The organism is Microvirga ossetica, from assembly GCF_002741015.1.
Classification (GTDB): domain Bacteria; phylum Pseudomonadota; class Alphaproteobacteria; order Rhizobiales; family Beijerinckiaceae; genus Microvirga; species Microvirga ossetica.
Genome location: NZ_CP016616.1, coordinates 1189237 through 1413413, shown reverse-complemented (window position 1 = coordinate 1413413; position 224177 = coordinate 1189237). Strand labels below are relative to the sequence as shown.

Annotated in this window: 217 protein-coding genes, 2 pseudogenes and 2 riboswitches (2 of these 221 only partly in view); of the genes and pseudogenes, 107 read left to right on the top strand and 112 right to left on the bottom strand. The window is 64.6% G+C overall.

Annotation, left to right across the window (positions count from 1 at the left end):
* Both ubiA and BB934_RS06660 read right to left on the bottom strand, forming a co-directional pair.
* Positions 1-469 carry the 5' portion of a 4-hydroxybenzoate octaprenyltransferase gene (ubiA, locus tag BB934_RS06665; protein ID WP_099508934.1) on the bottom strand. The gene continues 461 nt to the left of window position 1, outside the view, so only the first 469 of its 930 coding nucleotides appear in the window; the start codon lies at positions 467-469; the stop codon falls past the left edge of the window.
* 19 nt (positions 470-488) lie between these two features.
* Positions 489-962, bottom strand: coding sequence for a hypothetical protein (locus BB934_RS06660; protein WP_099508933.1), 474 nt, complete (start codon positions 960-962; stop codon positions 489-491).
* Positions 963-1170: 208 nt separating this feature from the next.
* On the opposite strand from BB934_RS06660, the gene BB934_RS06655 reads away from it, so the two are divergent.
* From BB934_RS06655 to BB934_RS06645, 3 genes are all read left to right on the top strand, one after another.
* The gene (locus BB934_RS06655) at positions 1171-1917 is read left to right on the top strand and encodes a 16S rRNA (uracil(1498)-N(3))-methyltransferase (protein ID WP_099508932.1); all 747 of its coding nucleotides are present in this window, start codon (positions 1171-1173) and stop codon (positions 1915-1917) included.
* Between the two features lie 170 nt (positions 1918-2087).
* Positions 2088-3227, top strand: a complete 1140-nt coding sequence (locus BB934_RS06650; RefSeq protein WP_099508931.1) for a carboxylate-amine ligase — start codon at positions 2088-2090, stop codon at positions 3225-3227.
* Positions 3228-3352: 125 nt separating this feature from the next.
* Positions 3353-4723, top strand: coding sequence for a glutamate--cysteine ligase (locus BB934_RS06645; RefSeq protein WP_099508930.1), 1371 nt, complete (start codon positions 3353-3355; stop codon positions 4721-4723).
* Between the two features lie 232 nt (positions 4724-4955).
* On the opposite strand, the gene BB934_RS06640 is transcribed toward BB934_RS06645, so the two are convergent.
* From BB934_RS06640 to ilvD, 4 genes are all read right to left on the bottom strand, one after another.
* Entirely contained in the window at positions 4956-6392 is a 1437-nt protein-coding gene (locus tag BB934_RS06640) for a sensor domain-containing diguanylate cyclase (RefSeq protein WP_162299145.1), read from the bottom strand.
* 80 nt (positions 6393-6472) lie between these two features.
* Positions 6473-6790 (bottom strand): quaternary ammonium compound efflux SMR transporter SugE, encoded by a 318-nt coding sequence (sugE, locus tag BB934_RS06635; protein WP_099508928.1) that lies wholly within the window; start codon positions 6788-6790, stop codon positions 6473-6475.
* 138 nt (positions 6791-6928) lie between these two features.
* Positions 6929-7231: a hypothetical protein gene (locus BB934_RS06630; RefSeq protein WP_099508927.1), complete on the bottom strand. Its 303-nt coding sequence runs from the start codon at positions 7229-7231 to the stop codon at positions 6929-6931.
* Between the two features lie 183 nt (positions 7232-7414).
* Positions 7415-9244: a dihydroxy-acid dehydratase gene (gene ilvD, locus BB934_RS06625; RefSeq protein WP_099508926.1), complete on the bottom strand. Its 1830-nt coding sequence runs from the start codon at positions 9242-9244 to the stop codon at positions 7415-7417.
* A gap of 167 nt (positions 9245-9411) precedes the next feature.
* Between ilvD and BB934_RS06620 the strand changes: the two genes are divergently transcribed.
* A complete protein-coding gene (locus BB934_RS06620) occupies positions 9412-9684 on the top strand; it encodes a hypothetical protein (RefSeq protein WP_157934064.1) in 273 nt (90 codons plus the stop codon).
* Here BB934_RS06620 and BB934_RS06615 read toward each other — a convergent pair.
* Together BB934_RS06615 and BB934_RS06610 are read right to left on the bottom strand one after the other, a co-directional pair.
* Entirely contained in the window at positions 9681-10118 is a 438-nt protein-coding gene (locus BB934_RS06615; protein WP_099508924.1) for a YqaA family protein, read from the bottom strand. The genes BB934_RS06620 and BB934_RS06615 overlap by 4 nt on opposite strands.
* Positions 10119-10243: 125 nt before the next feature.
* Positions 10244-10717, bottom strand: a complete 474-nt coding sequence (locus tag BB934_RS06610) for an aminoacyl-tRNA deacylase (protein WP_099508923.1) — start codon at positions 10715-10717, stop codon at positions 10244-10246.
* A gap of 220 nt (positions 10718-10937) precedes the next feature.
* Between BB934_RS06610 and BB934_RS06605 the strand changes: the two genes are divergently transcribed.
* Complete coding sequence (locus tag BB934_RS06605; protein ID WP_099508922.1) at positions 10938-12116, top strand: BaiN/RdsA family NAD(P)/FAD-dependent oxidoreductase; 1179 nt, start codon at positions 10938-10940, stop codon at positions 12114-12116.
* A gap of 206 nt (positions 12117-12322) precedes the next feature.
* On the opposite strand, the gene BB934_RS50855 is transcribed toward BB934_RS06605, so the two are convergent.
* Positions 12323-12604, bottom strand: a complete 282-nt coding sequence (locus BB934_RS50855) for a NotI family restriction endonuclease (RefSeq protein WP_418294731.1) — start codon at positions 12602-12604, stop codon at positions 12323-12325.
* A 185-nt stretch (positions 12605-12789) separates the two neighbouring features.
* On the opposite strand from BB934_RS50855, the gene BB934_RS06595 reads away from it, so the two are divergent.
* The 4 genes from BB934_RS06595 (at position 12790) to BB934_RS06580 (ending at position 15283) form a co-directional block, all read left to right on the top strand.
* Positions 12790-13056, top strand: a complete 267-nt coding sequence (locus tag BB934_RS06595; protein WP_099508920.1) for a hypothetical protein — start codon at positions 12790-12792, stop codon at positions 13054-13056.
* 51 nt (positions 13057-13107) lie between these two features.
* Positions 13108-13905, top strand: coding sequence for an ADYC domain-containing protein (locus BB934_RS06590; protein ID WP_099508919.1), 798 nt, complete (start codon positions 13108-13110; stop codon positions 13903-13905).
* 61 nt (positions 13906-13966) lie between these two features.
* Positions 13967-14203, top strand: coding sequence for a hypothetical protein (locus tag BB934_RS06585; protein WP_099508918.1), 237 nt, complete (start codon positions 13967-13969; stop codon positions 14201-14203).
* Positions 14204-14302: 99 nt separating this feature from the next.
* Positions 14303-15283: an aldo/keto reductase gene (locus BB934_RS06580; protein ID WP_099508917.1), complete on the top strand. Its 981-nt coding sequence runs from the start codon at positions 14303-14305 to the stop codon at positions 15281-15283.
* A gap of 3 nt (positions 15284-15286) precedes the next feature.
* Here the strand turns inward: BB934_RS06580 and BB934_RS06575 are convergent, their stop codons facing one another.
* Together BB934_RS06575 and kynA are read right to left on the bottom strand one after the other, a co-directional pair.
* On the bottom strand, positions 15287-16480 hold the full coding sequence (locus tag BB934_RS06575; RefSeq protein WP_099508916.1) for an aminotransferase class V-fold PLP-dependent enzyme: 1194 nt from the start codon (positions 16478-16480) through the stop codon (positions 15287-15289).
* Positions 16481-16498: 18 nt separating this feature from the next.
* Positions 16499-17278 (bottom strand): tryptophan 2,3-dioxygenase, encoded by a 780-nt coding sequence (kynA, locus tag BB934_RS06570; protein WP_099512665.1) that lies wholly within the window; start codon positions 17276-17278, stop codon positions 16499-16501.
* Between the two features lie 221 nt (positions 17279-17499).
* On the opposite strand from kynA, the gene BB934_RS06565 reads away from it, so the two are divergent.
* The 4 genes from BB934_RS06565 to BB934_RS06550 all read left to right on the top strand — a co-directional run bounded on the left by BB934_RS06565 (position 17500) and on the right by BB934_RS06550 (position 20285).
* Positions 17500-17742, top strand: coding sequence for a DUF3297 family protein (locus BB934_RS06565; protein ID WP_099508915.1), 243 nt, complete (start codon positions 17500-17502; stop codon positions 17740-17742).
* 122 nt (positions 17743-17864) lie between these two features.
* Positions 17865-18152 carry a hypothetical protein gene (locus BB934_RS06560; protein WP_099508914.1) on the top strand — a complete coding sequence of 96 codons (288 nt, stop codon included), beginning with the start codon at positions 17865-17867 and terminating at the stop codon, positions 18150-18152.
* Between the two features lie 603 nt (positions 18153-18755).
* Entirely contained in the window at positions 18756-19538 is a 783-nt protein-coding gene (locus BB934_RS06555) for a class I SAM-dependent methyltransferase (protein WP_099508913.1), read from the top strand.
* A 72-nt stretch (positions 19539-19610) separates the two neighbouring features.
* Entirely contained in the window at positions 19611-20285 is a 675-nt protein-coding gene (locus BB934_RS06550) for a hypothetical protein (RefSeq protein ID WP_175608878.1), read from the top strand.
* 172 nt (positions 20286-20457) lie between these two features.
* Here BB934_RS06550 and BB934_RS06545 read toward each other — a convergent pair whose 3' ends face one another.
* On the bottom strand, positions 20458-21447 hold the full coding sequence (locus BB934_RS06545) for a threo-3-hydroxy-L-aspartate ammonia-lyase (protein WP_099508912.1): 990 nt from the start codon (positions 21445-21447) through the stop codon (positions 20458-20460).
* A gap of 208 nt (positions 21448-21655) precedes the next feature.
* Here BB934_RS06545 and BB934_RS06540 point away from each other — a divergent pair, with 208 nt between their 5' ends.
* Positions 21656-22669: a hemerythrin domain-containing protein gene (locus tag BB934_RS06540; RefSeq protein WP_157934062.1), complete on the top strand. Its 1014-nt coding sequence runs from the start codon at positions 21656-21658 to the stop codon at positions 22667-22669.
* Between the two features lie 8 nt (positions 22670-22677).
* On the opposite strand, the gene BB934_RS06535 is transcribed toward BB934_RS06540, so the two are convergent.
* The 4 genes from BB934_RS06535 to BB934_RS06520 all read right to left on the bottom strand — a co-directional run bounded on the left by BB934_RS06535 (position 22678) and on the right by BB934_RS06520 (position 25540).
* Positions 22678-22872: a hypothetical protein gene (locus BB934_RS06535; RefSeq protein WP_099508910.1), complete on the bottom strand. Its 195-nt coding sequence runs from the start codon at positions 22870-22872 to the stop codon at positions 22678-22680.
* Between the two features lie 117 nt (positions 22873-22989).
* Positions 22990-23763: an ABC transporter permease gene (locus BB934_RS06530; protein ID WP_099508909.1), complete on the bottom strand. Its 774-nt coding sequence runs from the start codon at positions 23761-23763 to the stop codon at positions 22990-22992.
* Positions 23760-24566, bottom strand: a complete 807-nt coding sequence (locus BB934_RS06525; protein ID WP_099508908.1) for an ABC transporter ATP-binding protein — start codon at positions 24564-24566, stop codon at positions 23760-23762. The genes BB934_RS06530 and BB934_RS06525 overlap by 4 nt, the downstream gene beginning before the upstream one ends.
* Positions 24566-25540 carry an ABC transporter substrate-binding protein gene (locus BB934_RS06520; RefSeq protein WP_099508907.1) on the bottom strand — a complete coding sequence of 325 codons (975 nt, stop codon included), beginning with the start codon at positions 25538-25540 and terminating at the stop codon, positions 24566-24568. Before BB934_RS06520 ends, BB934_RS06525 begins: the two co-directional genes overlap by 1 nt.
* Positions 25541-25882: 342 nt before the next feature.
* Here BB934_RS06520 and minD point away from each other — a divergent pair, with 342 nt between their 5' ends.
* The 8 genes from minD to BB934_RS06480 all read left to right on the top strand — a co-directional run bounded on the left by minD (position 25883) and on the right by BB934_RS06480 (position 32749).
* Complete coding sequence (gene minD, locus BB934_RS06515; RefSeq protein ID WP_099508906.1) at positions 25883-26692, top strand: septum site-determining protein MinD; 810 nt, start codon at positions 25883-25885, stop codon at positions 26690-26692.
* Entirely contained in the window at positions 26689-26970 is a 282-nt protein-coding gene (gene minE, locus BB934_RS06510; protein WP_099508905.1) for a cell division topological specificity factor MinE, read from the top strand. Before minD ends, minE begins: the two co-directional genes overlap by 4 nt.
* A 146-nt stretch (positions 26971-27116) precedes the next feature.
* Complete coding sequence (locus BB934_RS06505) at positions 27117-28052, top strand: DUF5996 family protein (protein ID WP_099508904.1); 936 nt, start codon at positions 27117-27119, stop codon at positions 28050-28052.
* 180 nt (positions 28053-28232) lie between these two features.
* The gene (locus BB934_RS06500; RefSeq protein ID WP_099508903.1) at positions 28233-28967 is read left to right on the top strand and encodes a ComEA family DNA-binding protein; all 735 of its coding nucleotides are present in this window, start codon (positions 28233-28235) and stop codon (positions 28965-28967) included.
* Positions 28968-29014: 47 nt separating this feature from the next.
* Positions 29015-29126: riboswitch (TPP riboswitch) on the top strand.
* Positions 29117-29725, top strand: a complete 609-nt coding sequence (locus BB934_RS06495) for a YkoF family thiamine/hydroxymethylpyrimidine-binding protein (RefSeq protein ID WP_099512664.1) — start codon at positions 29117-29119, stop codon at positions 29723-29725. (Overlaps the previous riboswitch by 10 nt.)
* Positions 29726-29767: 42 nt before the next feature.
* Positions 29768-30352, top strand: a complete 585-nt coding sequence (locus tag BB934_RS06490; protein ID WP_099508902.1) for an ECF transporter S component — start codon at positions 29768-29770, stop codon at positions 30350-30352.
* Positions 30324-32018, top strand: a complete 1695-nt coding sequence (locus BB934_RS06485; RefSeq protein ID WP_099508901.1) for an ABC transporter ATP-binding protein — start codon at positions 30324-30326, stop codon at positions 32016-32018. The genes BB934_RS06490 and BB934_RS06485 overlap by 29 nt, the downstream gene beginning before the upstream one ends.
* Positions 32012-32749, top strand: a complete 738-nt coding sequence (locus BB934_RS06480) for an energy-coupling factor transporter transmembrane component T family protein (protein ID WP_099508900.1) — start codon at positions 32012-32014, stop codon at positions 32747-32749. The genes BB934_RS06485 and BB934_RS06480 overlap by 7 nt, the downstream gene beginning before the upstream one ends.
* On the opposite strand, the gene BB934_RS06475 is transcribed toward BB934_RS06480, so the two are convergent.
* On the bottom strand, positions 32746-33495 hold the full coding sequence (locus BB934_RS06475) for a sulfite exporter TauE/SafE family protein (protein ID WP_237050207.1): 750 nt from the start codon (positions 33493-33495) through the stop codon (positions 32746-32748). The two genes, BB934_RS06480 and BB934_RS06475, sit on opposite strands and share 4 nt — an antisense overlap.
* A 160-nt stretch (positions 33496-33655) precedes the next feature.
* Between BB934_RS06475 and BB934_RS06470 the strand changes: the two genes are divergently transcribed.
* Both BB934_RS06470 and pepT read left to right on the top strand, forming a co-directional pair.
* Positions 33656-35056 carry an adenylate/guanylate cyclase domain-containing protein gene (locus BB934_RS06470; protein WP_099508898.1) on the top strand — a complete coding sequence of 467 codons (1401 nt, stop codon included), beginning with the start codon at positions 33656-33658 and terminating at the stop codon, positions 35054-35056.
* 86 nt (positions 35057-35142) lie between these two features.
* Complete coding sequence (gene pepT / locus BB934_RS06465) at positions 35143-36378, top strand: peptidase T (protein ID WP_099508897.1); 1236 nt, start codon at positions 35143-35145, stop codon at positions 36376-36378.
* Between the two features lie 49 nt (positions 36379-36427).
* Here pepT and BB934_RS06460 read toward each other — a convergent pair whose 3' ends face one another.
* Complete coding sequence (locus tag BB934_RS06460; protein ID WP_099508896.1) at positions 36428-37315, bottom strand: CAP domain-containing protein; 888 nt, start codon at positions 37313-37315, stop codon at positions 36428-36430.
* A 343-nt stretch (positions 37316-37658) separates the two neighbouring features.
* Between BB934_RS06460 and BB934_RS06455 the strand changes: the two genes are divergently transcribed.
* A complete protein-coding gene (locus BB934_RS06455) occupies positions 37659-38201 on the top strand; it encodes a hypothetical protein (RefSeq protein ID WP_099508895.1) in 543 nt (180 codons plus the stop codon).
* A gap of 24 nt (positions 38202-38225) precedes the next feature.
* Here the strand turns inward: BB934_RS06455 and BB934_RS06450 are convergent, their stop codons facing one another.
* The 6 genes from BB934_RS06450 to corA form a co-directional block, all read right to left on the bottom strand.
* Entirely contained in the window at positions 38226-38879 is a 654-nt protein-coding gene (locus BB934_RS06450; protein WP_157934061.1) for an EthD family reductase, read from the bottom strand.
* A gap of 61 nt (positions 38880-38940) precedes the next feature.
* Entirely contained in the window at positions 38941-41232 is a 2292-nt protein-coding gene (locus BB934_RS06445; protein ID WP_099508893.1) for a putative bifunctional diguanylate cyclase/phosphodiesterase, read from the bottom strand.
* 151 nt (positions 41233-41383) lie between these two features.
* Positions 41384-43360 carry a methyl-accepting chemotaxis protein gene (locus BB934_RS06440; RefSeq protein ID WP_099508892.1) on the bottom strand — a complete coding sequence of 659 codons (1977 nt, stop codon included), beginning with the start codon at positions 43358-43360 and terminating at the stop codon, positions 41384-41386.
* A 193-nt stretch (positions 43361-43553) separates the two neighbouring features.
* On the bottom strand, positions 43554-44348 hold the full coding sequence (locus tag BB934_RS06435) for a dienelactone hydrolase family protein (RefSeq protein ID WP_237050206.1): 795 nt from the start codon (positions 44346-44348) through the stop codon (positions 43554-43556).
* 191 nt (positions 44349-44539) lie between these two features.
* On the bottom strand, positions 44540-46198 hold the full coding sequence (locus tag BB934_RS06430; RefSeq protein ID WP_099508891.1) for an arylsulfatase: 1659 nt from the start codon (positions 46196-46198) through the stop codon (positions 44540-44542).
* A 275-nt stretch (positions 46199-46473) separates the two neighbouring features.
* The gene (gene corA / locus BB934_RS06425; RefSeq protein ID WP_099508890.1) at positions 46474-47487 is read right to left on the bottom strand and encodes a magnesium/cobalt transporter CorA; all 1014 of its coding nucleotides are present in this window, start codon (positions 47485-47487) and stop codon (positions 46474-46476) included.
* Between the two features lie 300 nt (positions 47488-47787).
* On the opposite strand from corA, the gene BB934_RS06420 reads away from it, so the two are divergent.
* The 3 genes from BB934_RS06420 to BB934_RS06410 all read left to right on the top strand — a co-directional run bounded on the left by BB934_RS06420 (position 47788) and on the right by BB934_RS06410 (position 49904).
* Positions 47788-48648, top strand: coding sequence for a hypothetical protein (locus tag BB934_RS06420; RefSeq protein ID WP_099508889.1), 861 nt, complete (start codon positions 47788-47790; stop codon positions 48646-48648).
* A 20-nt stretch (positions 48649-48668) separates the two neighbouring features.
* Positions 48669-49388, top strand: coding sequence for a GDSL-type esterase/lipase family protein (locus tag BB934_RS06415; protein WP_099508888.1), 720 nt, complete (start codon positions 48669-48671; stop codon positions 49386-49388).
* A 153-nt stretch (positions 49389-49541) separates the two neighbouring features.
* Positions 49542-49904 (top strand): hypothetical protein, encoded by a 363-nt coding sequence (locus BB934_RS06410; protein ID WP_099508887.1) that lies wholly within the window; start codon positions 49542-49544, stop codon positions 49902-49904.
* A 379-nt stretch (positions 49905-50283) separates the two neighbouring features.
* Here the strand turns inward: BB934_RS06410 and BB934_RS06405 are convergent, their stop codons facing one another.
* Complete coding sequence (locus BB934_RS06405; protein WP_157934060.1) at positions 50284-50544, bottom strand: hypothetical protein; 261 nt, start codon at positions 50542-50544, stop codon at positions 50284-50286.
* 38 nt (positions 50545-50582) lie between these two features.
* Complete coding sequence (locus BB934_RS06400) at positions 50583-50930, bottom strand: hypothetical protein (RefSeq protein ID WP_157934059.1); 348 nt, start codon at positions 50928-50930, stop codon at positions 50583-50585.
* Positions 50931-51141: 211 nt separating this feature from the next.
* Here BB934_RS06400 and BB934_RS06395 point away from each other — a divergent pair, with 211 nt between their 5' ends.
* Positions 51142-52194 carry an AraC family transcriptional regulator gene (locus BB934_RS06395; RefSeq protein WP_173909428.1) on the top strand — a complete coding sequence of 351 codons (1053 nt, stop codon included), beginning with the start codon at positions 51142-51144 and terminating at the stop codon, positions 52192-52194.
* Between the two features lie 27 nt (positions 52195-52221).
* Here BB934_RS06395 and BB934_RS06390 read toward each other — a convergent pair whose 3' ends face one another.
* Entirely contained in the window at positions 52222-52548 is a 327-nt protein-coding gene (locus BB934_RS06390) for an ATPase inhibitor subunit zeta (RefSeq protein WP_099508884.1), read from the bottom strand.
* Positions 52549-52775: 227 nt separating this feature from the next.
* Between BB934_RS06390 and BB934_RS06385 the strand changes: the two genes are divergently transcribed.
* Both BB934_RS06385 and BB934_RS06380 read left to right on the top strand, forming a co-directional pair.
* A complete protein-coding gene (locus tag BB934_RS06385; protein ID WP_099508883.1) occupies positions 52776-53240 on the top strand; it encodes a DUF2231 domain-containing protein in 465 nt (154 codons plus the stop codon).
* Positions 53233-54573, top strand: a pseudogene (locus BB934_RS06380) (PQQ-dependent sugar dehydrogenase); the annotation flags it as partial. The gene BB934_RS06385 and the pseudogene BB934_RS06380, both read left to right, overlap by 8 nt.
* Positions 54574-54606: 33 nt before the next feature.
* Here the strand turns inward: BB934_RS06380 and BB934_RS06375 are convergent.
* Positions 54607-55380 carry an SDR family oxidoreductase gene (locus BB934_RS06375; RefSeq protein WP_099508881.1) on the bottom strand — a complete coding sequence of 258 codons (774 nt, stop codon included), beginning with the start codon at positions 55378-55380 and terminating at the stop codon, positions 54607-54609.
* A gap of 76 nt (positions 55381-55456) precedes the next feature.
* Here BB934_RS06375 and BB934_RS06370 point away from each other — a divergent pair, with 76 nt between their 5' ends.
* The gene (locus BB934_RS06370; RefSeq protein ID WP_099508880.1) at positions 55457-55666 is read left to right on the top strand and encodes a hypothetical protein; all 210 of its coding nucleotides are present in this window, start codon (positions 55457-55459) and stop codon (positions 55664-55666) included.
* On the opposite strand, the gene BB934_RS06365 is transcribed toward BB934_RS06370, so the two are convergent.
* A complete protein-coding gene (locus BB934_RS06365) occupies positions 55651-56310 on the bottom strand; it encodes a potassium channel family protein (RefSeq protein WP_237050205.1) in 660 nt (219 codons plus the stop codon). The genes BB934_RS06370 and BB934_RS06365 overlap by 16 nt on opposite strands.
* Before the next feature lie 286 nt (positions 56311-56596).
* On the opposite strand from BB934_RS06365, the gene BB934_RS06360 reads away from it, so the two are divergent.
* On the top strand, positions 56597-58342 hold the full coding sequence (locus tag BB934_RS06360; protein WP_099512660.1) for a cache domain-containing protein: 1746 nt from the start codon (positions 56597-56599) through the stop codon (positions 58340-58342).
* Positions 58343-58588: 246 nt separating this feature from the next.
* Positions 58589-59569, top strand: a complete 981-nt coding sequence (locus BB934_RS06355) for an ABC transporter substrate-binding protein (RefSeq protein WP_099508879.1) — start codon at positions 58589-58591, stop codon at positions 59567-59569.
* A 90-nt stretch (positions 59570-59659) separates the two neighbouring features.
* Here BB934_RS06355 and BB934_RS06350 read toward each other — a convergent pair whose 3' ends face one another.
* A complete protein-coding gene (locus BB934_RS06350) occupies positions 59660-59950 on the bottom strand; it encodes a hypothetical protein (RefSeq protein WP_099508878.1) in 291 nt (96 codons plus the stop codon).
* Positions 59951-60273: 323 nt separating this feature from the next.
* Positions 60274-60669, bottom strand: coding sequence for an Ohr family peroxiredoxin (locus BB934_RS06345; protein WP_099508877.1), 396 nt, complete (start codon positions 60667-60669; stop codon positions 60274-60276).
* 161 nt (positions 60670-60830) lie between these two features.
* Between BB934_RS06345 and BB934_RS06340 the strand changes: the two genes are divergently transcribed.
* Positions 60831-61352: a MarR family winged helix-turn-helix transcriptional regulator gene (locus BB934_RS06340; protein WP_099512659.1), complete on the top strand. Its 522-nt coding sequence runs from the start codon at positions 60831-60833 to the stop codon at positions 61350-61352.
* A gap of 320 nt (positions 61353-61672) precedes the next feature.
* Positions 61673-62947 (top strand): epoxide hydrolase family protein, encoded by a 1275-nt coding sequence (locus tag BB934_RS06335; protein WP_099508876.1) that lies wholly within the window; start codon positions 61673-61675, stop codon positions 62945-62947.
* 101 nt (positions 62948-63048) lie between these two features.
* Here the strand turns inward: BB934_RS06335 and BB934_RS06330 are convergent, their stop codons facing one another.
* The 3 genes from BB934_RS06330 to BB934_RS06320 all read right to left on the bottom strand — a co-directional run bounded on the left by BB934_RS06330 (position 63049) and on the right by BB934_RS06320 (position 65472).
* Entirely contained in the window at positions 63049-63237 is a 189-nt protein-coding gene (locus BB934_RS06330; protein WP_099508875.1) for a hypothetical protein, read from the bottom strand.
* 276 nt (positions 63238-63513) lie between these two features.
* On the bottom strand, positions 63514-63840 hold the full coding sequence (locus BB934_RS06325) for a hypothetical protein (RefSeq protein WP_099508874.1): 327 nt from the start codon (positions 63838-63840) through the stop codon (positions 63514-63516).
* Between the two features lie 210 nt (positions 63841-64050).
* A complete protein-coding gene (locus BB934_RS06320) occupies positions 64051-65472 on the bottom strand; it encodes an APC family permease (RefSeq protein WP_099508873.1) in 1422 nt (473 codons plus the stop codon).
* Positions 65473-65895: 423 nt separating this feature from the next.
* Between BB934_RS06320 and BB934_RS06315 the strand changes: the two genes are divergently transcribed.
* Positions 65896-67287 carry a DUF1254 domain-containing protein gene (locus tag BB934_RS06315; RefSeq protein ID WP_237050204.1) on the top strand — a complete coding sequence of 464 codons (1392 nt, stop codon included), beginning with the start codon at positions 65896-65898 and terminating at the stop codon, positions 67285-67287.
* Between the two features lie 353 nt (positions 67288-67640).
* On the opposite strand, the gene BB934_RS46920 is transcribed toward BB934_RS06315, so the two are convergent.
* Positions 67641-67787: a hypothetical protein gene (locus BB934_RS46920; protein WP_157934058.1), complete on the bottom strand. Its 147-nt coding sequence runs from the start codon at positions 67785-67787 to the stop codon at positions 67641-67643.
* A 558-nt stretch (positions 67788-68345) separates the two neighbouring features.
* Between BB934_RS46920 and BB934_RS06310 the strand changes: the two genes are divergently transcribed.
* From BB934_RS06310 to BB934_RS06300, 3 genes are all read left to right on the top strand, one after another.
* The gene (locus BB934_RS06310; protein WP_099508871.1) at positions 68346-68555 is read left to right on the top strand and encodes a cold-shock protein; all 210 of its coding nucleotides are present in this window, start codon (positions 68346-68348) and stop codon (positions 68553-68555) included.
* 94 nt (positions 68556-68649) lie between these two features.
* Positions 68650-68928, top strand: coding sequence for a translation initiation factor IF-1 (gene infA / locus BB934_RS06305; RefSeq protein WP_099508870.1), 279 nt, complete (start codon positions 68650-68652; stop codon positions 68926-68928).
* A gap of 31 nt (positions 68929-68959) precedes the next feature.
* A complete protein-coding gene (locus BB934_RS06300; protein WP_099508869.1) occupies positions 68960-69223 on the top strand; it encodes a hypothetical protein in 264 nt (87 codons plus the stop codon).
* Between the two features lie 248 nt (positions 69224-69471).
* On the opposite strand, the gene BB934_RS06295 is transcribed toward BB934_RS06300, so the two are convergent.
* Positions 69472-69945, bottom strand: coding sequence for a VOC family protein (locus tag BB934_RS06295; protein ID WP_099512658.1), 474 nt, complete (start codon positions 69943-69945; stop codon positions 69472-69474).
* Between the two features lie 387 nt (positions 69946-70332).
* Here BB934_RS06295 and BB934_RS06290 point away from each other — a divergent pair, with 387 nt between their 5' ends.
* Positions 70333-71871: an ATPase domain-containing protein gene (locus tag BB934_RS06290; protein ID WP_099508868.1), complete on the top strand. Its 1539-nt coding sequence runs from the start codon at positions 70333-70335 to the stop codon at positions 71869-71871.
* On the top strand, positions 71864-73531 hold the full coding sequence (locus tag BB934_RS06285; RefSeq protein WP_099508867.1) for an ATP-binding protein: 1668 nt from the start codon (positions 71864-71866) through the stop codon (positions 73529-73531). Before BB934_RS06290 ends, BB934_RS06285 begins: the two co-directional genes overlap by 8 nt.
* 523 nt (positions 73532-74054) lie before the next feature.
* Here BB934_RS06285 and BB934_RS06280 read toward each other — a convergent pair.
* Genes BB934_RS06280 through BB934_RS06265 form a run of 4 tightly spaced genes read right to left on the bottom strand, consistent with a single transcriptional unit; the run spans position 74055 to position 76686 of the window.
* A complete protein-coding gene (locus BB934_RS06280; RefSeq protein ID WP_099508866.1) occupies positions 74055-74441 on the bottom strand; it encodes a response regulator in 387 nt (128 codons plus the stop codon).
* Between the two features lie 4 nt (positions 74442-74445).
* Complete coding sequence (locus BB934_RS50150) at positions 74446-74991, bottom strand: RAD55 family ATPase (RefSeq protein WP_099508865.1); 546 nt, start codon at positions 74989-74991, stop codon at positions 74446-74448.
* Positions 74972-75964 carry an ATPase domain-containing protein gene (locus BB934_RS06270; protein WP_099508864.1) on the bottom strand — a complete coding sequence of 331 codons (993 nt, stop codon included), beginning with the start codon at positions 75962-75964 and terminating at the stop codon, positions 74972-74974. The genes BB934_RS50150 and BB934_RS06270 overlap by 20 nt, the downstream gene beginning before the upstream one ends.
* Positions 75946-76686 (bottom strand): sensor histidine kinase, encoded by a 741-nt coding sequence (locus tag BB934_RS06265; RefSeq protein WP_099508863.1) that lies wholly within the window; start codon positions 76684-76686, stop codon positions 75946-75948. The genes BB934_RS06270 and BB934_RS06265 overlap by 19 nt, the downstream gene beginning before the upstream one ends.
* 134 nt (positions 76687-76820) lie before the next feature.
* Here BB934_RS06265 and BB934_RS06260 point away from each other — a divergent pair, with 134 nt between their 5' ends.
* Positions 76821-78176, top strand: a complete 1356-nt coding sequence (locus BB934_RS06260; RefSeq protein ID WP_099507862.1) for an IS1380 family transposase — start codon at positions 76821-76823, stop codon at positions 78174-78176.
* A 646-nt stretch (positions 78177-78822) separates the two neighbouring features.
* Here BB934_RS06260 and BB934_RS06255 read toward each other — a convergent pair.
* Positions 78823-79233, bottom strand: a complete 411-nt coding sequence (locus BB934_RS06255) for a cupin domain-containing protein (RefSeq protein ID WP_099508862.1) — start codon at positions 79231-79233, stop codon at positions 78823-78825.
* Between the two features lie 228 nt (positions 79234-79461).
* On the opposite strand from BB934_RS06255, the gene BB934_RS06250 reads away from it, so the two are divergent.
* On the top strand, positions 79462-80160 hold the full coding sequence (locus BB934_RS06250; RefSeq protein WP_099508861.1) for a L,D-transpeptidase: 699 nt from the start codon (positions 79462-79464) through the stop codon (positions 80158-80160).
* A gap of 111 nt (positions 80161-80271) precedes the next feature.
* Here BB934_RS06250 and BB934_RS06245 read toward each other — a convergent pair whose 3' ends face one another.
* The 4 genes from BB934_RS06245 to BB934_RS06230 all read right to left on the bottom strand — a co-directional run bounded on the left by BB934_RS06245 (position 80272) and on the right by BB934_RS06230 (position 83821).
* Positions 80272-80793 carry a hypothetical protein gene (locus BB934_RS06245; RefSeq protein ID WP_099508860.1) on the bottom strand — a complete coding sequence of 174 codons (522 nt, stop codon included), beginning with the start codon at positions 80791-80793 and terminating at the stop codon, positions 80272-80274.
* A gap of 237 nt (positions 80794-81030) precedes the next feature.
* Complete coding sequence (locus BB934_RS06240; protein WP_099508859.1) at positions 81031-82788, bottom strand: adenylate/guanylate cyclase domain-containing protein; 1758 nt, start codon at positions 82786-82788, stop codon at positions 81031-81033.
* A gap of 258 nt (positions 82789-83046) precedes the next feature.
* Positions 83047-83286, bottom strand: a complete 240-nt coding sequence (locus BB934_RS06235; RefSeq protein WP_099508858.1) for a DUF378 domain-containing protein — start codon at positions 83284-83286, stop codon at positions 83047-83049.
* A 55-nt stretch (positions 83287-83341) separates the two neighbouring features.
* A complete protein-coding gene (locus BB934_RS06230) occupies positions 83342-83821 on the bottom strand; it encodes a fasciclin domain-containing protein (protein WP_099508857.1) in 480 nt (159 codons plus the stop codon).
* 215 nt (positions 83822-84036) lie between these two features.
* Here BB934_RS06230 and BB934_RS06225 point away from each other — a divergent pair, with 215 nt between their 5' ends.
* The 6 genes from BB934_RS06225 to BB934_RS06200 all read left to right on the top strand — a co-directional run bounded on the left by BB934_RS06225 (position 84037) and on the right by BB934_RS06200 (position 91059).
* Positions 84037-85230, top strand: a complete 1194-nt coding sequence (locus BB934_RS06225; protein ID WP_099508856.1) for a sensor histidine kinase — start codon at positions 84037-84039, stop codon at positions 85228-85230.
* Positions 85231-85280: 50 nt separating this feature from the next.
* A complete protein-coding gene (locus BB934_RS06220; protein WP_099508855.1) occupies positions 85281-85928 on the top strand; it encodes a response regulator in 648 nt (215 codons plus the stop codon).
* 29 nt (positions 85929-85957) lie between these two features.
* Positions 85958-86719, top strand: a complete 762-nt coding sequence (locus BB934_RS06215) for an SDR family oxidoreductase (RefSeq protein WP_099508854.1) — start codon at positions 85958-85960, stop codon at positions 86717-86719.
* Positions 86720-87245: 526 nt separating this feature from the next.
* Positions 87246-88940 carry a DUF1254 domain-containing protein gene (locus BB934_RS06210; protein ID WP_237050203.1) on the top strand — a complete coding sequence of 565 codons (1695 nt, stop codon included), beginning with the start codon at positions 87246-87248 and terminating at the stop codon, positions 88938-88940.
* 55 nt (positions 88941-88995) lie between these two features.
* The gene (locus tag BB934_RS06205; protein WP_099508852.1) at positions 88996-90642 is read left to right on the top strand and encodes a DUF1254 domain-containing protein; all 1647 of its coding nucleotides are present in this window, start codon (positions 88996-88998) and stop codon (positions 90640-90642) included.
* A 42-nt stretch (positions 90643-90684) separates the two neighbouring features.
* The gene (locus tag BB934_RS06200; protein WP_099508851.1) at positions 90685-91059 is read left to right on the top strand and encodes a hypothetical protein; all 375 of its coding nucleotides are present in this window, start codon (positions 90685-90687) and stop codon (positions 91057-91059) included.
* 84 nt (positions 91060-91143) lie between these two features.
* Here the strand turns inward: BB934_RS06200 and BB934_RS06195 are convergent, their stop codons facing one another.
* Entirely contained in the window at positions 91144-91764 is a 621-nt protein-coding gene (locus BB934_RS06195; protein WP_099508850.1) for a hypothetical protein, read from the bottom strand.
* A 641-nt stretch (positions 91765-92405) separates the two neighbouring features.
* Here BB934_RS06195 and BB934_RS06185 point away from each other — a divergent pair.
* Entirely contained in the window at positions 92406-93335 is a 930-nt protein-coding gene (locus BB934_RS06185; protein WP_099508848.1) for a DMT family transporter, read from the top strand.
* Between the two features lie 59 nt (positions 93336-93394).
* Here BB934_RS06185 and BB934_RS06180 read toward each other — a convergent pair whose 3' ends face one another.
* A complete protein-coding gene (locus BB934_RS06180) occupies positions 93395-94285 on the bottom strand; it encodes a LysR substrate-binding domain-containing protein (protein WP_099508847.1) in 891 nt (296 codons plus the stop codon).
* Between the two features lie 293 nt (positions 94286-94578).
* Here BB934_RS06180 and BB934_RS46915 point away from each other — a divergent pair, with 293 nt between their 5' ends.
* Entirely contained in the window at positions 94579-94905 is a 327-nt protein-coding gene (locus tag BB934_RS46915; RefSeq protein ID WP_157934057.1) for a DUF1127 domain-containing protein, read from the top strand.
* 6 nt (positions 94906-94911) lie between these two features.
* On the opposite strand, the gene BB934_RS06170 is transcribed toward BB934_RS46915, so the two are convergent.
* Genes BB934_RS06170 through BB934_RS06160 form a run of 3 tightly spaced genes read right to left on the bottom strand, consistent with a single transcriptional unit; the run spans position 94912 to position 98918 of the window.
* Positions 94912-95649 (bottom strand): DUF937 domain-containing protein, encoded by a 738-nt coding sequence (locus BB934_RS06170; protein ID WP_099508845.1) that lies wholly within the window; start codon positions 95647-95649, stop codon positions 94912-94914.
* A gap of 39 nt (positions 95650-95688) precedes the next feature.
* Positions 95689-97068 carry an MATE family efflux transporter gene (locus BB934_RS06165; RefSeq protein WP_099508844.1) on the bottom strand — a complete coding sequence of 460 codons (1380 nt, stop codon included), beginning with the start codon at positions 97066-97068 and terminating at the stop codon, positions 95689-95691.
* Positions 97068-98918, bottom strand: a complete 1851-nt coding sequence (locus tag BB934_RS06160; RefSeq protein ID WP_099508843.1) for a monovalent cation:proton antiporter-2 (CPA2) family protein — start codon at positions 98916-98918, stop codon at positions 97068-97070. The genes BB934_RS06165 and BB934_RS06160 overlap by 1 nt, the downstream gene beginning before the upstream one ends.
* A gap of 440 nt (positions 98919-99358) precedes the next feature.
* On the opposite strand from BB934_RS06160, the gene ispH reads away from it, so the two are divergent.
* Genes ispH through rnhA form a run of 3 tightly spaced genes read left to right on the top strand, consistent with a single transcriptional unit; the run spans position 99359 to position 101751 of the window.
* On the top strand, positions 99359-100318 hold the full coding sequence (gene ispH, locus BB934_RS06155) for a 4-hydroxy-3-methylbut-2-enyl diphosphate reductase (RefSeq protein ID WP_099508842.1): 960 nt from the start codon (positions 99359-99361) through the stop codon (positions 100316-100318).
* Positions 100319-100321: 3 nt separating this feature from the next.
* Positions 100322-101287 (top strand): homoserine kinase, encoded by a 966-nt coding sequence (locus BB934_RS06150; RefSeq protein WP_099508841.1) that lies wholly within the window; start codon positions 100322-100324, stop codon positions 101285-101287.
* Entirely contained in the window at positions 101284-101751 is a 468-nt protein-coding gene (gene rnhA, locus BB934_RS06145; protein WP_099508840.1) for a ribonuclease HI, read from the top strand. Before BB934_RS06150 ends, rnhA begins: the two co-directional genes overlap by 4 nt.
* A 146-nt stretch (positions 101752-101897) precedes the next feature.
* Here the strand turns inward: rnhA and BB934_RS06140 are convergent, their stop codons facing one another.
* Positions 101898-102380 carry a peroxiredoxin gene (locus tag BB934_RS06140; RefSeq protein WP_099508839.1) on the bottom strand — a complete coding sequence of 161 codons (483 nt, stop codon included), beginning with the start codon at positions 102378-102380 and terminating at the stop codon, positions 101898-101900.
* 34 nt (positions 102381-102414) lie between these two features.
* Entirely contained in the window at positions 102415-103242 is an 828-nt protein-coding gene (locus tag BB934_RS06135) for a protein-disulfide reductase DsbD domain-containing protein (RefSeq protein WP_099508838.1), read from the bottom strand.
* Positions 103243-103347: 105 nt separating this feature from the next.
* Between BB934_RS06135 and BB934_RS06130 the strand changes: the two genes are divergently transcribed.
* The gene (locus BB934_RS06130; RefSeq protein ID WP_099508837.1) at positions 103348-103959 is read left to right on the top strand and encodes a YqgE/AlgH family protein; all 612 of its coding nucleotides are present in this window, start codon (positions 103348-103350) and stop codon (positions 103957-103959) included.
* Here the strand turns inward: BB934_RS06130 and BB934_RS06125 are convergent, their stop codons facing one another.
* The 4 genes from BB934_RS06125 to BB934_RS06110 form a co-directional block, all read right to left on the bottom strand.
* Positions 103960-106839, bottom strand: a complete 2880-nt coding sequence (locus BB934_RS06125) for an EAL domain-containing protein (protein WP_099508836.1) — start codon at positions 106837-106839, stop codon at positions 103960-103962.
* 200 nt (positions 106840-107039) lie between these two features.
* Positions 107040-108323, bottom strand: coding sequence for a M16 family metallopeptidase (locus tag BB934_RS06120; RefSeq protein ID WP_099508835.1), 1284 nt, complete (start codon positions 108321-108323; stop codon positions 107040-107042).
* A complete protein-coding gene (thrC, locus tag BB934_RS06115; protein ID WP_099508834.1) occupies positions 108320-109735 on the bottom strand; it encodes a threonine synthase in 1416 nt (471 codons plus the stop codon). Before thrC ends, BB934_RS06120 begins: the two co-directional genes overlap by 4 nt.
* A gap of 177 nt (positions 109736-109912) precedes the next feature.
* Entirely contained in the window at positions 109913-110353 is a 441-nt protein-coding gene (locus tag BB934_RS06110; RefSeq protein ID WP_099508833.1) for a GNAT family N-acetyltransferase, read from the bottom strand.
* Positions 110354-110589: 236 nt separating this feature from the next.
* Here BB934_RS06110 and BB934_RS06105 point away from each other — a divergent pair, with 236 nt between their 5' ends.
* Positions 110590-110946, top strand: a complete 357-nt coding sequence (locus BB934_RS06105; RefSeq protein WP_099508832.1) for a hypothetical protein — start codon at positions 110590-110592, stop codon at positions 110944-110946.
* Here the strand turns inward: BB934_RS06105 and BB934_RS06100 are convergent.
* The 8 genes from BB934_RS06100 to coxB form a co-directional block, all read right to left on the bottom strand.
* Complete coding sequence (locus BB934_RS06100; protein ID WP_099508831.1) at positions 110934-111695, bottom strand: SURF1 family protein; 762 nt, start codon at positions 111693-111695, stop codon at positions 110934-110936. The two genes, BB934_RS06105 and BB934_RS06100, sit on opposite strands and share 13 nt — an antisense overlap.
* On the bottom strand, positions 111692-112063 hold the full coding sequence (locus tag BB934_RS06095) for a DUF983 domain-containing protein (protein ID WP_099508830.1): 372 nt from the start codon (positions 112061-112063) through the stop codon (positions 111692-111694). Before BB934_RS06095 ends, BB934_RS06100 begins: the two co-directional genes overlap by 4 nt.
* A gap of 114 nt (positions 112064-112177) precedes the next feature.
* Complete coding sequence (locus BB934_RS06090; RefSeq protein ID WP_099508829.1) at positions 112178-113041, bottom strand: cytochrome c oxidase subunit 3; 864 nt, start codon at positions 113039-113041, stop codon at positions 112178-112180.
* A gap of 68 nt (positions 113042-113109) precedes the next feature.
* Complete coding sequence (locus BB934_RS06085; RefSeq protein WP_099508828.1) at positions 113110-113700, bottom strand: cytochrome c oxidase assembly protein; 591 nt, start codon at positions 113698-113700, stop codon at positions 113110-113112.
* Between the two features lie 8 nt (positions 113701-113708).
* On the bottom strand, positions 113709-113870 hold the full coding sequence (locus BB934_RS48535) for a hypothetical protein (RefSeq protein WP_173909426.1): 162 nt from the start codon (positions 113868-113870) through the stop codon (positions 113709-113711).
* Between the two features lie 4 nt (positions 113871-113874).
* Positions 113875-114831, bottom strand: a complete 957-nt coding sequence (locus BB934_RS06080; RefSeq protein WP_099512657.1) for a heme o synthase — start codon at positions 114829-114831, stop codon at positions 113875-113877.
* A gap of 235 nt (positions 114832-115066) precedes the next feature.
* Positions 115067-116686, bottom strand: coding sequence for a cytochrome c oxidase subunit I (gene ctaD / locus BB934_RS06075; RefSeq protein WP_099508827.1), 1620 nt, complete (start codon positions 116684-116686; stop codon positions 115067-115069).
* A gap of 28 nt (positions 116687-116714) precedes the next feature.
* Positions 116715-117572 carry a cytochrome c oxidase subunit II gene (gene coxB / locus BB934_RS06070; protein ID WP_099512656.1) on the bottom strand — a complete coding sequence of 286 codons (858 nt, stop codon included), beginning with the start codon at positions 117570-117572 and terminating at the stop codon, positions 116715-116717.
* A 313-nt stretch (positions 117573-117885) separates the two neighbouring features.
* Here coxB and BB934_RS06065 point away from each other — a divergent pair, with 313 nt between their 5' ends.
* Complete coding sequence (locus BB934_RS06065) at positions 117886-118398, top strand: invasion associated locus B family protein (RefSeq protein ID WP_099508826.1); 513 nt, start codon at positions 117886-117888, stop codon at positions 118396-118398.
* A gap of 39 nt (positions 118399-118437) precedes the next feature.
* The gene (locus tag BB934_RS06060; RefSeq protein ID WP_099508825.1) at positions 118438-118992 is read left to right on the top strand and encodes a hypothetical protein; all 555 of its coding nucleotides are present in this window, start codon (positions 118438-118440) and stop codon (positions 118990-118992) included.
* 11 nt (positions 118993-119003) lie between these two features.
* Here the strand turns inward: BB934_RS06060 and BB934_RS06055 are convergent, their stop codons facing one another.
* Positions 119004-120308: a hemolysin family protein gene (locus BB934_RS06055; protein WP_099508824.1), complete on the bottom strand. Its 1305-nt coding sequence runs from the start codon at positions 120306-120308 to the stop codon at positions 119004-119006.
* 164 nt (positions 120309-120472) lie between these two features.
* Positions 120473-120564: riboswitch (glycine riboswitch) on the top strand.
* Positions 120565-120722: 158 nt separating this feature from the next.
* Here BB934_RS06055 and gcvT point away from each other — a divergent pair.
* The 5 genes from gcvT to gcvPB all read left to right on the top strand — a co-directional run bounded on the left by gcvT (position 120723) and on the right by gcvPB (position 125778).
* The gene (gene gcvT / locus BB934_RS06050; RefSeq protein ID WP_099508823.1) at positions 120723-121871 is read left to right on the top strand and encodes a glycine cleavage system aminomethyltransferase GcvT; all 1149 of its coding nucleotides are present in this window, start codon (positions 120723-120725) and stop codon (positions 121869-121871) included.
* Positions 121872-121895: 24 nt separating this feature from the next.
* Positions 121896-122270, top strand: a complete 375-nt coding sequence (gcvH, locus tag BB934_RS06045) for a glycine cleavage system protein GcvH (RefSeq protein WP_099508822.1) — start codon at positions 121896-121898, stop codon at positions 122268-122270.
* Between the two features lie 14 nt (positions 122271-122284).
* A complete protein-coding gene (locus tag BB934_RS06040; protein ID WP_099508821.1) occupies positions 122285-122761 on the top strand; it encodes an OsmC family protein in 477 nt (158 codons plus the stop codon).
* A 108-nt stretch (positions 122762-122869) separates the two neighbouring features.
* Entirely contained in the window at positions 122870-124210 is a 1341-nt protein-coding gene (gene gcvPA / locus BB934_RS06035) for an aminomethyl-transferring glycine dehydrogenase subunit GcvPA (RefSeq protein WP_099508820.1), read from the top strand.
* Complete coding sequence (gene gcvPB, locus BB934_RS06030; protein WP_099508819.1) at positions 124210-125778, top strand: aminomethyl-transferring glycine dehydrogenase subunit GcvPB; 1569 nt, start codon at positions 124210-124212, stop codon at positions 125776-125778. Before gcvPA ends, gcvPB begins: the two co-directional genes overlap by 1 nt.
* A 193-nt stretch (positions 125779-125971) precedes the next feature.
* Here the strand turns inward: gcvPB and BB934_RS06025 are convergent, their stop codons facing one another.
* From BB934_RS06025 to BB934_RS05985, 9 genes are all read right to left on the bottom strand, one after another.
* Entirely contained in the window at positions 125972-126628 is a 657-nt protein-coding gene (locus BB934_RS06025; protein WP_099508818.1) for an HAD family hydrolase, read from the bottom strand.
* Between the two features lie 68 nt (positions 126629-126696).
* Positions 126697-127182, bottom strand: a complete 486-nt coding sequence (locus BB934_RS06020) for a F0F1 ATP synthase subunit B family protein (RefSeq protein ID WP_099508817.1) — start codon at positions 127180-127182, stop codon at positions 126697-126699.
* A 13-nt stretch (positions 127183-127195) separates the two neighbouring features.
* Entirely contained in the window at positions 127196-127744 is a 549-nt protein-coding gene (locus BB934_RS06015; protein WP_099508816.1) for a F0F1 ATP synthase subunit B family protein, read from the bottom strand.
* A gap of 227 nt (positions 127745-127971) precedes the next feature.
* Positions 127972-128196, bottom strand: coding sequence for a F0F1 ATP synthase subunit C (locus BB934_RS06010; protein ID WP_099508815.1), 225 nt, complete (start codon positions 128194-128196; stop codon positions 127972-127974).
* Positions 128197-128252: 56 nt separating this feature from the next.
* Positions 128253-128981 (bottom strand): F0F1 ATP synthase subunit A, encoded by a 729-nt coding sequence (locus BB934_RS06005; protein ID WP_099508814.1) that lies wholly within the window; start codon positions 128979-128981, stop codon positions 128253-128255.
* A gap of 60 nt (positions 128982-129041) precedes the next feature.
* Complete coding sequence (locus BB934_RS06000; RefSeq protein ID WP_099508813.1) at positions 129042-129413, bottom strand: AtpZ/AtpI family protein; 372 nt, start codon at positions 129411-129413, stop codon at positions 129042-129044.
* Positions 129414-129618: 205 nt separating this feature from the next.
* A complete protein-coding gene (smc, locus tag BB934_RS05995; RefSeq protein WP_099508812.1) occupies positions 129619-133086 on the bottom strand; it encodes a chromosome segregation protein SMC in 3468 nt (1155 codons plus the stop codon).
* 180 nt (positions 133087-133266) lie between these two features.
* On the bottom strand, positions 133267-133905 hold the full coding sequence (locus tag BB934_RS05990; protein ID WP_099508811.1) for a DsbA family protein: 639 nt from the start codon (positions 133903-133905) through the stop codon (positions 133267-133269).
* 72 nt (positions 133906-133977) lie between these two features.
* Positions 133978-134487 carry a DUF721 domain-containing protein gene (locus tag BB934_RS05985; RefSeq protein WP_237050202.1) on the bottom strand — a complete coding sequence of 170 codons (510 nt, stop codon included), beginning with the start codon at positions 134485-134487 and terminating at the stop codon, positions 133978-133980.
* A 57-nt stretch (positions 134488-134544) separates the two neighbouring features.
* Here BB934_RS05985 and mutY point away from each other — a divergent pair, with 57 nt between their 5' ends.
* Complete coding sequence (gene mutY, locus BB934_RS05980) at positions 134545-135654, top strand: A/G-specific adenine glycosylase (RefSeq protein WP_099508810.1); 1110 nt, start codon at positions 134545-134547, stop codon at positions 135652-135654.
* A gap of 229 nt (positions 135655-135883) precedes the next feature.
* Here the strand turns inward: mutY and BB934_RS05975 are convergent, their stop codons facing one another.
* The 6 genes from BB934_RS05975 to BB934_RS05950 all read right to left on the bottom strand — a co-directional run bounded on the left by BB934_RS05975 (position 135884) and on the right by BB934_RS05950 (position 143355).
* Positions 135884-136780: a LysR family transcriptional regulator gene (locus BB934_RS05975; RefSeq protein WP_099508809.1), complete on the bottom strand. Its 897-nt coding sequence runs from the start codon at positions 136778-136780 to the stop codon at positions 135884-135886.
* Positions 136781-136920: 140 nt separating this feature from the next.
* Positions 136921-138732 carry an ABC transporter permease gene (locus BB934_RS05970; protein ID WP_099508808.1) on the bottom strand — a complete coding sequence of 604 codons (1812 nt, stop codon included), beginning with the start codon at positions 138730-138732 and terminating at the stop codon, positions 136921-136923.
* A complete protein-coding gene (locus tag BB934_RS05965; protein ID WP_099508807.1) occupies positions 138729-139709 on the bottom strand; it encodes an ABC transporter substrate-binding protein in 981 nt (326 codons plus the stop codon). The genes BB934_RS05970 and BB934_RS05965 overlap by 4 nt, the downstream gene beginning before the upstream one ends.
* Positions 139710-139965: 256 nt before the next feature.
* The gene (locus BB934_RS05960; protein WP_237050201.1) at positions 139966-141162 is read right to left on the bottom strand and encodes a site-specific DNA-methyltransferase; all 1197 of its coding nucleotides are present in this window, start codon (positions 141160-141162) and stop codon (positions 139966-139968) included.
* Positions 141163-141321: 159 nt separating this feature from the next.
* Positions 141322-141963 carry a ribonuclease HII gene (locus BB934_RS05955; protein ID WP_237050200.1) on the bottom strand — a complete coding sequence of 214 codons (642 nt, stop codon included), beginning with the start codon at positions 141961-141963 and terminating at the stop codon, positions 141322-141324.
* A gap of 306 nt (positions 141964-142269) precedes the next feature.
* Entirely contained in the window at positions 142270-143355 is a 1086-nt protein-coding gene (locus BB934_RS05950; RefSeq protein ID WP_237050294.1) for a PA0069 family radical SAM protein, read from the bottom strand.
* A gap of 222 nt (positions 143356-143577) precedes the next feature.
* Between BB934_RS05950 and BB934_RS05945 the strand changes: the two genes are divergently transcribed.
* Positions 143578-144069 (top strand): glycosyltransferase family 2 protein, encoded by a 492-nt coding sequence (locus tag BB934_RS05945; protein WP_099508806.1) that lies wholly within the window; start codon positions 143578-143580, stop codon positions 144067-144069.
* Positions 144070-144078: 9 nt separating this feature from the next.
* Entirely contained in the window at positions 144079-144840 is a 762-nt protein-coding gene (locus BB934_RS05940; RefSeq protein ID WP_099508805.1) for a hypothetical protein, read from the top strand.
* A gap of 1 nt (position 144841) precedes the next feature.
* Here BB934_RS05940 and moaB read toward each other — a convergent pair whose 3' ends face one another.
* The 4 genes from moaB to BB934_RS05920 form a co-directional block, all read right to left on the bottom strand.
* On the bottom strand, positions 144842-145396 hold the full coding sequence (moaB, locus tag BB934_RS05935) for a molybdenum cofactor biosynthesis protein B (protein ID WP_099508804.1): 555 nt from the start codon (positions 145394-145396) through the stop codon (positions 144842-144844).
* A 297-nt stretch (positions 145397-145693) separates the two neighbouring features.
* The gene (gene ypfJ / locus BB934_RS05930; protein WP_099508803.1) at positions 145694-146563 is read right to left on the bottom strand and encodes a KPN_02809 family neutral zinc metallopeptidase; all 870 of its coding nucleotides are present in this window, start codon (positions 146561-146563) and stop codon (positions 145694-145696) included.
* Positions 146564-146652: 89 nt separating this feature from the next.
* Positions 146653-147486, bottom strand: coding sequence for a uracil-DNA glycosylase (locus BB934_RS05925; RefSeq protein WP_099512651.1), 834 nt, complete (start codon positions 147484-147486; stop codon positions 146653-146655).
* 127 nt (positions 147487-147613) lie between these two features.
* Positions 147614-148177 (bottom strand): methylated-DNA--[protein]-cysteine S-methyltransferase, encoded by a 564-nt coding sequence (locus BB934_RS05920; protein ID WP_099508802.1) that lies wholly within the window; start codon positions 148175-148177, stop codon positions 147614-147616.
* 267 nt (positions 148178-148444) lie between these two features.
* Here BB934_RS05920 and BB934_RS05915 point away from each other — a divergent pair, with 267 nt between their 5' ends.
* The 3 genes from BB934_RS05915 (at position 148445) to BB934_RS05905 (ending at position 153418) form a co-directional block, all read left to right on the top strand.
* Complete coding sequence (locus BB934_RS05915) at positions 148445-150109, top strand: electron transfer flavoprotein-ubiquinone oxidoreductase (RefSeq protein WP_099508801.1); 1665 nt, start codon at positions 148445-148447, stop codon at positions 150107-150109.
* Between the two features lie 320 nt (positions 150110-150429).
* Positions 150430-152217, top strand: a complete 1788-nt coding sequence (locus BB934_RS05910; protein ID WP_099508800.1) for a tetratricopeptide repeat protein — start codon at positions 150430-150432, stop codon at positions 152215-152217.
* A gap of 328 nt (positions 152218-152545) precedes the next feature.
* The gene (locus tag BB934_RS05905) at positions 152546-153418 is read left to right on the top strand and encodes a 4-(cytidine 5'-diphospho)-2-C-methyl-D-erythritol kinase (protein WP_099508799.1); all 873 of its coding nucleotides are present in this window, start codon (positions 152546-152548) and stop codon (positions 153416-153418) included.
* 179 nt (positions 153419-153597) lie between these two features.
* Here BB934_RS05905 and BB934_RS05900 read toward each other — a convergent pair whose 3' ends face one another.
* Positions 153598-154398, bottom strand: a complete 801-nt coding sequence (locus tag BB934_RS05900; RefSeq protein ID WP_099508798.1) for a MetQ/NlpA family ABC transporter substrate-binding protein — start codon at positions 154396-154398, stop codon at positions 153598-153600.
* A 341-nt stretch (positions 154399-154739) separates the two neighbouring features.
* On the bottom strand, positions 154740-155759 hold the full coding sequence (locus BB934_RS05895) for a polyprenyl synthetase family protein (protein WP_099512650.1): 1020 nt from the start codon (positions 155757-155759) through the stop codon (positions 154740-154742).
* Positions 155760-155867: 108 nt separating this feature from the next.
* Between BB934_RS05895 and BB934_RS05890 the strand changes: the two genes are divergently transcribed.
* Together BB934_RS05890 and BB934_RS05885 are read left to right on the top strand one after the other, a co-directional pair.
* Positions 155868-156092 carry a putative signal transducing protein gene (locus tag BB934_RS05890; protein ID WP_099512649.1) on the top strand — a complete coding sequence of 75 codons (225 nt, stop codon included), beginning with the start codon at positions 155868-155870 and terminating at the stop codon, positions 156090-156092.
* Positions 156085-156825, top strand: coding sequence for a tRNA1(Val) (adenine(37)-N6)-methyltransferase (locus tag BB934_RS05885; RefSeq protein ID WP_099508797.1), 741 nt, complete (start codon positions 156085-156087; stop codon positions 156823-156825). Before BB934_RS05890 ends, BB934_RS05885 begins: the two co-directional genes overlap by 8 nt.
* Before the next feature lie 32 nt (positions 156826-156857).
* Here the strand turns inward: BB934_RS05885 and BB934_RS05880 are convergent, their stop codons facing one another.
* Positions 156858-157196 (bottom strand): hypothetical protein, encoded by a 339-nt coding sequence (locus BB934_RS05880; protein WP_099508796.1) that lies wholly within the window; start codon positions 157194-157196, stop codon positions 156858-156860.
* A 164-nt stretch (positions 157197-157360) separates the two neighbouring features.
* Here BB934_RS05880 and BB934_RS05875 point away from each other — a divergent pair, with 164 nt between their 5' ends.
* From BB934_RS05875 to BB934_RS05835, 9 genes are all read left to right on the top strand, one after another.
* Entirely contained in the window at positions 157361-158248 is an 888-nt protein-coding gene (locus BB934_RS05875) for a S49 family peptidase (RefSeq protein WP_237050199.1), read from the top strand.
* Between the two features lie 257 nt (positions 158249-158505).
* Positions 158506-159447 (top strand): glycine--tRNA ligase subunit alpha, encoded by a 942-nt coding sequence (locus BB934_RS05870; protein WP_099508794.1) that lies wholly within the window; start codon positions 158506-158508, stop codon positions 159445-159447.
* A 183-nt stretch (positions 159448-159630) separates the two neighbouring features.
* Complete coding sequence (locus BB934_RS05865) at positions 159631-160059, top strand: endonuclease domain-containing protein (RefSeq protein ID WP_099508793.1); 429 nt, start codon at positions 159631-159633, stop codon at positions 160057-160059.
* Complete coding sequence (glyS, locus tag BB934_RS05860; RefSeq protein ID WP_418294730.1) at positions 159977-162388, top strand: glycine--tRNA ligase subunit beta; 2412 nt, start codon at positions 159977-159979, stop codon at positions 162386-162388. The genes BB934_RS05865 and glyS overlap by 83 nt, the downstream gene beginning before the upstream one ends.
* A gap of 139 nt (positions 162389-162527) precedes the next feature.
* Positions 162528-163160, top strand: coding sequence for a L,D-transpeptidase (locus BB934_RS05855; protein WP_099508791.1), 633 nt, complete (start codon positions 162528-162530; stop codon positions 163158-163160).
* Positions 163161-163195: 35 nt separating this feature from the next.
* Positions 163196-163483: a GIY-YIG nuclease family protein gene (locus BB934_RS05850; protein WP_099508790.1), complete on the top strand. Its 288-nt coding sequence runs from the start codon at positions 163196-163198 to the stop codon at positions 163481-163483.
* A gap of 307 nt (positions 163484-163790) precedes the next feature.
* Complete coding sequence (gene ppdK, locus BB934_RS05845) at positions 163791-166469, top strand: pyruvate, phosphate dikinase (protein ID WP_099508789.1); 2679 nt, start codon at positions 163791-163793, stop codon at positions 166467-166469.
* 4 nt (positions 166470-166473) lie between these two features.
* The gene (locus BB934_RS05840) at positions 166474-166740 is read left to right on the top strand and encodes a hypothetical protein (RefSeq protein WP_099508788.1); all 267 of its coding nucleotides are present in this window, start codon (positions 166474-166476) and stop codon (positions 166738-166740) included.
* Between the two features lie 19 nt (positions 166741-166759).
* Entirely contained in the window at positions 166760-167110 is a 351-nt protein-coding gene (locus tag BB934_RS05835) for a GFA family protein (RefSeq protein ID WP_099508787.1), read from the top strand.
* Positions 167111-167319: 209 nt separating this feature from the next.
* Here BB934_RS05835 and BB934_RS05830 read toward each other — a convergent pair whose 3' ends face one another.
* Positions 167320-167721 carry a hypothetical protein gene (locus tag BB934_RS05830; protein WP_099508786.1) on the bottom strand — a complete coding sequence of 134 codons (402 nt, stop codon included), beginning with the start codon at positions 167719-167721 and terminating at the stop codon, positions 167320-167322.
* 150 nt (positions 167722-167871) lie between these two features.
* Here BB934_RS05830 and BB934_RS05825 point away from each other — a divergent pair, with 150 nt between their 5' ends.
* The 7 genes from BB934_RS05825 (at position 167872) to acuI (ending at position 176030) form a co-directional block, all read left to right on the top strand.
* Entirely contained in the window at positions 167872-168690 is an 819-nt protein-coding gene (locus tag BB934_RS05825; protein ID WP_210422154.1) for a helix-turn-helix domain-containing protein, read from the top strand.
* Positions 168691-168820: 130 nt separating this feature from the next.
* Positions 168821-170020 (top strand): cell wall hydrolase, encoded by a 1200-nt coding sequence (locus BB934_RS05820; protein WP_099508785.1) that lies wholly within the window; start codon positions 168821-168823, stop codon positions 170018-170020.
* A gap of 82 nt (positions 170021-170102) precedes the next feature.
* Complete coding sequence (locus BB934_RS05815) at positions 170103-171182, top strand: M10 family metallopeptidase C-terminal domain-containing protein (RefSeq protein ID WP_157934056.1); 1080 nt, start codon at positions 170103-170105, stop codon at positions 171180-171182.
* A complete protein-coding gene (locus tag BB934_RS05810) occupies positions 171179-171490 on the top strand; it encodes a hypothetical protein (RefSeq protein WP_099508783.1) in 312 nt (103 codons plus the stop codon). The genes BB934_RS05815 and BB934_RS05810 overlap by 4 nt, the downstream gene beginning before the upstream one ends.
* Before the next feature lie 376 nt (positions 171491-171866).
* The gene (locus tag BB934_RS05805; RefSeq protein WP_157934054.1) at positions 171867-173306 is read left to right on the top strand and encodes a M10 family metallopeptidase C-terminal domain-containing protein; all 1440 of its coding nucleotides are present in this window, start codon (positions 171867-171869) and stop codon (positions 173304-173306) included.
* A gap of 168 nt (positions 173307-173474) precedes the next feature.
* The gene (locus tag BB934_RS05800; RefSeq protein ID WP_099508781.1) at positions 173475-174716 is read left to right on the top strand and encodes an MFS transporter; all 1242 of its coding nucleotides are present in this window, start codon (positions 173475-173477) and stop codon (positions 174714-174716) included.
* A gap of 324 nt (positions 174717-175040) precedes the next feature.
* Positions 175041-176030: an acrylyl-CoA reductase (NADPH) gene (acuI, locus tag BB934_RS05795; RefSeq protein WP_099512647.1), complete on the top strand. Its 990-nt coding sequence runs from the start codon at positions 175041-175043 to the stop codon at positions 176028-176030.
* A gap of 119 nt (positions 176031-176149) precedes the next feature.
* Here the strand turns inward: acuI and BB934_RS05790 are convergent, their stop codons facing one another.
* Positions 176150-177097 (bottom strand): LysR family transcriptional regulator, encoded by a 948-nt coding sequence (locus BB934_RS05790; protein WP_099508780.1) that lies wholly within the window; start codon positions 177095-177097, stop codon positions 176150-176152.
* Between the two features lie 163 nt (positions 177098-177260).
* Here BB934_RS05790 and wrbA point away from each other — a divergent pair, with 163 nt between their 5' ends.
* Positions 177261-177863, top strand: a complete 603-nt coding sequence (gene wrbA / locus BB934_RS05785; protein WP_099512646.1) for an NAD(P)H:quinone oxidoreductase — start codon at positions 177261-177263, stop codon at positions 177861-177863.
* A gap of 217 nt (positions 177864-178080) precedes the next feature.
* Here wrbA and BB934_RS05780 read toward each other — a convergent pair whose 3' ends face one another.
* Positions 178081-179052, bottom strand: a complete 972-nt coding sequence (locus tag BB934_RS05780; protein WP_099508779.1) for an L-threonylcarbamoyladenylate synthase — start codon at positions 179050-179052, stop codon at positions 178081-178083.
* A gap of 151 nt (positions 179053-179203) precedes the next feature.
* On the opposite strand from BB934_RS05780, the gene BB934_RS05775 reads away from it, so the two are divergent.
* The 4 genes from BB934_RS05775 to BB934_RS05760 all read left to right on the top strand — a co-directional run bounded on the left by BB934_RS05775 (position 179204) and on the right by BB934_RS05760 (position 183940).
* Positions 179204-180982, top strand: a complete 1779-nt coding sequence (locus BB934_RS05775) for an acyl-CoA dehydrogenase (RefSeq protein WP_099508778.1) — start codon at positions 179204-179206, stop codon at positions 180980-180982.
* A gap of 4 nt (positions 180983-180986) precedes the next feature.
* Positions 180987-181838 (top strand): SDR family oxidoreductase, encoded by an 852-nt coding sequence (locus tag BB934_RS05770; protein ID WP_099508777.1) that lies wholly within the window; start codon positions 180987-180989, stop codon positions 181836-181838.
* A 174-nt stretch (positions 181839-182012) separates the two neighbouring features.
* Positions 182013-183008 carry a magnesium transporter CorA family protein gene (locus tag BB934_RS05765; protein WP_099508776.1) on the top strand — a complete coding sequence of 332 codons (996 nt, stop codon included), beginning with the start codon at positions 182013-182015 and terminating at the stop codon, positions 183006-183008.
* A 182-nt stretch (positions 183009-183190) separates the two neighbouring features.
* Positions 183191-183940 carry an SOS response-associated peptidase gene (locus tag BB934_RS05760; protein ID WP_099508775.1) on the top strand — a complete coding sequence of 250 codons (750 nt, stop codon included), beginning with the start codon at positions 183191-183193 and terminating at the stop codon, positions 183938-183940.
* 232 nt (positions 183941-184172) lie between these two features.
* Here the strand turns inward: BB934_RS05760 and BB934_RS05755 are convergent, their stop codons facing one another.
* Complete coding sequence (locus tag BB934_RS05755; RefSeq protein ID WP_099508774.1) at positions 184173-185423, bottom strand: class I SAM-dependent RNA methyltransferase; 1251 nt, start codon at positions 185421-185423, stop codon at positions 184173-184175.
* Positions 185416-186144 carry a TlyA family RNA methyltransferase gene (locus BB934_RS05750; RefSeq protein ID WP_099508773.1) on the bottom strand — a complete coding sequence of 243 codons (729 nt, stop codon included), beginning with the start codon at positions 186142-186144 and terminating at the stop codon, positions 185416-185418. The genes BB934_RS05755 and BB934_RS05750 overlap by 8 nt, the downstream gene beginning before the upstream one ends.
* 104 nt (positions 186145-186248) lie before the next feature.
* On the opposite strand from BB934_RS05750, the gene BB934_RS05745 reads away from it, so the two are divergent.
* A complete protein-coding gene (locus BB934_RS05745) occupies positions 186249-186962 on the top strand; it encodes a superoxide dismutase (protein ID WP_099508772.1) in 714 nt (237 codons plus the stop codon).
* A gap of 239 nt (positions 186963-187201) precedes the next feature.
* On the opposite strand, the gene dxs is transcribed toward BB934_RS05745, so the two are convergent.
* The 10 genes and pseudogenes from dxs to ygfZ form a co-directional block, all read right to left on the bottom strand.
* Complete coding sequence (dxs, locus tag BB934_RS05740) at positions 187202-189115, bottom strand: 1-deoxy-D-xylulose-5-phosphate synthase (protein WP_099508771.1); 1914 nt, start codon at positions 189113-189115, stop codon at positions 187202-187204.
* Between the two features lie 96 nt (positions 189116-189211).
* Positions 189212-189460 carry an exodeoxyribonuclease VII small subunit gene (locus BB934_RS05735; RefSeq protein ID WP_009764792.1) on the bottom strand — a complete coding sequence of 83 codons (249 nt, stop codon included), beginning with the start codon at positions 189458-189460 and terminating at the stop codon, positions 189212-189214.
* A 35-nt stretch (positions 189461-189495) separates the two neighbouring features.
* Positions 189496-192186, bottom strand: a complete 2691-nt coding sequence (locus BB934_RS05730; protein WP_099508770.1) for a DUF2339 domain-containing protein — start codon at positions 192184-192186, stop codon at positions 189496-189498.
* 55 nt (positions 192187-192241) lie between these two features.
* Entirely contained in the window at positions 192242-192760 is a 519-nt protein-coding gene (locus BB934_RS05725; protein WP_099508769.1) for a tyrosine phosphatase family protein, read from the bottom strand.
* A gap of 250 nt (positions 192761-193010) precedes the next feature.
* The gene (locus BB934_RS05720; RefSeq protein WP_099508768.1) at positions 193011-193643 is read right to left on the bottom strand and encodes a YfbR-like 5'-deoxynucleotidase; all 633 of its coding nucleotides are present in this window, start codon (positions 193641-193643) and stop codon (positions 193011-193013) included.
* Positions 193643-194251, bottom strand: a complete 609-nt coding sequence (locus BB934_RS05715; RefSeq protein ID WP_099508767.1) for a DNA-3-methyladenine glycosylase I — start codon at positions 194249-194251, stop codon at positions 193643-193645. Before BB934_RS05715 ends, BB934_RS05720 begins: the two co-directional genes overlap by 1 nt.
* Positions 194252-194495: 244 nt before the next feature.
* Positions 194496-194967, bottom strand: a pseudogene (gene aac(6'), locus BB934_RS05710) (aminoglycoside 6'-N-acetyltransferase).
* On the bottom strand, positions 194960-195607 hold the full coding sequence (locus BB934_RS05705) for an FMN-binding negative transcriptional regulator (RefSeq protein ID WP_099512645.1): 648 nt from the start codon (positions 195605-195607) through the stop codon (positions 194960-194962). The pseudogene aac(6') and the gene BB934_RS05705 overlap by 8 nt, the downstream one beginning before the upstream one ends.
* Before the next feature lie 104 nt (positions 195608-195711).
* A complete protein-coding gene (locus BB934_RS05700; RefSeq protein WP_099508766.1) occupies positions 195712-197652 on the bottom strand; it encodes a hybrid sensor histidine kinase/response regulator in 1941 nt (646 codons plus the stop codon).
* A gap of 107 nt (positions 197653-197759) precedes the next feature.
* The gene (gene ygfZ / locus BB934_RS05695) at positions 197760-198644 is read right to left on the bottom strand and encodes a CAF17-like 4Fe-4S cluster assembly/insertion protein YgfZ (RefSeq protein ID WP_099508765.1); all 885 of its coding nucleotides are present in this window, start codon (positions 198642-198644) and stop codon (positions 197760-197762) included.
* Between the two features lie 190 nt (positions 198645-198834).
* Here ygfZ and BB934_RS05690 point away from each other — a divergent pair, with 190 nt between their 5' ends.
* Positions 198835-200169, top strand: a complete 1335-nt coding sequence (locus BB934_RS05690) for a dihydroorotase (RefSeq protein WP_099508764.1) — start codon at positions 198835-198837, stop codon at positions 200167-200169.
* Here the strand turns inward: BB934_RS05690 and BB934_RS05685 are convergent.
* From BB934_RS05685 to BB934_RS05665, 5 genes are all read right to left on the bottom strand, one after another.
* Positions 200166-200825 carry a LysE family translocator gene (locus tag BB934_RS05685; protein ID WP_099508763.1) on the bottom strand — a complete coding sequence of 220 codons (660 nt, stop codon included), beginning with the start codon at positions 200823-200825 and terminating at the stop codon, positions 200166-200168. The two genes, BB934_RS05690 and BB934_RS05685, sit on opposite strands and share 4 nt — an antisense overlap.
* A gap of 276 nt (positions 200826-201101) precedes the next feature.
* Positions 201102-201365, bottom strand: coding sequence for a hypothetical protein (locus BB934_RS05680; protein WP_099508762.1), 264 nt, complete (start codon positions 201363-201365; stop codon positions 201102-201104).
* Between the two features lie 523 nt (positions 201366-201888).
* Complete coding sequence (locus tag BB934_RS05675; RefSeq protein WP_099508761.1) at positions 201889-202467, bottom strand: TIGR02301 family protein; 579 nt, start codon at positions 202465-202467, stop codon at positions 201889-201891.
* Complete coding sequence (locus BB934_RS05670) at positions 202464-202913, bottom strand: NUDIX hydrolase (RefSeq protein ID WP_099508760.1); 450 nt, start codon at positions 202911-202913, stop codon at positions 202464-202466. The genes BB934_RS05675 and BB934_RS05670 overlap by 4 nt, the downstream gene beginning before the upstream one ends.
* Positions 202910-204040: a citrate synthase family protein gene (locus BB934_RS05665; RefSeq protein ID WP_099508759.1), complete on the bottom strand. Its 1131-nt coding sequence runs from the start codon at positions 204038-204040 to the stop codon at positions 202910-202912. Before BB934_RS05665 ends, BB934_RS05670 begins: the two co-directional genes overlap by 4 nt.
* 75 nt (positions 204041-204115) lie before the next feature.
* Between BB934_RS05665 and BB934_RS05660 the strand changes: the two genes are divergently transcribed.
* The gene (locus BB934_RS05660) at positions 204116-205186 is read left to right on the top strand and encodes a citrate synthase/methylcitrate synthase (RefSeq protein ID WP_099508758.1); all 1071 of its coding nucleotides are present in this window, start codon (positions 204116-204118) and stop codon (positions 205184-205186) included.
* A gap of 1327 nt (positions 205187-206513) precedes the next feature.
* Positions 206514-206822 carry a putative quinol monooxygenase gene (locus BB934_RS05650; protein WP_099508756.1) on the top strand — a complete coding sequence of 103 codons (309 nt, stop codon included), beginning with the start codon at positions 206514-206516 and terminating at the stop codon, positions 206820-206822.
* A gap of 62 nt (positions 206823-206884) precedes the next feature.
* On the opposite strand, the gene BB934_RS05645 is transcribed toward BB934_RS05650, so the two are convergent.
* The 4 genes from BB934_RS05645 to pdxH form a co-directional block, all read right to left on the bottom strand.
* Positions 206885-207541, bottom strand: a complete 657-nt coding sequence (locus BB934_RS05645; protein WP_099508755.1) for an AbiU2 domain-containing protein — start codon at positions 207539-207541, stop codon at positions 206885-206887.
* Between the two features lie 344 nt (positions 207542-207885).
* Positions 207886-208323 (bottom strand): hypothetical protein, encoded by a 438-nt coding sequence (locus BB934_RS05640; protein ID WP_099508754.1) that lies wholly within the window; start codon positions 208321-208323, stop codon positions 207886-207888.
* Between the two features lie 23 nt (positions 208324-208346).
* A complete protein-coding gene (locus tag BB934_RS05635; RefSeq protein WP_099512644.1) occupies positions 208347-209069 on the bottom strand; it encodes an SDR family NAD(P)-dependent oxidoreductase in 723 nt (240 codons plus the stop codon).
* A 104-nt stretch (positions 209070-209173) separates the two neighbouring features.
* Complete coding sequence (gene pdxH, locus BB934_RS05630) at positions 209174-209782, bottom strand: pyridoxamine 5'-phosphate oxidase (RefSeq protein ID WP_099508753.1); 609 nt, start codon at positions 209780-209782, stop codon at positions 209174-209176.
* Positions 209783-209879: 97 nt separating this feature from the next.
* Here pdxH and BB934_RS05625 point away from each other — a divergent pair, with 97 nt between their 5' ends.
* The 8 genes from BB934_RS05625 to ribB all read left to right on the top strand — a co-directional run bounded on the left by BB934_RS05625 (position 209880) and on the right by ribB (position 219117).
* The gene (locus tag BB934_RS05625) at positions 209880-210305 is read left to right on the top strand and encodes an RT0821/Lpp0805 family surface protein (protein WP_099508752.1); all 426 of its coding nucleotides are present in this window, start codon (positions 209880-209882) and stop codon (positions 210303-210305) included.
* Positions 210306-210520: 215 nt separating this feature from the next.
* Positions 210521-211477, top strand: coding sequence for a DnaJ C-terminal domain-containing protein (locus tag BB934_RS05620; RefSeq protein WP_099508751.1), 957 nt, complete (start codon positions 210521-210523; stop codon positions 211475-211477).
* Positions 211478-211765: 288 nt separating this feature from the next.
* A complete protein-coding gene (fabI, locus tag BB934_RS05615; protein ID WP_099508750.1) occupies positions 211766-212590 on the top strand; it encodes an enoyl-ACP reductase FabI in 825 nt (274 codons plus the stop codon).
* A gap of 23 nt (positions 212591-212613) precedes the next feature.
* Positions 212614-213207 carry a histidine phosphatase family protein gene (locus BB934_RS05610; RefSeq protein ID WP_099508749.1) on the top strand — a complete coding sequence of 198 codons (594 nt, stop codon included), beginning with the start codon at positions 212614-212616 and terminating at the stop codon, positions 213205-213207.
* A gap of 45 nt (positions 213208-213252) precedes the next feature.
* Complete coding sequence (locus BB934_RS05605) at positions 213253-213672, top strand: hypothetical protein (RefSeq protein ID WP_099508748.1); 420 nt, start codon at positions 213253-213255, stop codon at positions 213670-213672.
* A gap of 121 nt (positions 213673-213793) precedes the next feature.
* Positions 213794-215704 (top strand): potassium transporter Kup, encoded by a 1911-nt coding sequence (locus BB934_RS05600; protein WP_099508747.1) that lies wholly within the window; start codon positions 213794-213796, stop codon positions 215702-215704.
* A gap of 918 nt (positions 215705-216622) precedes the next feature.
* Positions 216623-217738 (top strand): chorismate synthase, encoded by a 1116-nt coding sequence (gene aroC / locus BB934_RS05595; RefSeq protein WP_099508746.1) that lies wholly within the window; start codon positions 216623-216625, stop codon positions 217736-217738.
* A gap of 89 nt (positions 217739-217827) precedes the next feature.
* The gene (ribB, locus tag BB934_RS05590; RefSeq protein ID WP_099508745.1) at positions 217828-219117 is read left to right on the top strand and encodes a 3,4-dihydroxy-2-butanone-4-phosphate synthase; all 1290 of its coding nucleotides are present in this window, start codon (positions 217828-217830) and stop codon (positions 219115-219117) included.
* Positions 219118-219291: 174 nt separating this feature from the next.
* Here ribB and BB934_RS05585 read toward each other — a convergent pair whose 3' ends face one another.
* Positions 219292-220233 carry a histone deacetylase family protein gene (locus BB934_RS05585; protein WP_099508744.1) on the bottom strand — a complete coding sequence of 314 codons (942 nt, stop codon included), beginning with the start codon at positions 220231-220233 and terminating at the stop codon, positions 219292-219294.
* A 188-nt stretch (positions 220234-220421) separates the two neighbouring features.
* On the opposite strand from BB934_RS05585, the gene BB934_RS05580 reads away from it, so the two are divergent.
* Positions 220422-221009, top strand: a complete 588-nt coding sequence (locus BB934_RS05580) for a L,D-transpeptidase (protein WP_099508743.1) — start codon at positions 220422-220424, stop codon at positions 221007-221009.
* Positions 221010-221713: 704 nt separating this feature from the next.
* A protein-coding gene (locus BB934_RS05575) for a peroxidase family protein (protein WP_162299144.1) crosses the window boundary here: on the top strand, positions 221714-224177 show its 5' portion. It continues 797 nt past the right edge of the window; only the first 2464 of its 3261 coding nucleotides appear in the window; the start codon lies at positions 221714-221716; its stop codon lies beyond the right edge, outside the window.

Sequence of the window (224177 nt, the reverse complement as noted above, 5' to 3'; positions counted from 1 at the left end):
GCTTCATGAAGGGATAGAGCGCGACCACGCCGAGCGAGGCGAAGCCCGTGGCGATGGCGAAGGCGTTGAACTGCAAGAGGACCAGGAGGCCGACGAGGCCCTGAAGCGCGAGGAAGGCGAGGGCGCCTTTGAGCGTGACCTGTCCCGAGGGGAGCGGGCGCTGGCGGGTGCGTTCGACCTTGGTGTCGAGATCCCGGTCGACGATGTCGTTATAGGTGCATCCGGCCCCGCGCATGGCGACGGCGCCGATCAGGAAGAGAAGGCAGTGGAGCGGATCGGGCCAGGGCTGCCCCGCCGCGACGGCCGCGAGCGCCGCCGACCACCAGCAAGGCAGGAGGAGCAGCCACCAGCCGATGGGCCGCTCGATGCGGGCGAGGCGCAGATAGGGCTTAAGGCCCGCGGGCGCCCATCGTTCGGCCCAATGGCCCTTGACGGAATCGGGCAGGGAAGGCGCGTTGGGGCGCTCCATGGTTGATTAATGATCCGGCTTAGAGAGCGCCCTTCGGAACGCTCAGGGTCCCGGTCAGCCCGCCGCCCATCTTGCTGGCCGGGCCGCCTTGCTGCTGCTGGCCCTGCTTGGCCCGCTTCTCCATCTCGGCCATCTTCGCGGCGGCGCCGCAGGCCTGGCCCTTGAATTGCTGGGAGCGCTTGTGATCTTCGGCAAAGCTCTGGATGAGCTGATCGGGAACCTGGCACCAGTCCTTGTTGGCGGTCATCCACTTTTCGCCGGTCGTGCCGTTGGACACGAGCTTGGTGAAGATGGTGCAGGCCGCGCGCGGATCGATCTGCTTGTTCTTGCCGCCATTGGTAAGCTTGTTGACCTGCTGGATCAGGCCCTGCCGCTCCTGCAGGATCTTCTGCCCTTCCTGGCAGCCGCTCGCCTGCGCGAAGGCCGGGGCGGTCGCAAACAAAAAGCCGGTCGCGGCCAATGCAGCCAGAAGATGCGAACGGGTATGCATCATTGCGAAAATTCCCTCGAAAAAGCTCGTGACGTCTCGCGCGCCTGCGTTCTGTTAACAGGTGAGGGCCATCGAGGCCAAGAGGCGAATGGTCGCCTTAGCCTCAAACGGTGCCATTTGGCACCTGAATTTCACGTTACCAAGCCGACATTCCCCACTCCCTTGGCGGTTGAGAACTTGTTAAGGCTGGAGCCGTTCAGCGCAGGTTGCCATGGCCGAATACGATTTCAATGCCCCCCGCCTCTTCATCGATGCGCCCCTCAAGGAGGGGGAGAAGGTCGCCCTCGACCGGGGGCAGGCCAATTACCTCCTGAACGTCCTGCGCCTGAAGGCCGGCGAGACGGTCCTGGTGTTCAACGGCCGGGACGGCGAGTGGCGCGCGGAGGTGTCGGTGGAGGGCCGTAAGGCCGCCGATCTCCTCTGCCGCGAGCGGATCCGTGAGCAGGACCGGGCACCCGACATCGTCTATGCCTTCGCCCCGCTCAAGCATGCCCGCCTCGACTACATGGTCCAGAAGGCGGTGGAGATGGGAGCGGGCGTTCTCCAACCCGTCCTGACCCGCCGGACCCAGGCCACCCGGGTCAACCTCGAGCGCATGCGCAGCAACGCTGTCGAGGCCGCCGAGCAATGCGGGATCCTGTCCATCCCGGAGGTGCGCGAAGAGAAGAATTTGGAACGTTTTCTCAAGGACTTGGAGCCCGAGCGCCTGGTCGTGTTCTGCGATGAGGATGCGCCCGTTTCCAATCCTGTGGAGGCTCTTGCCAAGCTTGGGAACAAAGGATCCAGGCTTGTCGTTATCGTGGGACCCGAAGGAGGGTTCACCGATCAGGAGAGAGTGCTTGTCGCCGCCCGCGAAAGATGTGTTTGCGTGTCGCTGGGTCCACGAATCCTGCGAGCTGACACAGCCGCTGTGGCCGCACTGGCCGTCGTTCAGTCCGTGCTCGGCGATTGGAACTGACCTCACCGCTCGACAACGACTTAAGCCTATCTGCCTGTAGCTTCAAAAGCTTAGCAATTTCGCGCCGATTCGCCCCATTCTGGCCCCATTGAGCCGGAGTTTGGACGCCTCGCCGCAGGCCGATCCGCATGTGCGAAGGTCATTTCTAAAATAAGAACAGAGGACGTGAAATGAGCTGGGACTTCAAGTTCGGCATCGAGGAAGAGTACTTCGTTAACGATGCGCCGAAACGGGATATCGCCAAGGGAAAGATCAGGGAGTTCTTCACCTCCTGCCGGGAGAACATCTCCGGCGATATCCAGCCCGAGATGCTCGAGCCGCAGATCGAGATCGCGACCACGCCTTCCTTGGAATTCTCAGAGGCCCGCACGCAGCTTTCCACCCTGCGCTCGTCCGTCGGAGCCGTGGCGCGCGATTTCAACCTTTCCATCATGGCCTCAGGCACCCACCCTCTGGCCGTCTGGTCGCGGGTGCGCCCCACCGCTCAGCCGCGCTACGGCAAGGTCATGCATGACCTGCAGATGCTCGGTAGCCGTAATGTGCTTTGCGGCATGCATGTCCATGTGGAGGTGCCGGATCTCGGCATGCGCGTCGACATCATGAACCGCATCCAGCCCTATCTGCCGCTGCTTCTGGCGCTCTCCACCTCCTCGCCCTTCTGGCAGGCGCAGCGCACGGGCCTTCTCGGCTATCGGCTTGCCGCCTACCGCGAGCTGCCGCGCACCGGGTTCCCGGACCTGTTCGAGAACGAGCAGGATTACCAGCGCTATATCGATACCCTCGTGGTTGCCCGCGCCATCGAGAATTCCAGCTACGTCTGGTGGGTGATCCGGCCGTCCCTGAAGCATCCGACCCTTGAGCTTCGCGTTGCCGACAGCTGCACCAGGCTCGACGATACCATCGCCATCGCCGCGCTCTATCGCTGCCTCGTGCGGCGCCTGAGCCTGAACACCTCGCTCAATGCCGGACAGACCGGCGCCTCGCGCGCCATCAACGACGAGAACGGCTGGCGGGCGCAGCGCTACGGCATCCATGGCAGCTTCGTCGACGAGAAGACACGCACCGCCAAGCCCGTGCGGGAGCTTCTCGAGGAAACCCTGGATCTCGTGGCCGAGGACGCAAAGGTACTCGGCTGCCAGCGCGAGCTCGATCTCGCCCGCTGGATCGTTGCGCGCGGCACCAGTGCCGACCAGCAGCTGACGCTCTATACTGAGGCGGTCGGCCGCGGACTGTCGAACCGGGATGCGCTGGCCGGCGTCGTCGACTGGCTGAGCGCCGAGACGGTGGGAGAAACGGCGATCCGGCATTGACGAGGGCTGCAAGCCTCCGTCGTTTTATGCCGTCATCCCGCATTGCAGCTTGGCGCTAAGCCCCTTATTGAGTCCCGATCCTTAAGTCGGCGCGCCTTGAACGCGCTTTTTTGATGAGGTGAGGCATGGCGCGGGACGTATCCGATACGACCCCCCTCGGTGCACGGTCGGAACTCGTGGAATGGATCGCCTCCGGCGAGAAGCCACGCGAGACATGGCGGCTCGGCACCGAGCACGAGAAGATTCCATTCCACAGGGCGGATTCCTCCCCCGTTCCCTATGAAGGCGGCCGGGGAATCCGCGCCCTGCTGGAGGGCATGCAGGAGCGGACCGGCTGGGAGCCGATCATCGAGGGCGACCACCCCATCGGTCTCGCCGATGAGGCCGGCGGCGGAGCGATTTCGCTCGAGCCGGGCGGGCAGTTCGAGCTGTCGGGTGCGCCGCTGCGGACCTTGCACGAGACCGCCCGCGAAACGGCGCAGCATCTGGCCGACGCGAAGGCGGTCGGCGAGAGCCTCGGCATCGGCTTTCTCACTCTCGGCATGAGCCCTCTCTGGTCGCGGGCCGAGACGCCGGTGATGCCGAAAGCCCGCTACCGCATCATGACCGACTACATGCCGAAAGTCGGCTCGCTCGGCCTCGACATGATGTACCGCACGTCGACCGTGCAGGTGAACATGGACTACGCGTCGGAAGCCGACATGGTGAAGAAACTGCGCGTGTCCTTGGCGCTGCAGCCCGTTGCCACCGCGATCTTCGCCAATTCGCCCTTCACCGAAGGCAAGCCGAACGGCTACCTGTCCATGCGGTCGAACATCTGGCTCGACACGGACAAGGACCGCACGGGCATGATGGCCTTCGCTTTCGAGGACGGCTTCGGCTACGAGCGTTACGTCGACTGGGCGCTCGACGTGCCGATGTATTTCGTCAAGCGCGATGCGACCTATCACGATGTCGCTGGCGCGTCGTTCCGCGATCTCTTCGCGGGCAGGCTCGCGCAATTGCCGGGCGAGCGCGCGACGCGCTCCGACTGGGCGAATCACGTCTCGACCCTTTTTCCGGAAGTGCGCCTCAAGCGCTATCTCGAGATGCGCGGCGCGGACGTGGGCAATGCCGAACATATCGTGGCTCTCTCCGCCTTCTGGACCGGACTTCTCTATGACGAGACGTCTCTCGACGGTGCCTGGGAACTGGTGAAATCCTGGAGCGCCGAGGATCGCGAGCAGCTGCGTGCCGACGTGCCGAAGCAGGCGCTGAAGGCGCGCATCGCCGGACGCTCCGTGCAGGATGTGGCGCGGGATGCGCTGGCGCTCTCTCGCGCCGGCCTGCAGCGCCGGGGCTACCGCGACGATTCAGGTCGCGACGAGACGCGGCATCTCACCTATGCGGAGGAGATCGTCACGTCCGGCCGCACGCAGGCGGAGCGTCTGCTGGAGCTTTATCACGGTCGGTGGAATGGCTCGGTCATACCGGCCTTCAAGGAATGCGTGTTCTGATCCAAGCCGCTCTTTCCCTCTCCTTCGCGGGGAAGGTTAGGAGTAGTGCGACTGGGTGAGCCACCTTCCACATGTCATGGCCGGCCTTGTGCCGGCCATCTCGATTAAGAGAAGCGCGGTACTTCACACAATCGGGATCACCGGCACGAGGCCGGTGATGACGTGATAGGACGAAGGTCGACGATCCTATCGAGCGCACAGCGTTCCGACTTTGCCATCCCAAAAGTCCCGCTCAGGCGGCCTGGGCCGTCGAGACGCGGTTGCGTCCGTCCTGCTTCGCCCGGTAGAGGGCCTCATCAGCCAGCGTGATCAGGTTCTCCGGGCCCATGCGGGAGCGGTCGAGGCTCGGGATGCGGGTGGCGCTGCCGATGCTGACCGTCAGGATCCGCGAAGAAATGCTGGCCTCGTGCCGCACCCGGAGCGCCTCGACCTGCGCGCGGATCTTTTCGGCCACCTCGGCAGCGCCCGCGTCGTCAGTGTCCGGCAGAAGAACCGCAATTTCTTCGCCGCCATAACGGGCCACCAGGTCCCGCGGCCTGCAGGCCACCCCGGACAGTGCCTTTGCGATTATGCGCAGGCATTCGTCGCCGGCCTGGTGACCGTAGATGTCGTTATAGGCCTTGAACTGGTCCACATCGACCAACAGAAGCGAGACGGGCGATTTCTCGCGTGCTGCCCGGAGCCATTCGATCTCGAGCTGCCGGTCGAACATCCGGCGATTGGCGAGGCCGGTCAGGCCGTCGGTCGTCGCAAGAACGGCAAGCTCGACCTCCGCTTCCTCCCGGCGTTGAAGGGCGCCAGCAAGGCTCCAGCCCAGCGACCCGATGATCATGACGAGAAGGGCGATGCTGACGACGCGGAACATGAAATCCTCGTTCCAGCTCGCCAGCGCTTCGTCCCGCCCGACCGAGGACAGGACGCCGATGGGAAAGACGTGGTTGCGCTGATGGCCGCCCACGCGGGTAATCCCGTCGATGGGAGACACATACTCGTAAGGCCCCGGGCCTCTTCTCTCCTTGAACTGTGGGTGGTCGGAGATGTCCGCCCCGATCGAGCGTTCGATATAGGGATAGCGCGCCAGGATCGTGCCGTTCTTGTGAATGAGCGTGATCGAGCCCTGGGACCCGACATCGAACCGCCCGAAGAAGTTCGCGAAATAGCGCGGCGGAACGCTCGCCTGAACGACTCCGTCGAAGCTGCCATCCGGCTTGTTGATGCGCCGGGAGAGGGTGAGGACCCAGTCTCCTCCGAGCGGATCGCGGTTCAGCGGTCCGAAAAACCAGCCGCTGCTCGAAGACGACAGATGGTGCTGGAAGAAGGCCAAGTCCTTTCCGTTCACCCGGCCGCGATGGCCGGGGAGGGAACTGCTCAGCAGCGTCCCGTCCTCGCCATAAACCGTTAGGGACTTGATGCGCTGCAGGGATTGGACGCGCTCCACGAGAAACGTATCCAGCCGCTGGAGGGCGTTTTGCCCGATACCGCCTGTCTCGACCCGGTCCACCACATCGACCAGAAGGGAATCGGCGAGTTCGAAGGTGTCCTGCGCGTGCTGGGTCAGGGATTTTGCGAGGTTTAACGCCTCGGCGCTGATCCGAGCGATCTCCTGTTCCCGCTCGCCCCAGTCGCGCCATCCCTCCAGGCCGAGGATGATGAGGCAGACCACGATCACGAAAGCTTTCAGTCCCCTTGCGGAGGATCTGGGCCTTATGTGTGAAAGCGTGGTCATCGGCCCTACCATATCTGCCGAAGCTAGCTCGAAGCTAACTTGAGGCCGAGGATCCCGGACACGATCAACCCGATGCAGACAAGGCGCATCGCCGTCGCCGGCTCGCTGAAAAGGTAGATCCCCAGCAAGGCGGTGCCGACGGTGCCGATCCCCGTCCAGACGGCGTAGCCCGTGCCGACCGGCAGGGTCTTCAGCGCCAAGCCGAGCAGCACCACGCTGATCACCATGCTGAGGGCGGTCAGAGCGGAAGGAACGAGGCGGGTGAAGCCGTCGGTGTATTTCAGGCCTATGGCCCAACCGATTTCGAACAGGCCGGCGAGGCCAAGCAAAGTCCATGCCATGACAGGACCTCCGTCATTGGCAGGGCCGTCCCTACCGGATTTAGGAAGGTGCGAGGTCGTCCTCACCTCTCCAAATATAGAGGGACCGGAATACCTTCTCAATAGAAACAAGCGCGGCTAAAGGTCTGCCGGCAAAGCTTAGTTACCGATTTCCTCCGTCTGCGGCTCGGGTGACCGGCCGAGCGAGGCGAGCGGGTTGAAGGGGGCGTAGATCTGATGCTTCCAGCTATCGCCGCAATTGATGCAGATCGATCGCATCATGTGATTGCTCTGCTCCAAGCGCTTGAGCAACTTCTCCTGGCGGGCCTGCGCCTCGTTGGCCACGGCATCGTATCCCGACGGGCGGACCTTCAGCTGGAGGGCTTTGCCCTCCGGTTCGCTCTGGGCAAGGACCGGCCCGGCGAGAAAGAGGGCGCCGAGGGTCAAGACGAGGCGGGTCATTCGGGATCCGGCAGCTGATTTGCGCATCTCCCGACTGGACCGCAGGAGACAGTGTTTCGTCAAGGCTCGATCGCCCGGCTGAGACCTTTGGCAGCGGCCGCCATCCGTCCGATTCGGGATGCGCAAAAAATCCCCCTGAAGGCGGGCTTCAGGGGATCGAGGGATTAAAGAAGCCCTATCCGGTCAGATCTGGCGAACGGCGCCCTTGGCGGCGCTGGTGGCCAGCATAGCATAGGCTTTCAATGCTGCGGAGACCTTGCGCTTGCGGGGTGCGGCCGGCTGCCAGCCCTTGGCCTGCTGCTCGGTGCGGCGGCGCTCGAGTTCGGCATCGGCTACCGCGAGGTGAATGCTGCGGTTCGGAATGTCGATCTCGATCCGGTCGCCGTCCTGCACGAGGCCGATGGTGCCGCCCTCGGCCGCTTCCGGCGAGGCGTGGCCGATGGAGAGGCCCGAGGTGCCTCCCGAAAAGCGCCCGTCGGTGATGAGGGCGCAGGCCTTGCCGAGGCCCTTCGACTTCAGGTAGCTCGTCGGATAGAGCATCTCCTGCATGCCGGGGCCGCCGCGCGGGCCCTCGTAGCGGATGACGACCACATCACCCGCCTTGACCTTGCCGTTGAGGATGCCGCTGACGGCGTCGTCCTGGCTCTCGAAGACGACGGCCGGGCCGGAGAACACCAGGATGCTCTCGTCGACGCCGGCCGTCTTCACGATGCAGCCGTCGAGCGCGAGGTTGCCGGACAGCACGGCGAGGCCGCCATCCTTCGAGAAGGCATGCTCCGCATCGCGGATGGTGCCCGCGGCGCGGTCGGTGTCGACGCTGTCGTAGCGGCTCGCCTGGCTGAAGGCGACTTGCGTCGGCACACCCCCGGGAGCGGCGCGGAAGAAATCGTGCACCGCGTGGGAGTTGGTCCGCCGCACGTCCCAGCGGTCGAGCGCCGTCTTCATGGTCTCGGCATGGACGGTCGGCACCGAGGTGTCGAGAAGGCCAGCGCGGTCGAGCTCGCCCAGGATGCCCATGATGCCGCCGGCGCGGTGCACGTCTTCCATGTGCACGTTGGCAACGGCGGGCGCGACCTTGCAGAGCACCGGCACGCGGCGCGACAGGCGGTCGATGTCCTCCATGGTGAAGGGCACCTCCGCCTCATGGGCGGCGGCGAGCAGGTGCAGCACCGTATTGCTCGAACCGCCCATGGCGATGTCGAGGGTCATGGCGTTCTCGAAGGCCGCGAAGGAGGCGATGGAGCGCGGCAACGCGTTCGCATCGTCCTGCTCGTAATAGCGGCGGGCGAGATCGACGATCAGGTGGCCGGCTTCCACGAAGAGGCGGCGGCGGTCGGCATGGGTGGCGAGCGTCGAGCCGTTGCCGGGGAGCGACAGGCCGAGCGCCTCGGTGAGGCAGTTCATGGAATTAGCGGTGAACATGCCGGAGCACGAGCCGCAGGTGGGGCAGGCGGAGCGCTCGATGACCTTGATGTCCTCGTCCGCGATCTTGTCGTCGGCGGCGGCGACCATGGCGTCCACCAGGTCGAGCTTCTTGGTCACGCCGTTGAGCACGACCTTGCCCGCTTCCATCGGACCACCGGACACGAAGACGACAGGGATGTTGAGGCGCATCGCCGCCATCAGCATGCCGGGCGTGATCTTATCGCAATTGGAGATGCAGACCATGGCGTCGGCGCAATGGGCATTGACCATGTACTCGACCGAGTCCGCGATCAGCTCCCGCGAGGGCAGGGAATAGAGCATGCCGTCGTGGCCCATGGCGATGCCGTCGTCGACCGCGATGGTGTTGAATTCCTTGGCGACGCCGCCGGCCTTCTCGATCTCCCGCGCCACCAGCTGGCCCAGATCCTTGAGGTGGACATGGCCCGGCACGAACTGGGTGAAGGAGTTCACCACCGCGATGATCGGCTTGCCGAAATCGGAATCCTTCATGCCCGTGGCCCGCCAGAGGCCGCGGGCCCCGGCCATGTTGCGGCCATGGGTGGTGGTGCGAGAACGGTAGGCTGGCATGGTTTCCCCTTAAGTTTGGGGCCTTGTTCAACTGAAATTGCGCGAGTTGCAAGAAAAAATGCCATTCCTTGTGGTCGCGCCTGCATTGCCGCAATGGAATTGCTGAGGGCTGGAGGCCCAACCCGGAAACACCAGACTGAAACGCCTTGAGCCTGAAGAACGTTGTCTTGCTCAAGCAACCCGAAAGAAGGCAGGACCGCGACATGCTGACGAAGGACGAACTGGATGCCCCGGCCCATCTGCAATACGAGCCCATCGGCACGGCCGGCCAGGGCCACCCGAGCGATGTGAGGGAATTCGCCACCCTCCGCGAGGCCGTCCACTGGGCCATGAACAACGAGCCGCCGGCGGGCATGGAAGCCGTCATCCGGGCCGCCTCCGGCGCGGTGCTCGGGCCGCGGCATCTGGAGGAGATCTGGTCGAGCGTGCAGGGGCCCTAAATCCACCCTAGGCTCAGGGCCCCGACCGCGAGATAGCGCCCGGTCTTGGCGAGCGCGACCAGCGGAACGAACACCCGCAGGGGCTCCCGCAGCACGCCTGCGACGATGGTCAGCGGATCGCCGATGACCGGCAACCAGCTCAACAGCAGGGTCCAGCGCCCGTAGCGATGATACCAGGCCTCGGCCCGCGCCATCTGCTCCCGCTTGACCGGGAACCAGCGGCGGCCCTCGAAATGGGCGAAGAAGCGGCCGAGGAACCAGTTGACGATCGAGCCGAGGATATTGCCGCCGCTCGCCACCAGAATGAGCAGCCACCAGGGATAATGCTCCGCCACCAGCATGGCGAAGAGCACGGCTTCCGACTGGAAGGGAAAGATCGTGGCCGAGAGGAAGGCTGCGGCGAAGAGGCCGGCATATTCGGCAAGATGCGGCATGAGGCGGGGCGATCACACGAAACGGGAAAGGCCGGGGAGGGGCTTACGGCCTGCGCAACCCCTACCACGGTTCCATGCATCTGCCGAGCCGGCCGCCAGGGAGGCCGGCGCGCCTCAGGCAAGTTTCACGTCATGCGTTCGCTGAACGAGCCGTGCTGCGCCTTGGGATTGAGCCGCGCGAAGTCGTCTCCCCTGATGTGGACCAGCGTGGCATGGTCCCCGCCTTCGAAATAGACGTCCTGCTGCCCGTCCATGCTGTTCTCGATGATGACTTCGAGGCCGTAGCAGGAGCCAATGGGCGGAATGGCGCCGCGATCGCAATCGCGGAACACGCCCACGATCTCGTCCTCCGAGGCGAGACGCAGCTCCTGGCCCAGCTCCGTCTTGAGATCGGACAGGCGCAGGTGATGCGAGGCCGGCATTACGGCGAGCATGTAATGCTGGCCGTCGCTGAGCATGACGCCCTTCGCCAGGCGGTCACGCGGAATGTGCCCGGCCTGGGCATTGCCGAGCGACGTCATCGCGCGCTCGTGCGGGATCAGATCGTAGGGAATGCCTTTGTCGGCCATGTAGCGTTGCAGGGTCGGCGCAATGGTCATGACGGCCTCCTGTCGGACGAATGGTCCGCGTATCGGGAGGGCGGCTGACTGACAAAACCGTCGCTTCGGGATGCGCGGCTGTGAAGAATGACGAATGGTACACCCCGGATGGTTTGGCTTCAATCGACGGAAGCCTTCCAGGGCTCGAATACTTGCACAGTTGGGCGAGGGTCATTACGAACGCTCGGCCAGCTTTCCTTAGGCCGCAGGAAGACCTTCCTTGGACCAATTCGACGTTGTGGTGATCGGCGCCGGGGGCGCCGGGATGATGTGTGCGGCGGAGGCCGGGCGGCGCGGGCGGTCCGTGCTGATCGTCGACCATGCGGCCAAGCCGGGCGAGAAGATCCGCATCTCCGGCGGCGGGCGCTGCAACTTCACCAACCTCAACGCATCGCCGGCGAACTACATCTCGCAGAATCCCGGTTTCGCCATCTCGGCCCTGCGCCGCTACACGCAAGCCGACTTCGTCGCGCTCGTGGAGCGCTATGGCATCGCCTATCATGAGAAGACTCTGGGTCAGCTCTTCTGCGATGGCTCGTCACGCCAGATCGTCGATCTGCTGCTCAGCGAGATGCGGCAGGCGAATGTGGAGCTTCGCCTCGCCACTTCCGTTCTCTCCGTGGAGAAAGTTTCTGACGGCTTCGCGCTGACGCTGTCCCAGGGTGCGGTGCGCTGCCGCTCGCTCGTCGTGGCATCGGGCGGCAAGTCGATCCCGAAGATGGGCGCCACCGGCTTCGGCTACGATCTCGCGCAGCAATTCGGGTTGAAGATCGTCGAGACGCGGCCTGCTCTCGTGCCGCTGACGCTCGAGCCGAGCATGCTGGAGCGACTGTCGCCGCTCGCCGGCGTGTCCGTCGATGCGGTGGCGTCGTGCGGCAAGACCCGGTTCGCGGAAGCGCTGCTCTTCACCCATCGTGGATTGAGCGGTCCGTCGATCCTGCAGATCTCGTCCTATTGGCGCGAGGGCGACGAGATCCTGCTGTCTCTATTGCCGGGCGTGGACCTGTTCGAGGGATTGCGGAAGGCCCGGGCCGAGAATGGGCGTCAGGCGCTGCAGACGGCCCTCTCCGCTTTCCTCCCCAAGCGGCTGGCGCAGCTGATCGCCGAGACGGAGAAGGGGCCCGCCAATCTCGCGGATTATTCCGACAAGCGCCTTCGCGCCATCGAGGAGGCGGTGAACCGCTGGCGCTTCAAACCGGCCGGATCGGAAGGCTATAGGACGGCCGAGGTGACGCTCGGCGGCGTCGATACCAGCGAGCTCGATTCCCGCACCATGGAAGCGAAAGCCGTGCCTGGCCTCTACTTCATCGGTGAGGTCGTGGACGTGACCGGCTGGCTCGGGGGCTACAATTTTCAGTGGGCGTGGTCGTCCGGCTGGTGCGCCGGACAGGTGGTGTGATGGACGCGCAGGCGGTTCTTTGCAGTCTATTCCTAAGAGCCCATGTGCGCGAAGTCACTTTGCTCTCCCGATAGGAAGGTTTTCAACTATCGGTTCCTTGAGATGTCGCCCTCGTTGATCGATATGAAGTTTCAAACGAGACCTGCAACGGTCCACTCAGTCAGTGGGGCATAGTGGAATATCTCATGACGAAAACGATCTACCTTCTACCCGTGACGCTTGCGCTTGGACTCTCCATGACCCCGGCAGCCGACGCCTTGCCGCTGGACAACGGCCTGTCTTTCAACGGCCGTAACGTGAACGGTCGCAATATAAACGGTCTGTCCTTCAATGGCGGAAACATGAATGGGCTTTCCTTCAACGGCACCGAGCTTGACGGCGATGTATCCGAGACGGCCGGCTTGGCGATGACCATCATCCTGAAGGATGGCGAGGAGGTCACTCTTCGCTGAGCTGGGGGACTCCTGCCGCCCATGGCGGGAGTTCATCAATGTTTGGCAATGCTCCTCGCCAGGCTTTCGGTGCATGTGCGAAAAGTCACATCGCATTGCCTTCGGGAAGCTTTTCGACTTCAGAGTTATTGAGCTTCCTCAGGCCGCTGCTGATATAATATTTTATAACAAGATCCGATAAGAGACATTTCCATCAGCCGGGGCAGAGAGGAGTATCCAAGATGAAGATTCTCTACGTCCTGCCTCTTCTCGCGGTATCGGCACTTCATGTCGTTCCGCAGGCCAATGCCGCGACCTTGGACAACGGCCGCAACATCAACGGCGTTGACCTCAACGGCCGGAATATCAATGGCCGCAATGTCAACGGTCTCGCTACGAATGGCCTTTCGACGAACGGTCTCTCGACGAACGGCGTCGACAGGGAAGAGGCCATCGGCCATGCCACGTCCGTCATCCTGAAGGGTGGCGAGCGCGTCAGCCGGCAATAACAGGAAGGGAGGACCTTCGCCCTTGAAGGGCGAAGGTCTGCCGCCATCGCCATGCTTTTTCATCACCTAATCATTGCACTCGCCGCGGCGTCGAGCCTTCTGACGACCGATGCGGCGCAGGCGGCGAAGGGTCGCCTCGATGTCGATGGAGGCGAGTTTCGCCTCCATCTCGACGACGGCCGCGTGCTTCAGCGCGAAGCCCTGGTCGGAGCGCGCGTGGTCATTCACAATGGCGCCGAGACGATCCGGCTTCTGATCGATGCGGTCGTGGAGGACAAGACGTCCTCGGGCAAGACGTCCTCGGGCAAGCCGCTCGTGCTTTATCGGCTCCTGGTCGAAGACGCGTCGGGGCGGGTGCAGGAAGCATGCCAGCCCGATGCGCGCGGGCGCCGGCTGGGAATGCCGCTTCTCAAGGAGACCGGCATCACCGTCACCTGTACCAGCGGAGCGGAAGGCAAGTGCATTCTGATGGGCTACAAGCCCTGGGAAGAGAGCGCGGACGTGCCGATGCGCGATCTTCATGCCGCCTGCATCCATATGGTGCGGGCCGATTATGGCGGTGACGATCGCGCCACCACCCGCGACGGCACGATCATCGACGTCTATGACCGCTTCGGCATCCAGCAGCCCGACGCCGTCGACCCGATGCCCTTCGAGGCGGCCTGGGGAAAGGACGGCGCCATCTGCATCGCGCATCCGCGCATCGCACAGAACGTGACGCTCGCCGAACTGGAAAGCCGCCATCGGCGACTCCGCAACCATCTGGGGCCGGAAGCCTGCACGGAGGAGGCGATGCGCAATCATCCGGAGGCCCTTCTCTTCAACCGTTCGGCTGTGACTGCGCCCTGATGGGCCTTGCGCGGCGGGCGTGCTATGCTCCCGCGTCGGGTCTCATCATCGGGAGGGTCTCATGCAGTCGGGCATGCTCCTCATCTGGATCGGAGCGCTGCTCATCATCGGCGGGATCGTGCTCGCGGCAGGCAAGGTTCTCTGGAAGGGGCGTCTCAGCGACCCGCACCGGGTCGGCTCCGGCGTGACGCTCGAGCCGCAGGGGAGGGCACAGGCCCTCCACCCGAAGCACCATTGGCCCAGCATCGCGCTTGTGGCTTTGGGTCTCATCCTTCTGCTGGCGGAAACCGCCGTCTGAGGCGCTGCGAGGCTTGAAACCGGATGCGACGGGGCCAGTTCATGGCTCATGCGCCGCCTGAGCCTGTGGCCATGCTCACCCTCAACTTGGAGATCTCCCATGCAGCAGCGTCAGCTCGGTCCGTTGCAAGTGTCCGCCATCGGCCTCGGCTGCATGGGCATGTCGGAGTTCTACGGCAGCGGCGACGAAGTGGAATCCATCGCCACGATCCATCGCGCGATCGAGCTCGGCGTGACCCTTCTCGACACGGCCGACATGTACGGCGTCGGCCGCAACGAGGAACTCGTCGGCCGTGCCATTGCGGATCGGCGCGACAAGGTCGTGCTCGCCACGAAATTCGGCAATGTGCGCGGGCCGAATGGCGAGCGCCTCGGTATCAGCGGCAAGCCGGATTACGTGCGCCAGGCCTGCGAAGCGAGCCTGAAGCGGCTCAAGGTCGACGCGATCGATCTCTACTACCAGCACCGGGTCGATCCGGAGACGCCGATCGAGGATACGGTCGGCGCCATGGCTGACCTCGTGCGCCAGGGCAAGGTGCGCCATCTCGGTCTCTCCGAGGCGGGACCGCAGACCATCCGCCGTGCGCACACGGTTCATCCCATCGCCGCGCTCCAGACCGAGTACTCGCTCTGGAGCCGCGACCCGGAGGACGAGATCCTTGCCACCGTGCGCGAACTCGGCATCGGCTTCGTGCCTTATTCACCGTTGGGGCGCGGCTTTCTCACGGGGCAGATCAAGAGCATCGACGACCTCGCAGACGACGATTTCCGCCGCATGTCGCCACGCTTTCAAGGAGAAAACTTCCAGAGGAATCTCGATCTCGTGCGCGAGATCGAGACGATGGCGCGCGAGAAGGGCTGCTCGACATCGCAGCTCGCGCTCGCCTGGGTGCTGGCGCAGGGCAACGACATCGTGCCGATCCCCGGCACCAAGCGCCGGCGTTACCTCGAGGAGAACGCGCGCGCGCTCGACGTGGCGCTGACGAAGGACGATCTCGCGCGGATCGACGGCATCATTCCACCGGGCTCCGCCGCCGGAACGCGCTATCACGAAGCGGGGATGAAGATGCTCGGGCTTTGAATCTCACGCCGCCGAGGACGTATTGAACGGGAGAGATTCGAGCGCTCCCGCCTCGTCGATACGACGAATCAAGTCGTCCACTTCCTCTTCCGTCTGGTAGATGCCGAAGCCGAGGCGCAGGCGTTGGCCGCGCACATCGGTGACCACGCGCAGTTCCTTCAGATCGTTGTGGATCGCCTGCGCCTGCGGCGTCTCGAAGGTGAGGAAGTTGCCGCGCCGCATCTCCTCCGCCGGCACTACCAGGGAAGTGTGCTCGAACAGGGCGGAGCTGGCGATGCGGTGCAGGAAATGCTGCTGCAAGGCCCTGGCATGGGCATGAATGATGCCGGGTGTAATGCCCTCATCCGCCAGCCAGCGCATGACGGCGTTGAAGCGGTAGAGACCGGACGGATCGAAGGTCGCGCCCATGAAGCGCCAGCCGTCGTCGCTGTAGCCGACCTGGCCGTCCTGCGCGCCGGCGAGGTGGCCGAAGGCCGCGTACCAGCCGGTGTCGCGCGGGCGCAGGCCCCATCCGGGCGGGCAGTGCATGAAGCACGCGCCTTCGCCTGCCATGGCATATTTGTAGCCGCCGGCGATGTAGAACACGCGGTCGGCAACGCTTCCCAGATCGGTCGGCCGCGCCATGAAGCCGTGATAGCCGTCGATCACGATCATCGCACCGTCGCGGTTGCATTCCGCGAGATAGCGCCCGTCCAGTGCGAAGCCCGAATTGAAGAAGACCTGACTCACGAAGACGAGGTCGAAACCCTCCTGCGCGGCAGAGTAGAAGCGGTCCTCGAAGGTCACGAAGGGCGCGGCGGGCACGCGGGTGACCTCGACGAGCCGTTCCTCCTCCAGGCGCGCGATCTGGCGGGTGAAGGAATGGAACTCGCCGTCGGAGGTCAGGATGCGGATCGGGCGATCCGCCGGGAAGCATGAAAGAAGGCGCTTCAGGAATTCGTGTGTGTTCGGTGCGACCGCGATGGTCGACGGGTCCGACAGGTTGAGATGTTCCGCCACATGCCCGCGGAACTCGTCGAGCACCGGTCCCAGCACGTGCTCCCATTTGTCGTCCATGAGCCGGGCGGCATCGTCCCACGCCTGTGCTTGAGCCTCGCGCGTCACGTCGGGCCAGGGATGGTGGCTGTGGGCGGCGAAATGCAGGCGGTCCGGTTCGGTGTTGAGGAAGCGGGAGAACTGAGAACGAAGATCAAGCATACTGCATCTCCCGCACGATCAAAGCTTGCCGCGTACGGACCAGAGTTCCGGGAAGAAGTATTTTTCAAGCGCCTTGCGCAGGTAGCTGACGCCGCTGCTGCCGCCGGTGCCGCTGCGCATGCCGATGATGCGCTCCACCGTCTTCATGTGCCGGAAGCGCCATTGCTGGAAGGCGTCCTCCAGATCGACCAGTTCCTCGGCGAGTTCGTAGAGCTCGAAATGCTCGCCCGAATGACGGTAGATCTCCTCCCACACCGCCTCGACGCCGGGATGCGCCGTGTAGGGCTGTGTCACGTCGCGCTCGAGCACCTCCTTCGGGACCCCATAGCCGCGCCGGGCTAGCAGGCGTAAGGATTCGTCGTAGAGGCTCGGCGCGCGATAGGCCGCCTCCATCTGCTCCGCGAGGTCGCTGCGGTGCCGGTGCGGCGCCATTTTGACGGCATCCTTCGCCCCGAGCTTGAACTCCACGAGGCGGTATTGCCAGGACTGGAAGCCGGAGGACTTGCCGAGCGCCGGCCGGAAGCTCAGGTAGTCGGACGGGGTCATGGTGGAGAGCACGGTCCAGGCCTGGATCAGCTGCTCCTGGATCCGGTTGATCCGGGCGGTGCACTTGAAGGCGGGCTGGAGCTCGTCGGCCCGGATATGGACGAGCGCCGTGTCGAGCTCCCGGTTCAAGAGCTTCAGCCAGAGCTCCATCACCTGGTGGATGGTGATGAAGAGAAGCTCGTCGTGCTCGGTCGTGAGAGGCGACTGGGCGGAGAGGAGGGTATCGAGCCGGAGATAGTCGCCGTAGCTCATGCCCTCGGAGAAATCCGTATGAATACCATCCGTCGCAGCCGACAAGTCTCTCTCCCTGATCTCGTCTCCGCTTCAAGCGGATTGTCGTCTTGCCCCTGGGGCGTTCGACGAAAGTAGGACATTGCGCCGAGCTTGTCACGCCGCATAGCCGGAATTGGCTTTCGGTTTCCAAAGAGCTAGTTTCCGCCCCACATCGAACCGAGATCTGGAGAGACCTTCGCATGACCGACACGCTTCCCGACCGCCTGTCCTCGAACCCGAACAGCCCCTATTACAACGAGGAGTTGCTCGCGAAGGGGATCGGCATCCGCTTCAACGGGGCCGAGAAGACCAATGTGGACGAGTATTGCGTCAGCGAGGGCTGGGTCCGCGTGACGGCGGGCAGTGCAAAGGACCGCTTCGGCAATCCCATGACCATCAAGCTCAAGGGCAAGGTCGAGCCCTATCTTCAGACAGGGGAATAAGTCTGTCGATAGACGCCGCTCTTGCCGTTGAGGCAGGGGTGGACGCCCTCTGCTCTGCGCCCCAAGATCAGGATGGAGCTTGTCAAGCGAGGCCCGAGGTCCTCGGGAAAGGCTTGTCCTGAATGATTTTCAAGCGCTGGACGATATTCGCGGCGGCATGCCTGCTTGCTGGGCCTGCTCTTGCCCATGGTTGGTATCCGTTCTGGTGCTGTGACGATCATGACTGCCGCGAACTCGTCGAAGGCCGCGGCGAGACTGTGACCGAGACTGCCGAGGGCTGGCGGCTCTGGGACGGGCGCCTGATCGAGCGGGAATTCGCCAAGATGTCGCCGGATGCGAGGTTCCACATTTGCGAAGAGCCGACGACGCGCGCCATCATCTGCTTCTTCGCTCCGCAGGGATCGTCCTGAACGGCAATGCTGCTGCCCCAAAAAGAAAGCGCCCGCTTTTCAGGGGGCGCTTTAAGGGTCCGACCCGTAGGGGCAAATAATGGGTCGGTGGCCCTATCTATTTGTGTAGTAATATGTCTTAAATGTGGCGTTTGGTGACATATCTGAGGCGTGTCAATATGGAATATGCGATACTCTGACGCCGCAGACGGTTCATTTAAGAACTATTTGGCCTTGCGATACGGTAAAATATGATTTATGCCGAATTAACCGTAGGGGCAAATACGGTCCAAAGGGTCGCGAACACAGTCGAATAAGGACTGGGCGCGACCCTTTTTCTATTTATTGCTATGGCTTCTCTTTATTGCTATGGCTTCTCTTTATTGCTAAGGGATGGCCGCCCGTGGGAATTCAATCCATCGCTGCCGTGACCTCCTTCACCGCCTCCCACGGAGCCGACGGCCGACACCGGTCGCGTGATCGGAGACAAGGCAGGGATCCGGTCACCTGCAGCACCGGCCGGACGGATTAAATCACCGCCGTCTCCGCGGGGGACGGCGAAATTGACGCATCGGGCGATTGTACCTACAGGATAGCCCGAAACGTCCTTCCTCCGAGCCTCTCATGACTGCTAACTTCACGCTCCGCGACGAAATCCGCGATTACTGGTCCGCGCGTGCCGCAACCTTCGACGAGCAGGTCGGGCACGAGATCTTCTCGGAGGAGGAGCGCGAGGCCTGGCGGGATCTTTTCCGGCGCCATCTCGGCCCCGGCAAGGGCCGCAGGGCGCTCGATCTCGCCAGCGGCACGGGCGTGATCTCGCATCTGCTGCACGGCCTCGGTTTCGACGTCACCGGTCTCGACTGGTCGGAGCCGATGCTGCGCCAGGCGCGGGCGAAGGCCGCGCGGCGCGGCGCGGATATCCGCTTCGTCATGGGCGATGCCGAGCGCACGCTGGAACAGCCCGAAAGCTACGACGTCCTCGTCACGCGCCATCTGGTCTGGACGCTGGTCGATCCGAAAACTGCGTTCCGGGAATGGCATTCCCTGCTCAAGCCGGGCGGGCGCCTGCTCGTCGTCGATGGCGATTTCGTGTCGGACACGCTCGTCAAACGCGTGATCCGTGTCATTGAGAAACTGGTGCCGGGATTGTCCGGAGCGCCACATGCTCCCAACGCCATGCGCGAGACCCATGAACGCATTCTCGAGCGCGTCTATTTCTCCAAGGGCGCGCGGGCCGAGGCCGTGACGGCCCTGCTGCGCGAGGCGGGCTTCGCCGAGGTCGCGATCGACCGCGACCTCAAGGCGATCCATCGCCAGCAGGCCAGGAACCTGCCGCTGCTCAAGGGGCTCGAGCGCGCGACACAACATCGTTACGCCGTCGTCGCCGTCAAGGCATCCGCCTGAAAAGCCATGGCCTGATGCGCGCGATCGTGTTCTCCTGATCGGCATGAGGATCAGCCGCATCGGAGAAGGCAGATGGAACGGGGCCGCTTCCGTACACTCGTCCTTGGTATCCTGCTGATGGCGACGATGCCTGCAGCGACGGCCGAGGAGAACTTCGCCATCGCGACGCCGGAGGGCCTGCCGCCCATCGGCAAATGGATGCTGACGGCGCAGAGCGTGCCGTCGGACTGGCTCGGCGAGATCTATCACGGCAAGAACCTGCGCGAGCCCATCAACGTCATCATTGTCGACGAGGGCGCGACGAGTCCCGACGAGGCGAAGACGAGGCTCATCGCCGCCGCCACGCACGCGGGCTACCCGATCCGCTTCGGTCACTCGGCGGGCTATCAGGGCTTCATTGGCGACAAGCCCCATCCGCAGCTCCCGCAGGGGCGGGACGATGCCTTCTCCAACGACATCTTCGAGCTCAGCAACAATCACGGCCGCATCTTCGGGCCATTTCAGCTCGCGAAGGGTTATCTCTTCACCGCCGCCTTCAGCCGCGAGGAGGTCGACCCCATCCGCGATCCTCCGCATCAGTATGGCTCGTTCAACCGCGCCCGGGACGACTTCACGCAGAGGCTCGATCTGCACACCGATTTCAAGGTGGGCGCCTTCGTCAATCTCGGCAACGCGCTGATCGGCGACCCGAAGCTGACGACCGGCGACCACGACGGAATCGCCGTCGTCGTGCGGGCGGGCCCGTGAAACGAAGCGTTTCTCCCTCTCCCATTTGGGAGAAGGTCGGGGTGAGGGAAGGCCAGTGCCGGATGATGTGCTGAGCGAATGTGTTGCAGCGGTAACGACAGCGCTGGGCTGGTCGAATGCCCCGCCCTCTCCCACCCGGGAGAGGGGAAATGTGGAGCACTTTCTAGGAGGACTACCCTGCCAAAAATCCCGCCAGCGCTCGCGGGTCCACGTTGCCGCCGCTGAGGATGATGCCGACGCGCTTGTCCTTGCAGGGAACGATGCCGTGGAGGGCCGCCGCCGCCGCGAGGCAGCCGGTGGGCTCCACCACGATCTTCATGCGCTCGACGAAGAAGCGCATGCTGTCCACGAGCTGCGCATCCGAGACGGTGAGGATGTCGTCGACGAGCGCGCGCATGATGGGAAAGGTCTTGGCTCCGACATAGGTCGTCTGCGCCCCGTCCGCGATGGTGGCGGGAACGGGGATCCGCACGATGGACCCGGTGCGGAATGATTGCTGCGCATCGTTGCCCGCTTCCGGCTCCACGCCGTAGATGCGGCAATCGGGCGAGAGCGCTTTGGAAGCAAGCGCCGAGCCCGCGAGCAGCCCGCCGCCGCCGACGCAGACGAGCAGCATGTCGAGGGGGCCGACCTCCTCGATCAGCTCCTTGGCGGCGGTGCCCTGTCCGGCGATGATGTCCGCGTGGTCGTAGGGCGGGATGAGGGTGAGCCCGCGCTCCTGGGACAGCTTGAGCCCGATGGCCTCGCGGTCCTCCTTGTAGCGGTCGTAGAGAACGACCTCGCCGCCATAGCCCTTGGTTCCCGCGACCTTCATCGCGGGGGCGTCCTGCGGCATGATGATGACGGTCGGGACCTGCTGCAGCTGCCCGGCATAGGCGATGGCCTGGGCGTGATTGCCGGAGGAAAACGCCACGACGCCGAGCCGCTTCGCCTCGGGGGAGAGCCGGGCGATGGCGTTGTAGGCACCGCGGAATTTGAAGGCGCCGCCGCGCTGAAGGTTCTCGGCCTTGAAGAACAGGGTGCCGCCCGTGCGCGCGTCGGCGGTGCGGGAGGTGAGCACCGGCGTGCGATGGGCGATGCCGTCGATGCGCTCGGCCGCCGCAGCGACATCCTCGTAGGTCGGCAGCTGCGATGCGGCCTCGGGTGGGGTCTGCAGGGTCATCGGTCACTCGCGCCGTTCGAGCCTCGGGAGACCCGCGCGCTTTTTTAAGCGCAGGGTCGAGCGTCAGGCCTGTCCATAGCAATACGAGGCATTCCTTGTCACATCCTTTCGACGACGATCGCCGCGTGACATGGCGAGAAGCACACCTGCGGAACAGCGGTCCATCCCAGCCGTTCATGCTTATCGGCTCTGCATGAGGAGGACTCCCATGGAATTGTGGCAGATGGTGGTGGCGGACCACGGGAATATCGAGGAGCTCTGCCGCGAGGTGCTGCGCGCCACGGGCACCGGCCCCAACAGCCGCGCCGAGCTTTTTGCCGACCTGCAGGACGAGCTGGAACGGCACATCGCCGCGCAGCAGAGCGTGATCTATCCTGCCCTGTCCGGGCATGAGCGGATGGCCTCCTATGTTGCCGATCTCGAGCGCAAGCAGGATGAGATCCTGCGCGAGCTCGACAGGCTCGCCGCTCGCCCCGACAAGGACAGCCACGATTGGGCGGCGGACTTCAAGGACCTGACCGGCTCCATCCGGCATGCGTTCACGCTCGAGGAAAACGGCGTGATGATCGTCGCCCGCAGCGCCTTCTCGCCGGCCGAGCTCAAGCATCTGTGGCGACGCTACGAGCGCGAGCGGATCGCATCCTACGAAGCGGATCGCTGGCACCTGCCTCAATCCGCGATGCCGAGCCGCTACGGCCTTCCGACGGGAACCGTGTTCGGGGCTCTCGCAGGTCTTGCCGCCATCGGCGCCGGCGCGCTCCTGTGGAATGCGACCCGGTCGCGCCGTCCCGGCCCGCGCCATCGGCGGCCTCCGCCGCCATCGTCCTGGCACCCCGAGTCGCGCTTTCCGCTCTATGGCGAGCCGGATGACGATTTCGAGCGCCGTGCTTCCTCTCACGCGCGAACCTATCGGACGACCGGAAAGGGCGAGGCGAGGCCCCGGCCGGCCCCTGGGCCAGCCGGCCCGCCGCACGAGCAGAGACCTGAACCGGGCGACGATGCGCTGCTCCATGGTGCCGGTGCGTCCACGCCGGCGGCCGGCGGCAGCCCTTCGGACGACAACTGGTTCTCCTCGGCCAATCCGCCGCGCGCGCCATCGGGCGTTTCGACGCCATTGCAGCCCGGCGGAACGCTGCCATCTGGCAGCCCTGCCGCGTCCCCCGTCGGCGGCGCTCAAACGGCCGGCACAGGTTCCGGCCAGACGAAGCAGGACGGTCAGTAGGCCTTCCCCTACGGACGATTCCTGCTTTTGGCGACGTACCAGAAGGCGACGACCGCCAGGATCGCCAGGATGGCGATCCACCAGAGCACCCCGCTGTCAGTCGTGCCAGCAGCCGGCGCGCCCTCGGCGGGTGGACCGGCCTGAGCCAGCGCTGTCGATACGGAAAAAACCAGCGGAGCAAGACGGGCGACAATGTTGCGCATCTCAACCTCCTTCACATGCGAGGTAGGGTGCAGGCTATCACGGAAACGCATGCTTTGGTGGCCGGCTGAGAGGAAATGTTCCAGACCTCAGACACGCTGGGGGAGGTCGCAAGCTCGTCATGTCTCCTTCACGTTCGTTCCCCAGCGCCTGTGCAGGACGCGCTCCCAGGGCGAGAACAGCAGGCGGTCGACGAGAAGCCCGATCACGACGATGACGATCATGATGCCGATGACCTGGTCCATGGCATTCAGCTCGCGCCCGTAATGCAGCAGGTGGCCGAGGCCGAAGCCGGTGAGGATCGTGACGTAGATCTCCGCCGCCATGAGCGAGCGCCAGGCGAAGGCCCAGCCCTGCTTCATGCCGCTGACCAGGAAGGGCAGCGAGGCCGGCAGGATCACGCGCGTCCATTTGTGGAAGCCTTCCGAACCCATGGTCCGCGCCGCGCGGGCATAGATCGGCGGAATGTTGCGTGCGCCATGGTCGGTGGCGATGATCACGGACCACACGGTACCCATGATGACGACGAACAGCATCGCGCCCTCGGTCTGGCCGAACCAGATCAGCGCCAGCGGTACCCAGCACACGCTCGGCAGGGTCTGGAAGCCGAGCGCGAGCGCGCCGATCGTATCCTCGAAGACCTGTGACGTGCTGGTCAAAAGGCCGAGCGGCAGGCCGATGATCACGCCGGCGGCGTAGCCGAGCAGGAGGCGTTTGAGCGTGACCCAGGTGGATTCTAGCAATGTGCCATCGAGCAATGCGGCCCAGATGTATTCCGCGACGAAGATCGGCGAGGGCAGCAGCACCGGGGACCAGCGGCCGCTGCGCACGGCAAGCTCCCACAGGCCGATCAGCACCGCGAAGAAGAAGAGGGCGACGGCCATGCGCTTCATTCGGAGGCCGCCTTCTTCATATTGCCCTTGAGCGCCGCGGCAATCTGCGATGCATAGCCGGCAAGCTCGGCGCTGTTGATGTCGCGCGGTCGCGCCAAGGGAATGTCGAAGATCTGCGCGATGCGTCCCGGAGACGGCGACATGAGCACCACGCGATCGCCGAGACACACCGCCTCGCGCACGTTATGCGTGACGAAGACGATGGTCTTGCGGCTTTCCATCCAGATCTGCTGGATGTCGTCGTAGAGCTGATCGCGGGTGAGCGCATCGAGCGCAGCGAAGGGCTCGTCCATCAGCAGCACCTGCGGATCGGGGGCGAGCGCGCGCGCCAGCGCGACACGCTGCTTCATGCCACCCGAGAGCTCATGCACATAAGCATGCTTGAACTTCTCGAGCCCCACGAGCTTGAGGAAATGGTTGGCGATGTCCTTGCGCTCGGCATTCCTCAGATCCGGCCGCAATCTGAGCCCGAACATCACGTTGCCGAAGGCGTCGAGCCACGGAAACAGCGCCGATTCCTGGAACATGACGAGCCGCTGCCGCCCGGGCCCTTCCACGAGCTTGCCGTCGGCGAGCACGCGGCCGGAATCCGGCATGGTCAGACCTGCCATGATGTCGAGCAGGGTGGACTTCCCGCATCCGCTCGGCCCGAGCAGACAGACGAATTCACCCTCGTCGATGGCAAGGAAGACATTGTCGAGGGCGTGGACGTGCGTCCGCGACGGGGTGAACCACTTGGACACCCCGTCGACGAGGAGCTTGGCGGAGACATCGGCGACGAAATCGGAACGCGCCGCCTCCATCAAGGCGCCTCGATCAGGCGGGACAGATCGGGCGTATCGCGCAAAAAGCCGACCTGCTGCGCGCTGGTCACGAAGGATTGAAAGGCCTCCCGCGTCGTATCCGACGTGATGACCATGCGGCTCCAGGCCCGCGCCACCAGCTCCGGCGACATGTCGAGACGGAAAGAGGCCTGCAGCTCGTCGCGAGCAAGCCGTTGCGCTTCTTCCGGGTTCTTCCGGATCCACTCGGTCAGCTCGCGATGGGCCGCCACGAAACGCTTGGCGAGATCGCGGTTCTTGGCCAGGAAGCCGGCGCTCGACACCAGAATGGTCGTGATGGCTTCCTTCTCCTCCACCAGGATCTTGCCGCCGGATTCCGATTCCAGCCGCGAGACCCAGGGCTCCACAGTCCAGACCGCGTCGAGCTGCTTGCTCTGGAACAGGGAGAGCTGATCGGGATTGCTGGTCGGTACCACCTGCGCATCGCCGCCCGTCTGCGTGATGCGCAACCCGCCTGCCACCAGCCAGGCCCGAGCGGCCACATCCTGCGTGTTGCCGAATTGCGGCGTGGCGATCCGCTTGCCCCTGAAATCGGCCGGCTTCGACAGGGTGGAATCGCCCTGGACGACCAGCGCGGAGCCACCGTTCACCGCACCGGCCACCACGCGCACCTCCGCGCCACGCGAGCGCGCATAGGCGTTGAGCGCGGGATTGGGACCGACATAGGTCAGGTCGAGCGAATTGGCGAAGATCGCCTCCATCGCGCTCGGACCGGCATTGTAGGCATACCATTCGATCTTCACGCCCGGTCCTAGCCGCTCCCCGAACCAGCTGCGCCCCTGCCGCTCGAAGCCGCGCGCGACGAGGGCCTGCACATGGGTGATGTTGGGAAAATGCCCGACCCGAACGGTCGTGCTTTGCTGGGCGAAAGCCGGAGCATGAGCGCCGACGAGCGACAATGTCGCCAGGATAAGAAGTCGCCATCCGTGCCGCATAGGAGGACCTCCATGACCTGAATCAAGGCTAGAGGGACCTTCCGGAAGGTCAATGAGGGACAATGCGCCGAGGGCGAAGCTTTACGTCCTGTTCGAGGAAAAGGTTCCTCAAAGGCGTTCGCCTTTGCGAAAAACCTTTGTTTTCCGCCGAAAAATCGATCCCGAGCCGCATTTCTTAACCCGCCGGTAACCATGTTGGGCGCCGAATGAGATTTATTCCGTAGCGTAGCAAACCGCGACTGCCTCCGCGGCCCCCGCATTCCAGCCAGGATTGCGGCCCCTTAGGCCATCTGCCGGCGATGCCGTCGCAACGATAGATTTGAAGGGTGAGGAGAACCGGGAATGGCGAAAGTTCTTGTCGTGACGTCGGGCAAAGGGGGCGTCGGAAAGACGACTTCGACAGCGGCCCTGGGCGCGGCGCTCGCGCAGACGGGCAAAAAAGTGGCTGTGGTCGATTTCGATGTCGGTCTGCGCAATCTCGATCTGATCATGGGCGCGGAGCGCCGCGTGGTGTTCGACCTGATTAACGTGGTCAAGGGCGATGCGAAGCTCGAGCAGGCTCTGATCCGCGACAAGCGCCTCGAGTCCCTGTACCTGCTGCCGGCCTCGCAGACCCGGGACAAGGACAACCTCACGGAAGAGGGCGTCGAGCGCGTCATCAATGGCTTGCGCGAAAAGTTCGACTGGGTCATCTGCGACAGCCCGGCCGGCATCGAGCGCGGCGCCACGCTCGCCATGCGCCACGCGGATGTCGCCGTCGTCGTCACGAACCCGGAAGTCTCCTCGATCCGCGATTCCGACCGCATCATCGGCCTGCTCGATTCCAAGACCGAGAAGGCGGAGAAGGGCGAGCAGGTGGAAAAGCATCTCCTGCTCACGCGCTACGACACGGCGCGCGCGCAGCGCGGGGAAATCCTGAAAGTGGAGGACGTGCTCGATATCCTCTCCATCCCGCTTCTCGCCATCATTCCGGAGAGCACCGAGGTGCTGCGCTCCTCCAATCTCGGCGCACCGGTGACGCTCGGCAGCCCGAACTCCGCGCCAGCCCGCGCTTATCTCGACGCAGTGCGCAAGCTGACGGGCGAGACCGTGGTCGAGGTGCAGAAGCAGCGCGGTCTGTTCAGCAAACTTTTCGCACGGAGGGCCGCATGAGCCTTTTCAACTTCTTCAAACGCAACACATCCGCGCCGGTCGCCCGCGAGCGGCTTCAGGTCCTGCTCGCCCACGAGCGCACCATCGTCGGCGGCGGCGGCGAATCCGATCTTGTCGCGATCCTGCGCGAGGAGATCATGGCGGTCATCGCCAAGCATATGTCGGTGCCGCAGGACAACGTGCAGATCAAGATGGATCGCGGCGCCTCCGTCTCGACGCTGGAGGTCGACATCGAGATCCCGACCCCCATCGCAGCCGGCATGCGCCCGGCCGCGTGATGCTCAAGGAATGTCGAGGCGGCCCGCTGTCCCACCGATGGCGGGCCGCCTCGCGTTTGTCAGGCGAGAGGCGGCACGGTTTCCCGCGCGCGAAGACGCTCTAGTTTAACCGGGCGATCCTGATCCCGCATGCAGGGAGACGCCCCATGAACGACGCAGCCTGGCCCGAACTATCCTATCCCGAATGGCGTGACACCGCCGCGACCCTGCAGCTCTGGACGCAGATCGTCGGCAAGGTCAGGCTCGCGCTTTCGCCCTGGCTCAATCACGGCTGGCAGGTGCCGCTCTATGTCACCGCACGCGGCCTCGGCACATCGCCGATCCCGGTCGGGAACGAGATCCTGGAGATCGAGTTCGACTTCATCGCGCATCGTCTGCACATGCGCACCAGCCGCGGGGACGAGCGGGATCTCGAGCTGCAGCCGCAGAGCGTCGCGGATTTCTATGCCCGCGTCATCGGCCTTCTGAACGATCTTCGCATCCCGGTCTCGATCAACACGATGCCGAACGAGGTGCCCGATCCGATACCCTTCTCGGAGGACCGCGTGCATGCCTCCTACGACGCCGACGCTGCACATCGCTTCTGGCGCGCGCTCGTGCAGGCGGATCGGGTGTTCAAGCTGTTTCGCAGCGGCTTTTTGGGCAAGTCGTCGCCGGTGCATTTCTTCTGGGGCAGTTTCGATCTCGCGGTCACGCGTTTTTCCGGACGGCCCGCGCCGCTGCATCCCGGCGGCGTGCCGGGCCTGCCGGACGACGTGACCCGCGAGGCCTATTCGCACGAGGTGTCGAGCGCGGGCTTCTGGCCCGGCAGCGAAGCGTTTCCGCGAGCCGCCTTCTATTCATATGCCTATCCCGAGCCGCCGGGCTTTCGCGAGGCCTCCGTGACGCAGGGTGCGACTTTCGACGCGACCTTAGGTGAGTTCATCTTGCCCTACGAGACCGTGCGTCTCGCGGCGGATCCCGACGCGCTGCTGCTCGATTTTCTCGTCACCACCTACGCGGCCGCAGCCGATGCGGGCGACTGGGACCGTGCGGCGCTCGAATGCGAGATCGGTGCGCCGGCGCAGGTGCGGAGTCTCTGAATTGATACTTCCGTAAGGTGATGATATTGCGCAGGCCGTTGCGCCCGCTATAACAGGCCATCGTCAGAATCTTCGCCGATGCACAGACAACGACAAACTTTGCCACGTCTGCGCCACATCCACAGTCTAGCCCTATGCAGACGTTCCGCGTTCAACGTTAGAACAACGTGAGAGGGGCCCATGCAGGTTGGCGATCTTTCCCGCACCCACGTGCCTTGCGAAAGGCGCGATAATCCCGCTCTCCAGACAATGCGCCTCCTCCTGGTCGGAGGCCTCATCGCCGGCGGATCGCTGGCCCTGGGGCTGACCGGAGGCGCAGGCTCCCCAACGGAAGGGTTGGTCGCCATAGCTCCGCCGACCCCGGCGCCCGTCGAGATCCGAAACCCTGCGGCGCCGGTTCAAACCGCTCCCATCCGGGTAGCCGATACGCGTCCGTCGGTACCCGTCGCCGTCTCGATGGTTCAGCCGGATACCGCGCCGCGACCCGTGGCGGAGCCGAAGGACACGGCCCGCGCGCCGGCCGAACCTCCGAGCATTCCAGCTCTCGTTTTGCCCGCGGCTCCTCAACCCCTCGCCACTCTGAAGCCGGTTGAGGCAGCGGTCGCCAAGGTTTCCGCGCCGGTTCCGGCCCGCGGCAACGACATGAACCTGACGGGCGCGGTGGCCCCGCCCGCGAAAGCCGCCCAACCCGTGAAGGTCGCATCGGCGGTGGCTTCCTCCGGAGCTTCCGATGCCAGCCTTGTGGATCTCAACAAGGGCTCCCTCGAAGACCTGAACACGCTGGACGGGGCCGGATCGCTCGGCAAGGCCATCATCCGGGGCCGTCCCTATGCCTCCGTGGACGATCTGGTGAAGAAACGCGTGCTGCGCCGCCCGGCTTTCGAGAAGATCAAGGATCAGGTCACGGTGCAGTAAGGACTCCCGTCGCTTGCCAGGCTGCGGCGAAGGGTGCTAAGCAAAGCGTATTCCAACAGGGGTGCTCCGTATTGCCGGGGCTGAGATGACGGCGCGAAGCCGTCGGACCCTCAAGCTGATCTGGGTAATGCCAGCGGAGCGAGGCGACGATGTTTTCCGGCGCACAAGTGTCTCTCTATCCGATGACCGACGATTTCGTCGACGTCATCCTCGGCGCCATCGGCGCGCTCGACCCCTACCGTCCGAACTTCCGGATCGAGACCGACGACATCTCGACCTTGCTGGTCGGTCCGCCCGATCAGCTCTTTCCGGCCATGCGCGATCTCTTTCTCGCCGCCTCGAAGCGCGGCGTGCATTGCGTGCTGGCGGCAACCGTCTCGCGCGGATGCCTGGGCGAGCCCGACGATCCGATCTGCACGCCGATTGCCGGCTCGAACCATGATCGCTCGCTCGATGAGCGCATCGCAGCCGCCTTGCAGCATGTGGAAGTCGCCGCAAAGACGGGGCAGGTCGTCGCCGCGCAGTTCTCGCTCTATCCGCTCGGCAGCGGTCACCACATGGACGAGATCTACGGCTGCATCGATTTTCTGAAAAAGTCCGGCGTCTTCGACCGCTCCAAAAACTTCTGCACGAAGCTGCGCGGCGATGCGGGTCCGGTCTTCGCGACCTTGAGCGAAGCCTTCCTGCGCTTCGGTGCACCGCAGGGCCATGTGGCGCTCGATCTCAAGGTCTCGGCGAACAGCCCGAGCGCGGTTTAATTTCTTCCCAAAAATTCTCATCCCCCACTCAAGGAGGTTGCCATGCCCGTGACACGAGGCTGGACGTTGAGGGAGATCCTGATCGTCACCGTGATCGGCGCGGTTTTTGCCGTGCTCTATCTCGGCTGGGTGCAGGTCTGGCTGATCGCGCAGGCGATGTTCGGCTCCGTGACGATGGATGTGGTGATGGGCTTCTGGTTCGTCGCCTCCATCGTCGCTGCCGCCATCATCCGCAAGCCCGGTGCGGCCTTCGCGGCCGAAGTGCTCGCTGCCGCCGTGCAGGTGCTGCTGGGAAGCCCCGCCGGGTTGCTGCTGATCGTCACCGGCATCGTCCAGGGCGCCGGTGCGGAGGCGGTCTTCGCGGCAACGCGCTGGCGCAACTATTCGCTGCCGGTGCTGATGGCGGCAGGCTTGGGAGCCGCGATCTTCTCGTTCGCCTATACCTGGATCCGCTTCGATTACGGTGCGCTGCAGCCGACGGTGCTGATCGCCATGTTCGTGCTGCGAGCTTTCAGCGGCGCGCTGCTCGGCGGCTGGCTCGGCCACGTCATCGTGCAGGCGCTCTACAGAACCGGTGCGCTCGCCGGTCTTGCGATCGATGTCGAGAAGCGCTCTGCTGCAGCCTGACCCGGCTCCGGCCGCGGCGGAGTGGAACGCGGTCGAGATCCGCTATCCCTTCGCGAAACGGGCGGCCGTCGGACCCGTCGATCTGACGATCCGCTCCGGCGAGCGCGTGCTGCTGCTCGGCCCATCGGGCTCGGGAAAGTCCACGCTGCTGCTCACGCTGACGGGCCTCATCCCCGACAGCATTCCGGCTGAGGTGGCGGGGCGCGTCAGCCTGTTCGGCGACGATGTCGGCACGCGAAAGCCCTGGGGCTGGGCGCCCCTCGTGGCGCAGTATTTCCAGGACGCGGATCAGACGCTCTGCGGCATGCGCGTCGAGGACGAACTCGCCTTCGCGCTCGAGAACCGCGCCTGGCCGCCGGAGCGCATCCTTGAAGCGGTCTCAGATGTCATGCGGCGTGTCGGCATTCCCGATGCGTGGCGCCGGCGCCGCTCGGCGCAGCTCTCGGGCGGCGAAAGGCAGCTTGTTGCGTTGGCGGCAACGCTGATCCAGGATACACCGCTCTTCGTCGCCGACGAGCCCACGGCACATCTCGCGCCCGAAGCGGCGCGACGTCTGCACGCGCTGCTCACGATACGCGACCGAGACCGCAGCGTTCTTATCGTCGATCACCGTCTCGATGGGCTGATCGAGTCCATCGACCGCATGATCGTGCTCGGCCGCGAGGGCACGATCGTTGCCGAGGGCGAGCCGCGCAAGATTTTTCGCGACAGCCGTGCGCTTCTCGAAGCGCACGGCATCTGGCGTCCGGCGGCGTGCGCGCTCGACGCGGCCTTGGCCGAAGCCGACCTTGCATCCCCCGCTGCGCCGCTTTCCGTCGCCGAGGCGCTGGCCCATCTCGATCCCGCGACGGCACCGCGACTATCGATCGACGCAGCCCGACCCGTCGTCGACTCCTACATTGCGTCCCGCCGTTCGCAGGACGATGCAGTCGCGATCCGCAACGCACCCGTTCTCGTGCGGCTGGAGCATGTCGACTGCGCGCCCTTCCTCGGGCCGACGGTTCTGCACGGCATCGATCTTTCCATCCACGAGGGCGAGATTCTCGGCGTGCTCGGCCGGAACGGCGCCGGCAAGTCGACACTCGGATTGTGCCTCGCCGGCCTCCTGCCGCCGAAGGCGGGACGACGGCACGGGCCGGCGGGCGGCTATGCCTTCCAGCGGCCGGAGAACCAGCTCGTCGCCGGCACCGTGCGCGAGGAGCTGGCGATGGCTCTGCCAGATCGCCTAAGCGCAGACGAGAAAGCCGCGCGCGTTGCGGCAGCGCTCGATTCCTGGGGCCTCGCGGCGCTTGCGGACAATCATCCGTTCGAGCTCTCGCAGGGCCAGAAGCGCAGGCTCGCGCTGGCCTCGCTCACCATCGCCGATCGCTGGCCGCTCCTCGTGCTCGACGAGCCGATGGCGGGTCTCGATGCGCATGGCGCCAAGCATCTGGCGGGGGAAATCCTCACGCTGCGCGACAAGTGCCGCACCGTCGCACTGATCACCCACGACATGGATCTCGCGCTCAGGCTCTGCGCCCGTTCCATCGTGGTGGGGGAGGGCGGCATTCTGGCGGAGGGACCGACCGCAGCTTTGATGAACGACCAGGCGCTTCTCGCCCGCGCCGGGTTGGCGGAGCCGTCCTGCGCCGACGCCATGCGATGGCTGGAGGCCACCGCATGCTGAAGGCGCTCAACCCTCTCAGCAAGCTTTTCGTCTGTTGCATCTGGCTTGTCGCCGCCGTGCTGATCTTCGATGCGCGCTTCCAGCTCGCCGCGATCCTCGTGCCGGCTCTTGCGCTTGTTGCGTTAAACCGCACATCGCCGTTCGTGCTGCTTGCGCTGACGGTGCCCTTCGCGCTCTTCGGCTTCGGCTTTCTCACCACGAGCCTGCTGTTTCGCCAGGAGAGCGATTTCGCCCTGCGCATGGCTGGCGAATCCCTTCTCGCATCGCCCGCCTTTTCCGCCGGCCTCACCCTGTTCCTGCGTGCGCTCGCCTGCGGCATGATCTCGCTGTTTTTCGCGCTCACCACCGATCCCGGCCTGTTCGTGCGCGCTCTGATGCAGCACGCAAAACTTCCGCCGCGCATCGGCTATTCGCTCTTCGCAGGCATGCAGCTCGTGCCCGATCTCGCAGGGGAGGCGCAGCAGATGCGCCTCGCCCGCGCCATGAAATCGGGGCGCCGCATCAGGCGCATTCCCGGTCCGGTCGAAGTAGCAGGCCTCGTGATCCCGCTTCTCGCCTACGCCATCCGCCGCGCCAGCCGCACGGCGATTGCGATGGAGGCGCGAGGCCTCGGACCGGACAATCCGCGCACGATCCTGAACGCGCCCGGCTTTCACAGGCGCGACGGCATCTTCGTGCTCGCGGCGCTGGCGATGCTGGGACTGTGCTGCCTTGTGGCGAGGCCCGTTTAGAGCAGAGGCCTCAGTGCGAGCTCCGTCCCGAGCAGCAGCAGGCACACCAGGAACCAGCGCCGGAAGGTGACCGGGCTCACCCGCTGGCGGATGGCCTGGCCGAGCCACATGCCGAGGAGGGCAGGGGCGATGGCAAGCGACGACAGGGCGAGCCCGTCGAGCTGGAATGCGCCGCGCCATGCGAGTCCTATTGCGAGTGCTACCGTCGAGACCGTGAACGACAGACCCAGGGCCTGGATCAGGTCGTCCTTGCGCAATCCGAGCGCCTGAAGATAGGGCACGGCGGGGATGACGAACACACCCGTGCCGCCGGTGACGAGGCCCGTCGTCAGGCCGATGGCGGGCGAGAGCCATGGCTCCAGCCGGGCCGGCACCGAGAGCTGCCGGGCGAGAAGGGTAAAGCCGGCATAGAGGAGCAGGGCGGCTCCGAGGGCGGCCGTGGTCCATCGGGTCTGTCCGTGCGCCAGAATGGACGAGCCTGCCACCGTGCCGAGGACGATGCCGGCCATCATTGGCCAGAGCCGGCGGATCAGCGCAGAAAAGCTCGGGCCGGAGAACAGCTGCCAGACATTGGTCACGAAGGACGGCACGATCAGCAGCGCCGCCGCCGCGACGGGCGACATGATCGCTCCCAGAAGGCCCATCGCCACCGTCGGCAGGCCCATGCCGGTCACGCCCTTCACGAGGCCGGCCAGGAGAAACGTTGCGGCGATAGGGAGAAGGTGCCACCAGGAGAGATCGGACATGCCGCATTTGTCCATGGGCAGGCGAGGGGCACAATGCGGATGTTCGAGAGGGAGCCTTCGGTTCAGCCGAAGGCTCGGGAGCAGGCTTGAAGCCCTGGACGGGGCCATGCTCTAATCCGCCGGCGGCCCGCCCTGACGAACCGGGGGCCAGGAGACCATCATGCGGCCAAGGCGGGGAACGGATGATGCAACCCACGAAGCGGAGTCGTTCATCGGCATTCCCAACCGGCCCCTGGAAGGTGACCTGATCGCCTCGCTGATGCGCCGTCACGAGGTGGCGGCGGAGCGGCTGATCGGGTGGCTGCGGGTGGCGATCGGCATCTGCGTCATCCTCACGGTTCTCGTCGCCGACAGGCTTCTCCTCCAATGGACGGGCGTGACCCTCGACCTGTTCCAGCACAACGCCTGGCTCGCCTCCCTCGGCTTTCTCGCAACCGGCGCAGCCAGCATCGCGCTCGCCGTTCCGCAGCGCTGGCGTCACGGCTTCTCCTATCTGTTCATGGTGCTGGATGTCGGGCTCGTCCTCGTCATCGCATATCTCGCCGTCCACGATCGCGGATTGCCCGGCAATGCCCTGCCGTCGGCCCCCATCGTCTGGGCGGCGCCGCTGATCCTCGCGGTCGGCGCCCTGCGCTACGACGTCAAGGTCCAGCTCTGCGCCATCGCCCTGCTGGCGCTCGGGCTCGTCGGGATCGCGGTTGCCCTCGACCATCGCCTCGTCCTCGAGCCCGGCACCGAAGAGGTGCCGTGGTACCGGCTGTTTTCGATGCCGGTCAACGTGATGCGTTTTTCGCTGATCCTTCTCGCCGGCGCGGCGACCGCCTTCGGCATCGTCCGCTCCCGGCGGCTGCTCACCTCCGCCGTCAAGGACGCGGTCGGCCGGGCCAGCCTCTCGCGCTTCCTGCCGGCGGAGATCGCGCCCCGGGTGGCGGCGGGCGACGCCGCCCTGCGCCGTGGACGCCGTCAGCGGGCTGTCATCGTCTTCGTCGACATCCGCGACTCCACCGGCATGGCCGAGGGCATGGATCCGGAGCGCCTGTCCCTGTTCTTCACGGCCTTCCGGACACGGATCCTCACCTGCGTGCGCCGGCATCACGGCTTCGTCGACAAGTTCATCGGCGACGGCGCGCTGATCCTGTTCGGGGTGCCGGACGAGGGCGGCGACGACGCCGTCCGCGCGCTCGCCTTCGCGCATGACCTCGCCCGCATCGTCGAGGACTGGAACGCGACGCGCGAACTGCCGCATACGGTGCGGATCGGGATCGGGATCCATGTCGGCGAGGTGTTCTGCGGCATCGTCGGCGACGACGAGCGGATGGAGTTCACGGTGCTCGGAGACGCCGTCAACGTCGCCTCGCGCCTGGAGCAGGCGACGAAGCGCTACGGCGAGATGATCCTGGCCTCCGGCGCGGCCGTGGAAGGCTCGTCAGATCGGAGCGCGTGGCGGGAGGTCGGGCGCGAGCCTTTGGCCGGGCGCAAGGAGTCGATCTCGATCTTCGCCCCGGTGCGGCTGCCACAGCCGGCGGCCGGTGACGCGGCAGCCCCTCCCGGCCATTTCTGACCGTCGCGCGACCGGAGGCAGATACCCCATTCACGGGACGGCCTTGCCCCGCTACAAAAGGGTCCCTTCGCAGTTTGGATCCTCCCATGGCCGTCAGCGTTACCGACCGTTTCCTCCGCTACGTCGTCATCGACACCCAGTCCGACGCCAAGTCCCCGACCCAGCCCTCGACCGAGAAGCAAAAAAATCTCGGCCGCCTGCTGGTCGAGGAATTGCTCGAGATCGGCGTCTCCGACGCGCATCTCGACGAGCATGGCTATGTCTATGCGACTATCCCGTCGAACAGCCACAAGAACAATGTGCCCGTCATCTGCATCTGCGCCCATATGGATACGGCGCCGGACTTTTCCGGCACGGGCGTCAAGCCGCAGGTCGTCCGCAACTACCGGGGCGACGACATCGTGCTGCCGGGTGACAGGAGCCAGGTCATCCGGGTCGCCGATCACCCCGTGCTGAAGGACCTCGTCGGCCACGACATCGTCACCTCGGACGGCACCACGCTGCTCGGCGCCGACGACAAGGCGGGCATCGCCGAGATCATGGCGGCGGCCGAGTTCCTGATCAACAACCCGGACGTCAGGCACGGCACGATCCGCATCCTCTTCACCACCGACGAGGAGATCGGCCGCGGGGTCGACAAGGTCGATTTCCAGAAGCTCGGCGCCGATTTCGGCTACACGATGGACGGCGAGACCGCCGGCACGATCGAGGACGAGAGCTTCTCCGCCGATGCGGTCGAGATCGCGATCAAAGGCGTGGCGATCCATCCGGGCTTCGCCTACGGCAAGATGGAGAACGCCATCAGGATCGCCGGCGACATCGTTGCGAAGCTGCCGAAGGACATGGCGCCCGAAACGACGAAGGGCCGCGACGGCTTCATCCATCCGACCGGCATTTCCGGCGTGATGGAGAAGGCAAACTTGAGCTTCATCATCCGCGACTTCACGGAGGAGGGCCTCAAGACCAAGGAGGCGCTGCTGGAGACGATCACGAAAGAGGTGCTGGAGGCCTATCCGGGCTCGAGCTACACCTTCACGGTCAAGGAGCAGTACCGCAACATGAAGGTGGTGCTGGACCAGCATCCGCAGATCGTCGAGAACGCGGTCGAAGCGATCCGCAGGGCCGGCATGACGCCCGTGCGCGGCAGCATCCGCGGCGGCACGGACGGCTCGCGCCTCTCCTTCATGGGGCTGCCCTGCGCCAACATCTTCGCCGGCGGCCATGCCTTCCATTCCCCGCTCGAATTCGTCAGCAGCCAGGACATGGAAAAGGCAGTGACCACCATCGTCGAGCTCGCCAAGCTCTGGGAAGAGCGCGCTTAAAACAGCGCGTTTTGGTGCGAGGCCCCCGGACCAACCGGGGGCCTTTTTGTCAGAGCACGAAGTCGGCGCTTGCGAAAGTGTGGTTGCCCAACATCTTGATGGCGAAGTCGGCAGCTCCGTCCCCGTTCGTGTCGCCGGAGACATAGGTGTTTCCATCCGCGAGACGATAGGTGTGCAATTCGCCCGCCACCTTGTGGAAGCGATCCGAGCCGATGAAGGAGAAGGCCTGGTTCCCGGATGTGCGCGTGTTCGCGTCGATGCCCGACAGATTGATCGTGTCGGTGCCGTGGACGAAGTCGCCGATCGTATCGCCGTTGGCTTCCGATGCCGTATCGAACAGGAAGGTGTCGGCGCCGGATCCGCCCCAGAGGGCGTCACGACCGCCATTGCCGTTGATGGTGTCGCTGCCGGCCGTGCCGTACAGCGTGTCGTTCGAGTTGCTGCCGACGATGGACTGCCCTGCGGGCGCGGTCGGCGTCGTGGCGCCGACGTCGTTCGGCTCGGCTCGCTCCGCCGCATTCGGCGTGCCGAAATTCTGCGTCACGAACACGACCTTGTAGCCGTTGATCGTGCCTTCCTTGAGCCCGATCCCGATCTCTTCGTACGAGCCGTTGACGATGTTCGCATAATGGCCCGGCGAGTTCATCAGGTTGGTGTGCAGCTGGCGCACGGTCGCTTCCGTCATGCCGCCGCTCACATAGGCGATGTTCTCGCCCCAGCCCTGCCATCCATAACCGGCCGACGTCATGCGGGCGCCGGCGCTGGAGCCGTTCACGCCGGTATGCGAGAACGTGTCGGTCTGATCCATCCACGCGCTGTGCGCATCGGAGGAATCCAGGAGCTCGCCATCGAAAGCGAGCGCCTTGACCCCGGCATTGGCGCGCGCTTCGTTGATGAGCTGCAGAAAGAGCGTCTCTAAATTGGTTGGTGTCGTCATTCTTGAAAAATGCCCCTTGATAATCGTCTTAGGCTTACATTCCGAAACGATGAAACAATCGCGTCGGCCTTCGGAACGCACGACCCGCGCATGACCCGCTAATGTGTTGACAATGTGATTGTCGATGCAGCCGAAGCGATCGGGCGAGGCATCGGGAAGGGTGTGCTCGCATGAGCATGGAATCGCAGCGCAGACCACATCTTCGTCGGCGTTTTAAGAGATGGTTAACCGTAAAAGCGTGAAGTGGGACTTGACGCATGCGGGGACGCGGATCCTGCGCTAAGTCGAAGACGTTCTCAGGACAAGCCGTTCATTTTCGCACGATATCGCGCGGGCAAAATCCATGATGCTTCGTATTCTCATATTCCTCGCCGTGATTGCCATCTTCGTCCATTTGTACGGACCGGTGCTCTTCAGCCGGACGCCGCTGCTGAGCAAGCTGAAACGCATCCCGGTCCAGACGGCGGTCTTTGCGGTTCTGGCGTTCGCGACGGTCAACGGATTTCGTGGCGATCCGGAAGTGTCCGAACCGTCGTCGACGGAAGTGAATCAGACCGCCGACGTCGAGACGACGGCGGCCATCGCGCCGCCCGTCGCGCCCGAGCCTCTGCTCCCGAAAGAGGCCGCGGCGGTCTGTCTCGAGCAGGCCCTGAATGAAGCGCGCGCGACGGAGGACGTCGTCGCGCAGACCTGGCTGTCGTCCGTCGAGGGCTTTCTCGAGACGGCGCCCGGCGAAGTGACCGTTCAGTTCGCCGTCGGCCCGAGAGCCGGGCCGCCGAAGGGACCGCTATGCCGGTCGGAAGCGCGCCTGACATGTTCCGTCGCCGGCCGCGACGTCAGGCCCGTCACCCCCGTGCACATGACCGGCGCGCAGATCGCCTGCTGAGCGGCAAGATCGCGCTCTTGCGGCTCAAGTGCTTTTCAGGATCGCTTCGTCGACCCGGAAGGCGCCGACGATTCCGATCTGCGGACTTTCGGTCAGGACACGCTGCGCGATCGCATCGTCGATTCCCTCCGGCAACCAGACCTCGAGCACGGTGTCGATGACCTGGCCGCCGGCCGAGACCGTCGGATCCACGGAAAAATTCCGATCGATGACCGGGTTCACGCGGATTGCAGCATCGTCCGAGCCTGCGGCAAGATCGGCAAAGAGTGTCTCCGCCACAGCCCGTATGGCAGTTTCCGAACCTTCCAAGAGGTAGATGAACTTCACCGGGAGCCGGTCGGCTTCGCCATGCCGCCGCAACGCTCCTTCCTGCTGGATCAGGATCGTCACATCGCTGAGAAACCCGCGGATGTCCTCGATGCAGGCCTGCTGTTCAGGCGAGGCCATGGCGACACGAATGGACTCGACATCGTCGAACCAGAGCTGCGAGATGCCGTCGACGCGATGCAGCCTGTCGCCTCGCGGAGCCGGCAGCCGCGCGACGATGTGGTTCTGCCGGTAGGCCCGCATGGCCTCGACGCGCAAAGCCAGAGGACCATGCACCTGACGCCAGTGCCGAGAGAAGGCAGCGAAATCGATGCCGTCGCGATTGCGGATGAGGCCGCTGCGAATGATCATTGGTCTTGTTCCTCGGAAATCTGCGAGAGGCCGATGTGACGAAGATAGGTCGCGCGCAGGCTCAGGCGACGGCGCGCTCCGGAACGGGCTCGTCGCGGCCGGCCTCATGAGCGGGTTGCGTCTGCTCGATGAAGGCTGAGATCGCTTCGCGCGGCATCGGCTTGGCGATCAGGTAGCCCTGGGCCTGAGAGGCGCCGGCCATGCGCAGGGCGTTGAGCTGCTCTTCGGTTTCGACGCCTTCGGCCGTCGTGCTCATCTTCAGATCGTTCGCAAGTCCGATCGTCGCCTTGATGATCGCGCGGCTGTCGGGCGAATCCATTCCACGCACGAACGACTGGTCGATCTTGATCTTGTCGAAGGGAAAGCTTCTCAGATAGCTCATCGAGGCATAGCCGGTGCCGAAATCGTCGAGCGAGATCGAGACGCCGAGCCCCTTGAGCCGCTTGAGCGTCGAGGTCGCCTCCTCGGTGAGCTTGACGGATTCCGTGATCTCCAGGACCAGGCGATGGGCCGGCAGGCCGGAGACGCTCAAGGCCTTCTTGACGCTGGCGAAGACGTCCCGGCACTTGAACTGCACGGGCGACAGATTGATCGCGACCTTCAGCGGATGGACCCAGGTCATGGCCGTCGAGCACGCATCCTGCAGGATCCAGTCGCCCATCGGGCCGATGAGACCCGACTCCTCGGCGGTCGGAATGAACTGCAGCGGCGAGATCATCCCTTTCGCCGGGTGTTTCCACCGCACCAGTGCCTCGCAGCCCCACATCCGATTGGTGGCAAGGTCGAGGATCGGCTGGTAGAACAGCTCGAACTCCCTGTTGTCGAGACCCGTCTTCAGGGCTCCTTCGAGCGCGCGGCGTTCCGCGCGCGAATCCTTGATGTCCGCGTCATAGAGCCGATAGCTGCTGTCGGGATCGGATTTCGCCGCGTAGAGGGCGATGTCGGCCGATTTCATGAGCTCGGTCGAGGTCTTGCCGTCGGTGGAGGCAACCGCGACGCCCGTGGCGAGGCCGACATCGAACTCCGTGTTGCCGGCGGTGACGGGAACCTTCATGGCGGCCTGAACCGCGGCGATGAGATCCAGGACCTGCGGCCGTCCCCTGATCGGCCGTTGAATGATCGCGAACTCGTCGCCGCCGATGCGGGCGATGAAATCGCTCTTTCTGATGCGGTCGCGCAGGCGCCGCGCGACGGATTGGACGATCTGGTCTCCGACCCCATGCCCGTGATTGTCGTTGATGTCCTTGAACCGGTCGATGTCGATCAGGTGCAGCGCGAAGTCCTTGCCGACCCGTTGAGAGACGAGGAACGTGCGCGCGAGTTCCTCGAGAAAGAGCTGCCGGTTCGGGAGCCTGGTCAGCATGTCGTGACGCGACAGGTAGCTCTCGCTGGCGGCTCTGAGAATACCGGTTCGGACATGCCTCAGGCCGAGCAGGCTGGCGGCTTCGACGGCGATGTCCATGAGATAGGCGAAGAACCGGACCAGGCGGGCTTCGAAGCGCTGTCCGGCCATGAGTTCGGCGACGGGCCGGCTGACCGCGATGCCGCCGGGATAGTTGGCGAGGGGATGAAGAGCGACGAGCCGCTCCTTCAAGTCGATCCAGCTGACGTCGCGAATGAGCGTCGCGCTGTTCTTCGCGATCATCCGCTGCAGCGGCGTGTTGGGCCGCCAGATTCGGCGCCCGAGCGCTCTCTCCGATTTCGGGCGGTGGGCGAGAATGGTGCCGTCGCGCCGATAGAGGGTGATCGCCAGCAGGCGCGTCTTGAGATGCTCGTCGAAGATCTTCTCGAAATAAGCGAGATCGACGGTGCAAACGATGATGCCGATGAAGTTTCCATCGGTGTCGGTGATCTTCCGGGCGAGGGAGAGAACCTTCTTGCCGGTCGCCGGGATCCGTCTCGGCTCGCTGAGATAGAGCAGCAGCGATGCATCGATCGAAAGCGCCCGGTAGTAGGATGTGTCGGTCAGGTAGATCGCATCGGCCATCGGGTGGGGATTCGACGTGCCGACGATCCTCCCGCGGGCGTTGACGAGATCGATGCGGACGATCTGCGAAAGGCAGTGGGTTGCCCCGACCAGGATCGCCTTCGTCGCCTGCGAGGCGGCAAATCCGTCGAACTCGTGCGGCTGCAGGCAGTTTTGCGGAATGCGGCCGACCACGTCGCGCAGAACGTTCTCGATGGACTGGAAGACCCCGTCCACGCGCTCCTGAAGGGACAGGGCGAGATTGGCAAGCTCCCCCTCCGCCTTCGCGAAGTCGTCGTTGGTCCCGCGCACGAGCAGCAGGGCCGCGCCGATGATCCCGGCGGCCGCGATGGAAATGCTGAGAGCGATGATCAGATATGCAGGCACAACGAATCCCGATTCGGCGTCTTCACGACGATCTCCGCCAGAATTCGCCAGCAGTTGTCGTTATTTGGTTAAGCCCGGCCGGAAAAAAGTCTCCGCCGGTGAATCGGTTCGAGCCAGGTCGAGCCCAAGCCCGATGCCGCCGGCCTCCGGATCAGACGTACCTGACGCCGAGCTCCCCTTCGCTCCGCCGCACGACCTGACAGGTCTGCGCGGTGCCTTCACCGTCGATCCTGAGCACGAAGCGATCCGGAACATCGGCCGCCGCGACGGCGATCTTGGCGCCGCTTTCGGACATGTTCAGCACCATGCATGCGATGTCCCGGGCGTTCCGACCGTCGATGGCGCTCCTTGACGCGGTCCCGATCTGGATGACCGCCGGGCGGCTGACCCTGGTTCTTTCGTTCGAGCGCCGCTCCTCGACTCCGACGACCCACTCGTCCAGGCTGCGGGCGATCCCCGCGACGCCGTGCGCCGCGACCTTGATGTTTCTCGAGACGTCGGTCGTCACGAGGGTTTGCTGATGCATGGTCTCGGCGGTCTCGACGATGAACCTCCTCACATCCGTCACGGCCGCGCTGATCGAGGCGAGCGCCTGTTCGACATCGCCGGAGACGGCCTGCATGGACAGGATCTCGCCGGAGATGCGCGCGGTGGCCTGAGCGGCCTGGTTGGCAAGGTTCTTCACCTCGCTCGCCACCACCGCGAAGCCTCGCCCGGCCTCACCGGCTCGCGCCGCCTCGATCGTGGCGTTCAACGCCAGGAGGTTGATCTTCTCGGCGATGACGGTGATCGCCTGTACGACGCTGTCCATGGCCAAGGCCGCATCGCGGAGTTTTGCCGTCGATGCGTCGGCGCCCTGAGTTCGCGTGTGGATTTCGTCCACGGCGCTTCGCGATTCCTGCATCCTATCCGAGATCGCACCTGCCGTGACGTTCATGTCGTCGGCCGCCGTCGCGACGGCGCGAACGTTGCCCAAGGTCTGCTCGGCAGCCTGGATCGCTTCGCCGCGGACGCTCATGCTCCTGGTGATGTCGGTGGCGAACTTGACCACCTTGAAGGGCCGTCCGTCCGTATCGAGCACGGGGTTGTAATTCCCCTGGATCCAGACCTCGCGCCCGCCATTCGCGACCCACTGATAGACCGCGGCGGAATACCGGCCGGTGCGCAGGCTGTCCCAGAAGCTGGCGTACTCGGCGCTTGCCGCATAGGCGCGTGAGACGAACATCCGGTGGTGCTGCCCGCGGATCTGCTCCAGGCTGTATCCCATCGTCTCGAGGAAGTTCTGGTTCGCGTCCAGGATCGTCCCGTCCATGTCGAAATGAATGACCGCCTGGGACCGGCCGATGGCGGCGATCTGGGCGGCGGCCTCGGCGGCTTTCAGCTTCGCGGCGGTAATGTCGGAGGCATATTTGACGACCTTGAAGACCCGCCCGTAATCGTCGAAAATCGGATTGTAGCTGGCCTGCAGCCAGACTTCCCGGCCGTCCTTGGCGACCCGCTTGAACTCGCCGGAGAGATACTCGCCGCGATTCAGCTTCTGCCAGAAATCCTCATAATCCGCGCTGCGGCCGTAATCCTCGAGCACGAACATGCGGTGGTGCTTACCCTTCACCGCATCGATCTCATAGCCCATCGTCCGCAGGAAAAGGTCGTTCGCGTCGACGATCGTTCCGTCGAGGGCGAAATGGATGACGGCCTGCGACCGATTGATCGCGGCGATCTGGCCGGCGAAATCCGCCTGCCGAAGTTTCTCGGCCGTGATGTCGGTGGCAAACTTGACGATCCGGGTCACGTCTCCGCTGCGATTGAGGATCGGGACGTAGCTCGCCTTGAGCCAGATTTCGCTCTTGTTCTTGCCGAGGCGGCGGAATTCGGCGGATTGGCCGATCCCCCGGCGCAGATCCTGCCAGAACTTGCGATAGAGCGGCGCCTCGGCCTCAGACGGATCGACGAAGAGGCTGTGATGGCGCCCGCGGATCTCGCCGAGGCTGTAGCCGACCAGGGACAGGAAAGTGCCGTTGGCCTCGACGATGTTGCCGTCGATGTCGAAGGCGATTGTCGCGAAGGTGGCGTCAAGCGCCTGGATCTTGGCGCTGGCCGAGTTGAATGAACGCAATCCGAGAAGCATCGAAGTCCCCTGAGGCAGGACTTTCTCGATTGTCACGGTCAGGATAAAAACCGGTTAAAATGCCTCCGATCCCGGCAAACATTCCTTGCCGATCGCCTCGCCGCAGATGAGGAGATCGCCTGCGACGAGACCGATGGATCTGCTTTCACGAATTATAACGAAGTAACGTTCGTCATATCCTGTCGATGCGGGATCATTTTTTCAGGTTGGCATCGAAGAATTTCGATGCCTCCGCTTTCGCCTCGCGATCGACCTGCGCGTCGTAGCGCAGCGGCAGGTTGAACTTCTGTCCAAGTGCGGTGGCCTCCGGGTTGGTGAAGGCGTGCGTCGCGCCCGGATACTCGATCACTTTGTACTCCGCCTTGGCCGCATCGAGATCCTTCTTGAGCGCCTCGTATTCCTCCCGCTTCACGAAGGGATCGTCCGCTCCGTTCAGGACAAGGATCTTCGCCTTCACGGTGCCCGGCGCCGGGGCGGGCGTGTTGAGCCCGAGCGAAGCGTGGAAGCCTGCAACGGCGTCAAGGTCGGCGCCGGTTCGGGCCATGTTCAGGACGACGGCGCCACCGAAGCAATAGCCGACGGCGCCGATGCGATCCGGGTCGACAGAGGCATGCCCGGCGAGCTGGGTCCGCGCGGCGTTGAAGCGCGCTTCCATCACCTTCGGATCTTTCATCACCGAGGTCGCAAGCGCGCCGGCATCCTTCGGATTGTCGGCCATCCTGGCATCGCCGTACATGTCGGCAACGAAGGCGGTATAGCCCTGCTGCGCGAATTTCTGCGCCTCGCTGCGGATGTGGCCCGTGATCCCCCACCATTCGGGAACCATGACGATGCCCGGGCGCTTGCCCGCGATCGCGTCGTCATAGACGACGAACCCCTTCATCGTGGTCCTGCCGTCCTGATAGGTCACAGGCTCTTCCCGGATCGCTGCATGGGCGCTCGCGGCCATCGTCACGGTGCAGAACAGCGCCGCCATCATCGTTCGCATGAGGGTCTCCTTGGGTGTTCATCAGAGGACGACAGCCTGACAATCTCCCTGAGGCACGGGCTCAAGCCTCCCTCCTGCAGGGATTGTGCCCCTTTCGAAAGCGCGTGGCTATCCTCTTGTCGCGGCTGCCGGGCGGGCAGGACAGCCCGCCCGGTCTATGCGTCGTTCCCGATGGATAGGGCGAAGGTTTCCTATCGCGAGGGAGTCAGCCGTTCGATCTCGTTGAGGCGTTTCAGGGCCGCCTGCTGGCGCAACAATCCGTAATTGATACCGCTCGCATTCAGCGAGCTGCCCTCTTGATAGGGGAACTGGTCGAAATCCGAGAAGAATTCCTTGATCTTTCCCTGGATCGGAACCAGCAGCCACATATTCTGCGCAAGGAATTCCAAAGCGCCACCGCCTTCCTTCATGCCGCGCTCGTAAGGATCCATACGCAGATTCGTGATCAAGGCCCATGACGGGATTTCACGCGTCGCAGTCGCGATGTTGCCCTCGCTGGCGACGGCAAAGCTCAGCTTCCAGTCGTTCCACCTGATCGCATTGAGATTGCCGCCCTGGTCGAAGTAATACATGGCCTCGCGCGGCGGGTTCCTCGCTTCTCCTTTCAGCAAGGCGGTCAGATCGTATCCGTCGAGGTGGACCTTGAACGTCTTCGTGCCGGCGGCGAAGCCGGATCTCATGGATTCCTTCAGGTTGGGAATACCCGCGGCCGCGGCGAAGGTCGGCATCCAGTCCATGAGCGTGACGATCTCGTTGATCTGCGTGCCCGGCTTCACCACGCCAGGCCAGCGCACCATCATCGGGATGCGCAGGCCGCCTTCCCAGGTGGTGCCTTTCTCGCCGTGGAACGGAGTCATGGCGCCGTCGGGCCACAAGGCCAGCTCGGCGCCATTGTCGGTCGTGTACAGCACGATGGTGTCGTCGGCGATGCCGAGATCGTCGAGCTGCTTCAGAAGCTGTCCGACATGCCCGTCATGTTCGCTCATGCCGTCGGCATGAAGGCCCTTTCCGGTCTTGCCGACGCTCTCGGGCTTGAGATGCGTGAAGACGTGCATGCGGGTCGCGTTGAACCAGACGAAGAAGGGCTTCTCCGCCCTGTGCTGGCGGTCGATGAAGTCCTTTGCCGCCGCGAGGAACTCCTCGTCGACGGTTTCCATCCGCTTCTTCGTGAGCGGCCCGGTGTCCTCGATGCGTCCGTCGACATTGGAGCGGATGACGCCGCGAGGCCCGTATTGTCGCCTGAAGCCCGAATCCTTCGGGTAGAAATAGCCTTCTGGCTCCTCCTCGGCATTGAGATGGTACAGGTTGCCGAAGAACTCGTCGAAGCCGTGCTTGGTCGGAAGGTGCTGATCCTGATCGCCCAGATGGTTCTTGCCGAACTGGCCGGTCGCATAGCCTCTGGTCTTCATGACATCGGCGATCGTGGGCATCCAGTCGGCGATGCCGTGCGGATCGCCCGGCATGCCGATGGTCAAAAGCCCCGTGCGGAACGGCTCCTGCCCCAGGATGAAGGAGGCGCGGCCGGCCGTGCAGCTCTGCTGGCCGTAGGAATCGGTGAAGATCGCCCCTTCCGCCGCGATGCGGTCGATGTTCGGCGTGCGGTAGCCCATCAGGCCCATCGTGTAGGCGCTGATCTGCGGGATGCCGATATCGTCGCCGAAGATGACGAGGATGTTGGGAGGCTTGCGCGGGGAGGCGGCGGGAGCCTGCGCCGGCGCCTGTGCCTGCGCGACCGCCTGCGACTGCGCTCCGATCGCCGCAGCGGCGGCGACGAGCGCAGTCGATCCGGTGAGAAGCGAGCGGCGGCTCAAGCCGCCATCCGAATGGGTGTTCGCCGTATCCTCAGACATGCAAGGTTCCTTCCAATCATGGCCACCGTCGCGATGGCGCGAGCGTCGTCGGGATAGATGTCGTCGTCAGCGCGCCCTCAGCCGTCGTCCCGGCGCTCATTGCGGCGGGACGCTCGGAGGCACTCATCCGTAGTTTTATGAAGCCGGTCGGCACTGACCATCGGGTGAAACCCCGAAATGAGGGTTCGGCGAACCCTGATGCTTCGTGGGGGCACACCAGGCGGCATCGCGGCTCGGATATGGGATCTACACGAGAACCCGCGATGATCCGCCCTTCAGAGCCAGCCGTTCCTGCGGAAGCGCCAGTACAACCACCCGCACACGGTGAGGATCACGACGAGAACGACGGCGTAGCCGTATTTCCAATGGAGCTCGGGCATCACGTCGAAATTCATGCCGTAGAGTCCGGCGACGGCCGTCGGCACGGCCAGGATGGCGGCCCAGGATGCGAGCTTGCGCGTGATTTCGGTCTGCTGCGCCTGTCCGGTCATCAGGCTCGTCTCGAAGGCGAAGGCAAGCACCTCGCGCAGGGACTCGATCTCCTCCTGCACCCGGCGGATATGGTCGGAGACGTCGCGGAAGAGGGGAGACATGACAGGATCGATGCCAGGCAGTCCCGGCTGCTCAAGGCGGCGGCAGACCTCGACTAACGGGACGGCGGCATTGCGCAGGCGCAGGAGATCGCGCCGAAGCTGATACAGGCGCGTCACGTGAATCTGGGTTGCGGTCTCGCCCAGGATGCTGTCCTCGATTTCCTCCACCTCGTCCTGGATCGTCTGGATCACCGGAATGTAGTTGTCGACGATGAAGTCGAGAATCGCATAGAGGATGAAATCCTCCCCCTCCGAGAACGCCTTCTGGGCCGCCTCGCAGCGCTCGCGCACCGGCTTGTAGGAGGTCGAAGCGCCGTGGCGGACGGAGACCACATAGCCCTTGCCAACGAACAGGTGCGTCTCGCCGAAGGCGATGCGCCCGTCGAACATTTGGGCCGTCCGTGCGACGACGAACAGGGCGTCGCCATATTGCTCCAGCTTGGGCCGCTGGTGTGCTTTAAGCGCATCCTCGATGGCCAGTTCGTGCAGGTTGAACTCCCTCTGGAGCTGACGCAGGAGCTCCAGGTCGGGCTCGTGCAGGCCGATCCAGACCACGTGCCCCGGCTTGCGCGACCACTCTCCCGCCTCCTCGATCGGGATTTCCGCCACACGCCTGCCCGCGGCATAGGCGGCGCAGGCGACCACTCCGGGGCGCCCGTGGGAGGAGGCTGTCGCGAGCTTGAGAGGATTCGTCATGACCAATCAACGCAGAGCGGGGCCGCAGGTGCCGTGCCGCGACGAGCGATCGAGAAAAGCGGGAGATGTCTTGTGCGGACTAAGTCCCGTGTCGAGATAATCAATAGTATTTGAATTTATAAGAATATTAATTCGAAATTAGATGTATTTATTTGCTTGAGAAAAGACTTTCTCGGTGTTGTGTATTCGATGAAATTTATTCAATACTATTGTTCTTAAGATTTCGATGTGATCGACGCCGCAAGCGGCATGATCTGTGTCGGGCGGTTCGAGACAATGGATTGAGCGAGGGTGAGCGGAATGAAGCGCCGCATTTTCGATAACGGCATGACGACGATTTCCTATTGCCCGGCGGGCGCCTCCGCGAGCGAGACGGTGATCGTCACCTTCGCCGAGATGGGGCCGATCGATGTGGAGCGCCCCGGCTTCGGCGAACTCTTTTTGAATAAGCGCGGATACGACGTCATTTCCGTTCAGAAGCGCAAGGAGAACTGGTACCAGGATTTGTCGATCGAGGACCTCAAGCAGGCTGTCTCGGAGATCATCGGTCGATACAAGACCGTCTTCACCTATGGATCGAGCATGGGCGGATATGCTGCCCTGTATTTCGCATCGGCCGTGGGAGGGCGGGCGCTGTCGTTCTCGCCCCGTCATCACAGCTATTATGCGTTGGTCGGAATGCACGCTTACGCCAACCAGTTCGAGCCCAACCACCTGCCATTGCAGGACGTCGCCGACCCGAGCCAAGAACACCTGATCCTCGTCGACCCTCTCCAGCCCATCGACGGACCCTACGTCCTGCGCGAGGTCGTGCCATCCTTTCCGAAATCGACAATCCTGAACCTCAGGTACACTGATCACCCGTCCAAGTTCGTTCTCGCGCATGGCGGCGTTCTGCAGAATTTCGTCGTGGACTTCATCGAGGGACGTCCCATTAACGAAAGGCTGCTGCGGAGCAGTCGCGGGAAATCGCCGCAATACCTGCACATGCTCGCAAAGGCCTGCTTCAAGAAGGGACGCACGGCCACAGCCATGGCTTTGTGCCAACGGGCCTTGTCGATCAGGGCGGATCACAAGGATAGTCTTGTCCTCATGGAGAGGATGACGCCCAAGGGCACGCTGCAAAAGCGGTCTTCCGCCGATGCCTTGGCGCTCGCTTGAGATTTCGGCGAGACGATAGGATGCGCTCGTCCTCATCCTTGCGGTCGCTCTGCATCGCTGCGGCGCTGATCGTCGCGAGCACCATGTCCTCACGGGCCGAGAACGGTGGCGAAGGGCAGGGCTGTCCGCGAGCCGATCTGATCGTCACGACGACGCCCGCTCCGGCGCAGGCGGCGGCGCGCGTGCAGGATCATCTCGCTCTTAAGGCCGCTCTGCCGCCGGCGGCGGATGTCGTCATGATCGGCGACAGTCTCGTCCGAGGCTGGGAGCTGCAATGGGCGGGGGCGGCGTTTGCCGAAGCGCGCATCTCGAATCTCGGCATCGGCGGAGACAAAGTGCAGAACGTGCTCTGGCGATTGAGGGACCTGCCGCTGTCGTCTCTCCGCCCGAGACGGGTCGTGCTCCTGGCAGGAACGAACAACCTCCCGAGCGACAATCAGGCCTGCGCCATTGCCGCAGGCATCGCCGAAATCGTCCGGACGATCGCAACGGCCTGGCCCGATGCCCGGCTCGACGTGATCGGCATTCCGCCGAGGGGCGATGCCTTCTCCTCCCGGAACACCACACGGCTCGAAGTCAACCGGCTCATCCGGGACGTCGCCCAGCGTGCCGGAGCCCGCTACGTAGATGCCGACGCAGCTCTTATCAAAGCGGGTCCTCCGGCCTACCGGCAGGACAAGCTGCATTTTACCGAACTGGCCTACCGGATCTTCGGCGATCTCCTGAACGATCCGCACTGATTGCTGAAAGACGGCTTTCGCGCTCCCTCGCGTGGGAAGAGGATCTGCCGGGATTGACAGGGAGACGGTCCGTCGGGGTATCGGTGATCGCAGCGGCCTGTCGGTTCACGCTCTTGCGAGGCGAACTGATCCGCGCATCGGGAGGAACGGGTATTGGTCAAGCGGATTGGTTCAAAGGCCTGGCGGGTTCAGGTCTCGGACGACGGCACGATCGTCGCCCTCGGCATTCGCGCCGATATGGGCAAGGAATATGAGGTGCTTCTCAGCGCGGTGGATTCCACGCCTCTCGTGACGGACCTGCTCAGCGAAATGGTGCGAACCCATCGGGACAAGCCGCCCAGGACCTTTGCCGCGGATGCCGGACCGAACCATGCCAAGAGCGTGCCGGTGCAGCCCTTGAGCACGAAAATCGACCGGAGCGGCGAAAGGCCTGTCCTGATCCTTGATTTCGGCGGCACGGTGCTGAAGGTGGCAATCGACCCGGATCAGCTTCGGCGGGACTTGTCCGCGCCATAGAGAATTTTCGCCGGCGCGGATCGGGTTGCTCAAGTGAACAGGCGTACGATCCGCCGCGGCAGATCGTGCAGGGCACAAACAAGAGCCAATACAATTTATACGGGTCTTATTCGGAGGCCGCACCCTGGTCTGTCGCGCGGGTGATCGCTCGGAAAAGCTCCCGCCCGTCCGATTTATGGCGCTCTTGAAGGCTGCCTTTCGAACGGGCGGGGTTCCCGGCGCTGGTACGCAACTTGCCCCTACGCGCCGGAAAATCGTCTGTGACGGGAGGACGGCCTGAGGCCTGTCTCCCATGGGCTCCTGGCCTGTTCGGCCGAGCACGATGCGCCACGGGATCGCGCAGGTGGAAACATTTACGTTATTGAAATATCCCGTGATTTTATTCCGATTCCTCCCGGCCTTTGCCGCGAGCGCCATTCGAAACGCGCCGGTTCCAAAGCCAGGTTACGACCAGAGACAGCACGATCCCGCCGAGAATCGACATTGCGACTCCGGTGAGGAAATACGTGACGGGATCGACATCCAAGGTCAGGTCCGATGCGACCATGCAGATGTCGAAGACGACGAACAGAAGCAGTCCCGCCAGGCCGCCGCTGAAGGCGCTTTCTATGAGGTCGATACGCCGCGGGGCGGGTTCCATGATATCGCTCCGGGCGACGAGAGGCAGCCGTGCCGCCGTCAATGTAGGATCGGCAACCGGTGCGTCGCGTCCTGGACGAACATGACCGCGGCCGACAATTCGTCCTCGTCGAACTCGTAGCAGCCGAGACTGTCGATGGTCGCCCCTGTCATTTGCGAGCGGAGTTCGAGCCACAGCGTCGGCATTCCGGCCATTCCCTCGCTCGGCACTTCCATCAGACGCACCTCGAGGCTGCTATGCCGGACAAGCGTGACAACGCGGCATCCGTCCATGTCGTGCGGCTCCATGGCGAGCCGCACATAGGCGCGAATGATCTTTTGCTCGATCCAATCGGCGTCCAGCGCCGGACAGGGGGCGCTGGCGGCCATCGCTTGAGGCTGAGGCATTCGATCTCCATCGGTTGCACGATCCCGGGCCGCATGGGCAGCCGAGTGCATCGGGGTTGGGAGGACCAGCAGCCCCTGCGCGTAATCACCATCGATGCCAGGTTCATACACGCGACACGGGTCCCCGGTCTTGCTATCCTTGGCCATTGATTTGTCTGTACGAGCCATCGGGACGGCAAAAGAGAGCACCGCATCGGGAGGGGTGGAGGCAATGCATCATGCGTCCAAGGCACCCGGGACCATGCCGCCGACCGCTAGCGGGGGAATTGCCCGCCTTGCGGTGGCTCGCGCCATCGCGGCGGGCATCGACCCCGAACCCCTCGTGCAAAAGGCAGGCCTCACGCTCGCTCTCCTGGAGGATCGCGACGCCCGCATCGGTGCCCGGAACCAGATTACCCTGTTGAATCTCGTGGCAAGCGCCGTCGGCGACGAGTTGCTCGGCTTCCATCTCGCCGAGGGCTTCGATCTCAGGGAAATCGGCCTGTTCTACTACGTCCTCGCCTCCTCCGCGACGCTTGGGCAAGCCCTCACCCGGACCGTACGCTACAGCGGGGTGACCAACGAGGGCATCAAGGTTCAGTGCCGGAAGGCGAGCGATCTGTGTGTCCACGTGAGCTATGTCGGCGTGCCGCGGCATTCCGATCGCCATCAGATGGAGTTCTGGGCGACGGCCCTGGTGAGGGTATGCAGGCACCTGACGGGCACGCATCTCAGGCCGACCCGTGTCAAGTTCTTCCATCCGCGCTGCGGATCGTCCGACGAGCAGGATGCGTTCTTCGGCTGCAAAGTCGCGTTCGGCGCCGAGCGCGACGAGATTACGTTCGTACGGGATGCCTCTGCGCTGCCGTTCGTCAGCGCAGATCACTATCTGAACGAACTTCTGATCAGGTATTGCGAAGAGATCCTGGCGCGCCGACCCGCACGGGCTACGCCGATGCGGGCTCTTGTGGAGAACGCCATCGCACCGGTCCTGCCGCACGGGCGGGCGCAAATGAGCAACATCGCCGAAACGTTCGGCATGAGCCGCCGGACGCTCGCGCGCCGGCTTGCCGAGGAGGGCGTGTCCTTTACCGAAATCCTGGAAGACATGCGAAGGGATCTCGCATTGCGCTATCTGGAGGATCCGACTCTCTCGATCTCGCAAATCGCCTGGCTGCTCGGCTTTCAGGAGATCAGTGCCTTCACGAGCGCTTTCAAGCGGTGGACGGGGGTGACGCCGACGCAGAAGCGCACGCGGTCGAGCGCTATGGCTGGCGCGGCCTGAGCCGGCCGCTCGGCTCGGCTTGTGGCCTCATCGCGACATCAGATTGCGCGCGATCATCACCGTTGCGGCATCGGAGGACTCTCCCCGCGTTCCCGGCATCAGGTTTCCGGCCTTGAGCATGAGTTCGGTCATGACGCCGAGGATCCGCTCATCCGACTCGACCACGCCGGCGGCGTCGAAATCCTTGCGGATTTTGCTGAAGACGTCACAGAGTTTCGGATCGACCGTGGCTCGGGCGAGGGCATCCGAGTAGGCATCGGCCTCCTGGCCTGTGATTCCCAATCTCTCGGCGGCCCATCTGCCGAGGAGCTTGTTGCGAAGGATCGTCTTTCCCACATCGTCGACGCTGGTCATTCCAAAATCTCCGATTGTCCGCCGTGAAATGCCCCTCAGCGAATTCCATGGCACGCGCGATTATATCCCGTCGCAATGGATCTAGGTCACGATATGGCAGATCAATCGTCGCAGCGACTGCGGGAAGGTTCATCCTGGGCATATGGAACGATGTCGTGAAGCGTAGCCGAGGAACTTAAGCGGGCATCGGCCGTAGACATAGAGTCTCATCGACGAAGAGAGCTCCAATGCCGCCGCAATATATCAGGTCTCGGCAATCGACCGCCGCAATCGCCGGGCATCCGATCCACGCGATGCTGGTGCCGTTTCCCATCGTCTGCTTCACGCTCGCTCTCATTGCCGACATCGCTTACTGGCGAACATCGAATCTGATGTGGCTGGAATTCTCCGCCTGGCTGCTGCTGGCGGGCATCGTTTTCGGCGTCCTTGCAGCTGTGTTCGGGGCGATCGATTTCTTCGCCCGTCCGGAAATCCGCAGTTTGAAGCCTGCCTGGCCGCACGCCATCGGCAACCTCATCGCGCTGATCCTGGCCTTCTTCAACAATCTCGTTCATACGGCCGACGGCTGGACTGCGGTCGTGCCCTGGGGGCTGACTCTCTCGGCGCTGACGGTGCTGGTCATGCTCGTCACCGGCTGGCTTGGCGCGGCGCTCGTTCATATCCACGGCGTGGGAGTGCGCTACTATGACTGAACGCTTCCACCGGAATCGCGCCTCCGCTCTTCTTGCAACTGGCCTCCTTGCGCTCGCCCTCATCGGCTGCAGCGACAGCGGCTCGGGCTTCGATGTCTCCACCCAGATCGGCCCCGATCCGGTTCTTCCCGAGCCCAGCACGGAAATCCTGCCCGACCTGAAGGTGGCCGAAGTGGTCGGCTGGAAGGACGGCCAGACCCCGACGGTCCCGCAGGGGCTCGCGGTGACCGTCTACGCCAAGGATCTCGTCAACCCGCGCACGGTGCGCACCTTGCCGAACGGCGACGTCCTCGTCGTGCAGTCGCGCGCACCGGAAGGCAAGCCGTTGCCGCGGCCCAAGGACGTGATCCGCGAATGGATCATGGCGATGGCCAAGGGTGGCGGCGGCGGACCGCCGAAGGAAAGCAACCTGATCACGCTCCTGCGGGACACGAACCGCGACGGCAAGGTCGATGAGCGCCACGATCTGCTCAAAGGGCTGAACTCGCCCTTCGGCGTCCTCTGGCACGAGGGCACGCTCTACGTCGCTGCGGCCGATGCGATCCTGGCCTATCCCTATCAGCTCGGACAGACACAGATCACCGCGGCGCCGAAGGAGCTGGCGCCGCTTCCCGGCGGGCCGATCAACCATCACTGGACCAAGGATTTGGCGATCAGTCCGGACGGGCGCTTTCTCTATGCCTCGGTCGGCTCCAACTCGAACGCCGCGGAACGCGGAATCGAGGCCGAGAAGGGCCGCGCCGCGATCTGGCAGATCGACCGCGGGACGGGCGCCGCCCGCCTTTACGCGTCCGGCCTGCGCAACCCCAACGGCCTGACGTTCCATCCCGAAACCGGTGTCCTGTGGACGGTCGTCAACGAAAGGGACGAGCTCGGGCCCAACCTCGTGCCGGATTACCTGACCTCCGTGCAGGAGGGCGCCTTCTACGGCTGGCCATGGAGCTATTTCGGCAATCATGTGGACGAGCGCGTGCATCCGCCGCGACCGGACATGGTGCAGAAGGCCATCATGCCTGATTACGCGCTGTCGAGCCATGTGGCAGCGCTCGGCCTGACCTTCTCGATGAACTCGACCTTGCCTGAGCCTTACAGGAACGGCGCGTTTATTGGCGAGCACGGCAGCTGGAACCGCAACGCCTTTAACGGTTACAAGGTCGTCTACGTCCCCTTCGCGAACGGCAAGCCGGCCGGCAAGGCGCAGGACGTGGTCACCGGGTTCCTGGACGGCGATCAGGCCCGCGGCCGTCCGGTCGGCGTCGCCATCGACGGCACCGGGGCGCTCCTCATCGCCGACGATGCCGGCAATGCCGTGTGGCGGGTGGCGGCGACGAACGCTGCCGCTCCGCAGAGCCAATGAGCGCTGCTTTCACAGCACCGCGAGCAGCCCGCCGTCGACGTAGATGATCTGGCCATTGACATAGGCCGATGCGGCAGAGGCCAGGAATACGGCAACGCCGATCAGGTCATCCGGCACGCCCCAGCGCCCGGAGGGAGTCCGGCCTCGCACCCAGGCATCGAACTTGGCGTCCTCCGCAAGGGCCCTGTTCATGTCGGTGACGATGTAGCCAGGGCCGATGGCATTGGCTTGAATGCCGTGCGCCGCCCATTCGGCCGCCATGGAGCGCGTCAGCATCTTGATGCCGCCCTTCGCGGCCGTGTAGGGCGCGATGGTTGCGCGAGCGACCTCGCTCGCCAGCGAACCGATATTGATGACCTTTCCGCCATTGCCCCGTGCGATCATGCGTCTTGCAGCCTCGCGACCGACCAGGAAGGCGCTGGTGAGGTTGGTTTCCAGCACCATCCGCCACTCGTCGGCCGCCAGATCCACCATCGGCTTGCGCAGTTGAATGCCGGCATTGTTGACGAGAATGTCGATGGCGATGCCCGAGCGGTCGAAGCCATCGAAGGCAGCCTCGATCGCGCTCTCGTCGGAGACATCGAAAGCGCTCGTGGTGACCCGATGCCCGGCACTGCTCAGCGTGTGCGCGGCAGCGGTGAGCTTTGCCTCATCGCGACCATTGAGAATGACCGCCGCGCCGGCCTCCGCAAGCCCGCGGGCAATGGCCAGCCCCAAGCCCCCCGATGAGCCGGTGATCAACGCCGTTTGGCCGGAAAGATCGAATAAGTCCCGCACGTTCATGCTTCACTCTGCCTGACAACAAAGCCAGCAGCTCAGCGCCGCGACCTGTGTCCCGGCGCGCAGACTAACCGGTCTGATGGGTGAAGAACAGGTCCGCTTCCTCGCCCATCTCACCCGGTTCTACTGCGACCAGCCTGCAATCCTGCAGCCCGCTCGCGGAGGGCTCGCTCCCTGGCAGGTGCGTCGGACGAAAGGCCTCCTGTTGTCCCGCATGGACGGAAAAGTCGGTCTCGCCGAACTCGCGGGCGCCATCCCACGAGCGGTGCGTTCTCAGTCGCTGCTGTGACGCATTTCGAGGGTCACGATCCTCGCCAGCAAAGTCGCCGGATACAATTGGCCGATCACGCTTTCGAGGATGCACAGCGTGCGTGCGATCGGATGCACCGGAACGATGTCGCCGTATCCCGTCGAGGTCAGGGTCACGAAGCTCAGATAGAAGACCGAGTTGGCAAGGGCCGCGTTGTCTTCGAATGTTATTCCCTTGATGGCATCCGGGGTCGACAGCCCGACAAAGATGAACAGGGTCCCGAAAAAGACGGCGATGAGCAGGTACAGCAGGATGGCGCCCACGATGCGGTGATAGGTGATGCGGCCGCGCCTGAAGACGGCTTGGGCGACGACCGCTCCAAGAGTGACCGAGATGGCGAGCCAGGCAGACGCCAATACATAAAGGTTGTATGGCCATGGCGGATAATAGAGCCGCAGCACGAAGACGACGATATTGGCCGTGAGGCAGATAAACATCACGGCTAAAGCCGCGGGGTGGTCGGAGATGACGAACATGCTGCCGATGATCGCCAACAGGGCCGCGATCGCGAAGCCCTGAAACACGAAAATTCCGACGGCCTGAAGCGGTGCAAAGACAAACATCGCAAGCATCAGCACTACGGTCAGCAGCGTGAGCAGCCGGTCCGTATACACGCGCCGCATCCGGCGAATTTCCTTTATGCGACCCACGATCCTGTGCATGTCGATCGCATGGTAACGCTTCTCGCCCCTCAAAGCATGGGCGCAAAAGTGGAGTGGCCGCCACGAACGGCGGCTGCGGGCGACGGCGGCAGCCGGAGACAAACCACTGGCAGGGTGCCGCGACTGGCCTCATAATCGACGGAAATGCGATGGCTGCCGGTCGAGGCCTCTCAATGATCGCTTTGCCTTCCGTGTCGATGATCCGTGCGATCCCGGCTCCTTGCCGTCGCGATCGGCCAAAGCGCTCATGAGCAAGCAGCGTCTCCGGCTCCGCGGCCTGTTCCAGAAATATTTCCTCGTGCTGTTTCTGGCCGTGGTCATTCCTCTGGCGACCAATGGCGTCAGCGAGGCCTGGTTCGGCTATCGCGACCAGCGGGCGACGCTCGATCAGCTTTTGGGGGTCGAGGCGCGGTCGGCGGGCGCCAAGATCCAGGGCTTTCTCGACGGCATCGCCAATCAGCTCGGCTGGCTGGTCCAGCTCCCCTGGACCGACGAACCGGACGAGCGGCGGCGGATCGATGCCCTGCGCCTGCTGCGGCAGGTGCCGGCCATCGTCAGCCTCACGCTTCTCGACGGCAACGGACGCGAGCGTCTCTATGTCTCGCGCATCGGCCTGAACCGAACCGAGACCCGAACCGACCGCTCGGCCGACGAGGCCGTGGCGGGAGCCCGCTCGAACCGGCTCTGGTACGGCGAAGTCAGCTATTATCGCGACTCCGAGCCCTACATGACGGTTGCGATATCCGGCAATCGTCCCTCGGTCGGCGTGGTTGTCGCCGAGGTGAACCTGAAACTGATCTGGGACGTGATCTCGGCCATCAAGATCGGCGCGACGGGCGACGCCTTCGTGCTGGACGGGCCGGGCCGGCTCGTGGCCCATCCGGACATCAGCCTCGTGCTGCGGGGCGCGGACGAGGCGACGCTCGCTCCCTTCCGGGAGATCCGGGAGGTGATCCAACGCGCCGGTGCGGATGTCGCGACGGGCTGGGACGCCGAGGGCATCGCCGTCGCAGCAGCCGCCGCGCCGGTTGCCGGCCCTGACTGGACGGTCGTGGTCGAGCAGCCCCTGTCCGAGGCCTTCGGGCCGATCTATGCGGCCTTGTGGCGGACCGTCGGCCTTCTTCTCGCCGGCGCCGCCTTCTCGGGTTTGCTGGCCTATGTCCTCGCCAGCCGGATGACCAAGCCGATCCACATGCTCGAGGATGGCACCGAGCGCATCGGTGCCGGGCAGTTCGACCATCGCATCCATATCGCAACGGGGGACGAACTTCAGCGGCTCGCCGAGAGCTTCAACGCCATGGCCGCTGAGCTCGCCGTGTCGCAGGAACGCCAGGAGCGGATCGCGAAACTCAAGCGGTTCCTCGCGCCGCAGGTGGCGGAGCTGGTCGACCGCAAGGGTGACGACGATGTGCTCGAGGGCCGCCGCACCGAAGTCGTGACCGTGTTCGGCGACCTGCGCGGCTTCACCGCCTTTTCGGCAAGGACGGCTCCCGAGGAGGTGATGAGCGTCCTGTCGGAATATTACGATGCGCTCGGCCAGATCATCACCAAGTATGGGGCGACGCTCACGAGCTTTTCGGGCGACGGGCTGATGCTCCTCGTCAACGCGCCCGTCCCGGTCGCGGAGCCGGCGCTGCAGGCCGTCGATCTTGCGGTGGAGATGCAGCTTTGCGTGCAGAAGCTCATCGTCGGCTGGCACCAGCGGGGATACCGGATCGGGTTCGGGATGGGGCTTGCCATGGGCCAGGCCACGGTCGGGCGGATCGGCTACGAGAGCCGGTTCGACTACACCGCCATCGGCAGCGTCGTGAACCTCGCCGCGCGCCTGTGCGCGTCGGCCGCCGACCGGGAGATCCTCGCGGACGCGACGGTTGCGGAGGCGGTCAAGGATCAGCGGATTCTGAACCCGACGGGGATGCGCCGGATCAAGGGGTATGACGAAGAGTTCCTCGTATACCGCGTCGCTTACGCCGAGCGGCCCGACGCGGTTTAAGCGAAGCGCTCGATGAGCGATCTGCCGGATCGTTCAAAGCGGTTTCGTGATACAGGCATTGCAGTTAGAGCATCGGACCCGAAGGGCCACGCCAATGAAAACCGGGTCCACTTTTCCTCATAATGCGCTATGATCCCGGCAAGTCGTCGGCTGCCGATGAAACCGTCGAGGTGAACGGATGATGGCTTTTGGAATAATGTTCCATTCTGCGTCTTCAGCCCTCCATCAACATAGGATGCTGAACAGATGAGGCGGCGGGATGTCCTCACCTGGCTCGGCGGTGCTGCGGCATGGACCCTTCCTGCGCGCGCGCAATCGCCGGCCATGCCCGTCATCGGATATCTCGCGCCTGAATCGCCCGCATTGTTCGACAGCCGCCTCAAGGCCTTCCGGGAGGGCCTTGCCGACGTCGGCTATGTCGAGGGCCGCAACGTGGCGATCGAATACCGGTGGGCGGAAGGCCGGTATGATCGGTTGCCCGCACTTGCAGCCGATCTCGCCAGCCGGAACGTCGCCGTCCTTGCCGCGCCCGGCGGCGCGCCTGCCGCGGTCGCTGCAAAAGCGGCGACGAAGACGATCACGATCGTCTTCGAGATGGGAGGCGATCCCGTCGCGCTCGGCGTGGTCGACAGCCTGTCGCGGCCGGGAGGCAATATCACGGGCGTGTCGAGTCTGAGCGTGGAAGTCTCGCGCAAGCGGCTGGAATTCATGCACGAGCTGCGTCCGACCGCGTCGTCCTTCGCCGTTGCCGTCAACCCGACCAGCCCGACCTCGGGCTCACAGGTGAAGAACCTCCAGCTGGCGGCCGAGGCCCTCGGGGTGCGGCTGCATGTTCTGAACGCCAGCACGGAGGGTGAGTTCGAAGCGATGTTCCTGTCCGCCACCCAGGCACAGGCGGGCGGACTCGTCTTCACCTCGGATCCTTACTTCGCCTTCCGCTCTCCACAGCTTGCCTCTTTGTCCTTTCGCTATTCCATGCCGGCGATCACGCAGTCCCGCGACTTTCCCCTGGCAGGCGGCCTGATGAGCTATGGAGGCGATTTCACACAGTCGCATCGCCGCGCCGGCAGCTATGCCGGGAGGGTTCTGAACGGCGAAAAACCTTCCAATCTGCCGGTGCAGCTCGTCACGAAGGTCGAGCTGTTCATCAATCTGAAAGCGGCGGAGGCCTTTGGCATCACGGTCCCGCCATCCCTGATCAGCAGTGCCGACACGGTCATCGAATGAGATCGAAACGGTTGCCTTGTTCGCGCAGGCCTTCAAGGCTTGCGTGACAATATCTGCTGCCGGGTCACAGAGGTGATCGCAAGACGATCGTCAGTCCAGCCAATCGCGGGGGCCTTGTTTGCAGCGATAACCGACGAAGCAAACCGGTGTTTCGAGACTCGGCACATAGGCCGTCTGCGCATATTCGGTCATCTGGCAGAATGTGCGATCGCGAACGAACCGGTCATAGGTGCTGCCGCCGGTGCCAAGGACAATGGCGCCGCTGGCAAACACCAATTGGCGGTTTGCGCTGCACGACATGTCCACCGTCGACGGGCGTGCTTGCGCCTGTGCACCGGTCACCACCATGAAAAGGGATAGCACTATCGTGCTCTTCCACATCGCTGCCTCCAGGCATCTTTCGTTTCCAGCGCAGGTCACCCTGAATTCATACTCCTTCCGCCCTGTCTCTGGAACGTCATTCCGCTATCACATCTGCTTGACTTCCAAATGGCGGAGTTTTCACAGCGTCGGCGCCGGATCCCGTTCGAGACCCGTTCACTGATGCGGCAAGCTTGGCATTGATCGACGCGGCATCGGGATTTCGCGGGTGCGCTTCTGCGAAACTCGCGCTTTAAGCACGTTGCGTAGCCGGATTGAACGCTCGTTGCGTCGCCTCCCAAGGGAACCGGGCCCGCCGTGGAGGCAGGCCCGGCCGATCCGGTTCAGAGCAGGTTGGTCTCGACGGCGATGTTGCCGTGCGTCGCCTTGGAATAGGGGCAGATCGTGTGTGCCGCGTCGACCAAGGTCTGCGCGACCTCGCGGTCGAGACCCGGCAGGCTGACATTGAGGCGGGACTGCAGGACATAGGCGCCGTTGTCGAGAACCAGATCGATCTCGGCATCGACCGTCGGCTGGGCCGGAAGGGCGATCTTCTTCTGGGCGGCGGCGAGCTCGAGCGCGCCGATGTAGCAGGCCGACCAGGCTGCGCCGAACAGGTTCTCGGCCGCAGGATGCGGCTGCGCCAGCTTGAGGTCTAGGAAGCCGTCGCTGCTGCGGGTGCCGCCGTCACGGCCGCCCGTGTTGTGGGTCTTTCCGGTAAAGATAACCTTGGCAGTCATGGCGAAATCCTTACGATGCAATTTAAATCGTATCCGATTAATTCGGATACGATGCAAATAGAGAAAGCAAGGGGTTATGTCAAGCACTTCCGATTTAATCGTGTGCGATTTATATTGCGGTCGAGCGGAAGATCGCGGATAGACCCATGCCCAAGGTAGCCATGCCCAAGATAGCGACCAAGACATCGGAATCGGAGAACCCGGCTACGCACCTGCCGGATTCCCCACAGAAAGGCGGGGAGGGGAGGAAGCTCGCGAACTTTCTCTGCTTCTCCATCTACTCGGCGAACCTGGCCTTCGGCCGGGCCTACAAGCCGATCCTGGACAAGCTTGGCCTGACCTACACCCAGTATATCGCCCTGGTGGCGCTCTCCGAGGAGGGCGACCAGACCGTCGGCGCGCTCGGCGAGAAGCTGTTTCTGGAATCCAACACGCTGACGCCGCTCCTCAAGAAGCTCGAGGCGATGGGCTATATCCGGCGTCACCGCGACTCCGCCGATGAGCGGCAGGTGCGGGTCAGCCTGACGCCGGCCGGTCGCGAGCTGATCGACGCGGACCCGACCGCGTCGCTGGTCGAAGCCACCGGGCTCGGAGAAGATTTTTCCGCCGTGCAGAAGTCCGTCGCCGGGATTCGCGACAACCTCCTGCGCGCCATGCGGGCGAAACCCGATGCAGCGGAGTGAACGCCCTCCTGCTTCTGCAACCGCTTCGCTTGCCGGCTCGGCGAGCGAGGCGTATCCTCCGCGCCCAATCAACGTTCTGCGTTGAACCTCGGCTCCGACGGGCCGCTTTTAATCGACAGCTTTGCCGACGTCGCTCCTCAAACCGAGTGGTTGTGTAACCCGCGGAAGGAGGGCCTGTTCGCAGGCGCCTCAGCCTCCATCGAATGAGAGGGTCCCAAGCGACCGCTCCGCGGTGACGTGTGCACAAGGCCAGAAGTCTCGTGATCGTCCGAGTCTTGCCTCTCGCCACCTGTGGCGACCGGAACGCATGGAGAATTTTTATGCCGAATCCGTCACTTCCGAATCAACCTTCCCCCGCGACGGCCTCTGCGGGCGCAATTGCGGCCAACGTTCTCCGCAAAGGCAAACCTAAAGCAACTGAAGGCGACGCGATCCGTCCCTTCCGCGTCGACATTCCGGAAGCGGATCTCGTCGAGCTGCGCCGACGCGTCGAGGCGGCGCGATGGCCCGACCGGGAGACGGTGAGGGATTCGTCGCAAGGCGTGCAGCTCGCGACGATCCAGAAACTCGCGCAGCATTGGAAGACGAAATACGACTGGCGAAAGATCGAGGCGAAGCTCAACGCCCTGCCGAACTTCATCACCACTATCGACGGGCTGGACATCCATTTCGTTCATGTGCGCTCGAAGCATGAGAACGCGATGCCGCTCCTCGTGGCGCATGGATGGCCCGGATCGGTCATCGAACAGCTGAAGATCGTCGGGCCTCTGACCGATCCCACGGCGCATGGCGGCAGCGCGTCGGACGCGTTTCACCTCGTGATTCCGTCGATGCCAGGCTACGGCTTCTCGGGCAAGCCGACGACGACGAGCTGGGATCCCGTCCGCATCGCCAATGCGTATATCGAGCTGATGAAGCGCCTCGGATACACGCGCTATGGCGCGCAGGGCGGCGATTGGGGGGCGATCGTCGTCGACATGATGGCGCTAAAGGCCCCTTCGGGTCTGGTCGGCATTCATACGAACATGGCCGGCGTGGTTCCGCCCGAGATCGACAAGGCGCTTTTGCGCGGCGACCCGCCGCCCACAGGTCTGAGCGAGGAAGAACAGCGCGCATGCGAGCAGATTTCCTCCTTCTACAAGCATATCGGCTACGCGATCCTGATGGGCGACCGGCCGCAGACGCTGACGGGCTTTGCGGATTCGCCCGTCGGTCTGGCTGCCTTCATGATCGACCACGATCCCGCAAGCTACGAGATGATCGCGCGCTCCGTCGACGGACAGCCGGAAGGGCTGACGCCGGACGACGTCCTCGACAACATCACCCTGTTCTGGCTGACCAACACGGCCATTTCCGCGGCCCGTCTCTATTGGGAAAACAAGGGGCCGTTCTTCAGCGTCAAGGGCGTCACCATCCCCGTTGCCGTCAGCGTCTTTCCCGACGAGCTTTACCAGGCGCCGAAGAGCTGGTCAGAGCGGGCTTATCCCAAGCTCGTGCATTACAACCGGCTCCCCAAAGGCGGGCATTTCGCGGCCTGGGAGCAGCCGGAGTTCCTGTCGCAGGAGGTTCGCGCGGGGTTCAGGACGCTCCGTTGATTTCAGTGAAAAGCGCGGCGCGCACGATGTGCGCGCCGTATCCGCTTGCAACCTCCATCGCCTCGATCGACCTCCAGCCAAGCTCGGGTCCGGAACGTCTATCACCCCTTCACGATTTTGATGTCCGACTCGGCGACAACACAGGTGATCCCGCTCTCCACCTGCTGAATGCGGTATTGCGGCTCGTAGGAGGTCTCGGGGAGCAGCTGAACAATATAATACATATGATGGCGGTCGTTGCGAGGATGTGCCGGCACGACAGCTTGTCCGGTCTCGAATTTATGGCGCATGGGGCACCTATCTGGCTTGCACTTCTAGCTCATGCAGCCCCCGAGCAAGGCTCCGATTAACCGATGAAAGCGCGTGTGCCGGCGGTAAGTTCCACGACCCGACGAAAGAACGATGAATCGACGCTCTCAAGTTTCACCTAGGCTAGAAGCATCATCACATAACAGTTTTTGCAACAGGTCCTGAATTACCCTGCCGGATTGGGATGGGACGCCGCGATGCCAAATAAAAAGAGCGCCATCGGCTGTGAGCCGATGGCGCTCGTGGGAAGGTGTGTCTTAGCCCTGGACGTTGAAGATGTCGGCGTCCTGGTTGGTGAAGGCAAGGGCGTCGCCGCCTTCGCCGAGGAAGCCGGGGCCGCCGAGCGCCGTGGTCGTCGCCACCTGCGTGATCGGGCTGGCATTCACGTTGAGGTCGGGGCCGAAGTCATAAGCCGGGCCGCCCCACGGGAAGTAGTCGTGGTCGCTCATCTGGATGTTCGTGCTGTCAGCATCCTGGTTCGTCACGGCGATGGCGTCGCCGCCGCTGCCGAGAACGCCGGGGCCGCCGACGGCGGTGGTGGTTGCAACCTGGGTGATCGGGCTGGCATTCACGTTGAGGTCCATGAGCTATCCTATCTCTATCAAGTGTTGCGCTTCGTACCGCCTGAGATACGTTCTCCGTTGGCGATGAATGGACTTTGCACCACTTCCCAAACGGACACTGTGAACTGCTTCACACCGCTGAAATTCTTTTATTTTTTTGTGAAGCCGCGCATGAGAAGGCGGCCGGTGCCGCGCAGACTCCATGCCGTCGAGAAGGCTGCGTGAGCAGGTTCAGTTCACGGGTCCGGAGTGGCCGATGGGAGGAAGGTCGGTCCCGGACGGATTCAGCCCCTGCGAGCGCATCACCATCACGGTCACGAACCAGAGCACGGCGCCGATGGCGAGCAGGACGCCGGCAATCACATACTGGATCGAGGGTCGACCGGTCCAGGGCCCGACGAGGAAAGCGCAGGAGAGCGCGCCGAGAACCGGCAGGATCGTCGGGGTTCTGAAATGCTTGTGGTCGACCGTGTCCTTCCGGAGCACGAGAACCGCAACGTTGACGACGGTGAAGACTCCGAGAAGCAGCAGCGCAGTCGTGCCGCCGAGCGCCGGCACCGCGCCGACGAAGGTGATCAGCCCGAAGGCCAGGAGCGAGGTGAAGGCGATCGCGATGTAGGGCGTGCGCCGGCTCCGATGCACCCGACCGAGGATCGGCGGGAGCACGCCCTCGCGGCTCATGCCGTAGACAAGGCGGCTCGCCATCAGCATGTTGATCAGCGCGGAATTGGCGACGGCGAACATCGTGATGAGGCCGAAAACGCCGAGCGGAAAGCCCGGTGCCCCGGCCGAGACGACCTTGAGAAGGGGCGTCTCTCCCTCTCCGAGCTCGGCCGCCGGCACGAGCGTGATGGCCGAGATCGACACAAAAATATAGATGAGGCCGGTGAGGATGAGGCCGGTGAGGAGCACCTTCGGGAAGATGTGCGAGGGGTCCTTGCACTCCTCCGCCATGTTCACCGAATCCTCGAAGCCGACCATCGCGAAGAAGGCCAGCGTCGTCGCGGCGATGACGGACCAGAACAGGCCGCTCTCCCCCGGCTGTTCGAAGGTGAAGGCACGGGATACGTCGCCCTGGCCCGATCCGATCGCCCACATGCCGATGACGATGATGATCAGGAGGCCCGTGAGCTCGACGCAGGTGAGCACCACGTTGGCTTTCACGCTCTCGCCGACGCCGCGGAAATTGACGATGGCGACGACCGCCATGAAGAGGAGCCCGGTGAGGGTGATGCCGAGGCTTCCCAGGCCAAGGCCGAAGCCGGACGAGAAGTTGGCGGCGAAGGCTCGCGACGCCGTGGAGGCGGAGGTGATTCCCGAACACATCACCGCAAAGGCCACGATGAAGGTGACGAAATGGATCCCGAAGGCCTTGTGGGTATACAGGGCGGCGCCTGCGGCCTTGGGATACTTGGTGACGAGTTCGAGATAGCTGAACGCCGTGATCATCGCGATCACGAAGGCGACCAGGAAGGGCAGCCAGACTACGCCCCCGACCTGCTTTGCCACCTGGCCGGTCAGCGCATAGATGCCGGTGCCCAGAATGTCGCCGACGATGAAGAGAAGCAGCAGCCGCGGTCCCATCACACGGTGAAGTTCGGGTTCCAGCTCCGCCTTGGTGGATGCGCCACTGCCCGTCGCCAGATCGCTCATGGGAACAATCCTCCCTGCGACGGATCAATGGCTCAGGTTGTAAAACAGTTCCAGCAAGGCTGACGCGGACGCGATCGGTACGGCCGAACATCGACCGATGCGGACCGCGCTGCAGGAATCATGCGGCATGGCCTCAGGGTTTTCCCAATGTGAGTTTCAGGGAAGCCCCCGATCTACGCGAAAAGTGAAGCATGCTAAGCTGCGGCCGCGATGAGTGTATGGCCAAAAGCCGGTGCGCCCCCAGCAGTAACGTCGCAGCGCGCCACCTCAGCCGCTCGCCACCTCGGCAAGCCACATCGGCTTCGATTCCGGATGCACGGGCGTCTTTCAGGGAGCGATCACCTTATGTCACGACTTCTCAATCACACCACAAGGTTGTTCGGCACCGCGGTCCTGGCAAGTTGCCTCGGCCTCGGAGGCACGATGACGAACGCCTACGCGATCACCGAGCAGGAAGCCCAGGATATCGCCATCGATGCCTACGTGTATTTTTATCCGATCATCAGCTTGGATGTGACGCGCAAGCAGTTCACCAACCTCGAACCCGGCAAGGTTCCCGGCCGGGGGCCGATGAACATGTTCAATAACGTGCCCACCTATCCTCCCGGCGACGACAAGGGTGTGGTCCGCTACAATTTCGACACGCTCTATTCGTCGGCCTTCCTCGACCTCTCCAAGGAACCGATGGTGGTCTCGGTGCCGGATACCGGCGGGCGCTATTACCTCCTGCCGATGCTCGACATGTGGACCGATGTGTTCGCGTCGCCGGGCTGGCGCACGACGGGAACACAGGCTGGTGAGTATCTGATCGCGCCCGCCACGTGGCGACCCGATCTGCGCGAGCGGTTCGACGAGTTCCGGCTGCCTGCCGGCACCCAGCGCATCGATGCACCGACGCCGATCGTGTGGATCATCGGCCGAACCAAGACGGACGGCCCGGCCGATTACGACGCGGTTCACAAGATCCAGGCCGGGTACAAGGTCACGCCCCTGTCCGAATGGGGGAAAACCCCGCGAGCGCCCGAGGTGAAGATCGACCCGAGCATCGACATGAGGACGCCACCCAAGGTGCAGGTCGATACCATGCCGCCCCTGAAATACTTCGCCTATGCGGCGGACCTCCTGAAGCTCGCCGGACCTCATCTCACCGACGAGCCGATCCTCGCCCGCATGAAGCGGATCGGCATCGAGGCGGGCAAGAGCTTCGACGTCGATAAGATCGATCCGGTCGTCAGGAAGGCGCTCGAAGCAGCGCCGGAGAGCGCGCGGAATCTCATGGAGTGGAAGGTCAGGACGCTTGCCCGCGTCGCGAACGGCTGGTCGATGAACACCGACACGATGGGCGTCTACGGCAATTACTACCTCAAGCGGGCCATCGTTTCGCAGCTCGGGCTCGGAGCCAATCTGCCGGAGGATGCGATCTATCCCATGAATCTCGCCGATGAGACAGGCCGGCCGCTCGACGGCGCGAGCAAGTACACGATCCACTTCGAGAAGGGCCAGATTCCGCCGGCTGCGGCCTTCTGGTCACTGACGCTCTACGATTCTGACGGCTTCCAGGTTCCGAACAGCCTCAACCGCTTCGCTCTGAGCAGTTGGATGCCGCTCAAGCATAACGGGGATGGCTCCCTGGACCTGTACTTGCAGAACGAGAGCCCCGGACAAAACAAGGAAGCCAACTGGCTTCCCGCGCCGAAGGGGCCGTTCAATGTGATGCTGCGGCTCTACGCGCCGCGGTCGGACGCCCTGACCGGCAAGTGGAACCCGCCGCCCGTGACGAAGCTCGAAACCACCTCGAGCATCACCGCCCAGTAGACTGCCCTTTAGCGCATCGTGCGGAAAAGTGGATCCGGTTTTCGCTTGCGCGGCCCGCTGGGTCCGCGTTCAACGATGCGCCAGCCAAGGGAAGGAGCATCGTGCAGAAAAGTGAACCCGGTTTCCACTGGCGTGGCCCTGCGGGTCAGCGCTCAACGATGCGCCAGCCAACAGGAGAGGAGCATCGGAGCTTCTGCTCCGGTGCTCTGGAAATGTCTCGATAGGTCAAAGGCGGAAGGACGCTGAAATGCTGCAAAGGTCCGACGATGGTCTTTGCTCGGATCTTGAAGCCCGCTTGCCGCCCGCCAGCTGACCGATGCCATTTCAGGTCCTTGCGACTTGGCAAAAAGCGATCAGCCAATCATCTCGAGGACGATTTGGCGGATTTCCTCGCGGGACATGCCGACAGGTTGCCGCTTCGGCTCATCCTTGATCTGCGGAACGGCCTTCGCAGGCTGGGATTTCTTCTTATGATCCTGAGTGTGGAGAATGGTCGACATAATGAAACCTCGGCTCGATCGGCACGGCCGACGAGCATTGCTATGAGTGAAACCGTCGGCGCCAAGACGAGCAAGGGCTCAGCCTCGGCGGACCGACGCATGTAACAAGCGATGGGAACGGAAAGCGGGCTCGGCGCTCGATCATGAGCTAAAGAGAGCAGGCCGAACATCTCGGTTGGAGAACTCCAATATGGACTACATGTTAGCTCATTGCAAGATAAAACTTTGCAGATCTGGATAAATCGATGCGACGAAGGAAAGTTAAACGATCGCCAAGTCGAGATTGTCGCAGAACTATCCAGAAAATCTCAAACGTCGTCGAAGATCAGCGCCGGTCCGGATGACGAATTTTTCTTAACATACCCGCCTTGTATTCGCCGCAAGGCGGCCCTAGATAGGGGTCATCGACATTTGGCCGGACAATCGGGCCGTTTCGCCTTGGCTTTCCAGGCGCACGTTCAGACACCCTTTCCCAAACATCGACGAACCGGGTAAGGTCGTGCGGCAGCACGTCCTTCGCCCACGTGCACTTGCATCCGAAAAACCAAGGATATTCCCATGAACACAGGCACCGTTAAGTTCTACAACGATCAAAAGGGCTTCGGCTTCATCCAGCCCGACAACGGCGACAAGGACGTGTTCGTCCACGCCACGGCGCTCGAGCGTGCCGGCATCAGCGGCCTGCGCGAAGGCCAGAAGGTGTCCTTCGATACGGCCGAAGATCGCCGCAGCGGCAAGGTCGCCGTCAACAACATCCAGATGGCGTAACTTCCGTTGGTAACGGGCGGCGTGGTGCGCCACGCCGCTTGTCGAAGCCGCCCCTCGGGAGCGGCTTTTTTGTTTTCAGCAAAAGGATTTTGGAATGGCTAAAGAGGAACTGATCACCTTCGAAGGCGAAGTCATGGAGATTCTGCCGGACGCGCGCTATCGGGTGAAGCTTGAGAGCGGGCACGAGATCGTCGCCTACACCGCCGGCAAGATGAAGAAGAACCGCATCAAGACCCTCGCCGGCGACCGCGTGACCGTCGAGATGTCGCCCTACGATCTCGACAAAGGCCGGCTGATCTTCCGTCACAAGGACAGCGGTTCGGGCGCGCCCCGTCCGGGTGCTCCGCGCCGTCCGCAGTTCCGTCGCCGGTAAGGCGCCGCAGACCGTCGAGGAGCACTTTACGATGCCTGACAAGACTTGGACGTTCGAGGCCGGCGATCGTGTGCCGGAATGGCTCATGCGTCAGACCAACTGCGTGTTGCGCTTCGACCGCGATGCCGTCGTCGTCGAGAGCTGCAGCGAGTTCCTGATCTATCCGACCAGCACCATGGCGGCCGACGACACGATGGTGCTGGCCGAAATCATCGACCAGACGATCGATGCCGAGGTTGAGCAGGTTCTGCCCATCACCGCCCATACGGCCCCTCGGTCGGTGTTTCTCAATTGATGGGCGGATGAGGCTTGCACGAGCCACAGATATTCCGTGGGCCAGCTGGTCCACTCCGCTGCTAGCGCATCGTGCGAACCCAGGGGGCCGCGCTCAACGATGCGCCAGCCAAGAGAAGGAGCATCGGATTGGATCCCAAAAGTGGGGTCCATTTTTGGGTCCGATGCTAGAGACGCTTCCACGTCGGTGGAACCATCTCTCTTCTTCGGCCTGCCGCCCCCGACCGGCGCGTCATGCGCGGGAGAGCATCACCCGCGCCGCGCCGCCTCGATCGCGGCGACGTCGATCTTCTTCATGGTCATCATCGCATCGAACGCGCGCTTGGCCTCATCGCCGCCGGCCGCCATCGCCTCCGTTAGCACGCGCGGCGTGATCTGCCAGGACAGGCCCCACTTGTCCTTGCACCAGCCGCAGGCGCTCTCCTGGCCGCCGTTGCCGACGATGGCATTCCAGTAGCGGTCGGTCTCGGCCTGATCGTCGGTGGCGATCTGGAACGAGAAGGCCTCGCTATGCTTGAACGCGGAACCTCCGTTGAGGCCGATGCAGGCAACGCCCGCAACCGTGAACTCGACCGTCAGCACGTCGCCCTCCTTGCCGGACGGGTAGTCGCCGGGGGCGCGGTGCACGGCACCCACCGCGCTGTCGGGAAAGGTCTCGGCATAGAAGCGGGCGGCCGCCTCGGCGTCCTTGTCGTACCAGAGACAGATCGTGTTCTTCGCCATTGTCTTGGCCATTGCGTGTTCCCTTAGCTTTAAGCCGATGCTCGGCCTTTTTTCCCCACCGCTCTTCCGAAATAGGCAGCAAACCGCGTTTCTCCACCCCGGATGAGCCTGCCCCGTCCCGGTGATCGCCATCGGTAGTCAGCTTAAAGCGTCGCTGCCCGCTCTGGGTCAGGCTCTGAAGGTCCTCTGCCCTTCGCCAGCATCCGGTATTCGCACCTGAGCCGGTATAGACACTCCGCTTCATTGGGCAGGAACCTCAAGCTAGGCTTGAGCGTTATTTGGCGGTTCTCCTGAGTGGGAGATTGATGATCTTTCTCTGATCCAGCGTGAGGTTCCATCTTCTGCGACCCACTGGCATAGGTGCAAGGCCGTGCTGAAGGTTACCTGATGAATAGTCATGTCTCTACGGAAGCCTCACGAATTCCAACCGGAATCGAAGGGCTCGACGACATCCTCGGTGGTGGCGTCACGGCCAATCGGCTCTATCTGGTCGAGGGCCCGCCCGGCACCGGTAAAACCACTTTCTCGCTTCAGTTCCTGCTTCAAGGCGCCCGGCGCGGTGAGCCGGGGCTCTATGTCACCTTATCCGAAACGGAAAGCGAATTGCGGGCGGTCGCCCAGACCCATGGTTGGTCGCTCGATGGGCTTGAGTTGTTTGAACTCGTGCCCGAGGCCGGTCTCGATCCCGAGCTTGAGCAAACGCTTTTGCATCCCTCGGAGGTAGAGCTCGGCGAAACGGTGCGCGGGGTCATGGAACGGGTCGACGCTCTCAAACCGAAGCGGGTTGTGCTCGACAGCTTGTCCGAGCTGCGCTTGCTGGCGCAGAACCCGTTGCGCTACCGGCGGCAGATTCTGGCTCTCAAACACTTCTTCTCGAGTCGGGACTGCACGGTGCTCGTCCTGGACGACCGCACCGGGGAGCCCGGCGACCTTCAGCTGCACAGCATTGCCCACGGCGTCATCTCGCTCGATCAGACGCCGACAGGCTTTGGCGCAGAGCGCCGGCGCCTCCGGGTCATCAAGATGCGGGGCATCAAGTACAGCGGCGGCTATCATGACATGTCCATCCTGACAGGTGGCGTCTGCGTCTACCCGCGCCTGATTGCGGCCGAACATCCCGGCGCGACACCTGCCGAGATCCTCGAAACCGGAATCGACGGTCTCGATGCCCTGCTGGGAGGCGGGCTCGTTCCGGGAACGACCACCCTCCTGAACGGTCCCGCAGGCGTGGGTAAGACGACGGCCGCTGTGCGCTGCATGGTGTCGGCTCTTGAGCAGGGCGAGAGAGCCGCCTTCTTCCTATTCGACGAGCGCCTTCCCACTCTGATGCTGCGCTCGGCTGCGCTCAACATGGACCTGCAGCCTTATATCGAGTCCGGCCACCTCAAGATCCGTCAGATCGATCCGGCGGAACTCTCGCCCGGCGAATTTGCAATCGCGGTTCGCAATGCTGTCGAACGGGATGGTGCGAAGGTCGTCGTGGTCGATAGCCTCAACGCCTATTTGCAGGCGATGCCTGAAGACCGGCATCTCACGCTGCAGATGCACGAGCTTCTGTCCTACCTTGGTCAGCAGGGCGTTTTGACCCTGATGATTCTCGGCCAGCATGGCCTCGTCGGCGACATCCGCTCCGATGTCGATCTGAGCTATCTTGCCGACACGGTGCTGCTCCTGCGCTTCTTCGAGTCCGATGGCGAAGTCCGAAAGGCAATCTCGGTCGTCAAGACACGCACCACCGATCACGAACGCACCATTCGCGAGTTCCGGGTGGATACCAATGGTCTGAGCATCGGCACTCCCTTGCGAGGTTTCCAGGGCATCTTGTCCGGAGCGCCCACCTACAGGGGCGACACCGCTCCTCTGATGCACCCGGAGGCGTCGGCACACGCGCTGGGCGAAGGCAGCGACGGCATCGGCAATGGATGAAACGGTTCTCATCCTCACGCCCCATGGGCGGGACGCTTCGGTCGCTGTGGATCTGCTGAAGCGTCATGGAATTCCGGCTTTCATCTGCGAGCATCTGAAAGCTCTTTCCAGCGCCATCGAACGGGGCGCAGGCGCCGCGCTGGTTGCGGAAGAGGCTCTTGCGGGCGCTGACCTCCATGTTTTGGCAGCGCGTCTCGAACAACAGCCACCCTGGTCGGACTTTCCATTCGTGGTTCTCGCCAACGGACACAAGGGCGTGCGCTCCACGCGGGCGTTCGAAACTCTCGACCGCCTGCGGAACGTCGTGCTGCTGGAGCGACCTCTGCACGCGGAGAGCATGGTCCGGGCGGTGCGCTCGGCCCTGAATGCGCGGCGCCGCCAGTATGAGGCGCGCGATGTTCTCGCCCGATCGCGGGAAGAGCTCGAACGCCTTGTCCTCGAGCGAACCCGTGAGCGTGAGGAAGCACTGGCCCAGCTCCACGAAGCTCAGAAGCTGGAAACCATCGGGCAGCTGACCGGTGGCGTCGCTCACGACTTCAACAATCTGCTCACCCCGGTGATGGGTAACCTCGATCTGTTGCGCCGGCGCATCCCGGCCGACGACGCACGGTCGCAAAGGCTCGTCGAGAATGCGCTGCAGGCAACGAGCCGGGCTGCCACACTGGTGCAGCGGCTGCTGGCCTTCGCCCGTCGGCAGGACCTGCAGCCCAAAGCCGTGGACGTGTCGGAACTTCTGGCGGGCATCGAGGATCTCGTGACGCGCTCAATCGGGCCGACGATCGCGGTGAACCTCAAATCCCCGCCGGATCTGCCTGCGGCACGGGTGGACCCGAGCCAGCTCGAGCTTGCCGTGCTTAATCTCGCCATCAACGCGCGAGACGCGATGCCTCGGGGCGGTGTCCTGACCATCGAGGTCAAGCACGAGGCGGTCCGGCCAAGGCCCTGGGAAACGTTGAAAGCCGGCAACTACATTTGCGTCTCCGTTGTCGACAGCGGCGTGGGCATGGATGCGGCAACCCTGAAGCGCGCCGTCGAGCCCTTCTTCTCGACCAAAGGTGTGGGCAAGGGGACTGGCCTTGGCCTGTCGATGGTGCACGGGCTGGCCGCGCAATCGGGCGGTGCGCTTCTGCTGTCGAGCAAGCCGGGATCCGGGACCCGGGCGGAGCTTTGGCTTCCCGTGGCCGAAGAGAAGGCCGCGGCGAGCGAGCAGACGCAGGCTGAGGCAATTCCGGCCGCATATCCATCGACCGTGCTGCTCGTCGATGACGAGGAGCTCGTGCGGATCGGGACGGCGGAAATCCTGATGGATCTCGGCTACACGGTTGTCCAGGCCAGCTCGGGCGCAGAGGCGCTCGGGCTTCTGCGTCGGGACGAGTTCGAGATCGATCTGCTCGTGAGCGACTATCTGATGCCCGGGATAGACGGGGCGAGTTTCGTGCGCGAGGCCCGCAAGCTCCGACCCGGTCTTCCGGCCCTTCTCATCACAGGCTACACCAATCTCGTCCAGGGACCCGGATCCGAACTGCCGCGGCTGGCAAAGCCGTTCCGGCAGGCCGAACTCGCTTCCCGCATCGCAGAGCTCGTTGAGGCCGCACGATCGCGCGACAACGTGATACGACTGCAGGGTGCGGGGCGCCCTCGTCAGAACTCGGGCGAATAGCAAGCTTCCGACATTCCGAATACAAAGAAAAAGCGCCTGTCCGAAGACGGCGCTTTGAGTTTACGGATCCGTAGGGGCAAATAAAACAAATCCGATGAGGGCCACCTGCTCACATAAAACTTGCCATGTCTTTGTTATTAGACCTTTGCAGAGTGCGGCATTTTGGCAATGACGGCCGAAGGTAGAGGTTTGTACCTATTGTATAACTCGCCCGAGGTAGATATGCAGGCGTCACCGTAGGGGCAAATACGGGTTCAAGGGTCGCGAACATGGTCATAAGATCGGGCGCGGCCCTTTTTTTAAGAGCTTTGGCGCCGTCACAGGCACGCGCGAAAGCCAGCGCCGCAATTTCGCATCACACCGGTAGGGAATTCGAAACCGGCCTCCGGCCACGGTTTCCTTGTGAGCGTGGCGTAATAGGCGGATTCTCAAGACTGCAGTTGACCTCGCCTCTCGCATTGCCTTGAGGCTCAAAGCTCTAACGCAACACCAGTCGAAGGGTTAGCGACCCTTCAGCTCCGGGTCATTGTTCCGGGTCCGCCGGACCACCGGCATCGGGTATCAGCTTTGCGACCGTCTCGACCACATCGAAGATATTGAACGGCTTGCGCAGAAAGGCAGCATGCCCGTTGCAGCGCTCGGCAATAGCCGCTTCAGGCAAAGAGCTCATCAGTATGACCGGGATGTCGGTCAGATCCGGACTTGCCGAAAGGGCGGATACCAGCGCGGCGCCATCCATGACCGGCATCATGAAATCGGAAAGGATCAGGTCGGGCCTTTCGGTCGCGATCCGGTCCAGCGCCTGGCGCCCGTTCGAGGCCGTCAGCACGCGATGGCCCTCATCCTGGAGCACATCCTCCAGCAGGGTCGCAATCCCGACTTCGTCATCGACTACGAGGACGACGGCCACGATCCTAGCTCCTGCGCCCCTTCGGGGCCCTTGGCGTCGATGACGCAGCTGTTTCCGGGGGCGGCGCAAAGTCTGACATGATCGCTTCCGCGCTCTGCTCCGTGGCGTGCACGACAATCCCGTCCGGACCGATGGTGAACTCATGGAGGGAGGGATCGAAGCCACTGTCACGGACCTTCAGGATCGACACCAGGCGATAGAGCTTCGCCCGCAATTCGATGAACCGGAACAGGATCAGGTTTTCGGCCAGGCTGGAAATGTCATTGATCGGAATGCGGATCGCAGGACCCAGAATGTCGGGCACTTCGAGCGTGTACAGTGTCGTGACACCCAGCACCCGCAATTCGTTGGCCAGCGCGGTGAAGAAGTGGTCCAGGCGCGAGGGCTCGACGGCGGCCTTGTGGAAGCTGGTCAACCCGTCAATGACAAGACGTTTGACCTTGCGCCGATGAATCGCCTCGAGGAGGCGTTCGCCATAGGCATCTAGCATATCGTCGGTCGGGGGCTGCCACAGCACCTCCACGGTGCCGTTATCGACGAGTGCCCGCAAGGGGCTTGCAGATGTCGTCGACCTTGGCCATCAGGCGCGTCGGCGTCTCGTAGAAGCCGAACATCAGGCCTGGCTCAGCCTCGGTGGACCGCGCCAGAAAATGAAGACTCACAGTGGTCTTGCCCGCCCCGGAGGGGCCCATGATCATGGTGGTCGAGGCGCCGGGCAGTCCCCCGTTCAGCATCCGATCGAGCCCGGTCACACCGCTTGACGTTCGCGCGACGCTGCCCTGATCCTCCTGCGAGGGATGCGCCAGAAGCGCCTCGATCCGGGGATGGGCGACGAAGCCCTCGTCGGTGATCTTGTAGGCGTGGCGGCCGCGCAGGAAGCCGCTGCCGCGGAACTTCCGGATCTGGAGGTCGCTCTCGGCGCGCCAGCCGTAGGTGCGGTCATTGAGTTCGATCAGTCCGTCCACCATGGTGTGTTCGGGAGAGGCGTCGTCAGCCTGCTGCGGCAGGTTCGTCGTCAGGAACGTCGTGCAGTCGGTGGCGAGCGCAATCTCCTGCAAGTCATGAATGAACTCCTTGAAGGCCAGGTCGGTTTCCGCCGTGGCCCGCGCCGAAACGAGGCCATCGATCACCAGCATCGAACAGTGCCGCCTCTGGACTTCCCGGCGGATGAGGTTCGTCAGCGCTTTCAGCCCGTCGTCCCGCATCTCGCGGAAGGCACTGAGATACGTCACCTTATCTGCGACCAGATCCTGATCGAAGAACGACAGGCCCCGCAGATGCTGGATCATGCGGGCGTGGTTCTCGGCCAGGAGCGTCACGAACAAGGCACATCCGCCATCGTCGCGGACATGATGAAAGCAGATCTGGTTGCTGAGGATGGTCTTCCCCGCGCCTGGCGCACCCTGGAAGATGTAGATTCCGCCGCGCATGAACCCGCCGCGCAAGATCGTATCGAGGCCAGGCACGCCACTCGTCACCCGCTCCAGGGGTGCAGGGATGGTCTCTAAGGGTGACGGCACCATGATTCCTGTACAGTTTGGTCGTGCCGGGGCAAGCACACGGTGAAGGTGGAGCCTTGGCCGGGGATGCTGGCCACATCGATGGTCCCGTTCATGGCCTGCACCAGTTGACTGACGACCCACAAGCCGACTCCAAAGCCGCCGTGGTGCTCTCCCGGGCGAACGGCCCGCTCGAAACGTGCAAAAATCCTGGCCTGATCCTCAGCCGAGATCCCGACCCCATGATCCTTGATTTGAATGAGGCTGGCATTGGGCAGGTCAGGGGCCTCAGCCACGCTCACCACGATTGGCTGGCCAGCACCGTACTTGATGGCATTCGAGAGCAGGTTATCGACCACCTGCTCGACCGCGAGGCGATCTCCGTGGCATGTGACGGCACCGGAAGGGACACGGACCTCAAGGATGGATCCGGCATGATCGGCAATCGGCGCCAGGCCTTGCGCGACCTCCTGGACGAGAGCGCACAGGTCGACGGCAACGAGATCCAGATGAAGCTGCCCCTTCGTGGCGCGGGAGACTTCCAGCAGGGTCGTCGCGCGCTTGATGTATTGCTCGATCAGCCCCTCGACCCGCTGCAAGCCTTTGTCCATCTTGACGACGAGCGCATCCTTGTCGTCGCCGCTCCGCTGCAGCATGCGCCGCAGAAGTTGAACGCGGCCGCGGATCGGGGTCATCGGATTGCGTAACTCGTGAGCCGCAACGGCCAGGAACGCATCGCGGGCCATGATCGCCTCGCTAACCGTTCTTATGCATCGGAAGAGTGATGAGGGCTGGCGGATGTAGCTTAAGCACTTGAAGCAGCGTAGGATTTGGTTGCTGAAGCCGATCCTGCTCTCCGTTCGAGGCTGCCACACCCGCCATGCCGGACGATACAACCGCAACGTTCCCGTTTCCAGCCGTGGGCCGCAAGAAGATCACCGCCGCTTTCGATGGCGGGCGCTTGTCGTCCGACGGCGGTGTCATGCTCCTGGCCCAAGCCGAGCGCCGGCTGGGGATTGCCGCGCGGCTGGCGCGCATCATCCCGGATCGGCGCGACCCGACCCGCGTGACGCACGCGATCACAGATATGATCCGCGCCCGCATCTTCGCCATCGCGTGCGGCTATGAGGATTGCAACGACTTCGGCCCGCTGCGCGCTGATCCGGCGTTCAAGCTCGCCTGCGGGCACTTGCCGGAAACCGGGGCTGACCTCGCCTCGCAGCCGACCCTCTCGCGTCTGGAGAATGCGCCTACGATCCGCGATGCGATCCGGTTGACCTATGCCCTGATCGAGCAGTGGATGGACAGCTATGCCACTCCGCCCGACGGCGTGGTGCTGGACATCGACGACACCTGCGATGTGGTGCATGGGCACCAGCAACTGTCCTTGTTCAACGCCCATTATGACGAACGCTGCTTTCTGCCGATCCATGTCTACGACAGCGCCACCGGCCGACCGGTTGCCGTCGTGCTGCGGCCGGGCAAGACGCCCTCGGGTGTTGAAGTGCGGGCGCATCTGCGACGCCTCGTGCGCCGCATCCGCACGCGTTGGCCTCTCACGCGCATCACGATCCGGGGTGACAGCCACTATGCCCGTCCCGAAGCCATGGACTTCTGCGAGCAGCACGGCCTCAGCTATCTGTTCGGACTGGCCGGTAGCCGGCCGCTCACAAGCAAGGTGCAGGGCACCGCTGATGCGGTGCGCACTCAACGGGCGATCGAGGATCGCGAGGTGGTGCGCGGCTTTGCCGAGACGACGCACCGGGCCAGGAGTTGGTCGTGCGAGCGCAGGGTGGTCGCCCGCATCGAGGCGACCCGCCTCGGGCTCGACATCCGCTTTGTGGTCACCAACCTGAGCGGGACCAGCCCACGCGTCGTCTACGAGAGCCTGTACTGCGCCCGCGGCCAGGCGGAGAATTGGATCAAGTTCCACAAGGCGCAACTTGCCTCTGACCGGACCTCATGCCGGCGCGCCGTGGCCAATCAGGTTCGTCTCGTGCTGCACACGGCCGCCTACTGGCTGATGCTGTCCGTGCGGGAGGCGATCCCGGCTGTCTGCGATCTCGCCCGGGCCGAGTTCGCGACGCTGCGCCTTCGCCTGCTCAAGATCGCCGTGCGGGTGCAGGAAACGGCGAGCCGCATCCGCTTGGCCTACGCGTCCTGCTGTCCCGAAGCCGACCTCTTCCGCGCCATAGCGGCGACTCTCCTGCCCAGCCCGAGAGCAGCCTCGCCCTGAGAGACGGGGCCGCCATCGCCCCGATCATCCCACCCGATCCTGCAAACGCGTTCCCAACGTTCCAGACCTCGCCGCGGTGGAAGAAACGCAGCGGATCCGCACGCCGGGGCTGCAGATCACGTCATCCCGACAAACTCTGGTGAATACGATGGGCTAAGGCTCGTGTTCTCGTGCGAAAGCTTGGCGTTTGTCGTGGCCAGTTCCAAAAGCTGGCGGCGCAGGGAGCGAACCTCGGGTGGGTCTTCTGACAGAGACCCCTTTCCGTCAGGAAGCGCTGCCTGTCCCGGCTGATCCTCCGCAGACGTCCATGCGGCGTCAGGCGTCCTGCCGTTCTGGTTTGACACTCATGAGAGCCTTTATTCAGCCTCGCCAACGTGACAGACCGAGGTGATCGAGGCAACTGCAATGGCCAAGCCATCCTCGGCGGTCGCGAATGGAGGTCTGCGAAGGTCCGATGATGGTCTATCCTCGGAACCTGGGACTCGCCTCCAGCGGGCAAGGTGATGCCCACGGTTGGCTGAGCACCGCACGTTGAAAACGCGCTCGGGCGATTTCGCGTTCAGGAACGGCTACCCGGTCCGTGACACCGCCGAGCGCTTGTGAACGCGACCGACAAACGGGAGCGCGCGCCGACAACAGCTTGCTCTCAGGCTGTGCCGGCCCTCAGCTCATTCCAAGGCGCCTCGCCGGACATATCGACCTGCTCCACTCCCACGTCGCCGACACAGGGTCCGAGAATGGCAACGACCTTGGCGTCCTCGGCTCCAACATTGAAGGTCGCATGCACGATTCCAGGAGGCATGAAGACGCTGTCGCCCGGGCCGAGAATGCGCTTTTCCCGCTCGATCCAGTGCTCGACGGTGCCGGAGACCACGTAGATGAGTTCTTCCTGATCGGCATGATAGTGGAAGCCGTGTCCCTTGCCGGGGAAGAAGGTGCCTTCGAGCACGGTGAACCTGCCGGCGCCGGTCGAGGCTGGATGGCTCAGCCAGCCGAGCCGCATGATGCCCAGCTCCTCCCGCCTGACGTCATCCTTGAGTATGAACTTGCCGGGCATCGGTCATCTCCCTCGAACCCCACCCCCAGTCAGGATGCGCCCAAGGCGGCAGGAGAGGAAGACGGAAATCCGGTCCGCGCGTATACGAGGCGCATGGCGAGCCCTGCCGAGCGAAGGCCCGGGCTTGCCAATCGAGCCGTGTGACGGCAATCTTGAGCTCAACAAGACGTTTAAGTGGGTGGTTGCCGGAGCATTGTCTCGTCGGGCAGCAGGACAAGGGAAACTGCCATGATCATGGACCGTGGGAATGCCGATGCCGGCGAGATGGACGAGGCAGCTTTGCTTAGGGGTCGGGCGGGGCTTCTCAGCCGCCGGTCGTTTCTGGTCGGTGCCGGCGCGCTCGGGCTGGCCGGCTGCGCGACATCCGACGGCATGAGCCTCGCCGAGGCGGCGAAGGTCTACGGGCCGGTACCCGAGGAGAAATTCCCGATCCCGGCGGTCGATGTCAGCAAGGTCGATCCGAAATATTATCGCCGGACCGTTCGCTACGACACCAAAGAGGCGCCAGGCACGATTATCGTCGACCCCGGCAATTACTACGTCTACCGCGTCGAGGACGACGGAAACGCCACCCGCTACGGTGCCAATGTCGGCCGCGACGGGTTCCGGTGGAGCGGTGACGCTTATGTCGGGCGCAAGAGCGAATGGGCGACCTGGACCCCGCCCAGGGAGATGATCAAGCGCCAGCCCGAGGCGGCCAAATGGGCCCGCGGCATGCCGGGCGGCCTCGACAATCCGCTCGGGGCGCGCACGCTTCATCTCTATCAGAACGGCGCCTACACGCTCTACACGATCTACGCCAGCCTCGACCCCGATTCGATCGGCAACGGCATCACGAGCGGCTGCGTCGGCCTGCTCACGCAGGACATGATGCACCTGTACTCACGGACGCCGGTCAAGACGAAGGTGGTCGTCCTGCCGGCATAGCAGCGGCGTTAGCCAGGTCGTTTGCGCTGCCGGTGCGGGCAGCGCAAACGACAGGTCAGGTCACGTCCTCCGGCCGACCGGTGGCGCGCATCTCATCGTGATGATCGATCGTCAGGCTCGGTCGGCCTGGGCGGCTTTCTTTCGCTCGGCGTGGTGGGTGTCGAGTGTTCCGAACTGAGTCATGATGTAGACGAGCACGCTCGACGTCCAACCGAAGGTGAAGAGCCCCGAGACGGCGATGATGGGCCCCAATTGCCGCCAGCTCAGGGGCAGCCGGACGGTACCCTCACCAAGAGTCGTATAGGTCTCGGCCGCAAAAAAGGCTGCGGCTGAGATCCCCGGAATGAGATTGAGCCAGTAAATCGGCAACGCCCAGACCATCACCTCGATCAGGTGAACGATGACGAGTTGAGCGATCACGCTGCCGAACAGGAAGTTGACACGCCAATGGGGCGTCTCCGTCGTCACATGCACCCATCGTTCGGAGAAGTAGCGTGAAATCCGCCGAATGCCGGCACCGTGGATGAAGACCACGACGATAAGGATCGCGATGCCAAGCGCGATCTGCAAGAGGTCGAAGGACGTGGAAACCACTTCGACGGGCAATTGGGCCAACTGGTCTTGCGGGATCATGCCGTCCTGGTCTCGAATCGAGCGCCGGTCGAGTGATGCGTGGTCTGGCGAGTGTGGGGCTTTTTCATGAAGTTTTCGTTGATGGGCGGCGCCATTTCAGGACGTCCCGACCCTGGCCTTCCTCGCGGCGGATGCGAGATGGGCTCCCACGCAGCACAATTCCGAAAGTCGTCGCGACCGGCTGCCAGGAACGCTCCTCACCGGTAAGCGATCGGTTCTCGAGGTCGATCCAACCCGTCAATTCAGGCCGGCACGGGCAAGTCCCTCGATCAGGCGCGCCCGATCCTCGGCGCGGACGAAAGAAGATGTTGCTCCGACCGCGTCCCGTGAGATGTCAGGGACTAGCGACTTGAGCCGTCCGAGCAAGTCCGTGGCAGCCCTCTGGTTGTCCAGAAGTCCGGCACAGGCCGTGCCGATGACCAGCGGAACCGCGTGGCCGGACCGCAAGCGATGCGCCTCCCGTGCATAACTCAATCCAAGCTCGTAATTCGCGCCCTGGAAGTAAGCCATGGCGTAGTAGAACTGAAAGTCGCCGAGAAAAGCCTCGCGCGGGCTCAGTCTGAGGGCGTAGTCGATGCAAGGAATGGCGTCCGCCGCGCGTCCCCCGTTGGCATGCGCAAGTCCCAACTGGCCGTGTGCAAATGCGGAGTTGGGGTTGATCGCGACAGCCTGGCTGACCGCGGCCATCGCCAGGACATTGTCACGCCTCGCAAAGGCTATCATCGCCTGCGCAAGGTAAGCCCACGGTTCCTTATCGTCCGCGGCAATCGCTTGTTGGACGATATCCCTGGCAAGGGCCAGGGCGTATCCCATGTCCTCCCACCCCTGGAACGCGCGCCACATCGTAATCCAACCTTTCATGGCGAGCGCCTGGGCATAATCGGGAGCCAGTCCGATTGCCCGATCGAGCAGGGGGAGCATCTTCCGGCTGCTCTCCTCAGACAACTGGGAACACAGGAACACCGCCCGCACGACACATTCCCAGGCATCGAGGCCATGATGCGGCTTGCGGCTTTCGCGGGCATGCTCTGCCGCGAGGAGTTCCGGCCCGATGCGGCCGACGACGCTTGCGGTGATTTCGTCCTGAATGACGAAGATGTCGCCGAGGTCGCCGTCGTACCTCTCGGCCCAGAGATGGGCTTCGGAGGCCGTATCGATGAGCTGCGCGGTCACCCTCACGCGGTTGCCGGACTTGCGGACACTCCCCTCGAGGACATAGCGGATCCCGAGTTCGCGCCCGATGGCGCGCACATCCACGGGCTTTCCCTTGTAGGTGAACATCGTGTTGCGGGCGATCACGAAGAAGCCCTTGAGCTTGGATAGCGCGGTGGTGATGTCCTCGGTGAGCCCATCGCTGAAGAAGTCCTGCTCCGGGTCGGCGCTCATGGCGTTGAACGGCAGCACGGCAATGGATGGTCGGTCCGGAAGTGCGGGCCTGGGCGATGCCGTTCGTGCGGTCGTCCCTTCCAGAAGGGCGCGGTACAGTCGCACCGGCCGCGCCATGTTCTTGAGCGCGCGTTCGCCGAGGTACTCGTAGTCGCAGTCGAGCTTGCCCTGGAGGTGATCGTACGCCGTGCCGGAAATGCAAATGCCGCCTGGATCCGCCAGGGTCTGGAGGCGGGCCGCGATGTTGACGCCATCGCCGTAGAGATCCCCATCGACCTCGTGGATCACATCACCGAGATTGACGCCGATTCGGAAGATGATGCGTCGCTCCGCTGGGATATCGGCTTGGTTCTCGGCAACGCCCTTCTGGATGGCGACCGCGCACGCGACGGCATCGACGACCGAGCCGAACTCCACGAGCGCACCGTCGCCCATCAGCTTGACAATACGGCCCTGATGCTCGGCCAGCAGCGGATCGATTACCTCCCGGCGCAGACCCTTCAGGGCCGACAACGTCCCAGCCTCGTCATGTTCGACGAGGCGGGAATAGCCGACGACGTCAGCGGCCAGGATCGCGGCCAGCCGCCGCTCCGCTCTTGCAGTTGCCATGGCTGTCTCTCCCTCAGGAGATCCGCCGGATGAAGCCCAGGCGATTGACGCGACATGCACCATCCGGCTGCCCGACACCGCGACCGTGCCGGTTCATGATACCACTGAGACGGTCATGTGGCGACGCGTCACGAGAGTGCCGCCTTCAAGCAGCAGCCTGTCCCACCTTCTCATTTTCAGGGCAGACAGGAGGTTGGTATGCGGGCGAGCTTTGCCAACCTCTGGATTCTGAGCTGCGGTCAGCGGGAGCGGTTTCGCCTAGCCATGGATGTTGGCCGTGCGTTGAGAGTCACCGGTTCCGCCAGACAACGCACGCATGAGCATACCGATCTGGAACACCCCCGCCACACCCACGAGCGCATAGACCACCCGCGCGAGGGCAGCCTGCTGCCCCCCGAAAAGAGCCGCCACGAGATCAAATTGGAAGAGGCCGACGAGCCCCCAATTCACGGCGCCGACGATGACGAGAACAAGCGTAACGATATTGAGAGCTTTCATTGGTTCCTCCTAGCTACGGACGGCATTGCGCCGACACCCTCACGAAGCGAAGACACTACGATTTCGGCATGATCACGCGGTCGATCACGTGGATGACGCCGTTCGACGCGCTGACGTCAGCCTGTGTGACAACCGCGTCGTCGACTTTGACGGCATTGCCGCTGGCGTCGATCCGCACGGCGCTGCCCTCGACGGTCTTGGCGTTCGTCGTCTTGCCCTTGAGGTCGCCGGACATGACGTTCCCCGACACGACGTGATAGGTCAGCACCTTCTGGAGCTGGGCCTTGTTCTCAGGCTTCAGGAGGGTCTCGACCGTTCCGGCTGGGAGCTTCTTGAACGCCTCGTCGGTGGGCGCGAAGACCGTGTAGGGACCCTTGCCTTTGAGGGTTTCGACAAGTCCGGCGGCCTGAAGGGCGGCCGTCAGCGTCTTGAAGCTGCCGTTGCTGACAGCGGTTTCAACGATGTCCGCCGCTGCGGCCGGACTTGCCGCGACGAGCATGGCAGCTACGGCGTAAGCACTATACTTCGCGTTCATTGTTCTATCCTCTGATCGCTGCGCCCTGTCGGTTCACCGGCGCCAGCTTCGATGGATATGTCCGGAGCCCGGCCCGTCTTGCATCGGGAGTTTCCTGAGTAGGGCGGGAAAATCACTGTAGAGGCGCGCTTTCACTCCCGTTGCCATGGGAAGACCACGCGCATCCGCCCTATGTCCTCAAGCGACAGTGGCGCGCAGCCGAGTTTGAGGCCAGAATGGACCATCTCACCCCCAACGATGCCTCATCCGTCGAGCAGCCAGGATCCCGAAAGCGGCGTCGCGCGGCCACAAAGGCGCCGCAGGCCCACAGCCTGCCGACCCTGATCGCACCCGACGTGGAGGCGGAGACCTTGCTGCGTTCCACCCTGGATGCCCTGTCGGCCCATATCGCGGTGCTTGACGAAGCCGGAACGATCATCGCGGTCAACCAGGCCTGGCGCGCCTTCGCCCACGCCTCCGGCTATGCCGACGCGAACCACGGTGTCGGGATGAATTATTTGGCCGTCTGCGAAGCGGCCGCCGCTGTGTCGAAGGATGCTTCGCGAACCGCAGGGGCATTGCGGGACATCATGGCCGGCGACCGCTCCGAGTTCCGGATGGAGTATCCCTGCCGCAGCCCGCAGGGGCCACGCTGGTTCCAGCTTCGGGTAACCCGGCCGGACCAGGCGCAGACACGCCGGATCGTCATCGCGCATGAAGACATTACCGAGGTGAAACGGACGCAGGAGGAATTGACCCGGCTGAGCGGGCGCCTCATGCATCTGCAAGACGAGGAGCGGCGCGCCATTGCACGAGAGCTCCATGACACCACGGCTCAAAACCTCCTGGCCATCACGTTGAACGCGACGCGTCTGCACGAGGGGCTGCGCGATGCGGGGGAACCCGCCCGCCGCGTCCTCGTGGAGACCCTCGAACTGGCGGAGCAGAGCCTTCAAGAAGTCCGCACGCTGTCCTATCTGCTCCACCCGCCGCTCCTCGATGATGTCGGACTCACGGCCGCTTTGAGCTGGCTCGCCAGAGGATTTTCAGAGCGTAGCGGCATTCAGGTCGCCATCAGCATCGAGAACAGCGGTGAGCCATTGCCCCGGCCCACTGCAACCGCCCTCTACCGGGTCGCCCAGGAGGCGCTGTCGAACGTCCACCGCCACTCGGGCAGCAAGCGGGCACGGCTTGCTCTGTACCGAACCAAGGATATGGTTCAGCTCGACGTCGTGGATGGTGGCACAGGGCTCGGGAGCCTCGTGGAAGCCGGCCGCGAGGAAGCCCGACAGATCGGTGTCGGTATCTCAGGCATGAGGCTGCGCCTCGAGCAACTCGGCGGCCGGCTCGATATCCGCTCGAGCCCTTCGGGTACCCACGTGAGCGCCAAGGTGCCGATCACGCTCGCGGATTCAGATCAACCGCTTTGAGCAGCCCCGATGTCCCAAGATGCAGACCCACCGGCCGGTTAGGATCCATCATGCTTCGCATACTTCTCGCCGATGATCACGATATCGTCCGGCGTGGCCTCAAGGATCTCCTGGAGCAACATGTAGGCTGGCAGGTTTGTGCGGAAGCCTCGAATGGCAGGGAAGCCGTGGAACTCGCCCTCCAGCATCGGCCCCAGGTGGCGGTCATCGATCTGTCCATGCCCGAGCTCAACGGCCTCGAAGCGACGCGCCGGATCCGGCAGGCCCTGCCGGACACCGAAGTCCTGATCTTCACGATGCACGAGAGCGAGGAGCTGATCAGGGAGGTGCTGGGTGCTGGCGCCCGGGGCTACCTGCTCAAGTCCGATGCGGTGCGTCAGCTCATCCCCGCGGTCGAAAGCCTATCGCAGAAAAACCCCTACTTCGCCGGGCGTGTGTCGGCAGTTGTCCTGGACGGCTTTCTCAAAGGGGGACAGGTCACGCTCGAGGGTCCGACGGCTGAGCGATTGACGTCACGCGAACGCGAGGTCGTGCAACTCCTCGCCGAGGGCAAGAGCAACAAGCAGATCGCGCGCCTCTTGGACCTCAGCGTCAAGACGGTGGAGACGCATCGCACTGCCGCGATGCGGAAGCTGGAGCTCAACTCCCTGCCCGACCTGGTTCGCTACGCCGTCAGAATGCAGATCATCCAAGCCTGAACTCATGCCGCAAGGGACGGGTGATTGCGATGCCTCCATCCTCCTCAACCTCATTCCTCTTGATCAGTCTCGAACGCCCGGCCCGGGCCCTTGTCATCGGCGCATCCGGCGGCATCGGTTCCGCCGTCACAGCCCTTCTTGCGTCCGAGGGGTTTGAAACCGTTCATGCGCTTTCGCGCTCGGGAGCCGGCCGGCGCTCGGCTGGCGTGCGGGTGGGACGGATCGACCTTGAGAATGAAGCGAGCATTGCCGCCGCAGCGGCGCAGCTTGTTGACGGCACTCCTCTGCGCTTCATCCTGGTGTCCACAGGACTGCTCCACGATCCTGCCCTCCAGCCCGAGAAGACCTATCGCAGCCTTGATCCGGAGCATCTCGCCCGGAGCTTCCGCATTAATGCGATTGGTCCGGCCCTCGTGGCCAAGCATGTGCTTCCGCTTGTGCCGAAAGCGGGCAAAAGCGTCTTTGCTATTCTCTCCGCGCGAGTCGGCAGCATCGAGGACAACCGCCTCGGGGGCTGGTACGGCTACCGGGCGTCGAAGGCAGCCCTGAACCAGTTTGTACGAACCATTGCGATCGAGCTCGGTCGCCAAAAGCCGGAAGCCGTGTGTGTCGCCCTTCACCCTGGAACGGTCGATACGGCTCTGAGCCAGCCCTTTCAGAGTGGCAGCAAGATCCAGAAGGCGTTCTCACCGGCCTATTCTGCCGAGCGGCTGCTGGCTGTTACGAACGCCCTGACGGCGGCGCACACTGGTCAATTCTTTGCCTGGGACGGGCAACCAATACCCTTTTGAGCGGTAACCTGAGACCCTTCTTGCACAACTTGCAAGGTCGCCTCAGGGTCAACCTAAGCCCTCAAGCGAGGTCACATGAAGGTCGCCTCGCAGCCCAATTGCGGAATTAACTCTAAGGTCGGCCCCGTGTCATTAGCAGCCCCCTCCGCTCCAAAGCCGTGAATGACGGCATCCTCCGGCCGCAAGGGCAACGCAACAGGACTGGGTCATGACGGGATCTCAGTCCGGTGGCGCACCTCTACCCGGAGCCGATTTGGCGACGACCGGGATCGTCATGGCCACGCGCATTGGTCAACTGGACCAGACCCCACCGTCCCAGGGTCAAGGCAAACAGATGAGACAAACCAGGGTTTGCCCGGAACGATTTCAGGAATTGTCCCAATAGACCGTCGGCCGGGAACGGGATGACACTGCCAGACTGCCAGACTGCCAGACTGCCAGGACGGGACCAACGCCCATTTCGGATGTCCCCATCGGTCAAATGGATGTCCCATTCGGTCAAGCAAGTTCCAGTCCCTGGTCTACGATGCTTGACGGCAGGAAGTGCCTGCCCGCCGGCAGTGTCACGCTGGCGATGTGCACCCTTTCGCGGATGGAAGCCAGACGGCGAACAGCCCACCCGCCTCATCGCTGGCACACCCGGTCAAACACCCTTCAACGAAACACGCCCGCTGCGCTCAATCAAGGGACCCGACTGATGAAGCAAAACGGACTTCTCGCCGCAACCGCGGTCTGCGCCGCACTGGTGCTTCCCGGTTTGGGCGCGGCCCAGACGGCCCCTGCAACCCCGCCGTCGCTCACCGCTCCCGCGACCGGACCCGTGCAGGTGCCGATCCCGAAGACGGCAGCCGAGGTTCCCGGCCCTGTTCCCGGCAACACGATGACCGACGCGTATGTCCGGTTCGTCGGCCGCATGGCCTACCTGTGGGGCTATCCGATGGTGAACGCGCACAACCGCCGTGCGGCGTTTGCCGAAGCACCCGCGCCCGGACTGCTGGGCGGTGTCGTGCCGGTCGCGCCCGTCGGCTACAACCAGATGCTGACCGATTACCTCAAGCCGGACCAGACCTTCATCGTCTGTCCGAACCAGGACGTCGCCTACGGGGCAGGGTTCACCGCGCTCGACAGGGAGCCGACGGTGATCCAGGTGCCGGACTTCGGCGAGCGCTTCTACGTCTACGCCATGTATGACCAGCGCACCGACGAGATCGGCCGCATCGGCCAGCAGTACGGCACCAAGCCCGGCTTCTACATGATCGTGGGGCCGAGCTGGTCCGGCGAACTGCCCAAGGGCATTACCGCGGCAATCCGTTCGTCCACGAATCTCGTCTTCGTCGTCCCGCGAATCTTCAAGGATTCGACACCAGAGGATACCGCGGCCGTCCAGCCGGTCATCGATCGGATCGTGATGTATCCGCTGAGCCAGTTCGACGGCACGATGAAGGTGAAGGACTACGGCAAGTCGCCGCATTTTCCGGTCCCGGCGTCGTCTCCCCAGGCCCCGAAGGGCGAAAGCAAGTGGGTGAATCCCGAAACCTACTACGACGAACTGCGCGTGGTCATGAAGGAAGTGCCGCCGCTGCCGGGCGAGGAGGCGCTCTATGGCTGGATCGCGTCCGTGTTGGACGCCGCCGCCCACAATCCGGACACCAGGAAGGCGCTGGTGGAATCCTTCGTTGCCGCCGAGAAGGAACTCGTGGAGCCGCTGTTCCAGTTTCAATACAACGGCCGCGCGATCGGCAATGGCTGGACCGTGCCGGCGAATGCCGCTGCGTGGGGGACCGACTACCTCAACCGCACCGCCATCAGCAAATCGAGCATGTACCAGAACACGTCGGCGGAAACGCAATACAATCTGCGCGAGTTCGATAGCGAGGGAAAACCGCTCGACGGCAACCATCAATACACCGTCACCTTCGCCAAAGGGCAAGTGCCCCCCGTAAAGGGGTTCTGGTCGTTGACCCTGTACAACGAGGAGAAATTCTTCTTTGCGAATGCGCTGAACCGCTTCTCGCTCGGCACCAAGAACAAGTCGCTGAAATACGCTGCGGACGGCTCGCTGACCCTCTACCTGGGCGCGAAGTCGCCGGGCCAGGAGAACGAGCCGAACTGGATCCCGGCCCCCGACGGCCACTTCTCGCTGATCCTGCGGCTCTATTGGCCCGAGGCATCCGTCCTCAGCGGCACATGGCTGCCACCAAACATCAAGAGGGTGAACTGAATCGTTCGCCTGCGATCCTTGTCGGCACCATCAATCAACCTTCGGAAGAGCAGCCATGAGACCGATCCTCATCACCACCGCGGTCTGCGCCGCACTGATCCTGCCCCGCCTGGCCGTCGCCCAGACGGCGCCTGCAATCCCGCCGTCGATCACCACGCCCGACAGGGTCGAGTCGAGCATCGGCCCGCTGGACTACAAGGACGGCGCACCGAGCAAGGAGACCGCGGCCAAGGTCTACGACTACCTCGACCTGATGCATGGCGTCGAGGCGTTCGTGAACGCCTACCAGGGCGCCTCGGTGGCGGCCATCTTCAAGGGCATGGAGGACGCCGGCGTTCCGAACAACACGGCCCTGATCTTCTCCGAGCTGATGGATGCCAAGTCCCTGTTCCTGACCGCCAATGCCGACACGGTTTACTTCTGGGTCAATCTGGACGTGACCCAGGGACCGATCGTCGTCGAGACACCGCCGTTGTCGCTCGGCGTGATCGACGACATGTGGTTCCAGTGGGTCACCGATTTCGGCCTGCCCGGTCCCGACCGCGGCGAAGGGGGCCGGTACCTGTTCCTGCCGCCCGACTACAAGGGCGAGGTGCCGGACAGCGGCTATTTTGTCCAGAAGATGCGCACCACCCGCGCCACCATGCTCGGGCGGTCCTTCCTCGAGGACAACGACCCCAAGCCGGTGGTCGCCCAGATCAAGAAGACGCTCAAGGTCTATCCCTACCTGCCCGGTGGCTACGGCACGAGCATCGGCGCTGCGTTGCAGGGCCAGGCCACCTTGGCGCGCACGCCCGACCATAAACTGGACTGGGCCTTCCTGCGGCCTCAGGAGCCGGTGAGGTTCACCGAAGGCAGCGGCAAGGTCATGAACACGGTGCCGCCCAACGACTTCAGCTACTTCGAGATGCTCAACGACGTGGTGCAGAAGGAGCCCGTGGGCGCGCTCGACCCGGAGATCATGGGCTCGCTGGCCGCCGTCGGCATCGTGAAGGGCAAGCCCTTCAATCCGGATGAGCGGATGAAGCGGATCCTGACCGACGCGGCGGCCATCGGAACCGCCGCGGCCCGGACCCTGAACTGGAGCTCGCGCCCGTCCGAGGGCGGCTACTACTACTCCAACTCGGCCTGGTTCAACCCGCTCTTCGTCTCCGGCTACAACTTCGAGACGCCGCCGCCGCAGGTCAGCGCGGACGGAACGATCACCCCCTATCCGCCCACGGGGGCGCGCACGCTGAACGTGCGGACGACCATGTTCTTCGCCTATACCTTCATCACGCCGGCGATGATCATGCGCCTGACGGATATCGGTTCGCAGTATCTCGTCAGCTTCGTCGATTCCAGGGGCGGGTATTTCGACGGCGGCAAGACCTACAAGGTCACCCTGCCGCCCAACGTCCCGGCGGGGAAATTCTGGTCCTTCACCGTCTACGACAACCAGACGCGCTCGATGCTCGACACGCCGCAGCGTTACCCGCGCGCCGGCAGCCAGAGCTACCCAACGCCTGCCGCGGAACCCAACGCCGACGGCTCCACGACCGTGTATTTCGGTCCCAGGCAGCCTGAGGGAGTCGCACGCGGCAACTGGATCCAGACCATGCCCGGCAAGGGCTGGAACACGATCCTGCGTCTCTACAGCCCGCTCGAACCGTTCTTCACGAAGCAGTGGCGGCCGAGCGAGATCGAATTGGTCGCCGGATAGTCCCGATCCGGTCCGGACGCGCGTCCATCCAGGGAGGCATCGATGACACGCGACACGCATGCAGGCCTGACCGACGCGGCGGCAACGCCGGTGGAGGTCGGCGCGACATACATCCGATGGGGCCTGGGACTGTTCGTCTTCGGTCTCGTGAGCGGTTTCATCCCGTTGGCGCATTACATGCACGGCTCGTTCGAGGAGGTGCACGAGGCGTTCCTCAAGAACGTCACGCTGTGGTGGGGATGTGCGTTCACGCTGGCGGTCTATGTCGCGCAGGTCGGCAGCCTCGGCATGATCGCCCTCGGTCTCTGCTATGTCGTCCTGGCGCGGGATGGAGCCTTGACGTCGCTCACGAGCGCCGAACGCATGGCGCCCGCACCCAACTCTGTAGTTGAGTATGAATTCAAAATATCCCGGTGAATCTTCGCGTCACCGACGTGTCGGTTCAATTATCAAGGGTCGTTTCCTTGAAATGATTGAATACCAAGGGGCTTCACTCATATTTCAAATCCCCCCGCCATTCTCGAATGTCCGTCCCCACCGCTCCTCAAAATCCCATTCCTCGCGCTCGATGCGCTCCAGATGCGCTGCGAGTTCGTCGCGCAGTTCGTGGATATTGCGGCCCTTGGGTTTCTTGAGGTCGGGGTAATCGTCGTCGGGCGGGCAGGGCGGGGACAGGTGCTTGTCGATCTCGCCGAGCGTCCGGGTGAGGCGGGCCAGCGGCTGGAGGGAGCGGCCGGCGCGGGCGATGGGCTGGTCCTCGAGCTCCTCCGCGTGGCGCTCGGCGAGGCGCCAGAGTTTTTCGGTGATCCGCTCGCGCCGGTCGCTCGGGTCGTCCGTCTCCGGCGGGGGTGCGGGTTCGCGCCGGCGCCTGGGTTCCGGGTTGGGCAGGGCGATGCGGGACGGCGGGACCGCGCCGTCCGGGCGCTTCCAATCGCCGTCCTTGGCATAGCGCGAGACCGTGGAGGCGGAGATTCCGAGCTTTTGGCCGATGTGCTTGAACGGGCGGGTGGTGTCTTCGACCCAGTCGCGCAGCTGGGCAATCTGCTCGGGCGAAAGCTTTTCGCGGATCGGAGAGCCCGGACTTCCGGAACCGGGCGGGCGATGGGAGGAGGGCGAGGTCATGGCAATAAGGTCTTCATCAAATAAGAACAAAACATGAACAATATAGCGGTGCGCGGGCCGTGGTCAAGGCTGGGGAGGGAGCTGCCAGGGTCATCCCGGACGCCGCAGGCGATCCGGGATCGCTACTGCATCGGACCCAGAAGTGGATTCCACTTTTGGGATCAATCCGAGGCTCCACTCCTTAAAGAGCGCATCGTTCGGGGCGGAAAACCGGGTCCACTTTTCGCTGACGCGGCCCTCTGGGTCCGCACGATGCGCTAGACGAGTGTGGCGCGGATATCCCTCCCTCCTGAGGGGGGAAGGCTAGGGAGAGGCGCGCTCTTCTGAGAGCGATCCCGGATCGCCGCTGCGCGTCGTCCGGGATGACGGTGTTTGCTCGAACGAGCGACTCGCTCCCTGGAACGTCCTGCAACGCCCGTTCCAGGGCGTTCCAGGGAGTCCGACTCCCGTTCCAGGGGGCGTTCCAGGGGCGTTCCAGAGGGCGTTCCAGGGGGCGCTCCAGGGGGCGTTCCAGGGGGCACTCCAGGGGGAGGGGCTCCTGGAACGTTTCATCAGCGTTCCAGAGAGGATCGATCAGATATCATCATTTGTGCTGATGGCTGGCCGGGCGTATCCAGATTGTCTTAAGGGGAACGAACGCCATGAGCCACGCCAGCGCCGCCATGCCATCGCAGAGCCTGAAGGGCATCGACGGGACGACGCTGGGGCTCTACGCCGCCACCGTCTTCCTGTGGGGCGTGAGCTGGATCGGGATCCGGGCGCAGCTCGGGGTGGTGGCGCCGGAAATGTCGGTGCTGTGGCGCTTCCTTCTCGCGGCCGCGCTCATGTGGGTCTGGGTGCTCGCCACCGGCCACCGGGTGCGCTTTCCGCTCGCCGATCACCTGCGCTTCATGGCGGTGGGCTGCTGCCTGTTCTCGTTCAACTTCATCTCGTTCTATTACGGCGGATTGAGCGTGCCGTCCGGGCTGCTCTCGGTGGTGTTCTCGCTCGCCTCGGTGTTCAACCTCGCGCTCGGTTTCCTGGTCTTCCGCCAGAAGGTCGAGCCGCGGGTGGCGCTCGGCGGGGTGATCGGGGTTGCCGGAATCGTGTTTCTGTTCTGGCCCGAGATCACCGGCGCGGGCTTCAACGCGGCGGCGCTGAAAGGGTTGGGGCTTTGCGTGATGGGCACCCTGTTCTTCTGCTCCGGCAACATGATCTCGACGGTGGTGCAGCGCCGGGGCGCGCCGCTGCTCTCGGCGACCGCCTGGGGCATGACCTATGGCTGCATCGTGCTGCTGGCGCTCAACCTCTTGCGCGGCAACGCATTCATCATCGAGCCGACGCTGAAGTACATCGGCTCGCTCATCTTTCTCGCCGTCGGGGCGTCGGTGCTGGCCTTCATGGCCTATCTCACCCTGCTGCGGCGTCTGGGGGCCGCGCGGGCGGGCTATGCGACCGTGCTGTTTCCCATCGTGGCGCTCACCGTCTCGACCCTGATCGAGGGCTATGTGTGGGCGCCGCTCGCCGGCATCGGCGTCGTGCTGGCGCTCGTCGGCAACGTGCTCGTGCTGCGCAGGCCGGCGGCGAAATAGGATTCTTGCTGACGCGTTGTCTTATCGGCGAACCGGTACCCCCTTCGCCGGACAACGCGTTATTCGGCCGCCATCGGCTGCATCGTGCGGGTCGAGCCGAGATTGTCGAGCGACTGCTTGATGTGGAAGCCCAGCGCATCGGCGAGCGGGTTCTCCTCGCCCCGCGCGCGGATCAGGCCGATCTTGCACGAGGGCAGGGCGGGGAAGCCGTCGGAGGGGCCTAAGATGCGCATGCCTGGGCGCACGGCGCTTTCCGGCAGCACCGAGACCGCAAGGCCCGCCATCACCGCCGCGCCCACCGCGGTCGAATGCCAGCTCACGTAAGCCACGCGGAACGGCCGGTCGGCGCTCTCCAGCGCCTCCGTCGCGGAATGGCGCCAGTCGCAGCTCGGGCGGCCGAGCGCCAGCGGAATCGGCGTCTCCTCGTGCACCCCGTGGCGGGCGGAGGTGACCCAGAGCAGCTGCTCGATGCGCACGATCTCGGACGGGCCGCGCCGGTCCACATGGGTGATGATCGCGAGATCGAGGTCGCCGTGCTGCACGCGCTCGATCAGGTTCGGCGTCGGCTCGCACATCACCGTCACCTCGGCCTTCGGGTTGGAGCGCGAGAAACGGGCCAGAATCTCAGGAAGATAGCGGTCGGCGTAATCGTCGGGGAGCCCGAGCCGCACGCGGCCGGTGAGCTCGTGCTCGTTGAAGGAGGCCATGCATTCGGCGTTCAGCCGCACGATCCGGCGGGCATAATCGAGCAGGCGCTCGCCCTCGTCGGTGAGCTTCGACAGGCGCCCGTCGCGCTCGAAGATCGCCTTGCCGACCCGGTCCTCGAGCCGCTTCATCTGCATCGACACCGCGCTCTGCGTCTTGTGCACGATCTCCGCCGCGCGGGTGAAGGAGCCGGTATCGGCAATGGCCACGAAAGTCCGGAGCTGGTCGATGTCAAGCAGGTGCATGGCTCTCACGCCTCATCATCAATAATCATGATGATACATATCTCAAACAATCGTTTCAAGTGATGAAATAAGCTGTGGTATAAGATTCCACTTGAGTAGAAATGTTGAGTAAAATCAATGGGTTAAATGGAGGTCTCCTGACAGGAGTTTCCATTCCCTGCCCTGGAACGCACACGCCAACTTCCTGGAACGCCCTGCAACGCCTCCTGGAACGGGGCTGCGACACCCCTGGAACGGCCTCCTGGAACGTTCCAGGCCGATGGATCGAGAGAGCGAGAGCAAGGAGACTACCGATGAACCGGTTCGCATTGACCACCATGACCCTCCCGGGAATGGCCGCGCTGGGTCAGTTCGCCCGTTCGCTCGTCTATCTCTCGAAAGCCCTGCGGCACCGCCGTGAGATCAAGCATCTCGCCGAGTTCGACGAGCGGATGCTCGCGGATATCGGGCTGACGCGCAGCGATGTGACGAGCGCGCTCGATGAGCCGCTCACGCGCAATCCGTCATGGGTGTTGGTTCGAAGTGCAGAGCGGCATTCTCGTTCCGAGCGGCCTGACCTCCCAGCGCGACCGGTCCGACCGGTCGTGCCCATGGTGAGGCCGCTCAAGCGCTGCGCTTAGCTGCGCTCAAGACTTTGTGCCGTTCGCCTTCCAGGCCTCGGTGAAGATCGACTGAAGGGACGCGAGATACTGCATCTGCATCTCGCGTCCCTGTTCGAGCATCAGGTCCAAGGACGGTGAGGGCGGCGCTTCCTTCTGCTGCGGCTTTGGCGGAGCCATCACCTCGAGCGCGCTCGCCATCATGTCCTCGAACGGGTTGGCGTGCATCTTATCCGGCGCGGATGCGGACATCCAGCCTGCCCACAACTCCGCCCAGGGATTGATGCCGTCCGTTTTGTCCTTCGCGCCTTCCTCGGAGGATCCGAAGGATTGCAGGGCGTGCGCTTGCGCCGTCATCCAATGCGACATGCCGCCCGCGAGGATGCCGGCGAGGACCGGCAGCAATTGCTGCATGGTCTCTGTGCTGATGCCGGCATAATCGGCGGCCTGGTGCGCCACGCGGCGGCTGACCTCGTCGGAGCCGAAGAGCTGGTCGAGCAGCCGTCGTCCCTCCTGCTGCGCCTGTGACGAAAAGGAGTGGCCGGCGGCCTGCCAGAAATTCTGATAAGCGCCGCTCATCATGGTTTGAAACAGACGGGCGGGATCGTTGGAGACCGTGGCCTGCTGGAGCCCCATGGCGAAGGCCGGCATGAAGGCGGCCATGGTTCTCTGCGTCTGATCGCCGGAAAGGTTGAATTGCTGCGCGAGGGAGGCCAGGGCGGCGCTGGTCTGAGCTTGGCGCATCAGATCGAACCAGTTGAACATGGCATCCTCCTCAACAGTGAAATGCCTGCGCTCGGACTGTCACACGGCTGGGACAGCTTGCCTCTCAATGCGCCGGATTGTCCAGAACGCCGTGATCACGGCTGCGATGCCGAACACCACGGATCCGGCCCCAATCCCAAGCAGGGCTCCCTTGGGCCCGCCGATCTGCGCGCCGAAATAGGCGAAGGGAATCATGCCCAGCGTCGCGCGGCCCCAGTTGAAGAAGGTCGAGAGTAGGGGATAGCCAAGGTTGTTGAACGAGGCATTCGCCACGAAGACGAGGCTGATGAAGAACCAGATGAAGCCGCTAAGCTGGCAGAAAAACTGCACGATCTCGGCCGTGGCCGGCGGCGCGTTGAATGCAGTCGTCAGCGGGACCTGCACGAGGAAGAGCGCCAGCCACACGCCGCCGACATAGAAGATCGTGAAGACGAGAGCGTCCTTGAGGGTCTGCTTCATGCGGTCGTAGCGCTGCGCACCCCAGTTCTGCCCGAGCACGGGGCCGATGGCGCCGGCCAGAGCGAACACGCCGGCAAAGGCGACAGGGGTTACCCGGTCGATGATGGCGGAGGCCGCGATCGCCTGATCGCCGAACTGCGCCATCACGCCAGTGAAGAAGGCATTCGCCACGGGCGCTGCGATATTGGTCAGGATCGCCGGAACAGCAATCGCGAAGAAGGGGCGCGCATCCTTCAAAATGGACGGCAAGTTCGGTTTGACCAGAAGGTCGTGGGCGCGCGTGAGATAGCGATAGCCCACATAGAGATAGGCCACGCGCGCGATATTGATCGTCACCGCCGCACCGTTGGCCTTGAGGCCGATGCCGAAGATCAGGATCGGATCGAGAACTACCGTGACGGCCGCGACGGACATGGTGGCATACATGCTGCGCTTGGCGTCTCCCGCGGCGCGCAGCACGGTCGAGAATGCCATGCCGAAGGCCATGATCACGTTCGTCGGCAGCGTGATCCAGAGAAAGCTCTGTGCGACCCGGTAGGTGTCGTCATGCGCGCCGATAGTGGTCAGGATCAGCGGCAGCAGGGGCAGAAGGATGACGCTGACGAGGGCCGCGACCGCGGCCATGAGGATGCTGCACGAGGTGGCGAGGCGGCGTGCATTGTCGGGCCGGCGCGCCCCGAGCGCGCGCGAGACCAGCGCGCCGATCGGGATCATCAGGCCGACATTGATCGAGATCGTGAAGAACATCACTACCGTGGCGAGACCGACCCCGGCCGTGAGGCTCGGATCGTTCAGCCAGGAAATGTAGAGAAGCGACACGAGATCGACGATGAAGATCGCGACGAGGCCCGCCGCACCCGTCCCGGTCATGACCAGGACATGGCGCATGGTGGAGCCGACCACGAAGCGCGGCGGCGCGGTCGCGTCCGCGGCTTCCTTCGCCGAGGGGCTGGCATCCATCACGAAACGCCTTCGCCGAGGATGTCGCGCGTCTCGGGCGAGAGCGCTCTTGCGCGCCCCGTTGGAACGGTGAGCGGCTCGGGCGTGATCTTGGCGCCCACCACGAGCTCGGCACCGCCCATGGTTCCGACTTCCTTCTGCAGAACGAGACGCGCGATATCGCGCTTGCGCACGTCGTTGGCCGCAGCTGCAGCGGCTTCGGGGTCGGTTCCGAGCTCCTCGAGGGCCGCTCGTCCGAAGACGATGGCGGATTCGAACACTTCGCGGATCTGATAATCCACGTCGAGATTCATCAGCTCGATGGCGTGGATGCGGTCGAAGGCACGCGCGAAGCTGCGGGCGTTCTGGAAGTTCTCGTGGATGATCTCGATGATCTTGGTCATCGATTCCTGTTCGTCGATGCAGATGCAGATCATCTCGGCCTTCTCGGCGCCTGCCGCCCGCAGCACGTCGAGGCGCGTGCCGTCGCCGTAATAGACCTGAAGGCCGAAGCGTCCCGCGTCGCGGATGCGCTCCACATCCTTGTCAATCACCGTCGCCTGGATGCCCTGCGCCAGCAGGACCTGGTTGACGATCTGCCCGAAGCGGCCGAAGCCGATCACGAGGACGCGGCTTTCCAACTCACCGTCATGGCCCGGCAACTCATTCTGCTCCGGCTGCACCTCGCCCTCGCGGCGATTGCTCAAAAACTTCTCGACAACCGTCGAGAGAATCGGCCCCAGGAGCATGGTGATGGCGGCGAGCGCGGTGACAGGCTGCGCTTCGGCGGGAGACATGAGGCCGAGCGCCATCGCGACGGGAAGAAGAACGAAGGCGAACTCGCCGGCGGTGCACAGAAGCGTTCCCGAGCGCAGGCCATCGCGCCAGCTTGCGCCGAACAGCTTCGACAGGACGGCGATGAGCATGGTCTTGCCGAGAACGACGGCGGGCGCCGCAACGGCCAGGAGCAACCATTGCTCGCGCACCAGGGCAAGATCGATCGACATGCCTACGCTCATGAAGAACAGGCCGAGCAGCATGCCGCGGAAGGGCTCGATATCGGCCTCCAGCTGGTGGCGGAAATTCGACTCGGCGAGCAGGAGCCCTGCGAGGAAGGCGCCCATGGCCATGGAGAGGCCGACCTCCTGCATGAGCAGGGCCGCGCCGAGAACTACAAGCAGGGCGGAGGCCGTCATCACCTCGCGCGCGCCGCTGCGGGCGAGGATCCGGAAGAACGGGTTGAGGCCGTAGCGGCCGATCAGCACGACTGCGGCGATGCCCAGCATTGCCTCGCCGACCGCAAGCAGACGGTCCAGGAAGGAGCCGTGCTCGGCGGCCGCGCGGGAGGCCAGAAGCGGCAGGATCGCCAGGAGGGGAACCACAGACAGGTCCTGGAACAGGAGGATCGCGAAGGAGCGCTGGCCGTAGGGTGTCTGCAGGTCGTTGCGCTCGCCCAGCATCTGCAGGGCGATGGCGGTGGCCGAAAGCGCAACGGCGGCGCCGGTGACGAAAGAGGCCTGGGGTGAGAACCCGATGGCGTAGGCGGCTCCGCCAAGGCAGAGGGTCGTCACCGTCAGCTGCGCGAAGCCGAGCCCGAAAATGTCCCGCTTCATCTCCCAGAGATGGGACAGCTTGAGCTCGAGCCCGATGATGAACAAGAGGAGCACCACTCCCAACTCGGCCACGGTCGCAATGGTCTGCGGATCCTCCACCAGGCTGAGGCCCGACGGTCCGATGGCGACGCCTGCAGCAAGGTAGCCCAGTACGGCACTCAGGCCGAGAAGCCGGAACACGGGCACCGCCACGACCGCCGCTGCGCAGAAGGTCAGGATGGGTGGGAGGAAACTGACGTGGGAAGCCGTGGATGCCATGAGATCGGGGGTAATGGGATCGGGGTGATGATGGGCTGTTGCACCTTTCTAGGGATTCTTAAGGGCGAGGGCGAGCGTTTCTTGAGGAGGATGATCCTGTCCCGTGCATCATCACACGCGTTTGGGAATGATCCTCGACGTCATCACCTGCCTCGTGCCGGTGATCCCGATGGGTGATGCGCGCTTTTCGGATCGGGATGGCAGGGATGATCCCCGGATCAAGTCCGGGGACGGCCATGACGTCGCGGTGTCATCCCCGGCGGCCGCAGGTCGGGAAGGGGATCCACCCACACGCTGAGCGCTATGGATTCCCTTCCCCTCCGCTGCGCTCCGGCCGGGAATGACACCCGTTCCCTGATTGAAACCGGGATCGTCCCCGCCGCGAAACTGCGTCGCTCCCGCTTGACAGGAGGGGCCCTGTCTCGCCACATCGCCTGATCATGACGAAGCCTTCTCTCGACATCCTGCTCTGTGCCCCGCGCGGCTTCTGTGCCGGGGTCGTCCGTGCCATCGATGCGGTCGAGAAGGCGCTCGCAATTCATGGCGCGCCGGTCTATGTGCGCCACGAGATCGTGCACAACAAATATGTCGTGGAAAACCTGAAGCGGAAGGGCGCAATCTTCGTCCGCGAGCTCGATGAGGTGCCCGAAACCGACGCTCCGGTGATCTTCTCGGCCCACGGGGTCCCCAAATCGGTGCCGGCGGCGGCCGACGCCCGCAACCTCTTCGCCATCGACGCCACCTGCCCGCTGGTGACCAAGGTGCACCGCGAGGCGCAGATCCACCACAAGCGCGGCCGCCACATCATCCTCATCGGCCATACCGGCCATCCCGAGGTCATCGGCACCATGGGCCAGCTGCCCGAGGGCGCGGCGACCCTGGTCGAGACCGTGGACGATATCGCAAGGCTTCAGCCGGCCGATCCCGATAACCTGGCCTTCGTCACCCAGACGACGCTCTCCGTCGACGACACCCAGGACATGGTGGAGGCGCTGAAGGTCCGCTTTCCCTCCATCGTCGGCCCGCACAAGGAAGACATCTGCTACGCCACCACCAACCGCCAGGGCGCGGTGAAGCGCGTGGCGCCGCAGGTCGATGCCATGATCGTGGTGGGCTCGCCCAATTCCTCCAATTCGCAGCGCCTGCGCGAGGTCGCCGAGCGGGAGGGCTGCCCGCTGGTGCGGCTGATCCTGCGCGCCGAGGACATCGACTGGAGCCTGTTCGGCTCGATCCGCAGCCTCGGCATCACCGCCGGCGCCTCCGCGCCCGAGGTCCTCGTCGAGGAGATCATCGATGCCTTCGCCGAGCGCTACGAGGTCTCGGTCGAGAGCGTGTCGACGGCGGATGAGAGCGTGTTCTTTCCTTTGCCGCGCGAGTTGCGTGAGCAGGCGGCGGAGTAAGCGGTGGCGGTCTATACGGAAGTCAGCGACGAGGAGCTCTCGGCCTTCCTCGATACCTACGACATCGGCACGGTGCTGTCCTACAAGGGCATCGCCGAAGGCGTGGAGAACACCAACTACTTTCTCCACACCACGAAGGGCTCCTACATACTCACCCTCTACGAGAAGCGGGTTCGGGAGGACGATCTGCCCTTCTTCCTCGGCCTCATGCAGCATCTGGCGCTGAAAGGCCTGAACTGCCCGCTGCCGGTCGACAATCGTCGGGGCGAAGCCTTGGGAAGGGTCTCGGGGCGTCCCGCCGTCATCATCACGTTCCTCGAAGGCATCGCGGTCCGCCGCCCCACGGCGCAGCATTGCGCGGCGCTCGGCGGGGCGCTCGCGAAGCTGCATCTGGCCGGCCGGGATTTTGCCATGCAGCGGCCCAACGCGCTTTCGCTCGAGGCCTGGGCGCCGCTCTTCGCGCAGGCCGAGGCGCAGGCCGACACAGTCCTGCCCGGCCTCGCAGAGCGCACGCGGCGTGAGCTCGCGAGTCTTCAAGACGCGTGGCCCCGCGGCCTGCCGTCCGGCATCATCCACGCCGACCTTTTCACCGACAACGTGTTCTTCATCGGCGCCGAGGTTTCGGGGCTGATCGACTTTTACTTCGCCTGCACGGATTCCTTCGCCTACGACGTCGCGATCTGCCTCAATGCCTGGTGCTTCGAGATCGACGCGTCGTTCAACCTCACCAAGGGGCGGGCGATGCTGGCGGGCTATCAATCCGTTCGCCGGCTCAATGCCGAGGAGGTCGAGGCGCTTCCGATTCTCTGCCGCGGCTCGGCGATGCGCTTCATGCTGACCCGGCTCGTCGACTGGCTCAACGTGCCGCCAGGCGCGCTGGTCAAGCCCAAGGATCCGCTCGAATACGACCGCAAGCTCAACTTCCACCGCCATGTGAAGCACGCGCGCGAATACGGACTCGAGGCATGAGCGGTTCGGAGCGCGTGATGATCTACACGGACGGCGCCTGCTCGGGAAATCCAGGGCCGGGCGGCTGGGGCGCGATCCTGTTCTTCAAGGGCAAGGAAAAAGAGGTCTCGGGCGGGGAGGCTCACACCACCAACAACCGCATGGAGATCCGCGCCGCCATCGAGGGCCTCAACGCGCTCAAGCGCTCCTGCGCCGTCGATCTGTTCACGGATTCGCAATATGTGCGCCAGGGCATCACGCAATGGATGCACAACTGGAAGCGGCGCGGCTGGCGCACCGCCGACAACAAGCCGGTGAAGAACGAGGATCTCTGGCGGGAACTCGACGAGGCCGCGTCCCGCCACGACGTCGCCTGGCACTGGGTCAAGGGCCATGCGGACGATCCCACCAACATCCGCGTCGATGAACTCGCCGTCGCGGCGATGCGGCCGTTCAAGAAGCAAGGGCGGAGAGCCAGCGTCTGACCATCTGGCGCAAACATAGGATGTCATGGCCGGGCCTGTCCCGGCCATCCCGATGCTGTGGAGCGTCGTGCGCTTCTTAATCGAGATCACCGGCACAAGGCCGGTGATGACGAAGCAGGTGAATTTCCGGCTAGTTTCGTAGCGGGTCAGAGATCCTTCAGGATGTTGTCGGCGCCGGAATGCTGCGCCTTAGAGGGAGCGTCCTCCACATTGACCGCCTTCACCACGCCGTCGTCGACGACCATGGAATAGCGCTGCGAGCGCGTGCCGAGGCCGAAGCCCGAGCCGTCCATGGACAGGCCGATCGCCTTGGCGAAATCGGCATTGCCATCGGACAGGAATTCGATGCCCTCGGCGTCAGAGGCCTTGCCCCAGGCTTCGAGCACGAACACGTCGTTGACCGAGGTGACCAGGATGGAATCGACCCCCTTGGCCTTGATCTCGTCCTTCTTCTGCACGTAGCCGGGCAGGTGGTTGCGGTGGCAGGTGGGGGTGAAGGCGCCGGGGACGGCGACGAGAACCACCTTGCGGCCCTTGAAGAGATCGTCCGTGGTCTTGGCCACGGGCCCGTCCGGCGTCATGACGCGGAAGGTGACCTGGGGAAGGCGTTCTCCAACCTGAATTGGCATCGATCGTTCTCCGAAAGGGAAAGGTGTCTTCTCCCTAGCGCGCCGGCCCGCTGGCGTCGAGGCTCACTTCGGTCTCGACGGACTTTCCCCCTGCAACCAGCGTGAGGCGCAGGGGAACGGGTCCCGATGCATCCTTGGGCTTCTCCTCCACGGTGACGGTGAAGCGGTTCGCATCGTCCGGGAGCGAGGTCGAGAGATACCAGTTCTCCGGCCCTTCGGCGAAAAGCGCAGGCTTCGCGCCCGAAGGCGCGCGGATCGTGACGGTATAGGCCGGCTTGTCCTGCTTCACGGGCTCGACCGCGAGGACCGACAGGTCGCCCTGGGCGCCGAGCGCCTGCGCGACGGGCACCTTCGCCAGCGCCGCCTCGATCGTGCTGCGGCCCGGGCCGTCATCGGTCAGTCCGAGACTCAGGTCGGCGCGGGCCGGGATGCAGATGTCCTTGCAGACGCCGTATTCGACGGAAAGGACCAGCTTGACCGGCTTCCCCGGATCCTTGGCCTTGACCAGGACCGGAAGCAGCACCTTCTTCCCGTAAACGTAGGCGACCCCAGCGGCATCCTCGTGCCGGTAAGGAGCGGGAAAGCGAACTTCGGCGCCGGCCACATTCTCGGAACCGGACCAGTCGAACCGGGGCGGCAGCCCGGAATCGCCCGGATTGCGCCAATAGGTCTTGAAACCCGGATCGAGGGTGATCTCGATGCCGGCGAGCCAATGGTTCCCCTGCGTCCCGCCGGAGATCAGGCGGGCGCGGGAATGAAAGCCTTGGATCGAGGCAGACGGCTGGAGAGATTGCGCGGCAATGGGAGCAAGGGACAAAATCAAAAAAAACGCAGCCGAAGCGGCGCGGAACATGAATGCCATGGAACTGACGCCTCCCTGAGGCGCTTCCCTTATGCGTTTCTCTTCGGGTCTGCCATCCACGATCCTGTGATCGGCTGGCCGGCCCAGCAAGGCAGATTTTAGGATATGGGCTCTCAACTTCCTCCTTACGGCATCGAAACCTCGTATCTCGACGGGCAGGTCCTCGTCGCCATGCCGGGAATGATGGACGAGCGCTTCGCGCGCTCCGTCATCTACATCTGCGCCCATTCTGCGGAAGGAGCGATGGGGATCATCCTCAACCGGCCCGCCGCGAACGTAAACATGCCCGACCTGCTGGTGCAGCTCGAGATCGTTCCGGAGATCGAGCGGATCCGGCTGCCGCAGAAGGTCGGCGCCATGCAGGTGCTGATGGGTGGGCCCGTGGAGACGAGCCGGGGCTTCGTTCTGCATTCGCCGGATTTCCATATCGAGCAATCGACCCTGCCCATCGATGACAGCGTCTGCCTGACCGCAACCATCGATATCCTGCGCGCCATCGCCGCCGGCCGCGGACCTGAGAATGCGGTGCTGGCGCTGGGCTATGCCGGCTGGGGTGCGGGCCAGCTGGAGATGGAACTCCAGGCCAATGGCTGGCTCAACTGCCCGGCCGATGCGGGGCTGATCTTCAACACCTCCGCCGATCTGCGCTACGAGATGGCCCTGCGCGGCATCGGCATCGAGCCGGCGATGCTGTCCATGGACGCCGGCCACGCCTGATCAGGCGGCAGCGGGCGCTGCCCCGACAAGCTGGCGGGCCTGCAGCGTCGACATCGGTTCGCCGAAGACCGGCCCCTGCGCATATTCGCAGCCGAGCTGGTAAAGCTCGATGGCCTCCGACTCGCTCTCCGCGCCTTCCGCAACGATCTCCAGCCCGAGTTCGTGCGCCATCTTGACGATGGAGCGCAGGATGACCGGCTTGCCCGAGCCCATCAGGCGCACGAAGGACTCGTCCACCTTGATCGTGTCGAACGGGAATCGCTGCAGATAGGAGAGGGCGGAATAGCCCGTGCCGAAATCGTCGAGCGACAGACCGGCGCCGAGATCGCGCAGGCGCGTGAGCATCTGAGCCGAGTATTCCGGATTCTCCATCACCAGGCTCTCGGTCATCTCGATCTTGAGGGTGCCGGGCAGGACGCCGGTGCGGGCGATGACCGTCTTCACGTCCTGCAGCAGATCGTGGCGCAGAAGGTGATGGCTCGACATGTTGACGCTGGCGAAGATCGGCGGCTCGACCTCGAGCGCGTTCTGCCACGCAGCAAGCTCCCGGCCGGTCTGCTCCAGCAGGAACACGCTCAGCTTGATGATGAGGCCGGTTTCCTCTGCAATCGACATGAAGTCCTCGGGGCCGATCCGGCCGAGCCGGGGATGATCCCAGCGCAGCATCGACTCGAAGCCGGCGATGGTCCGGTCCTCCAGGCGCACGATCGGCTTGAACAGCACCTTCATCTCGTTGCGGTCGACCGCATGGCGAAGGTCGGTTTCCATCGTGAAATGGTCGCTGCGGTCGGATCGCATGGTCGGGCGGAAGACCTCGATCCGGTCGCCGCCGTGGCGGCGCGCATGGGCCATGGCGATCTCGGCATTGCGCAGAACCTCCTCGCGCCGCGCGGCGATCTGCGGATCGTAGAGGACGATGCCGATGGAGGCGGTGAGGAAGATCTCGCGCTCCGCATAGGTGAACGGGGTCGTCACCACGCGGCGGACCATGTCGGCGAAGGAGATGATCCGGTCGGGCTCGCGCTCGGACAGTAGGATGATGGCGAATTCGTCGCCCGAGATGCGCGCCAGGGTATCCTGCGGCTTGAGCAGGCGGCTCAGGCGACGGGACAGGGTGAGGAGAACCGAATCGCCCGCAGCGTAGCCAGCCAGGGAATTGGTCTCCTTAAGCTTGTCGAGATCGACGACGAGCACGGTGGGGCGCAGGGCATCGTCCTGGCCGGCGAAGGTGAGGGCGGCCTCCAGCCGGTCGTAGAATAGTTGTCGGTTCGGCAGGCTCGTCAGGTTGTCGTGCACGGCGTCGTGCAGCAGGCGTTCCTCGGCGGTCTTGCTGTCCATGACGTCGGCGAGCGTGCCGACGATCCGCAGCACCTCGCCGTCGGAGCCGATCACCGGACGCGCCTTGAGACGGAACCAATTATGCGCGCCCGAGGCGGAACGCAGGCGGAAATCCTGGGTCAGGCGGCCGCGGCGCTGCTCGATCACCGCATCGAGGGCGAGCCGGTAGCGGTCCTTGTCGAAGGGGTGGATCAGGTTGAGCCAGGCGGAGGCCGGGCCTTCGAGGGAGCCGCGCTTGAGCCCGAGCTGGTGCTCGACCTCGGGGCTGACGAAGATGTTGTCGGAGACCACGTCCCAGTCGAACACGATGTCGCCGGCACCGGTCAGGGCGAGCGCCCGGCGCTCCGTGTCGTTCACGAAGCCGCGCGTGAAGGCGCCGCCCGCGAAGGCATGCTGCATCACTGTGAAGCCGATGAGCATGACCACGAGCACGAGGCCGCCGACGAGGGCCGGAGGCACGAGATCGGAGGTCAGCTGGCCTACGACGGTGAAGCTTGCCGCCGTGACCCAGGCCACCAGGAGGAGCCAGGTGGGAACGAGCATCACGGCGCGGTCGTAGCCGTGCGTCGCCAGATGGATCACGAGGACGAAGCCGATGCCGGCGACCGCTGCGATCGACATGCGCGCCACGCCCGAGGCCACCGGCGGATCGACGATGGCGAGCGCCACGAGGCCGCCGAGGAAGAGAAGCCAGAAGGCCGTCACGTGGCTGTAGCGCACGTGCCAGCGGTTGAGGTTGAGATAGGCGAAGAGGAAGACGAGAAGGGTCGCTGCTAGCACCGCCTCCGCGCCGGCCCGGTAGACCTGCTCGGTCGCCTCGGTGATCGGGAAGATGCGCTGGAAGAAGCCGAAATCGATGCAGGCGTAGGCGAGTACCGCCCAGGCGAGGGCCGCGGCCGCGGGGAAAATCAGGGCGCCCTTCACCACGAAGACGATGGTGAGGAACAGCGCCAGGAGGCCGGCGATGCCGATGATGATGCCCTTGTAGAGGGTCAGGCCGTTGACGCGATCCTTGTAGGCATCCGCATCCCAGAGATGGAGCTGGGGCAGGTTGTCGGAGCGCAGCTCCGCCACGAAGGTGACCGTGGTGCCGGGATCGAGGGTGATGAGGAAGATATCCGCGTCCGCGCTGTCGTCCCGTTCGGGCCGGATGCCCTGGCTCGCGGTGATCGCCGCGATGCGGGTCGCCCCGAGATCCGGCCAGAGCACGCCGGAGCCGGTGAGACGGAAATGCGGCGCGACCAGAAGCCGGTCGACCTGCTCATCCGTGTCGTTGGTGAGCGCGAAGACGATCCAATCTGGCCGCGTACCCGCCTCGCGGGCCTTCACGGCAATGCGGCGGACGATGCCGTCGCGTCCCGGGGCCGTGGAAATCCTGATCTCGTCCCCGTCCGAGCTGTAGCGCTCGATGGCCGGAGTGAGGTCGATGGCCTTCATCTTGGGGTCGACGCGCACCGATTCGACGGCCCAGCCGGTCGACGGCAGAGCCAGCCCCAGGAATGTCGCCAAAAGAAGGGTTATGGCGAAAGATACGATCCGCAATGCTTCGGTCTTTCGTCCGGTACTAGACGGTGGAACAGAATTGGTACCGGTCAGGAGGCTTGAGGGCAAGGTGGAGCATCGGTTGGCTCCTACTTGTCCGCAGGACTCGGTTGTTATTGTTGCCAGCGGGGAATGGGGCCCGTTTGCGGCGGGATTGAGGAGGATCGACCGTGACCTTGGGAGAGGTGCGGCGCAAAACCTCAGCCGCGCAGAGCCGAGGCTATTCCGTCGAGGGATGGAAGGTCCTTGATCGGGCCGATGGCCGCCAGGGTCGGGACGCCCTTCAGCAGGCGGCGCCCCGCCTCGCGGACATGCTCCACCTCGAGGGCATCGACCTTCTTCTTGATCTCCTCGCTGGAGATCAGGCGCCCCCAGGACAGGCTCTGGCGCGCGACCCGCTCGATGCGGCCGCCGGGCGCCTCCAGGGCGGTGAGAAGGGCCACCTTCATCTGCGCCTTGGCGCGGATCAGCTCGATCTCGCTGATGTCCTGCGTCGCCTGGACCATGCAATCGAGCGTCACGTCCATCAACTCGCGCACGTCCGCTCCCGCCGTTCCGGCGCCGATGCCGAAGAGGCCGCAATCGGAGAAGGGCCAGTGGAACGAGTCGATGGAATAGGCGAGGCCGCGGGTCTCGCGCACCTCGTGCCAGAGGCGCGAGGTCAGCCCGCCGCCGAGAATATGCGCGAAGAGATGGGTCGCGAAGTAATCGGGATCCTTGAAGGACAGGCCCGGCAGACCGAGCACCAGACTGGCTTGTTCGAGCTTGCGGGAGATGCGCCTCTCGCCGCCGGTGTAGCGTCCAGGCTCCGGCTGCTGCGAGGCGACGGAAGGCATGGCGCCGAACAGGCGATCGGCCGTGTCGACGATCCGGGCATGATCCACGTCGCCGGCGGCGGCAAGCACCATCTTGCCAGGGGTGTATTCGCGCGCCAGGAAGGCGCGGATCGTCGCCTCGTCGAAGCTCTTGACGGTGTCAGGCGTGCCGAGGATCGGGCGGCCGACCGCCTGTCCGGCGAAGGCCGTTTCCATGAAGGCATCGTAGATCAGGTCGTCGGGGGTGTCCTCGACGGCGGCGTACTCCTGCAGGATCACGCCCTTCTCGCGGGCGAGCTCGCCGGGATTGAAGGCCGAGTTGATGAGGATGTCGCCGAGCACGTCGAGGGCGACGTCCACGTCCTCGCCGAGAACGCGTGCCGTGTAGCTCGTGTATTCGACGCTCGTCGCGGCGTTGATGTCGCCGCCCACATTCTCGATGTCCTCGGCGATCTGCCGGGCCGAGCGCCGCGCGGTGCCCTTGAAGGCCATGTGCTCGATCAGGTGCGACAGGCCGTGCTCGTGCGGCTGCTCGTGCCGCGAGCCGGTGCCGACCCAAACGCCGAGGGTCGCGGTGGCGATCTCCGGCATGCGTTCGGTGGCGACCATCAGGCCATTGGTCAGGGTGGTGATGTCGATCCGCTTCTCGCGGACGAAATGCTGGTTCATGCGGCAGCGCCTCTGACCGCCCGTGCGCGCTCGCGGATGAAGCGCTCGACCGCAGCCTGATCGTTCGGAAGGATCGTGAAGCTCTCCTTGCGCTCCATCAGATCCGCCATGTGCGGCGGAAGTGCGGGGCGGATGCCTGTCGCGCGCTCGACCGCATCCGGGAATTTCGCCGGATGGGCGGTGGAGAGGGCGACGACGGGCGTATGCGGATCGTCCTTCAACAGCGCGCGGCCGGCGCGGACGCCGACGGCGCTGTGCGGATCGAGCACATAGCCGGTGCTGCGGTAGGTCTCGGCCATCTCCGCGACGACATTGTCTTCGTTCACGGCCGTCGCCGTGAAGTCCTCGCGGATGCGCGCGAGCGGCTCCGCATCGATGGCGAAGGCGCGCGACTGGTTGAGGCTTGCCATGAGCCGGCGGATCGCCTCACCGTCACGGCCATAAGCCTCGAACAGCAGGCGCTCGAAATTGGACGAGATCTGGATGTCCATCGAGGGCGAGGTGGTGGGCTCGACGCCCTTCATCTCGTAGGTGCCCGAGGCGAGGGTGCGGGCCAGAATGTCGTTGGCGTTGGTGCCGATCATCAGCCGCTCGATCGGCAGTCCCATGCGCTTGGCGACGTAAGCAGCGAGGATGTCGCCGAAATTGCCGGTGGGCACCGAGAAGGAGACGGGACGGTAGGGGGAGCCCAGGGCGACGGCGGCGGTGAAGTAGTAGACGGCTTGAGCCGCCACGCGAGCCCAGTTGATGGAATTCACGCCGGAGAGCTGCAGCCCGTCGCGGAAGCGGGCATGGTTGAACATGCCCTTCACCATGGTCTGGCAATCGTCGAAGGTGCCCTCGACCGCCAGCGCATGGACGTTCGGCGAGGCGATCGTCGTCATCTGCCGCCGCTGCACGTCCGAGACGCGGCCGTGCGGGTAGAGGATGAAGATGTCGACCTGATCGAGGCCCTTGAACGCCTCGACCGCAGCGCTGCCGGTGTCGCCCGAGGTTGCGCCGACGATGGTGGCGCGCGCGCCGCGGGCCTTCAGCACGTGGTCCATGAGCCGGCCCAGGAGCTGCATCGCCACGTCCTTGAAGGCGAGGGTGGGGCCGTGGAAGAGTTCGAGCACGAACAGGTTGTCGCCGATCTGCGTCAGCGGGCAGACGGCCGCGTGCCGGAACGAGGCGTAGGATTCGTCGATCATGCGCCCGAGCGCGGCCCCAGGAATGTCGCCGTCGACCAGCGGCCCGAGCACCGCCTTCGCGACCTGCGCATAGGGCTGCCCGGCAAAGCCGCGGATCGTGTCGGCGGTCAGCACCGGCCAAGCTTCCGGCAGGTAGAGGCCGCCGTCGCGGGCAAGCCCGGTCAGCAGGGCATCGGCGAAACCGAGCGCCGGGGCTTCCCCCCGGGTCGAGACATGGAGCACGGTCGATCTCCTGGAAATTCGGGCGGACAATAGAGCGGTTTGCAATCCTTTTGAAATCGCAAACCGCGCTGTTGAGTCATTCGTCGCATCTTCTTATCGGCGAACCGGCATCCCCTTCGCCGGAAGATGCTTTAGGTGCCGCGACCGGTCACGGCAAGCCGCATCCGGTCGCAGATTTCAAGCTTTGACCCGCGCCATGGCATAGGCATCGACGAAGGCGCCGCCCCGGAAGGCATAGTCCCGGTGGGTGCCCTCGATCTCGAACCCGTGCCGCTCATAGAGCGCGATGGCCCGCGCATTGTCCACATAGACCGTGAGCTCGATCCGGCGCAGGTTCAGCCAGTCGTCGGCGATTTCGATCAGCTCGCGCAGCAGCCGGGTGCCGATGCCCCGGCCGTCTTTCTCCACCACGAGGCTGATGTTGCCCGGAGCCATGGTCTCGAGCCATTTCCGGGCTGCTTCGGGCGTCTGGTAGGGCACTCTCAAGGTACCCCAGCGATATCCGGGCATGTTTCCCAGTGCCGCGATTCCCTCGCAATCGATGGGACGTGCAGCGCGAATGACGATGTCGCCGCTATCCGCGGCATCAGGGGGATGAAGGGCTTGCTGGGCGTTCATGTCGCTCTCCTCTGGATGAGGCGGAGGCGAACCGAACCTTTGGGAAGCCCTGCTCGTCTCCGCAGGGCTTTCCGGAAAATGCTCGACGCTTGTCTAGACGCGCAAAGCCTCTCCCGTACGCCCTGCAAGGCGCATCGTGAGTCGGGTTACGGTCACGAGAAGCGTGAACATGAGGTTCATGGTACAATATCGCGGCTCACAAGCCAAGCTCGCCCCCTTTGGAGAGGGTTCAGCTCATGCGCATGACCCGGATCGACTGGATCCTGCTTCCCATTCTGGTCGGCGTGCTGGCTGGCGTCGTCGTGGGCGCGTTCCTGCTCGCGGGCTTCCTGGGCTTGGGCATCCTCGGTCTCATCGTCGGATTCATGGCCCAGCGCATCGAACTGGAGAAGGATGGCGCGGTCAGCAACGTCATGACGACCTCGCTCTATGCCCAGCAGATCAAGGCGCAGGAAACCATGACCCGTGCCGAGAGGGCGGAACGCCGGGCGGAGAACGAGACGCTTCTGAAGTGGCTGTTCATCCCCAAGGTCGTCAGTGCCGGGCTGATCATCCTCGGCTTCGGCCTCTTCTTTCTATTTCAGCTCGACTGACTCGGCTCTTGCAGGCGCCGCCAGACAAACGCTGCGAAGACTCCGATGAGGGTAAGCGCGATGCCGAACCAGGTGACCGCGTATTGCAGGTGGTTGTTCGGCAGGGTGAGCGGGGTCTGTCCGCCGCGCGGCCAACCGCCAGGATTGGGGCTCGCATCCGCGTCGATCAGGAACGGCGCGACGCGATCAAGATGGTGGGCCGCGGCGATGGCCTGCGGATCGCGGGCGAACCATTGGTTGCGGGCGGGTTCGTCGCTCGGCGTGAACGTGTTGCGTGCTTCCGGGGCCCGCACGAGGCCGGTGATCGTCACCTCCCCATGAGGCAGGCTCTCGGGGCGGCGGGCCGGATCGCGCAGGTCGGTCGGCACGAAGCCGCGGTTGACCATCACGACGGCGCCGCTCGCGAGCTTCAAGGGTGTGAGCAGGTAATAACCCTGGATCGGCGCGCCCTGACGCTCGCCGGGAGCAAGGCCGTAGACGGGGGCCTCGAACTCGTGAAGGAAGGTGCCGGTCACCCGCACCTTGCGGAACTCGTCCCGGTCCGCCCGCCAGGAGGCCCAGTCCGATTCCGGCACGACGGCGCCCGGCTCGCCATAGGCGCGGGCCTGGATCTGCGCGATCAGGTCTTCCTTCCAGGCCATGCGCTGGAGCTGCCAGGTGCCGAGGCCGATCAGGATGGCGAGGGCGACGAGCGCCGCGAGACCCGGAATAACGAGCGAGCGCCCCTTGTGCAGGCGGGAGGCGGTCACTTCTGGAAGCGTCCTTCCTCGGCCTTGTGATGGTACTGCAGATTGACCAGCACGCCCTTGAGCGGCCGCACGAGGATGAGACTGAGAGCGATGCTCAAGGCCGTCCACATGACGAGGTGGAGCCAGATCGGCGGTTCGTAGGTGAACTCGGCCCAGAGGGCGAGGGCCACCACCACGATGCCGACGAAGGACATCACGAAGAAGGCGGGGCCGTCGCCCGTATCGGCAAAGGCGAGATCGAGGCCGCAGACCTCGCATTTCGGCTGCACCTTCAGGAAGCCTTGGAACAGATGCCCCTTGCCGCAGCGGGGGCATAGCCCCTTCAGTCCGGTGGTGATGGGCGAGGGCGTGGAAGGATCGTGAGCCACGGCTTTTCTCCAAACGGTTGCCGGTCGGCGAACTCCCTCGCAGATGGCGACGAGGAGCCCAAAAGCGAAGGGCGGCCTGACGCCGCCCCTGCTGGTTCTTGTTGCGGTAGGGGGTCAGTGACCGCCGCCGGCCACCGGGCCGCCGTAGCCCCATACGTAAATGGCGGCGAAGAGGAACAGCCACACCACGTCGACGAAGTGCCAGTACCAGGCGGCGAACTCGAAGCCGAGGTGCTGCTTGGGGGTGAAGTCGCCGCGATAGGCGCGCAGCAGGCAGACGGCGAGGAAGATCGTGCCGATGATCACGTGGGCGCCGTGGAAGCCCGTCGCCATGAAGAAGGTGGCGCCGTAGATGTTGCCTTTGAAGCCGAAGGCCGCGTGGCTGTACTCGTAGGCCTGGACGAAGCTGAACAGGATGCCGAGGATCACCGTGAGCCACAAGCCCGCTTTGAGGCCCTGGCGGTCGTTCTCGAGGAGCGCATGGTGCGCCCAGGTGACCGTGGTGCCCGAGGTGAGCAGGATCAGCGTATTGAGGAGCGGCAGGTGCCAGGGATCGAAGGTCTCGATGCCCTTCGGGGGCCACACGCCGCCGAGCACCTCGATGCGCGAGTAGAGCTGCGGGTCGCCGGCATAGAGCGCCGCATCGAAATAGGCCCAGAACCAGGCGGCGAAGAACATCACCTCGGAGGCGATGAACATGATCATGCCGTAGCGGTGGTGAAGCTGGACCACGCGGGTGTGCGAGCCGGTATTGGCCTCGCGCACCACGTCGGTCCACCAGCTGAGCATGGTGTAGAGAACGCCGATGATGCCTGCGCCGAAGATGAAGGGGCCGAGATGCATCCCGGCGATGGTGAGGTCCTTCCACCAGGTCACGAACCCGGAAGCCATCAGGAAGGCGCTGACCGCGCCGATGAGCGGCCACGGGCTCGGTTCAAGGATGTGGTAGTCGTGGTTCTTGGCGTGGGCCTCGGCCATTTCGTGTCGTCTCCGTGCCTCGAAGGTGATCTCGCTTTAGGACGTTTCCGCCCAGCTTGTCACGTCTCTTATTGCGCGATGGGTTTGGTGGATGATGTCGCCTCCGCCACCGGCTTGCCCCCCTTCGAGGGGAAGTAGGTGTAGGAGAGGGTGATGGAGGTCAGATCCTTCACGTCGGAATCCTGCACGAGGCGGGGATCGACGTAGAACACGACCGCAGATTCCAGCGTTTCGCCCGGCTGCAGGGTCTGCTCGGTGAAGCAGAAGCATTCGAGCTTCGAGAAATAAGTGCCGGCGAGGTCCGGCTGCACGTTGTAGGTCGCGATCCCCGTGCTCGGCCTGTCGCCCGTGTTGGTGACCTTGTAATAGACCGTCGTGGTCTCGCCGAGCTTGACCTTGACCTCGGGCTTTTCCGGTGAGAAGCGCCAGCTCAGGCCCGGCGCGACATTGGAGTCGAAGCGGACGGCGATCGTCCGGTCCATGATGGCCGAGCCGTTCTCGTCCCGGACGATCGGGGTGCCGCCGAAGCCGGTCACCTTGCAGAACAGGTCGTAGAGCGGGACGGAGGCGTAAGCGAGACCGACCATCCCCACGACGATGCCCACGCAGGCGAAGGCCGTGCGCTGCATCTTGCGGTCAAGATTGGAAGACTCAGCCATGTCAAACCTCACAGGGGACGCTGCATGACGCCTGGGCCAAGCTTCGCGATCGTGATCACGTAGAAGATCAGCACGAGGCCGCCGAGGGTCAGGGCCAGCGCCAGCGAACGCTTGCGCCGCCGCTTCTGTTCCTCGGGCGTCAGGCTGCGGGGAGCTTTGGGGTCAGCCATCCGATCACCCGAAGACCGGCCGGAAGAAGCCGAAGCCATGCTCCGCGAGCAGGGTCGCGAAGAGCAGGAAGAGGTACAGGATGGAGAAGCCGAAAAGCTGCTGGGCCACGCGCATGGCCTGCTCGCCCTGGCGCACGCGATAGACCTGGACCGCCAGCGCCAGCATGCCGAGGCCGCCGACGAGCGAGACGATGGCATAGGCGAGGCCGCCGAAGCCGAGAGCGACCGGGGCCATGCCCAGCGGAACCAGGAGAACGGTATAGGCGAGGATCTGGAAGCGGGTGGAATCGGGGCCTGCCACGTTCGGCATCATGGGAATGCCGGCGCGCTCGTAATCGCCCGACTTCACCAGGGCGAGCGCCCAGAAGTGCGGCGGCGTCCACATGAAGATGATGGCGAACAGCACGATGCTGTCCAAGGCGACATGACCGGTCACCGCGGCCTGCGCCACGATCGGGGGGAGGGCGCCTGCCGCTCCGCCGATGACGATGTTCTGCGGCGTCCAGCGCTTCAGCAACATGGAGTAGATCACCACGTAGAAGAAGATCGTGAAGGCGAGCAGCCCCGCGGCGAGCCAGTTGCTGGCAAGGCCCAGGATGATGACCGATCCGAAGGACAGGGTCATGCCGAAGGCGAGCGCCTCGCCGGGCTGGATCTTGCCGGCCGGGATCGGACGCTTGCGCGTACGGGTCATGATCGCGTCGATATCCGCGTCCCACCACATGTTCAGACAGCCGGAGGCACCGCCGCCGACGGCGATCATCAGAAGTGAGACGAAGGCGACGACGGGATGAACGTCCGGATGGCTCACCACCATGCCGACGAGCGCCGTGAAGACGACGAGAAACATCACGCGCGGCTTCAGGAGAGCGAAGAAGTCGGACACGTCACCTTGCGAGAGTCCTGCCGTGGCAAGGCTTTCGGCTTTGGGTTCGGCCAGGCTGTTCGACATGGTGCTCATAACTGAAATCTTCCGAAATGCCGTGACGAGGCCGAAAAGGCCTCCGATATTCGGCTCCTCGCCGGAGGGCTTGAACAAGAAGCCCTCGGGGGAGGAGCGGGCGGCGCGTGCCGCCCACTCAAGTCTGTTAGCGCATCGTGCGGAAAAGTGGACCCGGTTTTCCGCTCCGAACGATGCGCTCTTCAATAAGTGGAGCATCGGACCCAAAAGTGGGTCCACTTTTGGGTCCGATGCTCTAGTGATCCGTGTCGACGACGCGGGGCAGCGTCTCGAACTGGTGGTACGGAGGCGGAGAGGACAGGGTCCATTCCAGCGTCGTTGCACCCTCGCCCCACGGATTGTCGGCAGCCTTCTCCTTGCGGATGAAGGAATAGACTACGCCGAACATGAAGATGAAGAGGCCGGCGAAGAAGATGTAGGCGCCGATCGAGGACACGAGGTTCCAGCCTGCGAAGGCATCCGGATAATCCGCATAGCGGCGCGGCATGCCGGAGAGGCCGAGGAAGTGCATCGGGAAGAACAGCACGTTGGCGCCGATGAACGCGACCCAGAAGTGCAGCTTTCCGATCCAGTCGGGCATGATGTAGCCGGTGATCTTCGGGAACCAGTAGTAGATGCCGGCGAAGATCACGAAGACCGCGCCGAGCGACAGCACGTAGTGGAAGTGGGCCACCACGTAATAGGTGTCGTGCATGTAGCGGTCGATGGGAGCGTTCGCGAGCACGACGCCGGTAACGCCGCCGACCGTGAACAGGAACACGAAGCCGACAGCCCACTGCATCGCAGCCGTGAAGCGGATGGAGCCGCCCCACATGGTGGCGATCCACGAGAAGATCTTCACGCCGGTGGGAACCGCGATCACCATCGTGGCGAACACGAAGTAGGCCTGCGTCTGCAGCGAGAGGCCGACGGTGTACATGTGGTGCGCCCACACGACGAAGCCGACCACGCCGATCGCCACCATGGCATAGGCCATGCCGAGATAGCCGAAGATCGGCTTCTTGGAGAAGGTGGAGATGATGTGGGACACGATGCCGAAGGCCGGCAGGATCATGATGTACACTTCGGGGTGACCGAAGAACCAGAACAGGTGCTGGTAGAGCACCGGATCGCCGCCGCCCGACGGCTCGAAGAACGTCGTGCCGAAGTTGCGGTCGGTGAGCAGCATCGTGATCGCGCCCGCGAGAACCGGCAGCGACAGGAGCAGCAGGAACGCGGTCACCAGCATGGACCAGGCGAAGAGCGGCATCTTGTGCAGCGTCATGCCCGGAGCGCGCATGTTGAGGATCGTGGTGATGAAGTTGATCGCGCCGAGGATCGAGGCCGCACCGGCGAGGTGCAGAGCCAGGATGCCGAAGTCGAGCGCGGGGCCGGGATGGCCGGTCACCGAGAGCGGCGGGTAAACCGTCCAGCCGCCGCCGAAGCCGAGCGAGCCCGGAGCGCCTTCGACGAAGAGCGAGCAGAGCATCAGGCAGAAGGCGGAAACGGTGAGCCAGTACGAGATGTTGTTCATCCGCGGGAAGGCCATGTCCGGCGCGCCGATCATGAGCGGGATGAACCAGTTGCCGAAGCCGCCGATCAGCGTGGGCATCACCATGAAGAACACCATGATGAGGCCGTGGCCGGTCACGAAGACGTTGAAGGCCTGCGGATTCGAGAAGTACTGAAGGCCGGGCTCCTGCAGCTCGAGGCGCATGGCGACGGAGAGAAGGCCGCCGACGATACCGGCCGTGAAGCCGAAGATGAGGTAGAGCGTGCCGATATCCTTGTGGTTCGTGGAATAGAACCAGCGGCGCCAGAAGGTCGGAAGGTGATCGTGGTGATCCGCGTGAGCGGCATCAGCTGCATGTGCCATGATGAGACCTCTGTGGTCCTTCTTACAATTACTGAGCGGTGGCGAACTTGAGCGGAGCAGGGCTTTCGGTCGAAGCATACTTCTGCTTCGCCTCGGTCAGCCATGCGGCATAATCCTGCTCGCTCACGACACGGATTTCGATCGGCATGTAGGGATGGCCGTTGCCGCAGAGCTCGGAGCGCTGGCCGTAATAGACGCCGACCTTGTCGGCCTTGAACCAGGTCTCGTTCAGACGGCCGGGAACCGCGTCTATCTTGATGTAGAAGGACGGCATTGCGAAGGCGTGGATCACGTCGGCGGAGGTCACCTGGACGCGCACGACCTTGCCGACCGGCACGACCATGGCATTGTCGGCGCCGAGCAGACGCGGCTGGTCGGGCTTCAGATCCTTGGCTTCGGCGATCATGTTCGAATCGAACTTGAAGCCGCCGCCCTGGTCGGCGGGATACTCGTAGCCCCAGTACCAGGAAAAGCCTGTCGCCTTGACCACGATATCGGCCTGCGGCGGCACCAGCTGCTGGCGCAGGAGGCGGAAGGAAGGGATGGCGATGGCCACGAGGATCAGCACCGGAACGATGGTCCAGGCAACCTCGAGAAGAGTGTTGTGGGTGGTCTTGGAGGGAACCGGATTCTTGTTCTCGTTGAAGCGGGCAACGATCACGAGGAGCAGGGCCAGCACGAACAGGCAGATCACGACGACCAGCCAGACCAGGTAGGTGTGGAAGTTGGACACGCTCTGTCCCAACTCGGTCACCATATCCTGCATGCCCATTTCCCAGGGCGAGGGCCGGCCGGCCGCAGCCCATGCCTCACTTATGCCCAACACAAGTGCGACCGCTGCCGTGGAGAGGGCGGTCACCGATCGACGTGCATTCTCGATCTGCATCGGCGTTCCAAAGCTCCTAAAGATGTGATGGCGCAAGGCCATGAAAGCATCGGGGAAGGCGCGGGCATGCAGAAATCGGCGCCCGGCTTGCGCCATCACCTTTGATCAGCGTCAAAGACCACAGGACGCGCTCAAGCGCAACGGTAGAAGCGTTCCAAACTGTGCGTCATAACCGCCAAAAAGCATTTCATCCCCTCAAACCGTCCCTCTCGCTTGACATCGCGGCCCCTGCCATGGTCCCAACGGGCCAAAGATGAACCGAAGCGGCGGCGGCCGCTGCCCTCGCCAGAGGGATTCGAGGATGGAGAAACCGATGGGCGCAACGCGGTGGGTTCGGTCCGGTGCAGCGGCATTGCTGGGGCTTACGGCCCTGTTCGGAGCCGCCGGAGCCGGCGCTCAGGGCATGGTCAAGAACACCTACGGCGAGTGGCAGATGCGCTGTGAGACTCCGGCGGGGGCCACGACCGAGCAATGCGCTCTCGTGCAGAACGTCGTGGCCGAGGACCGCCCCAACGTCACCCTCGTCATTATTGTGTTGAAAACCGCCGACGGCAAAAGCCGCCTCCTGCGCGTCGTCGCACCTCTTGGTATTCTGTTGCCCTCGGGCCTGGGTCTCAAGATCGACCAGACGGATATCGGCCGGGCCGGCTTCGTGCGCTGCCTGGCGACCGGCTGCGTCGCCGAGGTCGTGATGGAGGACAGTCTGATCAGCCAGATGAAGACCGGCCAGTCGGCCACCTTCATCGTGTTCCAGACGCCGGAGGAGGGGATCGGGATTCCCGTGTCCCTGAATGGATTTGCGGCCGGGTTCGACGCCCTTCCGTAAGAGATGAAGAAAAGACTGGGGGCAATCATGAGAGATGGAGTGAGCCGGAAGGCCGGATGGACGCTCGCCGTGCTCGGCCTGTCCGCCCTGACGGGTTGCAATTCGGCGGGTGGGGGCGGCTTCGGGGTCGGCAACATGCTGCTCACTGCGGGGACGACCCAGGCGCCGGCCCAGGCGGCTGAGACCAGCGACGTCTATTGCCCGACGGTCGACGTCTTCGACGGCGGCTCGGTGCTTCAAGTCCGCGGCGGCGGCGATGCCGGTTCGGTGCGCAGCCAGCTTACCCTGGGCGAGATCGCCCGCGAATGCGTCGGCCGGCCGGACGGAACGACCGTGGTGCGGGTCGGCGTCGAGGCGAGGGCGCTTCTGGGCGCCGGCGGATCCGCGGGCCGCTACGACATCCCGGTCCACATCGTCGTGAAGGACGGCTCGACTGTCTTCGCCAACCGCACTCGCCGCGTGGCGGCGGCGATCCCGGCGGGCCAGACCCAGACGACCGTCTCCGTGATCGAGGAGGGCATCGTGATTCCCGCGGCCAATGCCAACAGCTTCGAGATCGAGGTCGGCCTCGGCACCGGCGGCCGTCGCGGTTAATACGGCGCCGGCTAATATAGCGCGGCCGCGCCCGCCCGCTGGTTGAGGGGCGCGGCGAGGACCTTGTCGATCCGGCGCTCGTCCAGGTCGATGACCTCGAAGCGCCAGCCCATGGTCTCCACATGCTCGCCCGTGGTCGGCAGGTGCTGCAACTCGCTGATCACCAGCCCGCCGACCGTGTGGTAGCTGCGGCTCTCCGGCAAGGTGACGCCGAGGATCTCGGCCATTTCATCGACGGGCATTGAACCCGCGAGCAGCCATGAACCGTCCTCGCGCCTGACCGCATCGGGCTCCGGCGCCTCGCCGTCGGACCGGAAGGCGCCGACGATGGCCTCCAGGGCATCGGCCGGGGTCACGACCCCCTCGAAATGCCCATATTCGTCATGAACCAGCGCCATCGGAACCTCCGCGTCGCGCAGGATCGCCAGCGCATCCAGGGCATAGAGCGTATCCGGGATGACCGGTGACGGCTGGACATGCTTGCGGATGTCGAGCGGCTGGCCGGACAGCATGGCCGCGAGAAGCTCACGCGACTGCACGACGCCGATCACGTTGTCGGGCGTGCCCTCGCTGACCGGCAGGCGCGAATGCGGGGTGCCGATCAGCAATTCGCGGATCGCCTCCTCGCCATCGTCGAGATCGATCCAGTCGACATCGGTGCGGGGCGTCATGAGCCCACGCACCGTCCGGTCGCCGAGGCGGAGCACGCCCGAGATCATGCGGCGCTCCTCCTCCTCGATCACGCCGGCGCTCTCGGCCTCGCCCACCAGCAGCTTGATCTCCTCTTCGGTCACGGTCGACGAATCGTCGGATTTGGACCAGAGCAGGCTGAAGATCAGGCTGGTTGACGCGTTGAGCAGCCAGACCGCCGGGGCGGCGACCTTCGAGAGCACCAGCATCAGGGGCGCCATGGTGCAGGCGATGGTCTCCGGGTTGCGGAGCGCGAGCTGCTTGGGAACCAGCTCGCCGATGACGATGGAGAGATAGGTGATCGCGCCGATCACGAGGCCGTAGCCCAAGGGCTCGGCGGCGCCCTCGGGCATGCCCTGGGCCAGGAAGATGTCGGTCAGCCTTCCACCCAGCGCGGCGCCCGAGAAGGCGCCGGCCAGGATGCCGACGAGGGTGATGCCGATCTGGACCGTGGACAGGAACCGGCCCGAATCCTCCATGAGAATCAGGGCCGTGCCGGCGCCGGAGCGGCCCTGCTCGGCCATGGCCTTGAGGCGGGGGCGGCGGGCGGAGACGATGGCGAGTTCGGAAAGAGCGAAGACGCCGTTGAGGGCGACGAGAGCGAGAGCGATGATCAGTTCGAGCAACGATGCTTGGAGCTGCTGACCGGATCAGGCCGCGCTTCTCCCCTTCTGTGAAAAGATGGCTTCTAAAATGGAGCGTTGGGAGGCCGCCGTCAATTAAAGGGTGAGGAGGAGTGCCCTGCTTTGTTGACAGGCGTGCAAATCCTCTTCAGAGCTTAACCCAGCCGATGATCCCCGCGGAAGAGACCGGACCTTTGCGTCCGGCGCCGAAGGCGCAACCGCCCCGGAAACGCTCAGGCCAAAGGACCGCGCGGGAGCTGGCACTCTGGAAAGCGGCGACGTTTCAATAGGCGTCGCCCACCGACGGGCGTAACCTGCCGCAAAAGCGCCAGGGAAATCTCTCAGGTCTCGGGACAGAGGGGGCGCAGAGCAGCGGGCCGCGAGGCTCGATGGAACGCGCACCTTTGAGGAAACCCGATGGCCGAGCCAGCGCATAGCGACGAGCCTCTCCTGAAAACCCCGCTCCATGCCGAGCATGTGGCCCTCGGCGCCCGCATGGTGCCCTTCGCCGGCTACGACATGCCGGTGCAGTATCCCGCGGGCATCCTCACCGAGCACAACTGGACCCGCGAGCATGCGGGGCTGTTCGACGTCTCGCATATGGGCCAGGCCTTCCTCGTCGCCGAGGACAAGAGCCACGAAACCGTGGCCAAGGCGCTCGAGGCGCTGATTCCCGCCGACGTGCTGAACCTCAAGCCCAACCAGCAGCGCTATTCGCAGTTGCTTAGCCAGGATGGCGGCATCCTCGACGATCTCATGGTCACTCGCGTCGGGGCTCCCGGCCACGAGGGCTGGCTCTACCTCGTGGTGAACGCTTCCATGAAGGACGCCGACTACGCCCATATCCAGGCTCGACTGCCGAAGGGCGTTTCCCTGAATCCAAAGGACGGACTGGCGCTGATGGCGTTGCAGGGACCGTCCGCCGCCGCCGTGCTCGCAAAGCTTGCACCCGAGACTGCCGATGTGCCGTTCATGATGTCCGCCGATGTGCAGATCGACGGCATCTGGTGCCACGTCTCCCGTTCCGGCTATACGGGCGAGGACGGTTTCGAGATCTCCTGCCACGCGGCGGATGCGGCCAAGCTCTGGAACACCCTGCTCGCCGATCCGGAGGTGAAGGCCATCGGTCTCGGCGCGCGCGATTCGCTGCGGCTCGAGGCGGGCCTGTGCCTCTACGGCCATGACATCGACACCACGACCTCGCCCATCGAGGCCGGCCTGATCTGGTCGATCCAGAAGCGCCGCCGCGAGGAGGGGGGCTTCCCGGGTGCCGAGCGCGTTCAGCGCGAGATCAGGGACGGTGCCTCCCGCGTCCGCGTCGGCATCAAGCCGGAAGGCCGTGCGCCGGCGCGAGAGGGCACCGTCATCACCACGCCCGACGGGCGCGAGGTCGGCATCGTGACCTCCGGCGGCTTCGGCCCCACGGTCAACGGCCCGGTCGCCATGGGCTATGTGGCGAAGGACGTGTCCGCCATCGGCACCGACCTTCATCTCATCGTTCGCGGCAAGCCGCTGCCGGCCAAGGTCGCAGCCATGCCGTTCGCTCCGCATCGCTACAAGCGCTGACATTTCAAGAAGAGGGAATTCATCATGACCACGCGCTACACCAAGGATCACGAATACATCCGCGTCGAGGGCGATGCCGGCATCGTCGGCATCTCCGACTATGCCCAGAGCCAGCTCGGCGACGTCGTGTTCGTGGAGCTGCCGAGCGTCGGCAAGACCCTGTCGAAGGGTGACGAGGCGGCGGTCGTCGAGAGCGTGAAGGCGGCAAGCGAAGTCTATGCGCCGGTCTCCGGCGAGGTGGTCGATGTCAACCGCGATCTCGAAGCCGCTCCCGGCACGGTCAACGAGGATCCGGCCGGCCGCGGCTGGTTCATGAAGATCCGTCTCATGGATCCGAACGAGCTCGACGGCCTCCTGACCGAAGAGCAGTACCAGGAATTCGTGAAGTCGATTTCCTGAGCGGGCAGTCGGCCATGGCGCACGAATACAGGGCGACGATTCGCTGGACGCGCGGAGCGGAGGAGATCTTCTCCGACAACCGCTACAGCCGCGGCCATCGCTGGAGCTTCGATGGCGGCATCGAAGTGGCCGGCTCCGCGTCGCCCTCCGTCGTGCCGTTGCCGCTCTCGCGGGAGGATGCAGTCGATCCGGAAGAGGCTTTCGTGGCGTCGATCTCCAGCTGCCACATGCTCACCTTCCTCTCGATTGCCGCCAAGAAGCGCTTCGTCGTCGATGCTTATGTGGACGAGGCGCTCGGCATCATGACCAAGAACGAGAACGGCAAGCTCTTCGTCTCCAAGGTCACCCTCGACCCGAAAATCGCATTCTCGGGCGACAAGGTTCCGACGCCGGAGCAGATCGCCGACATGCATCACCTCGCCCACAAGGAATGCTTCATCGCCAATTCCGTCCTCACGGAGATTGTCGTGGCCGGCATTCCCTCGCCGTAGTGCGTCTGCATGCAGACGCACTACGTTTCTAGAAAGCCGCATTTTCTGACGCAAAACCGGTGTCCACTTTTGCGGAAAATGCTCTAACTCATCCAAGGTTTTTCGCCGATGCGCTATTTGCCTTTGTCCGACACCGACCGCGGCGAGATGCTCGCGCGGACCGGTGTCAATCACGTCGATGAATTGTTCGCCGACGTGCCGAAGAGCCTGCTTCTGAAGAAGCCGGTGGATCTGCCGCGCCGCAAGGGCGAGCTGGAGGTGGAGCGCATCCTCTCCCGCATGTCAGCGAAGAATATTGCCGCCTCGAGCGTGCCGTTCTTCGTCGGCGCCGGCGCCTACAAGCACCATGTGCCTGCGACCGTCGATCACCTGATCCAGCGTTCCGAGTTCCTGACGAGCTACACACCGTATCAGCCGGAGATCGCTCAAGGCACGCTGCAATATCTCTTCGAGTTCCAGACTCAAGTGGCTGCGCTCACCGGCATGGAAGTGGCCAACGCCTCCATGTATGACGGCTCCACCGGGACGGGCGAGGCGGTGCTCATGGCGCACCGCGTCACCAGGCGCCGCAAGGCGGTGCTCTCGGGTGGTCTGCATCCGCATTATGCCGATGTGGTGAGGACGCTCTCCGACATGGCGAGCGATGAAGTCGTCACCCTGGCGCCGGATGTTGGCGGCTCCGAGGACATCCTTTCGCAGATCGACGACGCCACATCCTGCGTCGTCGTGCAGACGCCGGACGTGTTCGGCAATGTGCGCGACCTGAAGCCCATCGCCGACAAGGCGCACCAGCATGGCGCGCTGCTGATCGCCGTGTTCACGGAGGTGGTGTCGCTCGGCCTCCTCAAATCGCCCGGCAGCATGGGCGCCGACATCGTGGTGGGCGAGGGGCAGTCGATCGGCAACGCGCTGAATTTCGGCGGTCCTTACGTGGGCCTTTTCGCCACGCAGTCGAAATATATCCGCCAGATGCCGGGCCGCCTCTGCGGCGAGACGGTGGATGCGGACGGCAACCGCGGCTTCGTGCTCACGCTTTCGACCCGAGAGCAGCATATCCGCCGCGACAAGGCGACGTCGAACATCTGCACCAATTCGGGGCTCTGCTCGCTCGCCTTCACGATCCACATGACGCTGCTCGGCGAAGCCGGTCTCTCGCGCCTTGCCCGCATCAATCATGCCAATGCGGTGAAGCTGGCGGACAAGCTTGCCGCCGTAAAAGGCGTCGAGGTGCTCAACAGGGCGTTCTTCAACGAGTTCACCGTGAAGCTCGCAAAGCCTGCGGCCGAAGTGGTCGAGCGTCTCGCCGAGAGGGGCGTGCTTGCGGGCGTGCCCGTGTCGCGCCTCCTGCCCGGCGCCGGCCTCGACAATCTGCTGCTCGTCGCTTCCACCGAAGTCAACACCGATGATGACCGCGCGGCCTTTGTTGCCGCCTTGAAGGAGGTTCTGTGATGTTGAACCGCCAGGGACGTCCCTCTTCCGCCGGCGAGGCCGGCACGACTGCGCATCCGACCTTCACCGGCAACAAGGCGCTGGCGCAGGTCGAGCCGCTGCTGTTCGAGATCGGCCGCTATGACACGACCGGCGTCGATCTCGACGAGCCGGAGGATTTCCAGCCGCGCCTCGGCGGGCTGGAGCGCAAGGAGGCCATCGGCCTGCCGGGTCTCTCCGAGCCCGAGACCATGCGCCATTACGTGCGCCTCAGCCAACAGAACTACGGCATCGATACGGGCCTCTTCCCGCTCGGCTCCTGCACCATGAAGCACAATGCGCGCCTCAACGAGCGCGTGGCGCGCCTGCCGGGCTTCGCCGATGCACATCCGCTGCAGCCGGTCTCGACCGTGCAGGGTGCTCTGGAGCTCATGAACGAGCTCGGGCGCTATCTGATCACGCTCACCAACATGACGGCCGTGGCGCTCTCGCCGAAGGCCGGCGCCCATGGCGAGCTCTGCGGCATGATGGCGATCAAGGCCGCCATCGAGGCGAAGGGCGAAGGCGCGACGCGCAACGTGGTGCTGGTGCCCGATTCGGCGCATGGCACGAACCCGGCGACCGCCGCGCTCATCGGCTTCAAGGTGAAGCCCGTGCCGGCGCGCGAGGACGGCTGGGTGCATGTGGAGGACGTGAAGGAGCGTCTCGGCCCCGACGTGGCGGCGATCATGCTCACCAACCCCAACACCTGCGGCCTCTTCGAGCCCCAGGTAGCGGAGATCGCGAAGGCGATCCACGACGCGGGCGCTTACTTTTACTGCGACGGCGCCAACTTCAACGCCATCGTCGGTAAAGCGCGTCCCGGCGATCTCGGCGTCGATGCGATGCACATCAACCTGCACAAGACCTTCTCGACGCCGCATGGCGGCGGCGGGCCGGGCTCCGGTCCGGTGGTGCTCTCCGCGCGCCTCGCGCCCTTCGCGCCGGTGCCGTTCGTGCGCGCCGGCAAGGATGGCTTCGAGCTGGTGGAGCAGGAATCTGACGCCGCCGAGAAGCCCTTCGGCCGCATGACCGCCTTCCACGGCCAGATGGGCATGTATGTGCGCGCGCTGTCCTACATGCTCTCGCATGGTTCGGACGGCATGAAGCAGGCCTCCGAGGACGCCGTGCTCAACGCCAACTACATCCGCGCCGGTCTCGCCGATCTCCTGTCGCTGCCCTTCGGCAACAAGCCCTGCATGCACGAGGTTCTGTTCGACGATGCGTGGCTCAAGGATACGGGCGTGACCACCCTCGACGTAGCCAAGGCCATGATCGACGAGGGCTATCACCCGATGACCATGTACTTCCCGCTGGTGGTGCATGGCGCCATGCTGATCGAGCCGACGGAATCCGAATCGAAGGCATCGCTCGACCTCTTCATCGCGACCCTGCGAGACCTCGCCATGGCCGCGAAGAACGGCGAGACCGAGCGCTTCACCGGCGCGCCGTACCATGCCCCACGCCGCCGCCTCGACGAGACCCGCGCGGCGAGGAACCCGGTTCTGAAATGGACGCCGCCCGCGCCGGTGGCGGAAGCGGCGGAGTAAGCGAACAACCCTCTCCCCTCTGCGGGAGAGGGTAACCTGCGAAGCAGGTCGGGAGAGGGGCAGTGCGAGCCAAGCCCGCAGTACCCAATCATCCTTCGACTTTCAGAAAGATCTTTGGGTCCTCAGAGGAGAACGGCCCTCTCCCGACCCTCGCTGACGCGAGGGCCACCCTCTCCCGCGGAGGGGAGAGGGTTTAAGCGCGGATCATATCCTGCACCGTGCTCTTCAAGTCCGCCATTCTCTCAATGACAACTGGCGCCCCGGCCTGCCGCAGCTTCTCCGTGTGATCCGGCCCGCAATGCCCGCCGCCGGTAAAGCCGATGACGCGCATGCCGGCAGCAAGAGCCGCCTGAACGCCTGCAACGGAATCCTCGATCACCACGCAATCCTCGGGACGGGCCTTCATGCTGCTCGCCGCATGAAGGAACAGGTCCGGGGCCGGCTTGCCGCGCGGAACTTGAGTCGAGCTGAAGATATCGTCGAACAGGTCCGACAGCCCGGTGATGCGCAAGGATAAAGCGATCCGCTCCGGCACGGAGGAGGAGGCGACGCAGCGCGGGTAGGGGAGGGAGAGAATGGCCTCGCGCACACCCTCGATCGGCTTCAGGTCGGTCTCGAAACGCGCGAACAGAATGCTGTTGAGTCTTTCGCTGAAATCGTCGGGAAGCTTGCAGTTCCGCTCGGCCTCGATGCGCGCGATCATCGTTTTCAGGCTGACGCCAAGGAATTGCTGTGCGATCTCATCAGTGGTGTAGGGAATGCCAATCTCAGTCAGAAACTCCGCGTCGATCCGGCAGCTCAACACCTCAGAATCGACCAGGACGCCGTCGCAATCGAAGATCAGCAGCATCGCATTCTCCAAACAGAAAGGCCGCCTCGAGGGGCGGCCTTCGAAATCTTTCGTCCGATACGAAGCCTCTACTGCAGCTTCGTGCGTACGTCGTTGAGGCTCGACGTCAGGAGCGAGGCGGCCTTGGCGCCGATGATCTCGTCGCGCAGGACGCGCTCGGAGGCCTTGATGGCGGCGTCCACGGCGGCGGCGCGCACTTCGGCGGAGGCCTGGGCCTCGGCCTGGGCGATCTTCGCCTCGGCGGTGGCCGTGCGGCGCTTCACGAAGTCGGCCATCTTCTCCTGCGCCTCGCGGGCCAGGCGCTCGGCCTCGTCGCGAGCGCTGGAGACGATGTCGGCAGCCTCGCGCTCGGCGGCGGCGCGCTTCAACTCGTATTCCTTGAGGAGCCGCTCGGCGTCCTGGCGCAGGCGCTTGGCCTCGGCCAGTTCACCGGCAATGCGCTTGCCGCGGGTATCGAGCTGGCCCAGCACCTTCCCGGGAACGCCGTAATAGAACAGGATGCCCCAGAAGATGACGAAGGCGACCGCAACCCAGAATTCAGCGCTTTGAAACATGCGGACCTCCCGATCAGGCCTTGATCTTGTTGAGAGCGGCCTCGACCGTCGTCGGAGCCGGAGCCTTGCCGGTCAGGCGCTCGATGATGGCGGAAGCGGCGTCGCGAGCGATGGCGTCCACGTGGCTCATGGCCTCGGTCTTCTTGGCCGTGATCGTGGTCTCCGCCTCGGCGAGACGCTGGTTGAGGTCGGCCTCGAGCGCCTTGCGCTTGGCGTCGCTCTCGGCGGACAGCTTGGCGCGGGTCTCCTGAGCCAGGGACTGGGCGCGGCCCTTGGCCTCGGCGAGCGCCCGCTCGTAGGCGGTGCCGGCGTCTTCCGCGCGGGATTTCATGGCAGCCGCGTCGTTGAGATCGCTGGCGATCGTCGCGCGGCGGTTTTCGATGATTCCGCCCAGGCGCGGGAGGACCAGCCGTGAGAGCAGAGTGTAGAGCGCCACGAAGGTGATCGCCAGCCAGAGGAGCTGACCGGCATAGGTTTCCGTCTCGAAGGGCGGAAAGCCGATATCCTCGTGAGCGCCGCCGGGGGCCTCTGTTGTGGCATGGGTCGTCTGAGCCTGAGCCATGGAGCAGATCCTAAAGGATGAACAATCCTAGCATCGGACCCAAAAGTGGCCTCCACCTTCGGGATCAATCCGATGCTCAGTCCTTTAACCGGCGCATCGTTCGACGCGAACCGGAGGTCCGCGTCGAACGATGCGCCGGAAACATGAATGACGGCGGTTCAAGCCGCCGTCACTCCTGTCGAGGCGAAGCGCCTGCGCGCCTCGACCCCCCGATCACCGTCTTGAGATTAGGTGAACAGCAGAACGAGAGCGACGACGAGGCAGAAGATGCCGAGACCTTCTGCGAGCGCCGCGCCGATGAAGGCGCGGGCGAACTGGCCGTCGGCGGCCGACGGGTTGCGCAGGGCGCCGGACAGGAAGTTACCGAAGATGTTGCCGACGCCCATGGCGGCGAGGCCCATGCCGATGCAGGCGAGGCCCGCGCCGAGGTACTTGAAAGCGATCGGATCCATTGTGATCTCCTTGGGAATACTGTGATCGGGAGGGAGGGGAGTAACTCAGCGCAGACCTAGTGGCCCGGGTGCAGCGCGTCGTTGAGGTAGATGCAGGTCAACACCGTGAAGACGTAGGCCTGCAGAGCGGCGACGAGGAACTCGAGCGCCATGAGAGCAACCGCCATGAGGAGCGGCAGCGGAGCGAGGATCGTCAGGGCACCGCCGGCGCCGAGCAGCGTCACGACGAAGCCTGCGAAAACCTTCAGCGCGATGTGTCCCGCGAGCATGTTCGCGAAGAGACGCAGGCTGAGCGAAATCGGGCGGGAGAGGAACGAGATGAGCTCGATCACCACGATGAAGGGCAGGAGCCACGCCGGAACGCCCGACGGCACGAAGAGGCCGAGGAAGTGGGTGCCGTGCTTCATGAAGCCGTAGACGACAACCGTGCCGATCACGAGCAGGGCGAGGGCGAAGGTGACGATGATGTGGCTGGTAACCGTGAAGAAGCCCGGGATCATGCCGAGCAGGTTTGCCGTCAGCACGAACATGAAGAGCGAGAAGACGAGGGGGAAGAACTTCATCCCCTCCTTGCCCGTGGCATCGACCAGCGTGTTGGCGACGAAGTCGTGCAGCACCTCGGCCACCGACTGGGCGCGGCCCGGAACGACGGCGCGCTTACGCGTGGCGTAGAGAAGGCCGCCCACGATCACGGCGGCAGCGCCGATCATGAACAGGGACGAGTTGGTGAAGCTGATGACCGGAATGATGGGCTTGATCTGGAATTGTTCGATCGGGCTCGCCATGATCCGCTCTCAAAGTTCGCTGTTGTCCAATGCCGTTCGGCGTTCGAAAGCCTAAGTCCGTCACCGCTTGTCGTCATACCGGGCGGATTTGACCATCCCGGCTGCTCGCATCAGGTTGAGCATCCCGGCACAGAAGCCGAGTATCAGACAAACGATCAGACCCCAAGGGGATGTCCCGAACAGACGATCGACAAGCCAACCCAAAATCCCGCCGGCGGCAACTCCTGCAACGAATTCGGCCGATAGCCTGAAGGCTTGGCCGAGGGCGCTGGAATCTGACGTCGGACGGGCGCGAGGTTCAGACTCGGCTCGATGCGCGGATGCTTGAGAGATCCGCGCGTCGAGCGACTTCAGCCTCGCTGACAGATCGGCATCGTCGGCGCTGCCCGGTTTCCGCTCATTTTCACCGTTCCGCTCGTGAGGGTCCGCCATTGCGATCTCCTTTCAAGCGATGCGGGAAAATGCTTGGAAGCCAGCCCCGAAAGCCGGGCGCACCATATGAGCGGGGGTCCCCCCTGTCAAGGACCGACTGAAAAGTGATAAGTCTTTGATAATGCTGCCATAAGGTGGTTTTTGGGCTGCCGGGAGGGCAAAGCCCACACGTTTTTGCGGCTGAAGCAAGGCGAGGCTGAAAGCCTTAGGCTACCTCAAGAATGCGCTCTGCGCTCTGCAGATCGACGGAGACCAGCTGCGAGACGCCCCGCTCGGCCATGGTGACGCCGAAGAGGCGGTCCATCCGCGCCATGGTGATCGGGTTGTGAGTGATGACCACGAACCGGGTCTCGGTCTGGCGCGCCATGTCGTCCAGAAGGGCGCAGTAGCGCTCGACGTTGGCATCGTCGAGCGGCGCGTCCACCTCGTCGAGCACGCAGATCGGCGAGGGATTCGTGAGGAACACGGCGAAGATCAGGGCGGTGGCCGTCAGGGCCTGCTCGCCGCCCGAGAGCAGGGTCATGCTCTGGGGCTTCTTGCCGGGGGGGCGGGCGAGGATTTCGAGGCCCGCTTCCAGGGGGTCGTCCGAATCGACCAGGGTCAGCTCCGCCGTGCCGCCGCCGAAGAGGGTGGTGAAGAGGCGCTGGAAATGGTTGTTCACCACGTCGAAGGCGGCAAGCAGGCGCTCGCGGCCTTCGCGGTTGAGGCTTCCGATGGCCTGGCGCAGGCGCTTGATGGCCTCGACGAGGTCGTCCCGCTCGCCGGCGATGCCGTTGTGCTTGGTCTCGAGCTCGCTCAGCTCCTCGTCGGCGCGCAGGTTGACGGCGCCGAGGCGCTCCCGGTCGTTCTTGAGGGAGTGAAGCTTCGATTCGATCTCTCCATGGGGCGGAAGCTCGGTCGCCTCCTTCAGGCCGGCTAGCTCGATGAGGCCGGCCGGGGATGTCTCCAGGTTCTCCGCGATGGTGCGGGTGATCTCGGCGAGGCGCGCCACGGCAGCCTCGTGGCGGGCCTGCGACCCGGCGCGGGCCTCGCGGGCGGCGGAGAGCGCCTCCAGGGCAGCGCGGGCGGTGCGATCGCTCTCCGAGAGGTGCGTCTCGGCGTCGGCGAGGCGGTCGGCGGCTTCCTTGCGCTTCGCCTCGGCCTGCTCGACTTCGGCCATGAGGGCGCGGCGGCGCTGAAGATAGGTGTCGGGGGCCTCCAGCAGGCGCTGGTGCTCATCCTGGGCCCGCTCGAGGCGCTCGCCCAGATCCTCGAAGGCCCTGGCGGCGCGGCTGGCGCGCTCGGTCCAGAGGCGGATATCGGAGGCAAGGGCATCCTGCCGGCGGCGGCGCAGCTCGGCCTCGTGCATGAGCGATTGCAGGGCGGCGCGTGCCTCGGAGGCGGCGGCCCGGCGCTCCGCCACGCGGGTGCGCTCTTCGAGCAGACGGCTTTCGAGATCCGGTGCTGGGGCGAGGTCCTGCAGGGCTTCCTGCGCATCCTGCACGCGCTCCAGCGCCTCCCCCTCGCTTTCCGAGAGACGAGTCAGGCCTTCCTGAAGGGCCGAGCGGCGCTGGCCGAGCTCGGCTTCCTTGCGTTCGGCAACCACTAGCCGGGTCCGGGCGGCATCGAGCGCCTGCCGGGTCTGGCGGGCGGCCTCGATCGCCTGCATCTCGTGCGCGGCCGCCTTGCGGACGGATTCGAGCGCGGCCTCCGCCTCGTGGCGCAGGTGCTCCGCCTGCTCGCGGGCTTCCGCCGCCTCACGCTCCAGGTCGCCGAGGCGATTCTTTTCGACGAGGCGACGGGCAGCGGGCGAGGGCGCTTCGGCGGCGGCGGTGAAGCCGTCCCAGCGCCACAGGTCGCCTTCCGTGGAAACCAGCCGCTGGCCGGGCTTCAGCACGCCGCGCAGGCGCAGGCCGTCGGTCTTGCTCACCACGCCGATCTGGCGCAGGCGGCGCTGGAGCGCGGCGGGCGCCTGGGCGAGGTCAGCGAGAGAACGGACGCCGTCCGGCAGGGCCGGATCGCCTTCGCCGGACGTGGTTTCCGCCCAATGGTGCGGAGCCGAAGGGTTGATCGAGGCTTCGAGATCGTCGCCCAAAGCCGCGCCGAGCGCGGTCTCGTAGCCCTTCTGGACCGTGATCTGGTCGACGGCCGGGGGCCAGAGGTCGCCGGTGGCGGAGGTGACGAGCTTGGCGAGGGTGCGCGCCTCGGTTTCGAGCCGCTGCGCCTTGCGCTCGGCCTCGTTGAGTGGCGGACGCAGGCGATTTTCCGCCTCGCGGGCGGCTGCGAGGGTCTCGCGCGCCTCGATCACCGATTCTTCGGCTTCCTGAGCGGTTTCCTCGGCGATCGCCGCTTCCTCGCGCAGGTCGTCGAGGGACGGTCCGTCCTCGGGCGAGGCGGAGAGCGCCGCGATCTCGCGCTCGAGGCGCTCCTTCTCGGATCGGAAACGGGAGGCGCGCTCCATCTCCTCGCGCACGGCGCGCTCCAGGGCGGCGCGGCGGGCGTTGAGATCGGAGGTCTGGGCCTGGAGGGCGCTTAAGGCCGCTTCGGCCTCGGCCAGCTCGGCCTCGGCGGAACGGAGGCGCTCCTCGGCCTCGGCGCGAACATCGTCCGCCTCGTCGGTGGTGAGCGCGATCTCGGCGGCCTCCGACTGAAGGCGCTCGATAGTGGCCTCGGCATCCGTGCGCTGGGCCGCCTCGCGGGCGATGTCGCGGTTCAGATCGCCGATATGGCGCTCCAGTTCCGTTACGCGATCCTTGGAGCGGCGCTCCTCCGATTCGAGCTCGTTGCGGGCGTGGGTCAGCCGCTGCAGGGCTGCGGCGGCGGCAGCCTCCTCCTGGCGCAGCGCGGGAAGCGCGTGGGCGGCGACGGCCTGGCCGGTGGCGGCCCGGGTCTGCTCCTCGGTGGCGTCGGCGACGGCCTTGAGATCTTCGGCGACCTGGCGCTCTGCGGTGGCGGCCTGCTCCCGCGCCTCCGAGAAGCTGATGGCATACATCAGGGCTTCGAGACGGCGGATTTCGGCGGACAGGTTCTTGTAGCGCGAGGCCTGGCGGCCCTGGCGCTTCAGGCTCTCGATCTGGCTCTCCAGCTCCCGGATCACGTCCTCGACGCGAACCAGGTTGTCCTCGGCGGCCTTGAGACGCAGCTCCGCCTCGTGGCGGCGGGCATGGAGGCCCGCGATGCCGGCAGCATCCTCCAGGATGCGGCGGCGGGCCTGGGGCTTGGCGGAGATAATCTCGCTGATCTGGCCCTGGCGGACGAGGGCCGGGGAGCGCGCGCCGGTGGCGGCATCCGCGAACAGGATCTGCACGTCGCGGGCGCGCACTTCCTTGCCGTTGACCCGGTAGGTCGAGCCTTCCTCACGCTCGATCTTGCGCGAAATTTCCAGGAGATCCGTATCATTGAAGGCGGCAGGCGCCGTGCGCTCGGCGTTGTCGATGGTGAGCATCACCTCGGCCCAGTTGCGGGCCGGACGACCCCCTGAGCCGGAGGAGCCGGAGAAGATGACGTCGTCCATCCCCGTGGCGCGCATGTTCTTGTGGGAGTTCTCTCCCATGACCCAGCGCAGGGCCTCGACGAGGTTGGATTTGCCGCAGCCGTTCGGGCCGACGACGCCGGTCAGCCCCGGCTCGATCAGGAAGTCGGTGGGCTCGACGAAGGTCTTGAAGCCGGCGATGCGAAGGCGCGTCAGCTTCATGGACGCGCCTTCCCGTCCCGCCCGCTAGCGCATCGTGCGGACCCAGAGGGCCGCGTCAGCGAAAAGTGGATCCGGTTTTCCGCCTCGAACGATGCGCGCATTAAGCGAGAGGGCATCGGATTGATCCCAAAAGTGGGCACCACTTTTGGGCCCGATGCCCGAAGGGCAGGGTGAGGGAGGTTACTCTCCCAGCAGAGGCTTGATGACCTTTTCAATCTCATCGATCGACAGGCTTCCAGGATGACGCTGACCATTGATGAAGAAAGTCGGCGTGGAGTCCACACGGAACTGCTCAATACCCCGGTTCTTCACCGCGTTGACTGCGTCATATAGTTTCTGGTCCTTGAGGCAAGCTTCAAATTTTTCCTGTGAAAAACCCGCTTGGCGCATGAGGCCGCGCAGGGCGTCCAGAGGCTTGTCGGTAAAGGCCCAGTTCCGCTGCTGCTCGAACAGCAGGTCCGTGATCGGGTAATATTTGTCGTTGCCGTCGCAGCGGGCGAGCATGAAGCCGGCCGTGGCGAGCGGATCGAGCGGGAATTCGCGCAGGACGAAACGCACCTTGCCGGTGTCGATGTAGCGCTTCTTCAGCTCCGGCCATGTCGTCGTGTGGAAATTGGCGCAGTGGGAGCAGGTCAGCGAGGCATACTCGACGATCGTCACCTTGGCGTTTTCCGGGCCCAGAGCCGCATCGCCGAGGGGTCCGGGGACCGCGAGGTCCTGAACGGACACGTTCTGGGCGAAGGCCGGCAGGCTCGTGGCGAGATAGGCGGTCGCGGCTGCGGTCCCGAGAAGCTGAAGCGTCTGACGCCGGGTGATCATCGTGGGAGGGCTCCTGAAGAGATTTCGTCCTGCGGTAGAATGCCTTGCCATTCCTGGCAAGCGCCAGCCATGTCACGCTTTCGTGCGTGAACCGGAGCTGACGATGGCCTGGCCGAGCCGGTCGAGAGCCGCCCGCAAGGGCTCCTCCTCGATGGGCTCGACGGCCCTGCCGACCTTATCCCGATCCGCTTGGCTGAGGACGGGCGGGGCCGGGCGCTTCTTCTCGACACGCCGCACGGGTCCTTGTTTCAGCACCAGCTTCCCGATGCAGCGCCAGCCGTAATAGGTGTTCACCCGGTCGATGATCGTGGGCGCAAGGTGCTGCAGCTCGAGGGCGAAGGCGCTCTCCACCCTGATCACCAGGGTTGCCGGGTCCGGCCGCGCCTCCGGGTCGGCATGCGGGGCCTTGCGCTTCCACTCGATCTTGAGCGGCTGGGTGAAGGCGGCAAGCCGCTCGCCGACGATTTCGGCCCAGGCCATGATGATGTCGGACGTGGCAAAGCCCTGCGCCGCCAGGCTGGGAGACAGGCAAACGTCGAGAAACTCGGCGAGGGGGCGGGCCAGAGGCCTCGGTCGTCTCATGTTGAATGTCCAAAAGCCGCGTTGGAATATGCGGTGAGGATGGTTATTCCACGTCACATGTTAACGCCCGCTTCGAGCGCGACCAAGCCCGACCCGCAGGATCTTCTCGTCTGGTACGACCGTCACCGGCGCGACCTGCCGTGGCGCGCCAGGCCGGGTGAGACCGCTGATCCTTACCGCGTCTGGCTGTCCGAGATCATGCTCCAGCAGACGACGGTCGCGGCGGTCAGGTCTTATTACCTCAACTTCCTGGAACGCTTCCCGACCATCCAGGCCCTCGCCGAGGCGCCGAGCGAGGCGGTCATGCATGCCTGGGCCGGTCTCGGCTATTATTCCCGCGCCCGCAATCTCCATGCCTGCGCCAAGGCGGTTGTGGACAAGCATGACGGGCGCTTCCCCTCCACGGACGCCGAGCTCCTGAAGCTTCCCGGCATCGGCGCCTATACGGCGGCGGCGGTCGCGGCCATCGCCTTCGACGAGAGGGCTGCGGCGGTGGACGGCAATGTGGAGCGGGTGATGTCCCGCATCTTCATGGTCGAGGAACCGCTGCCGAAGGCCAAGCCCCTGATCCGTGCCCTGACGGAAGCGCTGGTGCCCGAGGACCGGCCCGGCGACTTCGCGCAAGCGGTGATGGACCTCGGCGCGACCATCTGCACGCCCAAGCGCCCGGCCTGCGCGCTCTGCCCCTGGATGGTGCCCTGCCGTGCCCGGGCCGAAGGTCTGCAGGAGACCTTTCCGCGCAAGCAGAAGAAGGAAAGCGGGCAGCTGCGCAAGGGCGCGGCCTTCGTGGTTCTGCGCGCCGACGACAGGATCCTGCTCCGCACCCGCCCGCCGCAGGGCCTGCTCGGCGGCATGGCGGAGCCGCCGACCAGCACCTGGGAGCCGGATTACGAGCCCTCCCGCGCCGTGCTCGACGCCCCCATCGACGCGCGCTGGCAGCGGCTTCCCGGCACGGTCCGCCACGTCTTCACCCATTTTCCGCTCGAACTCACGGTGCTCTTCGCCAAGGTCGCGAAAGGCACGCCCGCGCCGCAGGACATGCGCTGGACCCCCCGGCTCCAGCTCCACGAGGAGGCGCTGCCCGGCGCCATGAAGAAGGTGCTGGTGCATGCGCTGGGGGAGATCCCGGGGCCGAAGGCCTCCGCTAAACAGGCGAAGAACGCCTGACCTTGCTTTCAGGATAACGCGCGTTTTCCCTCCCCCTTGCGGGGAGGGGCAGGGGTGGGGGTGGTGCGACTGGGTGAGCAGTTGCAGAGATGCGCGATCCTCCCTCTCCCGGCTGTGAGTGGGGATGCACGGTATTCGCCTCGCGGGCTTTCAATGAAGCGTTGAGCTCAGACTTTACGACCCCCACCCTCGATCCCTCCCCGCAAGGGGGAGGGAAGAAATAACCGTCTCAACCGCCCACCAGCGCCTTCTGGTTCTGCTTGAACAGAGCCGCCAGCGCGTTGGCCACCCGCGTCACGTTCGGGCGGTTGCGGCTGCGGCGGTGCATGACGAGGAAGACGTCCTCGATCAGGTCGCCCTCGGGCTTCACCACCTGGATGAGATCCGGGTCCGAATCGCCGAGCCAGCAGGGGAGGAAGGCGGCGCCCAGGCCTGCCTTCGCCGCCTGGTAGCGGATCGGCATGTCGCCGATGCGGGCGGCGATGGTGCGGCCTTGCGCGAACTCGGCCACATAGGCCGCCTGGCGCGAGAGGGTCGGGTCCTCCGGCGGCGCGATGACGGCTTTGGGGTTTTCCGTGCGGGCATACATGGCGAAGGCGATCTGGCCGATCTTGCGCGCCACGAGATCGTCCGTGCCCTCCGGCAGGGACCGCATCCTGAGGCCGATATCGGCCTCGCCCGAGGCGAGATCGAGCCGCTGCCTCGTCGGGATATAGGCGATTTCCACCGGGGAGGCGGCCTCGTGCAGGGCCGCGGAGTGCAGCGACAGAAAAAGCGTCACCGAGGCGGTCGCCGTGATCCGCACGGGCGCGTCGGGATCGGGGCGGTAGGCGGCGGCTGTGCGCGAGACGATGGCGGCCGCATCGCCCATGGGAGCGGTGGCTTCGTACACGGCCTGCCCGACCTCCGTCAGGTCGAGATTGTTGGGACCGCGCTGGAACAGCGAGATTCCTAAGGTTTCCTCCAGCACCTTGATGCGCCGCGCGACGGTCGGCTGGCTCTGGCCGAGCGCCTTCGCGGCGCTGTTCATCGATCCATGAGCCACCACAGCGAGGAAGATCCGCAGATCGTCCCAGGACGGTTCGGTGAAGGCGAGGCGGAAGGGATCGAGAGACGAAGAAGCCATGAGAGGATGCTAAAGCGCTGAACCGGGTTCGGCATAGGGGGAATGTTCCAGGGCATGGTGCACCATCGCGCAAAGCCTTGAAGCCTGCAGCCCGCCAGGAGCGTGGGAGAGCTCTTCAGTTTTGGTGAGAGCGCGGTCTGTCAGGTCCCGAGTGCCGGCCTCGGCTTCATCCCTCCGATCGGTATGGCGCCGTTGGATGACTGAGCTGGCCTTGCACGTGTCTGCATTCCGCTCTCCACATCGCAATGCCAGGGCAGGGTGCCAGCCGGCAGATAGCGACCCAGGGCATCGAGGGCGAGCATCGCCACCGTGACGACCGCGACGATCACGACCGCGACGGCGGAAGCCTGGCTCGCCAGGCCCGCCTCTTCGAGGTTGTAGAGCACAACGCCGATGGTTTCCGTTCCCGCCGACCAGAGCAGGGCAGAGACCGTCAATTCGCTGAAGGCGAGCAGGAAGGCCATGAGCCCGCCTGCGACGGCCGCGGGAAGCAGCGAGGGCAGGACGATGTCGACGAGCCTTTGCGCGAGACTGGCGCCGTCGATGGCGGCCGCTTCCTCCTGCGCCATGTCGATCTGCTCCATTCCCGCAAGCACGGGCTTGAGCGTCACGGACAGGAAGCGCGCGAGATAGGCGAAGACGATGACCCACGGCGTGGCGTACAGCGAAACGCCGACGAGCGGCAGCGGCTTCAGGAACAGCAGAATGCAGGCGATGGCGAGCACGATGCCCGGCAGCACGTAGGCGATTTCGAGCAGCGCGATTGCGGCCGTTCTTCCGTATGCCATCAGGCGCACGAGGCCGTAGGCAAGCAGTACGGACAGAACGGCCAGCAGGCATGCGGCGCCGCCCGCATAGAGCAGCGAGTTGGTGAAGGCGCGGATCGTCACGTCCTGGCGCGCCAGCACTTCGGTGAAGTTGTCGAGGGTGATCGTCGCGAGATTGAGCTTCATACCGTAGGACGGCACGAGCGCCGTTGTCAGCAGCGAGAGCATCGGCAGGATGAGGGTCACGCCGATGACGAGAGCGACGACGATCTCGGTCGGCGCGCGCAGGCGGCCGAGAGGCCAGAACGGCTGCAGCGGCGCGTCCTCCTCGAGATGAACGCTGCTCCTGCGCATCAGGAACTGGCTCGCCGCGACGCAGACGATGGCGATGGCGGCGACGAGAAGGCCGAGCGCCGCCACATCGCCGAGGATGCTCGTGCCGAAACTCGACAGGCGGCGATAGATGAGAACGGGCAGGGTGAGATAATTCACCGGTGCGCCGAGAAGAGCCGGAATGCCGAAATTGCCGATGCCGGCGACGAAGGCGAGCAGCGCCGCGCTGACGAGATGCGGGCGCAGCAGCGGCAGAAGATGATCGGTGACGATCCGCATCGGATGCGCGCCGTCGATGCGGGCCGCTTCCACGACGGCGGAGGGAATGCGCTTCAAGCCGGCACTCATCACCACATAGACGAGCGGCGCGTGATGCAGCCCCATCACCAGCACGATCCCGCCGCGTCCGAGCATCGGATTGGCGCTACCGGCTTCCGGCGCGAGGCCCAGCGTGTTGAGGATCGGCGAGGCGGGACCGGCGAGATGCAGAAAGGCCAGCGCCATCACCTGCGGCGAGATCATCACCGACAGAACGAAGAGGAACGAGACGAGACGCCGCCCGCGCATGTCGGTAACACCGAGCGCGAAGGCCATGGCGACGCCGAGAGGCAGCGCGAGAAGGCTCGACAGGAAAGCGGTTTCGAGCGTCGCACGAGCTGCATTCAGCGCCGAGCGGCTCGACAATGCAGCGAGCGCCGCGTCGGGATTGAAGACGCCACCTGGAGCAAGCGCCGTCAGCAGCAGGCGTGCCGCTGGCAGGACATCGAAGGCGAAGACGATCAGAACGACGAGAGCGAGAAGGCCGAAACCTCCCCGCTCCAGGAACGACCTGCTCGGTGTGGAATGTCTCACTGTCCGAAGATGTCGGCGAAGGCCGCCTTGTTCTTGGTCTCGTCCGAAAGCGCTTTTGCCGCGTCGAAGCCCATGACCTTGATCTGCTCGCGCGCGGGATAGCCGGCGGGCAGCGCGACGGCCGGGTGCGCGGCGATGTAGCCCTGCTTCAGCGCCAAGTCCTGTCCCTCCTTCGAGAGCACGAAATCGACGAAGGCGCGCGCGGCGTCGGCGTTCTTCGTGCTCTTGAGGATCGCGACGGGTTCGGACACCGCCGACACGCCTTCCTTCGGGAATACGAACTCGATGGGCGCGCCCTTGGCTTTCTCACGGATCGGCATGTAATCGACGATGACGCCATAGAGCTTTTGGCCGCCGGCCACCTGCTTGAGCACGTCGCCGTTGCCGCCGCCGGCCACCGCGTCGTTGCCCTTCAGCGCCTCGTAATATTTCCAGCCGCCTTCGATGCTGCCGGTGAGCGTCGCGGCATGGATGAGCGCCGCGCCCGAGGTGAGCGGGCTCGGCATGACGAGCTGGCCCTTGACCTCCGGCTTCGTGAGATCGAGCCAGGACGTGGGCTTGAAGGAGGCCTTGGTGTTGTAGGCGATGCCGGTGGTGATCAGCTTGGTGGCGAACCAGAATTTCTGAGGGTCATGGATGCCCGCGGGATAGGCGGAGACGTCCGCCTTCTCGTGCGCCAGCAGCCGGTCCTCCTTCTTGAGGCCTTCCATGGTGACGCTGTCGGCGATCAGCAGCACGTCGGCCTGAGGCTGTCCGGCTTCGAACTCGGCGCTCAGCTTGGCCAGGATCTTCGGCGTGCCGTCGCGGACGAAGGTCACGTTGACGCCCGGGTTCTTCGCCTTGAAGGCGTCGATCGTCTGCTGGGCGTCGGTGTTGGGCTGGCTCGTATAGAGAACGAGATTGCCGGAGAGCCCTTGAGCCTGGGCGAAGGCAGGCACGAGAACGGCGAGCAGGGGCAGAAGGCGCTTGAAGGACACGGGACAGTTCCTCTCTTTCGGTACGGCTTTTCCCGCGCTAGCGGTGTTGGATGACGCCTCTGTGACGAAAAGCTAGCGCATCGTGCGGAAAAGTGGACCCGGTTTTCCGCTCCGAACGATGCGCCAGTTAAGCTGAGCATCGGGATCGATCCCAAAAGTGGTTTCCACTTTTGGGCCCGATGCTTTGGTGCGCAAAGCAAAAAGGGCCAGCGCACGGCCAGCCCTTTAACAGATTTGAGATGTCGCAGGAAACCCTTTAGGCCGCCAGCTCCGCCCGCACCTTGGCGCGGAACTCGTCGATGGAGACGAGCTTCCCGCCACGCTCCACATTCCAGAAGGTCCAGCCGTTGCAGGAAGGGAATCCTTGCGTCAGCGCGCCGATCTTGTGGATCGAGCCGACGATGGCGCCGAGTGCGAGCGTTCCGTCGGCGCGCACCACGGCCTTGTGACGGCGGCGTTCGTCCACCAGCGTCTCGCCCGCCTTCACGTGTCCGGCCTCGATGAGGGAGAGGAACGGCACGCGCACTTCCGTGCGCTTTTCCGGCGCTGCGGCAATCGACACATCGGAGAGCGGCTCGACCGCGTCGATGCGCTTGCGCGCCGCCTTGGCATAGGTGGGGTCGCGCTCGAGGCCGATGAAGTTGCGCCCGAGCATCTTGGCGACGGCGCCGGTCGTGCCGGAGCCGAAGAAGGGATCGAGCACCACGTCGCCGGGATTGGACGAGGACAGCAGCACGCGGGCGAGCAGCGCTCCCGGCTTCTGCGTCGGGTGAACTTTCCGCCCCTGCGCATCCTTCAGGCGTTCGTCGCCGGTGCAGATGGGGATGAACCAGTCCGAGCGCATCTGCACGTCTTCATTGCCGGCTTTGAGCGCATCGTAATGGAAGGTGTAGCCCTTCGATTCGGCGCTCTTCGAGGCCCAGATCATGGTCTCGTGCGCATTGGTGAAGCGGCGGCCCTTGAAGTTCGGCATCGGATTGGCCTTGCGCCACACGATGTCGTTCAGGATCCAGAAGTCGAGATCCTGCAGGGCTGCGCCGACGCGGAAGATGTTGTGATAGGAGCCGATCACCCAGAGCGTCGCGTTCTTCTTCATCACGCGGCGCACGGCGACAAGCCAGGCGCGGGTGAACGCGTCGTAGTCGGCAAAGCTCGCGAACTTGTCCCAGTCGTCGTCGACCGCGTCGACGAGGCTCTGGTCCGGACGTGTGAGCGCCTGTTCGAGCTGGAGATTGTAGGGCGGATCCGCGAAGACCACGTCCACGCTCTCGGGAGGAAGCTTCTCCAGATTGGCGATGCAGTCGCCGAGAAGAATCTCATTGAGAGGAAGAGAATACGGCAGAACGGAGAGGGGCGGTTTACGCCCCGTCCGAGGAGCCGGCGCAGCCCGCCCGGTACGCGAGACATGGATCCGGGAGGCGGCGCCGGCAGCCCCGGTACGCAAGGTACCCATGGGTGATCACCGGTTACGCAACTGACACTCAGGATCATGGTCCGTTAGGGTAAAGATGAAGTTTCCAAGCGGAAAAAATGACGTGCTATTTTGGGTCGGCAAATCTTGCCGACTTATTGAAAAGATTGATCTTTTCGGGTTAACCGCCGTTAAGCTCGGTTACAGGTCCAGTAACCCTTGGCGCAGGGGTGAAAAACTTAGGCGATGGAACGGGCAGGGACCCTCGCTCGCGATCACCGTGAGATGCGCCTTCGTCGAGTAGCCCGCATTGCTGGCAAAACCATAGGCGGGATAAGCTTGTCCGAGCCTCGCCATCATGCGGTCGCGGACCACTTTTGCGACGATCGAGGCCGCCGCGATGGAGGCGATGCTCGAATCACCCATGATGACCGCTTCCGTCGCGCAGGGAAGGCGCGGCGGGTCGTTGCCGTCGACGAAGGCGAGATCCGGCGTGCAGGGCAAAGCCGCGAGCGCCCGGCACATGGCGAGCAGCGAGGCCTGCCGGATGTTGATGGTGTCGATCTCCTGATGCGACACCGAGGCGATGCCCACATGGGACGTCGCCACGATCTCGGCGAACAGAACCTCGCGCCGCGCCGCCGTGAGCGCCTTCGAATCGGCCAGCCCCTGCGGCACACGCTCCAGATCGAGCACCACCGCCGCCGACACCACTGGCCCCGCCAGCGGCCCGCGCCCGACCTCGTCGAGCCCGGCGATGCAGGTATAGCCGCCGGCGCGGGCGGAAAGCTCGCGGTCGAGGCCGAGGTCCGGGAGGCGGGGAGCGCGAATCGGTGCGGTCATGGGAGGATGAAAGCGGGAAGGGGGCTGCTTTGTCATCCCCGACGAGCGGTCACGAGAGTCGCAGCCGTCCATAATCCCGGACGGCGGAGCCGATCCGGGATCGGGTGCAGGATGTGGCATTGGAGACTCGACACTGTCATTCCCGCGTAGGCGGGAATCCATATCCGCCGGCAATGCTAAGTCAGAGCACCGTCGTGGTTATGGATCCCGGGCTCCGCTGCGCGGCCCCGGGATGACAGCGCTTTACTGGCCAACCGATCCCGGATCTTCGCTTCGCGGCGTCCAGGATGACACCTGCCGAGTGTCTCAAAACAAGCTCAGCTGCCCTGTCTCCTTCGGCGGCACCTTGAACAGGTCTTGGCGCAGGCGCAGGTTGCGCTTGTTCAGTCCGAGGCGCTCGGCGGCGGTCTCGAATCGGCGGCCGAGCATCCAGGCATAGGGTCCGACCCCGGATTGGCGGGTGCTCCACTCGGCGTCGTAATCCTTGCCGCCGCGCGCCTCCTGCAGCAGCGTGAACACGTGCTTGAGCTTGTCCGGATAATGCTCGGCGAGCCAGTCGCGCATCAGGTCCTTGAGATCGTGGGGCAGGCGCAGGAGCACGTAGCCCGCCTCCTGCGCGCCGGCCGCGGCGGAGGCCTTCAGGATGGCTTCGATCTCGTGATCGTTGATCGCCGGGATGATGGGGGCAACCAGCACCGACACCGGAATGCCGGCCTCCGTGAGCTTGCGGATTGTCTCGAGGCGCTTTGCCGGGCTGGCGGCGCGGGGCTCCATCCGGCGGGCGAGCTTCGGGTCGAGGGTGGTGATCGAGATCGCGACCTTGGCGAGTTGCCGGTCGGCCATCTGGCTTAAAATATCGATGTCGCGGGTGACGAGGGCCGATTTCGTCACGATGCCGACGGGATGGTTCATCCGGCTCAACACCTCCAGGATCGAGCGCGTGATGCGAAACCGCCGCTCCACCGGCTGGTACGGGTCGGTGTTCGAGCCGAGTGCGATGGTGGTCGGCTGGTAGCTCGGCGCGCGCAGCTCCTTTTCCAGAAGCTCCGCCGCATTGGGCTTGGCGAAAATCTTGGTCTCGAAGTCGAGGCCCGAGGACAGCCCCTGGAAGGCATGGGTCGGCCTTGCGAAGCAATAGGAGCAGCCATGCTCGCAGCCGCGATAGGGATTGATCGACTTCTCGAACAGGATGTCGGGCGAATCGTTCTTGGCGATGATCGTGCGCGGCTTCTCGACAATCACCTCGGTCGGCAGGGAGGGCAGTTCCTCCTCGATCTCCCAGCCGTCGTCGAAGCCTTCGCGCTGCGCCGGCTCGTAGCGGCCTGAAGGGTTCGCGGAGGCGCCCCGGCCCCGGCGGCGATCCACCTCGACGCGGTAGGACGGATCGTCCATGCGCCGGCGCGCGGCCTCGGCCGCCTCCAGCGGCGTGCGCTTTACGGGCCGCAAGTGGAAGGGGTCGCGGGGGGAATCTTTGGCGCGGGCGGACATGGCGGCCTCGAACGAATCCGGCATCGGGAACTTTCGAATTCTAAGAACAAATCAGGAACAAAATCAAGATGCGGGAGGCAAGAATGTCCTAGCGACGAAGGCATTCGGAGGAGCTATAGTGTTCACATGATTACCGTTCTCGTTCGCGTCACGCATGGACCCGAGGCCCTGGCTGCCACCTTGAGCGCCCTCGTTCCGGCCGTCGCCGCCGGGCTGATCGGCGACGCCGTCATCCTGGCGGACAAGCCGGATGACATCCTGGAGCAGGTGGCGGATGCCGCCGGCGCGACCCTCGTCGTGGCGCCGGGCGCATCCTGGACGGAAGGCGCGAAGGACGCGCGGCGCGACTGGCTGTTGTGCCTCGATGACGGCGATATCCCGCAGGAGGGCTGGATCCGCGTGCTCGACCGGTTCGTCGCCCTCTCCCAGCCCGAGCGCGGGCTGGCGCGGATGCGGCGGCCGCGCGGCGGCGCGATCGGAACGCTCCTGAACCTGTTCGGATCCTCATCCGTCCGCGGCGGAGACCTCGTCCATCGCCGCGTCCTCATGAACGAGACGAAGCCGCGCACGCCGGTACGCCTTGCCGCGACCGTCGAGCGCGATCCGGTTTTCCGTTAAGAACCAGCAATGCCTCCCTCATCTCCGACAATCGTCTTCTGTCCGGACGCGGAGCTCGGCTACGAGCGCAGCCGGACCCGTTTCGGGACCGGGGAGGGGCTCGCCCTCGACGAGACCTATCGGCTCGCGCACCTGCCCCTGGTGGCGCCGGGCCACCCGAGCGTAATCGAGAGTCGCGAGGGCACATCGTATGTCATGGGCCGGCACGAGCGGGTGTTCTCGCTCGTGCTGCCAGTTTTCAGCGATCTTTTGCAGCAATCGCCAGCCTACCGCGATCTGGACGCGGCGATGCGAGCATCGCCTTTTGCCGGCAAGATCGCCTGGGACCTGCTGGACAGGCGCAGGGACAAGCTGCATGCGACGATCTGCGGTTCGCTCTCGACGGGCACGCCGCCGGTGCTCGATGAGGACAAGCGGCGTGCCTTGACCGAGCTCGGACCGATCACTGTCGAGCTGCGCGGGCTGTTTTCCGGAAACGTGAATCGCGGCCGTCTGTATCTTCGAGCCTATCCGGAATGCCGGAACGGCGAGAACGTCTTCCGGCGGATCCAGCGCAGCCTGGGCTGCCGCGAGACCGATCTTTATGTGGTCGGCCTCTACAACATGACGGACGATCTCGATGCGGCCGAGACGGCAGCGCTGGCCGCGCTGATCGACAAGTGGTGGGACCGGACGATCCTGCGGTTCGAGATCGATCGCCTCTGGCTCCTGGGCGCCAGCGACGACCTGGTTCTGGATTCCGCGATTGAGGAGAGCGTTTCGCTCGTGTAAGTCAGGCCTTCAGCTTGCCCCGCTTCAGGTGCTCGTCGAGGCGCGGCATGATCTCGACGAAATTGCACGGCCGGTGCCGGTAATCGAGCTGGTTCGCCAGAATGCCGTCCCAGGCATCCTTGCAGGCGCCGGGGGAGCCCGGCAGCACGAAGACGAAGGTCGTGCCGGCGACGCCGGCGGTCGCCCGCGACTGGATCGTCGAGGTGCCGATCTTGTCGTAGGAAATGCGGTGGAAGATGGCGGAAAAGCCCTCCATCCGCTTGTCGAACAGGGGCTCGATGGCCTCGGGCGTCACGTCGCGGCCGGTAAAGCCCGTGCCGCCGGTGGTGATGACCACATCGACCTCGGGGTCTGCGATCCAGCCCTGCACCCTGCCGCGGATCGCGTCGATGTCGTCCGGCACGATGGCGCGGTCGGCAAGCTTATGCCCCGCCTTCGTCAGCCGCTCGGCCAGCGTGGCGCCCGATTTGTCCTCCTCCAGCAAGCGCGTATCGGAGATCGTCAGCACGGCGATGCTGAGCGGGATGAACGGGAGGATATCGTCGATGCCGGGCATGGGGAGGCTCTGGAATACGCGACATTCATTTAGCGCAGGAAGAGGGGTGGTTCCACATGTGTCATCTTGGACGGCGCGTAAGCAGAGATCCGGGATGGTGTGACGAGTGTGGCGCTATTCCCCTCCCTCCTTGTGGGGGAGGGCCAGGGAGGGGGTGTGAGCACCAACCTCTCAGAACGAAACGCCCGCACCCCCCTCTCCAGCTCTCCCCCACAAGGGGGAGAGGGCTTGTGCGTTTCGCTTGTTAAACGATCCCGGATCGGCTTCGCCGTCCGGGATGACGCTCGTCCCTTACCGTTAAAGCCGGCTTGCCCGGAACGTGTCGCAGGCTTGGATCTGGCCGGTCTTCAGCCCGGTGGTGAGCCAGCGCGTGCGCTGCTCCGAAGAACCATGGGTGAAGCTGTCGGGCATCACCCGCCCCTGGCTCTGCTTCTGCAGTCGGTCGTCGCCGATGGCCGACGCAGCCTGGATCGCTTCCTCGATGTCGCCTGGCTCGAGCGACTTCCAGCGCTGATCGGAATGGTGCGCCCAGACGCCCGCGAGGCAATCCGCCATCAGCTCGACGCGGACGGAGAGCTGATTGGCCTCCGCCTGTCCGACCTGACGCTGGCGCTCCTGGACGCGGGGCAGGATGCCGAGCTGGTTCTCCACATGGTGTCCGACCTCGTGGGCGAGCACATAGGCATAGGCGAAGTCGCCGCCGGCGCGGAACCGGCGCTGCATCTCCTGGAAGAAGGAGAGGTCGATATAGACCGTCTGGTCGAGCGGGCAGTAGAACGGCCCCATGGCCGATTGCGCGCCGCCGCAGCCGGAGCGGGTGGCGTCCGAGAACAGCACGAGCTTCGGCGGATTGTACTGGATGTTGACCTGCTTCGGCAGAACATCCTTCCACACGTCTTCCGTATTGCCGAGAATTGCGGAAGCAAAGCGCCCCATCTCGTCCTGAGGCGCACCTTGGCGGCCCTGCTGCTGCTGCTGCTCGTACCCCGAGCCGCCGCTCATCATCTCGGCGCCGCCGATCAGGATGCGGGGATCGATGCCGAGGGCCCAGCCGATGAGGCCGAGAATGACGATGGTGCCGATCCCGAGCCCGCCCGCGCCTCCGGGCAAACCCATGCCACGACGGTCTTCCACGTTCGACGAGGTTCGAAAGTCTTCCCAGCGCATGTTCCACCTTCCGGCAGCGGCATCCGTCACCGCAGATGCTTAAGGCTTAAGCATATGAACCGGTTCCGGAACGGCTCCGGAAGAGCGCCTCATTCCCTGCCGTCGAGAGCCCGCCGCAGCGCCTGGAAATCCCGCCAGCCGAGCCGCTTCTGCAGGGGCTGTCGCAAGAGATAGGCGGGATGCAGGGTCGGCAGCGCGCGGATCTCGCGTCCGTCCTCGGTCTTGTAATGATACCAGCGTCCACGGGACCGGAGAATGCCGTCCTTGATGCCCAAGAGGTTCTGGGCGGCTGGACCGCCGAGGCAGAGGACGAATTCCGGGCTCGCCAGCTCGATCTGCCGCGCGATGAACGGCTTGCAGATCGCCACCTCCTGCGGCGTCGGCGTGCGGTTGCCCGGCGGGCGCCAAGGCACGATGTTGGCGACGTAGACGTCCGAACGGTCGAGCCCGATGGTGGCGAGCATCCGGTCGAGCAGCTGGCCGGAGCGGCCCATGAAGGGCTTGCCGATCCGGTCCTCGTCGGCGCCGGGCGCTTCGCCCACCAGCATCACGCGGCCCTCCGGATTGCCGTCCGCGAAGGCCAGATTCTTGGCCGAGAATTTCAGGGTGCAGCCGTCGAAGCCGGCCAGGATCGCCTCGAGCTCCGCCAGGGACCCAGCATGGCGCGCCTGCTCGCGGGCCATGTTCGCCACCTCTTCCGGCGCGCCCGCGGCCGCCTTGGGCAGGGCGCGGGGAGAGGGAGCGGAGGCGGGGGAGGCTTTGGACGCGGAAGCCTGAGCCGGAGCCTTGGCCGGCGCGCGCTCGGCCTTGGGTTCGGCGAAGCGGTTGTGCGGGGTCTCATCGAGCGCGAGATCCACGCCCGCCTCGACATGGAAGTCAAGCAGCGCCTGGAGAGCATCGCGGTCGGAAGGGAGATCCTGCATGGAGTCTATGTAAGCATCCGGATGGATGTGGACAACTGAAGCCTGCAGGAGAACCGACGGATCTGCTCTCGGAATTTGGCTCATTCTCCCTCCCCACAAGGGGAGGAGGGCTTCGGGGAGCCTGACCTCACGAAATCAAATCGAAAAGGGTCGGGCTTTCGTCGCGCCTTGCGTCTTCGATGGCAAGCAGCCGGCGCTTGGTCGTGGTGCCGCCATGGGCCGAGAAGCCTCCAAGCTTGCCGCCCGCCGCCACGACCCGGTGGCATGGGACGATGATGGCGAATGGGTTGCGCCCGAGAGCCTGGCCGATCGCCCGGGCATTGTCGGTCCCGAGCCGGGATGCGATCTCGCCGTAGGTCAGCACGCGGCCCGGCGGAATGCCGCGGGCAATCTCGTAGACGCGGCGGTCGAAGTCCGGCACGCCCTCCATGTCCAGGGACACTGCGGACAGATCGCGCGCTTCGCCCTGCAGCAGAGCCGTCACGTCGGCGACGACGCCCTGGATGTCCGGCGGGGGAGTGGCTTCGACGATGCCGGGAAAGCGTCTGGCGATGCGGCCGTGCATCCTGGATAGATCGTCCTCGGGAAGCTGAAATCCGATGATTCCGCGCTCGTTCCAAGCCAGCCCGCAGAGGCCGATGGATGTCTCGAAAAGCGTGTAGGACGCGGCGTGATTGGGATGCTGCGGCATGCTTCTTTTTAGACCTCTCGGACCTGCAGAACAACTTGGGATGGTGTTATCCATCGGCTGATCGCCTTATGCGACCCGATCCCTGCTTCGCGACCTGACTGCGATAATTGAGTTTCCGTATGACCTTATGCGGAAACGGAACTTTCGGCTCCGCCGTAATGCGGCTAGGAGAGGTGCTTGGTTAGAACGACTTGAGAAATCGGACAGATGGTTCATATGTAAACTATCTGTCATTTATGGCGTTGAACTGCGTACCAGGAGGAAGCCATGTCCGATCTGCCCGCTCGTGAATCGATGGAGTTCGACGTCGTCGTCGTGGGCGCGGGTCCCGCAGGCCTGGCCACCGCAATCCGCCTCAAGCAGAAGGCGGCCGAGGCGGGAACGGAGATCTCCGTGGTCGTGGTCGAGAAAGGCTCGGAGGTCGGCGCCCACATCCTCTCCGGCGCGGTGATCGACCCGATCGGCCTCGACGGCCTGCTGCCGGAATGGCGCTCCGATCCCGACCGGCCGCTCAAGACGGAAGTCACGGCCGACGAGTTCATGTATCTGGGACACGCCGGCGGCGTGAAGATGCCCAACCTGTTCATGCCCAAGCTCATGAACAACCACGGCAATTTCGTCGGCTCGCTCGGCAACGTCGCCCGCTATCTCGGCCGCAAGGCGGAAGAGCTCGGCGTCGAGATCTATCCCGGCTTCCCGGCGTCAGAGGTGCTGGTCGAGGACGGCAAGGTGGTCGGCGTCGCCACCGGCGATATGGGCATCAGCCGCGACGGCGAGCCCAACGCCAACTTCACCCGCGGCATGGAGCTGCGCGCCAAGTATACGATCTTCGGCGAAGGAGCGCGCGGCTCGCTCACCAAGCAGATGGTCGAGCGTTTCGGCCTGAACCAGGGCCGCGACCACCAGAAATACGGCATCGGCATCAAGGAGCTGTGGCAGGTCAAGCCGGAGCACTTCCGGCCCGGCCTCGTGCGCCATTCCATGGGCTGGCCGCTGCCCAACAATGCCGGCGGCGGCTCCTGGCTCTACCATTTCGAAGACAATCTGGTCTCGGTCGGCTTCGTGGTTCATCTCAACTACAAGAACCCGACCTTGTCGCCCTTCGACGAGTTCCAGCGCTTCAAGACGCATCCGATGGTGCGCGACGTGTTCGAGGGCGGAAAGCGCATCGGCTACGGCGCGCGGGCGATCATGGAGGGCGGCTGGCAATCGGTGCCGCGCCTGTCGTTCCCCGGCGGCTGCCTTGTGGGCGACTCGGCCGGCTTCGTGAACGTGCCGCGCATCAAGGGCAGCCACAACGCCATCCTGTCGGGCATGCTGTGCGCCGATTACGTCTTCGCCGCCCTGCAGGCGGGGCGGGCCAACGACGAGGTCTCGGCCTACGAGGAATCCTGGCGTGCCTCGCCCATCGGCTACGATCTGAAGCGGGTGCGCAACGTGAAGCCGCTCTGGTCGCGCTACGGCACGGCGGCGGGCGTGGCGCTCGGGGGCCTCGACATGTGGCTGACCGAGATCTTCAACTGGTCGCCCTTCGGCACCATGAAGCACGGCAAGCCGGACTATGCCTGCACGCTGCCGCTCGATCAGGTGACCCCGATCAAGTACGACCGGCCCGACGGCGTGCTCACCTTCGACAAGCTGTCCTCGGTGTTCCTGTCGAACACCAACCACGAGGAGGACCAGCCGGTCCATCTCAAGGTGAAGGACATGGGCCTGCAGAAGGCGTCCGAGCACGATGTCTATGGCGGCCCCTCGCAGCGCTACTGCCCAGCCGGCGTCTATGAATGGGTCGAGGGCGAGGGGGGTGTTCGCTACCAAATCAACGCCCAGAACTGCGTCCACTGCAAGACCTGCGACATCAAGGACCCGAACCAGAACATCAACTGGGTCACGCCGGAAGGCGGCGGCGGACCGAATTATGTGAATATGTGAGGCTATTATCCCTCCCCCTTGCGGGGAGGGGTAGGGGTAGGGGTAGGGGTAGGGGTAGGGGTGGAACGACCGGGTGAGTCCGCCAGCCGGGACGCGTTGTAGAGGTGTTCGGGCAGTCCGAATATCACGCTGGGCTCCGACTTTGCGACCCCCACCCTCGATCCCTCCCCGCAAGGGGGAGGGAAGAAGCGTCCCTCACGCGCCTTTTACACCCCAGCGGCAATTGTCCCCTTGCGGCTGCCGGAGGGAGACGCCATTCTCCGGCCTGATTTGACGCACATCTCCAACCTTAAGATGTTGCGATACTGGAGCCGCGCTTCGTGCCCATTTTGAAACTGCCTTCGGCCCGCAAGGGCCTGCCTGCACTGCTGCTCATGACCGCCAGCCTCCTGGCGGTCCCGGCAGTCGCCAACACGGCCGAGGACGAGATGCTGAGGCCCGCCCAGAGCCTCGAAGGCAATTTCCTGTCGGCCTATGTGGCGGGCTCCGCGCGGGACACAGAGGCTGCGACGATCTTCTTCCGCGAGGCGATCCAGGAGGATCCCCGCAATCAGGAGCTTCTGGAGCGCGCCTTCGTCGCCTTCCTCGCCAACGGCTCCATGACCGAGGCCATCCGTGCGGCCGAGCGCCTTTCGGTGCAGGATCCGTCGAACAACCTGGCGCAGTTCGCCCTCGCGGTCCGCTCCCTGAAGGGGCAGAAATACGCCGATGCCCGCACCCGCCTCTCGAAAGGCATGCGCGGCCGCCAGGCGGACCTCACGGCCACGCTTCTGACCGCCTGGACCTATGCCGGCTCCAAGGACGGCAAGCAGGCGCTCGCCACCGTCGACAAGCTCAAGAACGAGCGCGCCTTCGACCAATTCCGCGAATACCACGCCGCCCTCATCGCCGATGTGGTGGGCAACTCCACTGAAGCCGAGAAGCGCTTCAAGGCCGCTTATGAGGGCGAGCGCAACACGCTCCAGGTGGTCGATGCCTATGGCCGCTTCCTGGCCAAGCGCGGCCGCAAGGACGAGGCCCTGAAGATCTACAAGGCTTTCGACGACGTCGCCCCGCGCCATCCCGTCGTTCGCTCCGCCATGAAGGCGCTGGAGGAGGACAAGCCGCTCCCGCCGCTCGTCACCAATGCGCAGGACGGAGCGGCCGAGCTGCTCTACGGCCTCGGCGTCGTCGGCAACACCCAAGGGGACGAGCTGACGGCGATCATCTACCTGCGCCTCGGCCTCGACCTGAAGGGCGATCATCCGCTCGCCCTCGTCACCCTCGGCGACGTCTACGAGCGCCTGAAGCAATACGACAAGGCCAACGCGATCTTCGAGCGCATCCCCAAGGATTCGCCCGTGCGGCCGAGCGCCGATATCTCCATCGGCCATAATTTCGAGCTGATGGGGCGCGGCGACGACGCCATCGCCCATCTCGAGACGCTCATGAAGCAGCGCCCGGACGATGTCGAGGTCGTCATGGCGCTCGGTAACGTGCAGCGCTCGCGCAAGAAGTTCGCCGAGGCCGCCGAGACCTACGACAAGGCCATCAAACTGATCGGCCAGCCCGAGCGCGGCCATTGGATCCTCTATTTCTACCGCGGCACGTCCTATGAGCGCGCCAAGCAGTGGGACAAGGCGGAGGCCGATCTGAAGAAGGCCCTCGAACTCGTCCCAGAGGGACTGCCGGCCGGCCGGGCGCAGGTGATGAACTACCTCGCCTATTCCTGGGTCGACCAGAACATGAACATCGACGAGGCCTTCAAGATGCTCACGAAGGCCGTGGAGCTCGCGCCCCGCGACGGCATGATCATCGACTCGCTCGGCTGGGCCTATTTCCGCATGGGCCGCTACGACGACGCCGCGCGCGAACTGGAAAAGGCCGTCGAGCTGAAGCCGGGCGATCCGACCATCAACGATCACCTGGGCGATGCCTATTGGAAGGTCGGCCGCAAGGTCGAGGCGAAGTTCCAATGGGACCACGCCAAGACCTCGGATCCGGAGCACGAAGAGCTGGTGAAGATCCTCAAGAAGATCGACAACGGCCTGGAAGAGGATCCGAAGCCGGCCGCCGCCGAGAACGCGCCCGCTCCCCCGCCGGAGGCGCCGAAGCACAACGGCGGGTAGGACACGCTGCTCTCAGCATAATGGCCGGGCTCGTCCCGGCCATTTTCGTTGTCGGGACCAGTTTCAAAAACCTGAGCCCTCTTCCTGAGTTTGGCTCGAAAGGGTTTCTGACCCTCAAGCCCTCATCCTGAGGGGATTGCGCCAGCAATCTGTCTCGAAGGACGAGGGCGTCTCCAGTGTGCTCTGGAGGCTCCTTCGAGACGCCACTTCGTGGCTCCTCAGGATGAGGCGAGAGTTTTACGAGTCAGCTTCTCAGGACGAGGTTCGAGTAGGGGAGCTTGATACGGCAGCTCTTCCCATCCGCCCCGCGCTCGGGCATGGAAGCGCCATGCCGCAGCCGCTTGCCACCCGGGCTCCCGCCAAGATCAACCTGACGCTCCATGTGCTCGGGCGGCGGGCGGACGGCTATCACGAGCTGGAAAGCCTCGTCGCCTTCGCCGGCACGGGGGACGACCTGCGGCTCGAGCCCGGCTCGGATCTGGCTCTGACCATCGAAGGGCCGACGGCGCCTTTGGCCGGAAGCGACGCCGACAACCTCGTCCTGAAAGCCGCCCGTCTTCTGATGGAGCGCGTGGAGGGGTTGAAGGTCGGCACCTTCCATCTGACCAAGCGCCTGCCCGTTGCAGCCGGGATCGGCGGCGGGTCCTCGGATGCCGCCGCGGCTCTGCGCCTGCTCGCCCGCCTCAACGGGTTGCCGCTGTCTCATGCCGGCATGCGTGAAGCAGCGCGCCTGACCGGCGCCGATGTGCCCGTCTGCCTGGAGCCGACAGCCCGGATGATGCGCGGCGTGGGGGAGGCGGTGGGACCTGCGCTCGACCTGCCGCGCCTGTTCGCGGTGCTGGTCAATCCGCACGTTCCGGTCGAGACGCCCGCCGTGTTCAGGACGCTGAATCTGCAGCCGGGGCAGGAGCTGTTTGACGTCGCTCATCCGGTGCTTGAGACACCGTCCGCGCAACAGCTACTCGCGGCGCTGAAGGCTGCCCGCAACGATCTCGAACCGCCCGCTCTCACATTGCTGCCGCAGATCGGCGACGCGCTCGCTCTGCTACGGGCGACATCCGGCTGCCGCCTGGCGCGCATGTCAGGCTCGGGCGCCACGGTGTTCGGGCTCTACGACGATTGCACGGTGGCCGCCGAGGCCGGAAAGCAGGTCCGGCGCGAGCGGCCGGATTGGTGGGTGAAGGCGACAAGCCTTCGGTAGGGCCGGCGCGTTTCCCTCCCCCTTACGGGGAGGGATGAAGGGTGGGGGTCGCGAAGTCGGAGCACTGCGCTTCATCGACGAAACGCCAAAGTGATTACAGCATCACATGGCAAGCGATCACCCAGTCGCCGCACCCCACCCCTGCCCCTCCCCGCAAGGGGGAGGGGAGAAGAGGCCATTTACCACGCCGGGATGATCGCGCCCTTGAAGCGCTCTTCCAGGAATTTCGCGACGTCCGGAGACTGATAGGATTCCACGAAGATCTTGATCTCGGGACGGTCGTCGCCCTGACGGGCGGCGACGAAGTTGGCGTAAGGATTGCCCTCGCGCTTTTCGATTGCGATCGTGTCCTTGCGGATGTCGAGGCCGGCATTGAGGGCGTGGTCGGTGTTGATCACGGCGGCATCGAGATCGGGCAGGGCGCGGGGTAGCTGCGCCGCATCGAGTTCCGAGAACTTCAAGCCCTTCGGATTCTCGGCGATGTCGAGCAGGCTCGGCGACAATCCCTGGCCGTCCTTGATCTTGATCAAGCCTTGAGCGGCAAGCAGGTTGAGCGCGCGGCCGCCGTTGCTCGGATCGTTCGGGATGCCGATCTTCGCATTCTTCGGCAGGTCGGCGACGGATTTCACCTTGCTCGAATAGAGGCCGATGGGCTGCACGAAAGTGAAGCCGACTGGCACGATCCTGTAGCCGCGGGCCGCGATCTGCGCGTCGAGATAGGGCTTGTGCTGGAAGGCGTTGACGTCGAGGTCCTTGCGCTCCAGCGCCTCGTTGACGAGGGCGTAGTCGGAGAAGGGCACGAGCTCGACGTTCAGGCCCTTGCTGGCCGCGACCTTCTTCACGACCTGCGCCACCTCTTCCTCGGCGCCGGCCATGACGCCGACCTTGATGCTCTTCTGCTGAGCAAAAACCGGCAGTGCAGCGACGGCGCCGAGTGCGACGGTGGCGGACAACAGGGTACGGCGGGTGAAAACGGACATGGGAGGTCTCTTTCAGACAAAGTTCGCCGCGGCTTCAATTCGAAGCCGGACAGGTTGTTCGAGCGGTTTGGGAGATTTCAGGCCGCGATGCGACGACAGCGCTCAGCCGGGAAGTGCTGATGGGAAGGCATGAAAAGGCGCGTCATAGCCATCGATCCTCGTGAACCACGAGGCAAGATTCGCCCGCGGCGCTTTAGCTTTTGATCACGCGGGGCAAGCTGCTCGTCTCAAATCACCGCGGCCATGAGGTGGTGAATGCCGCCTCACGACAACATTGGTTTTACCGCGGCAGGATTTTCTGTCAACCGTTTCGTTCTGTAAAAAGAACAGGCCTGCTATGCTCAATGCGCCCGGGCGATGCAGAACTCGACCGCATCGAGAAGCGCTTGCTTCATCGGGCTCGACGGGAACAGGGCGAGCGCGTCGCGAGCCATGGCGCCGTAATGGCGGGCGCGCTCGACGGTGTCTTCGAGCGCCCGGTGGCGGCGCATGATGGCGATAGCCTGTTCGAGATCCGCATCCTCGATGTCGCCCTGTTCGAGCACCCGCTTCCAGAAGGCGCGTTCCTGGTCCGAGCCGCGCCGGAACGACAGGACGACGGGAAGGGTGATCTTCCCCTCGCGGAAATCGTCGCCGACGTTCTTGCCGAGCGTCGCAGCCTTGCCGCCGTAGTCGAGGGCGTCGTCGACGAGCTGGAAGGCGATGCCGAGATTCATGCCGTAGGAACGGCAGGCGGCCTGCTCGGCCTTGGGACGACCGGCGATCACGGGCCCGACCTCGCAGGCGGCGGCGAAGAGTTCCGCCGTCTTGCCGCGGATCACGGCGAGGTATTCGTCCTCGGTGGTTTCGGTGTTCTTGGCGGCGGCGAGCTGCATCACTTCGCCCTCGGCGATCACGGTCGCAGCGGCGGAAAGGATGTCCAGCGCCCGCAGCGAGCCCACCTCCACCATCATGCGGAAGGCCTGGCCGAGGAGGAAGTCGCCGACGAGCACGCTCGCCTCGTTGCCCCACTTGATTCGCGCGGCGATCTTGCCCCGGCGCATGTCGCTCTCGTCCACCACGTCGTCGTGGAGGAGGGTGGCGGTGTGCATGAACTCGACGGAGGCCGCGAGCCTCACATGCCCGTCGCCCTCGTAGCCGGAGAGACCGGCGGTGGCGAGCGTCAGCATGGGGCGCAAGCGTTTGCCGCCGGAAGAGATGAGGTGGTTCGCCACCTCGGGGATCATCGTGACATCCGAGCCCGTGCGCGACAGGATCATCGCATTGACCCGTTCCATATCGGAGGCCACAAGGGAGACGAGCTTCTCGATGCTCGCATTCTTCTCGGGATGCTTGTCTTCGAACGGAACGACGACGCCCACTGTCACTGCCCGGGTTGCCGGCCGGGATGGCCGGTAGGAATATGAACTGGCATGGCACTTTCCATGCTGCAAGGCAAACGCTTACCGCAAGGGAAGGATCTCAAGCCGATGGTCGAAATCGTCCGAACCAACGATCTCGTTCTGGTCGGCTTCCTACAATCCCTCCTGGAAAACGCCAATATCCCCGTTCTCGTCGCGGATGCGCATATGAACGCCCTCGAGGGCATGATCGGCGTCTTTCCGCGCCGGATCCTGGTGCCCGACGATCATCTGGCGCAGGCCCGTCGCCTGATCGCCGATGCAGGGCTCGAAGGCGAATTGCGTCATGCCTGAGGTCACCGAGGATCTGCTGCTCGGCGGGCGCGTTCGCCTGCACCAGCCTGCCAAGGGTCACCGCGCCGGCACCGATGCGGTGCTGCTGGCCGCCTCGGCTCCGGTAAGGCCCGGCGACGTGGTGATGGATGTGGGCGCGGCGACCGGGGCCGTCGGGCTGATGGTTGCGGAAAGGCAGCAGGACGCCCGCTTCGTGTTTGTGGAGCGCGACCCCGCGCTCGCCGAACTCTGCCGCCGAAACTGCCGGGACAACGATGTGACGGGAGAAGTCGCCGTTGCCGACGTGCTCGACAAAGCTTCGCGCCTTGCGGCAGGGCTGCAGCCCGAGAGCGCCGATCTCGTCCTCACCAACCCGCCCTTCCTGGAAGAGGGGCAGGCGCGAATCTCGCCGGACAAGGGCCGGGCGGCGGCCCATGCCCTGCCGGCCGGCGGCCTCGAATCGTGGTTGAAGGCCTGTGCGGGACTTCTCAAGCCGAAGGGGCGGCTGGTCCTGATCCATCGTGCGGACCGGGTCTCCGAATGCCTTAAAATCCTGGAGACATGGTTAGGAAGCCTCGAGATTCGCGTCGTGCATCCGGACGCCGACAGGCCGGCGATCCGCGTTCTGCTCTCCGGCGTCAAAGGCAGCCGGGCTCCGCTGGCCATCCTGCCGCCGCTGATCCTGAACGGGCCCGATGGGCGTTTCACGCCTCAGGCCGAGGCGCTGCACCAGGGCGAGGCAACCCTCATATGAAAGAGGGCGCCACGAGGCGCCCTCTCTTCAACTCAATAGCGGTAGCCGGGTCTGCCGCCCGTGCGGCAGACCTCGATCGGACGGCGCACCCAGCGATAGCCGTTCCAGGCCCGCCGGGACTCGACCCAGCAGCGGCGCACGGGGCGGACGGGGCGATAACCCCCATAGGGACGTCCGTAATAGGGGCGTCCGTAATAGGGGCGCCCGTACTGGACACGCACCGCCGGTGCCGGGCGGCCATAGCGATATTCGACCGCCGGGCCGCGATAGCCATAGCCGGGATAATAGGGCTGGGCAGCGGCCGGCTGCACCGAGAGGGCGCCGACGCCAAGGGCCGCAAAACCAAGAAGACCGAAGACGAGCTTACGCATTCTTTCTCTCCTCACCTCCGCCGATGGGCCGGAACGATCCGGCGTCATGACGGGGCTTTTCTCCATGGTGAGGGTTTAAATCATCCTAACTGAACGAAGCCCGACAATTTCCCTAACGATACGTTCATCTTGGGAAGCCGGGCCATACACCCTACATATCGATCATGGCTTCAACATCCGTTTCCTCCATGCTCCCCGCACGCCTGCAATTCCTCCTTCCAGGCAAGTTCCGCACCCACCATCCGTACCCGATCGTGCCGGTGGTGCGCCTGTCCGGCGCCATCGGCGCCGTGATGCCTTTCCGTCAGGGGCTCGCCATGGCGAACGTGGCGCCCCTGCTCGAGCGGGCCTTCTCGGTGCCCGGTGCGAAGGCGGTGGCGCTCGTCATCAACTCGCCGGGGGGATCTGCGGCGCAGTCGCATCTGATCTTCAAGCGCATCCGCGCCTTCGCGGAGGAGAAGAAGCTTCCCGTCATCGCCTTCGTGGAGGATGCGGCGGCCTCCGGCGGCTACATGATCGCCTGCGCGGCCGACGAGATCTATGCCGATCCCGCCTCCATCGTCGGCTCCATCGGCGTCGTCTCGGCGAGCTTCGGGTTCCATGAGCTGATCGAGCGCATCGGCGTCGAGCGCCGGGTGCATACGGCCGGCAAGAGCAAGGCGATGCTCGACCCGTTCCGGCCCGAGAACCCGGACGACGTGGTGCGCTTGAAGGGCCTCCAGCGCCGGATCCACGACGTCTTCGCCGAACTCGTCCGCGAGCGCCGGGGCGAGAAGCTCAACGATTCCTACGACGACCTCTTCTCGGGCGCCTTCTGGGTCGGGGCGGAAGCCCTCGATCTCGGCCTCATCGACGGCCTTGGCGACATCCGCACTATCCTGCGCCAGCGCTTCGGCGACAAGGTGCAGTTCCGCATGATCGAGCCGGCCCGCCCGCCGCTGCTCGGCCGCCTCCTCGGCAGACGGTCCCTCGGCCAGAGCAGCCTGATCGATCCCCACGAGATCGTCGGCGCCCTCGAGGAACGGGCCGCCTGGGCGCGGCTGGGGCTTTAGACGCTCTGTGGCTCTGGAAGTCCCCCGCTGTCATTCCGGGGCCGCGCAGCGGAGCCCGGAATCCATAGCCGCTGATATCCCAGGAAGAGGCACGACGCTGGTCGCCCTTTCCTAAGTGCGTTGTGTTTATGGATTCCGGGCTCCCCTTCGGCGCCCCGGAATGACAGCGCGGAGGTTGGGATTACCCAACGCTTGACTTGGGCCGCCCGTCATCCCAAGGGTTCGCCTGCCATTTTCGAGACGAACCGGACGCCGATATGACGAGCGAACCCGCGCATATGAACCCTGCGCGCTCTTTCCAGGGCCTGATCCTCACGCTCCAGCGCTACTGGGCCGAACAGGGCTGCGTCATCCTCCAGCCCTACGACATGGAAATGGGCGCGGGCACCTTCCACCCGGCCACCACGCTTCGGGCGCTCGGGCCGAGGCCCTGGCGCGCGGCCTATGTGCAGCCCTCCCGCCGCCCGAAGGACGGGCGCTACGGCGAGAACCCGAACCGGCTCCAGCATTATTACCAGTTCCAGGTCATCCTGAAGCCGAGCCCGCCGAACCTGCAGGATCTCTATCTCGGTTCGCTCAAGGCCATCGGCATCGACACCTCGCTCCACGACATCCGCTTCGTCGAGGATGACTGGGAGAGCCCGACGCTCGGCGCCTGGGGCCTCGGCTGGGAATGCTGGTGCGACGGCATGGAAGTGTCGCAGTTCACCTACTTCCAGCAGGTCGCCGGCTTCGAGTGCTCGCCTGTCGCCGGCGAGCTGACCTATGGTCTCGAGCGCCTCGCCATGTATCTGCAGGGCGTCGAGTCGATCTACGACCTCAACTTCAACGGCCTCGACGGCGAGAAGAAGGTCACCTACGCCGACGTCTTCCTGCAGGCCGAGCAGGAATTCTCCCGCCACAACTTCGAATATGCCGACACTGAGATGCTGTTCCGGCACTTCCGCGATGCGGAGGCCGCCTGCCGCAAATATTTGGCGGACGGCGAGCCTAGCCCAAGCTCCAACGACAACCGCCATCTCCTGGCGCTGCCGGCCTACGACCAGTGCATCAAGGCGAGCCACATGTTCAACCTGCTCGATGCCCGCGGCGTGATCTCCGTCACCGAGCGCCAGAGCTACATCCTGCGCGTCCGCGAACTGGCGAAAGCCTGCGGCGCGGCATGGCTGAAGACCGAGGGCGGAGGCGTGGCGGCGTGATGGAATAACGGCCCCTTGCGCCTATCCCCCTCCCCCTTGTGGGGAGGGGCTAGGGGTGGGGGTGCCAACGATGAACTGGATTGGCATGGCGCCGACACCCCCACCTCCAACTCCTCCCCACAAGGGGGAGGAGGGTTTTGGTGGCGGCTCCCGCGAATGAATGGAAATCGAAGCGAACTCTAGATGCCTTCAACCCGCAAAATCGGCACATCCCGATCTCGCGCGCTGCGCCGGAACACGACCGACGCAGAGAAGGCTCTCTGGCGTGCGCTGAAGCAAATCCCCGTCTATGGAACCCATTTCCGCCGCCAAGTCCCCATCGGCCCCTATGTCGCCGATTTCGCCTGCCTGAGGGCCCGCCTTCTCATCGAACTCGACGGCGGTCACCATTCGCAGGACGATGTTGCCAGCAAGGATGAAGCCCGGACCCGCTGGCTCGAGAGCGAAGGCTATCGGGTGGTCCGGTTCTGGAACGCCGAACTGACCGCGAACATGAGCGGCGTTCTCGACACTATTTACGCGGCCTTGTATGGCTCGCCGCAATCGGAAGCGCTTGCGCTTCCCACCCCACCCCGGCCTGACGGCCGACCCTCCCCCTCGAGGGGAGGGTAGAGAGCGCACGATGCCCGATCTTCTCCTCGAACTCTTTTCCGAAGAAATTCCCGCCCGCATGCAGCGCCGTGCGGCGGAGGATCTGAAGAAGCTCGTCACCGACGCGCTGGTCGAGCGCGGCTTCCTCTACGAGGGCGCCAAGGCCTTCGCCACGCCGCGGCGGCTCGCTCTGCATATCGCGGGCCTTCCCGTGAAGGGGAAGGACGTGCGGGAAGAACGCAAAGGTCCGCGCGTCGGCTCGCCGGAGGGCGCGATCCAGGGCTTTTTGAAGGGGGCGGGGCTCGCTTCGATCGATCAGGCGAAGATCGAGAGCGATCCGAAGAAGGGCGAGTTCTACGTCGCGGTGATCGAGAAGCCCGGCCGGTCGACGCCGGACGTGCTGGCGGAGATTCTGCCGGCCATCGTCAAGGCCTTCCCGTGGCCGAAATCCATGCGCTGGGGCGCGGCCTCCGCCGAGCCCGGAAGCTTGCGCTGGGTGCGTCCGCTCCATTCCATCGTCTGCACCTTCGGGCCCGAGACCGAGGATCCGGAAATCGTGCGCTTCGAGGTCGACGGCACCGCGACGGGCGATGTCACGCAAGGCCACCGCTTCCTCGCGCCCGGCGAGATCCGCGTGAAGCGCTTCGACGATTACGCGCCGGCGCTGGAGCGCGCCAAGGTCGTGATCGACACCGACCGCCGCAAGGACATGATCCTGCACGACGCGAAGGATCTCGCCTTCGCGCAGGGCCTCGAACTCATCGAGGACGAAGGCCTGTTAGAGGAGGTCGCCGGTCTCGTGGAATGGCCCGTGGTGCTCATGGGCTCCTTCGACGAAGCCTTTCTCGACATCCCGCCGGAGGTGATCCGCACCACGATCCGCGCGAACCAGAAATGCTTCGTGCTGCGCCAGCCGTCCCCCTCCCCCTTGAGGGGAGGGGCCAGGGGTGGGGATGCCGGCGCCGAACTGGACCAGCGTATCGCTCACACCCCCACCTCCAACTCCTCCCCACAAGGGGGAGGAGGGCAGGGCGCGCTTGCGAACAAGTTCATCCTCGTTTCCAACCTCATCGCGTCCGACGGCGGCAAGACCATCATCGGCGGCAACGAGCGCGTGGTGCGCGCGCGTCTCTCCGATGCAAAGTTCTTCTGGGAGACGGACCGGAAGGTGAAGCTGGAAGACCGTCTGGAAAAGCTGAAGAGCATCGTCTTCCACGAGAAGCTCGGCACGCAATACGAGCGCGTGGAGCGCATCGCGGCGCTCGCCAAGGAACTCGCTCCGATTGTCGGCGCCGATCCTGAACTGGCGGAACGCGCCGCGCGTCTCGCCAAGGCCGATCTCGTCACCGAGATGGTGGGCGAATTCCCCGAGCTGCAGGGCCTGATGGGCCGCTATTATGCGAGCCTGCAGGGCGAGCACGCATCCGTCGCTGCTGCCATCGAAGAACACTACAAGCCGCTCGGCCCGTCCGACCGCGTGCCGACCGATCCGGTTGCGGTAGCCGTCGCACTCGCCGACAAGATCGACACGCTCGTGGGCTTCTGGGCCATTGACGAGAAACCGACGGGATCGAAGGATCCTTACGCGCTGCGCCGTGCGGCGTTGGGTGTGATTAGGCTGATCCTACAGAATGAAATCAGGCTACCTGTCTCTGACGTTTATGATTTAGCCGTTGCTCGTTTCCCAGATGCGGTTTTTGAGCATAGTTTAGACGCTGCTCCTGCAAACAACCCAACAGAACGTTTCCTCCTGATTGGGGCAATGGAGGCGAATTTTATTCGCTTCATCGCAGATCGTCTTAAGCAGTCTCTTCGCGATCAGGGGGCGCGCCATGACCTCATCGATGCAGTGTTCGATTTTGATGGAGCAGATGTCGGCTCTGAGAAAATAAGTTTCTCAACCCCTGCTGAAGGCCAGAACGACCTGCTCATGATCGTCCGTCGCGTCGAGGCGCTCGGCCGCTTCCTCGATACGGAGGACGGCAGGAACCTGCTCGCCGGCTATCGCCGCGCGGCCAACATCCTGCGCATCGAGGAGAAGAAGGACGGACGCGCCTACAACGAGGCGCCCGATCTGCAGATCGTGAACGCCCAGGGCCAGATCGAGGAGAAGGCGCTCGCCGTGGTTCTCGCCAAGGCCAAGGAAGAGGCGAGGATCGCGGTCGAATCGGAGGATTTCGAGGGTGCGATGCGCGCCCTGTCGCGCCTGCGCCAGCCTGTCGACGCCTTCTTCGACAAGGTGACCGTGAATGCGGAGGATCCGGAGCTTCGGGCCAACCGCCTGCGGCTCCTCAACGACCTCCGCGAGGCGACGCGCACGGTGGCGGATTTCTCCCGCATCGAGGGGTGATTGCGAGGGGAGGGTTGCGCCACGCGCATGGGGCAGCCCTCGAGGGTTAATTCATGTTAAGGTGTGGCTTGAGGGGCACAGCCAACCGACTCACCAAGCTCTAGGTAGGCGGTAACTGACTAACTTCAGAAGACCGACCATGATTCGACGCTTGCTGATTGCCGCTCTCCTGAGCGCCCCCCTCGCTGCCTGCCAGACCGCCCAGCAACAGCCGGCGGCGGGCGATTCCGCATGGTATATCGGAGCCATCCCGGACAAGCCGCACAACATCCCGCTGGTGGACCGCCGCAAGATGGAGGCCAAGTACGCCCGCCAGACGGTGGAGTACAAAGGCCCCGAGAAGGCAGGCTCGATCGTGGTCGATATCGACGAGCGCATGCTCTACCTCGTCCAGCCCGAGGGCCGGGCGATCCGCTACGGCGTCGGCGTCGGCCGGCAGGGCTTCTCCTGGAAGGGCATTGCGTCGGTTGGTCGCAAGGGCGTGTGGCCGAACTGGTCGCCCACCAAGACCATGGTCGGCATCAAGCCGGAACTGCCGCGCTACGTCGAGGCCGGCCTCGAAAACCCGCTCGGCGCCCGCGCCCTCTACCTGCACCAGAACGGCGCCGACACGCTCTTCCGCATCCACGGCACCAACGAGCCCTGGTCCATCGGGGAGCAGGTCTCCTCCGGCTGCGTACGCATGCTGAACGAGGATGTGGCCGACCTCTACGAGCGCGTCCCCGTCGGCACGACGGTCTATGTCAGGCGCAACGGGCGCTACCGGGTTTGAAGCAAGGCGGCCTTCGGGCCGCCTTTTTCTTTGCTATGGCCTATCACGTCTACATGCTCGCCAGCGGTCGGCATGGCACCCTCTATGTGGGTGTCACGAACGACCTCGCGCGCCGGATCCATGAGCACAAAGAAAAGCTTATAAAGGGTTTTACGTCGCAATACGGTGTGACCCGGCTCGTCTGGTACGAGACTTATGAGAGGATCGACGAGGCGATCGCCCGCGAGAAAGCTCTCAAGAAATGGCACCGTAACTGGAAGATCCGCCTGATCGAAGAGATGAATCCCGAATGGGAGGATCTCTATCTCACCTTGAACCAGTAAAACACTGTCATTCCGGGGCGCCGCAGGCGAGCCCGGAATCCATAAACACGATGTGCACCGAAAAGGGCGCCTCGGGGGCCGGTTTATCCTATTCTGTACCGTTAGCGGTTATGGATTCCGGGCTCGCACCGAAGGTGCGCCCCGGAATGACAGTGATAAGTTGGTTGGGGGATTTCTCTCAAATCCTCGGAATACGCCTCCCGAAATTTCCCGGAACCGTGGCTGTTCAGCTTGCGTTTGGGCTCCACATGTTTCAAGCCAAAACCTGCGCTGCAGCAGGGCGTATTCAGAGCCAAGGGATCGAGCGATGACGCAGTGGGTCTATACCTTCGGGGACGGTAAGGCCGAGGGCCAGGCGGGGATGAAGAACCTGCTCGGCGGCAAGGGGGCGAATCTGGCCGAGATGTCCAATCTGGGCCTGCCGGTGCCTCCGGGCTTCACCATCACCACGGAAGTCTGCACCTATTACTACGACCATGGCCGCGCCTATCCGCAGGAGCTGAAAGCCCAAGTCGAGCAGGCGCTCGCCTACGTCGGCAAGCTCACCGGCCGCACCTTCGGCGATGCCGCCAATCCGCTGCTGGTTTCCGTCCGCTCCGGCGCCCGCGCCTCCATGCCCGGCATGATGGACACGGTGCTCAATCTCGGCCTCAACGACGTCACCGTCGAGGCGCTCGCCAAGGGCGCGGGCGACGAGCGCTTCGCCTACGATTCCTACCGCCGCTTCATCACCATGTATTCCAACGTGGTGCTCGACATCGAGCACCACCATTTCGAGGAGATCCTCGACGAGTACAAGGACCGCAAGGGCTATACCCTCGACACCGACATGACGGCCGCGGACTGGAAGGTGATCCTTCCGCGCTACAAGGCGCTGGTCGATAAGGAGCTCGGCAAGCCCTTCCCGCAGGAGCCGCAGGAGCAGCTCTGGGGCGCCATCGGCGCCGTGTTCGGCTCCTGGATGAACAACCGCGCCATCAAGTACCGCGAGCTGCACGCCATTCCGGCGAGCTGGGGCACGGCGGTGAACGTGCAGGCCATGGTCTTCGGCAATATGGGCGAGACCTCCGCCACCGGCGTGGCGTTCACCCGCAATCCCTCCACCGGCGAGAGCGTGCTCTACGGCGAGTTTCTCATCAACGCGCAGGGCGAGGATGTGGTGGCGGGCATCCGCACCCCGCAGGACATCACGGAAGCCGCGCGCATCGCGTCGGGCTCCGTCAAGCCCTCGATGGAAGGCGCCATGCCCGAGGCCTATGGCGAGCTCGTGCGCATCTACGGCATTCTCGAGAAGCATTACCGTGACATGCAGGACATGGAATTCACGGTCGAGACCGGCAAGCTCTGGATGCTCCAGACGCGCAACGGCAAGCGCACGGCGAAGGCGGCGCTGCGCATCGCGGTGGAGCTCGCCAGCGAAGGCCTGATCACGCAGGAAGAGGCCATCACCCGCGTCGAGCCGGCGGCCCTCGACCAGCTGCTCCATCCCACCATCGACCCCAAGGCCGAGCGCAAGATTTTGGCGAGCGGCCTGCCGGCCTCGCCGGGCGCGGCCTCGGGTGCGATCGTGTTCAATTCCGACGATGCGGAAGCGGCCAAGAAGGCGGGCCACAAGGTCATCCTCGTGCGCGTCGAGACCTCGCCGGAGGACATCCACGGCATGCATGCGGCGGAGGGAATTCTGACCACCCGCGGCGGCATGACCTCGCATGCGGCGGTGGTCGCGCGCGGCATGGGCAAGCCCTGCGTCTCCGGCGCGGGCTCGATTCGCGTCGACTACGCCACGCAGACGCTCACCGTCGCCGGGCAGACGCTGAAGAAGGGCGACATCCTCACCATCGACGGCTCCAACGGCCAGGTGCTGCTGGGCGAGGTGGAGATGCTGCAGCCGGAACTGTCCGGCGAGTTCGCCACGCTCATGGGCTGGGCCGACAAGGTGCGCCGCATGAAGGTGCGCGCCAATGCGGAGACGCCGCTCGACGCCAAGACCGCGCGCAATTTCGGCGCGGAAGGCATCGGCCTGTGCCGCACGGAGCACATGTTCTTCGAGGGCGACCGCATCGTCGCGGTGCGTGAGATGATCCTCTCCGACGACGAGGCTGGCCGCAGAGCCGCGTTGTCCAAGCTGCTGCCGATGCAGCGCAAGGACTTCGTCGAGTTGTTCACGATCATGAGCGGCCTGCCGGTCACGATCCGCCTGCTCGATCCGCCGCTGCACGAATTCCTGCCGCATTCGGAGGAGGAGATGCAGGAAGTCGCAAAAGCGATGAACACCTCCGTCGACAAACTCAGGCACCGCGCCCGCGAGCTGCACGAGTTCAACCCGATGCTCGGCTTCCGCGGCTGTCGCCTCGCGGTCGCTTACCCCGAGATCGCCGAGATGCAGGCGCGCGCCATCTTCGAGGCGGCGGTGGAGGCCGGCAAGCAGACGGGCCAGCCGGTGGTGCCGGAAGTCATGGTGCCGCTCGTGATGACGAAGCCGGAGCTCGACCTCGTGAAGGCGCGCATCGTCGCCATGGCGGAAGCTGTCCGTAAGGAAAGCGGCGTCGCGGTCGAGTATCAGGTCGGCACGATGATCGAGCTGCCGCGCGCGGCGTTGCGCGCCGGCGAGATCGCGGAAGCGGCGGAGTTCTTCTCGTTCGGCACCAACGACCTGACGCAGACGGCGCTCGGCATCTCGCGTGACGACGCGGCCTCGTTCCTCGGCTCCTATACGAGCAAGGGTATCCTGCCGGCAGATCCCTTCGTGACCATCGATCAGGAAGGCGTGGGCGAGCTGATCAGGATTGCGGTCGAGCGCGGCAGGAAGACCCGTGGCGACATCAAGCTCGGGATCTGCGGCGAGCACGGCGGCGATCCGGCTTCGATCCACTTCTGCGAGGAGACGGGCCTCGATTACGTGTCCTGCTCTCCCTATCGCGTGCCGATCGCGCGTCTTGCGGCGGCGCAGGCCGCGCTCGGCGGCAAGGCTGCGAGCCAGGCCTGACACCATGGCACTGACGCGCACCCGTCTCATCTACATCGCGGCGGTGCTGATCTCCGGCATCGTCATCGGGCTCTTCCTGCTGCAGCGGCCCGAATGGCAGCAGTCCGCGGTGCCGCCGGCAGCCTGGCCCTTCGCCGTGTCGCTGCCGCTCGATCTCGCGATCGGGCAGCTCGCGGCGCAGGGCAGGACGGAGCCTCTGACGATGGGCGACCGCTTCGTGGCGGTGATCGGCGCGGGCCTGATCGTCACATTGATGGTGGCGCTGGGATAACGACAGAAGAGGGGGACGAATGGCGCTTCACAAGGGTTCATGCCATTGCGGCGAGGTGGCCTACGAGGTCGAGACGGATCTCGCTCAGGTGATCGAATGCAACTGCTCGATCTGCCGGCGCAAAGGCTACCTCCTGACCTTCGTGCCGCGCGGAGCGCTGAACGTGCTGCGCGGCGAGGACAATCTCTCCACCTACACCTTCAACACGCACACCATCCACCATCGCTTCTGCTCGACCTGCGGTGCCGCCACTTTCGGTGAAGGCACGATGCCGACCGGCGAGGCGATGGCGGCGATCAACGTGCGCTGTCTCGAGACGGCGGAACTGGCGGACATCAAGCCGGTGCCGTTCAACGGGCGGGATCGTTAGGGATCGCGAGACAAGTTTGGCGCTGGTCCGACCTCTCCCAGAGGGAGAGGTCGGACCTTTAGGTCCGGGTGAGGGGTTACGCGCTTTCCGGATAGACCTGTAAACCCTCACCCCAACCCTCTCCCTCAGGGAGAGGGAGTACGTGCCACATCCTGCACGCGATCCCGGATCGCCTGCGGCGTCCGGGATGACGATCGATACGTCGGCAATCACGCAACCGCTTCCCGCGACCGCCGCAAGCCCACAACCTGAAACTCCGCATACATCAGCACCACGAGTCCTTGAGCGATCACGAACGCATATCCTGCGCTTGTCGGCGACACCCAGCCGCTCGCGAGAAGCAGGATGCTGTCGAGAACCCAGAGCCCGTTGCCGAGCACCACGGCCCAGGCGACGGGCTTGCCGATCGTCTCGCGCAGCCCGAGCCAGCCGATGAAGGCGGCGTAGGGCAGGAGGACGAGGCCTGCGATCCGCAGCAGCGTCTCCGGCAGGCCGAAGACGCCGCTCAAGGGCCCGGCGCCGATCAGCATCATGAGGCCGAAGGCGGCGCTGGTGGTGGCGTCGGCCACGAGAGCCTGACGCAGAAGCGGGGAGGAGTGGATATTCATCATAGCTGTCTCCTTGCGATGGGCCGGTTGAGGACTTCAACCTTGCCCCAAAGATTTCGTAAGGAGTGATCACAGTCGATTACCTCCGAGGTCATGGAAGATGAATGCGTCACGAGCTATGGTCCGTTCATGACAGCAGCGAGCACCCGACCCGTGACCCCCGACCGACATGTGGGCGATTTCTTGCGCGAATGGCGCCAGCGCCGCCGCCTGAGCCAGATGGATCTCGCTCTCGAGGCCGAGATCTCCACGCGCCATCTGAGCTTTCTCGAGACCGGGCGCTCGCAGCCGAGCCGCGAGATGGTGCTGCTCCTGTCGGAGAAGCTCGACATGCCCCTTCGCGAACGCAACATCATGCTTGTGTCGGCGGGCTTCGCGCCGATCTATTCGGAACGCTCCCTCGACGATCCGGCGCTCGCGGGCATGCGCCAGGCGGTGGAACTCGTTTTGCGCGGCCACGATCCCTATCCTGCGCTCGCCGTCGACCGGCACTGGTCGCTGATCTCCGCGAACGATGCGCTCGTATCGCTGATCGGCGAGGTGGATCCGGCCCTCATGAAGCCGCCGGTCAACGTGCTGCGCCTGAGCATCCATCCGGCGGGGCTTGCGCGGCGCATCGTGAATTTCACCGAATGGCGCAACCATCTCGTGGCCCGCCTGCACAAGCAGGTGGACACCACGGGCGATGCAAGGCTCGCCGCGCTGATCGAGGAACTGCGTGCCTATCCGACGCCCGATGCTGCCGCGCGCGGTCCCAAGTCGAGCCACGATTACGCGGGCATCGTCGTGCCGCTCCAGCTCATGACGGGGGAGGGCGTACTGACCCTTTTCAGCACCACCACGATCTTCGGCACGCCCGTCGACGTGACGCTGTCGGAACTCGCCATCGAGGCGTTCTTCCCGGCCGATCCGGAGACCGGCCTTGCCTTGCGGCGTCTCGCCGAAAAGCGGCCGGCTGCCGCAGCCGGCTAGGGCCTTAACCACCCATCAACCTTAACCCGCGATAACTTTAAGCCATCGGAGCCCTCCTGCTGGATGCTCCGGATGTTCACGAGTTTTTTGCAGGGTGTGGCGCGTGCGACTTCCATATCGTCGATCTCGGGTGAAATGGATCTGCGCCACCGCGGCGCCCTGGGCGCTGGCGACCGGATTGCTGATCTCGTTCACCGCCTCGGCGAGCAACGACCTGCATTCCGGCGTGAGCTTCTCCCCGCGCAGCGCGACCGCCCGCCTGATCGATACGGCGCTCGTGCCCCCGACCGGAGCCTCCATCGCGGACGGACGGCTCGGGATCGAGCGCGACGTCCTCCGCTCCCTGCCGCGCTACGACCTGCCCGATGAAACGGCCGATTCCGCGCCGCTCAAGGCCGATCGGAAGGCCGATGCGGGCCCGGAGGCGATCGTCGACCGCTCGGCCAAGGGAAATCCCGTCGTCGCGCCGCAGGCCACCCTGTCCCGCCGCGCGAAGCAGCTGCGCCCGGTTCTCAACCAGATCGGGAGCGCACGGCTGCTCTACAGCCGCGACGAACGGCTCCTGCCTCCGACCGTCCTCATGGAGGGGCAGCTCGAGGCGACCGAGTCGGAGCAGGTTTTCGAGCCCTGGCAGGCGCCCGAATACAGCACGACCCAGCAAGCCACCTCGGTCCAGTCGCCGGCGGCCGCCGCCGCCGGTTCGACCGGAGCGGCTGCGAGCCCGACGACCCCCATGGTCAAGCGCGCGATTGCCCTGTCCTCCACGACGCCGGCGCCCATGGACGCCACGCCCATGGAGATCGCGGCGGCCCCCGTCTCCCTGCAATCGCCGCGCCTCGACCGCCCCGGCGATATGACGATCGTCCCTAAGTCCGACGACGAGGACCGTCCGCGCTATGCCGACCTGATCGATCCCGACAACCTGAACAAGGAGCAGCGCTGCCTCGCCGAGGCGGTCTATTTCGAGGCCCGCAGCGAGTCGGTAGAGGGGCAGGCGGCCGTCGCCCAGGTGGTGCTGAACCGGGTGAAGAGCGGCCTTTATCCCTCGAACATCTGCGGCGTGGTCTACCAGAACCGCCACCGCCATCTCGCCTGCCAGTTCACCTTCGCCTGCGAAGGCAAGGCCCTGCGCATCCGCGACACCGAATCCTGGGAGCGGGCGAAGCAGGTGGCGAGCGCCGTTCTCGAGGGCAAGACCTATCTTGCCGATGTGGGCGGGGCGACCCATTACCATGCCGATTATGTGCGCCCCTACTGGGCTCGCCGTCTGAAGAAAATGGATGTGATCGGCCGGCACATCTTCTACAAGCTCAAGCCCGGGCAGACCTGAAAGAATTCCTTCCTGTGCATTTTGGCACTTTTTGGAACGTAATATAGTACTAAAAAGCTACGTGTTCGGGTTGGAGGACATCGTGGCGAGCATTCGAAATTTGGTGCCGGGCTCCGGCTATGGGAACGCGTTTATCGACTCCCTCATCTGGGGCGGAACGGCCTGGGACTTGGGCAGCGGACCGGTCAGGGTCTGGCTCGGCGAAAGCGTCGACTTCGATCAGGCGGTCGGCGTTCACGGCTCGAGCGACCACCTGCGGAGCGCCGGCGCGGCTTTCGCCTGGACTCAAGAAGAGGCGGACACTCTCTCTTACGCTTTCGGGCTCTATGAAGCGGTCTGCGGACTCACCTTCACCGTGGCGGATTCCGTCGAGGACGCCAACATGGTCCTCTGGAAGACCGAGCTCGACGAAGCGGTCGGCCGTCATGAGATCCCGTCTCAGAACCAGAACTGGGGCTATTTCGATCCGACCGCGGAATCCTGGCAATACCGCTATCTCGGCGGCGACGGCCTGCACACGATCATCCATGAGCTCGGGCACGGCCTGGGTCTCGCTCATCCCCACGACGGGGGAGCGGAGGATGACAGAACGATGTTCCCCGGCGTCGCCGACCCTTATTCCACAGGCACCTACGGTTTGAACCAGGGCGTCTGGACGGTCATGTCGTACAATACCGGATGGGATGAGGCCGGCAGCAATCTGGCCTATGGCAATCAAGGTGGACTTGGGGCCTTCGATATCGCGGCGTTGCAGGCTCTCTATGGAGCGAACCATGCGACCGGCGCAGGCGACAACACCTATGATTTGCCCACCGGCACGACGGGATGGTCCTGCCTCTGGGATGCCGGTGGGACCGATACCATCGCCGCCGCGCCGGGCTCTGCCGGTTCGACCATCGATCTTCGTGCGGCCACCCTGCGGGAAGGCGACCCGAATGCGGGTGGCTTCGTCTCTTCCGAGGATTACGTCGCCGGCGGCTTCACGATCGCAAACGGGGTGACCATCGAAAACGCGACCGGGGCGGGCGGTCCCGACGATCTGAGCGGCAACGCAGTCGCCAATACGCTTCTGGGCGGCGGCGGCAGGGACACCCTGTGGGCGACGGCGGCAACGATGTGCTCCGATGCGGCTCGGGTCAGGACATTTTCGTGTTCGATATGAGGCCGAACAAGCTCACGAACAAAGATTGGATCGCCGATTACAACGTGGCCGCCGACACGATCTGGCTCGACAACGCAGCCTTCGCGAAGCTCGGAAAGGGCAGCTACAGCAAGCCGGTGAAGCTCAAAGCCGACATGTTCGTGAAGGCCTCCAGGGCGCAGGACCGGGAAGACCGGATCATCTACGACAGCAAGAAGGGCGTGCTCCTCTACGACGCGGATGGCACCCGTTCGACCCACAAGCCGGTGGAGATCGCGACACTGAAGAAGGGTCTCAAGATGACCTACGAGGACTTCTTCGTGGTCTAGGAGCCTCAGTGGGACGCCCGTCCTGCCCATGGGTGCGACCCGATGTGCGTCGACGCACATCTTGAACGTAACGTAATTTCATATATTAGCGTAGGTAAGAATCCGGAGAGATCCAATGGCAGGCTTTCGCTCAATTCCAGGCTCAGGTTACGGCAGCGCTTATATCGATGGGCTCATCGCGGGCGGCGCGGTTTGGGACATGAGCACGGGACCATTGTCCGTCTTCTTTGGTCATCGATTCAATCGAAGCCAGTGGGATGACTTGCATGGCCCCTCCAAGAGAGATCCTTACTATAATCTTCCCTATGTCACGGGGGAGGATGGCTCCAATCAACTCCTTGCATTCAGCTGGGATACGCGTCCTGCCGCACCTGTCATGAACGCATTGGAGCACGCGTCCCAGATTGCGAATATCAACCTTTCGGGCGACTCTCGGTTCTATGTCGAGGACGTTCCAAACGCGAATCTCGTCGTCTGGTCGCTCGACATGCCGAACTGGACCGGTGGTGCGATCTGGGCAAGCGCGGATTCTCCTCAAGAAAGTTTCGCCGCAGGGCGAGACCAGTCGTGGCTTTATCTGAACACCTTCGACTACGGGGCTTGGGAGGTTCCGCATAAAGGCGGCATGGGCTACACGATGATGCTGAACCTGCTTGGCTCGGCACTCGGCCTGGAGCAGGCTCATAATGCGTTTCCTGGCGTAACGAGTGCTGCCGATCCTGGCCCGCTTGGCTTGAACCAGGTTCCTTTCACTGTCATGACGGCCAATTGGCGTCATGACGGCTTCGGGCACCCAGAAGGCGATTGGGGGTCCATGAAGAGCTTTGGAGCCTTCGACATTGCCGCTCTCCAGAAGATCTACGGCGCCAACATGGCGACGGCGACCGGCAACAACGTTTATACCCTGCCGACCTGGAATTTCTGGAACGGCGTCTGGGGTACCGGCGATGGCACCGGCTGGACCTGCATCTGGGATGCGGGCGGCGTGGACACGATCAGCGGGCAGGGCTCGACCAAGAGCGTGACCATCGATCTGCGTGCGGCCACCCTGGCGACCGGCGATCCGAATGCCGGAGGTTACCTGTCGCGGCAAACCGATGTCGCCGGCGGCTTCACGATTGCCAATGGCGTCGTCATTGAGAACGCGATCGGCGGCAACGGCAACGACACGCTGATCGGTAACAGTGCGGCTAACCGGCTCGAAGGTGGCGCGGGCGACGACATCTACCATATCGACAGCCCGAACGACGTGGTCGTGGATACGAGCGGCAACGATACGGTTTATTCGACCTTCAACTTTTCCGCTCCCGGGATCGAGAACGTCTTCGTCAACGGTGTGAAGGTGGTTTCCGGGGGTGTTGTTACGGGCAATGGTTTCAACCCGATCAAAGGAACCGCCGGCAAGAACACGCTTGTCGGCAAGGACACGAACGACAAGCTCTATGGCGGCCTCGGCAATGATACGCTCACCGGCAAGGGCGGCATCGACATCTTCGTCTTCGACACCAAGCCGAACAAGAGCACGAACCGGGACAAGATCACCGACTTCTCCGTACGCGACGATACGATCTGGCTGGACAACAAGATCTTCAAGAAGCTCGGGAGCAAGGGGTCGGAGTCAAACCCCGCCACGCTCAAGGCTTCCTTCTTCAAGATCAGCGACAAGGCCAAGGACCGGGACGACTACCTGATCTACAACAAGAAGACGGGGGTGCTGTCCTACGATGCGGATGGCTCGGGCAAGGGTCAGGCGGTCGAGTTTGCCGTGCTGAAGAAGAACCTCTTGCTCAAATACGACGACTTTGCCGTCATCTGAGCGAACGGACTGACCGAATCGTAACCGAAGGGCGGCACCGGGATGCCGCCCTTTTCTCTCGGCGACCCATAACAAAACCTCATACCAAAGGCGACAAACTTTCAATTCTGCTGATGGGCGACCTGGGTTAGTCTGCGCGCCCCTGCCTGTCCTTGAAGGGCCGAGAGCATGTCAGCATCCCCCGTTCGTACCCGCGTCTCGCCGGAAATCATCGTCCTCGCGGGCTGTCTGATCGCCCTCATCACTTTCGGCCCTCGCGCCTCGTCGGGCCTGTTCCAGCTTCCGATGATCACGGAATATGGCTGGGGCCGCGACACCTTCGGCTTCGCCATCGCGATCCAGAACCTGCTCTGGGGCGTCGGCCAGCCCTTCGCCGGCGCGATCGCCGACCGGTTCGGCGCCTTCCGCGTGCTCTGCACGGGCGCGCTGCTCTATGCGCTTGGCCTCGTCGTCATGGCCTATGCCACCACGCCCGGGGTGCTGCATATCGGCGCCGGCGTGCTGATCGGCTTCGGTCTGTCCGGCTGCTCGTTCAACCTGGTGCTCGGCGCCTTCGGCAAGCTCCTGCCGGCGAAATGGCGCCCCATGGCCTTCGGCGCCGGCACGGCGGCGGGCTCTTTCGGTCAGTTCCTGTTCCCGCCCATCGGCAACGTGCTGATCGATGCGTTCGGCTGGCATCAGGCGCTACTCGTCTTCGCCGCGAGCGTGCTGCTCGTCATGCCGCTCGCTCTCGCCCTCGCGACGCGACCGACCGGGGATGACGCTCAGGGGAGCACCGCGTCCGTTCCGAACCAGTCGATCCGCCAGGCCCTGACCGAGGCGTTCCAGCACCGCTCCTATGTGCTGCTCGTGCTCGGCTTCTTCACCTGCGGCTTCCAGCTCGCCTTCATCACCGTGCACCTGCCGGCCTATCTCAAGGATGCGGGCCTCTCGGCGGCCATCGGCGGCTGGACTCTTGCGGTGATCGGGCTTGCCAATGCGGTCGGTTCGCTGGGCTCGGGCTGGCTCTCCACCCGCATGTCGAAGCGCTGGCTGCTCGCCTGGATCTATCTCGGCCGCTCGGTGGCGATCGCCGCCTTCATCATGGTCCCGGCTTCGCCCGTGACCTCGATCTTGTTCGGCATCTCCATCGGCCTGCTCTGGCTCTCCACCGTGCCGCCCACATCCTCCCTCGTGATGCTGATGTTCGGCACCCGCTACATGGCGATGCTCTACGGCTTCGCCTTCTTCTCGCACCAGGTCGGCGGCTTCCTCGGCGTCTGGCTCGGCGGGCTGCTCTACGAGATGAACGGCAACTACAACATGGTCTGGTGGCTCTCGGTTCTGCTGGGCCTCGCCTCGGCCTTGATCAACCTGCCGATCAAGGAGCAGCCGGTGCAGCGCGAACCGGTCCTGCAGCCGGCGGAGTAAGAGCATCTAACAAAACACCCCCATCCCGAGAGGCTGTCTCGTAAAGGGTTTCCGCCCTCATAGCCCTCATCCTGAGGAGCGAAGCGTCTCGAAGGACGAGGGCGTCTCCAGTGGGCTCTGGAACCTCCTTCGAGACGCCACTGCGTCGCTCCTCAGGATGAGGATGGAGATTGATGAGCTAGCCTCTCAGGATGAGCCTCAGGCTAGCTTTGTTAGGCATTCTAAGTCCTGCACTGCTGTGAAGGATTAAGCGTTTGATCCTTGCCACGATCCTCCGCCGCGCCACAAATGGGTGCGGGCAAAGGAATGTGGGAAGGAATCGGCATGGGCACGTTCAAGGCCGTCGTCATCGACAAGAACGAAGCAGGTCAGAGCGTCGAGATCCGCGCGTTCGACGAGGCGGATCTCATGGACGGCGACGTGACCGTGCGCGTGTCGCATTCGACGCTGAACTACAAGGACGGCCTTGCCGTCACCGGCAAGGCGCCGGTGGTGCGCCGCTTTCCGATGATCCCCGGCGTCGATCTCGCAGGCATCGTCGAGGCGTCCTCGAACCCGGATTTCAAACCCGGCGACGCCGTCGTCCTCAATGGCTGGGGCTTGGGAGAAACTCATCTCGGCGCCTATGCGGAGAAGGTGCGGGTGAAAGGCGATTGGCTGATCCCGCTGCCGCAGGGCCTTTCCGCTCAACAGGCCATGGCCATCGGCACTGCGGGCTACACGGCGATGCTGTGCCTGATGGCTTTGGAGCGGCATGGGCTTCGTCCGGATCGCGGTCCCGCCATCGTGACCGGGGCCGTCGGCGGCGTCGGCTCCGTGGCCGTGGCGCTGCTCGCCAAGGCCGGCTGGCATGTGATCGCCTCGACCGGGCGGCGGGAGGAGGCGGATTATCTGAAAGGTCTCGGCGCCGCCGAGATCCTCGACCGCAGCGAGCTCTCGGGCCCGTCGCGGCCGCTCGCCAAGGAGCGCTGGGCGGCCGGTATCGACACCGTCGGCTCGACCACGCTCGCCAATGTTCTGTCGATGACGAAGTATAGCGGCGCCATCGCCGCCTGCGGCCTTGCGGGCGGGATGGATCTGCCCACCACCGTCGCGCCCTTCATCCTGCGCAACGTCGCCCTGCTGGGCGTCGATTCGGTGATGGCCCCAAAAGCCTTGCGGATCGAAGCCTGGAACCGGATCGCCCATGAACTCGACCACGACACGCTCGCGGCCATGACCTCGACGATCCCGCTCGACGGGGTGCTGGAGGCCGGCAAGACGATCGTCGAGGGCAAGATTAAGGGGCGCGTGGTGGTGGAGATCGCGCGCTGAGAACCCTCCCACGTCATGGCCGGGCTCGTCCCGGCCATCCCGGTCCGAAGAGCGCGGCGCCTCAGACATCGAGATCACCGGCACGAGGCCGGTGATGACGTGGAGGGCTGAAGCAACGGCTAGATCGCCGGAACCGACGCCGGAAGCTTCTTCCCCGCTCCCTCGATCTGCTTCTTCTGCTTGGCGATCTCGGTGGCCATGAAATCCATGAAGGCGCGCACGCGGGCCGATTGGCGCAGGTCTGGATGGGTCAGGAGCCACAGGCCGGCCGAGAAATCGGGGTTGCTGTCCGAGAGCCGCACGAGGTTCGGGCTCGCATCGGCGATGAAGCAGGGCACGGGGCCGATCCCGGTTCCCGCCTCCACGGCCTCGGCGAGGCCGAGCACCGTGTTGACCTTGTAGACGATGTTCTCCGGTGCCACGTGCTCGCGCACGAAGCGGGCGACCTTCATGGCCGCCAGATTGTCGCCGAGCGCAAGCCAGTGCCGGTCGAAGAGATCGGCGATGTTCACGTCCTCGGGGCTTTGCACGTCGGGAAAATCCTCCACCCGGCCATAGATCGCCCAGGCGATGGTCGCCACCCGGCGGCCGACCAGCGTTTCGGGCGGATCGTCGGTGGCGCGGATCGCCACGTCCGCATCGCGCTTCGACAGGTTGAGGGCCTGGTTGGCGAGAACCACGTCGAGCCGCATCTCTGGGCAGGCTTTGATGAAGCGGGCGAAGATCGGCGTCAGGAGATGGACGAGGAGGGTGTCGTTGGTTGTCACCCGCAATTCGCCCGCGGGAGCCACGGCCTGGCCCGCGAGCTTGCGGGTGAAGGTGGTGACATTCTCGTCCATCTGCTCGGCGAGAGCCGACATCTCCTCCCCGGCCGGGGTGAGGACATAGCCGGTCCGGTGCCGCTCGAAGAGCTTGATCCCGAGATTGTCCTCCATCTGACCGAGTCTGCGGAAGACGGTCGAGTGGTTGACCCCGAGCCGTTCCGCGGCGCCTGCGAGGCCGTTGGCCTCAGCGATGATCTTCACCAGTCGGAAATCGTCCCAGTCGAGATGCTGCTGCTTCGCCATCTTTATGCATTCACGCAAGAGGAACCCTGCATATCTACCACTGGTTTTGCAGCAGGGAAAGCTTATCCTCCTGAATGTCCAACAACGGCAGGCGATGGTCCTCCGGCTCAAGGCAACCGAGGCCGGACCGGATCGTTCTGCATCCAACCATATCGGAGTTCACATGGCCAAGGTTCTGGTTCTGTATTATTCGTCCTGGGGGCACATCGAGCAGATGGCCTACGCCGCCGCCGAAGGTGCCCGCGAGGCCGGGGCCGAGGTCGTGGTCAAGCGCGTGCCCGAGCTCGTGCCGACCGAGATCGCCCAGGCAGCCCATTACAAGACCGATCAGAAGGCGCCCATCGCCACGGTCGAGGAGCTGCCCGAGTACGATGCCATCATCATCGGCACGCCGACCCGCTACGGCACCATGACGGCGCAGATGAAGAACTTCCTCGACCAGACCGGCGGTCTTTGGGCGCAGGGCAAGCTGATCGGCAAGGTCGGCTCGGTCTTCACCTCCACGGCCACCCAGCACGGCGGCCAGGAAGCCACGATCCTCACCACGCTGCCGGTGCTGCTGCACCACGGCATGGTGGTGGTTGGCCTGCCGTACTCGTTCCAGGGCCAGATGGGCGTCGACCAGATCCGCGGCGGCTCGCCCTACGGCGCCTCCACGGTTGCCGGCGGCGACGGCTCGCGCCAGCCGAGCGAGATCGACCTCGACGGCGCCCGCTTCCAGGGCAAGCATGTGGCCCAGATCGCAGCCAAGCTCACTGCGAAGTAAGTCATCGGAGAGGTTGGCTCTGAGTTCATTGCAGAGCGTAGCGCGTCCCCCTCCCCCTTGTGGGGAGGGGCTAGGGGCGGGGGTGTCGGCGCCAGACCTTCATAGGCTATCGCTTACACCCCCACCTCCAACTCCTCCCCACAAGGGGGAGGAGGGTTGCCCGCTCTCTATGAGCCGATCTCGCAGGATGAGGTTGGTGTTGTTCTATGCCGGATGTCTAACGCTCCGCGGCGGCGCGCTTCAGGCGGTCGTTGATGGCCTCGCCGAGACCCGATTCCGGAATCGGGCTCACCGCGATGGTCGGAGCGCCCGAGGCGTCGAGGCGTCTGAGATAGGAGAACAGATGAGCGGCGGCCTCGACGAGGTCGCCGTTTTTGCTGAGATTCAGGGCGGCGTGGGCTGCCTCTGCGCCCTCGGGGGTCTCCGCGCCGAACAGCAAGGCAGCCTCGCCGGGCCGAATGCTCGTCGCGTGCAGGCGAACCTGCGCCCGCGGCGCGTAATGGGACGCCAGCATGCCCGGCGCGAGCGGCTTGGCGCCGGCCTCCGGGCCGCCCTCCAGTTTCATGCCGATCAGCGCTTCGATGGCCTCCCGCGGCACGCCGCCGGGGCGGAGCAGGCGAGGGGTGCCGCCGAGGCACGAGACGATGGTCGATTCGACGCCGACCGGGGAGGCTCCGCCGTCGAGCACCGCCTCGATGCGCCCGTCGAGATCGCCAAGCACGTGGTCCGCATCGGTCGGGCTCACGCGGCCGGAGCGGTTGGCGGAGGGTGCTGCGACCGGACGCCCGGCTTGCTGCAGGAGCGCATGGGCGAGGGAATGGGCCGGCACGCGCAGGCCCACGCTGTCGAGACCGGCGCGGGCGAGATCGGAGATCGTGCAGGTCGGCGCCACCGGCACCACGAGGGTGAGCGGGCCGGGCCAGAACGCTTCCGCCAGCTTCCTTGCCGTGTCGTCGAACAGGCCCTGGATGCGAGCGGATTCGAAACTGTCGAGATGGGCGATCAGGGGGTTGAAGCTTGGGCGCTCCTTGGCGGCATAGATCCGGGCGACCGCTTCCGCATCGGTCGCGTCGGCGCCCAGCCCGTAGACCGTCTCTGTCGGGAACGCCACAAGACCGCCGCCCCGCAGGATGGCGGCCGCCCGGGCAACTCCCGCCTCATCGGCCGGCAGACGCTGCGTTTGGCGCATTGACCCGTGATCGTTCACGTCTAAACTATTCCTTGCCCCGGGGGATTCCCTTGCGAGATCTGCTCTTCCGGGATTTGCCCTTGCCGGGCGGGTTTAACGGCGCGAGAACACGCGTCAACATGAAAAGCCTCATGTTCGAGAGGAAACGTCGATGACCTACCGCGCGCCTGTCCAGGATATCGTCTTCACCATGCGGCATGTGGCGGGCCTCGACCGGGCTGCGGCGGATGGGATCTATGGCGACCTCTCGGTCGATCTGGCGCAGACGATCCTCGAGGAGGCGGGCCGCTTCGCCAACGACGTGATCGCTCCGCTCAACGCCGAGGGCGATCGGCATGGCGCGACCCTGAAGGACGGCGCCGTGACCACCGCGCCGGGCTGGAAGGACGCTTACCGTGCCTGGACGGAAGCCGGATGGAACGCGCTCCCAGGTCCGGTTGACTACGGCGGGCAGGGCCTGCCGACGCTGCTCAACTCGGCCTGCGTCGAGATGTGGAACTCCGCCTCCATGGCCTTCGGCATCGGCCCCGTCCTGACCATGGGCGCCATCGAGGCGATGATCCGGCATGCCTCCGACGAACTGAGGAGCCGCTATCTCGACAAGCTCGTCTCCGGCGAATGGACGGCGACCATGAACCTCACCGAGCCGCAGGCGGGCTCGGATCTCGCCGCGATCCGCTCCCGCGCCGAGCGCGCAGGCGACGGCACCTACCGCATCACCGGCCAGAAAATCTTCATCACCTACGGCGAGCACGATCTCACCGACAACATCGTGCATCTCGTGCTGGCGCGCTTGCCCGATGCGCCCGCCGGCACGCGCGGCATCTCGCTCTTCCTCGTGCCGAAGTTCCTTCCCGACGGCACGCGCAACGACGTGCGCTGCCATTCCATCGAGCATAAGCTCGGCATCCATGCCTCGCCCACCTGCACCATGATCTTCGGCGACGATGGCGGCGCCGTCGGCTGGCTGATCGGCGAGGAGAATCGCGGGCTTGCGTGCATGTTCACGATGATGAACAACGCCCGCCTCGCAGTCGGCCTGCAGGGCGTGGCGATCGCCGAGCGCGCCTATCAGCAGGCGCTCGGCTATGCCAACGAGCGCCGGCAGGGACGCGCCATCGGCGCTGCGGACGGCATGAGCCCCATCGTCGCGCACCCGGACGTGCAGCGGAACCTGCTCACCATGAAGGCGCTCACCGCCGCGGCGCGCGCGATCTGCTACATGACGGCGGAGGCCATCGACCGCGCCCATCTCGAAGCGGATCCCGCGCGCAGGAAAAAAGCCAACGAGCGCGCCTCGCTGCTCACTCCGGTGGCGAAAGCCTTCTCGACCGATATCGGCGTCGAGGTCGCGTCCCTCGGCGTGCAGGTCCATGGCGGCATGGGCTATGTCGAGGAGACCGGCGCGGCGCAGCATCTGCGCGACGCGCGCATCGCGCCGATCTACGAGGGCACCAACGGCATCCAGGCCATCGATCTCGTCACCCGCAAGCTGCCGCTCGCAGGCGGCGAGACGGTGCGGGCGCAGATCGCCTCCATGAGGGCGATCGTGACGCGTCTTCTCAAGGAAAACACGCCGGCCTTCGGCGCCACCGCGCCGCGCCTGCGCGATGCCATCGAGAGCCTCGACCGGGCGACGAGCCATCTGCTGCAGGCGGTTTCTTCTAATGCGCAGGGCGAGGCGCTCGCGGGCGCGACGCCATATTTACGCCTCTTCGCCCTGGCGCAGGGCGGCGCGGCGCTCGCTGAGATGGCGCTCGCCGCCAACGCGCAGGCGGTTGCCGGCGACGGCGATCCCGCCCATGCCGGCCGCATCGCCCTGTGCCGCTTCTTCGCCGAGAACATCGCAATCGGCGCGAAGGGCCTCGAGGACACGGTGCTCGGCGGCGCCGGCTTCCTGCAGGACGCAAATCTGGCACTGGCGAGCTGATATCATGAGCCTCAACGGAAAAACCCTCTTCATCACCGGCGCCTCGCGCGGCATCGGCCTTGCCATCGGCCTGCGCGCGGCAAAGGACGGCGCCAACGTGGTCATCGCCGCCAAGACCGCCGAGCCGCACCCGAAGCTTCCGGGCACCATCTACACGGCGGCCGAGGAAATCGAGGCCGCGGGCGGCAGGGCGTTGCCGCTCATGGTCGACGTGCGCGACGAGGAGGCGGTGAAGGGCGCCATCGACAGGACGGTCGAGACCTTCGGCGGCCTCGACATCGTGGTCAACAATGCGAGCGCCATCAGCCTCACGCCGACGCCGCAGACCGACATGAAGCGCTTCGACCTGATGCACCAGATCAACACGCGCGGCACCTACATGGTCTCGAAGTATGCGATCCCGCATCTGGAGAAGGCGGAGAATCCGCACATCCTCATGCTCTCGCCGCCCCTCGACATGAGCGAGAAATGGTTCGCGCCGCATCTGGCCTATTCACTGGCGAAATACGGCATCAGCCTGTGCGTGCTCGGGCTCGCCGGCGAGCTGCGGGCCAAGGGCATTGCCGTCAACGCGCTGTGGCCGCGCACGACCATTGCCACGAGCGCGATCAGGAACCTGCTCGGCGGCGATGCGCTCGTGCAGGCGAGCCGCACGCCCGAAATCCTGGCCGATGCGGCCTATGCGATTTTCGGCAAGCCCTCGAAAAGCTTCTCGGGCCATTTCCTCATCGACGACGTGTTTCTGTCAGGCGAGGGCGTCTCCGATTTCGAGAAGTACCGGGTCGACCCGTCAAAACCCCTGGCGCCCGATTTCTTCGTGCCGGACGATACGCCGCCCCTGTCATCTTTGCGTTAATTTGACTATCCATTGCTACTTGAGCGCCACCAGACTCTCCTCCCCCTTGTGGGGAGGAGTTGGAGGTGGGGGTGTTGGCGATAACCGATCCACGTGTGGCGGAAACACCCCCACCCTAGCCCTCCCCACAAGGGAGAGGGGAAAAGGAGCGATCGTGAAGGGGCAAGAACGCGTATGATTCTGATCCACAAGCCGGCAGAGGTCGTCGGACCGCAGGGCGAGTCCCTCGATCGCACCGTTCTTCCGCCGGGTGAGCCGATCCCGCCCGACGCCATGTGGATCGATCTGATCGAGCCGACCCGCGAGGAAGACCGGCTCGTCGAGAGCCATCTCAACATCGAGATCCCGACCAAGGAGGAGATGGCGGATATCGAGCCGTCCGAGATCCTCTATCACGAGAACAACGCGCGCTACATGACGGCACGCGTCCTGTGCAGCTCCGATACGGAAAGCCCGAAGCTCATCGACGTCTCGTTCATCCTGACCGAACGGGTCCTCGTCACCGTGCGCTACGGCGAGCCGCGCTCGTTCAACATGTTCATGGCCAGGGCCGTGAAGCCCGGCGGCTGCCGCCACCAGCCGGAGGCCGTGCTCGACGGATTGCTTGAGACGATCATCGACCGCGCCGCGGAAATCCTGGGCACGGTGGGAACGCGCATCGACCGCCTGTCGCAGGCGATCTTCGACAACGAGAAGCGCGGAACACGCCGCGCCGCCTCCTATCGCGTGGCCCTGCGCTCCATCGGCCGCAAGGGCGACATCATCTCCAACGTGCGCGAGAGCATGGTGTCGGTGGAGCGCATGCTGCTCTTCCTCTCCACCAGCATGCCGCGGCCGCAGAAGACGGCCGGCTACCAGTCGGAATGGCGCACGGCGCTTCGCGACGTGCAGTCCATCGAGGAGCACGCGACCTTTCTGTCGAGCAAGGTCCAGTTCCTGCTCGATGCGACGCTCGGCTTCGTCACCATGGAGCAGAACGACATCATCAAGATCTTCTCGGTCATGTCGGTGATCTTCCTGCCGCCGACGCTGGTGTCGTCCCTCTACGGCATGAACTTCAAGCTCATGCCCGAGCTCGAATGGGAGTTCGGCTATCCCTGGGCCATCGCACTGATGATCCTCGCCGCCGTGCTGCCCTATCTCTTCTTCCGCTGGAAGAGGTGGCTGTGATGTATGGCACTGTCATTCCGGGGCGGCTCGCAAGAGCCGAGCCCGGAATCCATATCCGCTAACGTTGCAGAATGAGGCAGTGAGCGCGTTCTTCAGCTGAAACGTCGTGGTTATGGATTCCGGGCTCCGCTGCGCGGCCCCGGAATGACAGTGGTGGATAGGAAAAGCGGGAGGACAATATCATGTGCGGGCGCTACACCCTCAGCGTCGACCCCGGGATCTATGGGGAGTTCTACGACTATGTCGAGCAGCCGAACTTTCCCCCGCGCTACAACGTGGCTCCGACGCAGCCCGTGCCGATCGTGCTCGAGGATCGCGGCGTGCGGCACTTCATGCTGGTGCGCTGGGGCTTCCTGCCATCCTGGGTGAAGGACCCGAAGGATTTCCCGCTCGTCATCAACGCCCGCGGCGAGACCTTGCAGACGAAGCCGACCTTCAAGGCGGCGCTGAAGCGCCGCCGTTGCATCTTCCTCGCCGACGGCTTCTATGAATGGCAGCGGCATGGGCGCGAAAAGATCCCCTTCCTGATCCGTCCGCGCAACCGTGGGCCGATGCCGCTGGCCGGCCTGTGGGAGACCTACAGCAGCCCGGACGGCGGCGAGATCGACACCGCCGCCATCGTCACCACGGATGCCAACGGCACCCTCTCAGCCGTGCACGACCGCATGCCGGTGATCCTCTCGAGAGACGATATCGCGGCCTGGCTCGACGTGCGCGACGAGCGCGCCGACGTGATGCCTCTCGTTCGCCCCTGTCCCGACGACTGGCTCGACATGGTCCCGGTCTCGAGCCGGGTGAACAAGGTCGAGAACGACGATGCGGGGTTGCTGGAGCCATTGAGCGAGCCTGAAGCCGCGCCGGTGAGGGAGAGCAAGCCCAAGGCGAAGAAGCCGCTCTCCAGCGACGAGGACGAGCAGGGGAGCTTGTTTTAGGTTTTTTCAGAGCGTCATCCCGGACCGCGAAGCCGATCCGGGATCGTTTGAACGGTCAAGCACTGTCATCCCGGCGAAGGCCGGGATCCATAACCACGACCTACGACCAGTTTGGGACCGTCAGCGTTTATGGATTCCCGCCTGCGCGGGAATGACAGCGGAGGTTCAGGCGCCTCGTTCTGAAAGCGATCCCGGATCTCCGCTGACGCTCCGTCCGTGACGACGGTCTGGATTACCGCCGTTTCTTCGCCACGTCCCGCCGCAAGATCCCGACCACCTCCAGATGCGGGGAGTGCTTGAACTGGTCGACCGGGATCACGCGCTCCAGGCGGTAGCCGCCGCTCATCAAAATCGCAGCGTCGCGGGCGAAGGTGGCGGCATCGCAGGAGACGCTGACCACGAGCGGCACCTTCGAGACGACGAGCTGCTTCACCTGCGCCTCGGCGCCGGCGCGCGGCGGATCGAGCACGACCGCGTCGAACGCGTTGAGCTCCGGCGTGAGGAGAGGGCGGCGGAAGAGGTCGCGCGCCTCCGTCGACACGCGGCGAAGGCCGGGCGTCGCCCGCACCGCCTTGTCGAGCGCCGTCATCGAGTCCTTGTCGAACTCGACCGCGTGGACCTCCGATTTTTCCGCAAGCCTCAAGGAGAAGGGACCTGCGCCGGCGAAGAGATCGGCGACGCGCTTGGCTTTCGCGCAGGCCTCCGTGACGAGGCCGGCAAGCACGTCTTCGCCGAGCTTCGTCGCCTGCAGGAACGATCCGGGAGGCGGCACAACCGACGTGCGCCCCATGAGAATGGCGGGCGGCCGGCGCTCCACGATCACGTCGCCATGGATCGACAGACGCGAGAGATCGAGCCTGTCTGCGAGATCGATCAGTCTCAGGCGATCCGCATCCTTCATGGGGCCATGCCCGCGCACATCCACGTCGAAGCCGGTCTGCGTCGTCGTGATCTGGACGTCGAGCGGCTTGCGCGGTCCTTTCAGATGCTCGCCGATCACGCGCGCGATCGCGGGCGCCCGGTCCTTCAAGGCGGGTTCCGTGATGGGGCAGAAGGCGATCTCGACGATCCGGTGGCTGCGCGGGGCCATGAAGCCCACATGCATGGCGCGGTCGGGAAAGCGCACATGCAAGGTGACACGCCGCCGCCCGACGCCATGGGCATCGACGAGAGCCTCGACCGGCGCCTCGATCCGCGCCTGCTTCAGGGTATGAACGAGCGTGCCGTGCTTCCAGGCCTGATAGAAGCCGTGCTGCATGTGCTGCGTCGCGCAGCCGCCGCAATCGTCGAAATAGGGGCAGAAGGGCGTCTCGCGCTCGGGCGACGGGATATCGACGCTGACGAGATGCGCATGCGATCCGTCGCGCTCGATGGTGACCGTTTCTCCCGGCAGCACTTTCGGCACGAAGACGGGGCCGGACGATGTCTCCGCGATGCCGTCGGCTTTCGCGCCGAGGCGCTTGATGATGACCTGTTCAGCCACGGCGGGCTCCCAATAAGAATTCGCGGTTGCCGTCCCCGCCCTCGATGGGCGAGGGGACGAGCCCGATGACGGTGAAGCCGAGCGAGGCGACGAACGCCGTCATGTCCTCGCACACGGCGCGATGCACAGCCTCGTCGCGCACGATGCCCTTCTTCACGTGGTCGCGCCCGGCTTCGAATTGCGGCTTCACCAGAACGGCGAGGTCCGCGCGCGGCTTCAGCAAGGCGACGACGGCAGGCAGGACGAGCTTGAGCGAGATGAAGCTCACGTCCGACACGAGAAGATCCGGCGTTCGGGGAATGTGCGTGGTGTTCAGGGCACGGGCGTCGGTGCCTTCGAGATTCGTCACGCGTGCATTGCCGACGATGGTGGGGTGGAGCTGGCTGTGCCCCACATCCACCGCATAGACATGGGCAGCGCCGCGCGTGAGCAGGACCTCGGTGAAGCCGCCCGTGGAGGCCCCGATGTCGAGGCAGATCCGGTCCTTCGGGTCGATCTGGAAGGCATCGAGGGCGGCTGCGAGCTTGAGGCCGCCGCGGGACACGTAAGGGTGCGGCTGCTCGGCGGTGATGACGGCCTCCTCCGGCACCGCATCGGACGCCTTGCGGACCACAGTCCCGTTCACGGTGACGAGGCCGGCCGCGATCGCCTCCTGCGCCCGGGCGCGGCTGGCGAAGAAGCCGCGCTCGACGAGAACCACATCGGCACGCTTGCGGGTCATCGAAGCCTCGAATCCATCCGGTTCACGATCTCTCCATGGGCTGGAACCAGGGCCTGCCCTAGAACATCTGTAGTTCACAATTCCTAATGGCCAACGGAGGTCCCATGCTCAGCCGCCGACATCTTCTGACAGGTGCAACCCTGCTGGCCGCCAGCGCTGCCATCCCCCGCGCCTGGGCGCAAGCCCCAACGGGGCCGTTCAAGCTCGACCCCTTGCCCTATGCGCCGTCCAAGAACGAGCCGCATATCGATGCCCAGACCATGGAGATCCACCATGGCAAGCATCACGCGGCCTATGTCAACAATCTCAACGCAGCGCTCGCCCAGAATGCCGAGGCGGCCAAGATGCCGCTCCAGGAGATGCTGGCGAACCTGAGCAAGGTCCCCGAGTCGATCCGCACGGCGGTGCGCAACAACGGCGGCGGGCATGCCAACCACACCATGTTCTGGCAGATCATGGGTGGCTCGGGCGGCGAGCCCTCGGGCGAGGTGAAGGCCGCCATCGACCGGGATCTCGGCGGCTTCCAAAAGTTCCAGACCGATTTCAACACCGCCGGCGAAAGACAGTTCGGCTCCGGCTGGGTCTTCGTCACGGTCGCCCGCGACGGCAAGCTCACCCTGGTGGCGAAGCCCAACCAGGACACGCCCCTGATGGAAGGGCAGCGGGTCCTGATGGGCAACGACGTGTGGGAGCACGCCTATTACCTGAAATACCAGAACCGCCGGCCGGACTACCTGAAGGCGTGGTGGAACGTGCTCGACTGGAACAAGATCGGCCAGCGCTATGCCGCGGCGAAAGCGGGGACGTTGACGGTTTAGGCTCCACGTCATCGCCGGCCTTGTGCCGGTGATTTCGGTCTTGCTCCTCCTCCACCCTCATCCTGAGGAGGTCGCGCAGCGACCGTCTCGAAGAAGCTTCCAGTGCTCTCTGAAAGCTCCTTCGAGACGCAGCCTAACGGCTGCTCCTCAGGATGAGGGGTGAGTTTCTTGAATTATGGGTGGCCGGGACTGGTCCCCGGATCAAGTCCGGGGACGGCCATGACGGTCGAGGGGATCTATTAAGCCCTGACCTTCCGGGTCTCTTCCTGCCCCAGCGCCTCGAACACCTTGGTCACGATGCCGGCGGCATCGAGGCCGGCGCTGGCATACATGCGCTCGGGCTTGTCCTGATCCTGGTAGATGTCGGGCAGGACCATGGAGCGGATTTTCAAGGTGCCGCGGTCGAGTGCGCCCTTGTCGGAGAGAAGCTGCAGCACATGGGAGCCGAAGCCGCCGACGGAGCCTTCCTCGACGGTGATCAGCACCTCGTGATCGCGGGCGAGCCGCAGGATCAGCTCCTCGTCGAGGGGCTTGGCGAAGCGGGCATCGGCGACGGTGGTCGAGAGGCCGCGCGCCTCCAACTCCTCGGCCGCTTTCAGGGCCTCCGCAAGGCGCGTGCCGAGCGACAAGATCGCGATGCGGCTTCCTTCCTTGACGATCCGGCCCTTGCCGATGGCAAGCGGCACGCCCTCTTCGGGCATGTCCACGCCCACCCCTTCGCCGCGCGGATAGCGGAAGGCGATGGGGCCGGAATCGTAGGCGGCTGCGGTCGCCACCATATGGACGAGCTCCGCCTCGTCGCTTGCTGCCATGACCACCATGTTCGGCAGGCAGGCCAGATAGGCGACGTCGAAGGAGCCGGCATGGGTCGCTCCATCCGCGCCCACGAGGCCGGCGCGGTCGAGGGCGAAGCGCACGGGCAGGTTCTGGATCGCCACGTCGTGCACGACCTGGTCGTAGGCGCGCTGCAGGAAGGTGGAATAGATCGCGCAGAACGGCTTGTAGCCTTCCGTCGCCATGCCGGCGGCAAAGGTCACCGCGTGCTGCTCGGCGATGCCCACATCGAAGGTGCGGGCGGGGAATTCCTTGCCGAAGACGTCGATGCCCGTGCCGGACGGCATGGCGGCCGTGACGGCGACGATCTTGTCGTCCTTCTCCGCTTCCCTGATCAGGCTCTCGCCGAAGACCTTGGTATAGGAGGGGGCGTTGGCCTTGGCCTTGGTCTGCGCGCCCGTCACCACGTCGAAGGTGACGACGCCGTGATATTTGTCGGCGGCGGCTTCCGCCGGCGCGTAGCCCTTGCCCTTCTTGGTGACCACGTGGACGAGGACCGGCCCGGTCTCGGTGTCGCGCACGTTCTTCAGGATCGGCAGCAAATGGTCGAGGTTGTGGCCGTCGATGGGGCCGACATAGTAGAAGCCGAGCTCCTCGAACATGGTGCCGCCGGTCCAGAAGCCGCGGGCGAATTCCTCGGCCTTGGCGGCCTTGTCGTAGAAGAATTTCGGCAGCTTCTTCGCCAGTTGCTTGGCGGTTTCGCGGATGCCGCGATAGGTGCCGCCGGAGACGAGACGGGCGAGATAAGACGACATGGCGCCGGTGGGCGGGGCGATCGACATGTCGTTGTCGTTGAGGATGACGATGAGGCGCGAATGCATGGCGCCCGCATTGTTCATGGCCTCATAGGCCATGCCGGCCGACATGGCGCCGTCGCCGATCACGGCGATCACATTGTTCTTCCGGCCCTCCAGGTCCCGCGCCACGGCCATGCCGAGGCCGGCCGAGATCGAGGTCGAGGAATGCGCCGCGCCGAAGGGGTCGTATTCGCTCTCCGCGCGCTTGGTGAAGCCCGAGAGGCCGTCCGCCTGGCGCAAGGTGCGGATCCGGTCGCGCCGGCCGGTGAGGATCTTATGGGGGTAGGCCTGGTGGCCCACGTCCCAGATCAGCCGGTCGCGCGGCGTGTCGAACACGTAATGCAGCGCCACCGTCAGCTCGACGACCCCTAAGCCCGCGCCGAGATGCCCGCCGGTGACGGACACCGCGCCGATGGTCTCGGTCCGCAGCTCGTCCGCCACCTGCCTGAGCTGGTTTTCAGGCAGTTGCCGCAGATCGTCGGGGGTCTTGATGGTGTCGAGGAGGGGTGTGGACAACGTCATACTCGCCAAGCTTCAGGCCGGAGGCCGTCCCAAGGAGATAAGGTCGGGGAGGGCCCCGGTCAAACGCGACACGAACGTCGTCCCTGCCAAGTCGGGTTATTCCGCAACGTCAAGCGGAGCCGTGCCGGAGGCTGCGCCGTCGGGGCCGATGGTGATCTTCTCGATGCGGGCCTCGGCCTTCTTGAGCAGCTGCTCGCAATGCTTTTTTAAAGCTTCGCCGCGCTCGTAGATCGCGATCGAATCCTCCAGGGGCACATCGCCGCGCTCGAGGCGGCGGACGATGTCCTCGAGCTCGGCCAGGGCCTTCTCGAAGGGGAGGGTCTTGATAGAGGCGGTGTCGGTCATGCGGATGTCCGTCAAATGTCTGTCCTCGGGCGATATCACGATGGGAATGCGGCATCGCTGGGTCGGCGTGCGAGAAGTCTCTGATAGACGAGACCGATGCCGATGAGAACAAGGCCGAGGCCGATAAATGACAGGGCGCGCATCACGCCCTCCAGATTGGCGAGGTCGACGATGAACACCTTCAGCACGGCGAGAACCAGATAGACCGCCGAAGACAGGCGGGCGAAGCGGTTGTTGAAGACGATCCCCAGGCCGAGGAGGACAATGCCGATGGCGAGCAGGGCCACCGAATAGCTCCATTGCTCGCCCTGCGTGAATCCGACCCAGGAGGCGAGCTGCCGCCCGGCGAAGATCCGCCGGATCGCCAGCCCGAGATAGGCCGAGAGCAGGAGAAGGCTCAAGATGGCCGAGGACAGGCTGTACCAGCGCGGCCGGCTGCGGCGCTCGAGGAGGGCCAATCCGGCCGCCAGGAGGGCCGGCAGGAGATAGGCCGGGATGAGGGCATTGAAGACAGGCTCGCCGAGGATCTCCTCATCCGACAGCAGCGGGTTGGCGAGGAGCAGGAGACCGCCCGCGCAGAGCGCGAGCGACAGGATCTTGAAGATCAGCGAGCCCCAGCGATAGACCGGGTCGGTCCGGCGGAGGTCCAGGCGGGTCAGGACGATTGCGAAAACGAGGCTTTCCGTCGCAACGAGCCCGATTTCCAGGAGATCGGTGGTTGCAGCCAGCGGATCGCCCGCCCGCAGGGCATGGCGGATCTCGAAGAAGACCAGGAAGGCGGCAAAGACGATGCCGAGGCTCTCCGTCAGCCGGACGACCCAGTCGCGGCCGGTCCGCTCCAGCAGGCGGCTGGCGGCGAGGAAGGCCAGGGCCGGAATGCCGTAGCCGAAGAGAAGCCAGTTGAACAGGATCGGGCCGGGATCGCCGCCGACGATGGTCGGGTCCCAAATCAGCCTCCCTAGGATGAGCAGGCCGATGGCGCCCACGGCGTAGCGCAGGGCGGGGATGGCGACCCTTTCCGCGACCCAGGCCGTGCCGAGCGCAGTGAGGGCGAAGGCGACCGTGAGCATGCCCTTGTCGAGGGCGAAGGTCAGGCCGAGGGCGAGAGCCGCCAAGGCCGCCGAGGCCGTCGCGCCGAGCGCAAGCCGCAGGGCGCCCGCCTCCTCGAACACCCGGCGGTCGAGCCAGCGGGATGCCGCCGTGAAGGCGAGGGCGAGGATGCCGGCGACCAGGGCGAAGGACAGGCTGCGCTCCAGCTCCGCCACCCGCCAATAGGCGGCGATGAGGGCCAGCAGCGGCCCAACGGTCGCGGCGCCCGCATACCAGGCGGCGGTCGGCAGGCGCAGATGAGGCCTGCTCACGAGGCGAAGCAGCGACGAGCCGGCGATGGCGGCGGGTGCCAGCACCGCGAGGGCGAGATAGGCCGAGAGCGCATGGGGCCGGACTGCGAAGGCATCGCCGCTCTGGTAGAAAAGATGTTCGGGCGCTCCGCCGATCTCGCCTCGGATCGGCCAGACGAGAAGGGCTCCGGCGACCGTCAGTGCCGCCGAGGCTGCCGCCGGCGCCGCCGACGCGAAGCGCAGGCCTGTCGTCAGGAGGATCAGGGCCAAAGCGGCGATGAAGACCGGGCGGCCGTCGCCGGCGATCACGGAGCCGGAGATCGCGATGCCGGCGAGGGCGAAGGCGAACAGAACGCCGCTGGCCGCCCATTCGGTTTCCGCATCGTTGTCTGCGGCGTCCCGGTAGGGGGCGGCGACCAGGAAGAAGGCGGCAAGCCCGGCCTGGACGACGAGATGCACCATCGCCGGCAGGGCGTCGGTTCCGTCGAGGATGAAGAGGAGGAAGGTCCAGGCCAGGACGCCGGTCGCGGCCGCAAGGGCGAGCCAGCGCCACAGGCGCAAACGTGCGACGCCATAGGCGGGCAGGACCACGAAGACGAGATAGATCACCAGCGCCCAGGGCTGCGGCTTGTCGGAGGAGACGAGGAGCGGGCTTCCCATGGCGCCGAGCAGGCCGATCGCGGCGAGGATCGGGCCATGCAGCGTCGACGCGACCATGGTGAGGATCGCGATGAGCCCGAGCAGGACGAAGGTCGTCGCCGGGCCGATCAGGTCGTAGAGCGCGTAAGATGCATAGGCCGAGGCGAAGGCGCTGCAGGTTCCGGCCGCGGTGAGGATCGCGGGCACGTTCGCCTGGGGAAGCCTCGGCAGGACGACATCCCGCTCGCGCCGGCGCAGCCATTCGCCGGCGCCGATCAGGGCGAGGGCGAAGAGGCCCCCAAGCGCGACGCGGGTCGCGGGGCTGAGCAGGTTCTGCTCGATGGAATAGCGCACGAGGAAGATCCCGCCGAGCGCCAGCGCCACGCCGCCGATCCAGACGGCCCAGCGGGCCCCGAGCTTCTCCTCGAAATCCTGGCGTGCTGCTGTCGGCTGCGGGGTTGTGCCCTGGACGGTCGGAACGGAGACGGCCGGCCGGGGCGCTTCGACCGGCCATTCGGGCTGTGCAGCCGGCTCCTCGATGGGCGCTTCCGGTGCGGTATCCTGGGGAGCCCGATCCGCCGAAGGAGCGGCCTCGTGGCCTTGAGTCCTGGCGAGCCGCAATTCGCTTTCGAGCGCAGCAACGCGCTGCTGGAGAATCTCGAGCTTGGTGCGTGCGGAGAGGCCGAGGACCAGCCCCGCGATGGCGCAGACCGGAATGCTGAGCACCAGCAGGGCGAGGAAGATCATTTCCAAGAGACGGCCTCGGACTTTTCGAGCGCGCGGCCGTTCCGGACGGAATCGGCTAGCTGCGGCTAAGCTGTAACATGAAGGGCGTGCCCTCCATAGCCTCGGCGCCCCGGCCGATGGCGCGGATCGCATCCACCATCCGGCCCTGCCGACCCAGGATGTCGTCGGCAAGCGCGATGAGGCGGGCATTCGGGGTCGCGCTGGGAGAGGCCTCGCGCAGGACCTTCGCAAGGGCCGCTTCGTCCCGGTCCGGTGCCAGCGCGCAGGCTGCGATATAGGCGGCGGCGGTCGAGCGGCTGATCCCGGCCCAGCAATGCAGGACGAGCGGGCTCTCGCGCTCCCAGGCGCGCACGAAGGCGAGGAGCGTCTCGATATGCCCTGCCACCGGCAGCACATAGCCTTCCCTCGGCTCCACGATGTCGCTGACGCCGATGAAGAGATGCCGCTCCGCCGCGATCGCCGCCGGCCGCTCGACCTCGGCGCCGAGCCCCATGAGGCTCACCACATGGCTCGCGCGGGTCGCGGTCACCGTGTCGTGCAGGCGCGAGAGGGGGCAGACGTGCAGGGTCGGCATGGGTTCGGACTCAGGGCTGGCGGGCAGGCTTACACGATTCGGGGTGCCGTTGCGGTTTGAGCAAACTCCAACCTCACCTTGATAGGCTGGTTCATGAAAGAGAAACGAGCACCCTCGATGCCCTCCCCCTTGCGGGGAGGGGTAGGGGTGGGGGTGGTATGACCGGGTGAGCGAATGAACCAGAATGTGACGTAGCCATTTTTCTGCTCTCTGAAGGAAGCGCGCCGCTTTGACTTTGCGACCCCCACCCTCAATCCCTCCCCGCAAGGGGGAGGGAAGAGGCCAAGGCTTCACCCCCCAAAGCCGCCGTGACCTTCCGGTGATAGCGCTCCTCCGCCTCGGCCACCGGCCAGGGCTCGAGGAGCGTCAGCACCGTTTGGGGCAGGGGATCCGGCCGGCCGAAGATCTTGATCGCCTCCTCGCGGGAAAAGCCTGCGAGATGCGTCGCCTCAAGAAAGGCCGCCTGCCGGTCGGCCTGCTTGATGAAGCGCTTGAGCGCGGCGGAGGGTTGGGCCGGCAGGCCGAAATGGAGATGGATGGCCGCGAGCAGGCCGGCTTCGATGGCCTTGTAGGCATCGCCGATCACCGCCTTGAACGGCGAGATGATGTCGCCGATCACGTATTCCGGCGCATCGTGCAGCAGCACCGCGAGACGCCGCTCGCGCGACATCTCCGGATCGATGTGGTTGGCGATCGCATCCACCAGCAGGGAGTGCTGCGCGACGGAGAAGATGTGCCCGCCCACCGTCTGTCCGTTCCACCGCGCGACGCGGGCGAGGCCGTGGGCGATGTCGTCGAGTTCGACATCGAGCGGCGACGGGTCGAGCAGGTTGAGGCGGCGGCCGGAAAGCATCCGCTGCCAGACGCGCGGTTCCTTCGCCATCACGGTTTTCCGGCGAGCGTCGCGCATTCCGCGTGGCGGAAGCAGCCGGTCAGATGATCGTTCGTCATGCCGACCGCCTGCATGAACGCATAGACGATGGTGGGGCCGACGAAGTTGAAGCCTTCAGCCTTGAGTGCTTTCGAGATCTTGCGCGAGACCTCGTTTTCCGTCGGCACGTCCTTGCGGGATTTCGCGTTGGTCTGGATCGGGCGTCCGTCGATGAAATCCCACAGGAAGCGCGAGAAGCCGCCGCGTTCCTGGATGACAAGCCAGGCGCGCGCGCCGGCAATGGTCGCTTCGATCTTGGCGCGGTTGCGCACGATGCCGGTGTCGAGCATCAGCGCCTCGACCTGCGCCTGGTCGAAGCGGGCGATCACCGCCGGATCGAAGCCTGCGAAGGCCTGACGGAAGTTCTCGCGCTTGCGCAGGATGGTGATCCAGGACAGCCCCGCCTGGAAGCCGTCGAGAATGAGTTTTTCGAAGAGCGCCCGGTCGTCGAATTCCGGCACGCCCCATTCCGTGTCGTGGTACGCGACATAGAAGGGGTCGGTGCCGGGCCACCAGCAGCGGGTCTTATGGTCGGGATGGAGGATCAGTCCGTCGGTCATGGCACTGTGTAGCGGGAGAGTAGGGAAACGGGAAGATGTGCGCCGTTTTTCCCTCCCCCTTGGGGGGAGAGGTAGGGGTGGGGGTGGTGCGACTGGGTGAACGAGTAAACCGGCCAAGCACATCTACCTCTCCCATGCGGTAGGGGGCTGCCGTAGAAGCCTTCATGCTCGCTGAATGACGCGCTGCGCTCTGACTTTGCGACCCCCACCCTTCATCCCTCCCCGCAAGGGGGAGGGAAATGGCTCAGCCAGACGCCAGCGGCTTGCGGTAATACACCACCCGGTCCGTCTCCTCGAAACCGAGGGCCCGGTGCATGTTCTGCGAACCTGTGTTGTCGACGAGGACGTCGGAGGCGAATTCCCGGCAGCCGAGGTTTCTCGCCCAATCCTCGACCGCCCGGCAACAGCAACCGGGCAAGGCCGCGATGGCGGTATTCCGGCTTCACGTAGATCCCTTCGAGAAAGCCGACGGGTGAGGTCGAGCAGCCGTTCACGTAGTCGTGGCGCAGGGCCGCTTCCGCAAAGCCGGCCGCCGTGCCGTTGCCCAGGCGCACGAGCAGGGCGCTGGCCTCCTTCTGCTCCCAGAGCAGGGCCTGCGCATCGGCGCGATGATCCTGCTCGGAGCCATCCGGCCAGAGGGCGTGCCGCAGGGCGACCCATTCGTCGAGCGTCTGGAGCGTGCAGGGCTCGACTCGCGGCGCGAGTCCGTCAGCCATCGGGCAGGGCTCCCCGCGCATCGACCATGTCGGCCATCCGCTGCGAAGCATCGTCCTCGGCGAGCCTCAGTCCTGCCGAAACGCCGAGCCTGTCGGCCTCGGAACGGTTCTGGCTCACCTTCCACTTGCCCTCGATCCGCGCGATCTCGATCTCGATGCCGACGATGCCCTTGAGCTGGGCCGCGACGAAAGGCGCGGGCGCATCGCCGACGGACCACGGCTCCGGGCGCAAGTTCTCCTGGGTCTCCGTCATGGCGGCGATCTGCTGCCGCAGCCAGTCCGGATCGTCCTTGATCCGGATGCGGCCGTGGGCCTGCACGATGGCGTAGTTCCAGGTCGGCACCACCTTGCCGTGCTCGCGCTTGGCCGCGTACCAGGACGGGGTGATGTAGGTCTCGGGACCCTGGAAGACGATGAGCGCTTCCTGCGCGGGGTCGAAATCCTGCCACTGGGTGTTGGCACGGGACAGATGGGTCTTGAGCGTCCCCATGGGGGAGGCGGCGGCATCCAGCACGAAGGGGAGGGGGTTGGCCAAGAGCCCCGTGCTGCCGAGCGTGACCAGCAGCCCAAGCGGGTGGGCCTTGATGAGGGCGTGCTGGACCGCGAGGCTATCCTCGCGGAAATGCGGCGGCTGATACATGGCGATTCCGGTGCGATTGCGCCGGCATGCTAACGGCATGCCCCGGTCCGGACCAATCAAAAATCCCGATGCGCTCCATCACGGGGCGCGATGATCCGTCAGGTTCAATTGCGCAGCACGCGCAGCTTCTCGGCCAGCTCCGTCCAGCGATAGGGCTTGCTGATGAAGGAGACGCCCGCGCCCAGGCCCTCTGAGGGCAGGGCCGACATGGGATAGCCGGAGGCGAGGAGGATCTTCAGGCTTGGCCGCATCTCGCGGGCTTTTCGCGAAAGCTCGACCCCGTTCATCCCGTTGGGCATGATCACGTCGCTGAACAGCACGTCGATGGCTGCGGGGCCTTCCAGCACGGCGATGGCCTCATGGGCGTCCGTGGCAGTGACGACGTCGTAGCCCAGGCTGTCAAAGATGTCGCTGGCGACCTCGCGCACGGCTGGATCGTCCTCGACGATCAGCACGGTTCCGGCGCTGTCCCGGGCCGGGCGCGCCGTCTCGTCCCCGCTCTCGACCGCGTCTTCCCCGTGCTCCTGTGCCGGCAGCAGCATGATGACTCTCGTGCCCTTGCTGGGAGTGCTCTCGATGTCGATGTGGCCGCCCGACTGGGTCACGAAGCCGTAGACCTGGCTCAAGCCCAGGCCGGTGCCCTTGCCGATCTCTTTCGTGGTGAAGAAGGGCTCGAAAACGCGTTCCACGATATCCGGCGTCATGCCGGTCCCGGAGTCTTCGACGGCGATCGAGACATACGGGCCCGGCTGCAGGGTGGGTGAGGCGTGATCCGTCTCGGGCAATGTGACGTCGCGGGTGACGATCGTCAGCGAGCCGCCCGTCGGCATGGCGTCGCGGGCGTTCACCACGAGGTTGAGGAGAGCCGATTCGAATTGCGGCCCGTCGACGGAGATCCACTTCACCCGCGGAGCGAGCGAAAGCCGCAGCGCGATCAGTTCGCCGCAGGCCCGGCGAAGAACCGTCTCGAAGCCTTCGATCAGGGTATTCGGGTTGTGCGCCTCCGGCTGCAGAGGCTGGCGGCGGGAGAAGGCGAGGAGCTGCTGGGTCAGCTTCGATCCGCGCTCCGCCGCGCGCTGCGCGCTCTCGATCAGCTTGACGTCGCGGGGATCGCGCGCGTTGCGGGTCAGCAGATCAAGATTGTTGACGATGATCGTCAGGAGGTTGTTGAAGTCGTGGGCGACGCCTCCCGTGAGCTGCCCGACCGCCTCCATCTTCTGAGCCTGGAAAAGCGCGGCCTGCGCCTGTTCGAGGGCCTCCTGCGTCTTCCGGCGCTCGGTGATGTCCCGGGTGATCTTGGCAAAGCCGATCAGGGTGCCGTTGTCGTTGTAGATCGGATCGATGACGACGCTCGCCCAGAAGCGCGTGCCGTCCTTGCGCAGGCGCCAGCCCTCGGCCTCGAACTTGCCCTCGCGCGCTGCCGTCTCGAGCGCACGCCGCGGCAGGCCGCTGGCGCGATCCTGATCGGTATAGAATTGCGAGAAATGCCGGCCGACGATCTCGTCGACAGCGTAGCCCTTGATCCGTTGCGCTCCGGCATTCCAGTTCGTCACATGGCCCTGAGGGTCGAGCATATAGATCGCATAATCGGTCACGCCCTGGACCAGCAGGCGGAACCGCTCCTCGCTTTCCCTCAAGGCCTCCTGCGTCTTCCGGCGCTCGGTGAGGTCGCGGGTGATCTTGGCGAAGCCGATCAGATTGCCGTGGGGATCGCGGATCGGGTCTATGACCACGTGAGCCCAGAAATGCGTGCCATCCTTGCGCACGCGCCAGCCCTCGGCCTCGAACTTGCCCTCGCGGGCGGCCGTCTCGAGGGCACGCTGGGGGAGCCCGCTGGCGCGATCCTCTTCCCTATAGAACCGCGAAAAATTCTCTCCGAGGATTTCGCTTTCCACATAGCCCTTGAAGCGCTGGGCGCCCGGATTCCAACTGGAGACGATCCCCGTCGGATCGAGCATGTAGATGGCATAGTCGGTGACCGCATCGACGAGGAGCTGGAAGCGTCCTTCCTGCGTCGTTGATCTATACCCAGGCACCGCATTCATCGAGAGTTCCCCAGCAGGACCGTCCGCGCATTGCTTCGGCGCATGGCCCGGCCCAGTAGCGTATAACGCGTTCGAAGCGACTTTGTTGCCGTAAGCTTGGCAAAAATTCATGGCGACGGCGGAGGCACCTCGTCTCCGGGGACGGCAAACCCGATCCAAGACGGCTTGAGCAGGCGGACCGGGATGCCGCCCGCCCGGATGGTTTCGCCTGCCTTGAGGGCATCCTCCGCCCGGTCGAGACGGATCATCAGCAGGCCCTTTCCTTCCGCGCCGGTTCCGGTCTTGCCGAGCGCCTTCCCGCCGGCCGTGACCTCGACCCCGACATCGGCCGCAAACCCGCCTTCATAGACAGCCGGCACGATCCGGGTGCGGGCGGTGCCCCGGTGCTGCATGCGCGAGACGACCTCCTGGCCGACATAGCAGCCCTTGTCGAAGTCGACCCCCTGGAGCTGGTCCATCAGGGCCTCGTGCGGGAAGGCGTCCCCGAACAGGAAATCACGTCCGCCCTCCGGCACGCCGAGCGCGATGCGGTGGGCGTGGTAGGTGTCCGCAGGGTCCTTCGCGAACTCCGCCGCATCCTGCGCCGCCACGATGGCGCGCCAGCCGAGCGCCGGCAGGCGAGGGTCCTCGGCGACGAAACCGACGTCCTCGTCCGGCCGCGGGGCATCCCAGCCGGCGACCACGGCAAGGCTGTCGGACAGGTCCTCGACCGTCACCTTGGCCCGCAGCTTGTAGAAGCCGAGGCGCTTGGCGAGGTCCGGTGCGAAAACCCTGAGGACGTCGAGATAATAGCCTCCGCCGATCTCAGGCGGCGCCTGGAAGACGAGGAAATCGAACAGGATCTTGCCCTGTGGCGTCAGCAGGGCGCCAAGGCGCGCGATGTGCGCGGACACACGGTCCAGATCGCAAGTGACGAGGTTGTCGAGAAAAGTCTTGGCGTCGTCGCCTGAAACCCTTACCACGCCCCGGTCGGCCAGATGGACTGACGGCATATGCCCCGCTCCCATTGCTCTTGCTGAGCATCGGACCCAAAAGTGGATCTGCACTTTTGGGACCCATCCGATGCTCAACCTCTAAGACGGCGCATCGCTCGAAGCGGAAAACCGTGTCCACTTTTCCGCACGATGCGCTAGAAGCGTCACATATGCCCGTTCCGCAGCGGCCTCAAGGGATGAGATTGCCATGCCCCAAACCTTCGACCTGATCCTCAAAGGCGGCATCGTCGTGAATCACGACGGACGCGTGGAGCGCGACATCGGCGTGTGCGCCGGCCGGATCGCCGCCATCGGCGATTTGTCCCAGGCTTCCGCCGAACGGGAGATCGAGTGCCGGGGCCTGCATATCCTGCCGGGCGTGATCGACAGCCAGGTGCATTTCCGCGAGCCCGGCCTCGACCACAAGGAGGATCTCGAATCGGGGTCCCGCGCCGCCGTCATGGGCGGCGTGACCACCGTGTTCGAGATGCCCAACACCGATCCGCAGACCACGACGCCCGAGGCGCTCGCCGACAAGGTGCGGCGCGGCCATCACCGCATGCATTGCGACTTCGCCTTCTGGGTCGGCGGCACGCATGAGAATGCCAAGGACGTGCCGGAGCTGGAGCGCCTAGCCGGCGCCGTCGGCATCAAGGTGTTCATGGGCTCGTCCACCGGCTCGCTCCTCATCGAGGACGACGAAGGCATCGCCAATATCCTGAGCCGCACGCGCCGCCGCGCCGCGTTCCATTCCGAAGACGAGGCGATGCTGCGCGAGAGGAAGGGTTTGCGCGTCGAAGGCGATCCGCGCTCGCACCCGGTCTGGCGCTCCGCCGAAGTGGCCCTCGCCTGCACGCAGCGCCTCGTGCGCATCGCTCAGCGGACGGGTGCACGCATTCACGTGCTGCACATCACCACCGCCGAAGAGATGGCGCTTTTGAAGGATCACAAGGATCTCGTGTCAGTCGAAGTCACGCCGCATCACCTGACCCTCGCAGGGCCGGAGGATTACGAGCGCCTCGGCACCTACATCCAAATGAACCCGCCGGTGCGCGACGAGCTGCATCGCGCAGCGCTCTGGCAGGGGCTCGACGAGGGCATCGCCGACATCCTCGGCTCCGACCACGCGCCGCATACGCGCGAGGAGAAGGACAAGACCTATCCCAACACGCCCTCGGGCATGACCGGCGTGCAGACTCTCGTGCCGATCATGCTCGACCATGTGAACGCGAGCAGGCTCACGCTCGAGCGCTTCGTCGACATGACGAGCGCCGGACCCAAGCGCCTCTTCGGCATCGCCGACAAGGGCCGCATCGCCGTGGGCTACGACGCGGATTTCACCGTGGTCGATCTCAAGCGCGTCGAGACGATCCGCAACGACTGGATCGCGTCGAAATGCGGCTGGACGCCCTATGACGGCAAGAAGGTGACCGGCTGGCCCATCGGCACGATCGTGCGCGGCAACGTGGTGATGTGGGACGGCGCACTCGAGACGCCGTCTCAAGGAGAGGTGGCGCGGTTCGAGGAGACGCTTGCGCGTTAGCGGCGCATCGCCGATGCGTCGCCGCCGAGCGCGAGGCGCAGGCCGAGACCGACCATGACGATGCCGGCGAAGCGCTCCTGCCAGGCGATGAGGCCCGGCCGGCGCGAAAGCCAGTCGCCGATCGTTCCCGTGCCGAGCGCGACGCCGCCGAGCACGACGAAGCCGGAAAGCTTCTGGACGGCTCCGAGAAACAGCAATTGCGCCGTCACCGACCAGCCGCTCGCCGGATCGACGAATTGCGGCAGGAAGGCCAGCATGAACACCATCGCCTTCGGGTTGGTCAGGTTGTTGATCATGCCCTGACGCAGGGCGGCGATGTCCGAGATTGGCTTGGATGCTTTCCGCACGAGAGCGTGAGAGCCGCGAAAGGACCCGATGAGGAGCTTGGCTCCGAGCCAGACGAGATAGGCCGCACCCGACCAGCGCAGAAGATCGAAGGCCAGGGGCGAGGCCTGGAGGAGCGAGGTGACGCCGAGAGCCAGAAGCGGCAGCTGGACGAGGGCCGCCAGCAGCGTCATGCCGATCGCGGTGAGGACCGCCGTGCGGCGTCCCTGTCCCACGCCGCGGCTCAGCAGAAGAACCATGTCGGGTCCGGGAGCGAGCTGAAGCGCGAGCACAGCCGTATAGAAGGTCAGAAAGGTCGGCAGATCCAGCATCACGGAGCCTCTCGCGCGATGATCACGTCACGCGACAACCGCTACTTCACCCAGGCCATGTTCTGCAAGACGACACGATAGCCGTCTCAAAGGGAGCAGCCCGCACCACCACAGCCTCATCCTGAAGAGATGATTCAGCACCGTCTCGAAGGAGGATCTAGTGGTCTCTGGAGGCGCCCTCGTCCTTCGAGACGCTGCGCTCCTCAGGATGAGGGCTCAGGATCCAGGATGACTTATGAGTTGGCCTCAGGATGGGCCCGTCTTTTGCGAGACGTTTCAATGCTTCAGCGACATCGCCATCGAGAAGGCCCCCGTGCGGATCTTGTCCGGCAGGGTTGCGGCATATTCCGCAACGGCATCTTCGCCATAGGTGGCGACGAGTTCCGTAAAGGCGGCGAAGAGGGCGGCCTGTGCCATGCAGTCGCCGTCGAGCCCGTCGAGCTCGGCCTCGGCGAAGGCATCCGTCACATAGCTCAGGGCCGCCTGCTTGAGGGCGCTGAGTTCGGGCAGCTCGTCGAGAGGGACGTCGTTTTCGTTCATGATCCATGCCCCTTTGAAGGGGCGGCGCGCGAGTTCGGTTGAATCATTTGTAGACGTCGCGCCGACCCGCCGCCAGCATCACCTTGCAAGGAGGTTAACGCGAGAGGGGCTGTCCCGAAAAATGTGGATAAGAGGCGTCGGTGCAACACCTGTTTCCCTCCCCCTTGCGGGTAGGGGTGGTCCGACTGGATGAGCGATTGCGGAAGTGGTGCGGTCTCCCTCTCCCGGTTGGGAGAGGGTCGGGGTGAGGGAAGGCCGATGCCGGATGAAATGCAGCGGGTGACATGCTGCAGCGGAAGCGACGTTACCGAGCTGGTCGAGCGCCCCGCCCTCACCCCTGCCCCTCTCCCGCTCGGGAGAGGGGGCGCCGTAGCGATCATGATGCCTTCTAAAGAAAGCACTTTGCTCTGACTTTTCGACCCCCAGCCTTAATCCCTCCCCGCAAGGGGGAGGGAAGTTCGCGACACTCGTCGAGGGACGGATTCTCACAAGGCGCTGTGTATACACGTATTGTTCGGTAGCATCACCCGCCGTAGCGCCCGGTGATGCTGCGCGCGAGCTGCTCGCCTTCCCCTAAGAACCTGACGGACGCCTCCTGCGCGGACGGCGTGCAGACCCGATAGGTGAGGGCATAGGCCCGATAACCTTTGTTGTAGGCGCCGGCGAGCCGCTCGCGCCGGCCGGGCGTCGTTCCCTCGGCTTCGAGCAGGATCTGCATGCGCCGGCCCCATTCGGGCGCGTCGGGGGCGCTGCAGAGCGGGCGCAGCATGGCGAGCGACCCCATGATTTCGGCAAGCCGCAACAGCTCCTTCTCATAGGGAGCGGGAGGCGGTTCGACCACGGGCGCCGGTTCGGCCTGCTGTTGCGGCGGTTGCTGGGGGCGCTGGGATTGCGGCTGTTGGGGCCGTCGCTGCTGCTGCGGCGGCGGACGAAACTGAGGCTGGGTGCGGAATTGCTGCTGCGGGATCGGCTGACCCGGCTGACCTGGCTGCGGCTGCGGCCGGACGCCGAAGAGCCGCTCGAAGAAGCCTTGGGCCGTTGCGGGCGCGGGCGCGGCCAGCAGCAGGGCGGGGACGGCAAGAAGCAAGGCTCCACGCTTCATGCGTGTGAATCCGCCCGCGCGAGCCTGAAGACCTGCTTCAGAATTTCGGCCAGCCCTGCCGTCATCGGCAGATCGGCGATATCCCGTTCCGTGACCCAACGGATTTCCTTTGCTTCCGGACCTGTCTGGGGTTCGCCGGAGACCCAGCGGGCGGCATGGGCGGCGATGACGACATGATGCTTTATATGACCTTTGCCGTCCCTTTCAATGAATTCGACAGGCGCGATCAGGCCGATCATCGTGGCCTGGACCCCGACCTCCTCGCGCAGCTCGCGAAGGGCCGCCTCCGCCAACGTCTCGCCCACTTCCACCATGCCGCCCGGCAGGGAGAACAGCCCCTCGCTCGGCGGCTTGCCGCGCGCCGCGAGCAGGATCCGCCCGTCCCGGATCACGGCGACGGAGGCGGCGAGGATCGGACGGGCCGGGTAGAAGCGGTCGTTCGTCACGAGGATGTCCGTGCGGAAGTTTCGTCGGCCGCGATATAGCGAGCCCGCGGCCGGATGAGTGTCGCCTGGCTGCGCTGCTCGATGGCATGGGCGATCCACCCCGCTGTCCGCCCGACCGCGAAGAGGTTAAAGGCAGCGCCGACCGGCAGTCCATAGGCCCGCTCCATCATCACGAGGGCCACATCGATGCTGGGCCCGGCATTGGGGGCGACGGACATCGCCCGCAGGGTCGTGGCGTCGGAGGCAAGCAGGGGAACACGCTCCAGAACGGCCCCGGCCCGAGGGTCGCCTTCCGGGTAGAGGCGATGGCGGAGGCTGGGATGGGGCGATGTTCCAGGTGCATCGAGAAAGGTCCTGGCCCTCTCCGTCATGCCTCCGTGATAGGGACCGCTCAGGGCCGCGAGGCCGGCGATGACCGCATTGCGCAGGGACGCGCCGGTCGAGGCCGTGACCCGCACCGCGAAAGCCGAGGAGCTGAGCTCGTGGTCGGCGCACAGCACCAGCGTTCGCCGGATCGCCTCGGCGGCACGTGGTGGGGCCTTCCAGGCCGAGGCCAAATGGCGGTGGATCGGCTCGGTGACGGGATCGGCGCCGCTGGCCGCGGCAGCGACGAGGCGCAGGATCGCGGCCACCTCCGCCGCCCGGGTTTCCTTAGGGGCGGGCTCGGAGAGAAGGCGGATCGCCTGCGCGACGAAGTCATGAGGCCCGAAAGCGGGACCGGGCAGCGGGACCGGCAGTCGTGAGGACCGGCGGAAAGCCTCCTCGTCCAGGGCGCCGGTCAGGAGTTGCGCCACGTCCTCGAGCGTGGCGGTCCGGGCCAGGGCGATGGCGTCCTGCCCGCGATAGAAGAGCCGCCCGTCCCTGATCTGGGTGATGCTCGTCTCCAGCACCGGCAGGCCCCAGTCGAGAGCGGTCGCGGCCGCGACGGCCGGGCGGCGGAACCGCGCCTTTCGCTCCGCCAGCGTCTCCACATCCTCGAGAGCGTAGAGACGCTGGCGCGGGTCATGCGGCGAGGAGAAGGAGCGGATAAGCCCGCGACTCACATAGGCATAGAGGCTCGCCCGGCTGATGCCGAGGCGGGACGAGGCCTCTTCGGCCGTTGCGAGGTCGAGGGATGCAGCGTCCATATGTTGATATGTTGATTCAAGATTGACCGCGCGGCAAGTCCGGCGTGAAGCTCTCCCACAGCAAGGAGAAAACTCATGACAATCGGACTCGACGACGTGGTGGCGGCTGAGACGTCTCTCAGCCATGTGGATGGCGAGGCGGGCCGTCTGATCATAGCCGGGCACGACCTCGAAGAACTCGCCGGTCATGTGGATTTCGAGGACGTAACGGCGATGCTCTGGGACGGTCTCGTTGCGAACGCCGCAACCGGCCCGCAAGCGCTTCTGGGCGAGGCCCGGCAGAGGGCCTACGCCCGTCTCGCGCCGCTTGCTCCGCAACTCGCCGGTCTCACGCCGGTGGAAGGCATGCGGCTGCTGTTGGCGAGCCTGCCCGATGCGGAGGAGGACCATGCCGCCCTGGCCGTCGGCGCAGCGGGCGTCGCGGCTGCCATGGCGGTGCGGGGCGCTAAGGGCCTTGCGCCGGTTGCGCCCGATCCATCGGCAGGTCATGCCGCCGACATCCTGCGCATGATGCGCGACGCGCCGGTCTCAGAAGGCGAGGCAAAGGCCCTCGACACCTATCTCGTGACGGTCATCGACCACGGGCTCAACGCTTCTACCTTCACGGCGCGGGTGGTGGCCTCGACCCAGGCCGGTCTCCTCTCCGCCGTGGTGGCGGGGCTCTGTGCGCTGAAAGGGCCGCTCCATGGCGGGGCGCCCGGCCCGGTGCTCGACATGCTCGACGCGATCGGCTCGATCGGGAACGCGGAGGCCTGGCTCGACGACGCCATGGCCCGGGGCGAGCGCCTCATGGGCTTCGGCCATCGCATCTACCGGGTGCGCGATCCGCGCGCGGATGTGCTGAAAACGGCGGTCGGAAAGCTGAAGGGACAAGACAACCGCATCGCCTTTGCCGAGGCTGTTGAGGCCACAGCCCTCACGGTGCTGGAGCGCCGCAAGCCCGGACGCCGGCTCGATATCAACGTGGAATTCTATACGGCCATCCTGCTCGATGCCCTCGGCGTCCCGCGCGAGGGCTTCACGCCGCTCTTCGCCGCCGGCCGCACGGCAGGCTGGGCGGCCCATGCGATCGAGCAGGCCGGGACCAGCCGGATCATCCGCCCGCAGTCGCGCTATGTCGGGGCGTGGCCGGCGCAGGCGGCGTAATGCCTGGTCCTCCGGTCGCTGAAGAAGGCATCCCGCGGCTCGTTTGACATCTTGAGGAGGACACAAGCTTCCGTCTCAATCCACCATTCCTTAGACCATGTGCTTCTGGTCGGTGAACTCGGAGATGGCAGTGGTGTCGCGGGAGTAAGTCATATCGCCGTTTTGCGCTCAGGACGTAATTTTTCCGCTTATCCAGGGCGTGTCGACCGCCTGTGGCGCATCTCACAGATCAGTCTTTGCGGAGTGGGCCAAAGTGACCGTTCGCCGTCGGAGCACATCCTCGGCGGAACCGCGCAGCCTTACTGGAAAGGACGTCTCATGAACGGCTACAACATCCCTTACGACTCGAGCGGCAACGAACCGCCTGGAATTGCTGTGGGAGAACCCAATCCGGGAGAACCCATACCGGTGGAACCGAACGGCGGTCCTGGCGGCGACGTGGGTCCGCTATACGGCGGACCGTTGTCACACCTGTTAGAGGATCTGTCGTCCTGGTTCCCGAGCGATGACGGTCATGGCGGCGGCGAACCTCCGTTTTGTGGAACGCCCCCTGGTTCGGGTGGTGGACCCGTCATCATGCCCGCTTACGGCGAAGCCCCCCTTGGTCCCATCGAACCCCTGGAAAGCTGGTAACCCAGCTCGGAGCGTCGCAGGTCAAAAACCTGCGACGCTCTTTCGTCAGGCTTTCATTTAGGCCAGATGGTCCATGGGCTGCGGGCGTCTTCCAGCTTCTGCATGGTCTCGCCGACGCTTGAACCAACTTTCCCCTGAAGCGGTTCTTTCTCGACGAGGAGAACACGCACTATGAAGGCGCTTTGTACACTGGCAGCTTTGGGGCTCACCCTTATCGCCTCAACGGCCCCAACATCAGCTCAACCTTACGGTCGCCCAGGTTACGGCTACGAGAACCCCGACTACGATTATAGGGAGCCCGGCCCCAGATACAGAGAGCGCGACTATAGGTACGAGGAGAGAGGTCCCAGATACAGACAGCGGGATTATGGCTACGAAGAGCGCGGTCCCAGGTCCCGAGATGGTAGGTATGCGTTCAATGAACGCGAGTATTTGCGTTGCAATCCGGACGTCCTCCGAGCTGTCAGGCGCGGCGAAATCGCCTCCGGCGTCCAGCATTATCTGACATTTGGCATCAATGAGGGTAGGGCGCTCAGCTGTCGGTAATTCCCTCGGGAACTGCCGACTGCGAAAGAAAAACACCTGGGAAGCGTCGGGTGTTGCGGCGGCAGAGGCTTGGTCAGTCTAGGTATCGCTGGTGATTGCTCCATATCCAGTCCAGCGGTTCCTACCTTGCAACGAAAGTGATCCCGGCATGACCAAGCTCGCTTTGTATGTGCCCTTAGAAGCCCAATCAGGAAAAGAGGAAGAAGCTGCGGAGTTTCTCCGTTCGGCCTTGCCGCTCGTTGAGGAGGAGCCAGGCACGACAACTTGGTATGCTGTGCGGTTTGATCACAACACTTTTGCGATTTTTGACGCGTTCCCGGATGAAGAAGCTCGGAATGCTCATCTTGCCGGCAAGGTCGCTGTGGCTTTGAGCCAGCGAGCGCCTGACCTCTTCGTTGATCCATTTGAGATCAAACGCTTGGAGATCTTAGCATGCAAGCCGCATCAACCCCGGTGAGCTCGGAGGTGGCGGCGGTGTCGCGGGAGTAGGTCATAGGGTAAGGATAGCTCTGAAAGTTATCAATGATCAGGCTTGGGCCAAACAACTTTACCGAAGAAGTCATTTGCTTCGGCCCGAGCTTGATGCTGAACAAGAGAATAATCAAGTTCCTCACCCGACTCAGCCCAAGCTAAAGTTGAAGCGGCGCGGATGGCCGTGTTGATCAGAAATTCCGTATCGTCAGTACGAGCAATTTCATATGATCTCCTGCGCTCTTCGCGCGTTTTAACTACAGGGTGGGCAATGAATTTATTTCGGTGGTTCCGAACACGCTGTATCTCCTCTGAATTTTCTGCTTCATTTATGGCTTCAATGGCAGTTCGAAGCCGTTCGATCTTCGCTGGATTCTCAGGAGACTCGGGCGTCTTGCCCTCCGCGATTTTAGCGATTACTTCGAAAACCTCAGGGCTTTCAAGAAGTGCCGCAATGGACGGCAACCCAAAGCCCGATAATTCGGGTTTATCCCAGAGACGGCAAACGTGGGAAATTTCGAACTGTGTTATGGTCATCATGAAAGTAAAGATTGGAGCCGAAGGGGGAGCCTCAAAATATTGGTCAAACGACGGAAGAAGAGCGAGTCTCTGGGCGTGGAGATTGATGACTTCCGTGATCAGTTCCTTTGTTCGCTCAAGCCGCAAGCGCACTATCGAAAGTCTTTCGTTCGGGGCGAGGTCCAAGAACGGATTCTCTCACTGCTTCACCGACGCATTTCTCTTCGCGTGATCTTTCTCGCCCACTCTATCGCCCCACAATGAAGCTCTACCATAGCGGCTTGCTGAGCCCGAAAACAGTCTTTCCCGATGAAGCCCGAAAGGGCTGAAGGAGGGCACAAAAGCCCGATTTCCTTTAGACGATTCACTACGTTCAAATCATTACGTGGTAAGGCTTTGAGGTTGATTTCCTCTCTCGAACGTGCCGGACGATTCACTTATCCCCCTCCCTGTCTGGGAGAGCGGAGAGAGGCGCAACCTGCCGTCGTAATGCGGTAATGGCTCGGCCCGCGCAGGCGGCGTGAGGCTTCCTATTGCGCCGGCTCGTCCGGCCGCTGCGCCAGACACGGATCGAGGACGATGAAGTCGGGGTTCGGGCGGCTGTAGCCGCCGGTGACCGTCACCACGTCGCCCACCTTCAGGTCGTTGGTCTGGTAGGTGACGCAGAGCACCTTCGGGTCGGGCGGCGTGCCGCACAGGCCGAGATAGGCGAGGGTGCCGTCGAAATGGACGAGGGCGAGGGGTCCGGTGACGCTGAAGTCGATGCGGGTCGCGCCCGTCTCCCGGTCCTGGGTCAACGCGCGAACCTCATGGCATTGCGGCGTGTAGGTCGGCTTCATGTCCGGATCGGCGAAGGGGTTCTTCTCTGGTTCCTCCTGACCGAGAGCCGATGCGGCGCAGAGGATCAGCGCCGCCGCGAGGAGAGGCGGAAAGCATCGTGCCCGGCTCGGGGCAAGGCGCGGGAGCATGGGTCACCTTTGCGCAGGATGTGTCAGACGTGCTGGCCGCCATTAATGTGGAGTTCCGCGCCGGTGACGTAGGAACTCGCGTCGGTGCAGAGGAAATAGATCGCCTTGGCGACCTCGTCGGGCGTGCCGAGCCGCCGCAGCGGCAGCTGCTCGACGATCTTCTCGGTTCCCGGCGACAGGATCGCGGTGTCGATCTCGCCGGGGGAGATGGCATTCACGCGCACCCCGAGCGGCCCGAAATCGGCAGCCATCTCGCGGGTCAGCGCGGCGAGCGCCGCCTTCGAGGTGGCATAGGCCGCGCCTGCGAAGGGGTGGACGCGGGAGCCCGCGATGGAGGTCACGTTGACCACCGAGCCCTTGGCCTTCGTCAACTCGTCCTGGAGGCCGCGGGCCAGCATGATCGAGGCGAAGAAATTGACCTGGAAGACCTGCAGCCAATCCTCGTAGCGGGTGTCGACCGCCCCGAGCCGCGAGCCCCCCGGACCCTTCGGCGAGATGCCCGCATTGTTGACGAGCGCATGCAGGCAGCCGCCCTCGACGGCGAGCCGCTCCTTCACCTCGGCGATGGCGCGCAGGGTGTCCTCGGCATTCGAGAGGTCGACCTGGAGATGGTCCTCCGGCCCCATCTCCCACGGGCAGTTCTCCGGAAAACCGTGACGGGAGCAGGTGATGACCCGCCACCCGGCCGCGGAGAAGCGTTTGACCGTGGCATGCCCGATCCCCCGGCTGGCGCCGGTGAGCAGCATGATGCGGCGGGAATTGCTGGGGGAGGAGGACATCGGGTTTCTCGTGTGAGGGGCCAGACCCTTAGACCGGTTGCGTCGCAGGGTCTATGGCGTAACGCTGCATCTCAGGGATAAAGCCGCACCTTGCGCCAGCCCTCGCCCTCGCGGCTGAAGACCGCGCGATCGTGGAGGCGGAACGGCTTGTCCTGCCAGAACTCGATGGAGACCGGCGCGATGCGGAAGCCCGTCCAGTAGGGTGGGCGCGGCACCTCGCCGATGGCGTATTTCGCCGTGTTGAGCGCTACCGCCTTCTCCAGGGCGAAGCGGCTCTCGAGCGGGCGCGATTGCTGGCTCGCCCAGGCGCCGATGCGGCTGTCGCGGGGGCGGCTCTGGAAATAGGCGTCGGCCTCGGCCTCGCTCACCAGGGTGATCGGCCCGCGGGCGCGCACCTGGCGGCGCAGGCTCTTCCAATGGAGCACGATCGCGGCCTTCCTCTGCCCCAGCAATTCCCGGCCCTTGTTGGATTCCGTGTTGGTGTAGAACACGAAGCCGTTCTCGTCCGCGCCCTTCAGCAGCACCATGCGCACGTTCGGCAGCCCGGTCTCGTCCACGGTGGCGAGCGCCATGGCGTTGGGGTCGTTGGGCTCTGAGGCCTCGGCCTCGGCCATCCAGGCCTTGAACAGGGTGAAGGGCTCTTCCGACTCGGTAAAGTCACCGGTTGTTAACGGGTTCACTGCTTATCTCGTCCTGTGACATTAGGTTTTGGGGACCCGACGCGTGACGTGGATCAATGCGCGCCGTTATAGATCAGATGCCGTCCTGAGCGAAGCCATGAAGCTGGTGGCGGTCGGCTTGATTGCGTTGTCTGCGAGCGCATGCAGCTATTCCTTCGGCCTCTCGGGCCTCGACGAGGACGAGCCGAAGTCGACCGGCGCCATCGCCACCAGGGCCGTCACCCACCTTTCCGCAGACCTCGACGAAGAGGATTGGAGGAGGGCCAAGGCTGCCCTCGCGGTGGCTCTCGATCCCCAGGGACCCGGCACCCAGGTGTCGTGGGACAACCCCGCCAGCACCCGGAAGGGCACTTTTACGCCGACCGGCGCGCCCTTCGTCAAGGACGACGAGATCTGCCGGGACTTCTCCGCCCATCTCAGCAGTCCCTCCGCATCCGCCCTGCGGGGCATGGCCTGCCGCCCCTCCGGAGGCGAGTGGGCGATCAAGGAGATCAAGCCGACGAAGGGCGCTGCCAAAGCCTAGGTCTCGCGAAAAGGGCGTTGCAAACGGGCAACACTTTGCCCATATGACCGTCAAACCCGTTGAGCTTCAGCGCATCGTGCGGAAAAGTGGATCCGGTTTTCCGATCCGAACGATGCGCCAGCTCAGAAGATGAGCATCGGAAGGATCCCAAAAGTGCAAATCCACTTTTGGGTCCGATGCTAAAGCTCCCAATCTGACGGCTCCAGGATTCCACAATGCGCAACCCCTACGACGTTCTAGGCGTATCCCGCTCCGCGAGCGAAGCGGAGATCAAGAAGGCGTTCCGCAAGCTTGCCAAGACCTATCATCCGGACAGCAACACGAACGACCCCAAGGCCAAGGACAAGTTCGCGGAGGCGAACTCGGCCTACGAGATTCTCGGCGACGCAACCAAGCGCGCGCAGTTCGACCGCGGCGAGATCGATGCCGAGGGCAAGCCGCGCTTCCAGGGCTTCGAGGGCTTCGGCGGCGGACGCGGCGGCGCCCGGTCCGAGGACTATTCCGGGTTCAGCGGCTTTTCCGGCTTCGGCGGGGGCTCCCGGCGGGCGAAGAGCGGCGGCTTCGGCGCCGATCTCGGCGACGACGTGTTCTCCCAGCTCTTCGGCGAGGCCTTCCGCTCGGCCGGCGGCGAGGGCACGCGCCAGAGCCGCAGTCGCGGCCAGAAGATGAAGGGCGAAGACGTCGCCGCCACCCTGACCGTGACCCTGGAGGACGTGGCGCAGGAGGCCAAGAAGCGCCTGCGGCTCTCGACCGGCCGCGACGTGGACGTGGTCATTCCCAAGGGCGTGAGCGACGGCCAGGTGATCCGCCTGCGCGGCTTAGGCCAGGGCGCCCCCGGCATCGATCCCGGCGATGCGCTCCTGACCATCGCGTTTGCGCCCCATGAGCGCTTCACCACCGAGGGCTCGGACCTGCGTCTGCGGCTGCCCGTCGAGATCGAGGAGGCCGTCCTCGGCGGCTCCGTGCGCGTGCCGACCCTGACGGGCTCGGTCGAGATGAAGATCCCGCCGCTGACCAATTCCGGCCGCACCTTCCGCCTGCGCGGCAAGGGCCTGCCCACCAAGACCGGCCATGGCGACCTCCTGGTCACCACCGAGATCAGGCTGCCGGAGGTCATCGACGAGGACCTGATGGACTACGCCCGCAGGCGCACTTCCGCGAAAGCGAAGTAGGGTGCGGGCTTTGGAAAGTTCGCGCTTGGATGCTGGCCCGGGAAAGCCCTCCTCCCCCTTGTGGGGAGGAGTTGGAGGTGGGGGTGTCGGCGCCGGACCTTGATAGGCTATCGCTCACACCCCCACCCTGACCCTCCCCACAAGGGGGAGGGGAAAGGCGCTTTGCTCGGTGGAGGCGTCGCCGAAGACATTGTGAACCAGCCTTCCGAACAGGGCTTCCCCGTGGTCGCCGGGTCGGTTAAAGAGGCCGTTCCTTATTGACCTGTCCAGCGACGATCTAGGTGAACCATGGCGGAGACAAAGGCCCCCGGCATTCTGGCCGGCAAGCGCGGCTTGATCATGGGCGTGGCGAATAATCGTTCCATTGCCTGGGGCATCGCCCAAGCGGCGCGCCAGCACGGGGCGGAACTCGCCTTCACCTATCAGGGCGATGCGCTTAAAAAACGCGTGGAGCCCCTGGCGAAGGAGCTCGACGCTGCGGTCGTCGGCCATTGCGACGTGACGGACGGCGCCACCATCGATGCCGTTTTCGAGGAGGTGCGCCGCCTCTGGGGCTCCATCGACTTCGTGGTCCATTGCATCGCCTTCTCGGACAAGGACGAGCTCACCGGCCGCTATGTGGAGACATCCGAGGGCAACTTCACCAAGTCTCTGCTGATCTCGTGCTATTCCTTCACGGCGATCGCCCAGCGCGCCGAGAAGCTGATGAACGCCGGCGGCTCGCTGCTCACGCTCACCTATTACGGCGCCGAGAAATGGATGCCGCACTACAACGTCATGGGCGTCGCCAAGGCCGCGCTCGAGGCCTCGGTGCGCTATCTCGCCGCCGACCTGGGCCCCAAGAACATCCGCGTCAACGCGATCTCGGCAGGTCCCATCAAGACGCTCGCCGCCTCCGGCATCGGCGATTTCCGCTACATTCTGAAGTGGAACGAGTACAACTCGCCCCTGCGGCGCACGGTCACCATCGAGGAGGTCGGAGAGACGGCGGCCTACCTCGTCTCCGACATGTCGCGCGGCATGACCGGCGAGATCCTGCATGTGGATGCGGGCTACCACGTGGTCGGCATGAAGAACCCGGAAGCGCCGGATCTGTCGCTCGACAAAGACTGAACTCGACAACCGGACTTGAAGCTGTGACCGCGTCTCGACCGACGATCTACTTCATTCGCCACGGCGAGACGGACTGGAACCTCGAAGGCAGGCTCCAGGGGCAGAAGGACATTCCGCTCAACGATGTCGGCCGCGTCCAGGCCGAGGAGGCGGGGCGCCGCCTCCAGGCGCTCGCCCCCCACGTGGAGGATCTCGCCTATATCGCGAGCCCCATGACCCGCACCCGCGAGACCATGGAGATCCTGCGCGAGACCCTCGGCCTTCACCCGGAATCCTACAAGCTCGACGAGCGCCTGGTCGAGCTGACCTTCGGCGTCTGGGAGGGCATGACCTGGAAGGAAGTGCGCAAGGCGGAGCCGCAGCTCGCAGCGCTTCGCGAGCAGGACAAGTGGCACTACGCCCCGCCCGGCGGCGGCGAAAGCTATGCCATGCTGGTCGAACGCACCCGCCCGTTCCTCGACGACCTCACCCGCGACACGGTGGTGGTGGCCCATGGCGGCGTCGCCCGCGCGTTCCTCTCCATCGCCTGCGGCGTTTCCTCAAGACAGGCGGCGAGCCTGGATATCTGGCAGGGCCGAGTGCTCGTGATCGAGGGGCGCAGTCACCGCTGGGTGTAATCGTATCGTTGCGATAACCTTCGCCGCACTTGCGCGTTGATAGACATGCAATACATCTGCGACGCACCCGGAGGGAAGAGCTGGTTCCGGATCGAGACCGAAGGCGAGGCCGCTTTCGAATCCGATTCCATGAGCCACGCCGTCGAGAAGCATTTCCGGCATGCCTGGGAAGCCGCGACGGACAGCTACCAATCGGCCGGGCGCTCCTTCGTCGAACAGAACATCGGCCTGAAGGACCACGTGCGGCGCGTCATGCCCCTGTTCATGACCCTGCGCGACGTGGAGGGAAATACGCTCGCCACCGCGATGCTGCCGCCGGGCGGGCAATACGATCCCGGCTTCAGGATCATCATCGTCGGGTCCTCGAACCGCGATCCCTATCCGGAGCACGAGGGAGCCATCGCCAGGCTGGGCCAGCATTTCGGCCTCAATCTCGACCGCAGCCACTGCTTTCCCTACGGCTGACCTGCGCGGCGGGAAAATAAGCTCGCCGCAGGAAGCTCCTGCCCCTTGTCGCGTAACTCGGCAGTATCATCTCACACGATACCCGAGCGCATGAGAATGCGCGCCGAGCATTTGGACCGTCATGGCCACAGTCGCTGACGCCCATGCCGACGACAGCAGAGCCGGAATCGCCTCGCGGGCGGTCGTCCTCGGCGCCCTGGGAGTCGTGTTCGGCGATATCGGCACCAGCCCGCTCTACGCGCTGAGGGAGGCGGCCATGGCCGCAGGCCACGGCGTCCTGTCGCGAGAGACTGTGATGGGGGTTCTGTCCCTCATCCTGTGGGCACTCTTCATCGTCATTTCGGTCAAGTACTGCCTGTTCATCCTCCGCGCCGACAATCGCGGCGAGGGCGGCATCATCGCGCTGCTCGCCCTTCTGGGCGTACGGCGCATTCAGCCCGGTTCCTGGCGCGTCTACCTGGCGGTGTTCGGCCTTGTGGGCACTGCCTTGCTCTACGCGGACGGCGCGATCACGCCCGCCATTTCCGTCCTGAGCGCCGTCGAAGGCCTCGCCGTCGGTTCCGAGCAGTTCGAGCCTTACGTGCTGCCGATCACCATCGCCATTCTGGTGGCGCTGTTTTCCGTGCAGCGCATGGGCACTGGCCGGATCGGCCGGATCTTCGGACCGTTCATGCTGATCTGGTTCTCGGTTCTCGGCCTGCTCGGGCTCGGCAGCATCGTCGCCGCGCCCGGAGTGGTGGCCGCGATCAACCCGGTTTATGCGCTCTCCTTCATGATCCATACGGATGTGGCGGTGACGCTTGCCGTCCTCGCGGCCGTGTTTCTCACCGTGACGGGCGGCGAGGCCCTCTACGCGGATCTCGGCCATTTCGGTCCCGTCCCGATCCGGATGGCCTGGTTCTTCGTCGTTCTGCCTGCCCTGATGCTGAATTATTTCGGCCAGGGAGCCCTGCTCCTGACCCATCCCGAATCCCTGGAGAGCCCGTTCTACCACCTGGCGCCGGACTGGGCGCATTATCCGCTGGTCGTCCTGGCGACGCTCGCCACCGTCATCGCCTCTCAGGCGGTGATCACCGGGGCCTTCTCCCTGACGCAGCAGGCGATCCAGCTCGGCTTCCTGCCCCGGATGCGGGTCATCCACACGTCGACCCACGAGCGTGGGCATGTCTATGTGCCGTTCGTGAACTGGGCCCTCGCCCTGCTGACCTTCGCGGCCGTCCTCGGCTTCGGATCGTCGAGCAACCTTGCCGGCGCCTATGGCCTTGCGGTCTCGCTCGACATGGTGATCACCACGATCCTGGCGACCTTCGTCGCCCTGCACTGGGGCCACCGGCCCGTGCTGGTCTATCTGCTGAACGGTTTCCTGCTGCTGGTCGATCTCGTCTTCTTCGCCGCGAACACGACCAAGCTGCTCGACGGCGGCTGGTTCCCGCTTCTCATCGCATCGACCGTGGCCTTCATGATGCTGACCTGGCGCAAGGGACAGCAGCTCGTCCAGCGCGCACGCACGCACTTACGCATGTCGACGCGGGAGTTCCTCCATCTGCTCGAGGAGAAGCCGCCGATCCGGATTCCGGGAACGGCGGTGGTCATGTCCGCATCGCCCAACGGGATTCCCGGCACCCTCCTGCATCACCTGAAGCACAACCGGGTGCTGCACGAGAGCGTGTTCCTCGTCTCCGTGGTGGTTACCGACGAGCCTACTGTCGCGGACGAGGCCCGCCTTCACCTGATCCCGATCGGGGAGGGCGTCCAGCGCCTCGTCCTGCGTCTGGGCTTTACCGAAAAGCCCAATGTGCCGGCGACGTTGCGCTTTGCGGCCGCCCGCCTCGACCTGCCCGATCTCGACCCGGACACCATCACCTATTACGTCGGCCGCCAGACGGTCGTCGCGACGCGCACGCTTGCCGGCATGGCTTTCTGGCGCGAGGTGATCTTCGCCATGCTCAACCGGAACGCCGAGCTGACGGCGGATTATTTCTGCATCCCGGCCTCGCAGGTGGTTGAGATCGGAAGCTCGATCGAGATTTGACAAGATGTGGGTGTCATTCACCGCAGCCGCAGGGCGGAATGAATCTCGCGGCCTTCTCCCTCTCCCGGCCGGGAGAGGGTCGGGGTGAGGGAAAGGTCGGTGTCGGAGAGGGTGCTGCGATTGACGCTTTTGTCAGGGGCAGGTGGTGCCCTGTCCTGAAAACCTCAAACTCTCACTCCCATCAGGGGAGGAGAGACCCGAGTGTCATCCCCGGCGGCCGTAAGGCCGGGAAGGGGATCCCCTCACAGGCTCGGCGGGTCAATGGATTCCCTTCCCCTCCGATGGCTGCGCTCTGGCCAAGCATGACACTGACGGTTCGCCTCACCCACCCACGTCATCACCGGCCTCGTGCCGGTGATCCCGATGCGAGAGGCGCGGCGCTCTTCGAGTCGGGATGGCCGGCACAAGGCCGGCCATGACAGTGGGAGTGTGACGAGAGGGCGACGAGAGGGGCGAGCGGAAGAGCGCGGGCAACGTTATGTTCTCACTTTGTTCTTGACATCATTACCAATCTTAGCTATACCCTTGCGCAAGATCTGCTCCTGACGAGGGGCGCGCTCGCGAGGCGTCGCAGTGTGGGAGCAGGCACGGTCCCGTGACAGGTCTCGCAAACCTGTCGACGGGAGGCCCAGGCTGCGTGCCGCTGAATAGGGATTGGTCCCAGGCCCCCGCTGACCTTGCGGTTCCCGCCTGGCGCAGTCGCCGAACCGGCACCGCCTGTCCGCCTAAAAAAGCCGTGCGCGAAGCGGCCTCCCGGCTCTTCCATTTCACACCATGCATCATCGAGCCGGGCCGCCCTTCGCGCCACCCTCGATTACCCAAAGGCTCGCAGCACATCGCTGCGGGCCCACAGGTGCTGGCCAAGCGTGACACCGGAGCGCTTTGGTTCTAAGACGCCTTGAACCCTGAAGAAGCGCCATGTCCCACAACACGTTCGGCCACCTGTTCCGCGTCACCACCTTCGGCGAGAGCCATGGCCCCGCGCTCGGCTGCGTGGTCGACGGCTGCCCGCCCATGATTCCCCTCGAGGTGGAGGAGATTCAAGGAGAGCTCGACCGGCGCCGGCCGGGCCAGTCGCGCTTCACGACGCAGCGCCAGGAGCCCGACCAGGTGAAGATCCTCTCCGGCGTGTTCACCGACGAGCGCACGGGCAGGCAGGTCACCACCGGCACGCCTATCGCGCTCCTGATCGAGAACGTGGACCAGCGCTCCAAGGATTATTCGGAGATCAAGAACTCCTATCGTCCCGGCCACGCCGATTTCACTTACGACGTGAAATACGGCATCCGCGATTATCGCGGCGGCGGCCGCTCTTCGGCCCGCGAGACGGCAGCCCGCGTGGCCGCAGGCGCCATCGCCCGAAAGGTTCTGCCCGGCGTCACGATCCGCGGAGCCCTCGTGCAGATGGGCCCGCATGCCATCGACCGCGGCAACTGGGATTGGGACGAGATTTCCCGCAACCCCTTCTTCTGCCCCGATGCGAAGGCGGCGCAATTCTACGAGGAATATCTCGACGGCCTGCGCAAGCACGGCTCCTCCATCGGCGCCGTGCTCGAGATCGTGGCCGAAGGCGTGCCGGCGGGCCTCGGCGCGCCGATCTACGGCAAGCTCGATGGGGAACTCGCCGCGGCGCTGATGTCGATCAACGCGGTCAAGGGTGTCGAGATCGGCGACGGCTTCGCGGCGGCGACGCTCCGCGGCGAGGAGAATGCGGACGAGATGCGCCCGGGCAACCGGGGTGCGCCGACCTTCCTCTCGAACCATGCCGGCGGCGTGCTCGGCGGCATCTCCACCGGCCAGCCCGTGGTGTGCCGCTTCGCGGTGAAGCCGACCTCCTCGATCCTCACCCCCCGCGCCAGCGTCACCCGCTCGGGAGGCGAGGCCGAGGTCCGGACCAAGGGCCGGCACGACCCATGCGTCGGCATCCGGGCCGTGCCGGTGGGCGAGGCCATGGTCGCCTGCGTCCTGGCCGACCAGTTCCTGCGCCATCGCGGACAGGTGGGCGAGAGCGCACCCTGGCCGTTCGGAGGGTGAGCTTGCTGTTCTGCTAAAGGCATTTATGCAAAGCGCGGTCAGCAAATTTTAGTTTTACTAAAATCCTCTCTTCGACTAAACCTCCGGGCATGAGACTGGCTCAGTGGCTATCCCGCAATGGCATGTCGCGCGTGGAATTCGCGCGGCGGATCGGCGTCACGCCCGGCGCCGTGACCCAGCTGTGCAACTCGGCCCAGGCTTGGCTGTCCCGCGACACGGCGCAATTGATCGCCCGTGAAACCCGCGGAGCCGTCACCCCGAACGATTTTCTGCCCGCATCCGCTCAGGAGACCCTGATGTCCCATTCCGTCACCGAAGCCATCGAGGCTTTCGCTCGCGGTGAAATCGTCATCGTCACGGACGACGACGACCGCGAGAACGAGGGCGACCTGATCGTCGCAGCCTCGCTCTGCACGCCGGAAAAGATGGCCTTCATCATCCGCAACACCTGCGGCATCGTCTGCGCACCGCTCACCGTCGCGGAAGCCCGCCGCCTGCGCCTCGATCCGATGGTCGCCTCGAACGACGCGCCGCTGGGCACCGCCTTCACCGTCACGGTCGACGTGAAGCATGGGCTGACCACCGGCATCTCCGCCGAGCAGCGCTCGAACACCGTACGCGCGCTCGCCAACCACAACATGGGCGCGGCCGATTTCGTCCGTCCCGGCCACGTCTTCCCGCTGATCGCCAAGGACGGCGGCGTGCTCATGCGCTCGGGCCACACGGAAGCGGCCGTCGACCTGTGCAAGCTCGCCAACCTGCCGCCCGTTGGCGTGATCTGCGAACTCGCCAACGATGACGGCACGGTGATGAAGGGCGTGCAGATCGACGCCTTCGCCGAGAAGCACAGCTTGCGGCGCATCTCGGTCGCCGATCTCATCGCCTATCGCCAGGCACGCGAGAAGCTCGTGGAGCGCATCGGGACGTTTCCGGTCGAGACCGAGTGGGGGCCGTTCACCGGCTATGCCTATTCGACCCCCTTCGACAGCGTGCAGCACATGGCGCTTGTCCACGGTCGGATCGGCGACGGCACGAACATCCCCGTGCGCCTGCACCGCGCCAATGCGCTCACCGACGTGTTCGAGGGCGGCAAGACGGTGAACGCGGCCCTGCAGCGTTTCGTCAAGGAGGGCAGGGGCGTCCTGGTTTATCTGCGCGACGGAACCGCGGGCGTGCCGACCACGTCCTTTTCGGAGCACGAGGAGTCGGCTTCGGAGACCATGCGCTCGAGCCAGTGGCGCGAGATCGGCCTCGGCGCGCAGATCCTGAAGGACCTCGGCGTCGCCTCCATCCGCAATCTCGCGACCTCGAGCCGCTCCTATGTGGGCCTCTCCGGCTTCGGCATCGAGCTGCTCGGCGAGGAACACATCGAGTGTTGAGATGCTGTCTCAAACTCTGTCATTCCGGGGCGCGCCTCTGGCGCGAGCCCGGAATCCATAGCCGCTGACGGTTCCGAAAGAGGCACGACGTTCCGCAGTCTTTCTTGAAACGACGTGTTTATGGATTCCGGGCTCGGCCTTTGGCCGCCCCGGAATGACAGTAAGGCTTCAAGACTAAGCGCCCGTCTCACGCCCCATGAGGGCATCGAGGTGAAACGCCGTAGACTTCGCGAGCCCCTCGAGGTCGTAGCCGCCTTCAAGAACGGAGACGATCCGCCGGCCGCAATGACGCTCGGCCAGATCCATCAGCTTCTGGGTCGCCCAGGCGAAATCCGATTCGGTGAGGTTCAGGCCCGCCAGCGGATCGCGCCAATGGGCATCGAAGCCGGCGGAGATCACGATCAGGTCCGGCGAGAAGGCATCGATGCGGGGGAGGATGACGGTGTCCACCGCCTCGCGGAACGCCTCGCTGCCATCGCCGGCCCTCAAGGGGGCGTTGACGATGGTGCCGTGCTCGCCCCTTTCCGAGATCGCGCCGGTCCCCGGATAGAGCGGCGCCTCGTGGGTCGAGCAATAAAGCACGCTCGCGTCCGACCAGAGGATGTCCTGCGTGCCGTTGCCGTGATGCACGTCCCAATCGAAGATCGCGACGCGCTCGGCACCGTGCTTCGCCTGGGCATGGCGGGCGGCGATGGCGGCGTTGTTGAAGAAGCAGAACCCCATGGCTCGGACGCGCTCGGCATGGTGTCCCGGCGGGCGCATGGCCACGAAGGCGTTGGTCGCCCGCCCGGACATGACCTCGTCGACGGCCAGCACCGCACCGCCGGCGCCGCGCAGGGCGGCCTCGTAGGTTCCCGGCGACATCACCGTGTCCTCGTCGATCCTGACTACCCCTTCTCGGGGGCTGATCTCGCGCAGCCGGAGGATGTATGGTTCCGGATGAGCGAGCGCGACACTCTCTGTCTCCGCCATCGGCGCCTGCTCCCGGACGAGCGCGGTGAAGCGCTCCTTTTCCAGGGCGCGCTCGATGGCGCGGATGCGGTCGGGCCGTTCGGGATGTCCAAGCGGTGTCAGGTGATCGAGGCTGGCCGGATGGGCGATGTAGAGCGTGGACATGGGCATTCTTGCAAGAGGGGCGCCGCCAGTGTCGCAGCGTCACGAGCACCTGTCCATGTTGTTGCGATGCAACACTTTCCGGAGCCGAGCCGTGTCATGGTGTGTTTCGATTCGACTTCACTCCGTCGCGGACTATAACCCGCCCGGAATGAATCTTGGCCATAATTGAGCCTGCAGAGCTTTACACGATGCGTCTATTCCGACTGCCCCTTCTTTTGGCAACGATCGCGGTCCTCGCCGGGTGCAATTACAAGGGCATCCCCGATCCCCAGGTCTCGGCCCGCGACGCCGAATGGATTGCGCGCGTTCCGAAGGCGGAGGACGATCCGCGCTTCGGGCGCTATGTGATCGACGATCCTACCGGGGAGGCGCCCGGCACCATCGTCGTGGATACGAAGGAGCGTCAGCTCTATCTCGTGCAGCCCAACCGCAAGGCGATTCGCTACGGCGTGGCCGTGGGCGACGAGGCCTATGGCTGGACCGGCACGGCGAGCATCGCGCGCAAGGCGGAATGGCCCGACTGGAACCCGCCGGCAGAGATGAAAGCGCGCTGGCCCCACGTGCAGTACACAAAGGGCGGCCCGGACAATCCCCTCGGCGCACGCGCTCTTTATCTGTACGAGGGCAACAAGGACACGCTCTATCGCATTCACGGCACCAACGAGCCCGAGAAGATCGGCCACGCGGTGTCCTCAGGCTGCATCCGGATGCGCAACATCGACGTGATCGACCTCTACAACCGTGTTCCGGCGAACACGAAGGTCATCGTCCGCTAGAGCCTCTGGCCTGTAAGCGAGAAGCACTTTTAGGCTTCTTCCGATGCGCCCTTTTCGAGCGGCGCATCGTCCGGCGCGGATGCCGGCAGACAGCTTTTCAAGCGCAACACGTTAGATTCGCCGCGCGATCGGCTTAGCTGTCTTGGTGTGGAGCGGAAGGCAGTCGTCTGGCTGCCTGATGCCTTTGCTGCTCTTCCGGTTGTGATGCCGGCCAGCCTTGAGCGAAATACTGGGTGTGAGGATAGACTGTTGCTTGGACCCCGAATCCGGCCATGTGTCCGGCTTGGCCATACGGCGTCTTCTATTGGATTGATTCGCATTTGATCGGTTGAACCGAAAAGCGCGGGCGCATTCTCTTCTACCGAGGGATTAACCCGACCGTGCGTTAAGCTGAGCTAGCATAGGCCAAAGCTGTCGATACATCCTTTTCTATCTGGAAACAGCTTCGCTCAGACCTGCTCGTCATGAGCGCAATTGCCGATATTCAATAAGATATTTTCAGTAAACATAGTTTACTACTTTAATATAAATCTATCTTATTTTGCATGAAGTGCGCGTCACTTGCATAAAATATGCAGAATTGTCGATTTAGATAAGTAATAGATCGAAAATAGTAGTATTTTCGGCGATTTTTTAACTTATCCTCGCCACAAAGCATGGCCCTACTCCTCCGTCCCGCCGGACCAATCCCGAGGAGACATGTCATGTTGCTCATACGGTCCGATCTCGACTTCATTCTTGCACAAATCCTCTCAAGCGAAGCGCATACGCCGATCGGCGATCCGTCCCTGCCGTTCGGGATTCGAACGGTCAGCGGCGCGGGCAACAGCATCGTCACCGGTCATTACGATTATGGCGCCGCGGATCATATCTTTCCGCGACTGACCGATCCCGAATTTCGCATTGCCGAGAACGGAACCTCGTACGGACAGGCCAGCGGCATGGTGATGGATTCGCAGCCGCGGACCATCAGCAACCTGATCGTCGATCAGAATGGAAAGACCAACCCCGCGGCGCTCGCCGCCGATGGGGACGGGGACGGACTGATCGGGAACGTTGCGCCCGATGCCAACGCGGCGCCGTTCAATCAATGGTTCACCCTGTTCGGCCAGTTCTTCGATCACGGTCTCGACCTCGTCAACAAGGGGAAGAGCGGAGCGGTTCTCATTCCGCTCCAGCCGGACGATCCGCTCTATGTGGCCGGCAGCAAGGAAAACTTCATGGTGCTGACGCGGGCCACCAATCAGCCGGGACCCGACGGGAAGGTCGGCACGGCGGATGATATCCACGAGCAGACCAATCAGACCACACCGTTCATCGACCAGAACCAGACCTACACTTCGCATCCTTCGCACCAGGTGTTTCTGCGCGAATACGTGCTCGATGCGAGCGGCAAGCCGGTAGCTACCGGTGCCCTGCTCGATCATGCCGGCGGCGGTCTCCCGACCTGGGGCGATATCAAGGCCCAGGCCAGAACCATGCTCGGCATCGACCTTGCCGATGAGGACGTGACCAGTATTCCGCTGCTCGCGACGGACGAGTACGGCCAGTTCATTCGCGGTCCTAACGGCTTCGCGCAGCTTGTCCTTCCGGGGAAAGACGGACGCGCGGGCACCGATGACGACGTTCTCGTCGAAGGCAATCCATCCGCTCCCATCGATACGACAGGCGCTGCCCATACGGGGCATGCCTTCCTCGACGACATCGCGCATGATGCTGTCCCGACCGGCAAGGTCGCCGATGGCGATATCGAAGTCAGCCTCGCCAATCTCGACGGCTCGGATACGACCGGCAATTACGACAACGAGCTTCTCGATGCGCATTTCATCACCGGCGACGGGCGCGGAAACGAGAATATCGGCCTGACGGCCGTGCATCACATCTTCCACGCCGAGCACAACCGCTTGCTCGGCGAGATAAAGGATGTGATCCGCGCCGAACTTCCTGCCGATCCAGCCTTTGCCGCTCAGTGGCTGCGGCCGGGAGCGGATGTGACCGATGGCATCCAGGAGAGCGAATGGAATGGCGAGCGCCTGTTCCAGGCCGCACGTTTCGGCACCGAGATGCAGTATCAGCACCTGGTGTTCGAGAATTTCGCGCGGCGCATCCAGCCCAACATCGACGAGTTCGAAGCGCACGACGTCACCATCGATCCCGCTATCGCGGCGGAGTTCGCGCATACGGTCTATCGCTTCGGGCATTCCCTGCTGCGGGAGACCGTCGACCGCATCGATGCCGATGGCAACGTTGTCGATGCGGATCCCGGCACGGCGGGCGATCAGCAATTAAGCCTCGTGAGCGCTTTCCTGAATCCGGTGGCCTATGCACAGCAGGGCATATCCGGCAATGCGGCGGCGGAGATCGTGCGCGGCGCTACCAACCAGCAAGGCAACGAAATCGACGAATTCGTGACCGGTGCCCTGCGCAACAGCGTCCTTGGATTGCCGCTCGACCTTGCCGCCATCAACCTCGCCCGAGGACGTGATACGGGCATTCCATTCCTCAACACGGTGCGCGAGAAATTCTTCGACGGGACGGGGGATTCCGATCTCAAGCCTTACGAGAATTGGACGGAGTTCGGCGGCAACATTCGCCATCCCGAATCGCTGATCAACTTCATCGCGGCCTACGGCGGTCATCCTCTTCTCGCCGCGGCGACGACAACCGCGGAAAAGCGTGAAGCCGCCATGGAGATCGTCCTCGGTCGCAGCGATGATTCGGCAACACCGGAAAACGAAAGCACCGGACCGGACACCGACTTCCTGAATGGCACCGGTGAATTCGCAGGGCGGGAGACGGGCGTCGACGAGATCGATCTCTGGATCGGAGGATTGGCCGAAAAGCCCTTGGCCTCCGGCGGCCTTCTCGGTTCGACATTCAACTTCGTCTTCGAGACGCAGATGGAGAAGCTGCAGAATGGTGACCGCTTCTACTACCTGTCGCGTTTGGAGGGCACGAACTTCCTGACTCAGCTCGAAGGAACGTCCTTCTCCGAACTGGTGATGCGCAACACCGGCGCGAAACATCTTCCCTTCGATGTCTTCTCGGTGCCCGATTTCACGATCGAGGCGAATGATCCGTCGACCTATCAGACGGGCGATGCGGGTGGAGTCGTGCAGCGCGACGGCTGGATCTACTACAGCGGCAATTCCCATGTTGTCATGGGCG

Excerpts from the sequence above, each read along its gene's own strand:
- rnhA (WP_099508840.1), top strand. The coding sequence starts at position 101,284 with ATGAGCGGTTCGGAGCGCGTGATGATCTACACGGACGGCGCCTGCTCG.
- BB934_RS06085 (WP_099508828.1), bottom strand. The coding sequence starts at position 113,700 with ATGGCTGAGTCTTCCAATCTTGACCGCAAGATGCAGCGCACGGCCTTC.
- BB934_RS05870 (WP_099508794.1), top strand. The coding sequence starts at position 158,506 with ATGACGAGCGAACCCGCGCATATGAACCCTGCGCGCTCTTTCCAGGGC.
- BB934_RS05780 (WP_099508779.1), bottom strand. The coding sequence starts at position 179,052 with ATGCGCCAAACGCAGCGTCTGCCGGCCGATGAGGCGGGAGTTGCCCGG.
- BB934_RS06520 (WP_099508907.1), bottom strand. The coding sequence starts at position 25,540 with ATGCGGCACGGATGGCGACTTCTTATCCTGGCGACATTGTCGCTCGTC.
- BB934_RS05865 (WP_099508793.1), top strand. The coding sequence starts at position 159,631 with ATGCCTTCAACCCGCAAAATCGGCACATCCCGATCTCGCGCGCTGCGC.
- BB934_RS05745 (WP_099508772.1), top strand. The coding sequence starts at position 186,249 with ATGCTCAGCCGCCGACATCTTCTGACAGGTGCAACCCTGCTGGCCGCC.
- BB934_RS05750 (WP_099508773.1), bottom strand. The coding sequence starts at position 186,144 with ATGACCCGCAAGCGTGCCGATGTGGTTCTCGTCGAGCGCGGCTTCTTC.
- ribB (WP_099508745.1), top strand. The coding sequence starts at position 217,828 with ATGAGACTGGCTCAGTGGCTATCCCGCAATGGCATGTCGCGCGTGGAA.
- BB934_RS06195 (WP_099508850.1), bottom strand. The coding sequence starts at position 91,764 with ATGACCTCGCCCTCCTCCCATCGCCCGCCCGGTTCCGGAAGTCCGGGC.
- BB934_RS06565 (WP_099508915.1), top strand. The coding sequence starts at position 17,500 with ATGACCGACACGCTTCCCGACCGCCTGTCCTCGAACCCGAACAGCCCC.
- BB934_RS06180 (WP_099508847.1), bottom strand. The coding sequence starts at position 94,285 with ATGCACCTGCTTGACATCGACCAGCTCCGGACTTTCGTGGCCATTGCC.
- BB934_RS06630 (WP_099508927.1), bottom strand. The coding sequence starts at position 7,231 with ATGACCCGCCTCGTCTTGACCCTCGGCGCCCTCTTTCTCGCCGGGCCG.
- BB934_RS06660 (WP_099508933.1), bottom strand. The coding sequence starts at position 962 with ATGATGCATACCCGTTCGCATCTTCTGGCTGCATTGGCCGCGACCGGC.
- fabI (WP_099508750.1), top strand. The coding sequence starts at position 211,766 with ATGGCGGAGACAAAGGCCCCCGGCATTCTGGCCGGCAAGCGCGGCTTG.
- BB934_RS05685 (WP_099508763.1), bottom strand. The coding sequence starts at position 200,825 with ATGCTGGATCTGCCGACCTTTCTGACCTTCTATACGGCTGTGCTCGCG.
- infA (WP_099508870.1), top strand. The coding sequence starts at position 68,650 with ATGGCTAAAGAGGAACTGATCACCTTCGAAGGCGAAGTCATGGAGATT.
- BB934_RS46915 (WP_157934057.1), top strand. The coding sequence starts at position 94,579 with ATGAACCGGTTCGCATTGACCACCATGACCCTCCCGGGAATGGCCGCG.
- coxB (WP_099512656.1), bottom strand. The coding sequence starts at position 117,572 with ATGCAGATCGAGAATGCACGTCGATCGGTGACCGCCCTCTCCACGGCA.
- acuI (WP_099512647.1), top strand. The coding sequence starts at position 175,041 with ATGGGCACGTTCAAGGCCGTCGTCATCGACAAGAACGAAGCAGGTCAG.
- BB934_RS06105 (WP_099508832.1), top strand. The coding sequence starts at position 110,590 with ATGCGCATGACCCGGATCGACTGGATCCTGCTTCCCATTCTGGTCGGC.
- BB934_RS05720 (WP_099508768.1), bottom strand. The coding sequence starts at position 193,643 with ATGGCGAAGGAACCGCGCGTCTGGCAGCGGATGCTTTCCGGCCGCCGC.
- BB934_RS05680 (WP_099508762.1), bottom strand. The coding sequence starts at position 201,365 with ATGAACGAAAACGACGTCCCTCTCGACGAGCTGCCCGAACTCAGCGCC.
- BB934_RS06080 (WP_099512657.1), bottom strand. The coding sequence starts at position 114,831 with ATGAGCACCATGTCGAACAGCCTGGCCGAACCCAAAGCCGAAAGCCTT.
- BB934_RS06490 (WP_099508902.1), top strand. The coding sequence starts at position 29,768 with ATGCCCGTGACACGAGGCTGGACGTTGAGGGAGATCCTGATCGTCACC.
- BB934_RS06545 (WP_099508912.1), bottom strand. The coding sequence starts at position 21,447 with ATGACCCTGCAGACCCCACCCGAGGCCGCATCGCAGCTGCCGACCTAC.
- BB934_RS05715 (WP_099508767.1), bottom strand. The coding sequence starts at position 194,251 with ATGACCGACGGACTGATCCTCCATCCCGACCATAAGACCCGCTGCTGG.
- BB934_RS06450 (WP_157934061.1), bottom strand. The coding sequence starts at position 38,879 with ATGATCATTCGCAGCGGCCTCATCCGCAATCGCGACGGCATCGATTTC.
- BB934_RS05760 (WP_099508775.1), top strand. The coding sequence starts at position 183,191 with ATGTGCGGGCGCTACACCCTCAGCGTCGACCCCGGGATCTATGGGGAG.
- BB934_RS06140 (WP_099508839.1), bottom strand. The coding sequence starts at position 102,380 with ATGCCAATTCAGGTTGGAGAACGCCTTCCCCAGGTCACCTTCCGCGTC.
- BB934_RS05890 (WP_099512649.1), top strand. The coding sequence starts at position 155,868 with ATGGTCGAAATCGTCCGAACCAACGATCTCGTTCTGGTCGGCTTCCTA.
- BB934_RS06455 (WP_099508895.1), top strand. The coding sequence starts at position 37,659 with ATGATGCTTCGTATTCTCATATTCCTCGCCGTGATTGCCATCTTCGTC.
- BB934_RS48535 (WP_173909426.1), bottom strand. The coding sequence starts at position 113,870 with ATGGCTGACCCCAAAGCTCCCCGCAGCCTGACGCCCGAGGAACAGAAG.
- BB934_RS05950 (WP_237050294.1), bottom strand. The coding sequence starts at position 143,355 with ATGGACGATCCGTCCTACCGCGTCGAGGTGGATCGCCGCCGGGGCCGG.
- BB934_RS06500 (WP_099508903.1), top strand. The coding sequence starts at position 28,233 with ATGCAGGTTGGCGATCTTTCCCGCACCCACGTGCCTTGCGAAAGGCGC.
- BB934_RS05600 (WP_099508747.1), top strand. The coding sequence starts at position 213,794 with ATGGCCACAGTCGCTGACGCCCATGCCGACGACAGCAGAGCCGGAATC.
- BB934_RS06555 (WP_099508913.1), top strand. The coding sequence starts at position 18,756 with ATGACTGCTAACTTCACGCTCCGCGACGAAATCCGCGATTACTGGTCC.
- BB934_RS05900 (WP_099508798.1), bottom strand. The coding sequence starts at position 154,398 with ATGTCCGTTTTCACCCGCCGTACCCTGTTGTCCGCCACCGTCGCACTC.
- BB934_RS05920 (WP_099508802.1), bottom strand. The coding sequence starts at position 148,177 with ATGCCGCAGCATCCCAATCACGCCGCGTCCTACACGCTTTTCGAGACA.
- BB934_RS06550 (WP_175608878.1), top strand. The coding sequence starts at position 19,611 with ATGGAACGGGGCCGCTTCCGTACACTCGTCCTTGGTATCCTGCTGATG.
- BB934_RS06405 (WP_157934060.1), bottom strand. The coding sequence starts at position 50,544 with ATGGAACCCGCCCCGCGGCGTATCGACCTCATAGAAAGCGCCTTCAGC.
- BB934_RS06395 (WP_173909428.1), top strand. The coding sequence starts at position 51,142 with ATGCATCATGCGTCCAAGGCACCCGGGACCATGCCGCCGACCGCTAGC.
- BB934_RS06420 (WP_099508889.1), top strand. The coding sequence starts at position 47,788 with ATGAAGCGCCGCATTTTCGATAACGGCATGACGACGATTTCCTATTGC.
- BB934_RS46920 (WP_157934058.1), bottom strand. The coding sequence starts at position 67,787 with ATGTCGACCATTCTCCACACTCAGGATCATAAGAAGAAATCCCAGCCT.
- BB934_RS06525 (WP_099508908.1), bottom strand. The coding sequence starts at position 24,566 with ATGGAGGCGGCGCGTTCCGATTTCGTCGCCGATGTCTCCGCCAAGCTC.
- BB934_RS05945 (WP_099508806.1), top strand. The coding sequence starts at position 143,578 with ATGATTACCGTTCTCGTTCGCGTCACGCATGGACCCGAGGCCCTGGCT.
- BB934_RS06235 (WP_099508858.1), bottom strand. The coding sequence starts at position 83,286 with ATGAAAGCTCTCAATATCGTTACGCTTGTTCTCGTCATCGTCGGCGCC.
- BB934_RS06505 (WP_099508904.1), top strand. The coding sequence starts at position 27,117 with ATGAACGACGCAGCCTGGCCCGAACTATCCTATCCCGAATGGCGTGAC.
- BB934_RS05885 (WP_099508797.1), top strand. The coding sequence starts at position 156,085 with ATGCCTGAGGTCACCGAGGATCTGCTGCTCGGCGGGCGCGTTCGCCTG.
- BB934_RS06345 (WP_099508877.1), bottom strand. The coding sequence starts at position 60,669 with ATGACTGCCAAGGTTATCTTTACCGGAAAGACCCACAACACGGGCGGC.
- BB934_RS06315 (WP_237050204.1), top strand. The coding sequence starts at position 65,896 with ATGACGAACGCCTACGCGATCACCGAGCAGGAAGCCCAGGATATCGCC.
- BB934_RS06300 (WP_099508869.1), top strand. The coding sequence starts at position 68,960 with ATGCCTGACAAGACTTGGACGTTCGAGGCCGGCGATCGTGTGCCGGAA.
- BB934_RS06580 (WP_099508917.1), top strand. The coding sequence starts at position 14,303 with ATGCAGCAGCGTCAGCTCGGTCCGTTGCAAGTGTCCGCCATCGGCCTC.
- gcvPA (WP_099508820.1), top strand. The coding sequence starts at position 122,870 with ATGCGCTATTTGCCTTTGTCCGACACCGACCGCGGCGAGATGCTCGCG.
- BB934_RS05800 (WP_099508781.1), top strand. The coding sequence starts at position 173,475 with ATGTCAGCATCCCCCGTTCGTACCCGCGTCTCGCCGGAAATCATCGTC.
- BB934_RS06370 (WP_099508880.1), top strand. The coding sequence starts at position 55,457 with ATGGGTGAAGAACAGGTCCGCTTCCTCGCCCATCTCACCCGGTTCTAC.
- BB934_RS06460 (WP_099508896.1), bottom strand. The coding sequence starts at position 37,315 with ATGACGACACCAACCAATTTAGAGACGCTCTTTCTGCAGCTCATCAAC.
- BB934_RS05905 (WP_099508799.1), top strand. The coding sequence starts at position 152,546 with ATGCCGCAGCCGCTTGCCACCCGGGCTCCCGCCAAGATCAACCTGACG.
- BB934_RS06590 (WP_099508919.1), top strand. The coding sequence starts at position 13,108 with ATGCTTTTTCATCACCTAATCATTGCACTCGCCGCGGCGTCGAGCCTT.
- BB934_RS06295 (WP_099512658.1), bottom strand. The coding sequence starts at position 69,945 with ATGGCGAAGAACACGATCTGTCTCTGGTACGACAAGGACGCCGAGGCG.
- BB934_RS06230 (WP_099508857.1), bottom strand. The coding sequence starts at position 83,821 with ATGAACGCGAAGTATAGTGCTTACGCCGTAGCTGCCATGCTCGTCGCG.
- BB934_RS06260 (WP_099507862.1), top strand. The coding sequence starts at position 76,821 with ATGCCGGACGATACAACCGCAACGTTCCCGTTTCCAGCCGTGGGCCGC.
- BB934_RS05790 (WP_099508780.1), bottom strand. The coding sequence starts at position 177,097 with ATGGCGAAGCAGCAGCATCTCGACTGGGACGATTTCCGACTGGTGAAG.
- pepT (WP_099508897.1), top strand. The coding sequence starts at position 35,143 with ATGGCCGTCAGCGTTACCGACCGTTTCCTCCGCTACGTCGTCATCGAC.
- BB934_RS05835 (WP_099508787.1), top strand. The coding sequence starts at position 166,760 with ATGGCGCTTCACAAGGGTTCATGCCATTGCGGCGAGGTGGCCTACGAG.
- BB934_RS06470 (WP_099508898.1), top strand. The coding sequence starts at position 33,656 with ATGCGGCCAAGGCGGGGAACGGATGATGCAACCCACGAAGCGGAGTCG.
- BB934_RS06120 (WP_099508835.1), bottom strand. The coding sequence starts at position 108,323 with ATGAACCAGCATTTCGTCCGCGAGAAGCGGATCGACATCACCACCCTG.
- BB934_RS06205 (WP_099508852.1), top strand. The coding sequence starts at position 88,996 with ATGAGACCGATCCTCATCACCACCGCGGTCTGCGCCGCACTGATCCTG.
- BB934_RS06325 (WP_099508874.1), bottom strand. The coding sequence starts at position 63,840 with ATGGACCTCAACGTGAATGCCAGCCCGATCACCCAGGTTGCAACCACC.
- BB934_RS06330 (WP_099508875.1), bottom strand. The coding sequence starts at position 63,237 with ATGCGCCATAAATTCGAGACCGGACAAGCTGTCGTGCCGGCACATCCT.
- BB934_RS06560 (WP_099508914.1), top strand. The coding sequence starts at position 17,865 with ATGATTTTCAAGCGCTGGACGATATTCGCGGCGGCATGCCTGCTTGCT.
- ispH (WP_099508842.1), top strand. The coding sequence starts at position 99,359 with ATGACGAAGCCTTCTCTCGACATCCTGCTCTGTGCCCCGCGCGGCTTC.
- BB934_RS06430 (WP_099508891.1), bottom strand. The coding sequence starts at position 46,198 with ATGTCTGAGGATACGGCGAACACCCATTCGGATGGCGGCTTGAGCCGC.
- BB934_RS05985 (WP_237050202.1), bottom strand. The coding sequence starts at position 134,487 with ATGAGACGACCGAGGCCTCTGGCCCGCCCCCTCGCCGAGTTTCTCGAC.
- BB934_RS06220 (WP_099508855.1), top strand. The coding sequence starts at position 85,281 with ATGCTTCGCATACTTCTCGCCGATGATCACGATATCGTCCGGCGTGGC.
- BB934_RS06645 (WP_099508930.1), top strand. The coding sequence starts at position 3,353 with ATGGCGCGGGACGTATCCGATACGACCCCCCTCGGTGCACGGTCGGAA.
- BB934_RS05805 (WP_157934054.1), top strand. The coding sequence starts at position 171,867 with ATGAACGCATTGGAGCACGCGTCCCAGATTGCGAATATCAACCTTTCG.
- BB934_RS06165 (WP_099508844.1), bottom strand. The coding sequence starts at position 97,068 with ATGGATGCCAGCCCCTCGGCGAAGGAAGCCGCGGACGCGACCGCGCCG.
- BB934_RS06495 (WP_099512664.1), top strand. The coding sequence starts at position 29,117 with ATGTTTTCCGGCGCACAAGTGTCTCTCTATCCGATGACCGACGATTTC.
- BB934_RS06355 (WP_099508879.1), top strand. The coding sequence starts at position 58,589 with ATGAGGCGGCGGGATGTCCTCACCTGGCTCGGCGGTGCTGCGGCATGG.
- ppdK (WP_099508789.1), top strand. The coding sequence starts at position 163,791 with ATGACGCAGTGGGTCTATACCTTCGGGGACGGTAAGGCCGAGGGCCAG.
- BB934_RS06255 (WP_099508862.1), bottom strand. The coding sequence starts at position 79,233 with ATGCCCGGCAAGTTCATACTCAAGGATGACGTCAGGCGGGAGGAGCTG.
- BB934_RS06310 (WP_099508871.1), top strand. The coding sequence starts at position 68,346 with ATGAACACAGGCACCGTTAAGTTCTACAACGATCAAAAGGGCTTCGGC.
- BB934_RS06340 (WP_099512659.1), top strand. The coding sequence starts at position 60,831 with ATGCCCAAGATAGCGACCAAGACATCGGAATCGGAGAACCCGGCTACG.
- minD (WP_099508906.1), top strand. The coding sequence starts at position 25,883 with ATGGCGAAAGTTCTTGTCGTGACGTCGGGCAAAGGGGGCGTCGGAAAG.
- BB934_RS06200 (WP_099508851.1), top strand. The coding sequence starts at position 90,685 with ATGACACGCGACACGCATGCAGGCCTGACCGACGCGGCGGCAACGCCG.
- BB934_RS06535 (WP_099508910.1), bottom strand. The coding sequence starts at position 22,872 with ATGCGCAACATTGTCGCCCGTCTTGCTCCGCTGGTTTTTTCCGTATCG.
- BB934_RS06000 (WP_099508813.1), bottom strand. The coding sequence starts at position 129,413 with ATGGCGGACCCTCACGAGCGGAACGGTGAAAATGAGCGGAAACCGGGC.
- gcvH (WP_099508822.1), top strand. The coding sequence starts at position 121,896 with ATGACCACGCGCTACACCAAGGATCACGAATACATCCGCGTCGAGGGC.
- BB934_RS05855 (WP_099508791.1), top strand. The coding sequence starts at position 162,528 with ATGATTCGACGCTTGCTGATTGCCGCTCTCCTGAGCGCCCCCCTCGCT.
- BB934_RS06185 (WP_099508848.1), top strand. The coding sequence starts at position 92,406 with ATGAGCCACGCCAGCGCCGCCATGCCATCGCAGAGCCTGAAGGGCATC.
- BB934_RS05830 (WP_099508786.1), bottom strand. The coding sequence starts at position 167,721 with ATGATGAATATCCACTCCTCCCCGCTTCTGCGTCAGGCTCTCGTGGCC.
- BB934_RS06015 (WP_099508816.1), bottom strand. The coding sequence starts at position 127,744 with ATGGCTCAGGCTCAGACGACCCATGCCACAACAGAGGCCCCCGGCGGC.
- BB934_RS05875 (WP_237050199.1), top strand. The coding sequence starts at position 157,361 with ATGGCTTCAACATCCGTTTCCTCCATGCTCCCCGCACGCCTGCAATTC.
- BB934_RS05955 (WP_237050200.1), bottom strand. The coding sequence starts at position 141,963 with ATGACCGCACCGATTCGCGCTCCCCGCCTCCCGGACCTCGGCCTCGAC.
- BB934_RS06335 (WP_099508876.1), top strand. The coding sequence starts at position 61,673 with ATGCCGAATCCGTCACTTCCGAATCAACCTTCCCCCGCGACGGCCTCT.
- BB934_RS05625 (WP_099508752.1), top strand. The coding sequence starts at position 209,880 with ATGAAGCTGGTGGCGGTCGGCTTGATTGCGTTGTCTGCGAGCGCATGC.
- BB934_RS05665 (WP_099508759.1), bottom strand. The coding sequence starts at position 204,040 with ATGGACGCTGCATCCCTCGACCTCGCAACGGCCGAAGAGGCCTCGTCC.
- BB934_RS05700 (WP_099508766.1), bottom strand. The coding sequence starts at position 197,652 with ATGAATGCGGTGCCTGGGTATAGATCAACGACGCAGGAAGGACGCTTC.
- BB934_RS06270 (WP_099508864.1), bottom strand. The coding sequence starts at position 75,964 with ATGGTGCCGTCACCCTTAGAGACCATCCCTGCACCCCTGGAGCGGGTG.
- BB934_RS06110 (WP_099508833.1), bottom strand. The coding sequence starts at position 110,353 with ATGAACGCCCAGCAAGCCCTTCATCCCCCTGATGCCGCGGATAGCGGC.
- moaB (WP_099508804.1), bottom strand. The coding sequence starts at position 145,396 with ATGCCCGGCATCGACGATATCCTCCCGTTCATCCCGCTCAGCATCGCC.
- BB934_RS06575 (WP_099508916.1), bottom strand. The coding sequence starts at position 16,480 with ATGCTTGATCTTCGTTCTCAGTTCTCCCGCTTCCTCAACACCGAACCG.
- BB934_RS06040 (WP_099508821.1), top strand. The coding sequence starts at position 122,285 with ATGGCGCACGAATACAGGGCGACGATTCGCTGGACGCGCGGAGCGGAG.
- ctaD (WP_099508827.1), bottom strand. The coding sequence starts at position 116,686 with ATGGCACATGCAGCTGATGCCGCTCACGCGGATCACCACGATCACCTT.
- BB934_RS06215 (WP_099508854.1), top strand. The coding sequence starts at position 85,958 with ATGCCTCCATCCTCCTCAACCTCATTCCTCTTGATCAGTCTCGAACGC.
- ilvD (WP_099508926.1), bottom strand. The coding sequence starts at position 9,244 with ATGCCAGCCTACCGTTCTCGCACCACCACCCATGGCCGCAACATGGCC.
- BB934_RS05880 (WP_099508796.1), bottom strand. The coding sequence starts at position 157,196 with ATGCGTAAGCTCGTCTTCGGTCTTCTTGGTTTTGCGGCCCTTGGCGTC.
- sugE (WP_099508928.1), bottom strand. The coding sequence starts at position 6,790 with ATGGCATGGACTTTGCTTGGCCTCGCCGGCCTGTTCGAAATCGGTTGG.
- BB934_RS05580 (WP_099508743.1), top strand. The coding sequence starts at position 220,422 with ATGCGTCTATTCCGACTGCCCCTTCTTTTGGCAACGATCGCGGTCCTC.
- BB934_RS05675 (WP_099508761.1), bottom strand. The coding sequence starts at position 202,467 with ATGAAGCGTGGAGCCTTGCTTCTTGCCGTCCCCGCCCTGCTGCTGGCC.
- BB934_RS06135 (WP_099508838.1), bottom strand. The coding sequence starts at position 103,242 with ATGGCATTCATGTTCCGCGCCGCTTCGGCTGCGTTTTTTTTGATTTTG.
- minE (WP_099508905.1), top strand. The coding sequence starts at position 26,689 with ATGAGCCTTTTCAACTTCTTCAAACGCAACACATCCGCGCCGGTCGCC.
- BB934_RS06250 (WP_099508861.1), top strand. The coding sequence starts at position 79,462 with ATGATCATGGACCGTGGGAATGCCGATGCCGGCGAGATGGACGAGGCA.
- BB934_RS06475 (WP_237050207.1), bottom strand. The coding sequence starts at position 33,495 with ATGTCCGATCTCTCCTGGTGGCACCTTCTCCCTATCGCCGCAACGTTT.
- BB934_RS05730 (WP_099508770.1), bottom strand. The coding sequence starts at position 192,186 with ATGATCTTCCTCGCCCTGCTGGTGCTCAGCATTCCGGTCTGCGCCATC.
- BB934_RS06005 (WP_099508814.1), bottom strand. The coding sequence starts at position 128,981 with ATGGCGAGCCCGATCGAACAATTCCAGATCAAGCCCATCATTCCGGTC.
- gcvPB (WP_099508819.1), top strand. The coding sequence starts at position 124,210 with ATGTTGAACCGCCAGGGACGTCCCTCTTCCGCCGGCGAGGCCGGCACG.
- BB934_RS06320 (WP_099508873.1), bottom strand. The coding sequence starts at position 65,472 with ATGAGCGATCTGGCGACGGGCAGTGGCGCATCCACCAAGGCGGAGCTG.
- BB934_RS06090 (WP_099508829.1), bottom strand. The coding sequence starts at position 113,041 with ATGGCCGAGGCCCACGCCAAGAACCACGACTACCACATCCTTGAACCG.
- BB934_RS06170 (WP_099508845.1), bottom strand. The coding sequence starts at position 95,649 with ATGTTCAACTGGTTCGATCTGATGCGCCAAGCTCAGACCAGCGCCGCC.
- BB934_RS05765 (WP_099508776.1), top strand. The coding sequence starts at position 182,013 with ATGATTCTGATCCACAAGCCGGCAGAGGTCGTCGGACCGCAGGGCGAG.
- BB934_RS05705 (WP_099512645.1), bottom strand. The coding sequence starts at position 195,607 with ATGTATCAGCCGCCGCATTTCCGCGAGGATAGCCTCGCGGTCCAGCAC.
- BB934_RS06025 (WP_099508818.1), bottom strand. The coding sequence starts at position 126,628 with ATGCTGCTGATCTTCGATTGCGACGGCGTCCTGGTCGATTCTGAGGTG.
- BB934_RS05770 (WP_099508777.1), top strand. The coding sequence starts at position 180,987 with ATGAGCCTCAACGGAAAAACCCTCTTCATCACCGGCGCCTCGCGCGGC.
- BB934_RS05925 (WP_099512651.1), bottom strand. The coding sequence starts at position 147,486 with ATGCAGGATCTCCCTTCCGACCGCGATGCTCTCCAGGCGCTGCTTGAC.
- BB934_RS05635 (WP_099512644.1), bottom strand. The coding sequence starts at position 209,069 with ATGCTGCTCACCGGCGCCAGCCGGGGGATCGGGCATGCCACGGTCAAA.
- BB934_RS06385 (WP_099508883.1), top strand. The coding sequence starts at position 52,776 with ATGCCGCCGCAATATATCAGGTCTCGGCAATCGACCGCCGCAATCGCC.
- BB934_RS06485 (WP_099508901.1), top strand. The coding sequence starts at position 30,324 with ATGTCGAGAAGCGCTCTGCTGCAGCCTGACCCGGCTCCGGCCGCGGCG.
- BB934_RS05690 (WP_099508764.1), top strand. The coding sequence starts at position 198,835 with ATGCCCCAAACCTTCGACCTGATCCTCAAAGGCGGCATCGTCGTGAAT.
- gcvT (WP_099508823.1), top strand. The coding sequence starts at position 120,723 with ATGGCCGAGCCAGCGCATAGCGACGAGCCTCTCCTGAAAACCCCGCTC.
- BB934_RS05640 (WP_099508754.1), bottom strand. The coding sequence starts at position 208,323 with ATGCTCCCGCGCCTTGCCCCGAGCCGGGCACGATGCTTTCCGCCTCTC.
- BB934_RS05915 (WP_099508801.1), top strand. The coding sequence starts at position 148,445 with ATGTCCGATCTGCCCGCTCGTGAATCGATGGAGTTCGACGTCGTCGTC.
- BB934_RS06595 (WP_099508920.1), top strand. The coding sequence starts at position 12,790 with ATGAAGATTCTCTACGTCCTGCCTCTTCTCGCGGTATCGGCACTTCAT.
- BB934_RS06360 (WP_099512660.1), top strand. The coding sequence starts at position 56,597 with ATGAGCAAGCAGCGTCTCCGGCTCCGCGGCCTGTTCCAGAAATATTTC.
- BB934_RS06440 (WP_099508892.1), bottom strand. The coding sequence starts at position 43,360 with ATGCTTCTCGGATTGCGTTCATTCAACTCGGCCAGCGCCAAGATCCAG.
- dxs (WP_099508771.1), bottom strand. The coding sequence starts at position 189,115 with ATGACGTTGTCCACACCCCTCCTCGACACCATCAAGACCCCCGACGAT.
- BB934_RS06285 (WP_099508867.1), top strand. The coding sequence starts at position 71,864 with ATGGATGAAACGGTTCTCATCCTCACGCCCCATGGGCGGGACGCTTCG.
- BB934_RS05650 (WP_099508756.1), top strand. The coding sequence starts at position 206,514 with ATGACCAAGCTCGCTTTGTATGTGCCCTTAGAAGCCCAATCAGGAAAA.
- BB934_RS06655 (WP_099508932.1), top strand. The coding sequence starts at position 1,171 with ATGGCCGAATACGATTTCAATGCCCCCCGCCTCTTCATCGATGCGCCC.
- BB934_RS06615 (WP_099508924.1), bottom strand. The coding sequence starts at position 10,118 with ATGCCGCATCTTGCCGAATATGCCGGCCTCTTCGCCGCAGCCTTCCTC.
- BB934_RS06010 (WP_099508815.1), bottom strand. The coding sequence starts at position 128,196 with ATGGATCCGATCGCTTTCAAGTACCTCGGCGCGGGCCTCGCCTGCATC.
- BB934_RS05810 (WP_099508783.1), top strand. The coding sequence starts at position 171,179 with ATGAGGCCGAACAAGCTCACGAACAAAGATTGGATCGCCGATTACAAC.
- BB934_RS05960 (WP_237050201.1), bottom strand. The coding sequence starts at position 141,162 with ATGGGTACCTTGCGTACCGGGGCTGCCGGCGCCGCCTCCCGGATCCAT.
- BB934_RS06435 (WP_237050206.1), bottom strand. The coding sequence starts at position 44,348 with ATGCGAACGATGATGGCGGCGCTGTTCTGCACCGTGACGATGGCCGCG.
- BB934_RS06245 (WP_099508860.1), bottom strand. The coding sequence starts at position 80,793 with ATGATCCCGCAAGACCAGTTGGCCCAATTGCCCGTCGAAGTGGTTTCC.
- BB934_RS06480 (WP_099508900.1), top strand. The coding sequence starts at position 32,012 with ATGCTGAAGGCGCTCAACCCTCTCAGCAAGCTTTTCGTCTGTTGCATC.
- BB934_RS05990 (WP_099508811.1), bottom strand. The coding sequence starts at position 133,905 with ATGATCACCCGGCGTCAGACGCTTCAGCTTCTCGGGACCGCAGCCGCG.
- BB934_RS06530 (WP_099508909.1), bottom strand. The coding sequence starts at position 23,763 with ATGAAGCGCATGGCCGTCGCCCTCTTCTTCTTCGCGGTGCTGATCGGC.
- BB934_RS06415 (WP_099508888.1), top strand. The coding sequence starts at position 48,669 with ATGCGCTCGTCCTCATCCTTGCGGTCGCTCTGCATCGCTGCGGCGCTG.
- glyS (WP_418294730.1), top strand. The coding sequence starts at position 159,977 with ATGGCTCGCCGCAATCGGAAGCGCTTGCGCTTCCCACCCCACCCCGGC.
- BB934_RS05660 (WP_099508758.1), top strand. The coding sequence starts at position 204,116 with ATGACAATCGGACTCGACGACGTGGTGGCGGCTGAGACGTCTCTCAGC.
- BB934_RS06650 (WP_099508931.1), top strand. The coding sequence starts at position 2,088 with ATGAGCTGGGACTTCAAGTTCGGCATCGAGGAAGAGTACTTCGTTAAC.
- BB934_RS05775 (WP_099508778.1), top strand. The coding sequence starts at position 179,204 with ATGACCTACCGCGCGCCTGTCCAGGATATCGTCTTCACCATGCGGCAT.
- smc (WP_099508812.1), bottom strand. The coding sequence starts at position 133,086 with ATGAAGCTGACGCGCCTTCGCATCGCCGGCTTCAAGACCTTCGTCGAG.
- BB934_RS06210 (WP_237050203.1), top strand. The coding sequence starts at position 87,246 with ATGCTTGACGGCAGGAAGTGCCTGCCCGCCGGCAGTGTCACGCTGGCG.
- BB934_RS06065 (WP_099508826.1), top strand. The coding sequence starts at position 117,886 with ATGGGCGCAACGCGGTGGGTTCGGTCCGGTGCAGCGGCATTGCTGGGG.
- BB934_RS06610 (WP_099508923.1), bottom strand. The coding sequence starts at position 10,717 with ATGACCATTGCGCCGACCCTGCAACGCTACATGGCCGACAAAGGCATT.
- BB934_RS05620 (WP_099508751.1), top strand. The coding sequence starts at position 210,521 with ATGCGCAACCCCTACGACGTTCTAGGCGTATCCCGCTCCGCGAGCGAA.
- BB934_RS06020 (WP_099508817.1), bottom strand. The coding sequence starts at position 127,182 with ATGTTTCAAAGCGCTGAATTCTGGGTTGCGGTCGCCTTCGTCATCTTC.
- BB934_RS50855 (WP_418294731.1), bottom strand. The coding sequence starts at position 12,604 with ATGAACTCCCGCCATGGGCGGCAGGAGTCCCCCAGCTCAGCGAAGAGT.
- BB934_RS06400 (WP_157934059.1), bottom strand. The coding sequence starts at position 50,930 with ATGCCTCAGCCTCAAGCGATGGCCGCCAGCGCCCCCTGTCCGGCGCTG.
- corA (WP_099508890.1), bottom strand. The coding sequence starts at position 47,487 with ATGACGAATCCTCTCAAGCTCGCGACAGCCTCCTCCCACGGGCGCCCC.
- BB934_RS05850 (WP_099508790.1), top strand. The coding sequence starts at position 163,196 with ATGGCCTATCACGTCTACATGCTCGCCAGCGGTCGGCATGGCACCCTC.
- BB934_RS06130 (WP_099508837.1), top strand. The coding sequence starts at position 103,348 with ATGGGCTCTCAACTTCCTCCTTACGGCATCGAAACCTCGTATCTCGAC.
- BB934_RS06390 (WP_099508884.1), bottom strand. The coding sequence starts at position 52,548 with ATGACCAGCGTCGACGATGTGGGAAAGACGATCCTTCGCAACAAGCTC.
- BB934_RS06375 (WP_099508881.1), bottom strand. The coding sequence starts at position 55,380 with ATGAACGTGCGGGACTTATTCGATCTTTCCGGCCAAACGGCGTTGATC.
- mutY (WP_099508810.1), top strand. The coding sequence starts at position 134,545 with ATGTTAACGCCCGCTTCGAGCGCGACCAAGCCCGACCCGCAGGATCTT.
- BB934_RS05725 (WP_099508769.1), bottom strand. The coding sequence starts at position 192,760 with ATGCCGACCCTGCACGTCTGCCCCCTCTCGCGCCTGCACGACACGGTG.
- BB934_RS06540 (WP_157934062.1), top strand. The coding sequence starts at position 21,656 with ATGGAATTGTGGCAGATGGTGGTGGCGGACCACGGGAATATCGAGGAG.
- BB934_RS05975 (WP_099508809.1), bottom strand. The coding sequence starts at position 136,780 with ATGGCTTCTTCGTCTCTCGATCCCTTCCGCCTCGCCTTCACCGAACCG.
- BB934_RS06365 (WP_237050205.1), bottom strand. The coding sequence starts at position 56,310 with ATGCGGCGCGTGTATACGGACCGGCTGCTCACGCTGCTGACCGTAGTG.
- ygfZ (WP_099508765.1), bottom strand. The coding sequence starts at position 198,644 with ATGCCGTCAGTCCATCTGGCCGACCGGGGCGTGGTAAGGGTTTCAGGC.
- BB934_RS05585 (WP_099508744.1), bottom strand. The coding sequence starts at position 220,233 with ATGTCCACGCTCTACATCGCCCATCCGGCCAGCCTCGATCACCTGACA.
- BB934_RS06350 (WP_099508878.1), bottom strand. The coding sequence starts at position 59,950 with ATGTGGAAGAGCACGATAGTGCTATCCCTTTTCATGGTGGTGACCGGT.
- aroC (WP_099508746.1), top strand. The coding sequence starts at position 216,623 with ATGTCCCACAACACGTTCGGCCACCTGTTCCGCGTCACCACCTTCGGC.
- kynA (WP_099512665.1), bottom strand. The coding sequence starts at position 17,278 with ATGAGCTACGGCGACTATCTCCGGCTCGATACCCTCCTCTCCGCCCAG.
- BB934_RS05605 (WP_099508748.1), top strand. The coding sequence starts at position 213,253 with ATGCAATACATCTGCGACGCACCCGGAGGGAAGAGCTGGTTCCGGATC.
- ypfJ (WP_099508803.1), bottom strand. The coding sequence starts at position 146,563 with ATGCGCTGGGAAGACTTTCGAACCTCGTCGAACGTGGAAGACCGTCGT.
- BB934_RS06240 (WP_099508859.1), bottom strand. The coding sequence starts at position 82,788 with ATGGCAACTGCAAGAGCGGAGCGGCGGCTGGCCGCGATCCTGGCCGCT.
- BB934_RS06585 (WP_099508918.1), top strand. The coding sequence starts at position 13,967 with ATGCAGTCGGGCATGCTCCTCATCTGGATCGGAGCGCTGCTCATCATC.
- BB934_RS06160 (WP_099508843.1), bottom strand. The coding sequence starts at position 98,918 with ATGGCATCCACGGCTTCCCACGTCAGTTTCCTCCCACCCATCCTGACC.
- BB934_RS06265 (WP_099508863.1), bottom strand. The coding sequence starts at position 76,686 with ATGGCCCGCGATGCGTTCCTGGCCGTTGCGGCTCACGAGTTACGCAAT.
- BB934_RS06225 (WP_099508856.1), top strand. The coding sequence starts at position 84,037 with ATGGACCATCTCACCCCCAACGATGCCTCATCCGTCGAGCAGCCAGGA.
- wrbA (WP_099512646.1), top strand. The coding sequence starts at position 177,261 with ATGGCCAAGGTTCTGGTTCTGTATTATTCGTCCTGGGGGCACATCGAG.
- BB934_RS05840 (WP_099508788.1), top strand. The coding sequence starts at position 166,474 with ATGGCACTGACGCGCACCCGTCTCATCTACATCGCGGCGGTGCTGATC.
- BB934_RS05940 (WP_099508805.1), top strand. The coding sequence starts at position 144,079 with ATGCCTCCCTCATCTCCGACAATCGTCTTCTGTCCGGACGCGGAGCTC.
- BB934_RS06290 (WP_099508868.1), top strand. The coding sequence starts at position 70,333 with ATGAATAGTCATGTCTCTACGGAAGCCTCACGAATTCCAACCGGAATC.
- BB934_RS05735 (WP_009764792.1), bottom strand. The coding sequence starts at position 189,460 with ATGACCGACACCGCCTCTATCAAGACCCTCCCCTTCGAGAAGGCCCTG.